Raw genomic sequence first — 185,914 nt, forward strand, 5'->3', positions numbered from 1 at the left:
CCCTCGGCTTCACGGCCTACACCGCGCAGGGGTCCATGCTGAACATGACCCTGTTCACCTTGTCGCTGATGATCGGCACCGCCGGTCTGCCGCATGTCATCATCCGCTTCTTCACCGTTCCGAAGGTGGCTGATGCGCGCTGGTCGGCAGGCTGGGCGCTGGTGTTTATCGCGCTTCTCTACCTGACTGCTCCGGCGGTCGGCGCTATGGCGCGCCTGAACATCATCAACACGATCTTCCCGAACGGTGCATCGCAACAAGCGGTTCTCTATGATGAGCGTCCCGACTGGATGCGTAACTGGGAAGTGACCGGGCTCCTGAAATTCCAGGACAAGAACGGCGACGGCCGCATGCAGTATTATAACGACAAGTCCGAGGGCTTCAAAGCTCAGGCAACAGAGCGCGGCTGGGCTGGCAATGAACTGGAAATCAACAATGATATTCTCGTTCTCGCCAATCCGGAAATTGCGCAGCTTCCGGGCTGGGTCATCGGCCTTATCGCGGCTGGCGGTCTTGCTGCAGCCTTGTCGACGGCCGCTGGTCTGCTGCTTGCCATCTCATCCGCGATCAGTCACGATCTGATCAAGGATTGGATGAAACCGGATATTTCCGAAAAGGGTGAGCTCATGGCTGCCCGCGTGGCCATGGGCGGTGCTATTGTGGTGGCGACTCTGCTGGGTCTCAACCCACCCGGATTTGCCGCTCAGACGGTGGCACTCGCCTTCGGTCTTGCCGCAGCAAGTATCTTCCCGGTTCTGATGATGGGCATTTTCTCGAAGCGCATCAACTCGGTCGGCGCGACGGTCGGCATGCTTGTCGGTCTTATCGTGACGTGCCTCTACCTGTTCACCTACCTCGGATGGTTCTTCATCAAGGGGACCAACATGCTGGCGGATGTTCCGGCCAACTACCTGTTCGGCATCCCGCCGACGGCGTTCGGCCCGATCGGCGCCCTGTTGAACTTCGCGACGGCCTATATCGTCTCGATGATGAGCCAGTCCCCGCCGCAGCATGTACAGGATCTCGTGGAATCCATACGGGTTCCGCGGGGTGCCGGGGCGGCTACAGGCCACTGATATCCATTTATGCGGCAGGAAGCGGGCGGTGATAGCCGCCCGCTTTCTTCTCTCAACCGGCCTCGCGCGCTTGCATGAGGGCTCTTATGGGATCTACCTCGCCTAATATCGCCAAGTTTCTCGAGACTGTTCATCCCTATGACAGCCTGCCAAGGCGTGAGTTTGATCATGTCGCGCAACGATTTATCCGCCAAAGCCTGTCGGCTGGCAGCGAAATCTACAGCCGTGGCGATCCCCTGCCCGGCCTCTATCTCGTCATGGAAGGCAGCGTCGAGATCCGTGATTCTTCCGGCACTGTCATCTCCCAGCTTTCTCCGCGGAATTCTTTCGGCGAACGCGGCCTGATGGCCGATGGCCGAGCCGTCACCAATGCCCGGGCCTTGACCGACGTCATCCTGCTTGTCCTGCCGACGGCCGAGTTCAAGCGGCTTTTAGCTGAGCATCCGGTCTACACCCGCTTTTTCTCACGTGGTCGTGGCAACGATATCCGTCGCGCCGACATGACCTTGCGGAAGGTCGGGGACTTGATGTCGAAGCCGCCGCTGGTCTGTTCATCGAAGGACAGTGTCAGGCATGCTGCGGAACTCATGCGCGATCGCAAGGTGTCGAGTCTCGGCGTCGTGGACAACGGAACCTTCGTCGGCATTGTCACCACGCGTGATCTTGCTGCGAGGGTGCTGGCTGAGGGCCTCGACCCTGTCAACACGTCCGTATCAACGGTGATGACGCGGGACCCCATCGGGCTTACAGAGCAGGATTTGGGTTCCGACGTCCTCAATCTGATGCTGGAGCGCGGCGTCGGGCATCTGCCGGTCGTCGAAGGTGATCGGATCGTGGGCATGATTACACAGACGGATCTGACACGATTTCAGGCCGTCTCCTCGGCGTTGCTAATCCACGAAGCTTCAACCGCCGAAAAGGTGGAGGATCTACGAAGCATCACGGCGCGCATCCCGCAGCTTCTCGCGCAACTGGTCGGCGGCAACAATCCTCACGAGGTCGCAACCAGGCTGATTACCGATATTGCCGATGCGGTAACACGGCGGCTTATCGTCCTTGCCGAGCGGGATCTGGGCCCTCCGCCCGTTCCCTATCTCTGGCTCGCATGCGGCAGCCAAGGCAGGCAGGAACAGGCCGGGGTGAGCGACCAGGATAACTGTATCTTCATCGATGACAGTTTCGTCGAAAGCCAACGTCCATGGTTCGAGAAACTCGCCCGTTTCGTTAGCCACAACCTCGATGCCTGCGGATATGTCTTCTGCCCAGGAGACATGATGGCGACCAATCCCCGTTGGTGTCAGCCGGTAAGTGTCTGGCGAGGATACTTCCACGGGTGGATAACCGCGCCGGAACCGATGGCGCAGATGCTTGCAAGCGTCATGTTCGATCTGCGCCCCATAGCCGGCACGGTATCGCTTTTCGGAAGTTTGCAGGCTCAGACCTTGGAGCAGGCGAGCAGGAATTCGATCTTCGTGGCCCATATGATCAGCAATTCGTTGAAACATGCACCGCCGCTCGGTCTCTTGCGAGGCTTTGTCACCGTTCGCAATGGGGAACACCGCAACCAGATCGACATGAAGCACAATGGTGTCGTGCCTGTCGTCGATCTCGGGCGGGTCTACGCCTTGATGGCACGGCTGACACCGGTGAACACCCGGGCGCGGTTGCTCGCGGCGGAGGACGCGGGTGTCATTTCAGGGGCCGGCGCGCGCGATCTCATCGCAGCCTATGACCTTATCGCCGAGTTCAGACTGCGCAATCAGGCGACCCAGGTGAGGGCGGGATTGCGGCCGGACAATTATCTCGGCCCCTATGAATTCGGTGACTTCGAACGCTCCCATCTGCGTGACGCGTTCGTAGTCGTGCGTACGATGCAATCGGCGCTGGCCAATAGCGGCAGGGCGCCCATATAGAGGAATATTGAATGCTATTCGAGTTGATCGCAGCCGTTGTGGCAGGCGTGGCGCTGGCAGGCATCGCCATGGGCCTCCGGTGGATAAGCCGCGGTCACTTGCCGAAGTGGATTGTGCCGGCCGCGGCGGGGCTGGGCATGCTGTCTTATGCCGTGTGGAGCGAGTACACCTGGTTCTCGCGGGTTACCAACGCTATGCCGCCCACGATCGCGGTGACATGGCAGCATGAGGATCGCTCTTTCTGGCGGCCCTGGTCCTATTATCGGCCGGTGATTGATCGGTTCAGCGCAGTGGACACCGGCAGTGCCAAGCGTCATCCGGAACAGCCGGGCCAGGTCATGGTGGATTTGGTTCTGGCTGCACGCTGGCAACAGCCGGCGCGTGTGACAGTGGTATTCGACTGCAATGGCAAGCGACAGGCGAACCTTGTCGATCAGGATGTCACCGTTGCCCAGGACGGCGCCATCATCGGGGCGAAATGGTCGGATATTCCCGCGGATGATCCGACGCTCGCCGCCGCATGCAAGCAAGATTGAGGACGTCGTTAACGTGCGAATAGGATTGCGCGGCCGAATTCTTCTTTTCTTCATAGCCATCGCTGTCGGCTCGATGGTTGCGCTGGCACTCGGCCTCTGGTTCGGTTACCACCGCCAGGGAAATCCGGAGATGTTCAACGCCTTCATGCATGGCGCAGTTGCCGCCGGTTTCGGGATATTGGCGATCGTCACCTGGATCTGGTTTCTATTCGATACCTATGTGGCGCGCCCGATCGGGAATGTTGCTTCGGCGATGCGTGCGCATGCCCATGCCCATATCGACGAGGAAATGGAGACTGCCGATGCGCGCTACCTTGGCGACCTCGCCGCAGCGGCATCGGCCGCAGCAGCGACGCTTGCGCATACCCGCAATTCGCTGGCGCAGTCGGTGGCTCGGGAAACGGCTCGGCTGTCGTCGGACAAGAGCAAGCTTGAGCAATTGCTCGCTGATGTGCCGCCGGCGGTCTTGCTGTGCACCGGGCGCCATCATCTCGTCTTCTATAACGGCGTGGCGCAGCGATTTCTCGCGGGCGCACAGCGACCGGTCTGCCTCGACCGGAACCTTTTCGATTATCTAAGCGACGGTGCCATCCGGGATGCACATCACCGGCTGATGGAGGCGGATGCTCCGGATGCAGTGGTGGAATTCATTTGCATGAGCCCGTGTGGATCGCGCCGCTTGGCAGGCCGCATGCGCCTCATCGGCGATAATGGCGGCGACAGCGGCGCCTATGTCATGACGCTGCGCGATGTGACAAGCGAGGTGGCGGCCTATGCGCGTCGCGATGTGTTGTTGAGCGATGTCTTCGAGAGATTTCGCCCGGTCGTGGCGACGCTCAGACAGTTTCTCGGTGAGCCCGATAAATCGAAAGCACGCGACACGTTGTTTGCGGTAGAGCGTGAGGTTGCGGCTCTGGACGCGTCCTTGGGTGATATCGAGCAGCGCTTCGAAGCTTGCCGCTCCGATGGCTGGCCCATGGCCCCGGCCGACGCCCGCGAACTGGCGCACCAGCTGCAGAGGGAACTTGCGGATGAGGGGATCAACCTTGCCGTCAACGTCGATCCGGTGGCAGCGCGATGCAACGCTTTCGATATCGTCTCGTTGTTCGCGTATCTGGCGCGGCTTGTGGCGGATCGCAACGGCGTCAAGGCTTTCCGGCTGGCGATCCGGGAAGAGAGGGATGCCGCCACGCTCGCACTCAGCTGGACGGGCTCCTCTGTCTCGGGCGGTGAACTCAAGGAATGGCTGGCCATGCCCGTGCTGGAGGGCGGGCCGGCGGCGGACGCTATCCTAGCGGCACATGCTACACAGATCACGCAATTGCGCACGGAAACCGAAAGTGGTTTCGGCGCAACATTGAAGCCGATCGAGCGTCTGCAACCGATCTCGACCGATCTTTCGCGGACGGTCGTCTACGATTTCGACCTGCTTTCGCGTGTTCAGTACGAAAAGATTGCCGAAGCGCAGCTGGATGATCTTACCTATGTCGTTTTTGATACGGAGACGACGGGACTTCTGCCCGAGCAGGGCGACGAAATCGTGCAGATCGCGGCCGTACGCATCGTGAATGGCAAGCGCGTTAAAGGAGAGATGTTCGAGGCGCTGGTCAATCCCGGTCGAGCGATCCCCGCCAGCGCTTCGGCCGTCCACGGCGTCACGGATTCCATGGTGGCCAATGCGCCAGGTGTGCGTGAAGTGGTCGAGCGATTCCATAAATTTGCGGAGGGGGCGGTGCTTGTGGCGCACAATGCACCTTTCGATATGGAATTCCTCTATCGCAGGGAGAGAGAGCTAGGAATTCGTTTCGTCAATCCTGTCCTCGATACGGTTCTCCTATCCACCGTCGTCTTCGGACAGAGCGAGACGCATACACTCGATGCGCTGGCCCGCAGGCTCGCCATTCCCCTGACCGAAGCAGAGCGGCATACGGCGATGGGAGATGCAGTCGCGACGGCGGAAGCATTCATCAAACTGAAGGCGATGCTGATGGGGCGCGGGCTGCAGCGTTTTGGAGAAGTTCTTACGGAAATCCGGCGACGTCGGAGACTTGTGGCGGACCTCAATGAAAAGGTCGGCGGCATCTGAGGGAAGAGCTATGGAGGCGAATTTTCATATCCTCTCATCGCCGCCGAGTGTCACTTCGCACAAAATAAGAGTGCAGCCGCCGGAGCAGCATCTCCCCAAACCTGAGAACTCGCCGGACAGTTGCGGTGAACTTCAGTCCGTGATCGGCACGATCTGCGTCGGATCGATTTGCAGCCACGCGGGCGTGCCGACCGGGAAGACGTCCGCCGGCGGCGCCGCGACGCGAAACTGCAAGCCTCCCTCGCGCGACTGGAAGACGTAGTCCCAGGTTTCGCCCAGGAACGAAGACTGCTTCACCGAGCCTGGCAGGTTGATCGTCTTGTCCTTTGCCATTTCGGTCGCGGACAACTTCATCGCTTGCGGCCGGATCGATACGGTGATCGGCCCGCCTCCCGTCATCTCCTCACCGATCGCCGCAAACGGCACGCTGAAGCCGGCAAAATCGATCATGCTATTGCCACGGATCCCGGAGAGAAAATTGGTGCGCCCAATGAAGCTTGCGACGAAGCGTGTCTTGGGACGGCTATAGAGTGCGTAGGGTGTGTCGATCTGTTCGAGCCGGCCGTTGTTCATCACGGCGATACGATCGGAGGTCACCATCGCTTCGCCCTGATCATGCGTGACATAGACCGAGGTGATGCGGAATTCGTCGTGCATGCGCTTGATCTCGAAACGCATCTCTTCGCGTAAGTTGGCGTCGAGATTGGAGAGCGGTTCATCGAGCAGAAGCACGGCGGGGCGAATGACGACGGCGCGAGCGAGTGCGACGCGCTGCTGCTGCCCACCGGAGAGTTCCGCAGGATAACGGTCGGCGAGATGGCTCATCCTGACCGTTTCCAGCACGGCACCCACGCGTGCCTTGACCTCCTCGGCCGGCAGCTTGCGCAGATTGAGGCCGAAGGCGACGTTTTCCGAAACCGTCATGTTCGGCCAGATCGCATAGGACTGGAAGATCATCGACATGCCGCGCTTTTCCGGTGGCACCGAGCCGGACGGTGCCGAAAGCACCTTGCCGTCCAGCTCGATCGAGCCGGAGGTCGGATCGATGAAGCCAGCGATCATCCGGAGCGTCGTCGTCTTGCCGCAGCCGGACGGCCCCAGCAGTGAGACGAATTCACCCGGCTTTATATGCAGGTCGAAATCCAGAACGGCATCTACCGCACCGAAACGGCGGCCCAGTTTCCTGAGGACAAGTCCGTCCATATCAGCTCCTCCTCAACATGAAGTCGCGGCCGAGATATTTCATCCCGACGGCAACGACCGCTACGATGATGATCAACAGAAGTGAGCCCAGCGCCGCGAGTTTTTCGAGCTCGCCTTCCTCGCTGAGATCGAGCAGCACGACGGAAACGACGCGCGTGGTGGGACCGACCAGGAAGATGGCGGTCGAAAGTTCCTGTGCGGCAGGCACGAAGATCAGGAGCCAGCCGCCGGCAAGAGTGCGCTTGAGCAGCGGCCCGACCACATGACGAAGCGCCGTCGTCCGCCCGCCGCCGAGGATGCGCACCGCCTCCTCCATTTCCGGATGGATGCTGCGCACGCCGGCCGAACTGGTGGTAAAGGCGATCGGCAGGAAGCGGGTGATGAAGGCGAGTGCCATGATCATGTAGGTGCCGTAAAGCGCTACAGGCGGCAGGGCATAGGCTGCATAAAAGCCGATCGCCAGCACGATGCCCGGCACGACATAGGGCGAGACTGCGAGGAAGGCGAGCACGCCGGAAAATGGTAACAGCCGGCGCTGGACGATGTAAGCGATGAAGAGCGCCAGGATGATTGCGACCGTGGCGGCGGCGATGCCGAGACCGATGCTGCCTAGCAACGCCCGTTGCGAGCTTGAATGCTCGAAGAGCACGTAGTGGAAATTGCCGAGTGTGAAGTTGTCGAATGAGAAACCGGTCGTCCAGGATTGCGAGAAGGCTGCGAGCAGAAGCACGAAGAGCGGCATCACGACGGCGAGCGATACGACCATGAGGCAATAGGTGAACAGCACCCAACGCCATTTACCGAGCTTGACGATGCGTCGTTCGCCGCCCTTGCCGTTGACCGACACATAGCCTTTGCGCCGTAGGATCAGCTTCTGCAAGCCGAGCAAGGCGGCCGTGATCAGCAAGAGCGGCATTGAATAGGCGGCCGCCACTTCCAGCCTGAGCGGAAAGGAGAAGAACTCGGTGAGCTGGATGACCACGACCGGGTAACGCGCGGGAATCGAGATCAGCGCCGGTACGCCGTAAAGTGCGATCGCCCCGAGGAAGGAAAGAAGTGCCGACCCGATGATTGCCGGCATGACAAGCGGGAAGGTCACCTTCATTGCCGTCTTGAATGGCCCTGCGCCAAGTATATTGGCGGCGTCCTCCATTTCCGACGAGATCATCTCGAAGGCACTGCTGACCAGCACGAAGACGAGGAAGAAGCCGCCGATCGCCGTGACCAGAACGAGCCCGCTGAAGGAGAAGATGTTCACCAGTGGTTCTGCCGACCCCGTCAGAGCATGCCAGATCTTGTTGATCCAGCCGGTATTCGGACCGGCGAGCAGGATCCAGCCGACACCGGCAAGATAGGGTGGCATGATGAAGGCACCGAATACGGAGTAACGTACGAAATTGCGGCCCGGCATGTCGGTGCGGGTGCAGGCCCAGGCGAGCGGCACTCCAAACAGCAGCTTCAGCACGACGACAGCGGCGCCCATCTTCAGCGTGTTGGTAAGCGCCGTGATATGCCGTTCCTTGCCGTAGGCTTCCGCATAGTTATGAAGCGTCCAGCCGCCGGTTTTGGCGTCGGTGAAGCTGGAGATCACGAGTGTCCACATGGGTGCGATAATCAACACCACCAGAATACCGGCGAGAAAAAGCCAGAGCAGGTTGGCCGGCTGCAGCCGCTGATGCCAGGGCACGTGGACTTTTGCCGGCTCGTCCTTTGTCCAGCTCATAGCATCAGTATCGGAAACACTCGTCATGATCGGCGCTCACTTCATCGTTGGAGGCGTCGGATTTTTCCGCTTCATCCGCGCCTGCGCGCGAGAACATGGCGAAGGCCGGATGGGACCGGCCTTCGGGGAAAGGCTCAGATACCGAACGTATCGCGGAACTTTTCCTGAATGTCCGGCAGCTTGCTTATGCCTTCGGTCGTCTCGATCGACCTTGTCTTGTAGCTGTCCAAGGGACGCATGCCTTCGGCCAATGGCACGCCGGCGCGCAGCGGATAACGATAATCCTTGGAGAAATACTCTGCGATCTCCGGACCGAGCAGGAAGTTCTCGAAGAGCCGCGCGGCATTCGGATGCGGCGCGTCCTTCAGGATACCGGTTGCGGACGGCGGAAGCAGCGCACCGTCAGTTGGATAGACAACGGCGATGGGCGCTTTCTTGGCAGCCGCATCCGAGAGGATCAGCGGCAGGGGTGCAAGCGCCACTTTTCGTTCGCCGGAGACGACGAGGTTATGTCCATCCGCAACGGAACGGCCGATCTGCGGTGCATTCTTCTCGAGCTTCTCGAAAAAGTCCCAGCCATAAAGATCGTTCATCATGATGGTCCAGAGACCCACGCTACCGGAAAAACTCGGATGGCCGACTGCAACCTGGCCCTTCCATTTGGGATCGGTGAGGTCGGTCCAGTTCTTCGGCGCTTCCGCCTCGGTAACCAGCTTGGTGTTATAGGCTATCACCAATGGCGAGACGCCGGACGTGATCCAGTAATTTTCCTTGTCGGCCATGTCGCGCAGTACCGGCACCATGTCCTTGAGGTTTTCCGGCGCGAACTGGGCGAGCGCGCCCTGTTCCTTGAGCTGCAGCATCTGGCCGTCGTCGTTGGTCGACATCAGGTCGCCCTGCACGGCCTTGGCCTGGAGCTCCTGCACAAGGCGCTGGAAAATCACCTGGCCGGAAGCCCGTACGACATTGCATTCGACGCCGGCATATTTCTTCTCGAACAGATTGCACATGCCATCGGCAAATTCAGTCGTCGTCTGCGAGACATACCAGGTGACCGAGCCTTCCTTTTTTGCAGCCTCATAGAGCTGCTTTTCTCCGTCGGTCATTTCGGCCGCACCGGCAATGCCGGCCGCCAGCACAAGTGCCGGAACAAAGCCGGCTACATAACTGAAGACATGCTTCATGATCTCTCCTCCCGTTTGAACCGGCGGCTGCCGGCAAAAGGCTCAACCCTCCCGAGCCTAAAGGTTCATGCGTTCCTTCCTTGCCATCCCCGACCCGGAGATTTCGCTCCCGTCATTCTCCAGGTATGAGCTGGCGTTCCACCGGGCGCATGAGCGCCAGGAAATCGCTGAAATATTCGCCTTGGATGACCACATGAGCACGCATCGCATCACGGGCACGGGCGTCATCGCGGGCACAGATCGCCGCAAGCACCTCCTCGTGCTCGGCAAGCGAACTGTTGACGCGTCCTGGCACCCGCAATTGCAGGCGCCGGTAAGGTTTCAGCCGCCGCTGCAGTGCATGGGCGCTTTCCGCGAGGAACCCGTTGCCGCTTGCTTCGTAGATCAGCCGGTGGAATTCCGCATTGGCGTAATAATAGTCGTCCGAATTGCCCGCCTGCTGGGCACTGGCGCAGGCCTGTTGCGCCTCTTCCAGCAGCTTCAGTTGCTCCGGCCGGATGCGCCGCGCCGCAAGCCGCGCGCACATGGCTTCAAGCTCGCCCATCACCTCGAACATTTCGACCAGTTCGGTGACGGTAAGTTGGGTAACGAAAGCCCCGCGATTGGGCACCATCTTCACGAGTCCCATGGTGCTGAGCTGGATCAGCGCCTCGCGAACGGGTGTGCGGGAGACCTGATGACGGGCCGCAAGGCCCGCTTCATCGAGCCTGTCGCCGGGCGAATAGAAGCCGGTGACGATATCCTGTTCGATCGCATCGCGAACGCTCGGTTTGCCCTGTTTGCCTTTGAGCTGCACGTTCATGGATATCCTATCCCGCCGACGCGTAATGTTTCGCCGGTTGCTCGATGCCGTCCGCTGCAAGGTGGCGCACTGCGGAAATTGCCGCCGTTACCCCGTCGCCCGCTGAAGCCGCCAGATGTGCGACCGAGCGGGCGCGGATGTCACCCGCCGCGAAGATGCCTGGTACCGATGTCTGCATATCGAGATCGACGACGATCCGGCCATCCGCCGCAAGCGTGACGATATCGCCGAGGAAGGCCGTATGGGGTTCCAGCCCGACATAGATGAAGACGCCGTGGCATGGGATTTCACTTTCCGCTCCCGTTGAAAAATCGCGGGCGGAAAGCGCGGTGACGCCACCCTCGCCACGGATCGCCTGTACGACCGTATTGAGCCTGATATCGATATTCGCCGCCTCATGGACTTTCGTCTGCAACGCGGCAATGGCCTTCAGCCGTGGGCCGCGATGGATGACGGTTACACGCGAGGCATGAGCCGAAAGCGCCAGGGCCTCATCGAGCGCCGAATCCCCGCCGCCGACGATGCAGACCTCCTTGCCACGCATCAGGGGGCCATCGCAGGAGGCGCAATGGGAAACGCCGCGCCCTTCGAATTCCGCTTCACCCGGAATGCCAAGCGTGCGTTTGGCGGAACCCGCGGCGACGATTACCGCGCTCGCGGTGAGATTCAGGTCAGCACCAGCGACGCGAAAACCGCTGTCTGTCTTCGAGACGCTTCTGATCGTGTCGAGTGCGAATTCGACGCCGGCTTCGTCGGCCTGCATCTGCAGCATCGGGCCGAGCTCGAAACCGGACATGCCTTCCGACGGACCCGGAAAATTGTCGATGCGATCGACATTGATTACCTGGCCACCGGCGCCGAGCCTGTCGATGACGATCGCGCGCGCGCCGTGCCGTGCAGCCGTGATTGCCGCATTGAGCCCCGCCACGCCGGCGCCGATGATCGCAATGTTGTAATCGTTCGCATCCATGGTCATCGCCAGTCGTCCACGGAAACGGTGGTGCGGTAATGCGCGCCGTAAATCTGCCAGTAGCCGTTGGACTCGCCGCCCACGACCACGACGTTGATATCCTGCTCGCGGAAGATATGGATGAGTTCGTCCCTGTCCGCCTTCAGCTTGCCTGCCATTGGCTCTTCGCCGAAAGTGGCGCGCGGATAGATGTAGTTCTGTACCAGTTGCAGGTCCCAGTATCGGCCGGCAGGCATCTGCGCCGTTTCCCAGATGAAGTTCAGCAGATCTTGCTTCTTCACGAACCCGCCGCGATCGATGAACTGCCGGGCGCAGATCGGATCGAGCACGAGGGTCGGCGCGGTGATCGCGTCCGTGCCAAGCAGCATGTCTCGTACATGTTCGCGCCAGTATTCCTTGCGCAGTCCCAGGCTGAAGGTCGTCGAGCGGCAACCGTGGAAGAGGCTGACCGTGCTCGTCTTCGCATCGAAACCCTTCTGGACATGGAGCGGCTCCCAGGGGCTTCGCTCCTCGTTCTCTGCGAATGTCAGGTTGTTGTAGGTATAGTTGTTGCCGAGCGATCCCATGAAGGTCTCGCCCGGAACCGAGCCGCCCTGAAGGTTCTGCGACAGGAGCCCAAAGGCGCGGCCGATCGTGGCGTTCGCATGATTATAGGGACCGAGCGCACCGACGCCGCAGTTCATGCCGATTTCACCGCGGATCGGCCCGTTGACGACCGCCATCGCGGCTGCCGAGCTGGAGGTCGATCCACGGGCAGTGACCTGCGCTGCCGCCAGTGCCAGGATGACCGGGAAATATTCCGGCGACGCGCCGGCCATGACGGCGTTCACCGCCACTTTCTCGACCGTGTATTCCCACAGGCCGCGATTGGTCGTCGGCTGCATGTGCCCGACCACCTCATCGGGCTTGCGGGAGGTGCCGGCGAGCATATCTGCGACGCGGGCATCCGTCGGCAGTATGATCGGCAGCTTGTCCGTCCAGTTGTTGCGCAGGAAGGAGGCGTGGAGATTGTCCTCGGTGTCGGACTCCACATATCGCGGCGTGCTGCGCTCGAAATGCCCGTCCTCTGCGCCGGCGGCGAGGCCAATCGTCAGCGCCTCGATGATTTCCTGCATGACCGGCTTGCCGTTGACCGGGTCAATGCCTTCCACATAGGCGCGCAGCTCTTCCGGCGTCTTGCCCATGACCGGCTGCGGCACGAAAACCAGCGGCTGTTGCGACAGCCCGCCCATCTTGGCGACCGAGCGCACGACCTTGTCGAACTTGTCCGTATGGATTGCCGCGGTCGGAACCCCGTATTTGGTTTCCAGTGTTATCGCATGGGTGGTGACGGCGGGCGCGCAGGTGCTGCAATGGCCGACGCCGATGATCGCTGCATGGCCGTTCGCCTTTATCTCTTCCCAGAGGGCCGGATCATCTTTGGCGTAGGTGCTGGCGAGCTGTCGGATGCGCAATTCCACGGAGGGCATGTTCCGGGCAAACCAGGCCTTGACCTGTTTCAATAGCTCGACGGAATCGTCGAAACGGCTGTCGATGAGATAGACGACTTTCCCGTCGAGACTGGCGGGCCGGGCGGCCGGCTGCTTGCGGCTCACCTTCGGCGGATAACCCATCGGATTGTGGACGGTGATAAGCGGTTGGCCGCTCTCCGGCTTGCCCTGCTGCAGCATTCCACTTCCTCCCCGAAATGACACTGCTCGTATGCAATCTATAGTCTACGCGTATACATTATCCGTCAAGCCCTAAAATCAGGCAGGCTTATTTTGCGGCTGTCGCGGGCTCGAAAGTACCGGCGAACTGGTCGCGAAGTATATTCTTCTGGACCTTGCCCATGGTGTTGCGCGGTAGCTCGGGCACGAAAGCTACTTTTTTCGGGCGTTTGTAGGCTGCCAGCCGGCTGTTGAGCGCTTTGATGACTTGCTGCTCCGTGAGTTCGGTGCCCGGTTTCAGCACCACAGCGGCGATGATTCCTTCGCCGAAATCGGGATGTCTGACGCCGAAAACAGCGCTTTCGTTGACACCCGGCATGGCGTCGATCTCCATTTCGACCTCTTTCGGGTATACATTGTAGCCGCCAGTGATGATGAGGTCCTTGCCGCGGCCGACGATGTGCACGTAGCCGTCCTCATCCATCTTGCCGAGGTCGCCAGTGATGAAGAACCCGTCCTCGCGGAATTCGGCAGCCGTCTTTTCCGGCATGCGCCAATAGCCCTGGAACACGTTCGGGCCGCGCACCTCGATCATGCCAATTTCCTCGGTGCGCAGCAGTGCGCCGGTCTCCGGATCAGTGACGCGGACTTCGACCCCTGGCAGCGGAAGGCCCACAGTGCCGGCAATGCGTCGGCCGTCATAGGGGTTCGACGTATTCATGTTGGTCTCGGTCATGCCATAGCGTTCCAGGATCGCGTGGCCGGTGCGTTCCTGCCATTCCCTGTGGGTCTCGGCCAGCAGCGGCGCAGAACCGGAAACGAAAAGGCGCATATGCGCGGTGTTTTGCCGGTCAAGGCCGGGATGCTGCAGGAGACGGGTGTAGAATGTCGGCACGCCCATCAGGCAAGTCGCCTGCGGCATTGCTTCCATGATCTTGTTCGGATCGAATTTCGCCTGGAAGATCATCGAAGCCCGCGAAGCGAGCACCACGTTGGTCGCAACGAAAAGCCCGTGGGTGTGGAAGATCGGCAGCGCGTGGATCAGCACGTCCTTGTCTGTAAAACGCCAGCTTTCCACCAGCGAGTGCGCGTTCGAAAGCAGGTTGTCGTGCGAAAGCATTGCCCCTTTGGAGCGTCCCGTCGTGCCCGACGTGTAAAGGATCGCGGCGATGTCGCTGCCGCCGCGCGATGAGGTTTCGGTTATCGGCCTGGCAACGGCTGCCGCATCGGCAAGCGTTCCCTTGCCCGCGGCGTCAAGCGTCAGCACCTTGGCGCCGGCAGCGCTAGCGATCGGCGCCAGCGCCGGAAGTTTCGCCGGATCGCAGACGAAGATCGCCGGTTCGGCATCGTTCAGGAAATATTCGATTTCCGCCGGGGTATAGGCGATGTTGAGCGGCAGATAGATGCCGCCGGCCCTGACAGTCGCGAGATAAAGCGCGAGCGCCGCGACGGATTTTTCGGCCTGTACGGCAACGCGGTCGCCCGGCTGGAGACCGGCTTCCAGCAGCGCGCCAGCCATTCGGGCGCATTCCTCGGTGAAGGCACCATAGCTCATGGTGCCGACTGTCTCGTCCCTGAGAAGCAGCCGATCCTCCCCCTCGGTCCCACCAAGCAGCGCGTCGTAGAGATTGCCAGCCATCAATATACCTCCTGCGATACCGGTTGGGCCAGTTTCCGCAGCGCCGGCATCGCCGCGATATGGCCGTTCTCGGCATAAGCTTCATGATTCTTCTCGATTTCGCCGAGCCGGTAGCGGTAGTTGACCATCAGGCCATAGGACTGGCGCATGCCTTTGGGTGAACGGTCGCCGAGGAAATTGAGCCTGTCGACCTGCGCACCGTTGCCGAGATGAAAGCGTGCCACCGGGTCCACCGGCCGCCCGTTCTTCCGCCGGACGTTCAGCAGATAATGCGCTCCGAGTGGCAGCATGCCTCGGCGAATAGCGTCGAGCTCACGCTCGTCGAGCAAAGGCCAATCGCCTTCCAATCGGGCGACGAGTAGCTTTTTCTCTGCGGCGACCTCCTCGCTGTCCTCGGCACGAGTTTCGTCGCGCAGCCATGCACCAAAGCCCGGAATGGGCGAAAGCGTTACGAAATTCTCGAGCTTCGGCAGGTCGCGCTTCAGGTCGTTCACCACCTGTTTGATGAGGAAGTTGCCGAGCGAAATGCCGGTCAGGCCGCGTTGGCAGTTGGAGATCGAATAGAAGACCGCCGTCGTCGCATCCTTCGGGTCCATCGGCTCGCGATCCCGCGCCAGCAGCGCGTCGACGGACGATGCGAGGTGGTCGGTCAGCGCCACTTCCACGAAGATCAGCGGCTCGTCCTCCAATTGCGGGTGGAAGAAGCCGAAGCAGCGGCGATCGGGCGGTGCCAGCCGCCGCCGCAGGTCGTCCCAGCCGTCGATATCGTGCACGGCCTCGTAACGGATCAGCGCCTCCAGGATATTGGCGGGCGTGCTCCAGTCGATCGATCGCAGCATCAGGAAACCCCGATTGAACCATGAGGAGAAAAGGTGGCAAAAGTCGACGTCGACCGGCTGCAGCGCTGGCTCCTTGCCGAGCATGTCCATCAGGTGTTCGCGCATCTCGACGAGCGTCGTCGTGCCGCGCCTGGCGAAATTGATGCGACGAAAGAGCTCCTGCCGGCGCGGTTCGGCAGCCTCATGCAGCCGAGCGATTGTCTTTGCGCTCGGCTCGGCCTGGTAGGCGGCGACCGCCGCGTCCAGAATACCTTGGTCGGGGCCGAACCGCTCCAGCAAGGTGCGCATGAAAGTCTCCCGCTCCACGACGCTCGCCTGCCGATAGGCTTCAAGAAAGGCTTCCGCCAGTATCGCGCCGGATACCTCGCCGCGCCGCGACAGGATCATCTCGGCAAGGCGCGTCAGGTCGCGGCTCTGCACCGGCTGCGAGGAAAACCCGAATAGGGCCTTGCCGCGGCCGGACAATGACTGGATCAGCTCGCCGATGAACGGAGGAGCGTCCCACCACCCAAAAACTGGTTCTCTGCGGCTCATCTCTTATCTCCTGCCCGCTTATTGCATACAGCAGAAGAGCGATCGTATGCAAGCAGTCCAGGCGTTCTTGGGACGCGGAGCTATTCCATGGCGAGGATCATGTTGCGAACGACCGGATAGATTTCCGCTTCCCAGCGGCGCCCGCTGAACACACCATAATGGCCCACATTGGCCTGGAGATGATGGCGTCTCAGATGCGGCCGCAGCGAACGACAGAGATCATGTGCCGCGGAGGTCTGGCCAAGCCCGCAGATATCGTCGCGGCCTCCCTCGACCGTGAGCAATGCGGTATTGCGGATCTGCCCCGGATCGACCTTTCGGCCGTGATGGGTAAAGCTACCCGTCGCCAGTTCGGCTTTCTGGAAGACGCGATCGATCGTCTCTATGTAGAATTCGGCGGCGAGGTCGAGCACTGCGAAATATTCGTCATAGAATGTCTTGATCTTGTCAGCCTCCGCCGTTTCCCCCTTGGCGAGATGACGGTAAAGCTTGCGATGGGATTCCTGATGGCGCTCCATGTTCATGCTCATGAACGCCACGAGTTGAAGAAATCCGGGATAGACTCTTCGTCCCTGACCCGGAAAACCCGGGGGAACGCCGCTGAGCAGCGATGTCTCGAACCATGAGAGAGGTTTCCCGAGAGCGAGTTCGTTGACCTTTGTCGGGCTCTCGCGCGGATCGATCGGCCCGGCCATCAAGGTCATGGTGCGCGGCGTTGCCGGATGGCGGTCCTCCGACATGACCGCCACGGCAGCCAGCGCCTGAACACAGGGCTGGCAGACGGCAAGGATGTGCCCGCCCGGCCCGATCTCTTCGAGGAAACGGATGAGATAATCCGTATAATCGTCGATGCCGAAGCGGCCGGCCGACAGCGATACCTCGCGGGCATTGACCCAGTCGGTTATGTAGACATCGTGGTCGCGAAGCAACGTCTGCACCGTGCCACGCAGAAGCGTCGAAAAATGGCCGGACAATGGTGCGACCACCAGCACGCGCGGCCGCGGCGCATCCACATCCGCTAAAAAATGCAGAAGCTTGCCGAAAGGCATATCCAGCGCGGTCTCGATTGTGACCGGGACCTGCCGATTGCCGATCAAGACCGAAGAAATCTCGAAATCCGGCCGTTCATGCGTGAGCCTGAAGCGGGAGATCATCTCGAGCGTGGCAGACCATTGCCGCCCCATCTCGCTTTCAATACCCCAGAACAGGGTCGAAGACATCGCTTGCAGGCGGTGCGCCAAATCGCGCATTGGGGCGATGAGGTCATCCTGGAACTGGTAGGCCTGATAGAACATGGGCATGGTTCCGCCCGTCGCGAAATTGCGGCGGTGCAAAAATGCTAGTGCAATATGTCTTGCGATGCGAGAAGATTGTCATCGGAACGCAATATGGTTCGACAGGGACAAGACCGATGGCGCAGGCGACACTGACGATCTCCTCGAAGAACTATTCCTCGTGGTCCCTGCGCGGCTGGCTCCTGTGCCGCATGGCAAGGCTCGACTTCAAGGAAGTTCTGGTGGAGTTGGATGAAGATGCCCGGCAGGAACTCCTGCTGCTTTCGCCGTCCGTTCTCGTGCCGCGGCTCACCCGTGGCGATGTGACGGTGTGGGACACATTGGCGATTGCCGAATATCTCAACGAGATCGCCCCGGATGCAGGACTCTGGCCTGCAGACATCGCGGTGCGGGCCCGCTGTCGCGCCGTATCGGGCGAGATGCATTCGGGCTTTTACAATCTCCGCTCGGCCCTGCCCATGAATCTCAAGGCCCGGCACGAGCGTTTCAAGATATTCTCCGGCGCCCGGCCGGATGTCGAGCGCGTGAAGGCAATCTGGACCGAATGCATGGAGGCAAGTGGCGGCCCCTGGCTGTTCGGCGCCGCCCCAACGGTTGCCGACGCGATGTACGCGCCGGTCTGCACTCGCTTTCGCACCTATGCGGTGGAACTGGAGCCGGAACTTGCGGCTTATTCGGAAACCGTTCTGTCCTGGCCGCTGATGGTCGAATGGACCGAAGGCGCTTTGGCTGAGCCCGAAGAGATCATCGAACTGGAAGTGGAGTTCTGACCCGCTGGGCTGCCCGGAACGGATCGCCTCCTCTCAAGCCGCCTGTTGGGCGGCATCCAGTGGGATTTCGACGTCGATCTCCAGGATCGAGACATTTTCGTCGCGATCCATCTTCACCTGTACCTTGTCATTGTCGACCTGCACGTGCTTGGCAATGACGGCGAGGATTTCCTCGCGAAGCACCGACACCAGATCCGAGCCGGACGAAGCGCGTTCGTGGGCGAGAAGCACCTGCAGGCGTTCGCGCGCCATCGGTGCCGACCTCTGCTTGCGGAAGAGACTGAAAATGCTCATGCAGCTTTCCTTCCGAAAATTTTACCGAAGATGCCCCGTTTTTCGCCGGGAATCGTGATCGGCAGCACCTCGCCGGAAAGGCGGCGGGCGGCGTCGAAATAGGCCATGGCCGGCGCACTGCGCGCATCCGCGAGAGTGACCGGTGCGCCGATGTTGGAAGCGCGCAGAACGTCCATGCTTTCCGGAATGATGCCGATGAGCGGGATCGACAGGATTTCCAGGACGTCATCGACCTTGAGCATGTCACCGCGTTCCGCGCGATTGGCGTCGTAGCGGGTGAGCAGCAGGTGCTTTTCCATACGCTCGCCGCGTTCCGCCTTAAGCGTCTTTGCGTCGAGCAGGCCGATGATGCGATCGGAATCGCGTACCGACGAAACCTCCGGATTGGTCACGACAACCGCCATGTCCGCATGGCGCATGGCCAGCGTCGCGCCGCGCTCGATCCCGGCCGGGCTGTCGCAGATAATCCAGTCGAAATAGCGCTTCAGCTCACCCATGACGCGCTCGACGCCTTCGGGTGTGAGGGCGTCCTTGTCGCGCGTCTGCGAGGCAGGTAGCAGAAACAGCGTCTCGAGCCTTTTGTCGCGGATCAATGCCTGCGGCAGCTTGGCCTCGCCCTGGATCACGTTGACCAGATCGTAGACGACCCGCCGCTCAGCTCCCATGACCAGATCGAGGTTGCGCAGGCCGACGTCAAAGTCGACGACGGCGACTTTCTCGCCTCTCTGGGCCAAGGCGGCTCCGAGCGCGGCGCTGGAGGTCGTCTTGCCAACCCCGCCCTTGCCTGACGTGACTACGATGACTTTCCCCATCTTTCTCTCCTGTTTCCCGGCCGGGTTCCGGCTCAGATAAGTGTCTCTGCCATTATAGTGTCGCCTTCGAGCCAAAGCTGGACAGGCTTCCCGCGAAGGCCGGGGGGCATGTCTTCCGCCATCTTGTAGACGCCGTCGATCGCGAGCAGTTCGGCTTCGAGCTTGCGGCAGAAAATGCACGCGGATGCGTTACCGACAGAACCCGCCATCGCCCGGCCGCGCAGGGTGCCGTAGATATGGACCGATCCGCCGGCGATGATCTCCGCCCCCGAAGCGACTGATCCGACGACCGTGACGTCACCTTCCGGAAAGATGACCGATTGGCCCGAACGCACCGGCTCCCGAATGATGATGGACTGCGATGCCGGCCGAACTTCCGCCGCGCCAGGTTTGCTCTGGCTATTGCGCAATTCGATGATCGGCTCCTTGGCTACAGCCTCGTCGGAAACCGGTTTGCCGCCTTTCAATGCAGGAGGCATACCCTGCGCAAGAATCGACGGGCGGGCGCCCTCTATGCCCATGATACTGACATTCCGCTGGGCGAATTCTCCAAGAAGTTCCTTCAGTTGTGTCCTGTCGATCGGCAGATCGGTGACATCGAGCACAACTGGCCGTCCCAGGAAGAAGCCTGCCGAACGCGCGGCCAGATCATCGAGCCGGACCAGCCAATCATCGAAAGGAAGGTCCGGAGAAAGTACGACAGCCAGGAAAGAGCGGCCCTTGATGCGGATCGAGCGAGCGTCTGTTAGCACTTTGGTCATCTACGTAAAGAAATCGTTGACCATGTCTATCGCCGCTATGGTTAACGGATGGTTAATCTCATCCATCCGCGCCGCGATCTGATCGCAATTTTTTAAGAAACTGTCGCTGAAGTTCCGCCCTAGTTCCGCTCTCGGTCCTTTTAATGCCATGACCGCCGTTGCTTCGGGCTATGCTGCAAGCCTGCTCTTGCTGCTTCGTCAAGGTGAACTGGGCACGGAGGGTTTCGTGGCTCACAATCGGGTCCCGAGCCAACGCCTTCTCGAAAGCGGCTTTCTCACACCTCTGGTGAGCGGATGGATCTTCGGAGGCTTTCGGCTCCGGATTTGACGACATCGCACAGATGAATCAAGCGCTACCGCAAGCCATGATGCGAAACTTCGAAGCGCGCATTTCCGTAATCGGCCTGTCCGCACTTTTATTCAGATAGTTCCCGGGGACGGAGCTGAAGCAGTGATTGGATTCAACCCCTGGGCGGCACTGCGGCCATTCTTTTCTGTGTCGATAGGCTGCCCAACAGGTCTGGCGGGATTTCATTGAAAACGTGATCGGAAGCAAGACCCGAGCCTGAAGGACGCATCGTAGATTGTGCAAGCAATGCGGCTTGCGTTCGGTTCGTCGCCCCAAGTTTTCGCATGATTTGCCGGACATGAACCTTCACCGTAGCCTCTTGCATGTTCAGTTCCCGAGCGATGTGCTTGTTCGATTTTCCGAACCGTAAACGTTCAAGCACTTCACGCTGGCGTTGTGTAAGGGTCGCCGAGGTTTCAGATGAGCGATGATGCAGACTGGCGCTGGGGGTCACCGATGCCGAGAGGCTTGCAAGGAACGCTTCAGGAGGGAAATAAGTCCCGCCATGGATGATAAAGCTTAAGGCCCGCTTTACTATATCAAGAGGCAAAGCTGCAGGCAGAAATGCCTGAAAACCTAAGCCTGCAACTACGACAGCGTCATTTGGATCATGCCTATCCGAGATAACGGCATAAGGACCTTTGAACGCTGTTTTTACTGCCATGAGCAGTTCTTGTTGCTTGTGATCGCTTAGTGATGCTCCTCCCATATTGATAATCACCAGGCGAATGAGGTCCCCATAGTCATCATTGAACCTATGAATATCGTCGGGTGCATAAGATATAAGATCAAAAGCTGCGTTGCGCGCCCAAGGCTCGAGTGCGGATAGAAGGCAAGCGCGCCGCATCTCAAGAATGTCAATCAGAACTATTGAGCCCGTCCTTTTTTCTTGCTCCATGTCCATAGTTGGATTCCCCCTGATTTCATTTGTTATCAAAGCTTCCTATTCTGTCAGCCATAAGGAGTAGATTTCTGATTTGCTGGTTAAATTAGATTTTTTAAATTATCTAATATCTAATACACCCTCAAGTGAGCATATGTCAAAGTCACTAGATGGAAAATCAGATTGGTATAATGTAGCTTCCAAACATACATTTCATTGGCCGGAAATATTTCCATTTTTAGTTTAGTATTCGGGAGGCAGGGAAAGGAAATTCTTGATATGCATCAAGGATGGTGGGGTATTTCGGCTATCTCTGGACGAGCGGGCCTGCCGTGTCTTCTGGATGCGAACACGCATGGGATGGCTATTCGCTCTCTTCCTGAGCTTGCATCCCGTGATCAAATTTTCGTGCAAACGTCAGCATTGTGTCTGAGGGCAGTTGGGACATGACCCATCTTTTCGGCTGCAGTACGCGGTAGCCATACCGAAGGGTGCACCGCCTCGACTTTCACCACCGTTCCGGACGAGCCTCGCTCTACTTCACCGCGCCTGCTGTCATGCCGTTGATGAACTGGCGCGACATGATGATGTAGACGATGATGACCGGCGCAGAGGACAGCAGCAGGCCGGCAAATAGCACGCCCCAGTCAGTCGTGTACTCGCCCATGAAAGTCGTAAGCCCCTGAGGAAGCGTTTTGAGGTTGTCCTTCTGGATGAAGATCAAGGGAAAGAAGAAATCGTTCCAGATAGGAACGACGTTCTGAATGCACGAAATGACAAGCGCCGGCCGCACCAGCGGCAGCATGATCGACCACATGATCCTCGGCTCGCTCGCGCCATCCATGCGCGCGGCATCTTCGAGCTCGTTCGGCAACGTGCGGATGAAGCCGGTCATGATGAAGACCGTTGTTGGCAGGCCCATCGCGACGTAGATCAGGATCAATGAGAGCTGCGTGTTCAGGATGCCGAGATCACGCATGAGAATGAACAGCGGGATGATGGCAAGCTTCAACGGCAGCGTCAGTCCGGCCAGGAAGAACATCAGCACGAAGCTTGCGCCCCAGAACCGGTATCTTGCGATCCCATAAGCCGCCATCGTGCCGAGAGCCAAGATGATGACGATCGCCGAGGCCGTCACAATCACCGAATTGAGGAGATATCTCAAGAAGTTGGTTTCGGCCCAGATTTTCGCGATATTGGTGACGTTGGAAAAATCGGGGATCGAAAAGGGCGACTGGAAGATCTGTGCGTTCGTCTTGAACGCTGCAAAGACCATGATGACGATGGGGGCAAGCATGACCACTGTGTTCAGGATCAGGATGATCTGAATGAGACCGTCCCGGCCGAGCGCGGACAGAACGCCCCGCCGGTCGTAATAGCTTTCGGAAGCAGCGCTCATATCTGAATCTCTCTGGCGCGCAGCCTGAACGTGATGAAACCCGCCACAATGGCAATGAAGAGAAAAATGAGGACGGCGAGCGCGCTGCCCGCGCCGAAATCCTGCGCTGCGCCTGACTGGTTGCCGAATGCCGTCCGATAGAAATAGAGCCCGAGCACGTCGGTGGCGCCATGCGGGGAACCGTCGAGGCCTGCCATCACATAGGGCAGTTCGAACCAGTTGAAGCTGCCGACGAAGAGCAGCGTGAAGACGACGGTCGCGCTCGGCGCAACCAGCGGCCAGACGATCTTGCTGATCTTGACCCACTCGCTCTCGGTCTCCATCCGGACCGCATCGAGAATTTCACCTGGAATGCGCTGCATGCCAGCGAGAAAAACCAAGGTCGGAAAGCCCACCATGTGCCAGGCATTGGCAGCGATCAGCGCCCAGAGCGCGGTGGAGTCCTGCCCGAGCCAGGGCTGGGCAAGGCTGCCAAGCCCGACACCGCGAAGCGAGATATTCACCACTCCGAAAAGCGGATGGAGGAAGAGCTTCCACAGGAAGCCGACGATAATGGTCGAGAGCACTACGGGAAGAAAGACGGAGATGCGGTGGAACGCTGCACCCGGCAACTCACGCCAGAGGCAATAGGCAAGCAGGAAGCCGACGCCGTTCTGCAGCACCATCAGCGCGAAGAAGACCAGGACGTTGTGCAGGAAGGCGTTGACCGTCCATTCCATATAAGGCTGCGTGAACAGGACCTTGTAGAAGTTTGCGAAGCCAACAAATTCGCCTCGCGCCAATCCATGCCATTGGAAAAAGGCATAGGCGAAGGCCGAAGCGATAGGATAGACGACAAACAGAGCAACGAAGGCAAGCGGCGGCACGATGAGCGCCGAAATCCATAGCCTGCGCGCCATAAGAGGCGATCCGGGCATCACAACTCTCTTCATGTTAGGAGGGGGCAGCGGTTGCTGCCCCTGCATCTGGATCACTTCTTGAAGGGAGCGTACCAGTTGGCAAGCCCGGTCGTCAGGTTCTTGCCGACCTCTTCCGGGGTCGCCTTGTCGCTCAGCAGTTTCTGGATCTCGCTCTGCAACAGGACGGAACCCGATGGCTCACCGTAACGGAAATGCACCAGCATGATATAAGGAATGGAGTGCTTGTTGAGCTCCGCCACTTCGCCCAGGAGCTCATTCTTGAACGTAACACCCGGCACGGCCGAGATGTTGTTCAAGCCGTCTGCAAACATCTGCCCGAACTCCTGGCTGGCGAGGAAATTCACGAACTTGAGCGCTGCTTCCTTGTTTGCCGTCTTGGCGTTGACGGCATAGCCGCCGTCGAAATACTGCGCGACGAGCTTTTCGTCTTCCGCCTTCAGGCCGGGAGTGGCGAAGATGCCGAGCTTGATATCGGGATTTTGTTTCTTGAGATTCGACAGTTCGTAGGAGCCGCCGACGAACATGCCCGCCATGCCCGAAGAAAAGAGCTGCTGCGCGGAGGCATAATCGAGGCCGATGAAGCCGTCGGGGAAATATTTGCTGATTTCCTTGAGCTTGGTAAGCGCCTCGACATAGCGCTTGTCGGTGAAGTCGGCCTTGCCGCTCATCAGATCGTCATAGAAGGCGCGGCCCATGATCGTGGAGGCGATGCCGCCAACGACCACTTCATTCTGCCAGGCAGTCGCTGTTCCGTTTGCGAACGGCATGACGCCCGCCGCTTTCAGCTTTTCCGATGCCTGGACAAGTTCGTCCCAGGTCTGCGGCTCGCTGATGCCGTTCTTTTCGAAGACATCCTTGTTGTAGATGACCAGCATGGTCTGGCTCGCGAAGGGCACGGCATAGGTCGTCTTGTCTGAACGCATGCTCTCGGCAGCGAGTGCAGCCGGTGCGAAATTCGCTAAAGCAGGCACGTTGTCCTTGTCGAGGGGTAGCAGGTAACCACCACTGGCGACCGTCTCAAGGCCGCCATACGCGCGGGCGAACATCACGTCTGGACCCGACCCGCCGGCGAGCGCCGTCGACAGGATGGTGTTGTAATTGGTCGCCTCGAAAGCCTCGAATTTGACGGTGATGCCCGGGTTCTTCGCTTCGAATGCGTCGATGAACTTTTCGTATTGCGCCTTGTCTTCCTGGCGCCAGCTCCAGAACGTCAATTCCTGCGCGACCGCCGGCAGAGCCGTCGCCAAAGCTCCCAGCGCGGCTATCGTGCTCAAAACTAGCTTTTTCATCTGGTTCCTTCCTCTTTGATATTTATAGGAGACGAACATGGTTTCAGGCCGCCAACCTCTCCCCCGTTGTCCGGCTGAAATAGTGCACCGCTTCCGGAGCGACGCTCACCACGACAGGCGCGTCGGGCTTGAGAGCTGTCCCGTCGGAGGACCGGACGCTGACAAGCGTGCCGTCGCCGAGCCTCACATACACATAGGTATTGTCGCCCAGGTATTCGGTGTAGACGACGTTGCCCCGGAAACCGCTGGTCGCCTCGCCGGTAGAAACCGTGAGCGCGTCAGGCCGAACGCCGATGACCAGGTCCCGCTCATCCGAGGGCGGAAGCCTGTCGAGCGTAACGGAGCCCGATCCGGCAAGTCCGAGGTTGTTACCGCTCCGCTCGACGTTGAGGAGCGCCATGCGCGGTGAGCCGATAAAAGTTGCAACGAATGTGTTCGCAGGTCTTTCGTAGAGTTCCCGCGGGCTGCCGAACTGTTCCACCTTGCCGTTGTTCATGACGACGATACGGTCGGCCAGCGTCATGGCTTCGACTTGATCATGGGTGACGTAGATCGTCGTGCCGCCGATCTCCCGGTGAAGCCTGGCGATTTCAAGCCGCACATCGGAGCGGAGCGCTGCGTCCAGGTTGGATAGCGGCTCGTCCAGCAGCAAGACCTTTGGCTTTCTGACCAGAGCACGCCCAATCGCGACGCGCTGGCGCTGCCCGCCGGAGAGTTCCCGCGGCTTGCGCTTGAGTAGCGGGTCGAGCCGTAGCATTTTGGACGCTTCATCGATGCGACGATCGATCTCGATCTTGTTCAGCCCCATCAGGCGCGCGCCGAAAGCCATGTTCTCATAGACATCCATATGCGGATAGAGCGCGTAGGACTGGAAGACCATGGCAATGCCGCGCCTGGACGGCGCCACCTCGTTCATGCGCCTGTCATCGACGCGGAACTCGCCTGCGCTGATCGAGTCGAGACCGGCAATCAGCCTGAGCAGCGTCGACTTTCCACACCCCGACGGCCCGACGAAAACGATGAATTCCTTGTCGGCGATTTCGAGATCGATGCCGTGCAGCACATTGATAGCGTTGAAATTTTTTCTGATGCCATTGAGGGTCATCCGTGCCATGGCGGGACTCCGTCCTTTTCAGTTCAGGGGCTTATCGGCGGCAAGCGCCTCAAGCATTCTCGCCGTTTCAACCGGATCACGATGCACGATGCAATGTTGCCATCCGATCTTCCGTGCTGCGATGATATTTTCTTCAATGTCATCGACATAGATGACTTCCTTGTCGGAGCATCGCTCGGTTCGTGACACTTCCTGAAAAATCATGTGGTCAGGCTTCTCCAGGCCCATTTCATGTGAAAGGTATTCATGGTCGAAATAGCCGCGGCCCAGAAGATTCTCGCTGATGTAGCGCCAGTGAATGGCCTGATTGTTGCTCAGGCACACGACCCGATGGTGCCGTCGCAGCCGCCGGACAAAGTCTATGAATTCCCCGTATCCCTCGGCAACGTATGCATGTTCGGCTTCGTAAATCCGATCTGAGGACACTGCGAACATGTCGGCGAGCTTGCGCACGTAATCGGGTTCCGTTGATCGCCCCAATCGGAAATCCCGGAAGATTGCCTCCGGAGCATCGCTATAGCGGAATGAGAGATCGGTGTCCCCGGCCTGCAATATGGCCCGGTCACGTGAAGCCGGATCAAGCTTCACGAAAACGCCGCCGATATCAAAGATGAAGAGCTTATCTCGTTTCTCCATGATCCGGTTCCGGCGCTTGTCCCTCATATTGGCAGGCACAACCTATTAGATAATTCCGTTCTGTCAATTAAGATTGGAATTTTTTATTCGTCCCAAATATTTTCAACAGCCTAGCGAAATGAGTTTGCCGGATTGCAGCGGATACCCAGCCGATAAAACACCGAAGCCGGAAGCAAGGCGTGGTCATGAAGCGTGTCTTCGCCATAGCCGGCCATTTGTTTGCATTCGCAAATGCAAAAACAGGCTTGGAAAGACAATTCTCGGCGATTGTTTCGGAAACGCAGCCTCGAAGATGTCGCATGGAATATATAATTCCAAATTATAAACGAATTAGGAATTTTATATCGGCCACGTTCCGTGGATGCGAGGCAATGGGATGGTGGTTCGGTTCGGGGTATCGAAAAAGGGCATCGCGCATGCGCAGATTGGTCCTTTTGCCGTCCCGCTATGGCGATCGTCAGCAATCGATTTCCAACTGTCATCATTGACTAGCTGACGGAAAAATGGAATAAATCATCTGCATTTCTAAAGTAACGGTTCATTTATTCCGTTTTGCTGCCGCGTCGGGAGCGTGGCATGCGGATATGTAACCGGCCGGGAGGGCTGGTTTCCGGATGGACGGGTGCCCGGACACCCCAGAGGAGGACATCACATGAAAAAGCTTTTCCTGAGCGCTGCTCTGTCGGTTTTGCTGAACACGGCGGCTCATGCTGAAACCATTGGTGTTTCGATGGCGCTGTTCGACGATAACTTCCTGACTGTTCTGCGCAGTGGCATGCAGGACTATGCGAAGACGCTCGACGGTGTGACACTTCAGGTCGAAGATGCGCAGAACGATGTCGCCAAGCAGCAGAGCCAGATCCAGAACTTCATCGCCGCCGGAGTTGATGCGATTATCGTCAACCCGGTTGATACCGATGCCACCACGGCCATGTCCAAGATTGCTTCGGATGCGGGCATTCCGCTGGTCTACGTGAACCGCGAACCGGTGAATGTGGATAGTCTGCCTGACAAGCAGGCTTTCGTTGCATCCGAGGAAATTGTCGCTGGCACGCTTGAAACCAAGGAAGTATGTCGGCTGCTGGGCGGCAAGGGTAATGTCGTCATCATGATGGGCGAGCTTTCCAACCAGGGCGCCCGTATGCGCACCAAGGCGGTGCATGACGTCGTCGCTGCTGATGAATGCAAAGGCATGAAAGTCGTTGAGGAGCAGACCGCCAACTGGCAACGCACGCAAGGTGCTGATCTTGTCACCAATTGGCTCTCCAGTGGAATCGAATTTGACGCCGTGATCTCCAACAATGACGAGATGGCGATTGGCGCGATCCAGGCGTTGAGGGCCGCCGGCAAGGACATGAAGGACGTCGTCGTCGCAGGTGTCGACGCCACCCAGGACGCGCTTGCCGCCATGCAGGCGGGTGACCTGGATGCGACCGTCTTTCAGGATGCCGCGGGCCAGGGCAAGGGTGCGCTGGATGCTGCGCTGAAACTTGCCAAAGGGGAGCAGGTTGACAAGAAGGTCTACATCCCCTTCCAGCTCGTCACGCCCGCAAACGTCAAGGATTTCGTCGCCAAGAACTGATCCGTTCTGCATGGGCTGCGCTTCGACGTGGCCCATGCTTCGCTTTTTGCGAGAGGAGGAGACGAAAATGGCCGTCAGCCCTGCAACCATGGCCGCCATACGCAAGAGCGGTGCGATCCCGAACGCGGAGTTCCTGCTGGTGGCAGAGGGTATCCGCAAGGAATTCCCGGGTGTCGTCGCGCTCGACGACGTCTCTTTTCGCCTCAAACGTGGCAGTGTCCATGCGCTGATGGGCGAGAACGGCGCGGGTAAATCGACGCTGATGAAAATACTTGCAGGGATCTACAAGCCAGACCAGGGGCGCGTGCAGCTCAAGGGGGTCGATATCCGCCTGGATTCCCCTCTCGACGCGCTGGAAAACGGAATTGCCATGATCCATCAGGAACTGAATCTGATGGCTCATATGACGGTGGCGGAAAACATCTGGATCCGTCGGGAGCCGTTGAACCGGTTCGGTCTGATCGATCATGGCGAGATGAGCCGCAGGACGGAGGAGCTGTTCCACCGTCTCAACATAGCAATCGATCCTGAGACCCCGGTCAAGGAACTCTCCGTCGCCAACCGTCAGATGGTCGAGATCGCCAAGGCGGTTTCCTATGAATCCGACGTCCTGATCATGGACGAGCCGACCTCGGCGCTGACCGAGCGAGAGGTCAGCCACCTCTTCCAGATCATCCGCAGTCTTCGCGACCAAGGTATCGGCATCGTCTACATCACTCACAAGATGAACGAACTCTTTGAGATCGCGGACGAGTTTTCGGTTTTCCGGGACGGAAAATATATCGGCACCCACTCCTCCAAGGACGTCACTCGCGACGACATCATCCGGATGATGGTCGGCCGCGAGATCACGCAGATGTTTCCGAAGGAGGACGTACCGCTCGGCGAGATCATCCTTTCGGTCAAAGGCCTGACGCTCGGAAGCACGTTCCGCGATGTGTCATTTGACGTGCGCGCCGGCGAAATCCTGGGCGTTGCGGGTCTGGTCGGTTCGGGGCGTTCCAACGTCGCGGAGACTTTATTCGGTGTCACGCCCGCGACATCGGGCACGATCTCGATCGACGGCAAGGAAGTCGCAATCGACAATCCGACCATGGCCATCCGTCATCGCATGGCTTTCCTGACAGAAGACCGGAAGGACACCGGCTGTTTGCTGATTCTCGATGTTCTCGAGAACATGCAGATCGCCGTCCTGCAGGACAAGTTCGTGAGTAATGGCTTCGTTCATGAAACGGATGTTGCGGCGGCATGTGAGGATATGTGTCGCAAGCTGAGGGTGAAGACGCCGAGCCTACAGGAGAGGATCGAGAATCTCTCCGGCGGCAATCAGCAGAAGGTCCTGATCGGGCGCTGGCTGCTGACCAATCCACGCATACTGATCCTTGACGAACCAACGCGCGGCATTGATGTCGGCGCCAAAGCCGAGATTCACCGTCTCGTCACGGAAATGGCGAAACAAGGCGTCGCCGTCATCATGATCTCCTCGGAGATGCCGGAAATCCTCGGAATGAGCGACCGGATCATGGTCATGCACGAAGGTCGCGTTACCGGATTTCTGACCCGGGAGGAAGCAACACAGGTCAAAGTCATGGAACTCGCCTCACACTAGAGGCGGCTTCAGGGAGGAAGAAATGAGCAGCGAAAGCCTTGTCAAACCTGACCTGAAGGTCAAGATCGGCCAACGCCGTAGGCGGATGCCGCCGGAGGCGAACATCTTCCTCGTGTTGATCGGCATAGCCTTGGTCTACGAACTGCTCGGCTGGATCTTCGTCGGGCAGAGCTTCCTGCTCAACCAGCAGCGCCTGACAATCATGATCCTGCAGGTATCGGTGATCGGGATCATTGCGGTGGGGGTGACCCAGGTCATCATCACCGGTGGGATCGATCTCTCGTCCGGATCGGTCGTCGGCTTGACGGCCATGTTGTCAGCCAGCTTCGCCCAGTCCTCTACCTGGCCGCGCGCACTCTACCCGAGCTTGACGGACCTGCCGTTCTTCATTCCGATCGGGGTCGGCATTCTGGCGGGACTTCTGGCCGGCTACATCAATGGACAGCTGATCGCCAAGACAAAAATTCCGCCCTTCATCGCCACGCTTGGCATGATGGTGACCGCCCGCGGCATTTCGAAGTGGTACACCAAAGGCCAGCCGGTCTCTGGTCTCACCGAGCAGTTCACTTTCGTCGGAACAAGCATATGGCCGGTCGTGGTCTTCCTCCTGGTCGCGACCATCTTCCACGTGGCGCTGCGATATACTCGCTACGGCAAGTTTACTTACGCTATCGGTGCGAATGTCCAGGCGGCGCGGGTATCGGGCATCGATGTGGAACGGCATCTCGTCAAGGTCTATGCAATTGCCGGCATGCTTGCCGGACTTGCCGGTGTGGTGACTGCTGCCCGTGCGCAAACGGCGCAGGCCGGCATGGGTGTAATGTATGAGCTCGATGCCATCGCTGCGGCGGTCATCGGCGGCACTTCGCTCGCCGGCGGTGCAGGACGGATCACCGGCACGGTCATCGGCACCATTATCCTTGGCGTCATGACCTCCGGCTTCACCTTCCTGAGAGTCGATGCGTATTATCAGGAGATCGTCAAAGGCATGATCATCGTGGCCGCGGTCGTAACGGACGTCTATCGCCAGAAGAAACGCGCACAGCGCTGAACAAGGAACATCTGTCATGGCGATCGCCTTCGGCCTCAATCATATGGCGGCTCCCCGCCTGCCGCTCGGCTCATTTTTCGATCTTGCAAAGAGGCTGGGCATTAGCGCCGTCGAAATCCGCAACGACCTTCCCGGTCGGGCAATCCTCGATGGCACGCCTCCTGCAGACGTCAAAGCGACCGCCGAGGAGCGGAACCTCTCCATTCTTTCGATCAATGCATTGCAGCGCTTCAACAAGTGGAATGGCGAGCGAGAGGCTGAAACGCGCGCCCTTGCTTGCTATGCCGAGGCTTGCGGTGCGAAGGCGCTTGTCCTCGTTCCCGTCAATGATGGCCATAGCCATGCCGGCAAGGACAGGCTCGGCGACCTGAGAATCGCACTGAGGCAATTGCGGCCGCTGCTCGACGATGCGGGCCTCATTGGGCTTGTCGAGCCCCTGGGTTTTGTCGGTTGTTCGCTGCGTTCGAAGAGGGAAGCGGCTGACACAATCGGAGAACTTGGTTTCGAGAGGACCTTCCGGCTGGTTCACGATACCTTTCACCATATGCTCGCGGGAGAAGCGGATTTCTTTCCGCAGCTGACCGGCCTGGTGCATATTTCAGGCGTGATCGATAGGAAGAGGCCGGTCGGCGGTTTGCGCGACTCCCACCGAGTGCTGGTGGATGCAGGCGATCGTCTCGATAACCTTGGCCAGATTCGCACGCTGCTCCATGGTGGCTATGAAGGATCATTCTCCTTTGAGCCCTTTGCCGAAGAGGTGCATCAACTCGACGATCCGGCTGCAGCATTGAGGGCCAGCATGGATTTCATGTCTTTGCATCTCCAATCCCCCAGGGAGCGCCTAGCTTTCCAGGAGGCTGACCCAGCGGCGCTCCGTGAAGGAACGGGCCATGGCGTGGATGCTGCGCTCGATCCTCAAGCCGTCGTCAAAATGGATCAGATGCGCTCTTTCACCCCGGATCGCCGATAACAATTCCCGGCATTCGATGATCTTCAGGTCGTTGAAGCCAAGGCCGTGGCCGGGTGCGGGGATGAAGCGATCATAAGGCGCATGGATCGGAGCAGCCAAAATCCTGCGGAACCCTTGTTCCGCCTTTTCGCCGGCATTCTGGTAGAGTTCGATCTCGTTCATCCGCTCCTGATCGAAGAGGATCGAACCTGTAGAACCGAAGATCTGCAAGGCGATGCGGCCTTTTCGGCCCCAGGCGGAGCGGTTGGCCATGAGCACGCTGGAGATGCCGCATTCGAGCCGCAGCAGCACGCTCGCGATATCGTGGTTCTCGACCGCGCGAGATCCGCCACTAGCAAGCGGCCGTTCGGCATAGGGTTTTACCATGTCGGCGATGACCGTCTCCACGTGACCGAACAGGATGAAGAGCAGTGACAAGGGGTGCACGGCGAAATCGTCGAGCGCGCCGTAACCGGAGCTTGCCTCACTCTTCCAATAGAAGAGGGACTGTGGATCGGCCATGAAATCCTCATCCATCTCGACGCGGACGTGATTGACGGCGCCGATCGAGCCTCCGTCGATCAGTGCCTTGATTTGGCGGATCATCGGGTTCTGGATATAGTTGTAGCCCATCGCGGCGACCTTGCCGGATCGCGCGGCCGCCGCCTGCATGCGTTCCGCATCGGCAAGCAGTGGCGCCATCGGCTTCTCGCACCAGACATGCTTCCCGGCTTCGAGCGCGGCGATCGCCATTTCCGCGTGAAAGGCGTTCGGCGTGGTGACCGAGACGACGTCGACATCCGCATTGTTGATAAGGTCACGCCGGTTACCCGTCGAAGTGGCGAAGCCCAGTTCGGCGGCCTTGCGGGCGGCGAGGTCGGCATTCACTTCAGCGAGCGCCACCAGCCTCGGCCGCTCCACGTCGCCGAATACGCCGGCAACCGAATTCCACGCCAGCGCGTGGCATTTGCCCATATAGCCGGTGCCGATCAGGCCGACGCCCAAATCTGTCATTTCATCCTCCCGAACGGCATGCGGATGTCGAGACGGCGCGTCACGGATTGTCGCGCTGGAAAATCCAGTCGTGGTCCGGATGATTCTTGAACCGCCATTTGCGGATCGGACCGGCCATGACGTTGAGGTAATACATCTCGTAACCATAGGGTGCGCCGCAGGGATGGTGACCCTTCGGCACCAGAACCAGGTCGCCGTCCGAGACGGCCATGGTCTCGTCGAGCGAGCCATCCTCCGTAAAGACGCGCTGGAAGCCAAAACCCTTCGACGGATTGAGCCGATGATAATAGGTCTCTTCCAGATAGGTCATGTCGGGGAGCTTGTTCTCGTCATGCCGATGCGGAGGATAGGAGGACCAGTTTCCGGAAGGCGTAAAGACCTCCGTCACGAGCAGGCTATCGGCCACGTCGCGCTCCTCCATCGCGATCGGATAGATGTAGCGCGTATTGGCATCCTTGCCGCGTGTGTTGAGCCCTAGGCCTTCGGGACCGATCGCCATTGCCTCGCGGCCGGGTTTTCCCGGTGCGGTACAGACAGCCAGTTCGCAGTCGGTGGTGGCGCAGGCGCTCCACTCGGAATCCGCGGGAATGTAGACGCAATGCGGCGGCTTACGTTCGAACACGTTCATCCGGTCGCCGAGTTCTCCGAAATTTTTGCCCCCGCCGCTGATCTCAGCCTTGCCTTCGACAAGCACAAGGATGGCTTCCTTGTCTTCGGTCTTCTCCGCGGCGGTCTCGCCGGGTTTCAGTTTATAAAGCCCGAAACCGACATATCCCCAGCCCGCATCCTTGGGCGTCACGTCATGGACTTTGCCGGATATACCTTTCGGCTTTCGAAGCAGGTTTGTCATGCAGCCGCCTCCGCCTTGTCCAGCCCGGCAGCCTTCGCCATCGCCTTCAGCGAGGAGAGCCCCAAGCTCTGGTATTCAAACGGATTGCGCACATCCGGGTCCTGTTCGGCTTCGATGACGAGCCAGCCTTGATAATTGTGTTCGGCGGCAATCTCCAGCACGGGCGGGAAATCCACGCCGCCTTGCCTGTCGCCGGGAACCGTGAAGACACCACGCCGCACGCCTTCAAGGAAGGAGAGGTTCCCCTCCCGAACCTGGCGGGCGATTTCCGGCCGCACGTTCTTCGCATGGATATGACCGACGCGCCCCATGTACTTCTTTGCGACGCGCTCCGGATCACCGCCGCCGAACAGGCAATGGCCGGTGTCGAGCAGGAGCTTGGTATGCGGGCCGGTATTCTCCATCAGCTTGTCGATTTCGTCTTCGCTTTCAACGATCGTTCCCATGTGATGGTGGTAAACCAGCGTAATTGCCTGGCTTGCCGCATATTCGGCCAGCGTCTCGACACCCGCACCAAAGAATTTCCACTGATCCTCGGCGAGTTTCGGCCGGTTGTTCAACGCTTTGCTGTCGTCGCCGTGGATAGCGTTCGAGGTTTCGCAAACGATGATCACCTTCGAGCCCATCGCTTTGAGGAGATCGAGCGCCGGTTGCATGGCAGCCTTTTCTTCGTCGACCGAATTCGTGAGCAGGTTCAGCGAATGCCAGCCGGATACATAACGCAGCCCGTGCGGTTCCAGTGCGGCTTTCAAAGCTTGCGGCTCCTGCGGGAACTTGTGTCCCTTCTCGATGCCGTCGAAGCCGATTTCAGACGCTTCGTCCAGGCATTGGTCGAGGCTGATATGGGCGCCGAGCGAACGGTCGTCGTCGTTCGACCATGCGATGGGATTGGTGCCGTAGAGAAGCATGCTAACGTCTTTCCTTCAGCGCCGTTTCGTAGCGGAGGCGGGCCTCGTTGACTTGGCTGCGGGGCGAAACCTCGGGGACTGCGACATCCCACCAGAAGCCACCGACATCCGGTGCGGGATAGGGATCGGTGTCGATAACGATCACGGTCGCTTTTTCGGCATCGCGCGCCGCCTTCAGCTCGGTCTCCAGCTCCGCAATGGATGCGACCTTGACCGCCCGCGCTCCCATGGAAGCGGCGTGCGCGGCGAAATCGATCTGCATTGCGGTGGTCTGGCTGGTGTGTTCGTAGAGATTGTTGAACTCGGCGCCGCCTGTCGCCATCTGCAGCCGGTTGATGCAGCCGTAACCGCGATTGTCGGTGATAACCACGGTGATCTTGACGCCCATGGCGACGGCGGTCGCGAGCTCCGAGTTCATCATCATGTACGAGCCGTCGCCGACCATGACGATCACGTCGCGATTCGGTTCGGCCATCTTGATGCCAAGCCCGCCGGCAATCTCGTATCCCATGCAGGAAAAGCCGTATTCCATGTGATACGAGAGGGGCCGCCCGGCCTTCCAGAGCTGATGCAATTCTCCCGGCATCGTGCCGGCGGCGCACATGACGACGGTATTGTCGACCGCCGCACGCTGGACTGCGCCGATCACCTGCATGTCCGTCGGCAAGGTGTTCGCATCCTCAGGCGCGGCAGTGACCCGATCGGCGCCGGCAAACCAGTCCTGCTTCAGAGTGACGGGGAGTTCGTTGAAGCGCTGATTGCCCAAGGCCTCGCTCAGAAGCGAGAGCCCCACCTTTGCATCGCAGACAACCGGGATAGCATCGTGCTTGGTGCTGTCATAGGGTTGAACGTTGAGCGCCAGGATGCGGCGTTCGGGATTGCGGAAGAGGGCCCACGAACCCGTCGTGAAATCCTGGAAACGCGTGCCGACGCCGATGACGAGGTCTGCGTCCGTGCAGACGGCGTTGGCGCTCGATGCGCCGGTCACGCCTACCGGGCCGAAATTGGCGTCGTGATCCCAGGGCAAAGCTGATTTGCCGGCCTGGGTCTCGACCACGGGAATGCGATGGCGCTCGGCAAACGCCTTCAATTCTTCTGTCGCACCCGAAAAGTGTACGCCTCCTCCTGCGACGATGACCGGCTTCCTGGCCGCCTTGATAGCTTCCACGGCGCGCCACAACTCATGTTCGTCGGGGCGGGGTCTCCGTCGATACCAGATCTTCTTCCCGAAGAAGCTTTCCGGATAATCATAGGCCTCGGCCTGGACGTCCTGGCAGAATGCAAGCGTCACGGGGCCGCACTCGGCAGGATCGGTCATGATCCGCATGGCGCGTGGCAATGCCGTCAACAGGTGCTCCGGGCGCATGATGCGGTCGAAATAACGGCTCACCGGACGGAAGCAGTCATTCACCGTGACGATGCCGTCACCGAAATCCTCGATCTGCTGCAGGACGGGATCGGGACCCCGGTTGGCAAAGACGTCACCCGGGATGAAAAGAACCGGGAGACGGTTGACGTGAGCAAGCGCGGCCGCAGTCACCATATTGGTGGCTCCAGGGCCGATGGATGACGTCACCGCCATGGCGCGCCTGCGCCGCAACTGCTTGGAATAGGCGATGGCGGCATGAGCCATCGACTGCTCGTTCTGGCCGCGATAGGTCGTCAATTTGTCCTTGACTCCCGCAAGCGCCTCTCCCATCCCGGCGACATTGCCATGACCGAAGATCGCCCATATCCCGGCGATGAAAGATTCACCCTCCTCGGTCATTTGACTGGCGAGATAACGCACCATCGCTTGCGCGGCCGTGAGCCTTACCGTTTTCATGCCACTTTCTCCTCGCGGCTGTCCTCGCGCGCACGGTCCCAGATCGCGCATAACTCGCGATATCTGGTTGCCATGTCGGCGATAGCCGTTTCGTCTGTGATCTCCCGGGCAAGCCACTTCCGCGCACAATCGCCGAAGATTGTGCGCCCGACTGCGAACCCCTTGACGAGATCGAAACGGGCGGCGGTGCGAAAGCTCTCACTCAGCTCCTCAATGGGTGCATCCAATCCGAGCACCACGATGCCTCGGGTATAAGGATTGTGTTTGACGATCGCGTCGCAGGCTTTCGACCAGGATGCTGCTGTTTTCATCGGCTCCAGTTTCCACCAGTCCGGATAGACCCCGATCTCGTAGAAACGCTCGATCACCGCGGCGACGGTGCCCTCATCCATTGGCCCGACTTTTGAAGGGATCACCTCCAGCAGGAACTCCAGCCGGTTCCTTCGGGTGGCCGCAAACAGACGTGAGACCACTTCCTCCTGCTGCCGCTTCATCTGCGCGTCGTCGTCGGGATGATAGAAACACAGCACCTTGGCAACGTTGTTGATAGGCCATTCCGACAGGCCGCCAAGATCCGGTCCGAGCTCCGGCTCCAGAACGAGGGGACGGGAGCCCGGCAACTCCACCGGACGTCCGATCCATAGGCCGGTTCCAGTCGCCTTGTAGAGCGTCTCGCGCCCCAGACGGCTGTCGCAGAGGATACCGTAGCCGGGGCGTCCCGCCGCGACATCGAGCGCGGCTCTCAGGCAAAGACTCTTAAAGGCATCGATCTTCGCTGGATCGGCTCCGGCCTCTTTCGCGATCGCTTCGATCTGCATGCGATGATCGAACGCAAAGACCCGCATTTCCGGCCAGTCACCGTCGCGGTTCGTGGACCAGTGGACCTGTTCAAGTGCCTCATCCTTACGGAGCGCCTTGTTGCGAATGCCGGTGCGGAAGAAATATTGGAGCTCCTCCCAGCTCGGATAGGCGGGAGTGCAGCCGTGCCGCGAAACGGCGAAGGCGCCGCAGGCGTTTGCATATTTCAGGCTGGTCAGCCAGTCTTCTCCGCTCAGCCAGCCTTTGAGGAGGCCGGACATGAAGCCGTCACCGGCTCCGAGCACATTGAAGACCTCGACCGAAAAACCCTGGCCGGTCTGGCCGTTGTCGAGAGAATCCGGAATCTCGCCGTCAAAGACCGCTGCTCCCATGGGGCCGCGCTTGCAGACCAGTGTCGCCTTCGAAACTTTCCTGACGGTTCGAAGCGCTTCCAGCGTGTCAGTTGAGCCGCCGGCGATATGGAACTCTTCTTCGGTGCCGACAATGAGATCGAACAAGGAGAGGGTAGACTGCAGCTTTGCAGTCACGCGCCGGGACTCGATGAAGCGGCTTTCGCCCGCGTCATGGCCGGCGAGTCCCCACAGATTCGGCCGGTAATCAATGTCAAGCGCAGTGCGGGCGCCGTTCTCCCGGGCCAGTTTCAGTGCCTTGAAAACGGCCGCCTCCGTGCGAGGGTGTGACAGATGCGTGCCCGTGGCGCAGACACAGCGAGCTTCCGCGATGAAGGCCGGGTCGATATCGTCCTCGCAAATGGCCATATCGGCACAGTTCTCGCGATAGAAGATCAGCGGGAACTGTTCCTGATCGCGAATGCCGAGCAGGACCAGCGCCGTCAGCCGCTCGGGATCGGTTCTGACGCCACGGACGTCGACGCCTTCGCGTTCGAGCTGCTCGCGGATGAAGCGGCCCATATGCTCGTCGCCGACGCGGGTGATAAGCGCCGATTTCAGGCCGAGGCGGGCAGTCCCGGCGGCGATGTTGGTCGGTGATCCGCCGATATATTTGTTGAAGGAGGCCATATCCTCCAGCCGCCCGCCGACCTGTACTCCGTACAAATCGACGGATGATCGGCCGATCGTGATCAGATCGAGTGACACAAGCCGGATCCTCCCTGCAGCTTGGAGCTAGCCTACGGCCCGCTACTGACGGAAGCTGCCAATTTCCATCATTTTCCCGGATTTGGATTTTAAATTCCATTTTCTTTATTTACAATACAAAAATTCATTTCTCGGGACGTTCCGTCCCGACGGCTACCGCCAATGTGATGGCGAGGCAGAGCGTGGCGGAAAGCGAACGGAAGGCACCGAAATCCACCTCGGATACGGAGAGAATAGTTGCTGGAAACTTGCGCAACGGGCTGACGATCGTGTCTGTGATGGCAACGATCGGCAAGCCGTGGGCGGAGACTGCCTCGACCATGTCGATCGTGTCTGTGGTGTAGGGAGAAAACGTGATCGCCAGCAGGGCGTCTCCGTCTCGAACTGCATTCCGATTCTCCAGCCGACCGACCGCGCTGTGCAGCATGGCTGGCACATTCATTTTCTCGAATGCATACGCCATGTAGCTCGCGACCGGGAAAGATCGGCGCATGCCGATAATGTGAATCATCTGCGCTTTGGCCAGAATTTTCACCGCCTGCTCCAGGGTGTTCGGCTCTATCGTCTTCAGCAGGTTTTCGAGTGAAGTCCGTCCCGCTTCGACGAATTCCGCGAGCAAGGCGGAAGGGCTGCCTTCCGCCTTCTCCCGCAGATGGTCCAACCGGGTTGAATAATCCGGCCACCCCCCGACATAGGAGTCGCGGAATAGCCGCTGCATTTCGGAGAAACCGGAAAAGCCCAGGATCTGACAGAAGCGCATGAAAGCGGAGGGCTGAACGCCGGCGCCCTCGGCCATCTCGGCAACCGTGGACACGGCTATGCGATCCTTGTTGGCGGCAACGTAGTCGGCGCATTGCCGCAGCCGTTTGGGAAGGCTTTCGGATACTTCCAGCAATCGCTCCTCGAATGCCTTTATGGTGGCCGGCACGCCGATGTCTCCCATGGTCACCCTTCCTGTTTCAGTGCTTGACACAAACGAAATCCCAATCTAGCAAAATGGAACATATATTCCAAATTGGCGCTTGGACAGTCTGACAAGAACATCATCCCCGATAATCGAACAAGCAGTCCTGCGATGCCGTGAGGCATGGATATTCGCAAAGCCTGCGGAGGAGAAATCATGGTGACGAAACTGGCATTCTTGGGAGCAGGCCGAATCGGCAGGGTGCATGCACGCGCGATCGCGGAGGACAAGCGGGCGAAGCTCGTCTACGTCGTGGATGCCGTGGCGGATGCGGCGAAATCGATCGCCGACAGCACCGGCTGTGCGGTCAGCACCATCGATGCCGTCGAAGCCGATGGCAATATCGACGCGGTGATCATCTGCACGCCGACCAATACGCATGCCGATCTGATCGAGCGGTTCTCCATGGCCGGCAAGGCGATCTTCTGTGAAAAACCGATCGATCTCGATGTGGCGCGCGCCAGAGCCTGCGCGGAGACCGTCAGCAAGACCGGGGCGAAGGTGATGCTTGGCTTCAACCGCCGCTTTGATCCGCATTTCCGGGCCGTTCGCAAGGCGATCGATGACGGCAGGATTGGCAACGTGGAGATGGTGACCATCATCAGCCGCGACCCAGGCCCGCCGCCGGCGGACTATATCAAGGTTTCCGGCGGTATCTTTCGCGACATGACCATCCATGATTTCGACATGGCTCGTTTCCTGCTCGGGGAGGAGATCGCGAGCGTGATGGCGTCCGGGTCGGTCCTGGTCGATCCGAAGATCCGCGAGTTGGGTGATTACGACAGTGCGAGCGTCATCCTGACCACGGCCAGCGGCCGGCAATGCGTGATCTCGAACTCCCGTCGCGCCAGTTACGGCTACGATCAGCGGATCGAGGTGCACGGCTCCCTTGGTTCCATTGCGGCGGAAAACCAGCGGCCCGTCTCCATCGAGCTTGCCACGAAGGACGGTTTTACACGCCCTCCGCTGCATGACTTCTTCATGACCCGCTATACGGCGGCTTATGCTGCGGAAATTTCCGCCTTCATTGACAGCCTTGAGACCGGCTCGGCACCATCGCCTTCCGTCGAGGACGGGCTGGCCGCACTTGCCCTGGCGGATGCAGCCCTTCGGTCAGTCAGAGAGCAAAAGATCATTCCGGTCTAGACATGACTGAATGCCGACCGGAATTGACAGCTTGGAAGGGACCGCCGGCGCCGACCCCTTCGGGCTCGTCAACAAGACGCGGTTTCTGGTCGGCCGGGTCGGAAACTCTGCAGCCTTTCCGGCCGATCCGGTTTAGAAATTCAGCGGCCGCTCGCCGTCCTCATCGCGGATCCAGGTCGGCAGGCCGATCCTGTTCAGGATGCTGAGGAAGGGCTTCGGAGGAAGTTCCTCCACGTTTGCCATCTTCCTCACATCCCATTCGCCGGTGGCGATCAGCATGGCGGCGGCAACCGGCGGGACGCCGGCGGTGTAGGAGATACCCTGCGAGCCCACTTCGTTATAGGCGTCCTTGTGGTCGGCGACATTGTAGATAAATACCGTCCGTTCTTTACCGTCTTTAATGCCCTTCACGAAATCGCCGATACAGGTCTTGCCTTCGTATTCCGGGGCGAGCGATGCCGGGTCTGGCAGGCAGGCCTTGACGACCTTGAGCGGCACGACTTCCGAGCCGTCCGCGAGCTTGACCGGCTGCTCGGACAACAGGCCGATGTTCTTCAGCACTGTGAAAACATTGATGTAGTGGTCACCGAAGCCCATCCAGAAGCGCACGTCGGCGCCATCCATGTTCTTCGCCAGCGAGTGGACCTCGTCATGACCGCAGAGATAGGCGCGACGTGTGCCGACGACCGGCAGGTCGTAGTCCTTGCCGATCTCGAACATCTTGTTGACCTTCCATTCGCCGCCCTGCCAGGAATAGACGACGCCGGTGAATTCGCGGAAGTTGATTTCCGGGTCGAAATTGGTGGCGAAATACTTGCCATGGCTGCCGGCATTGATGTCGACGATGTCGACATCCGTCACCTTGTCGAGATACTCGTCCTTGGCAAGGCGCGCATAGGCGTTGACGACGCCCGGGTCGAAGCCGGCGCCTAGGATGGCGGTGATGCCCTTTTCCTCGCATTCGGCGGCGCGCTTCCACTCGTAATTGCCGTACCACGGCGGGGTTTCGCAGATCTTGTTCGGCTCTTCATGGATCGCGGTGTCGATATAGGCGACGCCGGTGTCCAAGCAGGCGCGCAGAACCGACATGTTGAGGAATGCGGTGCCGACGTTGATGACGATCTGCGAATTGGTCTTTTTGATCAGTTCTTTGGTCGCCTCGATGTCCAGCGCATTCAGCGCGTGAGCTTCGAGCACGCCCGGCTGTTTCATCGCGTTCTTCTCGCGAACCGAAGCGATGATCTTGTCGCATTTCGCTTTCGTGCGTGAAGCGATGTGGATGTCTCCGAGGATATCATTGTTCTGGGTGCATTTGTGCGCCACGACCTGGGCGACGCCGCCGGCGCCGATGATGAGAACGTTCTTTTTCATTTTTGAGGATATCTCCTTCTATCCGGTTTAGCGCCTCAGGAGAGGCTCCGCTCATAGTCCGCGTAGGTGAATTCGCGGACCGTTCGAATGCTGCCATCGAGCTCCCTGATGGCGATCGCCGGCATCTTCACACCATTGAACCAGTTCTTCTTGACCATCGTGTAACCGGCGGCATCCTGGATGGAGATCCGGTCGCCGACGTTCAGTTCGTTCGGAAAATCGAACTCGCCGAAAATATCGCCAGCAAGGCAGGACTTGCCGCAAACCATGTAGCGATACGGCCCGGCGTTCGGAGCCACTTTGGCACTTTCGCGATAGATCAGAAGATCCAGCATATGGGCTTCGATCGAACTGTCGACGATGGCGAGATGTTTGCCATTGTGGAGCGTGTCGAGAACGGTGGTCTCCAGGGTGGTAGACTTGGTGATGGAAGCTTCGCCCGGCTCCAGATAGACCTGCACGCCGTATTTATCCGAGAAGTCCTTCAGCCGGTCACAGAAAGCATCGAGGGGATAATTCTCGCCGGTGAAATGGATGCCGCCCCCGAGGCTCACCCACTCCGCTTGTCTCAGAAGTGGACCGAACTTTTCCTCGACCTGACCAAGCATGCGGTCGAAGAGCGAGAAATCGTTGTTCTCGCAATTGTTGTGGATCATGAAGCCGCTGACGCGGTCCATCACCTTCTCGACCTTTCCGACATCCCATTCGCCAAGGCGCGAGAAGGGACGGGCAGGATCGGCAAGATCGAAACTCGACGAACTCACCTGCGGATTGAGGCGAAGGCCGCGGACGATGCCGGCAGCCTTGTCCGCGAAGCGCTCAAGCTGGCCGATCGAGTTGAAGATGATCTTGTCGGCGTGGGAGACGACCTCATCGATCTCGTAATCGGCATAGGCGACCGAATAGGCATGCGTTTCCTTGCCGAACCGTTCATGGCCAAGGCGGACCTCGTTGAGGGACGAGGAAGTCGTGCCATCCATATAGTCGCGCATGAAATCGAAGACCGACCAGGTGGCGAAGCATTTGAGCGCCAGCAGTGCTTTGGCGCCCGAGCTTTCCCGGACATAGGCGATCTTCTCCATGTTGCGGAGAAGTTTCGCCTTGTCGATCAGGTAATAGGGGGTCGTGAGCTGCATCTTGAAAACCCGTTGGCGTTCGGTGTGTCGGCCTTTTGCCGTAATAATGTAACATTGGCGTGAAACGGTCGTCAGGACCGCGCAAGGCGGTTCGGGGGATCGTTTCTGCCGGAGATGACGGAGGGATCAGGAGGGGATGGTGACGGCGATCCGGGGCCGGACCAGGGCTTTCGCGCTCATGCCGCGCTGGCGCATCGCCGTGCGGACCAGCGCAACGGCGTCCCGTCTCGTTTTCGCGAAGACGAGGCTAAATACTCCCGGGCACGCTCCGATGACGAGCGTCTTGAAGAATTCTTCCGTTCGGGGGGCATCAAATTCGACTGAGCCCATCCCCGATTGGAAGAGGGCGTCGTGAGACATGGCGTCCTCTCCAACCAGCAGATGAAACCTGCAACAAGCTAGGCCGGCCTTATAGCATCGTCCGATAGGAATTCAACTTGCAAGGCCGGCTAACTTGCCTGGTCGCGCTCTCTGCATCGCCAGGGTCTTCAGGAGTGGAAGTCCAGACCGATATCGAGTGTCGGTGCGCTGTGGGTGATCCAGCCGACGGACAAGAGGTCGACGCCCGAAGCCGCGATGGCGGTGGCCGTTTCCGGCGTGATGCCGCCGGAGGCCTCCGTGATCGCCCGGCCCCCGACGATCGTTACAGCCTCGCGGAGTTGTTCTGGCGTCATGTTGTCGAGTAGCACGGCATCGACGCCGATCTCCATGGCTTCGCGAAGCTGGTCGAGCGTATCGACTTCTACCTCGATCTTTACCATGTGCCCGACATTCGCTCTGGCCCGCCGGATGGCCTCCGCGACACCGCCGGCGATCGCAACGTGATTGTCCTTGATCAGCACGGCGTCATAAAGCGCGAAGCGATGGTTCAGGCCGCCGCCGGCCCGGACGGCATATTTCTCGAGTGCTCGAAGCCCCGGGGTCGTCTTGCGTGTGCAGACCACCGCCGCCCTGGTGTTGCTTACCGCATTCACGATACGTGCCGTAACGGTTGCGATGCCCGACAGGTGGCCGAGGAAATTGAGTGCCGTGCGTTCTGCCGTCAGCAGACTGCGGGACGGGCCTTCGATCGTCGCGATGGTATCACCTGGACCCACCGTCGTCCCGTCCTGAACATGCCGGGCCATTGTGATCGCGGGATCGACGAGTTCGAAGGCGAGGGCGGCGGCATCAAGGCCGGCGATCACGCCGGCTTTACGCGCAGCCATGACGACTGTCGAGCGATGCTCGGAGGGGATGACGGCCGCCGAAGTCACGTCGCCGGCAAGGCCAAGGTCCTCGATAAGTGCGGCACGTACCAGCGGTTCGACAATCAGCCGGGAAGGAGAAACGAAGGGCATCAGGCACTCCTGGCAAGAGGATGGGAAGCGGTCGTGCGGGCAATTTCGAGCGCTTCGTCAAGGCGCATCTTCCGGCGTTCGGCGTAGGCGAGCTTGAGCGGGAAATCCGTGCGGGCATGTGCCCCGCGCGATTCCCGCCGCATCGACGCAAAGACTGCGATCAACAGTGCGACCATTGCGGGATCGGACGCAGGCCCCTCACTTTCGGCAAGCGGCAGCAGGCTTGCGATTGCGCCGTGAATGGCGCCGGCATTGCGCAGCACGCCAAGATGCCGCGAGACGATCTGCCGGACGGCGGAGACATCGGCCGGTCCGGGAAGGGCGATCCCCCGCACCCGCCGCGGCGCGACAGTCGCCATGCCGGCGATATCCTGCGCGGCGCGCATGCCCATGACGGCGGCTTCGAGAAGCGAATTGCTGGCAAGCCGATTGGCTCCGTGAAGGCCGGTCGATGCGGTCTCCCCGACCGCCCAGAGCCCTTGGAGCGTGGTTCGTGCATTCTCATCCGTAGCAATGCCGCCCATGTGATAATGCGCCGCCGGTCTGATCGGGATGAGTTCACAGGAGGGATCAACGCCCGCCTCCCGGCACAAGGTGTCGATTTGCGGGAAGCGGCTGGCGAAGCGGCTACCAAGCGCCGTCCGGCCATCGAGGAAAACGCGGCCGCCGCGGGCGAGCTCGGCACTGACTGCGCGCGCCACGACATCACGGGGCGCAAGCTCTGCGCAGACCTCTCCGGCGAGGAACCTCTCACCCCGTTCATTCACCAGCGTTGCACCTTCGCCACGGACTGCCTCGCTCACCAGAGCCAGGGGGCGTTTCGGAGAATCAAGCGCCGTGGGATGGAACTGCACGAATTCCATGTCTGCAAGCTCGGCTCCGGCCCGGGCCGCCAGCATGATGCCCTGGCCGAAATTTCCGATGGGGTTGGTGGTTGCGTCATAAAGTCCGCCAATACCGCCGGTGGCGAGCACGACGCGCGAGGTCGGAAGGATTGCCGTTCCGTTGCGCGTCGCGCCGAGCAGGCCGCAGACTATTCCTTCCTCGACCAAAAGCCGCCGCACCTCGAAGCCGGTCAACACCGTGATCGACGACGTCCGCAGGACGGTCTCTACCAGGGCACGAATGATTACCGCGCCGGAGCCATCGCCTCCGACATGCAGGATACGGCGGCGGGAATGAGCGGCCTCAAGCCCAAGCGAGAATGCGCCGTTGGCCGCCCTGTCGAAAGTGACGCCGAAGCTTTCCAGCATGGCGATTGCAGCAGGCGCCTGCCGCAGGATCGAAGCCGCCGCAACCGCATCGCACAGTCCGTCACCCGCCGCGAGCGTATCGGTCAGATGCAAGTCGGCGCTGTCGTCCTCGCCGAGGCTCGCGGCGACGCCGCCCTGCGCCCAGGCGCTGGACGTTTCCGCGCCAAGCTCCGCCCGCGTGATGAGCACGACCGGCTGCGGCGCCAGTCTCAAGGCTGTTACAAGGCCTGCCAGCCCGCTTCCGACAATCGCGACGCGGCCGGCAAGATGGTTCAAGACCTCGGTCATATCGCCAGCATCCTTTCCACCGCGCGCCGCGCAGCCGTGGCGACCGCCGCATCGACGGTTACCTCGTGGCGGTTTTCCTCCAGCGCCTTGCGGATGTTGGAGAGCGTGATCCGCTTCATGTGCGGGCAAAGATTGCAGGGCCGCACGAACTCGACATCCGGATGATGAACCGCGACATTGTCGCTCATCGAACATTCCGTCAGCAGCACGACGCGCGCCGGCTTCTTTTGGCCGACATAATCCGACATGACCGCGGTCGAGCCGGCGAAATCGGCCTCCGCCACGACATCCGGCGGACATTCCGGATGGGCGAGAACCATGACGCCCGGATGGGCTTCGCGCAGGTCGCGGACGTCCTGAGCGTTGAAGAGTTCGTGCACCTCGCAATGGCCGTGCCAGGCGATGATCTCGACATCGGTTTCGCGTGCCACGTTCTGCGCCAGATACTCGTCGGGGATCATCAGCACTTTCGGAACGCCGAGAGATTCCACCACTTGTTTGGCATTGCCCGAGGTGCAGCAGATATCGGAGGCCGCCTTCACGGCGGCGGACGTGTTGACATAGGTGATGACCGGCACGCCCGGATGCGCTTGTCTGAGCAATGCCACGTCTTCCGGCGTGATCGATTCCGCCAATGAACAGCCCGCGCCCATGTCCGGGATCAGCACCGTCTTTTCCGGGTTCAGCAGCTTGGCTGTCTCGGCCATGAAATGAACGCCTGCGAGCACGATGACGTCGGCATCCACTTCCACGGCCTTGCGGGCGAGCGCCAAGCTGTCGCCGACAATATCCGCCACGCCATGGAAGATCTCGGGCGTCTGATAATTGTGCGCGAGGATGACCGCATTGCGCCGGCGCTTCAGATCGAGGATCGCCTCGACATCCGCCTCATGAGCCATCCATTCGGCCTTGGGCATGACGCGGCTGACACGGTCGTAGAGAGAGGATACCGAGAGCGGGGAATTCATGAGCAGCTCCTTTTATACTCAAAGTGAGTATTATGACTGCAAATGGATATTCTCGTTTTGAGTTTATGTCAATTGCGCGAAAGAGGAAATTTCGAACCGGACAGTGCCCGTTCTTCAAGGATCGCGTGGCGATAACGGAAGAGCTTGGCCGGGCGGCCGCCGGTCTCGGCGGTCGTCTCTCCGGTCTCCTCGATCAGCTCCTGCTGGTCGATCAGCCTGCGGAAATTCGGCTTGTGCAGTGTCAGTCCGGCTAACGCTTCCACAGTGCGCTGCAATTGCAGGAGCGTGAATTTTTCGGGCATCAGTTCGAAGACGACCGGCCGATACTTGATCTTGGCACGCAGCCGGGCAATGCCTGTTGCAAGAATGCGGCGGTGATCGGCAAACATCGAGCGGCCAAAACCACGATCCGATGAGAAGCCGGCTTCAGCCACCAGCCCGGCTTCAAACATCAGCTCATATCGCTGGAGCGCAAGATCCTCGTTCCAGACGGCGCCATGAAGGCCGAAAGCGAAATCGATGCGGCGCTGGCGATATTCATGGCGCGCCGGTTCGGTATCCGCCCAGTCCTGCAGGCGATTGGCAATATCGGCCAGGATATCCGGCTTTCCCTTGCGGTGGTCCTCCCAGGGAAAATATTCGTACCAACCATGCCATTCCGGTCTCCCTGCCCCCGGTGCCGGCTGCTCTCGGACAAGACCGAGATAGCTGATGGAGATGGTTCGGCCGTCGATATTCTCCCCGGTACGGCCGCGATCGGCAAAGGTGTAGAGCTGTTCCAGATAGCCGACGGGGTGACCCGTCTGATCCCGCACCCATTCTCTCAAGCCCGCTTGGAGACTTCTGTGCCCCAGTTCGAAGGGACCGGATGGCAGTGCATCGCCGGACCTTATCGTCATGACGCGCGGCTCCTCTCCGGTAACGGCCGCAAGAACCGCAATCAGTTCGGCGTGGGCAAGTCCGATGGTCAAGGAAACTCCCTATGCGATGGCATTCGACGCATGATGTGACACGAAGCGCAGTTTACGCCAACTGCGAATGCTTTTGCCACTGGTGGCAGGTACAGAAGAAACTCACGAAAGCGGAACCTCTTCGCCGACAATGACCCGGTAGCGCGGAAGGACGATGACAATCGGCTGAAGGCTGTTATTTTCAACGGCAACCAAGATAACGAGCAAGGCGATGGACCAGTTCTTTTCTCTCTACAGCCACGAATTCCTGCGAGTCGCCGCCTGCGTGCCGCGTGCCCAGGTTGCCGATCCCGATTTCGCCGCTGCCGAAACCCTTCGCCTGGCCCGGCAGGGCAATGCCGAGGGGGTGGCTGTCATGCTTTTTCCCGAACTCGGCCTGTCCTCTTACGCCATCGACGATCTCCTCTTCCAGGATGTGCTTCTCGACGCGGTCGAGGGAGCGATCGTCAGGATCGCCGAAGCCTCCGAGAGCCTCTACCCGGTCCTCGTCGTCGGAGCGCCGCTGCGGCGCGATGGGCGCCTTTTCAATACCGCCGTGGTTATTCACCACGGTGCCGTATTGGGCGCGGTTCCGAAGAGCTATCTGCCGAACTATCGCGAATTTTACGAGCGCCGCCACTTTTCGCCTGGGGCAGGGGTGACCAATGCCGAAATTCAGGTGGCCGGGCGCGATGTGCCGTTCGGTGTCGACCTCCTGTTCAGGTCGAACGGTTCGGTTCCCTTCACTTTTGGAGTGGAGGTCTGCGAGGATATATGGGTGCCTCTGCCGCCGTCCACGCGGGCGGCGATGGCCGGCGCGGAAGTGCTGCTCAATCTGTCCGCCAGCAATATCACGATCGGCAAAGCGGAGACGCGACGGCTGTTATGTGCCAGCCATTCCTCGCGCGCGATCGCGGCCTATGCCTATTCGGCGGCCGGGCCGGGAGAGTCGACCACGGATCTGGCCTGGGACGGCCATGCGGCGATTTTCGAATATGGCAACCTCCTTGGCGAAACGCAGCGCTTCCCGCATGACAGTACATTCGTTGCAGCCGACATCGATCTCGGCCGGCTGCGGCAGGAGCGCATGCGAGTCAACAGCTTTGGGGATTGTGTTCGGGAGGAGCTCGATGGCAGCCGCCCGTTCCGCACGGTGTCCTTCTCACTCGATCACCCCACCGGACCCGTGCCGCTGCACCGCCGCGTCGAGCGATATCCTTATGTGCCCGCCGATCCTTCTCGCCTGCGCGAGGACTGCTATGAGGCCTACAACATCCAGGTTCAGGGCCTTGCGAAGCGACTAGCCGCAACAGGCCTCAAGCGCGCTGTGATCGGCGTTTCAGGCGGGCTCGATTCCACGCAGGCACTGATGGTGACGACGCGTGCCATGGATCTGGCCGGTCTGGACCGGAAGAACGTACTCGCCTACACCCTGCCCGGCTTTGCGACGTCCGACAGCACGAAATCCAGCGCCTGGGCGCTCATGAATGCATTGGGCGTGACTGGGACGGAGATAGATATCCGGCCCGCCGCCCGCCAGATGCTTGCGGATCTCGGCCATCCGTTCAGCAAGGGTGAGCCGGTCTACGACGTGACCTTTGAAAATGTCCAGGCGGGGTTGCGGACGGATTACCTGTTCCGGCTTGCCAACCAGAACGGTGGCCTTGTCGTGGGCACGGGCGACCTGTCGGAACTGGCGCTTGGATGGTGCACCTACGGTGTCGGCGATCACATGTCGCACTACAACGTGAACGCCTCGGTCTCCAAGACGCTGATCCAGCATCTCATTCGCTTTGTCGCCGGATCGGGTGACGTGAGCAGCGAGACGGCGCAAATCCTGCTCGCTATTCTGGCAACCGAAATCTCCCCGGAGCTGGTGCCGCCCGGCGCAACAGGAACACTTCAATCGACGCAGGATATTGTCGGCCCTTACGCATTGCAGGATTTCAACCTGTTTTATCTGACCCGCTACGGCTTCCGTCCTTCAAAGATTGCCTTCCTGGCCCATCACGCCTGGAGTGATGTGGAAAGCGGAGTCTGGCCTGTTGACCTGCCGGCTGCCGACCGGCGCGCCTATCCCCTTGTCGAAATCCGCCATTGGCTTGAAGTATTCCTGAAGCGGTTCTTCTCCAGCCAGTTCAAGAGGTCGACATTGCCCAATGGACCGAAAATCTCCTCCGGCGGCTCTCTATCGCCGCGAGGCGACTGGCGCGCTCCGTCCGACAGCGAGGCAAAGGTCTGGCTGAAAGAGCTTGCCGAGAACGTTCCGGCAGAATGACGGCGCGGTACCGCCGCCCCGCCATCCGCCTTTGATGGCCGCTATAGGTGTTCTCTCTCGTAGTCCGTACAGGAGAGGCCGATAGCGTCCAGTCCGGCGGCCAGATGGTCGGAAAGCAACGGATTGCCGCGGAGATATGCTGCCGTACGCTCGTTGTGCGCATCCGCCGCCTGTTGGCGCACGTCGGCCCAGTCGCTTGCCGTGTAGCCGTCACGGCCAAGCCACATGAGAGCGACGAGATCAACCTGCGCGTCATCGGAAAGGTCCGAAATAACGGACGTCAGTTCTTCTTGCACCGGATCATCCGGATGATCCTGCAGGACGGCCACCTCGTTGTCGTCGGTCGGGTTCGACCCGGGGTCGGGCTCGCTAACCCCTTCCTTCACATCGAACTCGCGCGCCTTGATGATGATGAAGCAGACCGTTTCGAGCGGAATCACCAGCTCCGGCGCTACAACCTCCTCACTACCAATACCTTGCTTCATGTTTGGGATTCCTTTTCTTCCTGCTCGGCTTCCCGACCTCTTACGATGCGCCGTCCGGCCATGGGGCCGTGCGTTTCCGTCACGACTGTGCATCGACCTTCGGGTTCGCTATCACGCTGATAATGGATCACGACCCAGTCATGCGTCCTGTTCAATTCATGGGCCAGCCGACTGTTCGAGTAGAGAGCGGTAAAATACCAGCCGTTCTGGCGGATATGCATGATCGGCAGCCATGTTTCAGCTTTCGGATTGAATCGTCTAGGGGCGATTTTGGGCAATTGATCGACCGCTGCCTTCTCCCGATACATTTGATCGACATTGAGAAGCAGTGAAACGGAAGGTACCGTCCTTCGGCCGCTCACAATAACGGTGGGTCGCCCAAGCCGCTCGGCAAGCGCGGAGGCGATCATGCGTTTTCGCCGCTCGCCAATTCCCTTCACAGCGAGATCGCCGAAATGCAGGGCGTATTCGAGGTCTTCAAGGCTCTCGACATGCCCCTCGTCTGCCAGGCGGTCGGCCAGTTTGGGACCGATGCCGGGTATTGTCCGGAACAGGATCTCGGGCGCCAGATCGCCACGCAGCCTTGCCAATTGATTCCAATGGCCGCTCGTCAAAATCTCTATGATGGCTGCCGCAATTCCATATCCGATGCCGGGGAGAGCAACCAGACCCATGCGGCCTTGCTCGGTGAGTATCTCGTTAAGGGGGCGCTTCAAGGCCGTAGTCACATCTGCTGCCTTGTAATAGGCGCGGGAGCGAAATCCTCCCTCGCCCTGTTGAACAAGGAGATCCGCATATTCGCGCAGCTTGGTTGCTACCCCGAGATTGAGGTCAGGCGCTGTTGGTACGGATGCCTGCAGCTTCTCAGTCGTATCTTCGTCAACGGCAGCAGCCATCGCTTTCATTTTGAACCTCGGTTTCGACGGCTGGTGTCGTCATCCACGAATTCAGTTTTTGAGACGCTAATCGACTGGCGGCAAAAGACCTTGATGCTTGTCAAGGTGGAGCCGTTCTTATCATGGTGTCATGAACAATAAAGGCGAAGTGCAATCTGCAGAATGCCACGACGTCATTTTTGCTGCTGCATGGGTAGGTGCTGAATGTTTCATGATCGCAGGCAGGCAGGGCGACAACTTGCGCAGGCGCTTGAGAGCTATCAAGGGCAGCCATGCATCGTTCTTGCACTTCCCAGGGGAGGTGTTCCCGTAGCGGCGGAAGTTGCCGTGGCGCTGAAAGCACCGCTTAAACTGCTTCTCGTGCGGAAGGTCGGCCTGCCTCGGAATCCCGAGCTTGCCATGGGCGCTATTATCGATGGCAAAAAACCCGTCGTCGTACGCAACGACGAAGTTATCGCGCTCGCGGGCATCTCCGGCCAGGTCTTCGAGACGCGTTGCAGAGAGGAGCTTCAAGAGATTCATCGCCGGCAGCAGGTCTATGCGGGGCATTTGGCAGGTGATGATCTTGAAGGAAGAATTGCGATCGTCGTCGATGACGGGTTGGCCACGGGCTCGACCGCAAGAGCTGCGCTCAAGGCCTTGAGAATGCGCCACCCTGCCCGGATCGTTTTGGCAGTTCCCGTCGCTCCTGCCGACCTCGTCGCCGAACTTCAAGGAGAGGCGGACGAGGTGATCTGCCTTGAAACTCCGTCCGGCTTCGGTGCTGTCGGGGCCTATTACCAGGATTTCTCGCAGCTTTCCGATCAGGACGTGCTGGACCAGCTCGCAATTAAATGACGGCAGCCGACATTTGGTTGCCGTCGAGAAGGACCGCAACGCGCGTTGCCGTTCTTCGAAAATCACCAAGAACGTCTCGGCCGTCGGTGAGGAAGACGCCTTGAATGATAGCGGGCCAATTGTTTGATTCATTGACCTTGGTCACGAAGGAGCTGCTTACAGAATCCTCGAACATGGCAATGGGGAATATCCTGGCTCCGAGCGAAAAACGTTCAATCGGACTTCTTGCGCGGTGAACCGGCCGGCCGTTCCTGCGGATGACCGGGCGCTATGGGGTCGCTTGCTGGAAATGTCTCCTCCAGCGCCTCTTCGAGATAATCGTCTTGCTCTTTCGCACGATCTGCTTCCGCAGCTGCTTTTTTGCCTGTTTTTTGTTCTTTTCCCACGTCAGTCTCCATATCAGATTGCGCTTCACTGCAATAATGGTCGCATGTATCCAACGAGAGGCAAGCTTGAAGTGCCCGGTGTCGATGAAAGTCTTCCTCTCATGCTATCGATCATAAGGCTCATCTTCGGTTGAAGCGATAGGAGCAGCTCGCGATTTTGGAGCGACTTCAACCATCGATGCCTTCGAGCATGGGTCAACATGGTTACCGCTCATTGAGATGCATCAAATGATGCCTGCAATGTTTCGCTAGACTGCAAACATAAGCACTTCGATCGATCCGAAGATGTTATGGCGGGGCAAGAGACATGCATATCGAGGACTTCGGGATGCAACTTCGCCGCTTCATCATGAGCCGACTGGTGTTCTGGCTTCTCGTTGCGATGGTTCTGATGGTCCTGGCAATTCTCCTGTTGCTGCCTTCGCAGCAATATGGTCTCCGGAATCAAGAAAGCGACTCGATCATATGGCCCGATAAGCGAGGCGAACTGCAGCGCTGAGGTCCGGGGCGACCAGGACGAGGTTACGTCATGAAGGCGATGATATTGCATGAGATCGGCAAGCCGCTGGAGCTGGCGGAACGGCCGGATCCTGAACCGCAATCCGGCGAACTGCTCGTCCGGGTGGAGGCGTGCGCGGTATGTCGGACCGACCTGCACGTTGTCGAGGGAGATCTCGCAAACCCGAAACTCCCCCTTGTGCCCGGCCATGAGATCGTCGGTATCGTTGAAACAGTCGGGCAAGGGGTTTCCCCGCATCGCATCGGTTCGCGGGTCGGCATTCCCTGGCTCGGCCATACCTGCGGTCATTGCCCGTACTGCCGGTCGAACGCGGAAAACCTCTGCGACGAGCCGCTCTTCACCGGTTATACCCGGGACGGCGGCTTTGCCACCCATGTAGTCGCTGATTCAGCCTATGCCTTCGATCTGCCCCAAGAAGCCGATCCCGTTTCCCTTGCACCGCTTCTCTGTGCGGGCCTGATCGGCTGGCGTTCCCTGAAGAAGGCGGGAGAAGGCAAGAGAATAGGGCTTTATGGGTTTGGAGCTGCCGCCCACATCATTGCGCAAGTCTGCGTATGGCAAGGCAGGCAGGTCTATGCCTTCACACGGCCTGAAGATCGGCAGGCACAGACCTTTGCCCTGAGTTTGGGCGCGACCTGGGCGGGTGGTTCAGATGAATCGCCGCCGGCTGTCCTCGATACGGCGATCATCTTCGCGCCGGTCGGTGATCTGGTGCCGTTGGCTTTGAAGGCAATACGCAAGGGCGGACGGGTCATTTGTGGTGGCATCCATATGAGTGATATTCCGCAGATGCCCTATGCTCTTCTCTGGGGCGAGCGGAAGGTGGCCTCCGTGGCGAACCTGACGAGAGACGATGCGATGGAGTTCTTTCCGATCGCCTCCGCCGCGAATGTGAAAACGCATACAGTCGTCTATCCTCTTGCCGATGCGAACAGGGCACTTGACGATCTTCGAAAGGGGCGTCTGAGCGGCGCCGCTGTGCTGGTGCCGTAACCTGAAGCAAAGAACCTATTGATCGGTTGCATCGAGCGCGCGTCTGACTTTGCGGAGGATTATGCCGCGCGCCTTTTCATCCGCCGCTTCGTCCAACCTTTCCTGCAGATCGAGGACCAGCGATTGAAAGTCGTTGTGCCAGTCTTTGCGGCCGACCTGGAGCGCGCCAAGCCGGGGCGGGGCCTCGACATCCGAGACGTTTACGGCTCCCTTGGACGTGAGGTCGTAGGTCGCATCGAGGCTAGGCGCCACTACAGTTAATTCGGGCTGCAGCAGCGAGATGCGCTCTCTCATTCCCGCAATTGCCGGCAGTTCGCCATGCACCAGGAAGACGGCCTTCCTTACCGGCAGGCGCGCCGCAATCCACTCGGCCAGTTCCGGCCCGTCGGCGTGGCCGCTGTAGACGTCGAGCCTGCGGATGTTTGCTCGAACAGCGATGTCGTCGCCCTGAATCCGAACGGTCGAGGCGCCGTCCTCCAGGAAACGCCCAAGTGTTCCGGTGGCCTGATAGCCGACCAGAAGAACGGTACCTTCCTCCCGCCACAACCAGTTCTTCAGGCGATGTCGAATCCGACCGGCTTCGCACATGCCACTCGCGGCGATAACGATGTGGAAGCCTCGCATGTTGTCGATTGCCTTGGACTGTTCGGCGGTTTGGGTGAACCGGACGTTCCTGGCTTCGAGAGCGCGCAGCAGAAGATGCCCATGCTCGAGTTCGCGGGAATGTTTCCTGAAGACTTCAGTGGCTCGAAGAGCTAGAGGCGAATCGATGACAATCGGGCAACGCGCGATCTCACCCTTGTCCATGAGATCGACGAGATCGGCCAGAAGTTCCTGGGTACGTTCGACTGCAAATGATGGAATGAGAAGAGCTCCGTCACGATGGCGGGCAGCCAGGTTTACCTCCTCTTGCAGCATCTTTCGCCGCTCTTCATCAGAGGGGTCGTGGCGATCGACATCGCCATAGGTGCTCTCACAGATCACGTAATCCCAACCTGCAGGAGCATCCGGATCGAATTGGAGCAGCTTGTGGTGGGGGCCTATGTCGCCGGAGAAGAGAAGCCGTCGGCGCTCGGATCCGGTGACAATCTCGACTTCGACCGACGCGGAACCGAGAAGATGTCCGGCATTCCAGAAACGGAAGCGGATTGCCGGTGAGAGCTCCTCCCATCGTTCAAAAGGATGAGGCCTCATCTGCACCAGTGCTACCGCGGCGTCCGCCGCGTTATAGATCGGATCTACGGGCTTGCGGCCCCGCCGTTCGTTTCTCCGGTTGAGCTGTTCGACTTCCATTTCCTGAATATGGGCGGAATCCGGCAGCATGACTGCGCAGAGATCCAGCGTCGCCGGAGTACAATAGATTGGGCCGGTGAAGCCGTCTTTCACAAGCTTGGGCAGCAGCCCGCTGTGATCAATGTGCGCATGCGTGAGAATGACGGCATCCAACGACGCCGGCGAGAACGGAAAAGGGCGGTAATTCAGCTCCTTCTCGGTCTTCGAGCCCTGGAACATTCCGCAATCCAGGAGGACGCGGCTCTCGCCGGTCTCAAGAAGGAAGCAGGAACCTGTAACGGTGCCGGCTGCTCCGTGAAACGTAATCTTCGGGTCGCGTTTCAATGCTAACCTCCATAACAATCGGCCGCTTCGGCGCGGCGTGGATCTCTATGGACAATCAATTAGTTGATTCCCCAGAAGCTGGGTTGACGGAAATCAAGGTGCCGGGGTGCCGATGGTATCAGGATTTCTTTCAACTGATGAGAGGAGGAAGGATGATGTCGTTCACAACCATCTTGAGCGTGATCCGGTGCGATCACGCGGACAGTGATCTTCGTGCGGCAGTCGAACTCTCCCGGTCGTCCGGTGCGCATCTCTCCGTCCTGCTGCTCGCAATCGCAGCACCGCCGCCGCTCGGCGAATATGCCGAACATGTTTCAGTGGCATGGCTGGAAGAAAGAGACGCCGATAGATCAAAGCTGGCTGAGCGGAGCACGAAAATAAAGGACCTTCTGCAGGAGACGGAAGTTCCTCATGACATCGTCGATATCTATACCGAATGGACCTATGTCGACAATGTCGTTGCGCGTCAGGCGCGTTATGCCGACCTGCTGGTTATCGGTCCTGAACTGGCGGCCGACAGCCCATTGAAAAGTGCGGTCGTCGACGGCGCCCTTTTTCATTCGAGCGTACCCGTCCTGATCATCCCCCGGAATGCGATCCCCACCTTAAAACCCCACTCCGTGGTGCTGGCATGGAATGACACGCCGGAAGCGGCGAAGGCCGCCAAACAGGGACTTGAGTTTTTGAAAGCCGCCAGCAAAGTTCACGGGGGCATGGTCGATCCCGAACCCGGGATTGAGCAGCCGGGGGCGGAAATCGGCATCTATCTCGCCAGGCATGGTGTCAACTTCAGTGCCGATGTATTGAGGAGCGACGGCCGGACGGTTGCAGAGACGCTGAAGCAATATGCCGATGACGTTGCGGCGGATATGATCGTCATGGGTGCCTACGGTCATTCGCGCATGCGCGAACGCATTTTTGGCGGTGTAACCCGGTCGATGCTGGAACATCCGAGCCGACCTGTCTTTCTTGCGCGGTAGGTTCTCGACCGGCTGCAGGTACCGGTCTGGTCAGAGTCACTTGGACGACGAGCTCGAAGCAGTAACGAAAGGTGTGCGTTGTCTCGGATCCTTTGTATCGCGCTCAATCCCACTGTCGACATTGCCAGCGATGTGGACAAGCTTGTCCCGACCCGCAAGATGCGGACACGCAACCAGCGGCAGGATGCCGGCGGCGGCGGTATCAACGTGGCCCGGGTCCTGGCTGAGCTTGGTGAGCATCCGGATCTGATCTATTTCTCCGGGGGAGCGACGGGCAATGTTCTTGAGGATGCCCTGAAGGGAATGAGCGTTACTCTTCGGCCTGTGCCGATGAGCGGCGCCGTTCGCGTTGCTTTCATGGTGCAGGAAATATCGACCGGTCTTGAATATCGCTTTGTTCCCGAAGGCCCCGTCATTTCCGAACGGGAAGTGGAAGTCATGTTCGAGACGCTTGAGGCTTCGACCGCAGACTATGTGGTGGCGAGCGGCAGTCTTCCACGCGGTGCACCGACGAACACCTATGCCAGAATGGCGCAGCTGTTCCTGAGGAAGGGGAGCCGGTTTGTTCTTGATGCTTCGGGAGAGGCGCTGAAGGAGACACTTTCCGAGACTCAAGTTTATCTCGTGAAACCGAGCCTCGACGAGCTGGAATATGTCGTCGGTCATTCCCTGGACGAAGTGCAGGCGGCAGAGGCCGCACAGATGATCGTAAGACGCGGCGCGGCGAAGTATATGGTCGTTACCATGGGACAGGCGGGAGCGCTTGTCGCAGGCGCTGACAAAGTCATCAAAGAACCCGCGCTCGCCGTCCCGGTTCGATCTTCTGTCGGCGCGGGGGATAGTTTCACGGGCGCAATGGTCTGGGCCCTGGCGCAGAATTATCCGCTCGATGAAGCATTCCGACTAGGAATCGCAGCAGGCGCAGCGGCGGTCACGACGCAGGGCAGCGAGTTCAGCCGCCAGCAGGTATTCGATCTATACCACAGCATGTCGACTCCAATGTGAGCGCGCGCCAACTCTCTTTGAACTACGGCGCTCGTGCTCGCGGGCCTTGATATGCGTCAACGACATGCAGCGGCACTCCACGATACGCAAACCCGGTCATCAGTGAGAGTAATAGCCATGCGGAATATAAGACTCGCCTTCTGGGGTGCTCTCGTGTTGTTGAGCGGGTTATGGCTGTCGGCGGAGCCCTCTGTCTTTCAGTCGGCTAACGTCTTTGCGCTTCGTGCTGCGATGATGCAATACAGCGGCATCGTCGCGATAGGCTGCATGAGCGTCGCAATGGTTCTTGCGCTGCGTCCGCGCTTGCCGGAGCCCTGGCTGGGCGGACTGGACAAGATGTATCGCCTGCATAAGTGGTTTGGCATCGCGGCCTTGGCCATATCTATAGTCCATTGGTTATGGAGCGAGACTCCGAAATGGGCGACGAGCCTGGGATGGCTTGAACGGCCGGCCCGCGGCGCAAGGGCAGAGATCGAAAATCCCATCGAGCAATTCTTCATGACGCTGCGCGGCTCGGCGGAAGGAGTGGGCGAGTGGGCGTTCTATGCCGCGGTACTGTTGATCGTCTTGGCGCTCATCAGGCAGTTTCCTTATAAACTATTCTACAAAACACACCGCCTGCTGGCCCTCGTGTATCTGGTACTGGTGTTTCACTCGGTGGTATTGACCACGTTCAGCTATTGGGCGTCCCCTGTCGGGGTGGTCACAGGCCTGCTTCTGGCGGCAGGCACCTACAGCGCTGTGATTGTGCTGTTGGGACGCGTCGGCGCGGGACGGCAGGTTCGGGGAAGGATTACCTCATTTCACTACTACCCGGGCGTTCGAGCGCTCGAGACGGAGGTCGAGGTGCTGGAGGGCTGGCCCGGCCACAAGGCCGGCCAGTTTGCATTCGTGACTTCAGACACATCCGAAGGCGCGCATCCTTATACCATCGCCTCAGGCTGGAATGATAAGGAGCGGCGCATCACCTTCGTCACCAAGGAATTGGGCGATCATACCAGCCGCCTGCGTGAAACACTGCACATAGGGCAGGAGATGAAGGTCGAAGGGCCGTATGGGTGCTTCGATTTCGACAATGGCCAGTCGAGGCAAATCTGGGTCGGTGGGGGTATCGGCATAACACCGTTCATCGCAGCCATGAAGCATCGTGCGCTGGAGCGACGAACGAACCCGGATCACTGTCGGCGGCCGGTTGTCGATCTGTTTCACACGACCGCCGACTATGACGAGAAAGCCATTGCCAAACTGGCGGGAGATGCCGAAGCGGCAGATATCCGCCTGCATGTTCTGGTCGATTCACGCGACGGCCTTCTGACTGGCGAGCGCATCCGTGCCGCAGTGCCGGATTGGCGCGAGGCAAGCATCTGGTTCTGCGGTCCGGTAGGCTTTGGCGAAGTCCTGCGTCGCGACTTCGCTGCACAGGGAATGCCCGTCTCACAACGGTTCCATCAGGAACTCTTCGCCATGAGATAGGCAATTCCGGCCTTACAACGAAAACCTAAAGCCTGCGATCAAGCCGCCGCTGGTTGAGCGGCCGCCTTGGCGCCTGTCATGAACGCAACCGCATCGGACATGGTATATTCCTTCGGATTGATCACTGTAAGCCGCTTCCCCAGGCGATGGATGTGGATGCGATCGGCAACCTCGAAGACATGCGGCATGTTGTGCGAAATCAGCACGATCGGAATGCCGCGCGACCGGACGTCAAGGATGAGTTCGAGGACTCTGCGGCTTTCCTTCACGCCGAGCGCTGCCGTCGGCTCGTCTAGAATGATGACCTTCGAACCGAAGGCGGCGGCACGCGCCACCGCAACGCCTTGACGTTGGCCGCCGGACAAGGTCTCGACGGCCTGGTTGATGTTCTGAATCGTCATCAGACCGAGTTCGGAAAGTTTAGCCCGGGCGAATTTCTCCATGGCTGCGTGGTCGAGTTTGCGAAGGATCTTGCCCATGAGGCCCGGTTTACGGATTTCCCGGCCGAGAAACATGTTGTCGGCGATGGAGAGCGCCGGCGAAAGCGCAAGGTTCTGGTACACGGTCTCGATGCCGGCTTTGCGCGCTTCGTTGGGCGAGGAGAAGTGGACAACCTCGCCCTCCATGCGGATTTCGCCTTCATCCGGGTGGATCGCGCCGGAGATTGCCTTGATCAGCGAGGACTTGCCTGCACCGTTGTCGCCGATGACCGCCAGGATTTCGCCGGGATAGAGGTCGAAATCGGCATGGTCGAGAGCCGTGACCCTCCCATAGCGCTTGACGAGACCGCGTGCGGTGAGAATGGGTTGCGTATTGGATTCCTGGGCCATCAGCTTGCTGCCTTTCTGATCCATTGATCGGCCGCCACGGCGAGGATGATCAGGACGCCGATCAGGAGGTAGGTCCATTGAACATCGGTGCCGAGCATACGAAGCCCGAACGAAAACACGCCGACGATCAGTGCACCGAACACCATGCCGAGGATGGAGCCGCGGCCACCGAACAGCGATATGCCCCCGATGACGACGGCAGTAATGGATTCGATGTTGGCGAACTGTCCAATCGTTGGAGAGACCGAACCGTTGCGGCCGATCGATGTCCAGCCTGCCAGTGCGCAGATGATGCCGGCCAGCACGTAAACCGAAATCAGCATGCGCTTGACGTTCACGCCGGAAAGCTCTGCCGCTTCGGGATCGTCCCCGACCGCGTAGAGATGGCGGCCCCAGGCCGTGTGGTTCAGCACATACCAGAGGAGCGCGACGAGCAGGACCATCGCGATGACGCCATAGGTGAAAACGGCGCCGCCTAAGCGAAAATTATTGCCCAGCAATTGCAGGAGCGGCGCCGTCGTCTCGATCTCCTGAGCGCGGATCGTCTCATTGGCCGAGTAGAGAAAATTGCTTGCGAGCACGATCTGCCACATACCGAGCGTCACGATGAACGGCGGCAGCTTCATTCGTGCGATTAGGAAACCGTTTATGAAGCCGCACAAGGCGCCGACTGCGAAACCGCAGGGAATGGCGATTTCGACGGGAAGTCCGTATCGGAACACCAATTGGCCCATAACCACGGAGGACAATACCATGATCGCACCGACGGAAAGATCTATGCCGGCCGTTATGATCACGAGCGTCTGGGCCGCGCCGACGATGCCGGTGATCGCCACCTGCTGCAGGATCAGCGTCAACGAAAAGGCGTTGAAAAACTTTCCACCGAGAAGAATTCCGAAGACCAGCAGCGATACGACGAGCACGATCAGCGATACCGCCGACGGGCTTGTATGCAGGAAATGCCGGAACCTCTGGACGACCGTCTTCTCATGCGTGTCGAAGGATGCGACCTCCGCAGCACTGTCCTTGAGAACTTTTTCGTATTCATGATGCGGCGTGGCGGCCGTTGGCTCGCTCATCGAAACTCCTCCGCTTGAAGACCCGCTCCCATGGGCCCCCTCAGCCGGACACGTGGTCCGCAGCCGGGGATATTCAGGCTGCGCTTTCTTCGGTCTTCTGTCAAAGATTGGGTGAGGATGGCAGCGCATCCCCACCCTGGTCATAGAAGGATCAGCCCCAGCACTTGGAGAGGCCATCCTTCGTATCGATGGACTCGATTCCGGATACGGGCTTGTCGGTGACGAGCGTCACACCCGTATCAAAGAAATCCTTGCCTTCGGTCGGCTTCGGCTTCTCACCGGTGTCGGCGAACTTCTTGATCGCCTCGATGCCAAGGGCCGCCATCTGCAGCGGATATTGCTGCGAGGTCGCGCCGATGATGCCGTCCGCGACGTTCTTGACGCCCGGGCAGCCGCCATCGACGGAGACGATCAGCACATCCTTCTCGCGGCCGACCGCCTTCAGAGCTTCATAAGCACCAGCGGCGGCAGGTTCGTTGATCGTGTGTACGACATTGATGGTCGGATCCTTCTGCAGAAGGTTTTCCATCGCCGTACGGCCGCCTTCCTCGTTACCGTTGGTGATGTCGTGGCCGACGATGCGCGGATCGTCCTCGTCGCCGATCTTGTTTGGGTCTTTGGTGTCGATTCCGAAGCCCATCATGAAGCCCTGGTCACGCAGGACGTCGACCGAGGGCTGTGAGGGAGTGAGATCGAGGAAGGCAACCTTGGCATCCTTGGCCTGATCGCCCAGCGTTTCCTTCGCCCATTGACCAATGAGCTTGCCGGCCAACAGGTTGTCCGTTGCAAAGGTCATGTCTGCAGCATCGATGGGTTCAAGCGGTGTATCGAGCGCAATCACCAGAATTCCGGCATCGCGCGCTTTCTTGATATTCGGAACGATGCCCTTGGTGTCGGATGCGGTGATGAGGATGCCCTTGGCACCGTCCGCTATGCAGGTTTCGATCGCCGCAACCTGACTTTCGCTGTCGCCGTCGATCTTGCCGGCGTAGGATTTCAGCGTCACGCCGAGTTCCTTGGCCTTGGCGGACGCGCCTTCCTTCATTTTAACGAAGAACGGATTGGTATCGGTCTTGGTGATCAGGCAGGCGGATACATCCGCGGCCTTTGCAGGCGCGGAAAATGCGACGCCCAGGGCCAAAGCGCCGAATGCGACGGAAAGTATGGGTTTCTTCATGGTCTCCTCCCAGAGCTAAATTGTCCGCCATGCGGACCGACAACGACACCGGTGCCCAAATTCGGCAAGTGCTTCCTCCAAGCCATCCTGTGCCTTAACTCCGACAATTAAGAACGAGTTGAAATAGCCTGTCAATAATTAATTCCGATTGAATTATTTATTTTGCGTGCCATAGTCCGTGAGAGGTGGAGGTTGAGAATGTGATTTTTGGGCACCATGCGCCTTTGGTTTGCGGCGGAGCGTCGAGCGGATATGCGTATCGCCCGTGATGGTGCGAAGTGACTGAGCATTCTGGGAGGAAAGAGCCGATGTCGGTTTCAGATGGTGTGGCACAAGGCCATACACTGCTGGGTAATTTTACCGGCGGTTCCAATCAGGTGCGCGTGCGGGCCTATAACGAACGGCTGGTCCTCTCGCTGGTGCGCCTCCATGGCTCTATGTCGAAGGCGGATATCACAAGGCGCAGCGGGCTTTCTGCCCAAACGGTCTCCGTCATTATGCGCGCACTTGAGAAAGATGGGCTGCTCTTGCGCGGAGAACCCGTGCGCGGCCGGGTCGGCCAGCCTTCGGTGCCGATGCGCCTCAATCCGGATGCGGTTTATTCGTTCGGGGTGAAAATCGGTCGGCGCAGCGCTGACCTCGTGTTGATGGATTTCGTAGGCAAGATTCGTCTTCAGCATCATGAGACTTACGCCTATCCGCAGCCTTGGAAAATACTTGAGATCATTACGGCAGGCATCGCACGGCTCGAAGGGCAGCTTGACGATGTTCAGCGAAGCCGCATAGCAGGGATCGGTATCGCTGCACCATTCGAACTCTGGAACTGGGCAGATGAAGTGGGCGCTCCGGAAGGAGCGATGGATGCCTGGCGGGGGTTCGATCTGCAGGCGGAGATCGCAAGCCGTGTCCGGCACGCTGTCTATCTGCAGAACGATGCAACCAGCGCCTGCGGCGCAGAACTCGTGTTCGGTGTCGGATCCGCCTATCCCGATTTTGTATATTTTTTCATCGGTTCGTTTATTGGCGGCGGAATTGTTTTGAATTCGGCGATCTTCTCCGGCCGCACGGGAACGGCTGGCGCAGTCGGTCCGCTGCCAGTTCGTGGCAAAGCGGGTGAAACGAGACAGCTGCTGGACATAGCGTCGATCTTCGTTCTGGAGAACCTCTTGCGGGAACGGAATATCGATCCGCAGCCGCTGTGGTATTCCGCCGACGACTGGATCGATTTCGGGGAATCGCTGGACATCTGGATCCAGCAGACTGCGGATGCACTTGCTCAGGCAATCATTGCCGCGGCTTCGATCATCGATTTCGGCGCGGCCGTGATCGATGGAGGTTTTCCTCCCTGGGTACGAAAGCGTATCGTGACGTCCACCATCGAAGCAGTTGCGAAGCTGGACCTTCAGGGTGTGATCATTCCGGATATCATCGAAGGCCAGGTTGGTTCCCAGGCGCGAGCGATCGGCGGTGCGAGCCTGCCGATATTCGCAAAATACCTCACAGACCAAAGCGTACTCTTCAAGGAGGTACGGGAGGTGGCTCTCTCCTGATCGTGGCTGGGTCCGGTTGCCGCCGGTCTGTCATGCGCTCCGGCGAAGCGATCGGAAGTGCGGGACAAGCCCTGACATGATCGAAAGGTTTTCAAACCGGCCGGTCGTCTCGATTTCTTGAACCGGCTCTGTTCTGAGACACTGACCGAGACTTATGTAGACATTGCAATATTCGCCCATTAGCCGAGTTCGAGTGTCGTGATACCGAAGACACCTTGCATCTGCACAACGGGAGCCTTTCCGCGATACATGCGCGCCGTCGTAAAGCCTTTGGAAAAACCGTAGGCCGCCAGGTGGTCGGAAAACTCGGCCTGTGAGGCTGGGACGTCGATATGCAAAAGGGCACCTCCCGCTTCGGCCGCGCAAGCCCTAAGAAGCCGTTCGGCGTCAGCCATGCTTTCGGCAAACAGAGGGCCGATTTTATAGCCGTCGTGACATTTCCGGCCGACTGCGTAGCCACGGATCTCACTATCCTTGAGGACTGCTTTGGCAAGCCTCGGCGGCTTCAGCCATTCGGCGAGAAAAGCATCGCGTTCCGACGGGAAGAATTTTCGGTCAAAAGCAGTCACGGTAGTAGCGAGAGCGGCAGTGATGCCGACCACTTCGTCCGCCGCATCGCCAACGAGGCTGCCGCTCCATCGAAACGTCTCATAGGCTGTTTCGAAACCCATGCTGCGATAATTCGACTGCTGCTCGGGAACGCCGTCAAGGCCGACGGTTCTTCCTTCGAGATGCGCCATGCCTGCGTCCCAAACCTTGCGGCCATAGCCTTTACCGCGAAAATCGGGGTGGGCGATGTAAAGCCCGATGAAGCCGAAATCGGCGCCGTACCGCACGGCGGAGATGCCGGCGGCCATTTCATCATCGACGAAGCAGCCGATGAACCCTTGCGGGTCAGCGGCATAAAAGGCCGGTGCATCGGCAAGTCCCGGATTCCAGCCTTCGCTGCGCGCCCAATCCACGAGCGTCGTGGTCTCGGCAAGCGTCAGCGGGCGGATGATCGGATCGGTGGTCATGAGGCGGCGATCTTGCGCGGCTCGAATGCCTCGAGCAAGCCCTTGTAGGGTTTCGACAGCGGCGAAGCATAGGCGCCGCGCTTGGCCGTGGAAAGCCCGAGTGCGACGAGTGCCTCGGCCTGCTTGACCGCTGCTGCGACGCCGTCGACCACGGGTACGCCGAACTCCGCCCGCAGCTCGGCCGTCAGATCTGCCATGCCGGCGCATCCGAGCACGATCGCTTCCGCCTTGTCCTCGTCGCGCAACGCGGTGGCGATCTCGCTGCGCAATCGGTCACGTGCGTTGGAGTTCGGATCTTCCAGGGAGAGAACCGGGATGTCGGCGGCGCGCACCTTGCAACGGCCCGCCATGCCGTAGCGATGGACAAGATGTTCGAGCGGCAGACGCGAGCGCTCCATGGTCGTGACGATGGTGAAACGCTGGGCAATGAAGGCAGTCGCGGCAAGCGCCGCTTCGCAGATGCCGATGACCGGAATATGGGCGAGCGCGCGGGCGGCATCGAGGCCGGTGTCGTCGAAGCAGGCGATGATGGCGGCATCCGCTCCTGCCGTCTCGCCCTTGGCAATTTCCATCAGAAGGCCGGGCACGGCGAAGGCTTCGTCGTAATATCCTTCGATGGAGACCGGCCCCATGGAGGAGGTGACTGCGACTATCTCGGTGTCGGTATTGGCTACACGGGCGGCAGAGTCTTCGATGGTCGCCGTCATGCTAGCGGTGGTGTTGGGATTGACAACAAGGATGCGCATGGTTCTGCTTCACGACCGCTGGCGGCGCCGGTTGAGATGGACGATGAAGCCCAGCGTGCCGGCAATAACGAGGAAGGAAAACACTGTCGTCACCGTGCCGAGGGCGTAAAGCACCGGCGTCGTGACATTGGTCGTCATGCCGTAGATTTCGAGCGGCAGCGTGTTGAAGGTGCCGGCTGTCATCAGGGTGCGCGCGAACTCGTCATAGGAGAGGGTGAAACCGAACAGGCCGACGCCGACGAGGCTCGGCGCGATCATCGGTAGCACGACATGGCGGAACGTTTGCCATGAGGTCGCACCGAGATCGCGCGCGGCTTCCTCGTAGGCCGGCGAAAAGCGGTTGAAGACGGCGAACATGATCAGCACGCCGAAGGGGAGCGTCCAGGTCAGATGCGCCCCGAAGGCTGAGGAATACCAGGCGGGCTGAAAGCCGAGCTGCTGGAAAAGCACGCCAATGCCGAGCGAGATGATGATCGACGGCACGACGAGACTGGCAACCGAAAGATAGAAGAGCGGAGTTGCGCCATTGAAACGGCGGCGGAAGGCGAGACCGGCCAGCAACGATACGACCACCGTTACGATCATCACCATCAGCCCCAGCATCAGCGAACGGCGGAAGGAGCCGCCGAAATCACCGACCGCCTGGGTCTCGAACAGGTTGAAGAACCAGTGCAGCGACAGGCCGTTCAGCGGGAAGGTGAGGCCGCCGTTCGGCCCCTGGAAGGACAGGATCAGGATCGCCGAGAGCGGGCCGTAGAGGAACAGCACGAAGACTGCGAAGAAGATCGCCAGGATATAGAACTCGCGGGAGCGCTTTTCGGAATGCATGTCAGAGCTCCTTGCGGATATCGACGATGCGCAGGATCCCCGCGACCATCAGGAGGACGAGGACGAGCAGCACGACGGCATTCGCCGCTGCGGCCGGATATTGAAGCAGCGACATCTGGTTCTTCATCATCAGCGCAACGGAGGCGCTCTGTCCGCCGGACATGACCTGTACGGTGGAGAAATCCGCCATGACCAGCGTCACGACGAAGATCGTGCCGATCGCCATACCGGGCTTGGCGAGCGGGATGATGACGTTGGTAAGGACCTGCCAGCCGGATGCGCCGGCGTCGCGGGCGGCCTCGACCAGCGTCTTGTCGATGCGCATCAGCGTATTGAAGATCGGCGTCACCATAAAGAGCGTGTAGAGATGCACCATGGCGAGCACGACGGCGAAATCCGAATAGAGCAGCCATTCGACCGGTTCGGAAACGATGCCGGCATTGATCAGTGCCGAGTTGACGAGGCCGTTGCGTCCGAGGACCGGTATCCAGGAGATCATGCGGATGATGTTGGAGGTCAGGAAGGGCACCGTGCAGACGAGGAACAGCACCATCTGCATGGCGGTGGTGCGGATGTGGAAGGCCAGGAAATAGGCGACCCAGAACCCGATGAAGAGCGTGATCGCCCAGACCAGGAAGGCGAATTTCAAGGTGTTGAGATAGGTTTTCCAGGTTACCCAGGAACCGAGCGTCTCGGTGTAGTTGAAGGTGACGAAATCCGGATACATCTGGGCGAAATCGTAGTCCCAGAAGCTGACGATGCCGATCATCAGGATCGGGATGAGCAGGAAGCCGCCAAGGATCAGCGTCAGTGGCGCTGCCTGGAGATAGGAGATCAGGACGGGCGACAGGCGGAAACCCCTCGCCCGCGCGCCTTTGGCTTTTCCCGTTTCCGAGGATGTCATCGTCGCCATGATGGCTGCTCCTGTGGGTGATCCACCTCCCCCTTGAGGGGGGGGAGGTCATCGTGAAACGATGGGTGGGGGTGACCCCATTGTATTCCGCAGAGGTCACCCCACCCCGAGCCTTTGGCTCGACCCTCCCCCTCAAGGGGAGGGTGGGTGCCGTTAAGCTGCGATGAACTCGTTCCAGCGACGGACCATGTAGCGGTCCTCGTCCATGACGGAATTCCAGCATGCGACCTTGCCCATGCGTTCGTCGAACGATCCGCCGTCGCGAACTGCGCCGGCCTTCTCCATCACCTTGCCGTCCGGCGCGACGATATCGCCCTTGGCCGGCTTGCCTTCGACCCAGAAGCCCCACTCGTCCTCGGACATGTGCTGCTTGGCGGTTTCCATCGCCGCCGAGTAGTAGCCCTGGCGATTGAGATAGGCGCCGACCCAGCCGGACGTGTACCAGTTGATGTATTCGTATGCCGCATCGAGCTTGGCGCCGGAGAGGTGAGAGGCAAGACCAAGACCGCCGCCCCACGAACGATAGCCTTCCTTGAGCGGCTGATATTTGCAGGCGATGCCCTTGGAGCGGACGGCGGCGACGGCAGGCGACCACATGGACTGGATGACGACTTCGCCGGATGCCATGAGATTGACGCTCTCGTCGAAGGATTTCCAGAAGGCACGGAACTGACCGTCCTGCTTGGCCTTGATCAGGAAATCGATCGTCTTGTCGATCTCTTCCTTGGTCATGTTGCCTTTGTCGGCATATTTGATGTTGCCCATGGCCTCCATGATCATCGCGGCGTCCATGATGCCGATCGACGGGATGTTGAGGATGGACGTTTTGCCCTTGAACTTCGGGTCCATGATATCGGCCCAAGTGGTGATCTCACGGCCGACGAGATCCGGACGGATGCCGAGCGTGTCGGCGTTGTAGATCGTCGGCATCATGGTGAACCACTGGGTCTCGGCCTTTGCGAAGGTCTTGGTGCCGGGCTTTTCCACGAAACCGACGGTGTGCGGCGCAGTGCCCTGCGCGATGACGCTGTCGGGCTTCAGCTTGCCGGTTTTGAAGAGCGGCACGACCTTGTCGTAATATTTGAGCTTCTTCACATCCATCGGCTGGATGACGCCGGCCGGATAGACCTTCTTCAGGATCCAGTATTCGATGTCGGCGATGTCGTAGGAGTTCGGCTGGGTGACGGCGCGCTGCGCCGCGGCGTCGGAGTCGGTTGCCGTCATTTCCAGCGTGATGCCGAGGTCGGCCTTGCACTTTTCGGCGATCGCGTTGAGGTTTGAAACACCGGTGCCGAACTGGCGCAGCGTGATCGGATTCTGCGCCCAGATGGTCGGAAAGCCGGTGATGGCGCCGGAACCGGCGGCTAGACCGGCTGCAGCGGAAGCGGTCTTCAGCAGCGAGCGACGCGAAATGCCCCTGCTGGTCTTGGTTGTGTCAGTCATTGCCTTTGTTCTCCTCTGGTTGGGTTTTTTTAGGCGGCGTCAGTGCTTGAGGCGGCCGAGAACGACCACGTCCTCACGGTTCCAGCACAACGGGATGGCTTCGCCGACCCTGACCGGATTAGCGAAGAATGCGGTGTCGGAAAGGATGGCCGTAAAGTCCTCGACGCCTGCTCCGTTGACCGATAGTTTCACGGATGATCCGCGATATTCGACGTTGGTGACCGAACCGGTGAAGCCCAGGCCCTTTTCCGACGGTTCGCCGATCCGGACACGATCGGTCCGAACAGCGATATCGGCGGAATCCGTCAGGCCGGCTGCGCCGGTATTGGCGGCGAGAAATTCGCCGCCGGCCGACACCGACAGCTTTAACATGCTGTCCGAATTCTCGATCACGCGTCCGGAAATGACGTTGTGGTCACCCATGAATTTGGCGACGAAAGCCGTCGCTGGCCACTCGAAGACGGTGCGCGGATGGGCGGCCTGCTCGATGCGACCGTCGTTCATGACGACGATCAGGTCGGCGAGCGCCATCGCCTCTTCCTGGCTGTGCGTCACATGTACGAAAGTGATGCCGAGCGAAGTTTGAAGCTTCTTGAGTTCCGCGCGCATGCGGATCTTCAGGAACGGGTCGAGTGCGGAAAGCGGCTCGTCGAGAAGCAGCGCTTCCGGATCGGTGATCAATGCGCGGGCAAGCGCCACGCGCTGCTGCTGGCCGCCGGAAAGCTGGGCAGGGCGTCGCGTCGCATAGGCTTCGAGCTGCATCAGCTTCAGCATATCGAGCGCCTTGGCGTGCCGCTCATCCTTGCTGACGCCCTTCATCTTCAGGCTGAAGGCGACATTGTCGACGAGGTCGAGATGCGGGAAGAGCGCATAGGACTGGAACATCATCGCCGTACCGCGTCTCGCGGGCGGCAGGTCTGTGACGACCGCATTGCCGAGGCGGATATCGCCGGAGGAAATGCTTTCGTGCCCTGCGATCATCCGAAGCGTCGAGGTCTTGCCGCAGCCGGAAGGTCCGAGCAGGCAACAATAGGTACCGGCCGGAATTTTCAGGCTGATGGCATGCACGGCGGTGGTAGTGCCGTAGATCTTCGAGACTGAGGCGATGTCGATTTCGGCTGCTTTGCTCATCCGGCGCTCCACTTGCGTCGCATACTGCCAAGCATTAACCGTGCCAGTTCATTTAAGCTTTTGGGAAGACTTGCATTTATCTCCGGAAACGAACGCTCGTTCCAGGTATTGCGCAAAAATCGTGCGATCGGTTTCGATTCTGTGGGCAAATCGTATGCAATCTTATGATTCGATCAAAAACAATCCTCTTGGCATTTTGCGACCGCTCGCGTTACAAAGGGGCCGCATCGGATCACGACATGAATATCAACGAGAAGATCACCTTCACCGAGACATCGCCCGAGGACCGCTCGCTGGCGATCCGCGAAGCATTGCGCAATGCGATCATCGATCGGCGGCTCACGCCGGGAATCAAGCTTTCCGAAAGCGAAGTGGGTTCGCTCTTCGATGTCAGCCGCACCGTGGCGCGTGCAGCGCTTCAGATGCTCGCGTTCGAGGGGCTGGTGAAAACCGAGCGCAATCGCGGCGCGTTCGTTTCCAATCCCTCCCCGGAAGAGGCCAAACAGATCTTCGCCTCCCGCCGGTTGATCGAGCCGGGAATCGTAGCGGCGGCTGTTGAGCGCATCACGCCTGCCGATATCGAACAGTTCCGCCGTCAGCTTGAGGAAGAAGAGCGCTATATGAACGAGCGCGGCCCTGCCGCCCGCCGTGCCGAGATCAAGGCGTCGGGCGACTTCCACCTCATGCTGGCCTCCGTCGCGGGCAATCTCATCCTGCAGAAATTCATGGATGAGCTCGTCGCGCGCTCCTCGCTTGTGATCGCGCTATACGGGCGTTCCGGTGTGTCGAGCTGTGGGCATGCGGAACATTCCGCCATTCTCGACGCGCTTGAAAAAGGCGATGGCCGAGGGGCCACCCAGCTCATGGTCCATCACATCGATCACATCGAGGCCGATCTCGATCTCCAGCTCAAGCAGGGCCTGGGCCTCAAGGATGCGCTTGCACTGACCTGATGACCGGTCTGAGATATTTAAGGCGCCGTTTCGGTTGCATTTGTCTTGATGATGTTGATGAAGGCCTCGGCGGTCCATGACAGCGGCGCCCCTGGCATGGTGATGATCCCGTAATCGGAGACCTTGTCGGGCAGGAAAGGCCGCATGGCGATCGCGTCGCTGCGGAAGAACTCGGCGATGAGGGAGGGCACGATCGCGATTCCGAGCCCTTGTGCGGCACAGGCGCATGCGGTTTCGACCGAATGGACCTCCAGGCTGCAGCGATAGGTCGGCACCATCCGGCGCAGCTCATGCTCCAGCTCATTGCGGTTGACGCGCTGCCGGCCGAGCAGGATCAGGTCGTTGCGGGCGAGGTCGTTGACGTCGATCGTCTGCTTGGCTGCGAGCGGATGGCCGGCCGGCATGACACAGGTCGTGCCGCTCACAAAGAGCGGCCGGGCATCGAACGAATGTTCCTCCGGCGGCAAGCGGACGAAGCCAAGGTCGGCGACCCGGTTGCGGACCATCCGTTCGATTGCGTCATAAGGCCCGCTCAGGATCTCCACGGTTACACGTGGATGGTCTGATTTGAAGCGGGCGACGATGGGTGGCAGCATGGTGGTCGACAGGCTGTGCGGGAAGGCGACGCGCACGAGCGCCTCGCCGAAGGCGCCGGTCCGGACGTCGCCGATCTTGATCCTGAGCCGCGCGACGCTCTGGGCCACGTCATCCACTTCACCGACAAGGAGATGCGCTTCGGGCCGAGGAATGAGCCGGCCTTTGTCGCGCAGGAAAAGTTCCCGCCCGATCTGCTCTTCAAGCGAAGCGAGCTGGCGGCTGATTGCCGACTGCGACAGGCCAAGCTGAGCGGCTGCCGCCATGGTCGAGCCGGTATCCATGATTGTCTTGAAGATTTCGAGCTGCTTGAAGTTCATGGCGCGATCTTAGAGGTAACGCTGCAGCGAAGACAAGCGAAGACCGAAACAGGCTTCCGCGCACAAAACGCATAGGTTCATGCATTCCAATCATAATATTGCGCATCTTTCACACGCCGTTATCGTCATTTTCAACAAATAAAACAGGGGAACACTCTCCATGAAAATTCTCTGTCCCACCGGGATGGATCAGCGGGAGCGCATGTCATGACGGTCTTCGTCATCCGTCGCTTCCTGCAGAGTATCGCTGTCCTGCTCGTAACGGCTATTATCGTCTTCATCGGCATTTATGCGATCGGAGATCCGATCGAGATGCTGATTTCGCCGGATGCAAGCCCCGCCGAACGCGCGCAGGTCATCACATCGCTCGGCCTCGACAAGCCGCTCTGGCAGCAATTCCTGACCTTTGCCTGGAATGCGTTGCACGGCGATCTGGGCCGTTCCTTCGTCTTCAACCGTCCCTCGATCAGCCTGATCTTCGAACGCCTGCCGGCAACACTGGAGCTGACGCTGACCGGTCTCGTTTTCGCGCTGGTCCTTGGCATTCCGCTCGGCCTTCTCTCCGGCCTGAAGCCGAATAGCGCCACCGATGAAGCGATCATGACCGGCTCGATCTTCGGCTTTTCGCTGCCAAGTTTCTGGCAGGGCATGATGCTGATCATGATCTTTTCCGTTTGGCTCGGCTGGCTGCCGTCCACCGGACGCGGCCAGATGGGAGAATTCCTCGGCATCCGGTCCAGCCTCTTCACGCTGGATGGTCTCGCTCATCTCATATTGCCGGCGATCAACCTGTCGCTCTTCAAGCTCTCGCTGGTGATCCGCCTGACCCGCACCGGCGTTCGTGAAACCATGCCGCTTGATTTCGTCAAATTCGCCCGGGCCAAGGGCCTGTCCGAAAAGCGCATCGTGTTCGTCCACGTCTTCAAGAACATCCTGATTCCGCTGATCACGGTGGTCGGCCTCGAACTCGGCAGCATGCTGGCCTTTGCGGTCGTGACCGAGACGATCTTCGCCTGGCCTGGCATCGGAAAGCTGCTGATCGACTCGATCATGCGGCTCGACCGCCCGGTCGTGGTTGCCTACCTGCTGGTTATCGTCAGCCTGTTCATTTTCATCAACTTCGTGGTCGACATCCTCTATTCGCTGGTCGATCCGCGCGTTCGGCTGGGAGATGCCCAATGAATGCGCGCGTTTCTTCATTCCGTGACGATACTCTGTTCGGCCGTCTCGTCATGGGCATTGCCGAGAGCCCCAAAACCGTTATTGCCGCGATTGTCTGCATCATCCTGCTCTTTGCCGCGATCGTCGGCCCCTATCTGACTCCCCAGGACCCCTACGATCTCGCGGTCCTCGACATTCTCGATTCCAAGCTGCCGCCGGGCTCGGAAAGCATGGACGGTCTTATTTATTGGCTCGGCACCGACGGCCAGGGTCGCGACATGTTCTCGGCGATGATCTATGGCCTGCGGACCAGCCTCGGCGTCGGGGTGTTCTCCGGCGTCGTCGCGTTGGTGGTGGGCACAGTGCTCGGCCTGATCGCCGCCTATTTCGGCGGCCGCATTGATGCGCTGATCATGCGCATCGTCGACCTGATGCTCGGTTTCCCGACCATCCTCGTCGCGCTGATGCTTCTTGCTCTGCTGGGGCAGGGACTCTGGAAGGTCATCTTCGCACTGATCCTGGTGCAATGGGCGACCTTCGCCCGCGCCGTCAGGAGTGCGGCGCTGGTCGAGAAGAACAAGGACTATGTCGAGGCGGCGGTAACGCTTGGAATTTCGACGCCGCGCATCCTGATCGGCCATATCCTGCCGAACTGTCTTCCACCGCTGATCGTCATCGGCACGCTGCAGGTCGCGCATGCCATCTCGGCGGAGGCGACGCTCTCCTTCCTCGGCATCGGCCTGCCGATCACTGAACCCTCGCTCGGCCTGCTGATCGCCAACGGCTACCAGCTTCTGATGTCCGGCGAATACTGGATCAGCGTCTACCCCGGCTTGTTGCTGCTCGTGCTCGTTTTCTCGATCAACATGGTCGGCGACCGCCTCCGCGAGGTGCTGAACCCGAGACTGGGCGAAAGGTGAGCACGATGACACCAATTCTCGAAGTCAAGAACCTTTCCACCCATTTCATGACCCGTCGCGGCGTGCTGAAGGCTGTCGATGACGTGAGCTTCGCGGTTGGCCAGAGGGAAATTGTCGGTTTGGTCGGCGAATCCGGCTCCGGCAAGTCGATCACCGGCTTTTCGGTCCTCGGCCTCGTTGATCCGCCCGGCCGCGTCGTTTCCGGGCAGATCCTGTTCAAAGGCGAGGATTTGTTGAAGCTGTCGCCCGCCGCCATGCGGACGATCCGGGGTAAACGCATCGCGATGATCTTCCAGGATCCGATGATGACGCTGAACCCGGTTCTCTCGGTCGCCACCCAGATGATCGAGACCGTGCAGGCGCATGACCGGGTCTCGCGCGCAGAAGCCCGCGCCCGGTCGCGCGATGCGCTCGGCCTTGTGGGCATTCCCTCTCCGGAGGAGCGGCTCGATGCCTATCCGCACCAGTTCTCTGGCGGCATGCGCCAGCGCGTGGCGATTGCCATTGCGCTCCTGCACCGGCCGGACCTGATCATTGCGGATGAACCCACGACGGCGCTCGACGTGACGATCCAGTCGCAGATCCTCTTCGAAATCAAGCGACTCGCCGCCGAGTTCGGTATGGCGCTGATCTGGATCAGCCACGATCTCGGCGTGGTTGCTGCTTTGGCGGACCGGGTCATGGTCATGTATGCGGGCAAGATCGTCGAGGCTGGCCAGGTGGACGGCGTGCTGACCGAGCCGCGTCATCCATATACGTCCGGGCTGCTCAGCGCTGTTCCGGCTGCCGTTCCGCGCGGCGAGCCTCTTCGTCCGATCCCCGGTTTCGCGCCGTCGCCTTTGTCGCGCCCTTCCGGCTGCGCCTTCCGCGACCGCTGCGCTCGCGCCACCGAAATCTGCGCTACCGAGCCTATGCTGGAGGTCGCTGCCGGCCGCGAATTCCGTTGCTTCCATCCCCATTTCCGGAGCGCCGCATGATGACCCCGCTTGTGGAAGCCATCGACGTCACCCGACGCTTTTCGCGAAAACTCGACTATGCGGAGAAGATCGCCAATCTCTTCGGTGCGGGCCTGGAAGAAAAGACCGTACATGCGGTCGATAGCGTCAATCTCGCCGTTCATCCGGGCGAGGTGGTCGGTCTCGTCGGCGAATCAGGTTGCGGAAAGTCGACGCTCGGTCGGGTCATGGCCGGCATCATGCCCGCAAGCGGCGGCGAGGTGCGATGGAATGGCAAGCCGCTGACTTCGCTGGAAGGCGAGGAAAAGCGCTCGATGCGGCTTTCCGCGCAGATGATCTTTCAGGACCCGATGTCGACGCTCAATCCGAGGAAGCGGGTAATCGACCTGATCGGCGAGGCGCCGCGTGTGCATGGCATCGTAAAGGGTCGCGAAGTGCGGGACTATGTTGCTTCGCTCGCCGAACGCGTCGGCCTTGACGCTTCCTATCTCGATCGTTATCCGCATCAGTTCTCCGGTGGCCAGCGGCAGCGCATCGGCATCGCCCGGGCGCTTGCGGTGAAACCTAAACTGCTGGTCTGCGACGAATCCGTCGCAGCCCTCGATGTCTCCATCCAGGCGCAGATCCTCAACCTCTTCATGGACCTGAAGCGGGAATTCGGTCTGACCTACCTCTTTATCAGCCACGATCTCGGCGTGGTGAAGCATATCTGCGACCGGGTGGTCGTCATGTATCTCGGCCGCGTCGTGGAAAGCGCCACGCCCGACGAACTCTTTGATGATCCGAAACATCCCTACACCCAGGCCCTCATTCGCGAGCTGCCGACGGTTGCCGACCGCCACCGCATTTTCACGCCGATCAAGGGGGAAATCCCGTCACCGCTTCATCCGCCGCCGGGATGCCATTTCCACCCCCGCTGTCCGAAGGCGTTCGACCGCTGCCGTGTGGAGCGGCCGGTGCTGAAACAGAATGCGGTCGGTCATGTCAGCGCCTGCCACCTGAACGACCCGACTGCGAGCGAAACGAAAAATGTAACGGCCGAACCGGCCAACTAAAAAGGAAGGGAACAGACTTATGAAACCGATGAAATTCCTGCTGGCGGGGGTTGCTGCCACCGTCATCGCACTGAGCTCGGCGCAGGCCGCCGACCTGGTGCTCGGCAGCGCCACCGAACCGTCGGCGATCGACCCGCAGTTCTCACGCACCGGCAACAATCAGAACATTGCCATGCAGATCTTTGACCGTCTGGTGCAAACGGACGCGGCGATCAACGTCGAGCCGGCGCTGGCGGTCTCCTGGACGAACGTCGATCCTCTCACCTGGCATGTGAAGCTGCGCGAAGGCGTCAAGTTCCATGACGGCAACCCGCTGACGGCCGAGGACGTAATCTTCTCGCTGACCCGCGCCAAGGACATTCCGAACAGCCCGGCGCCGTTTTCCGGCAACGTGGCCTCGATCGACAGCATGAAGGCACTGGACAATCTGACGATCGAGTTCAAGACCAAGAAGCCGACACCGGACTTCATGGAACAGATCGGTTTCGTCTACATCGTCGAGAAGAAGGTCGCGGAGGGGGCTTCCATCGAGGACTTCAACAGCGGCAAGGCGGCGATCGGCACGGGCGCCTACAGGTTTAAGTCTTGGACGCCGGGCGACAACCTGGTTCTGACCCGCAATGACGATTTCTGGGGCAAGAAACAGGATTTCGACAATGTCACGATCAAGTTCATCTCGAACGACGCGTCGCGTGTCGCGGCACTTCGCTCCGGCGCTGTCGACCTGATCGACGCGGTGCCGCCGGGCGATGTGAAGACAATTGAGGGTATTTCCGGCCTCAAGGTCTTTTCAATTGCCTCTGCCCGCATGATCTACCTTGCGCTTGACAGCGCCCGCGACAAAAGTCCCTTCATCACCGACAAGGATGGCAAACCGCTCGACAAGAACCCGCTGAAGGACGTGAAGGTCCGCACCGCACTCTCTGAACTGATCAACCGTCAGCTCATCATCGACCGCATCCTGGACGGCTCTGCCGAACCGGCAGGCCAGCTCGTGCCCACCGGCGTCGCGGGCAATGATCCCTCGATTGCCGCACCGGCATTCAATGCCGACAATGCGAAGAAGCTGCTGACGGAAGCGGGCTACAAGGACGGTTTCGGCATCACCATCCACACCTCGAATGACCGCTTCCCCGGCGATGCGGAGGTCGCTCAGGCGCTCGGCCAGATGTTCGCCCGTGGCGGGCTCAAAGTGAATGGTGTCGTGGCGCAGCCCTACAATGTCTATACCAAGGGTGCCTCCGCAGGCGAATTTTCGGCCTTCATCTTCTCGCTCGGCAACTCGACGCCGACATCCGCAACGGGACTGCGCAACCTGCTGATGACGGCGAACAAGGAAGCCGGCACCGGCTCGTTCAATCGCGTCAAATACAGCAATTCGGCCTTCGATGAGATGATGCGCACGGCAACTGCCGAGTTCGATGCGAAGAAACGCGTGGAATTGCTGCAGAAGGCGACCAAGGCTGTCTTTGCCGATGTCCCAGTCATTCCGCTCTACTGGCAAAAGGTCCACTGGGCCGGCAAGGCGAATCTCTCCTACATTGCCAACATGACGGAAGACACGAGCGCGACGCTCGCGGGGCTCGCCGAGTAGGCCGCAATGCAAGCGATAAGCCGTCGTGCTGGTTCTCCCGGCGCGCGGCATTCCCGGGCCGGCGTCGGGATGTAGCGAGCCGGTTCGGGTCTTTCCTGCCAATTTTTGAGGATACGGACATGGATACCCTGACGGCATCGCGCCGCGAGGTGATAGCCGACGACGTGGTCGTCGAACGCGATGTGATGGTGACGATGCGAGACGGTATCAGGCTTGCAACCGACATCTACCAGCCGGCCAAGGACGGCAAAGTGATCGAGGCCCGGCTGCCGGCGATCCTGGAACGCACCCCTTACGGCAAGACGGAACGCTCCCGATCCGAAATCGAAGTGGGCATGTCCACGCCGATGAAGCGCCACGAGGTTGCCTCCTATTTCGTCCGCGCCGGTTACACCGTCGTTTATCAGGATTGCCGCGGCCGCTATAATTCCGAAGGCGAATTCAGCAAATACATCTCCGAAGCCGCCGATGGTTACGATACCGCCCGCTGGTTGGTTGAGCAGCCTTGGTCGAACGGCCGGTTCGGCACGATGGGGCTTTCCTATGCGGCGCATACGCAGGCCGCGCTCGCCTGCCTCAACCCGCCTGGCCTTGCCTGTATGGTGATGGACTCAGGCGGCTTTTCGAATGCTTATCAGTGCGGCATCCGCCAGGGCGGCGCCTTCGAACTCAAGCAGGCGACATGGGCCTATAATCAGGCGATCGGCGAGGGCGATGAGTTGGCTCGTGCCGCCATCGAAGCAGAAGATATCAAGGCCTGGTTCAGCGTCATGCCCTGGAGCGAAGGCGTTTCTCCGGTCCGCTGGATGCCGGAATATGAAAGCTATCTGCTTGACCAGTGGCGCAGCGGCACGTTCGATGAGAGCTGGCGCCGCGTCGGCCTCTATATGGAAGGCTTCTACGATACCTTCCCCGAGGTGCCGATCGTCCTGATGTCGAGCTGGTACGACGCTTATGTCAGATCGACGCTCGACAATTTTCGCGGCCTTTCCGGCAAGAAGAGCAGGCCGCTTCAGCTCATCATGGGGCCGTGGCTGCACGGCAACCGCAACACGACCTTCGCTGGTGACACCTCCTTCGGTGCGGCCGCGCCGCTTGGAGGAAATGTTGTCGAAAGCTGGCTCGCCTTCCGCCGCAATTGGTTCGACCGATGGCTGAAGGGCGTGGAAAACGGCGTGTCGCAAGAACCGGCAGTGCGCACCTTCGTCATGGGCGGCGGCTCGGGTATCCGCAACGAGGACGGTCATCTGGATCACGGCGGACGCTGGATCGAAGCGGCCGACTGGCCCCTGCCGGGAACGGAATATCGCAATTTCTACATTCACCAGAATAGCTCGCTTTCTACCGACGAGCCGAAAGCCGATACCGGGCCTTTCGTCTATGACTACGATCCGAAGAATCCCGTGCCGACCATCGGGGGCTCTCTGACCAGCGGCCAGCCGATCTTCGAGGGTGGCGGCTTCGACCAGCGCGAAGGCGAGAAGTTCTACGGCTCGAAGCACCCAGGACTGCCTCTTTCTGCCCGGGCCGACGTGCTCTCCTTCGAGACCGAGGTCTTGGCAGAGGACGTCGCCGTCGTCGGCCCGATCATCGTCGAGCTATACGTCTCCTCGGATGCGCCGGATACGGATTTCACCGCGAAACTTGTCGACGTCTATCCACCGAGCGTGGACTATCCGACCGGTTATGCGCTCAACATCACCGACGGGATTATCCGCTGCCGCTACCGAAAATCCTGGGAAAAACCGGAGGCGATCGTCGCGGGCGAGGTTTTCAAGGTGACGATAGAGCCTTTCGCGACGGCTAATCTTTTCGCCCAGGGCCATCGCATCCGGCTCGACATTTCCTCGTCCAATTTCCCGAAATACGATGTCAACCCGAATACCTACGCGCCGGAAGGCCGGGGCCGCACAACGCAGATCGCTCGCAATTCCGTATTTTGTGACGCCGCGCGGCCATCGGCGATCCGCTTGCCGATCGTCCGCGGTGAAGCGATGATGGCGCTGAAACCCTTCGCGAAGTAGCCATGTCGATTACCATTGCCGTCACCGGCCAAATCCTCATCCACGGTCGGCTCGATCTCACGGGCGAGGGGCAGCGCAAGGTCAGGGACTTCCTGAAGGCGGACGCCACCTTTGCCAATCTGGAGGCGACGGTCGAGACGTCAGGCGCCTGGCCGACCAAGACGAAGACATTGCATCTCGCGTCGCCGGACGCGCTCACCTCCGTGCGAGAACTTGGCTTTCATGCGTTGACGCATGCCAACAACCACGCCTTCGATCTCGGCCCGCCGGGCATCGCCGCGACGCGGGCTATGGCGGGGCAGGCTGGGCTGGAACTCGCCGGCAGCGGAGCGAATATCGACGAGGCCGCTGCACCGGCCATCGTGCCGAAGCAAGGGAAGTCGCTGGCGATCTTCTCCGTCGATCTCGGCCCGCAGCCGGATATCAATTATGCAGCGGTCGATCGCGCCGGCATCGCGCCGCTTCGGATGAAACGCACCGTCAGCGTGTCACCGACGGAGTTTGAAACGCTACGGCAGATCGTCGGGGCACTTGGGGACGACAAGCGCGCCGCCGCCCGCGCCGCTGTCGGTTATGAAACCTGGAGAGGTACGGACCTCGAAGTTTTCGGCACGTCTGTGGTTTCGGGCCAGGCGATTGCCGCTCTCTGGTCGGCCAACGAAGACGATATGCAGCGGCTTGTTTCAGGCATGAACACCGCCAGGGCTGCCGGGCATCTCGTGGCGGTGGCGATCCACGGCCATCACTGGGATTCGGATTGGAAGAAACCGCCGGACTGGTTCACCGATCTCTGCCGGGGCCTGATCGAAGACGGCGCCGACGTGATCCTCGGCACGGGAGCGCCTGTCATGCAGCCGGTCACTTTCCACCGCGGCAAGGCGATTATCCCCGGCCTCGGCAATTTCGTCTTTCACACCCGACGCTCCGCAACCTATGACGAAAGGGGCGTCGACGTCTGGCGCAGCGCCGCGATCCGGCTGACCTTGGCGGATGACGGCACCTGCGAAGAACTCGCCCTGCTTCCCGTTGCCATCGGCAGGCCAGCGGCACGGGGATTGCCGGCAGGTCCTGTCCCGTTGCAGGGAAGGGATGCAGATGAAATCCGCGATCTCGCCCTTGCGGGCCTTTCGACGGCAGATCGCCAATGTCTGCTGATCCCCGATTAGCCACGGCATTGCGTCAGGAAAGAGTGCTCCGTTTCACGAAGGTTCCACCCTTCTGGGTTGCAATGCGCTGTGCGTCGAATTGCGGGCCGCTGCCCGGCAGGATTATCTGCGGAAGCTCATTACCGGCCACGTCTGATCCGCTGGCGCGTTTCGTAGACCCGTTTGTTACAGACTGTTACCAAATCGAACCATTTTTCACACGCCTCGCATCCGCGTGTTACTTGAAAAGGTCAAATCCTCCGTAGAAAGAACGGAGGCGAAAACAGTGTTTCTCAGCAGCTATGCGAATGCTCACCAGGTGGCGAAGGCAGCTCTCTTCAAGGAGGCCGAAAGCCTGCATGGACTCTTTTCCAGGCAGCCGATCGAACATCTGGCGGTAGGCCAGTCGCTTTTCTTCGAAGGTGATGAAGCGAAACACGTTTTCGAAGTTGTCGAAGGTACGCTCCGGATCTTTCGGATTCTGTCGGACGGCCGACGGGTCATCACAGGCTTCCTCTACGCGGGTGACATTGTCGGTGTTTCCCTGAAGGAACGGTATCTCTACAGCGCCGAAGCGATCACTCCGACCAAAATCCGTCGGATCGCCCGCAAAACTTTTGATGAGGCAGTCGCGGATTCGGATGACTTGCGCCCCGAGGTTTTCTCTCGTGTCTGTGACGAGATGGCTGCGGTACAGGATCAATTGGTGCTTCTGTCGAGCAAGACGGCAGAAGAGCGGCTTTGCACTTTTCTCCTCAAGCTCCTGCAGCGCACAATAGCCGCGGGCAATCGCGACACTACTCTCGAACTGCCGATGACGCGCCAGGACATGGCCGACTATCTGGGTCTCACGATCGAGACGGTGTCCCGCACCATCACCAAGCTCATCGGCAAGGGGGTCGTCAATGTCGTGAATCCCGCTGCCCGCCATTTCATCAAGATCGAAAAGCCCGGAATGCTTGCCCAACTCGCCGGCGATGACAGCGAATGTCCGGAAATGCATCGTGACCTGATGGTTCAAGGGGATCGCCGGCGCCACTGACGAGCATCAATCACGGATCCACCATGAGCGGGAATACGGCCATCGTCGCGACTACTGAGAATCTCTTTGACGCAGTCGCGAATGTGCTCAATGACGCAAATCTGATCGTCCATGGGTTGGATGGTGTCATCAGCCGATGGACAGGTGGCTGCGAGCAGCTTTATGGCTGGCAGAGGAGCGAAGCCATCGGCAAGGTAGTCTACGACTTGCTTGCAGCGCAATTTCCACTTCCGCTCGATGAAATCCGCCGGCATATCCAAACCCACCGTGTATGGGAGGGAGAGGTCGTTCATCACCATAAGGACGGTCATCCAATATTCGTGGCAACCCGGTGGGTGGCCGTCAATTCGGCGCGCGATGGAGCAGCGATCATCATCCAGACGAACAACGACATCACGGATATGAAAAGGGTCCAGAACGATCTTGCCGGACGGGAGGCGCATCTGCGGTCGATCCTGGATACGGTTCCTGAGGCGATGGTCGTCATTGACGAAACCGGTATCATCACGTCTTTCAGCGCTGCGGCGGAGCGGCTGTTCGGATATTCAGCGAATGAAGTTGTCGGGCGCTCCGTTAACCTGCTGATGCCAGCGTCAGCCAAAGAGGTGCACGACAACTATCTTGCCCGGTATATTCGGACAGGCGAGCGCCGCATCATCGGTTATGGCCGCGTCGTCATAGGACAGCGGAAAGACGGTTCCGTCTTTCCCATGGAGCTTGCGGTGGGCGAGGCGATCACCAATGGCAAGCGCATCTTCACTGGCTTCATCCGCGACCTCACGAGCCGCCACAAGATCGAGGAAGAACTGAGGCAGTCGCAGAAGATGGAGGCGATCGGCCAACTCACCGGCGGGCTGGCGCACGACTTCAATAATCTGCTGACCGTCATTGGCGGCAATCTCGAAATGATCGAGAACAGGCTCTCGGATGAGAAGCTGCTGGCTCTGCTGCACGAGGCGCAGGATGCGTCCGAGGACGGCGCCAAGCTGACCGGCCAGCTTCTGGCCTTCGGGCGTCGCCAACCGCTCAATCCGGAACTGGTGGATGTCGGTGGCCTGGTCTCCGGATTTGCAAATCTCTTGCGGCGGACGCTCGGGGAAACCATCGAACTTCGGACGATCGTGAACGGCACCTCCAACGAGGCCCTCGTCGATGCGTCGCAGTTCCAGAACGCGCTTCTCAACCTTGCCCTCAATGCCCGCGATGCCATGCCGCGCGGCGGCAAGCTGACGATCGACATCTCAAGGGTCAAGCTGGACGTCGATTATGCCCAGATGTATCCGCATGTGCGCACCGGCGATTATGTGCTGATCTCGGTCACGGACACGGGCACGGGAATGACGCCGGAGGTGAAGGAAAAGGCCTTCGAACCGTTCTTCACCACCAAGGGTGTCGGTTCCGGAACCGGTCTTGGCCTTTCCATGGTCTATGGGTTCGCCAAGCAGTCCGGCGGCAATATCCAGCTTTACAGCGAGCCGGGGCAGGGCACCAGCGTCAGGATTTTCCTGCCGGCAACGCAAAGAGCGAACGCAGGCATGGGATTGCAGGATGACGGTTCCCGTAAGGTCGCCGAAATTCCCGGCGGAACGGAGAAGATCCTCGTCGTTGAGGACGATCCCAGGGTGCGGCGCGTGGCGGTCTCGCGCCTGACGGACTTCGGCTATAGCATCATCGAAGCCTCGAACGGCGTGGAGGCGCTCGACCGGCTCGCCCAGAACGACGATATCGCGCTGCTGTTTACCGACATCGTCATGCCGGGTGGCATGACCGGCGACGAACTGGCGGCGGAGGTCCGGACAAGGCGTCCGAATATCAGGGTGCTGTTCACGTCGGGTTATGCCGAGCCGGCGATCGCCGGACGCGAACTTGCCCAATCGGGAAGCTGGCTGAAGAAGCCCTACACGGCACGGGAGCTTGCAGTGCGGCTCCGGGAGCTTCTGGACTAAGCCTAATCACGATCAGATTCGGGGGGCAGGCCCCTTGAACGCCGAGGATAACTCGGGGGGCGCCGGCGAGGTGACAGGCTCATTCCGGCGGGTCCTCTTCAAGGATCCGCCAGGCTGCTCCATCGAGGTCTTCGTATTGACCGCTCTTCAGCGACCAGAGGAAAGCAAAAAGCCCCAGACCTCCGAGAAAGAGCGCAATGGGAATGAGATAGATCAGCATGTTCATGCGAGCCGAGCCTCCCCGGGATGTGCCGGATTGGCTTCGGCTCCGGCAGACGCCATCTTTTGCGCGCTGCCAAGCCGGTTAAGTCGCAATGCATTGGCGACGACGATGATGGACGAAGTCGACATGGCGATTGCAGCGATTAGCGGCGTCGCATATCCGGCAAGCGCGATCGGCACGGCAATCATGTTGTAGCCGATGGCAAGCGCAAAGTTCTGGCGGATCAGCCGGCCTGCGCGCCGCGAGATGTCGATCGCCAGCGGCACCGCATCAAGACTCTCGTGCATGAAAACGAAGTCGGCCGTCTGCCGTCCGATATCGGCGGCCGTAGCCGGTGCGATGGAGACATGCGCGGCAGCCAGGGCCGGCGCGTCGTTGATGCCGTCGCCGACCATGAGCACCTTGTGTCCCTTTTCCGTTAGCGAACGGCAGAATTCCGCCTTGTCCTTCGGAGTAAGCTCCCCCCGCCAGTGATCGACGCCGAGGCGCGATGCCAGGCCGCGGACGGCGCTCGTGCGATCACCCGAGAGAATACCACTCGCCAGACCTTGAGCCGAAAGATCGTCGATAACGGCCCGGGCATCGGGGCGTAGCTCGTCTTCGAAACGGAAGCAGGCGAGTTCTTCTCCATTATGCGACAGCACGACTTCGAGCGTCGAATCCGCCGAAGGGTCGAAACTTGCTGTCGCGCAGGCGAAGCGGCGATTGCCCAATCGGTAGATTCCATTGACCGTGCGGGCTTCCAGACCTTTGCCCGGCAACTCGACAACTTCATTAAAAACCGGCATGGGACCGGAGGCGATATCATAGAGTGCCTTGGAGAGAGGGTGGCGCGAATGCGCCGCAAGGCTGGCGGCCAGTGCCAGATGGTGTGGTGCTGCTTTGCCTGCATCGACCAGCTTCGGCCTGCCGAGGGTGAGTGTACCGGTCTTGTCGAAGAGCACGGAATCGATCTCGGCCAACCGTTCCATGGCGGAACCGTCCTTGACCATGATGCCGTTCTTGAACAGCCGCCCGGCCGCCACGACCTGCACCACGGGTACGGCGAGGCCGAGCGCGCAAGGGCAGGTGATGATGAGTACCGCGATGGCGATCAGCATCGCCTGTTTCCAGTCCCCGCCGATGAAGCCCCAGAAAAGGAAAGCTGCAAGCGCCAGAAGATGAACCGCGGGCGAATAGTATTGCGCGGCGCGATCGGCAATGCGGCGATAGCGGGCCCGGCCGCCTTCGGCTGCTTCCATCAGCGCGATGATCTCGGAGAGGAAAGAATCCCTGGCTGCCGCCGTCGCTTTCAGCACGAGCATGCCGGTGAGGCTGAGTGTACCGGCCTGGACCGTGTCGCCTGCCTTGAGCGGCCGGGGAGCACTTTCGCCATTGACGATCGAAACATCCATGTCGCTTGCGCCGCTTTCGACGATCCCGTCGACTGGAACGCGTTCACCCACGGCAATCGCGATGCGGTCGCCCGGTGTGATCTCCTCGATTGCCCGATATTCCCGTGAACCGTCTGTGCCGATGACCATGGCGCCGCGCGGCGAGAGCCTTGCAAGCCCGCTGATCGCGGCGCGGGCCCGGTCGCGCATGATGTGGTCCAGCGCACGGCCGATCAGCAGGAAGAAGAGCAGCGATACCGTTGCGTCGAACCAGGCGTGTTCTCCATGATGCATCGTTTCCCAGAGAGATACCGCGTAGGAAAGCGTGATGGCGAGCGCGATCGGCACATCCATGTTGGTGCGGCCGCGCCGGAGCGCCCGCCAGGCCGACTGATAGAAGAAGCGACCGCCATAGATCAGTGCGGGTGCTGCGATCATGGCCGAGATCCAGTGAAAGAGATCGCGGGTGGCGGCGTCGGCACCGGACCAGACGGAGACGGAGAGCAGCATGATATTGGCCGCGGCAAAACCAGAGACGGCAACGGCACGAATGAACTCGCGCTGCAGCCTGCCGCCCGTATCCTCAACATTCGAGAAGAGGTGGGCATCGTAGCCTGTCGCATCGATGATGGCCCTGACAAGCGTAACCGGGTCCGTGAGCTCGGCTCCGACCTTTTCTCTCCAGACAACGGACACGCGCTTCGTGGAAAGATTGACGCGTGCACGCTCGACTGCCGGAAGCGCCTTCAGCGCCTTTTCTATTGTCGTTATGCAGGCGCCGCAATGGACCTGCGGCACGCTGAGATCGGTCTGACGCAACCCGGCCCCCACAGCCCGGCTCGACAGCACAAGCTCGTCCGAGGAGGGCAGAGAGCGCCCGAGTGAGCCTTCGGTGCCTGGTGCGCAGCAACTCATTATTGCCCCCGGAGAACGGCAATGCGCTCGGCCTGATGCAGGATGCGCTTGCCGTCCCTGAAGGCGCTGGCATCGACGATCCACTGGCCGGGAAGAAGTTCATGCGTGGCGGTGAAAACCCCCTTGGTTCCAGGCGCAAGATCGAGTTCGAAGTCCTGATGCTCCCCGACCGGTCGCTTGAACTGCAGTGTCAGGCTATCTGCTGCGACCGGTCCGTCCTCCAGATGGAAAACCTCATAACGAATGTCGGAGCCGGCGACATTCAGTTTACCGGTAACACCGGTCGCTGAGAGCGCGCGCGCCTCGGCAGCCTTGCCGTTGAACTGCTGGCTGGCGACATAGGTGTTTTGGGCTACCAATCCGCTCCAGCTCGTGATGGCATTATACGCCATGTAGAAATTCACCGAGATGATGGTGCCGAAGAAGAGCACCATGACGCCCGCCATATGCCACCCGGTGAAAATGAAGGATTTTTGCTGGTTCGTGTTCACGCGCGTCGTGCTCATTTCCGTCCTCCCGGGTGTCTGCCTTCAGGAGCGTTGAAGACTGCTCCGTGAACGTCCTTTTCGTGGCTGGACCGATCTTCGGCTATGAAGTGAAAATCCTTGGCCTCGTCGGAGATCGCATCCTTTGGAAGCGTCACGAAGACCTTGAGCGCCAATGCCTTGTCCGGTTCTGCCTGCACGGCAAAGAGGCGGCCGGGCACGTCGGAGACCCCCGTGATCTTCATGGTTGCCTCCGGCAGCCCATCCATCGAGATCAGGATCGTGCGCGGCTCGGGAATCATGTTGAGCAGTCTGACCGTATAGCCGTTACGGATCGAACCATCGGATTCCAGCACGAATTGCGGATTGCGGTCATGAAGGACATTGATCTCCAGTCGATCGCGCGAAAGGAGCGCGCAGATGAGACCAAGCCCGACCGCAGTCCAGACGCCGAAATAAAGCAGGGTTCGCGGGCGGAGGATGATCTTCCAGTCGAAATGACGGACCTTGTCGATAAAGGATCCGTCGGGGTTGCGCACGCGAGTCGGGTCGATGGTCGTCATGCCGCCACCTGTCGCAAGTGCCATGTTCGCCTCATATTCGTTGAGGGTCGCATAGGCGATGAGACCACGCGGCTTGCCGATCTTGTCCATGACGCTGTCGCAAGCGTCGATACAGAGCGCACAGGTGATACAGGCAAGCTGCTGCCCGTCGCGGATGTCGATGCCCATGGGACAGACGGCGACGCAGGCGTTGCAATCGACGCAATCACCGACGGGGAGGCCCGCGGCTGCGGCTTTCTTGGCGCCCCGGGTGCGCGGTTCACCGCGCCAGTCGTTGTAGGTCACGACGAGCGAGTTCTCATCGAGCATCGCGGCCTGGATGCGTGGCCAGGGACACATGTAGATGCAGACCTGCTCGCGCATCAGCCCGCCGAGGACGTAGGTCGTGGCCGTCAGGATGGCGACGGTGGAATAGGCGACAGGGGCCGCATTGCCCGTGATGAAATCGAAGGCGAGGGAAGGCGCATCGGCGAAATAGAAAATCCAGGCGCCGCCGGTCGCGACGGCAATGATGATCCAGGTGGAATGCTTCGCGACACGCTTCCCGATCTTGTCGAAGGTCCATGGCGCCGCATCGAGCTTCATGCGTGCGTTCCGGTCCCCCTCGAAGAAGCGTTCGACGGCGAGGAAGAGATCGACCCAGACCGTCTGGGGACAGGTGTAGCCGCACCAGGCTCGCCCGACGGCGGATGTAACAAGGAACAGGCCGAAACCCGCCATGACCAGGAGGCCCGCGACGAAGAAGAATTCCTGCGGCCAGATTTCGATGAAGAAGAAATAGAATCGGCGGGTGGCAAGGTCCACCAGGACCGCCTGGTCGGGCGCGAACGGGCCACGATCCCACCGGATCCAGGGCGTCAGATAATAGATGCCAAGCGTGACGAGCATCACCAGCCATTTGAAGCGACGGAACTGTCCCTCGGCTCGCTTGGGGAAAATCTTCTTGCGTTTCTCATAAAGCGGTTCGCCGGCTTTCTTGGGCGGATGCGCCGACTTGACGTCAATGCGTTCAACCATCTGGCCGGCGGGTTCGGAAGAAGGCGAGGTGTAGAGATTCATGAGAAGGATCCTTTGTCCCTTGCCTTCTCGCACCGACGGCCGCCAGTCTCCTTGACTTATGTCAACGATGCGCCGCCTCGCCGCAGGCACCGGATGCGACAAAACAGCTTCGCCTTGCCATCATTGCTGGAATGACGTTCCGATACATAGCTGCCGATTGAACTGCAGCGAGGTGCTTCCCATTTCAGGCGGCCGCCCTACTCTCATTTTTTGTTCCAGAGAACTGGAAATGCAGTGAGAGGGGAAGAAATGACTGCCGTAATTGGATTTCTCAACACGGTCTTCTGGGGTTATGTCCTTATCTATGGGCTTCTCGCCGTTGGCCTCTATTTCACCATCCGGCTGAAGCTCATCCAGATTCTGCATTTCGGGGAGATGTTCCGGGTTCTGGGAAGGAGCCAGAGCGAAGACAAGGCCGGGATCAGCCCTTTCCAGGCTTTGACCGTCAGCCTCGCCTCGCGTGTCGGCACCGGAAATCTTGCCGGCGTTGCCGTGGCCCTTTACCTTGGGGGGCCTGGCGCCACCTTCTGGATGTGGATGGTCGCCCTTGTAGGGATGGCGACAGCCTATTCCGAAAGCGCCCTTGCCCAGCTCTATAAGGTCAAGAACGAAGAGGGCATGTATCGCGGCGGGCCGGCCTTCTATATCGCGCGCGGACTAGGGGCTCCCTGGGCCGGGGTGATTTTCTCCATCTGCTTGATCCTGTCCTTCGGCCTGGTCTTCAATGCCGTCCAGGCCAATTCCATTGCCGATGCCATGCAGGGCGCATTCGGCTTGCCGAAGATCGGCGTCGGCATCGGTCTGGCCATTCTTTCGGGCATCGTTATCTTCGGCGGTATCAGGCAGATCGCCCGCGTCGCCGAAGTCATCGTTCCATTCATGGCGATCGCTTACCTGCTGATGGCAATCTATGTGCTGATCACCCACGCGAACCTCGTTCCGGGCGTCATCGGCACGATCGTTGGCGGCGCTTTCGGTTGGCAGGAGGCTGCAGGCGGTGTCACCGGCGGCATCATGGCCGCGATGATGAACGGGGTCAAACGGGGCCTCTTCTCCAACGAGGCCGGCATGGGGTCAGCCCCCAATATTGCGGCTGTCGCCACTCCCGATCCGCACCACCCCTCCTCGCAGGGTTTCGTGCAGGCGCTCGGCGTGTTCATCGACACGATCCTCATCTGCACGGCGACTTCGGTGATGATCCTGCTTTCCGGCACGCTCGTTCCCGGTAGCGGCGTCACCGGCACGCAACTCACCCAGGCCGCGATGAACGCGCACATCGGAGCCTTCGGGACCTATTTCATCGCCATCGCCATCTTCTTCTTCGCTTTCACCTCGATCATCGGCAACTATTCCTATGCCGAGAACGCGTTGACTTTCCTCGGGGCCGGCAACAGGATGGGGCTTGCGATCATGCGGTCGGCGGTGTTGGCAATGGTCATTTGGGGCGCCTATGAAAGTGTCACGACGGTCTTCGATGCGGCAGACGCATCGATGGGCCTGATGGCAACGATCAACCTTATCGCCATCCTCTTGCTCTCCGGAACGGTAGTGAAGCTCACCCAGGACTATTTCGATCAACGGAAAGCCGGAACGGTACCGGTTTTCCATGCGGCGGATTACCCGGAACTCAAGGGCAAGATCGACTCTTCGATCTGGACCAGGGATTGACTGAAACAGAAGAGGGCCGCGACGATGGTTTCGGCGCGGCCTTCTGACAATCTGAATCAACCTTGGCTGAGGCAGAATTTATTCCCCGCCACCCAGCGAATGGATATAGACAGCGAGCTGCTTGACGGCCGTATCTCCGAGGCGACCGGTCCAGGCCGGCATCACGCCGTGCTTCGGAGAGCGCACCTGATTGGCGATCTCCGCCTCGGTGCTTGCCTTCAGCCAGATGGCGTCTGCAAGGTTGGGAGCACCGAGATCGCGATTGCCTTCCGCGTTCTCGCCGTGGCACGAGGCGCAATTGTCGATGAAAACCTGCTTGCCTGCTTCGGCAAGCGAAGGATCTTGCGGCACGCTGGTGAGGCTGATGACATAAGTGGCGACCTGACGGATTTCCTCAGGCTGCAACATGTCGCCGAACGCCGGCATTTCGGAGATCCGGGTTTCGGGATCGACAGTGTCGCGGATACCATGGGAAATCGTCTGGTAGATGGCATTGACATCGCCACCCCACAACCATTCATCGTCGTTGAGGTTGGGATAGCCCTGGCCGCCGGCAGCACCCGTGCCGTGGCAAGGCGTGCAGTTGACGCGGAAGGCCGCCGCACCACCCGCCGTCGCAAACTGCGAGAGCTGCGGATCGGCGAGGATATCTTCGAGCGACGAACTTGAGATTTTCTCCAGCACAACGCCCTGTGCGGCCTTCGCCGCGCCGACGTCCGCCGCCAGCTCGGCACGGCTTGAATAGCCGAGTACGCCACTGGTCGCATCGGTCAGCATCGGCCACGCCGGATAAAGCACGGTATAGACAAGGGCCCAGAGGATCGTTCCGTAGAAGGTCCAGAGCCACCAGCGCGGCAGCGGATTGTTGAGTTCGCGAATACCGTCCCATTCGTGGCCGGTGGTCTCGACGCCGCTCAGATCATCGATATGTTTGTCCGCCATGTTTCAATCCTCCTTCAGAGGGATCTGGGCGGCCTCGTTTGCGGAGGCTTTTGCACCAGGGCGAAATGTGAAGACGAGAACGCCGATGAAGAAGAGGGTCATGGCGAGCAGACCCCAGCTATCGGCGAAGTGACGCATGGCCGTGTAGAGTTCCATCTCTCTTCTCCTATCGGTAGCCGGCTGCGTCATCGTAGGTCGAGAAGTCGACCAGGGTGCCGAGCATCTGCAGATAGGCGACGAGTGCGTCCATCTCCGTCAGGTTGGTGGGGTCGCCATCGAAATCCCCGATTTTGGCCTTCGGATAACGGGCAAGCAACGCCGAAGTGTCGGCATTCGGGTCGGCCTGCGCCGCCAGATCCGCCTTGGCGTTGTCGATCATCTCGTCCGTATAGGGAACGCCGACCGTGCGATTGGCCTTGAGTTCCATGGAGACGTCAGTCACCTTGAGCGGAGTCTGCTTGAGGAAGGCATAGCTCGGCATCACCGATTCCGGGACCACGTCGCGCGGTTCGGTCAGGTGCTGCACGTGCCATTCGTTGGAGTAGCGGTCGCCGACGCGGGCAAGGTCCGGGCCGGTGCGCTTCGAGCCCCACTGGAATGGATGATCGTACATCGATTCCGCCGCCAGGCTGTAATGGCCATAACGCTCGACCTCGTCCCGGAAGGGGCGGATCATCTGGCTGTGACAGACGTAACAGCCCTCGCGGATATAGATGTCGCGGCCAGCGAGCTCCAGTGGCGAGTAGGGCCGCATGCCTTCCACCTTTTCGATCGTGTTCTCAAGGTAGAAGAGCGGGGCGATTTCCACGATGCCGCCGACTGATACGACGAGCAGCGAGCCAACGAGCAGCAATGTCGCATTGCGCTCGATGAACTTGTGTTTATCGATAATGGACATGGGTCCTCCTTATTCCGCCGGCTGGAGGGCGGGTGCCGCACCGGTTTCCCGTTCGCGCCGCTCGTAACCGAGGATGGTCATGGTGATGTTGAAGGCCATGATGAGCCCGCCGGCGAGATACATGACACCACCTACGGCACGCAGCACGTAGTAGGGGAACATGGCCGCCACCGTTTCGGCGAACGAATAGACCAGGAAGCCCTGATCGTCGTATTCGCGCCACATCAGACCCTGCTGCACACCGGCAACCCACATGACGGCGGCGTAGACGACGATGCCGAGCGTGGCGAGCCAGAAATGCCAGTTGACGAGGTCGAGGCTGTAAAGCCGGTTACGGTTCCAGAGCTTCGGTGTAAGGTAATAGACTGCACCGAAGGTGATCATGCCGACCCAGCCAAGCGCGCCGGAATGCACGTGTCCGATCGTCCAGTCCGTGTAGTGGCTGAGCGAGTTGACGGCCTTGACCGACATCATCGGGCCTTCGAAGGTCGACATGCCGTAGAAGGCGATGGCGATGACCATCATGCGGATGATCGGGTCGGTGCGGATCTTGTCCCAGGCGCCCGAGAGCGTCATCAGGCCGTTGATCATGCCGCCCCAGGAGGGCATCCACAGCATGATCGAGAACACCATGCCAAGCGTCTGTGCCCAGTCGGGAAGCGCGGTGTAGTGCAGGTGGTGCGGACCGGCCCAGATATACATGAAGATCAGAGCCCAGAAGTGGATGATCGACAGACGGTAGGAATAGACGGGCCGTCCAGCCTGTTTCGGCACGAAATAGTACATCATGCCGAGGAAGCCGGCGGTCAGGAAGAAGCCGACGGCGTTGTGGCCGTACCACCACTGTGTCAGTGCATCCTGGACACCCGAAAAGGCCGAATAGCTTTTGACGCCGAGGAAGGAAACCGGAATAGCCAGGTTGTTCACCACATGCAGCATGGCGATGGTGACGATGAAGGCGAGATAGAACCAGTTTGCCACATAGATATGCGGCTCCTTGCGCATGAGAATCGTGCCGAGGAAAACCACCAGATAAGCGACCCAGACGATAGTCAGCCAAAGGTCGACATACCATTCAGGCTCCGCATATTCGCGGCTCTGGGTGATCCCGAGCAGATAGCCGGTCGCCGCCATGACGATGAAGAGCTGATAACCCCAGAAGACGAACCAGGCCAGGTCGCCGCCGAAGAGCCGGGCGCGCGAGGTGCGTTGCACCACATAAAAAGAGGTTGCGATCAGCGCATTGCCGCCGAAGGCGAAGATGACCGCCGAGGTATGCAGCGGGCGCATGCGGCCGAAATTGAACCAGGGCTCGATATTGAGATCCGGAAAGGCAAGCTGCAGAGCGATGACGACGCCGACCAGGAAGCCGACAACGCCCCAGAAGACTGTAGCAATGGTGCCGTATTTGATGACTTCGTCGAAATATTCGGATTTTATCGCTGCAGCCGGTCTCTGTCCTGCCGGAGCAAACGAAATCCGGCGGAGCATGAGGATCGTGCTGACGAGCAGCACGAAGAACAGGACCCACATGTGGGCGGCAAACAGACTATCATGGGCATAGGCTGCTCCAAGCAGGGCAAGGAACGTGCCTATCGCTAACCAGATGGTTTCTGAGACGTGATTCATGGTCTTTGGCCTCGCAACGCGGGAGCGCGGTGCTGGTTGATGGATTGCTGACCATGATCTGCTGACATACGGCAAACAGCGACGCTTTGATTTGCATCAAGGGCGTGGCCGTCGACGTGCAGCCGGATCGTCCGGCACGCGGCCCGCTTGCATGCCGAAAGACGATCCGACAGCGTCGCAGCACCTTATGTTGTTCAAGAAACGGTGTAAGGGCGGCGGCCGGGCACGCCTCCCCTCAGTGTGACTTGAAGCGGCAGGCATGATTTGCCAAAAAAGCCGGAACCGATCTCCGGCGCAAACCTCCTCCCACCTCGAGTGCCATCGATCGCACAAAGGAATCAGCCATGGCCCAGCCCGTTCTCTTCACGCCCTTCCGCGTCCGCAACCTCGAACTCGAAAATCGCATCGTTATCGCGCCCATGTGCCAATATTCGGCAGAAGACGGATGCATGACCGACTGGCATCTGATCCATCTCGGTCAGCTTGCATTGTCGGGTGCAGCATTGTTGACGATCGAGGCGACCGGCGTCGTGCCGGAAGGCCGTATTACCTATGCGGATGTCGGGCTTTACGACGATGCGACCGAGGCCGCGATGGCCCGGGTACTCGAAGGCATCCGCAAATGGTCGGACATGCCAATTTCGGTCCAGCTTGCCCATGCCGGCCGCAAGGCTTCGACCGATCGCCCCTGGTCCGGCGGCGGCCAGATCGGCCCGGATCATCCGAATGGCTGGCAGACCGAGTCGGCTTCGGCGATCCCGTTCAACCCGAAATACGTTCCGCCGGTCGCTCTCGACAAACAAGGGCTGAAGCGTGTGCGCGACGCCTTTGCGGCTTCCGCCGTGCGCGCGGCCCGGATCGGTCTTGATGCGATCCAGATCCATGCCGCGCACGGTTATTTGCTCCACCAGTTCCTGTCGCCGCTGTCCAATCAGCGGACCGACGAATACGGCGGTTCCCTCGAAAATCGCGCCCGTTTCCCGCTTGAAGTCTTCGATGCGGTGCGTCAGGCATTCCCATCCGACAAGGCGGCGACGGTGCGTATTTCCGCAACCGACTGGGTCGAGGGCGGTCTCGACATCGACCAGACCGTCGCTTTTGCCCAGATGCTGGATGAGAGGGGTTGCGATGCGATCCACGTATCGAGCGGCGGTCTGCATCCGGACCAGAAGATCCCGCTTGGCCCAAGCTACCAGGTTCCATTGGCTCGTGCCGTTAAGGCCGCGGTCAAAATGCCGGTCGTCGCCGTCGGTCTGATCACCGAGCCCGTGCAGGCAGAGGCGATCGTTGCGACAGGCGATGCCGACATCGTCGCGCTGGCGCGTGCCGTGCTCTACGATCCGCGCTGGCCCTGGCATGCGGCCGCGGAACTCGGCGCTCAGGTCAAGCCCGCGCCGCAATATCTCCGCTGCCAGCCGTCGCAGTTCAGGAACCTGTTCAAAACCTGATTGATCAGGCCTCTTCGTAAAGGACGTCGGCCGGCGCAGCGAGCAGCCGGTCGGCCATTTCCTGCTTCAGATAGGTCAGGCGCTCTTCCTCCTGCGGGCTGCGGTCCGGTTTCTGGCCGAGGCGGATGAATTCTTCCCGCACATGGCCGTCCTTGAGCTGTAGGGTGACCGTCTTGCCGCGATAGGTGAGCTCGAAGACATAGTGCTGCAGGACATCGCCGCGCTCCGGCTTCTCCAGCGCGTGATCGACCGTATAGCGTCCCTCCGTCAGGCCGCGCGTCACCATTTCAAAGGCGTCGCGTCCGCCGGGACCGCGAAAGGCGGTGCGAGTGATGATCTCGCGCCGTTCCGGCGGGCCGTCGGGGCTGACGAGGGGAAAGCCGCGCTGCATCACCTTGAAGGCATGCGCCACGCCACCCGGAAAGCCGAAGCCGTGGAAGTGCATGATGTCGGCATAGGTGTAGGAGAGCGGCTTGCCGTTCTCGAGAACATCGATTCTATCGGTCATTTTCGTGGTGCTCCGTCCAGCTCTTCGCGCATCCAGGGCAGGAAACCGTCCAGGAAGCGCGTCGTTGCCGGCATGAAATGCGACCCGTGATGGAAGCACGGATCGAGGCTGGTGATGATCATGCGACCGGGCGTCGTCACCTCGTCCACATAGAAGATCGGTTTTCCCCCGCCGTTGACGGCGAGCACCTGCGAGCCGTCAGGCGGGTCGAACCAGCCGTGCAGGTGCCAGGTGAGGTCCCTCTCTCCGAGGCGGTCGAAGAGAGAATGATCTGGCGAGGCGATGCGGACGCCGAGGTCGGCGCCGGGTGTCAGCCACCACCACCAGTTCGTCGGCTGGGGCGTGAAGGTGATGCCGGGCAGGAAGACCTCCAGGGCCGTCTCGCCGGTGGCGACGATCGTGCCGGCCTGGTCCAGATAGGCGCGGAGTTGGTCGGCATGAGGCGCCAGCCGATCTGCAGGCGTGCGGCAGGGAATGAAGACAACGGCGTGTTCGGCAAGGTCCTCGCCGGGCAGGTCTTCCGGCCGCACGAGCCTGTCGAAGTAATGAGCATAACGCGGTGCTTCGAGCGTCTCGATATGATAGTAGGCGCCGGGATGGATCGCGAGGATGCTCATCAGTTCAGTTCTCCGGAAAGCCACGCGACGGAGCGATGGGCAAGCAGTTTCTTGATTTCGGGATCGTCGCCGCAGCCCCAGAAGTCGTTTCCCGCATGGGAGAGGAGTTCGCCGCCCTCAGGCCGCGCCCACACCCAATCGACCGGGATTTTTGCCGGCCCGAGCGCATTGATGACGATGGCACCTTCCGGCGGCGGATTGTGCCCTCGGCCATAGAAGCCGGCGACGCCGCGATTCGTTTCGAGCTTCCTCTGGTCGATCCCGGCGAAGATCGGGTGATCGTGGAGCCGGGTCTGGTTGAAGTCTGGCCGTTTCGGCTGGGGCATCGGGATATAGGTCCCGAGTTCCGGCAGGATCGGCCGCAGGATGTGACCGTGATGGATCCACCGGCCGCCGCGATCGAGGAAACCCGCGACCGCCGATGAGAAACGCTGAAAGCCGATCTGGTCGAGATGCGTGGTGGTGATCAGGCCGCGGGCTGTGTCGAAATGTTCCTCGGTGAGTTCCATCTCGCGCACCACTTTCATGGCTCCCGAGGCGACGGCATCCGCAAAGAGCGGTGCCGTCATGGCAAACGGCTCCTGGTAGTGAGACTGGATCATCAGGATGGTCATGCGGCGCGGATTCCTGCAAAGGCGGGCAGAACTGCCCGGTGGGTTTCTCCGGAGGGGCCGTCAAGCTCGACGACCCGCATCGGCACGCCGTAAAGGCGCTCCAGATGGTCCGGCGTGATCGTTTCGGCAACGGGGCCGAACAGCGGCGGCTGGCCGTCCGGCATCATCAGCAGTGCATCGTCCGCGGCGGTCAGTGCATGATTCGGATCGTGGGTGGTGAAGACGATCGCCTTGTCGCGCGGTGCGCGCAGCGCGTTGAGCAACGTCAGCAGCCGTTCCTGGTTGTGAAGGTCGAGGGCCGCGGCGGGCTCGTCGAGAACCAGTGCTTCCGAGCCGGTCGCCAATGCACGGGCGAGCAGCACGAGCTGCCTTTCACCTCCGGACAGCCGGTCGAAGAAATGATCGGCGAATCGGACAGCACCGGCTTTCTCCAACGCCGAATGAGCGATGGCAAAGTCGTTCGAGCCCGGCTGGCCGAACAGGCCGAGATGGGCGGCACGACCCATGACGGCGATATCGATCGCCCGGTAGCGCTGGTTGCTGGTGCCGGTCTGCGGTACGTAGCCGACGATCTCCGGCGCGATCCGCTGGCCGGTATCCAGCCGCTGGAAGCCGAGCATCGCTTTCAGCGTCGTCGTCTTGCCGCGGCCATTGGGGCCGAGGATGGCGAGCGTCCGGCCGACCGGTACGGAGAAGCTCAAGCCGTCGATGATCGTCCGTGCGCCGAAACGGACGATGGCGTCCTCAAGGCCGATCATGATCCGGTCCTTTCACGGTAGTGGTTGCGCAGCAGGACCGCGAAGATCGGCGCGCCGACCAGCGCGGTGATCACGCCAAGCGGGATTTCGGCGGCGGTCGCGGTGCGAGCGAGCGTATCGATGATCACCATGAACCCGGCGCCGAGGATGACCGAGGCCGGCAGCAGCGCGCGATGATCGTGGCCGACCAGCAGGCGGGCCGCATGCGGGATGACGATGCCGATCCAGCCGATGATGCCGGAGACGGCCACCTGGCTGCCGACGATCACGGCGATCAGCCCGAAGACCAGCCAGCGCTCGCGGGTCGTATTGGCGCCGAGGCTCTGCGCTTCGGCCTCATCCAGCGATAGGATATTAAGGCGGAAACGGAGCATCCATAGAAGCACGGCTCCGAGGATGAGGCCGGGTGCCGCGATCAGGGTGCGTTCCCAGGTGGCGGTTGCGAACGATCCCATCAGCCAATAGACGATCGCGGGCAGCGAGGTGTTGGGATCGGCGACGAATTGCAGAAGCGACACGACCGCCGAAAACATTGAACTGATGACGAGGCCGGAAAGAATGACGGTGACCGTCTCGGTCCGGCCGTTGATGCGTGAGAGCATGCCGACGAGGATGAGTGCCGCCATGCCGAAAACAAAGACCATGGCGATCAGCGGAAAACCCCAGATGCCGAGCATGATCGCCAGGGCTCCGCCGAAGGCTGCTCCTTGGGAAATGCCGAGAATATCCGGCGAGACGAGCGGATTGCGGAAGACGCCCTGAAGCGCTGCGCCGGCGACGGCAAGCCCGGCACCGGCAAGCGCCGCCAGAACGACGCGCGGCGCCCGGACGAGCAGCACGATGCGCTCGTCGATGCTAGCAAGCTCCCGCGCCGGATTGATGATGCCGAGCCAGATGAGTTCCAGCGCCCGACCCGCCGGAACCGAAAAGCGGCCGACGCAGAGGCTGACCACGAAGGCGACGGCGAAGAGCGCCAGGAGTGCGGCGAAGACGGCCGTCTGCCTCGCGATATGTGAACGACGGGCCACCGGGGCCGCCCCATCCTGCGTCACGACCGCCATCTCTTATTCCGCCTTGAACTGCGTGTAGTTCGCAGCATCGCCTTGCTGCTTGGTCCAGAGGATATCGTCGATATCCGCGTCGGTAAGCTCGTAATTGTAGAGCGTCTTGTATGCGGTCTTCATCTCGCCGCGGACATCGTATTTGAAGACGTCCGGCTGGATCAGATTGGCTGCCCACATCCAGGAGAGCGGCGACTCCTGGTTCGGCGGATCCCAGCGATAGCCGCCAAGCGGCATCTTGTAGACGCGCCTGTTCCTTGCAGCCTTGGTGAGCGACAGGACCGGATCGTTGTAGACCCAGTCGACACCAAGTTTGGCCTCGAAGGCATTCAGCAGGATCACGTCGGGATCCCACTCGGCGATCTGTTCCTTGTTGATCGAAACCGTGCCGTTCAGTTCGGCAGAGGCATTTCTGCCGCCGACGAGTTCGATATACCAGGCATTGTAATTGCCCTTGGTGCCTGACGCTGTGATGTCGGAGAGGGCTCGGCCGACATAAAGCACGTTGGGGCGCTTGTCCTCGGGGATGGTTTTGGCCTTCGCCTCGATATCCTTCTGGATGTGGTCGCGCCATTCGACCAGTTCGCCGATCCGCTCCGGCTTCCCGAGTGCCGTGGAGGCCATGGTCATATATTCACGGGTCAGCTCTTCGGTTCCGTAAAGAATCAGCATGGCGGTAAGCCCGGCATTGGTGATCGGCGCGACGATATCGTTGCCGCGACCGCCCCACTGGATGACGAGGTCGGGATTGGTGGCTGTCAGCGCCTCGACATTCGGCACGAAGTTCGGCGCGGTCACGTCGGAGGGAATATCCTTCGCTTCCGGGAAGATCTTGCCGAGGATGCCTTCCGTCACGGCGCTCTTGGCGGTCGGGTTCATGCCGACGAGCTTGCTTGTAGAACCGTCCAGCGCGATGACAGTCGATGCCATCGGGATGACGATCGAGACGATCCGCTCGGCCGCCTTGGCGAGGCGGACCTCGCGGTTTTCCTGATCCTTGAAGACGATCTCCTCTGCCGCGACGCCCTGAGCAAGGGTGCCCGCCAGCAGGCCGGAAAAGGCAGCGGCGAGAAGGCCGCGAGAGGCAATACGGATAAGCCGAACCATCATCTGTCCCCGATTGGTTGCTGTGTCGGGGAGCATTCCTAATCCGCGCGATTAATGTTGTCTACAAATCTCCACTTTAAATTTGATCGCAGATGCAAATCTCCAGATCAGGGATGATACGGCGGTCCGGTCGTGGAGGATCCTTCTTGGCTGCTCCGTTGTTCGCGCCCCGACATTGCCGGACGACCCGGCGCGGAACCTTGCCGCCTATTCCGGTCTCGCACCCTGTCTTATCGCGTTCGTCCCTCGCCTTGTCGGCGGTTCCCTCAAGCTCTTGTGAGCGTCTGAAGAAGGATTCGTTCTTGCGCAGATGCAGCATGCTGACTATATGGTTTTCAGAAATTTCTGAAATCTCTGTCTGGATTGAATTTTATGAACCTTCCTCCCATCGTCCAATCTTTCGTGCTGCATTTCGGCGAGATGGGAAGCCGCTGGGGTATCAACCGCACGGTCGGCCAGATCTATGCGCTGCTCTATGTATCGCCCGAGCCGCTGTGCGCCGACGAGATTGTCGAGGCGCTCGGCATTTCCCGTTCCAACGTCTCGATGAGCCTGCGCGAGCTCCAGGGCTGGAACCTCGTGCTGCTCAAGCATCTGCCTGGCGACCGACGGGATTTTTTCACCACGCCGGATGATGTCTGGCAGATTCTGCGAACGCTCGCCGAGGAAAGGAAGAAGCGCGAGATCGATCCCACGCTCTCGGTCCTGCGCGAGATTCTGATGCAGCAGCCCGCCGGTGACGACGAGCGTTTCGCGCAGGAACGCATGGCGGAAATGCATACGTTGATCGAGCGCCTGACGAACTGGTACGATGATGTCAAACAGCTCGATACGGATCGGTTGGCGATGCTGCTCGGACTCGGATCGAAGGTCACCAAGCTCCTGGAGGCCAAGGACAGGATCGTCTCCATTGGTCGCCGGAAACCGGCAAACGGGGAGCAATGACGATGGCCTCGACCGGCACGCTCTTCGCTCCGCCGCGGGCGGCACGTATGGGGACTGCCGCTTCGCGTTCGGGGGAGAACGTCACCGAAACCACGCCGACCGAAGCTGATGCCGGCAATATTTCCTCGGGACGGTCCGAGCCGATTCGCCTGTCGCGCCTCGGGCCGGTTCTCCAGGTGCTTGCCTCGCTGCTTTGGCTCCCGCAGGCCGGCCTGTTGAGCCTGGGCATTGGAAGTCTTGCCGCAGGAGGGACTGTCGGCACGGTTTTCTGGTATGCGACTGGTGTCCTCCTGCTTGGTATCGCCAGGTCCGTTCTGGCCGCACTCGGCACTCGCGTGGCTTTTAAAGAGGCGCGCGCCGCCCTGTCCCATTGTCGTGCCCGTGCGGTTCAGGTTCTCGCCTCCCGCTCGCCGCTTGATCCGCAACGGCCGGCCTCCGGCCTCGCCGCCAGCACGCTGGCCGAGCAGGCCGAAGCCATCGTGCCCTATCTCTCGCGCTTCCAGCCGGCGCGGTTGCGGGCGACCGTCTTCCCGTTCACAATTCTGCTCTGCGTGCTGGCCTATTCCTGGATCGCGGCCCTTGTGCTGCTTGTTGCCGCGCCGCTGATTCCGATCTTCATGGCATTGGTCGGATGGCGGGCCAAGGCTGCGAGCGAGGCGCAGCTTGCCGAAATGGGCGGCATGAACGCCTTTTTGCTCGATCGCCTGCGCGGCCTGGCGACGATCCGCGCCATGGAGGCGGTGGAGGTGACGGCATCGAGACTGAGAACCAATGCCGAAAACCTGCGTCTGCGCACCATGGCCGTGTTGAGGATCGCCTTCCTTTCGTCGGCTGTCCTTGAGCTTTTTGCAGCGCTCGGCGTTGCCATGGTCGCGGTTTATGTCGGCTTCCACCTTCTCGGGCAGCTTCCCTTCGGCGCCTGGGGAGAAAAGCTCTCGCTCGGCGAGGGCCTGTTCATCCTCCTGCTCGCGCCGGCCTTCTTCGAGCCGCTGCGTGATCTGTCGGCTGTATGGCACGATCGTGCGGCAGGAGAAGCGGCGCTCGATGCGCTCCGCCGGCTGTCGGAAAAAGGCCCGGAACTGCCCGGTTCGGAAAGCGGGCAACGGCCAGCCGCAACCGCCGGTCATGCGGCACTGTCCGTCCGCGTCGAAAATCTCCGCTTCCGCTATTCCCCGCAGGACAGCTCCGTATTCGATAGCTTCAACCTGAAGGTTGCGTCGGGAGAGCACATCGCCTTGCTTGCGCCGAGCGGCAAGGGCAAGTCGACATTGATTGCGCTGATCGCCGGCCTCGCGCTTCCCGAGGGCGGGCGCATCCTGATCGGAGGAGAGGCACTCTCGTCGGATAATGCAGCGCGGCTGCGTCGGAACATCGCCTGGATCGGCCAGAATTCGCACGTCTTTGCCGGTACTCTTGCCGGCAACGTGACACTCTGGCGGCCGGATATGGATCGCCAGGCGGTCCGGGCGGCCCTGAATCTCGCCGGCCTCGGAGAGGTTGCCGCGAGGAGGGGGCCGGCTCCGGTCGGGGAAAACGGTGTCGGCCTTTCAGGCGGAGAAGCCTTGCGACTGGCGCTGGCGCGCGTCATAGCGACCCCGCAAGCCGGGCTGGTCCTCGCCGACGAGCCGACTGCCCATCTCGATACCGTCACCGCCGGGAGCATAACCGATGCTTTGATCGCATTTGCCCGAGGTCGCACGTTGATCGTCGCCACCCATGACCCTGTATTGGCCGCACGCATGGACCGCGTCGTTGATCTGACGACGATGAACCCGGAGGAGGTAGCATGAGACGACTTGTTCGCCGGCTTCATCCGATCGCCGCCCTGTTCCTGTCCGGCAATCGCGCCATGCTTCTTGCCGGTACGCTTCTTTCGGTCGTGACTGTGCTGTCCGGCATTGCGCTCCTTGGCCTTTCCGGCTGGTTCATCACCGCCACCGGAATAGCCGGACTGTCGGTGGCGACGGCACTCGCCTTCGATGTTTTCGCGCCGGCGGCGGGCATCCGCTTTCTCGCACTGGCGCGCACGGCGGCCCGGTATGGCGAGCGGCTGACGACGCATGACGCGACGCTGCGGATCCTTTCGGACCTGCGCGAACGGTTGTTTCGGGGCTGGGCGGTGTCCGGCGCCGCGGGCGAGCTCGCCAAGCGACCGTCACGCCTCCTTTTCCGCCTGACGCTCGATATCGACGCGCTCGATTCGCTTTATCTGCGTGTGCTGGTGCCGATTGCCGGCGCCCTTTTGGTTGCCTTGGCGAGCGGCATCGCCCTGGGGCTGATGCATCCGCTCCTGGGGCTTGCCGTCGCCACGCTTCTCATCATCGCCGGGATCGGCATACCGGTCGCGGCGGTCATGGCGGCGAGGCGGCCTGTCCAGCGTCGCGCCCGCGCCCTTGAGGTCTTCCGCTCGCAGGTCATAGACCTCGTTGCCGGCCAGCGCGAGTGGATCATGGCCGGCCGGCTCCGGGCACGCCAGGAAAGCCTTACGGCTGTCGACCGCTACCTCTCCGGGAGCGATGATGCTCTGAACCGCATCGAAACATGGTCCGATGCGGGTTTCGGTATCGCGAGCGCGCTGCTGCTGGCCGCGACCCTTGTCGCAATGGCATTCCTCGTGGAGGCCGGCTCGATCGGTGCTCCGGTCGCCGCACTCGGTCTGATGCTGGCGCTCGCGGCGCTCGAACCTTTCGGCGCCCTGCGGCGAGGTGCGATCGAACTCGGCCGCACGCTGCTTGCCGCGTATCGGATCTCGCCTCGGCTGGAAGACCGAGGGTTGGCGCCAGTCGACATTGCGCCACCGCCCGGCGTCGCCGTTCGCCTGCAGGACGTCGCGGTCCGGCATCCCGGCACTTCGGCGCCGGCATTGCGTAGCGTGACGTTTTCGATCCGCGATGGTGAGCGGATAGCTTTGATCGGGCCGAGCGGTGCGGGCAAGTCGACCCTCCTTGCGCTCATCGCCGGCGAGATTGGCGTCGAAGCCGGGCGTGTTGAATGTCTCAAAGCGACGCTCCTGACACAGCGTACCGAATTGTTCCAGGACAGCCTGCGCGACAATCTCCGCCTTGCCGATCCTGAGGCAACCGACATCTGTCTGTGGGATGCATTGGATGCCGCCGGTCTGCGACGTGATGTCGAGGCCTTGCCGGCGAGACTTGAGACCCGGCTTGGGGAGGGCGGTCACGGCCTTTCAGGGGGACAAGCGCGCAGGCTTGCCCTTGCACGACTCTTCCTCCGCGATACGCCGCTCTGGCTGCTCGACGAGCCTACTGAAGGGTTGGACGGCGCAACGGCGCGCGACGTGCTTGACCGTCTCGACGCGAGATCGGCGGGCCGAACGATGGTCATCGCGACGCATATCCGGCGGGAAGCCGCGATCGCCGATCGTCTGGCCATCATGGATCGCAGAACCATAATCGCCGTCATGCGGCGGGGCGAGCCGGATTTCACCGACGCCCTCGACGCGTTGCGACCCGACTAACCAGACTTTGACGATAATCAAGTGCGGCCTGCCGGGTTTTTGCCATAGTGGCGGCAGACCGGAGCAAACGGAGAAACTGAAATGGACCTTGGCATCGTAGACCTATCGCGTTTGCAATTCGCGATTACCGCACTTTACCATTTCCTCTTCGTGCCTCTGACGCTCGGTCTCTCCGTGCTGCTGGCGATCATGGAAACGGTCTATGTGATGACCGGCCGGACGATCTGGCGGCAGATGACGAAATTCTGGGGCACGCTGTTCGGCATCAACTTCGTTCTCGGCGTCGCCACCGGCATCGTGATGGAATTCCAGTTCGGCATGAACTGGAGCTATTACAGCCACTATGTGGGCGATATCTTCGGCGCCCCGCTTGCGATCGAGGGGCTGATGGCCTTCTTCCTCGAAGCGACCTTTGTCGGCCTCTTCTTCTTCGGATGGGACAAGCTCTCGAAAGTCGGTCATCTCATCGCGACCTGGGCGGTAGCGCTCGGCTCCAACTTCTCTGCGCTGTGGATTCTGATCGCCAACGGCTGGATGCAGAATCCGGTCGGCTCGGCCTTCAATCCGCAGACCATGCGCATGGAAGTTACGGACTTCTTCGCCGTTCTTTTCAATCCGGTCGCCCAGGCGAAATTCGTGCATACGGTCTCCGCCGGCTACGTCACCGCTTCGATCTTCGTGCTCGGCGTTTCCGCCTGGTATCTGCTGAACGGCAGGTACGCCGAACTGGCAAAACGTTCCATGACCGTGGCGGCCTCCTTCGGCCTAGCCTCGTCGCTCTCGGTCGTCGTGCTGGGTGACGAAAGCGGTTATCTCTCCACCGAGCATCAGAAGATGAAGCTCGCCGCCATCGAGGCGATGTGGAAGACCGAGCCGGCGCCGGCCGCCTTCACGCTGATCGGTATCCCGGATCAGCAAGCCCGCGAGACCCATTATGCGATCCACATCCCCTGGGTCATGGGGCTGATCGGCACGCGTTCGCTGACGACCGAGATTCCCGGCATCGAAGACCTGGTCGAGCATGCGAAGGTCCGCATTCGCAATGGCATCATCGCTTTCGACGCTCTCCAGCAGATCCGCGCGGGGGGAGAGAGCGGTACTGTCGCCCCGGAAGTGCGCAAGGCGTTCGAGGACCGTGGCTCCGATCTTGGTTATGCGCTGCTCCTGAAGCGGTATGTCGACGATCCGCGCCAGGCGACGGATGCGCAGATCGACAGCGCCGCCTGGGATACCGTACCGGGCGTTCTGCCACTCTTCTGGTCGTTCCGCATCATGGTCGGATTGGGCTTCTTCTTCATCGCCCTGACGGCCCTGTTCTTCTATCTTTCGGCGCGGCGCATGCTCGATCGCTATCCCTTCCTGCTGCGTGTGGCCGCCTTCGCGATACCATTGCCCTGGATTGCCGCCGAACTAGGCTGGGTTGTCGCCGAGTTCGGCCGCCAGCCCTGGATCATAGAGGGTGTGCTGCCGACAGCCGCTGCGGTTTCCAACCTCGGCGCTTCGACCGTGCTCCTGACGATCATCGGCTTCGTACTGATCTATACGGTCCTGTTCATCATCGAGATGGCGTTGATGGTTCGGGCGATCCGCAAGGGGCCGGAACCGGACGATGAACCGGAAGCCGAACTCGTATCGCCCTCCCTCGTAGCCGCGGAGTAAGACAATGATCCTGCATGACTTGATCGACTATGAGACCCTGCGCATCATCTGGTGGCTGCTGCTCGGCGTGCTGCTGATCGCCTTTGCCGTGATGGACGGCTTCGATCTCGGGACCGCCTCCCTCCTGCCTTTCGTCGCCAGGACGGATGTCGAGCGGCGCGTCGTCATCAACGCCGTCGGGCCGGTATGGGAAGGCAACCAGGTCTGGCTGATCCTCGGCGGGGGCGCGATCTTCGCCGCATGGCCGCCGCTTTATGCGGTTTCCTTCTCGGGTTTCTACCTTGCCATGTTCGCGATCCTGTTCGCGCTCATCCTGCGTCCGGTCGGTTTCAAATACCGCTCAAAGCGTGAGAGCGCGGCATGGCGGTCCGCCTGGGACTGGGCGCTCTTCGTCGGCGGTTTCGTGCCCGCGCTTGTCATGGGCGTTGCCGTCGGCAACGTGCTCCAGGGCGTTCCATTCCATTTCGACGGCGACCTTCGTATCTATTATGAGGGCACGACGCTGTTCGAACTGCTCAATCCGTTCGGCCTGCTCTGCGGGCTCCTTTCCGTGGCCATGCTCCTCATGCATGGCGCGGCCTGGCTGATCCTGAAAACCGAGGGGCCCGTCGCCGTGCGCGCACGCGGCTATGGCAGCATCGCTGCGATCGCGACGATCGCCCTGTTCGCGATCGGAGGATTGTGGCTGTGGCTCGGTATCGATGGTTATCGGATTACCAGCGAGATCGTCACCACCGGCCCGTCGAACCCGCTCGGCAAGACCGCCGAACAGGCTCCCGGCGTCTGGTTTGAAAACTATGCGGCTCACGGCTGGATGATGATCGCGCCCGCCCTGGGTTTTCTCGGCGCGGCGGGTGGCCTCGTCTTCATGCGTGGCCGGCGGGAAATCCTGACGATACTTTCCACGGCCGTCTCGATCCTCGGCATCATCTCGACGGTCGGATTGTCGATGTTTCCCTTCATCCTGCCTTCGTCGGTCGATCCCCGGTCGAGCCTGACGGTCTGGGATGCCTCATCGAGCCATCTCACGCTTTTCATCATGCTCGTCGTGACGGTGATCTTCGTGCCGATCATCGTCGCCTACACGGCTTGGGTCTACCGGGTTTTGTGGGGCAAGGTCGATGAAAAGGAAATCCGCGACGGCACCGGCCACGCTTATTGAATGGAAAGGAAAACTGGAATGTGGTATTTCGCATGGCTTCTTGGCTTACCGCTTGCCGCCGCCTTCGCCGTCCTCAACGCCATGTGGTACGAGCTGATGGATGACGCGGCGCAGAAGCGGTCGCAATCCGCTTCGGTTGCGACAGATGGTCGCTCGCGATAGCGAACCTCCAGAGGCGCCATCCCGCGATGGCGCCTCTCTCTTTCCGATTTCACCGAAGCGGTTTTTCTCGCGTCAGTCACTTCTTCGGGCCTAAACCCCCACAGAATGCCGAATAGAGCGCGCCGACGACGACCGATACTTCAGGACGTGCGATGCGATAATAAACTGTCGTTCCCTCGCGGCGCGCCTCGACAAGCCCGTCTGCCCTCAGCCGCATGAGTTGCTGCGACATGGGCACCTGTTCGATCAGAAGCTCCTGACGCAGCTCGGCGACGGATTTTTCTCCCTCCGCCAGAGCGCACAGTACCAGCAGGCGCTGTGGATGAGACAGGCTGCGCATCAACTCGGCTGCCGACTCGGCGGCTGGGATCATATTCTCTACATTCATATTCTTGAATTTATAATCTTTGAATGTTACATGCAAGGCATTCGAACCGCGCCAGGTAGGCGGGGAGGCCTGTTCCGGTGCCGGATTCCACCACCAGTCCGGCGAAATTGAGCAGGATCAAGGCGGATTGGCGCGACACAGGAAGAATAAGGCAAACGGCTCTGGAGGAAATGCCATGTCTCACATCGTCATTCTTGGTGCAGGTCTCGGCGGAATCATAATGGCCTACGAAATGAAGGCCAAGCTCCGGCGCGATGATCGCGTCACTGTCGTCAACCTGGGCTCGACCTATTCCTTCGTGCCCTCGAACCCCTGGGTCGCCGTCGGCTGGAGGCAGCCGGAGGATATCGCCGTCGACCTTATTCCCGTGTTGAAGCAGCGGGACATCGCATTGCGCCCGGAAGGGGCCGAACGCGTTGAGCCGGCCTTGAACCGGATACGGCTCAACGGCGGCGATATCGTCGATTACGATTATCTGGTCATCGCAACGGGGCCGGATCTCGCCTTCGACGAGGTTCCCGGACTTGGCCCGGATGGGTATACTCAATCCATCTGCCATACTGATCATGCCGTGGCGGCCAAGGCGGCCTTCGACAAGCTCGTCAAGGCGCCGGGCCCGATCGTGATCGGCGCCGCACAGGGCGCCTCCTGCTACGGTCCGGCCTATGAATTCGCTTTCATCCTGGACACCGCCCTCCGCAACGCGCGCGTCCGTGACCGGGTGCCGATGACCTTCGTGACACCGGAACCCTATATCGGCCATCTTGGCCTGGACGGGGTCGGCGACACCAAGGGCCTTATCGAAAGCGCTCTCAGGGAGCGACACATCAAATGGATCACCAATGCCAGGACCACCAGGGTCGAGCAGGACAAGCTGTTCGTCGAGGAAGTGAATGACGATGGTTCCGTCAAGACGGCGCACGAACTGCCGTTTTCCTTCTCGATGCTGCTGCCGGCCTTCCGTGGCGTGCCGGCGGTCGCCGGCATAGAAGGGCTGACCAATCCGCGCGGCTTCATCGTCATCGACAAGCATCAGCGTAATCCGGTCTATCCGAATGTCTTCGCGGTCGGGGTGTGCGTTGCTATCCCGCCTGTCGGCAAGACGCCCCTGGCGGTCGGCGTGCCGAAGACGGGGTTCATGATCGAATCCATGGTGACCGCGACGGCGGAAAACATCGCCGCCCTCGTCAAGGGCGGAGAACCGAAGGCCGTTGCGAGTTGGAATGCTGTCTGCCTTGCCGATTTCGGTGATGACGGCATCGCCTTCGTCGCCCAGCCGCAGATACCGCCGCGCAACGTCAACTGGTCGTCGCAGGGGCGCTGGGTTCACGCCGCCAAGGTCGGCTTCGAGAAATATTTCCTTCACAAGGTCCGGCAGGGCAAGAGCGACACCTTCTATGAAAACCTCGTGCTCGACCTGCTCGGAATCAAGAAGCTGAAGGAAATCCACATGGAGACGGCCGAATGAGCGCCGTCCGGGAAAGCAGAAGGAGAAAACAATGACAATCGATCGTGCTGTCATGATGTTTGCAGGCTTCATGGTCCTCGTGTCCCTGGCGCTCGGCTTCTACGTGTCGCCGTGGTGGTATCTGCTGACGGTCTTCGTCGGGCTGAACCTGATCCAGGCTTCGGTCACCGGCTTTTGCCCGGCGGCCATCGTCTTCAAGAAGCTCGGAATCAAGGCCGGCACCGCGTTCCACTGAACAGCGGCAGCGGGTGATCCGACCATATCCCTCCAACATGGGGAGCAGCAGGCAATGCCGCTCCCCGAAAGAATAGCATCCATGTTTCGATCTATTATTCACCTTGCCGGTGCCGCCCTCATCGCGACGACGGTTCTCGCAGTCCAAGGGTCCTGGGCTGCGGAGTTCATCGTCAAGCCTGTCACGATTCACGAGATGAAGGCCGTTTTCGGTCAGGTCGAAAGCCATATCGTGGTTCCGGCCCGCACCCGCATCGGCGGCTCCGTCCGCGAGATACACGTTAGCGAGGGTGACGAGGTCAATGAGGGACAGATCATCGCGCTGATTGTCGACGACAAGCTCGCGCTTCAACTCAACGCAGCGGACGCCAAGATCAAGGCGCTGAACTCGCAGCTCGATAACGCCCGCATCGACCTTGAACGGTCGCAGCAGCTTAGGGAAACTGGCACCGGCAGCCAGGCTCGCCTGGATCTGGCAAGAACGCAGTTTGAGGTAACCTCCAACGAGGTGACCGTCGCCAAGGCAGAGAAGGCCGTAATCGAGCAGAATGTGCGGGAAGGCGAGGTTGTCGCGCCGGCGACCGGTCGGGTACTCACCGTGCCGGTAACCCTCGGTTCCGTCGTCCTGGCCGGGGAAGATATCGCTCGCGTCGCCCCGGGCCCGTATTATCTGAGACTGTCCCTGCCGGAACGCCATGCGACGGAAATCGTGCAGGGCGCGCCGGTCATGGTCGGGGAACGGGGCCTCACGCAGTCTCCTGGCCAGGCCGCCACCGCCCATGCGGGGCGGATTGTCAAGATCTATCCGGAAATCAGCGACGGACGTGTGATCGCCGATGTCGAGGTCGAAGGCATTGGTGACTACTTCGTCAAGGAGCGCACGCTGGTATCGATCCCGGTCGGCAAGCGCACGGCTCTCGCCGTGCCGCCGGAGGCAATCCGCACCGTGCATGGCGTCGACTATGTGAAGGTCGCCACAGCCGATGGCGAAATGGATGTCGCCGTGATCCTGGGAGAAACCTTCGAAGAGGACGGCATGAAGCGCACCGAGGTCCTCTCGGGCCTGCGCGACGGCGATCGGATCCTGCTGCCATGAAAGTTGGTATCGCTGGCGGTCTTACCCGCGCCTTCATCACCTCCCCGCTGACACCGCTTTTCCTGCTGGCTGCACTGGCGCTCGGCCTGGTCGCGCTGCTGACGCTGCCGCGCGAAGAGGAGCCGCAGATCTCCGTGCCGATGGTCGACATCCACGTCGATGCGAACGGGCTCAAGGCGGAGGATGCAGTCAAGCTCGTCACCGAGCCGCTCGAGACCATCGTCAAGAGCATCGATGGGGTCGAGCATGTTTATTCCCAGACCGAGGACGATGGCACCTTGGTCACCGCGCGTTTCGAGGTCGGCACCAATGCGGATGCGGCCATTCTCCGTGTGCACGAAAAGATCCGCGCGAATATGGACCGTATCCCGGTCGGTATTCCGGAGCCGCTGATCGTCGGCCGCGGGATTGATGATGTTGCGATCGTCGTCGTCACCCTGCGGCCGAACGAGGAGGCCGCCTCGCGCTGGACGGCGAACGATCTGACGCGGCTGGCGCGGGAACTGCAGGTCGAGGTTTCGAAACTGCCCGATATCGGCCTGACCTACATCGTCGGCGAGCAGCCGGAGCAGTTCCGCGTCGAGCCAGACCCCGAAAAGCTCTCGCTCTACGGCATCACGCTGCAACAGCTTGCCGCCAAGATCGAGGGGGCCAATCGTTCGTTCCGCATCGGCACGATCCGTGATGATGGCGGTCAGCGTGCCGTCGTTGCCGGCCAGACCCTTCAGGCGCTGCCCGAGATCGGCAACCTGCTGCTCACCGCGCGTGACGGGCGCCCTGTCTATGTACGTGATGTCGCCAGCGTCGTGCTCGCGACGTCGCCCGCGGAGAACCGCGTCACGGATATCCGCAAGGCCCAGGACGGGCTCAACCGGGCACCGGCGGTTTCGCTCGCCATCGCCAAGCGACCTGGCACCAACGCCGTGGTGATCGCGGAGGAAATCCAGCAGCGCCTTGAGCAGGTACGCGGCCAGATATTCCCGGCCGATGTGGAGATGACGGTCACGCGCAATTACGGTGAGACCGCCAATGAGAAGGCCAACGAGCTTCTGTTCCATCTCGGCCTGGCGACGGTCTCCATCGTCGTGCTCGTCGCCGTTGCCATCGGCTGGCGCGAAGCCGTGGTCGTCGCGGTCGTCATCCCGACGACGATCCTGCTCACGCTGTTTTCGGCATGGATCATGGGCTATACGCTGAACCGCGTCAGCCTGTTCGCGCTCATCTTCTCGATCGGCATCCTGGTCGATGACGCGATCGTCGTCATCGAGAACATTGCGCGCCACTGGGCGATGCATGACGGACGTTCGCGAACGCAGGCCGCCATCGATGCGGTTGCCGAGGTCGGCAATCCCACCATCGTTGCGACGCTGACGGTGGTCGCGGCTCTTCTGCCCATGCTTTTCGTGTCGGGCATGATGGGCCCCTACATGAGCCCGATCCCTGCCAACGCCTCGGCGGCCATGCTGTTTTCCTTTTTCGTGGCCGTGATCCTCACCCCGTGGCTGATGCTGAAGATCAGCAGGGAACATGCGGGCGCGGGGCATGATACGGCAGGTGCAGAAGGTGGCATGCTTGGCCGGCTCTACGTCGCAGCCGCCCGGCCGATCCTGAAGACCAAGGCACGTTCCTGGGCATTTCTCCTGATCGTCGGCTTCGCCACGCTGGCTTCGCTCGGGCTCCTCTATACGAAGCACGTGACGGTGAAGCTGCTGCCGTTCGACAACAAGTCCGATCTCCAGGTCGTCCTCGACCTGCCGAAGGGATCGTCTGTGGAGGATACGGACCGCACCCTGCAGGCCGTCGTCGAAAGGCTCGCCCCGGTTCCGGAGATAGTCTCGTTCCAGGCCTATGCGGGAACGGCCGCGCCCTTCGATTTCAACGGGCTGGTACGGCACTACTATCTGCGGGCCAACCCCGAACAGGGTCAGGTGGCCGTGAACCTCTCGCCCAAGGGCGAGCGGGAGCGCGCAAGCCACGCCATTGCTCTTGATCTGCGCGAGCGTCTCAAGGGGCTGGACCTGCCGGAGGGCACCGTGCTGAAGATCGTGGAGCCGCCGCCCGGTCCGCCGGTGATCGGCACCCTGCTTGCCGAAGTTTACGGTCCGGACCCGGAAACCCGTCGCGCCGTGGCCGGCAAGGTGCGTGAAGCCTTCGCAAGCGTCCCCTTCATCGTCGATGTCGACGATAGCTATCACAACCAGTCGGAACGGACGCGCATCGCCATCGACCAGGACAATCTCGAATATTACCGGGTCGAGCAGTCCGACGTCTATGATACGTTGAACTATCTCTATGCCGGCACGACGGTCGGTTATTCCCATCGCGGCGGCCGCCAACCGATACCGATCCGGATCGCCTTGCCAAAAGAGGCCGCCACGGTCGGCGAGCGTGCATTGGCGACGCCGGTGCCTGCCGATACGCTGCCGGGCGGGCGCGGTGTGGTCGAACTCGGCGACGTGGTCGATGTCCAGCGCGAACCGGCATCCTATCCGGTCTTCCGGCACAATGGCCGCGCGGCGGAAATGGTGATGGCCGAGCTTGCGGGTGCCTACGAAGCGCCGATCTACGGCATGCTCGCCGTGCAGGACGCCATCGACAAGGCCGACTGGGGCAATCTGCCGAAGCCCGTCACCTCTCTTCACGGACAGCCTGACGACGAGACCCGGCCGACGCTCCTGTGGGACGGCGAATGGGAGGTGACCTGGGTGACCTTCCGCGACATGGGGGCAGCCTTCATGGTAGCGATCCTCGGCATTTACATCCTGGTCGTCGCCCAGTTCGGTTCGTTCAAGCTGCCGCTGGTCATCCTGACGCCGATTCCGCTTACTTTCATCGGTATCATGCTGGGGCACTGGCTGTTCGGCGCTCCGTTTACGGCAACCTCGATGATCGGCTTCATTGCGCTGGCCGGCATCATCGTGCGCAATTCCATCCTGCTCGCCGACTTCATCCGCCATGCCGGCGGACCTGACCGGCCGCTGGTCGACGTGCTGCTGGAGGCGGGTGCCATCCGTTTCAAGCCGATCCTGCTCACCGCGCTTGCGGCGATGATCGGCGCGGCGGTCATTCTCGCCGATCCGATTTTCCAGGGGTTGGCGATCTCGCTGCTCTTCGGGCTTGCCTCGTCGACGCTGCTCACGGTGCTGGTCATTCCGGCGGTGTATCGCGTTCTGCGGAGCTGACCGTGTGATTGATGGCGGGGACGCAAGGCCCCCGCCATCGCAAGATTTCCTCGTCAGGCCGGAAGCTGTGGCTTCAGAAGGTCGGAGAGGCCGACCCTGTGCAGCATTTCGGCCCGGACGCGGTCGAGCACGGCGAAGCCCACGTCGGCACCATCCCGGGTCGGTCCGGACCGAAGATCACATGTCCGGCATTGCGCATCAGGACATTGATGTTGCCGGCAATATCTCAGATCAGCTTTCTGCGGATCCAGGCCGATGCGGAATCGATCATGTAGACGGTGGCAATGATTAGGAAGATGATCGACCAGGCCTCCGACCATCGGAAGGCGTGCATGCGATCGGCCAGCAGAAAACCGATGCCGCCGGCGCCGACAATGCCGAGGATCGTGCCCGAGCGGGCGTTGGATTCGAAATTGTAGAGAATGATTGACAGGATCACCGGCAGTGCCTGCGGCATGATCGCGTAGCGTATGGCTTGCATGTTGCTGCCGCCGGACGCCTTCACGCCGTCGACGGGCTTGCGCGACGTATTCTCGATCGCCTCGGAGAACAGCTTGGCGAAAGTGCCGACCTCCGAGACGGCTATGGCGAGGATGCCGGCGAGCGGACCGAGCCCGAAGGCGCGGATGAAGATCAGGGCGAGGATGATCTGTTCCACGGCACGCAGCGTATCGAATCCGCGGCGGGACAACAGTCGAAGCCAGGTGAGCGGCATGATGTTCTTCGCCCCGAGAAAGGCGAGCGGCAGGGCGACGACAGCTCCGAGCAATGTCCCGAGGAAGGCCATCACGACGGTTTCGCCGAGGCCTTCGAGGATTTCGCTCCATTCCTGCCATGTGGTCCACAGATGCGGCGGGAACATGAAGGCAAGGATATTGCCGAGCCGTGACAGGCCCTCGATGAGCCTTCCCGGCGTGGCGCCGAAAGCCACGGCGCTATAGGCAAGCGGGGCGATCAGCACAATCGTGATGATCGCCGGTGCGAGACGCCGCAACAGGGGGCGGCGGAACGCATCCGGCAGGCGGCCCCTGGCGGCATTCACCAGATCGGCATCATGGAAGTCGGAAGCGCGCGTCATGTCCAGTGCTCCGAGAGGCCGATAATTCTATGGCGCAGTTTCTCGCTCAGGAAATCGATGATGGTGACGCTGACGAGGATGATGACGAAGAGCGCCGAGAGGTCCGTATATTCCTGCAGGGACATTGCGGTGCGGATTTCCTGGCCAAGCCCGCCCGCTCCGACATAGCCGATGATGGAGGAGGACCGGACATTGATCTCGAACCTCAGCAACGTATAGCTGATCACGTTCGGAATGACCTGGGGCACGGCGCCGTAGCGCATCTGCTGGAACCAGTTGCCACCGGATGCCTTGATGCCGTCGAGTGGCCGCATATCGATATTCTCGTTGGCTTCCGAATAGAGCTTGCCGAGCGAGCCGGTTGCGTGAACGCCGATCGCAAGCATCCCGGCAAGCGGGCCGACACCGAAGCAGAAGACGAAGATGAGCGCCCAGACGAGTTCGGGAACGGTGCGGATGATCTCGAGATAGCGGCGCACGAGAATCGAGAGCCACCGGCCAGGGCTCAGATTGCGAGCCGCGAGAAAGCTGAGCAGGAAACCTCCTGCGACGCCGAGAACGGTTGCCGCATAGGCGATGAGGATCGTTTCCCCAAGCAGGCGCAACCATGTCTCCCAGCGCCAGAACCATTCGGCGAGGTCGGGTCCGAGGCTTGTCAATCTCAGCGTCGGGATGGTCTTTTCGAGATATTCGCCAAGTCGCGGCAGGCCGGCCCACAGCTTCGGCATCGAAACGCGCTCGCCGGAAGGCAGCGTGACATCGGTAAAGCCGAAGAAACCGCCGACATAGGCCGAAAACAGCACGGCGCCGGCAAAGAGGAGCGTGGAGGCGACCTGCAGGCGCCGCGCCTTCTTCCGGGTCTTCGCATATTCGGTCTCGAAACCGTGGATCGCTTGGGAAAGATCGCTCATCATCGATGTCCCGCAAATCGGCGACACCGGCCATTCCGGTGCCGCGCCTTTCTCCCGTATCAGCCCTGGCGGCGCTGTTTCTTCAGCCAGTCGCGCATCTCGATGATCCATTCGTAGCGCTTATGGTCGACCTCGATATAGCCGTTCACGGTCGGGTCGCCGGACGTGATTTCCTTGTAGACGGCGGGGTCGTTCTTCGGCAGGTCTTTGACGGCGGTCCTGACCGCTGCGATCAGGCCGGCCGGCAGGTTCTTGCGGGCGGTGAGGGGACCGTTGGTGATTTCCGGCGATTGCCAGATACGACAGATCTGCCCCGCAGCGATCATGCCCTTGGTTTCCATGCGCTGCGGAATGCCGTTCTTCTCGGTATTGATATAGGTGGCAGCAGCATCGAACTGCTTGTTGAAGACGCCCATCACGCCGGTTTCATGCGAGCCGGAGAAGGGAACGGCCGAAAAGAAGGTCTTTGGATCGTAGCCCTGCTTTACCAGGTTGAAATAGGGAACCGCATAACCGGACGTGGAATCCGGATCCGCAAAGGCCAGAACCTTGCCCTTCAGGTCGTCGATGCTTTTGTAACCGGAATCGCAGCGGACGGTGACGACCGAAAAGTAGCCGCTTGATCCATCCTTGTCGACGCCCGCGAGCAGCGGCTCGACGCCGCCATTCGTCTCGGTATAGGCGGCGGCATAGGCCGACGAGCCGAGCGAGGCGAATTCGATCTGGTCGGCGGCCAGTGCCTGGATCACACCGTCATAATTGCCGGCGGTGAAGATTTCGACGTCAACGCCGAGCTGTTTTTCGAGATAGGCTTCGAAGCCCTTCCAGCGGGCGACGCGGTCCTTCTCGTTTTCGCCCGAGAGGACGCCGTAGCGGATCGTCTTGTAGGTCTGTTTCCATTCCTGTGCATGGGCGGAGCCGGCAAGGGCAAGCGCGGCCGTTACGGCCATCGTCAAGAGGACGTTCTTCATTATGTTTCTCCAGGGATTGATTATACCCGGCGCTGTTGCCGGAGCTTGGCGTCACGCCATTGTCGTCTGCCTGGCTTGAGAGCCTGCGGGAGGAGCAATGGCTGTTGATGTCACGGATTCATCGATTTCGAAGTCTGCATCGTCGCCGACGCCATAGATCGAGTTCAATCGATCGCGCGTCAGCTCGTTGGGCAGGCCTTCGAAGACGATGCGGCCGGCGCGCATGGCGATGATCCTGTCGCAATAGGCCCGCGCCGTATCGAGCGTGTGGAGATTGACAAGAACCGTGATCCCGTCCTCCCGGTTGATCTTCCGCAGGGCTTCCATGACGCGGGTCGCATTCGCCGGATCGAGCGACGCAATCGGCTCGTCGGCAAGCATGATTTCGGGACGTTGAACCAGGGCTTTGGCGATGGCGACCCGTTGCTGTTGCCCGCCGGACAGCGTCCCCGCCTTCTGCAGGGCCTGCGGCAAAAGTCCGAGACGATCGAGCGCCTGGACGGCCATGGCCCTCTCCGCTTCGCTGAAGTGCCGCGTTATCGTTGGCAGAAAACCTTGATGCGCGACGCGGCCGATCAGGACATTGGTGAGGACATCCATCCTCTCCACGAGATTGAACTGCTGGAAGATCATGGCGCAGGACGCACGCCACAAACACAGGTCGCGCCCCTTCAGTTTGGTGATATCGCGCCCATTGAAAAGGATTTTTCCGTTCGAAGGCTCGATCAGCCGGTTGACCAGCCGCAGCAGTGTCGATTTGCCCGCACCGCTTCTTCCGATGATGCCGACCATCTGGCCGGCATCGATGGTCACCGTCACATCATCGACAGCATCCACCTGTCCAAAGGATTTCTTCAGAGAGTATAGTTCCAGCATCTATCCCATCCAAAAAAACAACATGGATTTTGGTCTCCCATCGAAGGGATGGCAGTGCCTGCCTACTGGAAGTATTTCATAGTTGTCGTGCATGACAGAATTATTATATTTCGTGAATTTTCAAAAAAATATTTCAGAATTTTTGAAAAACGTTCGAAACTTTCAAATGATTGCTTTATTTTTTGGAATAAATGACCACCTGTCGTGCAGGCCGGGCCTTTGGACCTGGCCTGCAGTGTTCTTCACGCAGCCACTTTGGGACGATTGCCAACGGCCCCGTCCGACCAGACCTGTTGCCCCGCTCGGATGGTGGCCCGCAACCTCGGCATTCTGCCTCTTTCCGCGATGACGAGATCGGCGCGCAATCCTTCTTCGATACGGCCGCGATCTGACAGTCCGAGGGCCGCCGCCGGATTCGCGCTGGCGAGCGCCACGGCAGCCGGCAATCCGCCGTCGCCGATCTCCGCAAGCGCCAGCACGGCGGGCAGGATCGCGGAGGGGTGATAATCGCTGGCGAGAATATCGAGCACGCCGGCCGCAAAGGCTTCGCGCGCCGAGAGGTTTCCGGAATAGGAAAGGCCGCGCAGTGCGTTTGGTGCGCCCATGGCGGTCGCAAGGCCGAGGCGACGGGCTTCGGCGGCCACTTCGAGCGTGATCGGAAATTCGCTGATCGCCACCCCGAGGCCGTGCATCAGCGATACTTTTTCGAGCGTGTCGTCGTCGTGCGAGGCAATCGAGACGCCCTTGTTCCTGGCCAGCTCCGCCAGTCCCGTGACGACATGCGTTGCATCGCCATGGGCCTCGCGCTGGGCCATTCGTTCCTTCACCATCTCGACGGCGGCCGCGTAGTCGATCTTCCTCGCCTTCGCCATGTTGCGGGTGTGGATTTCGAGATCGCGATACTGGCCTTGTCCCGGCGTGTGATCCATCAGCGAGATCAGGCCGAGCGCGCCGGCCGCCATCAGCTTTTCGGCGACTTCCACCGCGGATGGGAAAGTGATCTCGAAACGGGCATGGACCCGATGGTCGACGAGGAGTTCGTCACGCATTTTCCCCAACGTCTCGATCATCACGGTCGTATGCTCGACGGAGCGGACATGGCCATAGGTAGCCGGCGTGAAGGCGAGTGCCGCATAGGCGGTGGTGACACCGTTGGCCGCGAGTTTCTTGTCGAGATCGTAGATGCCGAGTTCGAGCGGCATGCGCACGTTGGCGCGCGGTTCGATTTCCTTCTCGATCATGTCTCCATGCATGTCGACGAAGCCGGGCAGGAGGAGCCGGCCATCGCCGCTGATATCCGCATCCAGTACGGGCGTGTCGCGGATCTCGGCGATCAGCCCGTCTTCGATCCTGACGGCCCCGCGTTCTATTACCCGATCGCGCAGGACGATCTCGAAATCACTCAACCACATCCTCTTCTGCCTCATCTGCAATCCTGATTGTTTCCAATTGAATTTCCCGGTCGATCAGACCGGCTACGTCTTCGGGATGATGGAAGACCCCGATCATTGCAACACCGGAGGCCTTGAGCTCGGCCAAGCGCCCGACCAGCGCCCGGCGCGCCGAGCGGTCGAGCGAGGCCGTCGGCTCGTCGAGCAGCAGAAGGCGCTGCGGCAGGATGAGCGCCCGCGCGAGATTGACCTTCTGCTGCTCGCCTCCCGAAAATGTCGAGGGATAGGCTGGCCAGAGCTGCGGCTTGACACCGAAGGCGGCAAGCCAGCGGCGGGCTTCCGATAGGGCCTCGGCGCGCGGCGTGCCGGCAAGCCTGAGGGGCTCGGCGACGATCTCGTCCGCGGCCACGCGCGGACGTGCGTTGAGGAACTGCGTGACAAAACCGATCTCCCGGCGGCGCAGCAGGGCGATGTCGACATCGGCGGCGGCCGCGAGGTCGATGACGCCTTCCCGCGTGTGGTAATAGGCATGCCCCGCGCGCGGCAGGTAAGACCGGTAGAGGGTCCGCAGAAGGGTGGATTTGCCCGCGCCGTTTTCGCCCTTCAACAGGATGAACTCGCCCTCGTTCAGCTCGAAGCCGATATTTTCGAAGGCAAACAGGGTGCGCTTCAGATGATGCATTTCGAACTGTTTCGAAAGGCCTTCGACGCGCAGCACCGGCGCAGGTGACGGCATCGCGGATGTGTGAATGTTCACGTTCGCCTCTTCACGTCAGAGTTTCGCATGCACGAGCTGCTGGGTGTATTCATGCTGCGGGTCCTGGAATATCTGGTCCGCAAGCCCCTGCTCCACCACCTCGCCCCTGCGCATCACCATAACCCGGTCTGCCATCGTGCGTATGACGCCGAGATCATGCGAGACGAGTACCATGGTGATGTTGCGGTCGCGCTGCAACGTCTTCAGCGTATCGAGGACGAGGGCCTGGACGCTGACGTCGAGACCTGTCGTCGGCTCATCGAGCAGAAGCAATGCCGGTTCGAGCGCGATCGCCTTGGCGAGCTGGACGCGCTGCTGCATTCCGCCCGACAGTTCGGAAGGCCGCGCGTCCATGCGCGTCAGTGGAAATTCGGAGGCGTCGAGCGCTTCCCTGGCGCGCTGGCGTAAGGCAGCGAAGTTGCGTTCGCCGGCGATCAGCAATCGCTCGGCGACATTGCCGCTGCTGCTGTGCCTCATCAGCAGGCCAAGATGCGGGTTCTGGTAGACGATGCCGATATGGTGCGCTCTCAGCATCCTCCGCTGGAAGCGGTCGAGCGTGAAGAGGTTGTCGTCTATACGCCCGGGAAGCGCCAGATGGTAGGTGCCGGCATCAGGCGTATCCTCGAGGTTCATCATCCTCAGCAGTGTGGACTTGCCGGAGCCGGATTCTCCGACGATGCCGAGCACTTCCCCCGGATAGACCATGACATCGACGCTTCGAAGCGCCTGCACGTTGCCGTAAGTACGGCTGATGCCGTGCATTGTCAGGATGGGCGCTGCCGTCATCAGTCGCGGAGGCTGGTGCCGGATGGCCGGCGTGCGGCCATCGAAGAATGCGTCGGCCATCATTCCATCCTTCCGTTCTTGTACCAGGTTTCGCTGAGCGTCACCGGCTCGCCCTCCGCCTTGCGGATGTTCTTGATGCCGAAATGACTGTCGGAGAGCTCATAGAGCGACGAGCCGTCGTCCTGCGGCAGCTCGTTCATGAAGAAGCCTTCGACCCCGCTGCGGTAGCAGGTCTTGTCCTGATGGTCCTCGACGCGATAGGGCACGTCGTCGAAAACGAGAGGTTCGACGCTGGTATGAGGCGGCACGGCGAAGATGCGCTTTTCCCGCCCCGCCGAAAGGATCGTCAGGTGGTCTGCCTGATTGAGCTTGGGTACGTCCCAGCGCGGGATCGGCGACGGCGTCATGACATGGCGGCCGTTGACCATGCTGGGATAGCTCGATCCCTGCATGATCCGCCCCGATCTGACGAGCTGCTCATAAAGGATCAGCCAGAGCTGGCCGTAATCCGCATCGCCATGCATTTCGCGGGCGATCGACATGTCAGGCTGGACCGGGCGCAGCGGCTCCGGATTGGGAACCTGCAGCACGAGAATCTGATCCTCGCGGAGCTTTTCCTCCGGAATGCGGTGGCGGGACTGGATGATCGTCGCCTCCGTCGTATCACTCGTCTCGGTGGCGCCGCCGACCTTGGCGAGGAACTTGCGGATGCTGCTGGCATTGACCGAATCGTCCGCCCCTTGGTCGATCACTTTCACCACCGAGTCCGGTTTGAGAAGCGTGAGCGTGACCTGCAGCCCGCCGGTGCCCCAGCCGCGGGCAATCGGAACGTCGCGGCTTGCATAGGGCACCTGGTAACCGGGAATGGCAATAGCCTTGAGGGTGCGTCGGCGGATTTCGCGCTTGGCCGATTCATCAAGAAAACCGTAGTTGAAGGCCGACCATGGCTTGGTCAGTTCATTGAGTTTCACAGCAAAACCTCGTCTTCTTCTGGCTGCATTTCCGTCTCGGGCTTTGCCTTTGCGACGGCGGCTTCCTGCTGATCCGTTTTGACTCGGCGCAACGCGTCGAGGCTCGACTGGAACGTCACGTAATGCGGCAGCTTGAAGTGGATGCAGAAGCCGGAACCCTCGACCGGCTCCGTATGATAGAGCACGAATTCCTCGTTCGATGCCGGATGCGGGTTCGGCTGGTTCGAAGCAAGATCGAGAGTCGCGGCGGCGATCACCTTCACCTCGTTCCAGCCGAAGGTAGCCGCAAAACCGAGTTCCAGTTCCCTCGCCTTGGAGATCACCTCCGTCTGGCTGATGCGGACGCGGCCGGCGCTGAAGACCGTTCCGCGTGGATGGCGCATGCGCACCGGTGCTTCGGCAAGCCGCAGTTCGTTGACGGTCGGGTGGACCGAGCCGTAGCCCCGCATCGTCGAATAACCGAGCGCCAAAGTCCCGCCCGTGTCGGCGCGCGCCAGGCTCTGCAGCTTGTGGGCGCGGCTTGCCGGAAAGAGCAGCGGCTCGCGTGTGACGTCCGGAATGTCCTCCGTCGCGACGGCTTCCGGCGGATGGTCCGAAATGAGTCCCTGCACCTTCTGCCAAGCCGCAAGCGAGGGCTGGGTCGCCGGTGCGGGTTCCTTCGCGGGCTCGACCGCCGGCGGTTCGTAATTCTGGCCGTTCAGCACGCCGACCTCCAGCAGGCGGTGGGAATAATCGAGCGTCGGCCCGAGAATCTGTCCGCCGGGAATATCCTTGAAGGCAGCGGAAATGCGCCGGACCGTAAAGAGGTCCGGCTGCGTCACCGGTTCTGCAACGGCAAGCCGCGGTTGGGTCGTCCGGTAGGCCCGCAACAGAAGCACCGCCTCGTAGAGGTCGCCTCCGGCCTGCGCCAGCGCAAGCGCGGCAAGGTCGGGTTCGTAGAGCGAGGCTTCTCCCATCAGCCTGTCGATCAGGTAGGGAAGGCCCTCGCGCATGGCATCCACCCGCTCGCGGGTGATGATGCCGAGATCTTCTCGGTAGAACCTCTCGGATTGTTCGATGGCGCGTTCGCCGCCTCTCGTTGCCACATAGGCCATCACAGCACCTCGATCTTGGTTGAGCGGGGGATGCCGATCAGCCGGTCGCCATCCAGGACGTAGAGATCCCATCCGAGCGGATAGTGGATGCAATTGGCGCGCATCCGCCAGAAGGACGGATGGATGCCGTCGATCCGGATGGTGAGCGATCCGCGTATGCCGGGACCAATTAGGCGCAATGCCTGTCCGGCGCCGAAACGGGCTGACGCAAAAAGCGTGGCTGCCTCGTCCGGATAGGCGAGCGTGCCGATGCGCAACCCCGAGAGCATGGCCACATCCTCGGCAGTTGCGAGCGGCGCGAAGACATAGTCGGCGTTCTCGATGGCGGCGGGTTTTCCGCCCGTCAGCATGAGCAGTTCGGAAAGCGCGGCGTCATCCGCGACGTGGAACGTACATTCGCGATCGATGAGGGTTTCGGCTATGGCTCGAAAGCCGGTTGTGGGAAGGCGGCGCTCCAGCCCGGGACGGGCGAGCGCCCACATCAGCTCTTCGAAAGCCGCATTGGTGCGGATGTCCCCGGCGGTCGGAAGGATGGACAAGGTCATGGTCAGAAGGTCTCCATCTGCACGCGTGTCGCCTCGACCTTCCTCAGCCGCTTGCGATCGCCCTCTTCCTGATGGGTCTTCTCGGAGTCGAGAAATTCGAGAACCAGCTCGCCGGAATGCTCCGCCGCGATTGCCGCATCGATGACGGCGATCGCCATGGCATGCTCCAGATCGCGGCCGACGACCGCGCCATAGCCCTCGACGTTTCGCCCGGGCACGCGGATATGGGCTTCGGCGAGCAAGACTTCACCAAGATGGAACGCCGTGTCGCGGACCGTGTCGACCATCGGCAGCATGGCAAGGCCGGTGCGGTTGACGAGCACGTCCACATCCCCGAGCCCATCCAGAAGTGCTTCCGCGCAGGCCTTTATCCGGGCGGGCCGGCTGGCTGCCATGATGCTGAGTGTTTCGCCGTGGCTGTATGGGCCGATGAACGGTTCTGCGTCTTTGAGATCGGTCATGCTTCCCTACTCTTTCTGTGCACCGGCCGCCGCATCCACGTTGCCGGGCTCTTCGTCGTAATCGATCGCGAACTGGATACGCTCTCCCGCCCAGACGGTTTCCGAATAACCGATCGGGCAGCCTTGCATGTCGACATCGACCTTTTGGACCACGAGCACCGGCTGTTCCTGCGACTGTGCCAGAAGGCGAGCCTCCTCGGTGATCGGGAGGCGCGTGAAGATCGTGGTGCGATGGCGCAAGTAATCCGGAATGCCGAAGTCCCGGTAGATTTCGGTCACCGATACGCCCTGATGCCGGCGAATGTGCATGTTGGGAAACCGGCTGACCGGGTGATAGGCGCGACTGACGGTGATCGGGACGTCGTCGGCAAATCCCCGCCGGACGATCATATAGACCGGGTCGCTTTCTGGTATCCGAAGCGCCGCGGCCACGATGGGCGGCGCCGGGATTTCCAGTTCCTCGACCGGCTGGCCCGAGGGAACGCGCCCCTGTTCCTTGAGGTTCTTGCTGAACCTCGTCCGTCGCGCGATGTTATAGCGGATGACGGACTGCTCCTCCACGAAAGTGCCGCGCCCCTGTTCGACACGGACTTTTCCTGCGCTGGCGAGCTCGGCAATCGCGCGCCGGACGGTATGTCGCCCGACGCTGAACCGATGCATGATCTCGATCTCGGTCGGCAACCGGGCTCCGGGGACAAGCGTTCCGGAGGCGATGTCCCTGCTGATCTGTTCTTCGACTGTCTGCCATTGCCCCCATTTGGAGCGGATGGCTGGCGCTTCAGACATCTCTATCATTCGGATGAATCCTGAATTCATTCGGATGATTATGCCTATAACAGCTTCAGGTGACAATTATGTGTAGGACGGCAGGTGCTCGATATTTTATTCGCAGCGCAAACTCGATGCTTCGGGCCGAGGCCGTCATGGCCGCGCGAATCCGGCTAATGAGGCGTAGCCCCGGACCACGCTCTTGCGCTCTTCGTAGGAGGCGATTGCATCGATGTCGTCGAACCCGTCGGGCGCGCGGGCTTCGATCATGTCGATGACGCCTTCCGGTCCGCCCCGTCGGTTGGCGAGCACGATATCGGATGTGGCAGGCCGGCGCTCGGCATCATAGGCCAGAAGCGCAGCCTCGATTTCACCGGCCTTCTGCAGATGCGTGGAAATGCTTTTTGCATCGAGAATGGCTTGGCTCGCGCCGTTGGAACCCACCGGATACATGGGGTGGGCCGCATCGCCGAGCAGCGTAACCCGCCCGAACGACCAGCGGGGCAGCGGGTCGCGGTCGCAGTTGGGATATTCGTAAAAGCTGCCCGTCGCCTCGATGATCGCCGCCGGGTCGACGAAATCGAGATGGAACCGGTCGCGCACGAAGGGCAGCACTTCGTCCATGATGCCGGATCGGCTCCAGTCTTCCCGTCGCAAAGGTTGCGTGCCCGTCTCGGCGGTCTTCGCCATCACGGCCCAGTTCGTCAGGCGTCTCTCTGGCTCTTTCGGATCCGCCTCGATCGGGTAATAGACGAATTTCGCGAAATTGCCGCCGGCGATCGCCATCGTGCGCCCGTCCCGCCATTTCGGCCACTGGGTAGCACCGCGCCACAGCATGATGCCGCTCCAGGTCGGCGAACCCTCGGCGGGATAGAGCGCGGCTCGCACGGCGGAATGGATCCCGTCGGCGCCGATCAGAAGATCGCCCCGGACCTCGCCACGGGAGCCGTCGCGCCCGGTCAAAAGTGCCGTGACGCCTTCGGCGGTCTGCTCGAAGCCATCTATCCGGCATCCGGTCCTGATGGCGCCTAGGCCAAGCCGGTTGACCACGGCCCGGTATATCAGCCCCAGCAGCTTGCCGCGATGGATGCTGAACTGCGGCACGTCGTAACCGGCATCGAGGCCTCGCAATTCCTGCCACACAACCTGCCCGAACCGGTTTGCATAGATGAGTTCGCGCGTGCGGATACCTGCCTCGTCGAGGTCCGCCATCAGCCCCAGATCGACCAGTTGACCGACGGCATGCGGAAGCATGTTGATGCCGACGCCGAGCTCGCGCACCTCCTCGGCGCGTTCGAAGATTTCGACCTCAATTCCCGCCCGATGCAGGAAAAGGGCTGTGGTCAATCCGCCAATTCCGGCCCCTGCTATCAATACCTTCATCGCTGGTTATCCTCCCTTGGCTTGCCAGACGATCGGCCCACTCCTCCCGCAAAGGGAACGTAGGAAATCGGCCCTTTCGTGGCTCCGCTCCTCACGCGCGGCGCACCCTTCGGGACGGCCGATCTTATTGCGGCATGTCCCGCCGCGGGTATTCGAGCTGCATGGCGACGAACTCGGCGATGCGCGCCTGATAGCGATCGGTAATGGCACGAAGGGTTTCGTCCAGGACCTTCGCCGGCTGCCGATCGTCGATTGTTGGAACCAGCAGATCCCTTGGCCAGTGTGCTGTAACTTCTTCGGGAACAAGGCGGATGCCGTTGCGGCTCTGCTGCGGCTCGGAAGTCGCGGTGAACGTCACTGCCCGGGACCGGTAGGTCCGCGACCAGGCATCGGCCGCGAGGGCGAGCGACACTTCGTCCATGCCGGGCGTAAGTTCGATGCCGAGTTTTTCCCGGTTCCAGAAAGCAAGCGTATTGCCGATTGCCGTCAGCGCGAACGGGCGGGTAAGCCTAAAGGCGCTGCTGTCATGGCGCGCATCCCACCCCGCAAGGCCTAGATCCCGGGCGGTGCTCTCCGCTTTGTTCCTGCCGCCGATGGCCTCGATCAATGTCAGCATCATCGGCATGGAAGCGGTGATCCCCGTCGTCGTCGCAATGCCCCGGTCCACGACCAGCCGCCGATCCGCGATGTAGCGGACGGCAGGGTGTTCCTTGCGCAGTTCGTCGAGATAATACCAATGGGTCGTCGCCCGCTTGCCGTCGAGCAGACCTGCTGCGGCAACGACTTTCGCGCCGGCACAAACGCTGATGATGATTGCTTTCTTGGCCGCCTGGCTCCTGATCCACTGTAACGCAGTGGGATCATCGTCGCGGTACATGGCCGGAACGATGACATAGTCCGCACCCTCCGGATACCGCGCGTCGAAATCGGCTATGGTTGCCTGCGCTTCGACCTTGAGCGCCGGATAGAGTGTCACCGGCCCCGCAGCCGTCGCAAGGGCGATCACTTCCGCGACGTCGGCGCGCCGGAGGATGCCATAGGGCATGAGATAGTCGGTCGTTTCGGTTCCGTCGTTGATGCCGATGATCGCCACCACGGGGCGCATGCGTTTCGGGGGCTTCAACGCTGCAATCGTTGCGTCAGTTTCTTCCTGTGGAATCGGTCGTATGGCCGCCGCGGCCGTCGCCGCAGGCAGCGAGAAAATCCAGGTGCCGCCGATCGCCAGCAAAAGTGCGATCACGCCCAGGACGCTCCACGACAAAAGCCGCCAGTTCATGATCGCTCGCCTCGGCTCGTTCCTTCGTGTTCCGGCTTGAAAGCGAGATTACAGCCGCTACGTTCTGTCTGGAATGACATAAATCGGGCATTTCCTGCCATGCGCCGAGCGATCGCCACCGTCATCTTTCCGGGTTTCCAGCTACTGGATGTGGCTGGCCCGACGACGGCCTTCGAGATCGCCGAGCGGTTTCGGCCGGAAAGCTACGAGCTGATGCTGATGGCGCCCGGTGGAGGTGAGATCGAGAGTTCTTCCGCGCTGAAGCTCACGGCCGGGCAGCTCCAGGGAGGGCCTTTCGATACAATCATCGTCTCGGGTGGTGATGTCATCCGTTCCATGCCGGCGTTTCAGGAAATACTGGCCTGGCTGAAGCGTGTCACGTCGCGACGGACGGCGAGCGTCTGTTCGGGCGCCTATATCCTCGCCGAAGCCGGCTTGCTCGATGGGCGTCGCGCCACCACCCATTGGGGCAATTCGGAGGATTTCGCCCGCCGCTATCCAAAGACCCGGCTGGATGCGGAGCGCATCTTCATCAGGGATGGCGATGTCTGGACGTCTGCGGGCATTTCAGCCGGTATTGATCTGGCGCTTGCGCTGATCGAGGACGACCTCGGCCCGGAGATCGCCCGTCGGACGGCGCAGCAGCTTGTGGTGCATCAGCGACGGCCGGGCGGACAGTCGCAGTTTTCGGCGCTGACGGAACTGGGCGGGCGGACTGGCCGGTTCATGGACCTGATCGAATGGATGCGCAGGAACCTCGCCGAGCCGCTGACTGTGGAACGTCTTGCCGACCGCGCGGCCATGAGCCCGCGCAATTTCGCTCGAGCCTTCTCGGCTGAAACCGGCATGACCCCGGCAAAGGTCGTGGAGCGTCTGCGTCTCGAGACCGCGCGAAGGGCGGTCGAGACAAGCCATTCCCCGCTTGAGCACATCGCCGAGGCCACCGGTTTCGGCGACTCCGGTCGTATGCGCCGTGCCTTCATTCGCAACTTCGGCCAACCGCCTCAGGCTCTGAGGCGGCTGGCAAGGTAGAACCATACCGCGGATTAGACTGCGGTATCGAGTTTTCTGCCTACCGTTGCCCAACTCTTGAGAAGGTCCGCAAGCTTTACCCGGTCTTCCGGATCGAGCCTCGGCAGGCCGGGAAGGCGTACGTCCCCGACGGCGAGCCCCATGATGCCGACAGCCTCCTTGACGACCGTGACATTGGCGCCGTTGCGGTATTTCGTGCGCATGCGCTCAAAGGGCTCGATGAGCGCGATGATCCGGCGGGCCTCGGCGAAGTCGCCGCTTTCGAGTGCGGCATGGATGGCGAGTGAAAACTGCGGTGCGACATTGACGAGGCCGGACGTAAAGCCTCTCGCGCCGGCGGCGGTGAAGGCCGGTGCCCAGCTTTCCGCCAGGCCACAGACGAAGAGCGCATTGCCGGGATCGGAGGCCGCAATGGAACGCGACAGCAGGAGGATGTCCGTCGTCGCGAACTTGATGCCGGCGATGTTCGGATGGCTCGCCAGCCGCATCATGTCGTCGAGGCCGAAGCCTTCGGCTCGCACATAGGCGACGAGCGGCAGGGGCGATTCCTCCGCAAGCCCGCGAAAATAATTGACCTGTGCGGCCGGCGCCGCGAAGGGATCGACGGGCTGATGCGACATCACGGCCGAGGCGCCCATGGCTTTCGCGGCCTTCGCCATTTCGATCGCTTCGCGCAGCGAGCGGCCGACAGCCGCCGTCACGGGTGCTTTGCCGTCGACGCCGGCGACAGCCGCCTCGATGACGGTGCTGATTTCGGACGGTGTCAGCGTATAGAATTCGCCGGTATTGCCTGCCGCCACGATATTATGGATTCCGGCGGTCGCAACGCGTGCATAGACGGCTCGTGTCGTATGGGCGTTCACCTCGCCATCGGTGCCGTAGGCAGTGATCGGCACCCCGGATATGCCGGTCAATGCTTTTCGAAAGTCCCGGATATTCATGATCTTTCCCTCTCCTGGTTTACGGAGACAATTGGTTTCAAATCGCAAAACGGTGGACCGGCGTACCTTGAATACCGGCTTCGAAGGCAAACACTGTTCCCTGCTCGAAAGTGCCGTTGTTATCGTTCGAAAGGGTGGTCACATAGATCGTGCCGAGGTCCGGGCCGCCGAAACAGGGCATGGTCGGCGATTTTGCCGGCACCTTGTAGATTTCGATGACCTCGCCATCCGGCGATAGCCGGTTGACGCCGCCCGATAGAACGCCGGCGATCCAGTAGAAACCGTCCGCATCCATGGCCGCGCCGTCCGGGCGGCCTTCCTCGGGCGTGAAATCGCGGAGCCGGCGCGGCGGACCGGTCACTCCCTTTTCCGGGTCGAAATCGAAGACCTGGGCGAAGAGGCCGCTGCTGTCGGAATGGTACATCGTCCGGCCGTCCGGGCTCCAGGCGAGGCCGTTGGAGGTCAGAAGCCCGTCGGTAATGATGGCGAACGTGCCGTCCGGCATGACCCGGTAGAGGCGCGCGTTGCCGGTCTGCGGAATAGCTTCGTCGCGCGTGCCCACCCAGAAACAGCCGTCCGGCCCGACCTTGCCGTCATTGAGCCGGCTATCCGGGCGGCCGCCATCGGGATTGCAGAGCAGTTTCATGGTTCCGGTCTTCGGATTCATGATGTGAACGCCGGTTTCCAGCGCAACCGCGATATCGCCGCTTTCGCAGAGCGCCAGGCAGCCGATCTTGACCGGCATGTCGAAACGGTCGACCCTGCCATCGGCCCCGAGGCAGATGGCCGCCGGCGCGAGAATGTCGACGAGCCAGAGATCGCCGCTCCGGTCGTCCCATGTGGGCGATTCGCCCACCTTCAGGGGAAAATCGATAACGCGGCGGACCTTTGGCGTGATGATCTTCGTCTTGCTCATGATGGCGCTCCCGAGGTCACGATCAGTCCATCCCGGTCGCGCAGCCGGATATGTCCGTCATGGTCGGGTTCGCAGAAGCCACCACCCTGGAAGAAGGCAGCCACGGCGCTCTCGTCTGCCTGCTCGATGCGCAGGTGATCGCGGGCATTGTCCTGCGGTCGGTAACCGAGGCGTTCTGCGAGTTCGTCCCGCCACCAATGGGCATCGGTGCGGGACATGCCATAGACCACGGCGGCTGCAATATCGGGATGGGTAAGCCCGATTTTAACCATCTGCCAGAGGTCGCGGGCGCTGATCCAGATCGCCGCCGACCGTTCGCTGTTGGGATAGACGCCGGCGTTGCCGATGCGGATCGAAAGCGTGCGGATGCCCGCCGTGTCGTAATAAAGCCCCGCGACAAGTTCGCCCCAGCATTTCGATAGCCCGTAGCGGCTGTCCGGGCGCGGGATGTCGAGGGGCGAAATCGTCTGCGAACGGGGATAGAAACCGGTCGCGTGATTGCTGGAGGCGAACACCACGCGGCCGACGCCGTTTTCCCGCGCCGCCTCGTAGAGATTGTGGGTCCCGAGAACGTTGACGCGCAGGACGTCACCGATTTCCCCCTCGCGCGGAATGCCGCCGAGGTGGATGATGCCATCCATGCCTTCGAGCGCCCTGCGCATGGCGTCGGCATCGGAAAGGTCGGCCTCGAAGAAGCTCTCGTTGGAAGCCAGGCTTTCCGGCGCTTTCAGGTCGATGAGCCTCAGATGCTCCACATCGGGGCAAAGAAACTCCCTGAGCTGCGAAGCGATATGGCCCGCACCGCCCGTCATCGCGATCCGTCTCAAAATACTCCTCCTCCCGGGCGCCTCCCCGCGCCGTGTCCGGAACTTAACTTCCCACGCCCTGGAACATGCGGGCGCGTGCATTCAGGATATGAGTCTTCATCGCGTCATGCGCTTCCTGTTCCCGGCGTGCCAGAATGGCCTCGACGATCGCCGTATGCTCGTCCTGGACGGTGCGGACATGCAGCGGGGTCCTCTTCAGGCTGAGGCTGCGCGTCACCGACATGCCGATTGCGAAATGCGGCCTGAACCATTCCCTGACGATCACATGGAACTGGTTGCCGGTCGCCATCGCGATCGCGTCATGCAGCGCCTGGTCTTCCTCCGCCCCCAGTTCGCCGACCTCAAGACATCGTTCGAGCGCCTCGAGTGCCGCGGTGATCCGGATCTTGTCGTTGACCTGCCAGTTGCGGGCCGCAAGCTCGGCGGCCTCCGCTTCGAGCCCGGCGCGGAATTCGAAGAACCGCTGCACGTCGGCAAGCGAGCCGACCGGCACCTGCTTCAAGACCGAGGAATCCGGCCGTTGCCGCACGTAGGAGCCCGAGCCCTTGCGCGAAACGATCAACTGGTCGGCCCTCAACCGCTCCAGCGCCTCGCGCACGACCGGCCGTGAAGCCCCCAGCATGACGGCGAGGTTGGGCTCCGATGGAAGCCGTTCGTTGACGGGAAAGCGGCCGTCGGCAATCATGCTCACGATCTTCTCGTAGATGATGTCGCTGAAGCGAGGTTCGGTCTTCGCCGCCGCTATCACGCCAGGCTGGTCCATCAGCGTCCCTTTTCACGTCTCCACTCGAGGAACTCGGCCTCGGCTTCAGGACCGGGCGGATAAAGCCCGAAAATCCCCCGTCCCGCCTTCACGCGTTCCTCGACGAAATCCTCGAAAGCCGTCTGCTCGACCGCCTCGTCGGCCACTTCTTTAGCCATGGCGGCGGGAATGACAACCACGCCTTCATCGTCGCCGACGATGATATCGCCGGGATAGACGGGCACATCGCCGCAGCCGATCGGCTGATTGATGTCGAGCGCGTGGTGGCGGATGAGATTGGTCGGCGCCGAGGGGGCCGCGTGATAGGCTGCGAATGGCAGTTTGGCGATGTCCGGCGTGTCGCGGAAGCCGCCGTCGGTGACGACACCCGCCGCCTCGCGCATGTAGAGCCTTGTCATCAGGATGGCGCCGGCCGAAGCCGCGGTCGAGTCCTTGCGGCTGTCCATCACCAGCACATGGCCGGGCGGGCATTCCTCGATGGCGCGGCGCTGCGGGTGTGTGCGGTCGGTGAAGACGCCCACGTGATCGATGTCTTCCCGCGCCGGGATGTAGCGGAGTGTGAATGCCGGCCCGACGAGCCGGGGAGCATCCGGGTTGATCTTGTGGATCCCGTGAATGAACACGTTCCGAAGCCCGCGCTTCAGAAGGATCGTGGTCAGTGTGGCGGTCGAAACCGTCTTGAGCTTTTCCCGTGTTTCCTCAGCGAATGTCATCCGTCTTCCTCCCATGCAGTCATGAGGCTGCTTCCGCCTAGAACTATTTAACCTGTAAAAATCTGTCAATACTTGTAATCATCTGAAAAGCGGCTTATGGTCCTCGAGCCGATCGGATGGAGGGTCCGAGGCGATGGCGGCTGGGAGGCCGCTGGAGCCATCCGGTGGTTCTGGAGGACATGGGAGGACTTCAATGCGCGACGATGAGTTCATTTCTGCCGGCGTAACCCGCCGGACGTTTCTGGCAGGGGTGGGTGGAGCTGTCGCCCTCTCCGTTGCCGGTGGCAGTGCCAGGGCCGCCGGCGGAAAGGAGGCGCCGCAGCTGGCTGCCCTCGTGAAGGAGGGAAAGCTTCCGCCCCTGGCGGATCGGCTGCCGCAAAACCCGATGGTCGTGACGCCCTACGAGAAAGTCGGTGCTTATGGCGGCACGTTGAGGCGCGGCCTGCGCGGCTCGTCCGACCATAACGGCATCCTCCGCATGGTCGGCAATCAGAGCCTCGTGCGCTGGAACCTGGAGTTCACGGCGGTTCTTCCGAACCTTGCGGAGAAGTGGGAGGTCAATGACGATGCCTCGCAATTCACGTTCCATCTTCTGAAGGGCGCGAAGTGGTCCGACGGGCATCCATTCACGGCCGATGACGTCGTCTTCGCCATCGAGGACGTCGTCAAGAACAAGGAACTTTACAGCGCGACACCGGCGCAGATCGTGGTTGGCGGCAAGCCGGTCACCGTCGAGAAGATCGACGATTACACCGTAAAATTCACCTTCGCCGCGCCGAATGCGCTTTATCTCGAAAATCTGGCGACGCCGCTCGGGCAGCATCCGACGCTCTTCGCGAAGCATTACTGCAGCAAATTCCTGCCGAAATATAACGCCAATCTGGATGCCGATGTGAAAGCGGCGGGCGTGACGAGCTGGACCGAGCTTTTCCGGGCGAAATGCGGAGATATCGAAATCCCGTCCCGCTGGGCCAACCCCGAAAAACCCGTTCTCGATCCCTGGGTGATCAAGGAGCCCTACTCCGGCGGGGCAACCCGTGTGTTGATGACCCGCAATCCGTACTTCTGGCAGGTCGATACGGAAGGCAACCAGCTCCCCTATATCGACGAGCTGAACTTCGGCATCTCGCAGGACGTCGAATCGCTGATGCTGAACGTCATCTCCGGCAAGGTCGATATCCAGGAGCGCCACATCAACAGCCTGGCGAACAAGCCAACCCTGTCGCAGAACATGGAGAAGGGTGACTACCGGCTGTTGTCGCTGGTTCCCTCGGCGGCTCAGCAGTGCTCGCTCTACCTGAACATGACCCACAAGGACCCGGCGTTGCGCAAGATATTTGCGGACAAGTCCTTCCGCCAGGCGCTGTCGATCGGCATCAACCGCCAGGAAATCATCGACATCATCTATTTCGGCCAGAGCGAAGGTTACCAGACCGGTCCGCGTCCGGGCCATCCCTGGTATCACGAGAAGCTGGCGCGGCAATTCACGGAATATGATCCGGACAAGGCCAATACCCTGCTGGACGCGGCCGGCCTTGACAAGAAGAACGGCAACGGTATCCGCCTGCGCCCGGACGGCCAGCCTGTCTTCTTCGCTGTCGACGTCATCCCGACGCTCTATCCGGACCTTGTCGACGTCTTGGAACTGGTGAAGGCGCATTGGGCGCAGATCGGCATCGACATGAAGGTCAACACGATCGAACGTGCGCTCTACTACACCCGCGGCGATGACAACGCCCATGACGCGCAGGTTTGGCCCGGCCCCGGCGGGCTCGACCCGATGCTCGACCCGCGCGACTTCTTCGCCTTCCACCCGCAGGGTTCCCGCTATGCCATCCCGTGGACGCTCTGGTACACGTCCAACGGAGAGAAGGGTGAAGAGCCGCCGGAAAGCCAGAAGAAGCGGATGAAGCTCTAGGACGAGGCCCGCTCGACCGCCGATCTCGACAAGCGCGGAGCGATCATGAAGCAGATTTTCGATCTCGCCGCAGAGGATTTCGAGGTCATGGGAGTTTGCCTGGCGGTCGGTGGTTTCGGCGTGATCCGCAACAACCTCCGCAACGTGCCGGAGAAGCAGCCGGATAGCTGGTCCTGGCCGAATCCTGGTCCGGCACTGCCGCAGCAGTTCACCTTTACGAGCTGATTTGTCTTGGCCGTGCCGCCGCTTTGGGCGGCGGCACTTCTCCAAATCCTATTGCCCAGGTGCCGTGGCGAGAGCTTTTGCTTTGCGTCGGTGGCCGTGCAATCCGAATTGCGAGCGTTCCATGCTGAAATTCGTCGTCAAACGCCTTTTCTGGATGATCCCATCGCTGTTTGCGGTGAGTTTCCTGGCCTTCGTGCTGATCCAGCTTCCGCCGGGTGACTTCGTCACCACCTATATCGCGACGCTTGCCTCCTCGAACGAAGTCATTGACCAGAACACTGCTGCGTCCCTGCGTGAACGTTTCGGGCTCGATCAGCCGATGCTGGTGCAATATCTCAAATGGATCTGGGGCATCGTCACGCGCGGCGATTTCGGCATCTCGTTCGAATGGCAGCAACCCGTTTCGGGCCTCATATGGGAACGCATGGCGCTGACGCTGGTGCTGGCGCTTGCAAGCCTGATCGCCACCTGGGCACTCGCGCTGCCGATCGGCGTCTACTCCGCCGTGAAAAAATACTCGATCGGCGACTACGCCTTCACAGCGTTCACCTTCTTCGGGCTCTCCATCCCGTCCTTCCTGCTCGCTCTGGTGCTGATGTATGTCGCCGCCGTCGAGTTCGGCGCCGATGTCGGTGGCTTGTTCTCGTCGGAATACGAGACGGCGCCCTGGAGCATCGCCAAGATATTCGATCTTCTGACGCATCTGTGGCTGCCGGTGGCGATCCTGGCGGTGTCGTCCACGGCGAGCCTGATCCGCGTCATGCGCGCCAACATGCTGGACGAATTGCCGAAGCCCTATGTGACAACGGCGCGGGCCAAGGGCCTTTCCGAATTCCGGCTGCTCGTCAAATATCCGCTGCGCATCGCGCTCAACCCGTTCATCTCGACGATCGCCTGGCTGCTGCCGAACCTGATTTCCGGTTCGGTCGTGGTGGCGATCGTGCTCAATCTGCCGACCGCAGCGCCCCTGCTGCTCCAGTCGCTGATGGCGCAGGACATGTATCTCGCCGGCGCCTTCGTGCTCCTGATCTGCGCGCTCACACTGATCGGCTCGCTGATCAGCGATATCCTGCTGGCGCTGGTCGATCCGCGCATCCGGCTCGAATAGGAGGGCGACATGGCCGACATTGCCATCACCAATATCCGTCCGGATCGCGCCGCTGTCGCTTCGCAATGGCAGCTCATCTGGTGGGCTTTCAAGCGACACAGGCTTGCCATGGTCGCGCTCTTCGTCACGGTCGCGATGTATATCGTCGCCGTCGTGCCCGGCTTCTTCGCGATCAACGATCCGATCCAGCAGAATGCGCGCGCGACGTTCCATCCGCCGCAGGCCATCCACTTCTTCGACACGACGAACGGCTTCAAATTCGGGCCGCACTACTATCCGCTGAAGCTGACCCGCGACCCGGAGACGCTTGCGGCCATCTACAAGGAAGACACGACCCGGCGGATTCCGATCACCTTGTTCGGGCGCGGCTACACCTATTCCGTCTTGGGCCTGTTCGAAACCGATATCCACCTGATCGCAACGACCGACAAGGCGCATCCGCTCTTCCTGTTCGGCGCCGACCGCCTGGGTCGTGACGTCTACAGCCGCACGGTGCAGGGTGCGCAGATATCGCTGTCGATCGGTCTTGTCGGCGTCTTCCTGTCGCTGCTGCTCGGCATCGTGCTCGGCGGCATATCGGGGTACTACGGCGGCCGCATCGATTTCGTCATGCAGCGCGTGATCGATTTCGTCCTGTCGCTGCCGACGATCCCGATTTGGCTGGCGCTCGCCGCGGCACTGCCGCAGGGCTGGCCGGCCACGCTGCAATATATGATGATCACCATCATCCTATCCTTTACCGGCTGGGCGCAGCTTGCCCGCGTCGTGCGCGGCCGGTTCCTGTCGCTTCGCACGGAAGAGTTCGTGGCGGCAGCCCGCCTGGACGGCGTGCCCGAGGGCCGCATCATTTTCCGGCACATGCTGCCGATTTTCGCGAGCCACATCATCGCGTCGATGACGCTCGCCGTGCCGGCAATGATCCTCGCCGAGACGTCGCTGTCCTTCCTCGGCCTCGGCCTGCAGCCGCCGACGATCTCGTGGGGCGTGCTCCTGCGCGAGGCGCAGAACATCCGCTCCATCGCGACCGCTCCCTGGCTCTTCATGCCGGGAGCCGCCGTCGTCGTCGCCGTCATGGCGCTCAATCTCTTCGGCGACGGCCTGCGCGATGCGGCCGATCCCTATAACAAGTGAGGCGCCGATGACCGATATTCTCACCATCGCACCCCGCCCTGCAATGACGACCAATAAGCCGCTGCTCGAAGTGAAGAACCTGGTGACGGAGTTCCCGCTCCGCACCGGCATCTTCCGGGCGGTCGATAATCTCTCCTTCTCGATCGAGCCGGGCAAGACGCTCTGCGTCGTCGGCGAGAGTGGATCGGGCAAATCGGTCACGGCCCGCTCGATCCTGCAGATCATCGATACACCGGGCCGCATTGCCTCCGGCTCGATCACTCTCAACCGTCAGGACGGAAGTTCGCTCGACCTCGCGAAACTCGATCCGCGCGGCAAGCTTATTCGCTCGGTGCGCGGCGCCGACATCGCCATGATCTTCCAGGAGCCTATGTCGTCGCTCTCCCCGGTGCATACCGTCGGCGACCAGATCACCGAAGTGCTCCGCCTGCACCTGAAGATGAGCAAGGCGGAGGCCAGGGCGGAGGCGATTTCGCTGCTGCGCCAGGTGGAAATCCCGGATCCCGAAAAGGCGCTCGACCGCTACGCCTTCCAGTATTCCGGCGGTATGCGCCAGCGTGCGATGATCGCCATGGCGCTCGCCTGCAAGCCGCAGCTTCTGATCGCCGACGAACCGACGACCGCCCTCGACGTGACGACCCAGGCCGAGATCCTCGACCTGATCTCGCGGCTCCAGAAGGCCCACGGCATGGCGGTGCTGTTCATTACCCACGACATGGGAGTGGTCGCCCAGATCGCCGACGACGTTCTCGTCATGCATCACGGGGTGATGAAGGAATACGGCCCGGTCGACGAGATTTTCCATGCGCCGAAGGACCCCTATACGCGCATGCTGATCGGCTCGGTCCTGAAGCTGGAGCAGAAGGCAGAAATCCGGCTTGCGCGGCCGCCGCTCGACACCACCGCCGATCCCATCCTCGATATCCGCAATCTCACCATGGAGTTCGGCGAGTTGAAAGCGCTGAACGATGTGTCGATCGCCCTTCTGCCGGGGGAAACGCTCGGCATCGTCGGCGAGAGCGGCTCGGGCAAGACGACGATGGGTCGCTCGATCATGCGGCTCTATGATCCGACCGCCGGCGAGATGCATTACCGCCGCGCCGACGGCAAGGTCGTAGATCTCGCCAGGCTGGAAGGGGCGGAGCTGAAGGCGGCGCGTAGGGAACTCCGCATGGTCTTCCAGGACCCGTTCGGCTCGCTCAATCCGCGCATGACCGTCGCCCAGGTCATCGGCGAACCGTTGCTCGTCAATGGCATCGCCAGGGGCAGGCAGCTCGACGAGCGCGTTTGCCATCTCATGGAGCAGGTTGGCCTCGATCCGGCAACCCGCGAGCGTTATCCGCACGCCTTCTCTGGCGGCCAGCGCCAGCGCATCGGCATTGCGCGCGCAATCACGCTCGATCCGCGGGTCATCGTGGCGGACGAGGCGACGTCGGCCCTCGACGTCTCCGTCCGCTTCCAGGTGCTCGACCTTTTGATGCGGCTGCAGGACCAGCTTGGCCTGGCCTATATCTTCATCAGCCACGATATCGGCGTCATCCGCTACATGTGCGACCGGGTCGGCGTCATGTATCGCGGCAGGCTCGTCGAGGTGGGCGAGGCGGACAAGGTCTGCAACGCCCCCGACCATCCCTATACGCAGGCACTGATCTCGGCCATTCCCCGGCCGGACCCGCGCGACCGCGACCACTCCCGGCGGTTCCGCTACACCGAACCCAGCCCCTATACCGAACCCAGTAACGTCAAGAATGGAAGTTCCGCACGATGAAGATCACGGGAATTCGCACCTTTCTCATGCATGCCGGCCAGCCGCACCGCTCCAAATGGGCATCCGACGGTCATGCGGGCCATGTCACCCAGCACAAGCTCGAAGGCACGCGCAACTGGCTTTTCCTGAAGATCGAGACCGACGAGGGCATCACCGGCATCGGCGAATGCTCCGGCTGGCCGCGGGTCATCGAGACGGCCATCAAGGATCTCGCGCCGCTGCTAATCGGCGAGGACCCGGCGCATATCGAAAAGCTCTGGCAGAAGATGGCGATCGCCATGATGGGCCACGGCATGCTCGGCACGGTCGGCGGCGGCGCCATGACCGGCATCGACATGGCGCTCTGGGATATCAAGGGCAAGGCGCTCGGCGTGCCGGTCTGGAACCTGCTCGGCGGCAAGGTCCGCGACCGCATCCCGATCTATTCGCATGCCAACACGGTGGAGCAGGCGCTCGCCGTCAAGGAGCGCGGCATCAAGGCGCTGAAATGCGGTGGCGTCTCCGATCCGGTCCGCAAGGTCGACATGCTGCGCGAGGCGGTCGGCGACGAGATGGACATCGCCATCGACCTGCACGGCCCGCCGTGGATGACGCCGGCCGATGCCTGCCGCCTGGTGCGCAAGCTCGAACCCTACGAACTGCTCTGGGTCGAGGACCCGATCGCGCCCGACAATATCGAAGGCTACCGCCGCATCCGCGACGCCGCACATATCCCGCTGGCATCGGGTGAACGCACCGCGACCATCTTCGGCGAGCGGCAGCTCATCGAGGAGGAACTGGTCGACGTCATCCAGCCGGATACGGGCCGCGCCGGCGGCATCACCCAAATGAAGAAGATCGCCGCCATGGCGGAAGCCCATCACATCCAGATGGCGCCGCATTCCGGCTCGCTCGGACCGGTCGCGGAATATGCCGCGCTGCACGTGCTCGCCTCGATCCCGAACGCGCTCATCCTGGAACGCATCGACGACGACTGGGAAGGCCGCCAGCATGTGATCGTGCCGCATCCGGTACAGGAAGGCGGATCGATCGCCGTGCCCGATGCGCCGGGTCTCGGCTGCGATATCGACGAGGAATTCGTCGCCCGCTTCCCGAGCGAGGGCAATGTCTCGGTGCCGGTGCAGGAAAGCGGAAACTCCTACAACCCCGGCACCTATGGCGAACGCCTCTATATCCAGACACGCCTTTCGCGCCGGCATTATTTCAACACGTGAGGGATATCTGAAGGATGAAGATCGATCGCATGCGGGTCTTCATGACCCGCGACAAGGATCGGCCGCGTGTCATCGTCGCGCTCGATACCGACGACGGGCTCACCGGCTGGGGCGAATGCTATAACCATGGGCCGGACAAGGCCTTGCCGCCGCTCTTGGACTATCTCTACGGCTTCATCGCAGGGCAGGACCCGACGCGGGTGGATTTCCTGGTCAACCTGATGATTCAGCAGAGCCGGTTTCCGCCGGGCGCGCTGGGTCTGGCGGCGATTTCCGGGCTCGACCATTGCCTCTGGGACCTCGCGGCGAAGGCGGCGGGCGTGCCGGTCTACAAGCTTTTGGGCGGCGAGGTGCGCGACCGGGTCAAGATCTATGCCGGCGTCTACACCGCGCCGGACGTACCGGCGGCGAAGGAGGAGCTGGACCGGCTGAACGAGGAATGGGGCTTCACCGCCTTCAAGCTCAGCCCGTGGCGGATCGATATCCACGCCAATCGCTGGGGCGAGGTGGTGCGCAGCTCGGCGGAATATTTCCGGACTTTGCGGGAGGCCGTGCGGCCGGAATACGAGATCGCCTTCGACGCACATGCCAAGATCTACGAGCCGGCGGCGGCCCGCCAGCTCGGCAACGCGCTGGCGCCCTACGACCCGCTATTCTTCGAAGAGCCGCTGCGCCCGGAAAACATCGACATGTGGGGCGACCTGAAACAGGGCCTGAACTGCACGCTGGCGACGGGGGAATCGCTCTATAACCGCAACGAATTCCTGCGGTTGCTGCAGGTGAAGGGCGCGGACCTGATCCAGCCGGATATCTGCGTCGTCGGCGGGATATCGGAGATGAAGCGGATCGCGACGCTGGCCGAGGCCTTCTTCGTGGGCGTCGCGCCACACAATCCGATGGGGCCGCTCGCGACGGCGGTCAACGTGCATTTTTCCGCCGCGCAACAGAATTTCAAGATTCTCGAATACCGGCTGCCGAAAGGTCAGGCCTATGTCTATGGCGGCACGGAAGTCGAAAAGCGGGAAGGCGAAACGCGTTATGTCGTCGATCCCTACCTGCCGAAGGACGGCTATCTGGAACTCCGGCCGGATCGACCCGGCTGGGGCGTCGAGCTGGACGAGAAGGCGATGCAGGAAGAGGGCTATATCCACTGGCAGCGGCGCGTGCCGAAGCGCCCGGACGGGTCCTATGCCTTCGCCTGATTGGCCCGGGAGCTGGACAAGCATAAGGAGCGGGCCTCTTGACGCCCGCTTCCTCCCCGAAAATGGCGGACGGATGACCCATCTCGTCCACGAACGGTTCGGCGACATCCTCATACCGACCACCGGCCCGGAATTCGATCCGCTGAACTGGCCGAAGGCCGGCGCCTATCCACTGTTCCCCTATCATAACCGGCTGGTCGGCGCTGCCTTCGAGCATGAGGGCAGGCACTATGAAGTCCTGCCGCATCCAGCACTTGGGAGCGATGCACAGCACGGGCCGGCCCACTGTCGGCGCTGGCATGTGGTTTCGCATGAACCAGACCGGATCGAATTGGCCCTGAACTATGAAGCGGATGCCGACTGGCCTTTCGATTTCCGCGCCGTGCAGCGCTTCGTACTCGCCGACGGCCGGCTGGATGTGGAACTCGCGCTGACGAACACGGGAAATGGCACCATGCCGGGTGGTTTCGGCTGGCATCCCTATTTCGCGGCCGGCCTCGGGAATGCTGTCTCCTGCGTTGCGGCAGAAATCTGGCCGGTAAGCTCGATGGGCATCCCGAGCGGAGCAGCACCGCAAACGCGCGACGCCAACAAGCCGTTTCCTAGCGAGGGCTTTACGGTTTTCCTGTCGGAGTGGGGGGCTGCGACGGCCACCCTTGATGGCGGCGCCGAGATCACGCTCACCGCCGGTCCGGAACTGCCGCATCTGGTGGCGCACCGCATGCCGGCCTATGTCTGCCTCGAACCCGTCTCGCATGTTGCCGGGGTCTTCGGCTTTCCGCCGGAAGCAAAGGCGGGCGCGGGCCTTTTCGTCCTGCAGCCGGGGGAAGAGCGGTCCGCCCGCCTTTCGGTAGGTATCGCCGGCAGCGCCGCCTGATATCCATCGCCCTCCGGATCAAACCTTTTCCGCGGCGTTGGCCGGAGCTGCCTGCTTGAACGATGCAAGATCGTTCTCGTCCAGCGTCTCCCTGTCGAGCAGCAGCCTCGCGGATTTCTCCAGTGCGCTTCTGCGCTCGGTCAGGATGGCAACCGCCCGGTCGAAGGTTTCGTCTACGATGCGACGGACTTCCTCGTCGACCGTCGTGGCGGTCTCGTCGGAATATTCATGCTCCTCCGGTCCGTAGTAGGGCTGGTCGGTGGCGAGGAAGGAACGCCGGTCCCTTTCCAGCGCCACATGTCCGAGCTTTTCGGTCATCCCGTAGCGGGTGACCATGGCGCGAGCGATGTCGGTCACCTTGACGAGATCGTCCGCAGCACCTGTCGAAAGATGATGATAGATGATCCATTCCGCCGCCCGCCCGCCGAGCAGCACGGCCATCTTGTTTTCGAGCTCTTCGCGGGTCATCAGGAAACGGTCCTCGGTCGGGCGCTGGATCGTGTAGCCGAGCGCGCCGATGCCGCGCGGGATGATCGAGACCTTGTGGACGGGATCGACGCCCGGCAGTGCCATGGCGACGAGGGCATGCCCCATCTCGTGGTGGGCGACGATCTCGCGCTCCTTGGGGTTGAGCAGCCGGTTGCGTTTTTCCAGCCCCGCGACGATGCGTTCGATGGCGTTGTTGAAGTCCTCCATGGTGACTGCGGCCGCCTTCCGGCGGGTGGCGAGCAGCGTCGCCTCGTTCACCAGATTGGCAAGGTCTGCGCCGGTAAAGCCGGGTGTCAGCGCGGCGATCTCTTCGACATTGACTTCCGGTGCAAGCTTCGCCTTCTTGATATGCACGTTGAGGATCTGGATGCGTCCTACCTTGTCGGGACGGTCGACGAGCACCTGGCGGTCGAAGCGTCCGGCCCTGAGGAGGGCCGGGTCGAGGATTTCCGGCCGGTTGGTGGCCGCAAGCAGCACGAGCCCGGTCGAGGAATCGAAACCGTCGAGTTCCACCAGAAGCTGGTTGAGCGTCTGCTCCTTCTCGTCGTGGCCGCCTGCAAGCGGGCCGATGCCGCGGGCGCGCCCCAGCGCGTCGAGCTCGTCTATGAAGATGATGGCCGGGGCCTTGGAGCGTGCCTGTTCGAAGAGGTCACGTACGCGGGCAGCCCCGACGCCGACGAACATTTCCACGAATTCGGAGCCGGAGATCGAGAAGAAGGGCACCGCGGCCTCGCCCGCGACGGCCCTTGCCAAAAGTGTCTTACCGGTCCCGGGCGGGCCGACGAGCAGAATGCCTTTCGGCATGCGTCCGCCGAGCCGGCCGTAGCCGACGGGGTCCTTGAGGAAGTCGACGATTTCCTTCAATTCGTCCTTGGCCTCGTCGACGCCGGCCACGTCCTTGAACGTCACGCCCGTATCGGACTGGACATAGACCTTGGCGCGGCTTTTGCCGATCTGCATCAGGCCGCCGCCCAGGCCGCCCGCACCCATGCGCCGCAGCATGAACATCCATACGCCGACGAAGAGCGCGACGGGAATGACCCAGGAAAGGAGGTCGCGCAGGAAGGTGTTTTCCATCTGGCCGGTCACCACCACGCCGTATTGCTGGAACTGCTGGGCGAGGTCGGGTTGAACGCGCGTGGTGATGAAATAGGGGCGTTCGTTCTGCGGTTCCTTGTATCGCCCCTGGATATAGTTGTCGGAGACCGACACTTCGGCGATCTTGCCGTCCTTCAGGTCCGTCTCGAACTGGCTGTAGGGTATCTGCGCAACCTGCGTCGCGGTCGTGAAGAGGTATTGGAACAGCATCAGCCCGAAGAAGGCGGCGACCCAATACCAGACGTGGAACTGCGTCTTCTTGTTCATAAGCATCCTCGCTCCGGAATCCGATTTCATGACTGCCCACGGCTTCCGCCACCGCGGATTAATCTAGGGCCAGTGAGCGCCATTATCCACAGCAGCCGAAACTCCGGTAGACTCTGCCGGGTAACCTCTGGTTCTGGAAAATCCCCTACCGGAAGGTGGTGCGCCGTCCTTTGATCTATGTCATGAATGGGGAAGGGAGGCAGTCTCCGCATTTGGCTTGCTCGGAAGGCCAGACCGGCGAAAACATGTGTGATAGGATTGCACCGGCCCATCCGCAGCGGAAGAGATCGCATGCCCGTCCAGCGTATCAGTTTCTATGTGCTCCTCGTCCTGGTGAGCATCGCCTTCATCGCCATCGTCCTGCCTTTCTATTCCGCGATCTTCTGGGCCGTCGTTCTTGCGATCATCTTCTTTCCCCTGCATGCGAGGCTTGAAGCGGGGCTGCACGGGCGTTCGAATGTTGCCGCGGCCATCTCGGTCCTTATCTGCCTTTGCCTCGTTATCATTCCGGGATTGATCGTCCTCAGTTCCCTCGTTCAGCAAGGCAACAACCTCTATCAGCGCATCGACAACGGAGAAATCGACGTCCGGCGGCTTCTCCAGCAACTGCAGGGCGCGTTGCCTCTATTCGTTCAGGATTGGCTTCACAGGCTGGAGTTGAATGGTTTCGGCGAGTTGGGGACTCGCGTCTCCGGCGCGCTCATGCAGGGCGGCGGCTTTTTTGCCGGCAGGGCTCTAAGTCTCGGGCAGAACACGCTTCAGTTTTTCGTCGCATTCGGTGTGATGCTGTATCTGCTGTTCTTCCTGTTTCGGGATGGACGTTCGCTGGCGCGTGTCGTCGGACGTGCGCTTCCGTTGAGCGACGCGCATACCCACCGGTTTAGTTCAAAGTTCATTTCTGTGATCCGGGCGACGGTAAGAGGTAATGTCATCATCGCACTTATCCAGGGATCGATCGGTGGCGTCGCGTTCTGGGCACTTGGGGTTGAGCCGGCCTTGCTCTGGGGTGTGTTGATGAGCCTTCTTTCGTTGCTTCCGGCGGTGGGCGCCGCGCTGGTCTGGGTGCCGACTGCAGCCTACCTCGCGCTCTCCGGGTTCTGGATCAAGGCGGCGATACTGGTGGCGATCGGTGTCCTGGTCATCGGCCTTGTCGACACCCTGCTGAGGCCGCCACTTGTGGGCAAGGAAACCCGCCTGCCGGACTATGTCGTATTGATTTCCACGATCGGCGGGATTTCCCTGATGGGAATAAATGGTTTCGTGATCGGCCCCCTGATCGCGGCGCTCTTCATGGCGGCCTGGGGCATCTTTGTGGAAGAGCAGGACAGGTCCGACACCGAGAGTGGCTGACGCGGAAATAGGCCCGGCTTCATGGAACCATGGATCGGCATCCTTGTTGAGGGATCGCCGGCCTGATCGACAGGCCGCATGATGCATGGAGGAACAGGACATGGCTATGACGCTGACGAGTCCGGCCTTCGCCGAGGGCGAACGTGTGCCGGACAAATATACCCGGCTTGGCGAAAACCAGATGCCGCCGCTGAAATGGAGTGGGGCACCGGAGGGCGCCGGGAGTTTCGCGCTGATCGTCGAGGATCCCGATGCGCCGCGCGGAACGTTTCGCCATTGCGGCATGTTCAACATCCCGAAGGATTGGAGCGAACTGTCGCGGGGCGTCCATGTGAAGTCGAAGGGCGGCGTGCGCTTCTCCCGCAACGACTTCGGCAATACCCGTTATGACGGGCCGCAGCCTCCGAAGGGGCATGGCACGCACCATTACCGTTTCCGCATTGCCGCTCTCGATGTGCCGGAGCTGGAAATGTCGGATATGGCGGACGCGAAATCCATGTGGGATGAGGTGCGCAAGCACACGCTGTCGGAAGCCTCGCTCACCGGCACTTTCGACGTGCATTGAAACACCTCGTCTGAAAACGGCGACCGGCGTTTCACTGACGGCATGCGCAGACCAACCGGCCCAGGCCCGCTGCCGGAATCCGATTGAAGAAAGCGGGCTTCAGCGCAGCTTGTAGGGCGTGGTTTCGCGTATGTTGTGGTCGACGGCGATCTTGCGGCGGAAGGGGGGCACCGCTCGGCTCGTGCAGTTCGGCCGCTCGCAGATGCGGCAGGATATGCCGATCGGATCGAAGCCGGCGCGATCCGCAAGGTTCAGGTCGTCGGCATAGACGAAGGCTTCCGCATAGGAAATCTCGCAGCCGAGCGCCAGCGCGTAGACCGGCTGGTGCGACCGGAAGCCGCCGATGCCCTTGCTCACCTGCGTGGCGAGACAGAGGTAACGCACGCCGTCCGGAGTTTCGGCAAGCTGCCGGATGATGCGCCCCGGCGCCTCGAAGGCCTGGTGCGCGTTCCAGAGCGGACAGGCCGCGCCGAAACGGGCGAACTGCAGCTTGGTGGCGCTGTGCCGCTTAGTGATGTTGCCGGCCCGGTCGATCTTGGCGAAGAAGATAGGCACGCCCTTGAGGCCCGGCCTCTGCAGGGTGGAAAGCCGGTGGCAGACCTGCTCCAGCGAGGCACCGAAGCGCGCTGCCAGAAGCTCGATATCATGCCGGAGCTCCCGCGCCGCCTTGAGGAACGTCTGGTAGGGCATCAGCAGCGCGCCGGCGAAATAATTGTGGAGGCCGATGCGACAGATGTCCACCGCTTCCTCGGTCCGGAAACCCGCATTGCGGGCGATCGTATCGGCGATCGTTCCCGCATGGAGCTGGGCGATCTCCACCGCCACCTGGAAGAGGCGGGTCTGAGCCGGCGCATAGGGGTTCAGCGTCAGCACCCGGGAGGCCGGATCGTAATGGCGGATGGCATGCGCCGCCATCGGCCCGTGCACCACGCGCACGCCGAATGCCTTTTCCAGGTAGTCCGTCAGCAGCGGATGGCTGTCGGCGGCCGGGAAACCGAGGTCGAGCGCCAGTTTCTCCGCGGAGATATCGAGTTCGTGCAGATAGTTGTCAACGAAGTGGAAGAAGTCGCGCACCTCGTCATAGGGCGTGGTTTCGGCCGCAGCCGTCCGCCCCAGCCGGTCGTCCATGCCGGCGAGCTGCTCGCCGTTGCGGCGATAGGCCTGGTGGCAGGTGATCAGCGCGTGCGCCAGCCCCGGCGCGTTCTGGGTTACCAGCTTCAGTTCCTGCAGGCTCGGCTGGTAGGTCTCGAACAGCGGGTCGGACAGCGCCTCGGAAAGAGCGGAGAGAAGCCGGTCCGTCTCTCCGGTCGAGATCTCGGCAATGTCGAGCTGGAACTTGTCGGCGAGCGCCAGAAGCACGGCCGCCGAAACCGGCCGCTGGTTGTTCTCGATCTGGTTGAGATAGCTGGTCGATATGCCGATGCGTTCGGCGAACTGGCTCTGGGTCGCATTGCTCGCGGCCCGCAATTCCCGTACTTTCCTGCCGATAAAGAGCTTTCCGATCGCCATGTTCGCAAATTCGCATTTTCAGGTTTGCGATTTTATAATTCCACAAATGCACGCGTTCAACGGTTTTCTGGAATGGGCCGACGGAATAAGGGAAGAGCGAACGCATTCGGGAGTAGTCATGCGCGCAGTTCTGAACGAGGTGGAGAAGCGACGGGCGGAAGCACGGCTCGGCGGCGGCGAGAGACGCATCGCCGCACAGCATGCCAAAGGCAAGCTGACGGCCCGCGAGCGTATCGATGTCCTGCTCGACGAGGGCTCCTTCGAGGAGTTCGACATGTACGTCACCCACCGCGCGGTGGATTTCGGCATGGCGGAACAAAAGGTGGCGGGCGATGGCGTCGTCACCGGCTGGGGCACGATCAACGGCCGCCAGGTCTATGTCTTCTCCCAGGATTTCACCGTGCTCGGCGGCTCGCTCTCCGAAACCCACGCTCAGAAGATCTGCAAGATCATGGATATGGCGGTCCGCGTCGGCGCGCCGGTGATCGGGCTCAATGATTCCGGCGGCGCCCGCATCCAGGAAGGGGTCGCCTCGCTGGCAGGCTATGCGGAAGTGTTCCGCCGCAATGCCGAGGCGTCGGGCGTGATCCCGCAGATTTCCGTCATCATGGGCCCCTGCGCCGGCGGCGCGGTCTATTCGCCGGCGATGACGGACTTCATCTTCATGGTGCGTGATTCATCCTACATGTTCGTCACCGGCCCGGACGTGGTGAAAACTGTGACCAATGAGATCGTCACCGCCGAAGAACTCGGCGGCGCCGGCACTCATACGAAAAAATCCTCGGTCGCCGATGCCGCCTTTGAAAATGATATCGAGGCGCTGGAGGCGGTGCGTCAGCTCTTCGACTTCCTGCCGCTCAACAACCGCGAAAAGCCGCCGGTCCGGCCCTTCCACGACGATCCGGCCCGGGTGGAGATGCGGCTCGACAGCCTCATCCCCGACAGCCCGACCAAGCCCTACGACATGAAGGAACTGATTTTCGCGATCGCCGACGAGGGCGATTTCTTCGAGATCCAGGAAGCCTTCGCGAAGAACATCGTCACCGGCTTCATCCGGCTTGAGGGACAGACGGTCGGCGTCGTCGCCAACCAGCCGATGGTGCTCGCCGGCTGCCTCGATATCGACAGTTCGCGCAAGGCCGCCCGTTTCGTACGCTTCTGCGATGCCTTTTCGATCCCCATCCTGACGCTCGTCGACGTGCCGGGTTTCCTGCCGGGCGTCGCGCAGGAATATGGCGGAGTCATCAAGCACGGCGCCAAGCTGCTCTTCGCCTATTCCGAAGCGACCGTGCCGATGGTGACCCTGATTACCCGCAAGGCCTATGGCGGCGCCTATGACGTGATGGCCTCCAAGCATATCGGCGCCGATATCAATTACGCTTGGCCGACCGCGGAGATCGCGGTGATGGGCGCCAAGGGTGCGACCGAAATCCTTTACCGCTCCGAGCTTTCCGACCCGGAAAAGATCGCCGCACGCACGAAGGAATACGAGGAGCGGTTCGCCAACCCGTTCGTGGTGGCCGAGCGAGGCTTCATCGACGAGGTGATCATGCCGCATTCGTCCCGTCGCCGCATCGCCCGCGCCTTTGCCTCGCTGAGGGGCAAGCAGGTGACGACGCACTGGAAGAAGCACGATACGATCCCGCTTTAGAGGACGGAGGAATAGCCATGGCCAATCTTCCCGACATGACGAAGCATCGGGGCTTTCCCTCCGGCATGCCGGGCACGGGAATCCAGTTCGTCATCCGCCGCGCGAACCCGAAGGGCGTGACGCCGATCAAGGCTCTTCCCCGCCGTGCCCGGCCGGGCTCCCAGGAACATCAGGTCGACGCGGCCTTCCTGCATGCGCTCTGGCACCATTTCGGGCCTGAACCCTTCGAGCGCGGCAACCTCGATGCCGCGCGTCTCAGCCTCCTCTTCGGCCGCGAGGTCGTGCCGGCAGAGAAGGATTTCGACCCGGCCTCCTATGAGGCGTTATTGATGATCAACGAGAAGACCGCGCGCCAGAGCTTTCCGGAATCTTTCGAAGACGTGATGGAGGTCTAGGGCGATGCGGGAGAAAATCGTCGTCGCTCATCCCCTCAAGGCGAGCATGAGCAGGCTTTTCGATCCGGAGCGCTGGCTCCGGAAAAGGCTGGAAAGGCAAAGGGCGCGCCATGCGTTTGGCGATGATCGTCGCAAGCCCGAGTTGACGCCGGAGGAAGTGCGCCGCGATCATTGGCAGATGCTGCGCTTCATGGGCCTTCATGCGCTTGCCGGCGCGCTCATCGGCGCGGGCGTCGGTACTGCGCTCATCCTGTTCGACATTGGCGGTCTTGGCACACTGGTTGCGCGTTCGGCCAATCCCGTCCTTCCCGTTCTCCTTGTTATCGTCCCCTTTGCCTCGATCTTCGGCGGCGCGGCTGCCGGTTCCGCCATTCTCACCCTTCCTTATGAAAAGAAATACCGCGAGGACGATGATCGCGGTCCGGGAAACTGACCTGATGTTCAAGAAAATCCTCATCGCCAATCGCGGCGAAATCGCCTGCCGGGTCATCAAGACGGCCAGGAAGATGGGCATTGCGACGGTCGCCGTCTATTCGGACGCCGATCGTGACGCGCTGCATGTGCGCATGGCCGACGAGGCGGTGCATATCGGTCCTGCGCCGTCGTCCCAGTCCTATATCGTCATCGACAGGATCCTTGATGCGATCCGCAAGACGGGTGCGGATGCCGTCCATCCAGGTTATGGCTTCCTGTCGGAAAATGCCGCTTTCGCCGCAGCACTCGAAAAGGAAGGCGTCGCCTTCATCGGCCCGCCGGTGAAAGCCATCGAGGCGATGGGTGACAAGATCACCTCCAAGAAGATCGCCGCGGAGGCGGGCGTCAACACCGTGCCCGGCCATATGGGCCTGATCGAGGATGCCGGCGAGGCGGTGAGGATCGCCTCTTCGATCGGCTATCCGGTGATGATCAAGGCGTCGGCCGGCGGCGGCGGCAAGGGCATGCGCATTGCCTGGAACGATCAGGAGGCACGCGAGGGTTTTCAGGCTTCGAAGAACGAGGCGAAAAGCTCCTTTGGCGACGACCGGATCTTCATCGAGAAATTCGTCACCGAGCCGCGCCATGTCGAGATCCAGGTGCTCGGCGACAGGCACGGCAGCACGCTTTACCTCGGCGAGCGCGAATGCTCCATCCAGCGCCGCAACCAGAAGGTCATCGAGGAGGCGCCGTCGCCCTTCCTCGATGCTGCCACCCGGCGTGCCATGGGCGAGCAGGCGGTGGCGCTGGCAAAGGCGGTCGGCTATTTCTCCGCCGGCACGGTGGAGTTTATCGTCGACGGCGCTCGCCAATTCTACTTCCTCGAAATGAACACCCGCCTGCAGGTGGAGCATCCGGTGACCGAACTCGTCACCGGCATCGACCTCGTGGAACAGATGATCCGCGTCGCCGCCGGCGAGAAATTATCCTTCGGCCAGGACGACGTGAAGCTGAATGGCTGGGCGATCGAAAGCCGGCTCTATGCGGAAGACCCGTATCGCAACTTCCTGCCGTCGATCGGCCGGCTGATGCGCTATCGCCCGCCGGTGGAGGGCCGGCAGGACGACGGCACGGTGATCCGCAACGATACCGGTGTCTTCGAGGGCGGCGAGATCTCCATGTATTACGACCCGATGATCGCCAAGCTCTGCACCTGGGCTCCCGATCGCGAAAAAGCGATAGACGCGATGGGTGCTGCGCTCGACGATTTCGAGGTGGAAGGCATCGGCCACAACCTGCCCTTCCTCTCGGCGGTCATGGGGCAAGAGCGGTTCCGCTCCGGCCGGCTGACGACCGCCTATATCGCCGAGGAATTCCCGGACGGTTTTGCGGGCATCGAGCCGGATGCATCGTCGGCCCGGTCGCTTGCGGCCATCGCGGCATTGATCAATCAGGCGCTTCAGGAAAGGGCGGTGCAGATTTCCGGCACGATCGGCAATCACCGCCGCGTCGTCGGCCGGGAATGGGTGGTGGCGCTCGCCGGTCTTGCGGAGGCCGTGACGCTCGAAACCGGCCCGGATGGCGCCTCCGTGATCTTTTCCGATGGCGAACGGCTTTCGGTGGCGAGCGGCTGGGTGCCGGGCCAGAGCCATGCGAGTTTCCATGTCGGCAGCGAGTCGATGGGCGTGAAGGTCGATCTCGCCGGCTCCGCCATCCGCCTTCGCTGGCGCGGCATGGACGTGACCGCCCGTGTCCGCTCCCCGCGTGTCGCCGAGCTTGCCCGCCTGATGCCGAAAAAACTGCCGCCGGATACGTCGAAAATGTTGCTGTGCCCCATGCCTGGCGTCATCACGTCGGTTGCGGTCAAGGTGGGCGATGCGGTGGAGGCCGGGCAGACGCTGGCCACCGTGGAAGCCATGAAGATGGAAAACGCGCTGAAGGCGGAGAGACAGGGCGTGGTCAAACGCGTCGCGGCGGTGGTCGGCCAGAGCCTCGCGGTGGACGAACTGATCATGGAGTTCGAGTAGGGGGGCAGCCCTCCGGCGACACGGGGAAGCGAAAAGGTTAGGGACCGGCCTTTCGCTTCTGGTGCCCGAACAGCGCGCCGGGCGTGCCTGTGCGGCACACATGGTGGCCCGACGGATGGTTTCGCCGGATTTTTGTCCGTCCGAACACATCGAGAAACCGGCGGCAAAAGACCGTCCGGAAGGGCCAAGGCAGAGGGACCGGAGTCGCGGATAGAAACCGCCGAACGGGGCGCTGAGAGGTGTCACCTAAACTAAAACTTAAGAAGCAGCTTTCAGCGCCCCGTCCGAACACTAGATAAACCACGGATCGAAAGATCGCGTGTCCAAAGGCGCATGTCGAGGAGCATTCGATGTCCAGGAAGACCGTAAAAGACTGGGAAACACTGGCCGAAAAGGAGCTGAAGGCCTCGCCGGAAACGCTCGTCTGGCACACCGCCGAGGGCATCGACGTCAAGCCGCTCTATACCGCTGAGGACCTCGAGGGCATCGAGCATCTGAACTCGCTTCCCGGCTTCAAGCCCTTCGTACGCGGGCCGCGCGCCACCATGTATGCCGGCCGCCCCTGGACAATCCGGCAATATGCCGGCTTCTCGACGGCCGAAGAGTCCAACGCCTTCTATCGGCGAAATCTCGCCGCCGGCCAGAAGGGCCTTTCCGTCGCCTTCGACCTTGCCACCCATCGCGGCTACGACTCGGACCATCCGCGCGTCGAGGGCGATGTCGGCAAGGCGGGTGTCGCGATCGACTCGGTCGAGGATATGAAGATCCTCTTCGACGGCATTCCGTTGAAGGAAATGTCCGTCTCCATGACCATGAACGGCGCGGTGATCCCGATCCTCGCCTCCTTCATTGTCGCCGGCGAAGAACAGGGCTGTTCGCGGGCCGAGCTTTCCGGAACCATCCAGAACGACATTTTGAAGGAGTTCATGGTCCGCAACACCTATATCTACCCGCCGGAACCCTCGATGCGGATCGTCGCCGACATCATCGAGTATACGGCGAAGGAGATGCCGCGCTTCAATTCGATTTCCATATCCGGCTACCATATGCAGGAAGCGGGCGCGACGCTGGTGCAGGAGCTCGCCTTCACGCTCGCCGACGGCCGCGAATATGTGCGCGTTGCCCTCGCCAAGGGCCTGAACGTCGACGACTTCGCCGGCCGGCTTTCCTTTTTCTTCGCGATCGGCATGAACTTCTTCATGGAGGCGGCGAAGCTTCGCGCTGCGCGCCTGCTCTGGTCGCGCATCATGGAGGAGTTCAAGCCGCAGAAGGCGTCATCCCTGATGCTACGCACTCATTGCCAGACGTCCGGCGTGTCGCTGCAGGAACAGGACCCCTACAACAACGTCATCCGCACCGCCTATGAGGCGCTGTCGGCGGCGCTTGGTGGCACGCAATCGCTGCATACCAACGCGCTCGACGAGGCGATGGCGCTGCCGACGGATTTCTCCGCCCGCATCGCCCGCAATACGCAGCTCATCCTCCAGCACGAAACGGGCGTGACGAAAGTGGTCGATCCGCTGGCCGGCTCCTATTATGTCGAAAGCCTTACCAACGAGCTTGCGGAAAAGGCCTGGGCGCTGATCGGGGAAGTCGAGGCGATGGGCGGTATGACCAAGGCCGTCGCCGAAGGCCTGCCGAAACGGATGATCGAGGAGGCGGCTACCCTTCGCCAGGCTGCCGTCGACCGTGGCGAGGAGATCATCGTCGGGGTCAACAAATACCGGCTGGAGAACGAGGACGAGCTCGACATTCTGGCGATCGACAATACCGCCGTGCGCAAGGCGCAGGTCAGGCGGCTGGAAGAGGTCCGCCGCCGGCGCGATCCGAGGAAAGTCGGAGAGACGCTTGGTGTGCTTTCCGAGGTCGCCCGTACCGGCAAGGGCAATCTCCTCGAAGCGGCGGTCGAGGCGGCTCGCGCCCGCGCCACCGTTGGCGAAATTTCCGACGCTATGCGAAAGGCCTTCGGCGATCATTCCGCAGTGCCGGAAGTGGTGGGAGATATCTACGGCCCGGCCTATGACGGGGATCCCGAATACAAGACGCTCGTCAGCCGCCTGAGCGGCTATAGCAAGGCGTCCGGCAGGCCGAAGGTCATGGTCGCCAAGCTCGGCCAGGACGGCCACGACCGCGGCGCCAAGGTGATCGCGTCCGCCTTCGGCGACATCGGCTTCGACGTGCTGGCCGGCCCGCTCTTCCAAACACCGGAGGAGGCGGCCGATCTCGCGGTGAAGGAAAAGGTGCAGGTGGTCGGCATGTCCTCGCTCGCCGCCGGTCACAGGACGCTGGCGCCGCAGCTTGTCGAGGCGCTGAAGAAGAAAGGGGCGGACAATGTGATCGTCGTGGTCGGCGGTGTCGTGCCCCGCCAGGACTATGATTTCCTTCTGGAACACGGTGTTTCAGCCGTCTTCGGCCCCGGCACCAATGTGCTGGACGCCGCCAACAAGGTCCTCGACCTGCTTGAGGGCAAGCGGAGGAACATCTGACGGCTCGAGCGGGATGCCGAAAAGTGTGGGCGGTTTTCGGTTAAGATCCCGCTCTAACTTTTTGATCTATCGCGCCAGCATGGCGCGGGCGCTGTCGGCATCGGTGATCAATACGTTGATCAGGCCGCTTTCCGCCACGGCGTGCAGGATCCTGTGTTTGTGCGCCCCGCCGGAGGCGACGATCCGGCAGTCGATCCTGCGGAAATCCGTGAGTTCCGGCGAGAGCACCTGGCGGTTCAGCGGATGGTCGATCTCCCGCCCGGAAGTGTCGAGATAACGGCCCATCAGGTCGCCCACCGCGCCGGCATCTCTCAGGATCGCCTCGTCCATGCCTTCCGGCAGGCCGTAGCGCACCTGCAGCGATTGCTGCGACACGTCGCCGACGCTAAGGTAGGCGACATCCACCTCGCAGATCTGCTTGAACGTCTTCTGGAAGACGCCCTGCGAGATGATCGCGTCGCGCGATTCCGCGCTGTCGGCATAGATCGGCGCTGCGAAATAGCGGCATTGGGCGTTCAGCACCTGGGCAAAGCCGCGGACGATCTCGAACGTGTTGATCTCCGAGCCGTGGGTCAGCCCGCCCATCATCGAACGCACCCTGATCTGCGGCTCGTTGAGCGAAGGCATGTGGTGGATTGTCTCGCGCAATGTGGAGCCCCAGCCGATCCCGATCGAGGCGGGCTTCTGCGTCTGGATCAATCTGCCGAGAAAACCCGCGGCACCCCGCCCGAGCACGGAATGAAGCAACCCCGGATCGCTTGGGCTCGGCACCACCACGGCGTCCTTCAAACCAAACCGTTTCCTGAGCTTGGCTTCCAGTTCGACGCTTTCGGAAAGCACGGCATCGAAGCTGATCCGCACCACACCTGTTTCCAGTGCTTCCGACAGAATTTCGTTGACCCGCCGCCGGGTGACGTTCATCCGCTCGGCGATCTGCTGCTGGGTCAATCCTTCCACGTGGTAGAGCCAGGCCGCTCGCACCATCAATTCGCGATTTTCCATCTTAAAGCCCCATTGTGCCCATATGTCACATGTGTGTAACATATGTAACGTAACCCGCTCGTGTCATGGCTAACCCAGAGCGGGAAAAATGGCCAGAACCTAACAGAGGCGGGCCACGCAAGGGGCCCAGGAAACCCAAGGAACCGAAACATGGCTTCGACATATGTGAAATCGGTGGCCGGCCTGCTTGCCGCCGGCGCGCTGCTGATGGGCGCGACGGGTGCTGCGGCTGCGGAACGCGTCAAGATCGAATGGTGGTATGCGATCTCCGGCAAGCTCGGCGAGACCGTTCAGCAGCTCATCTCGGACTTCAACAAGTCGCAGGACAAGTACGAGGTCGTCGGCACCCACAAGGGCAATTACGAAGAGACGATGGCGGCCATGGTCGCCGCCTACCGCGTCAACCAGCAGCCGGCTATCCTTCAGTCGGCCGAACGCGGCTTCATGACCATGCTGAATTCCGGGGCCATCATTCCGGCCGACGAACTGATGGCCAAGCAGGGCTACAAGATCGACTGGAACGATTTCGTCAAGCCGGTTGCCGGCTTCTATATCGTCAACGGCAAGCCGGCGGCTCTGCCCTTCAACTCGTCGACCCCGATCCTCTGGTACAATGCCGATGCCTTCAAGGCAGCCGGCTTCGATGCACCGGCCGACACCTGGCAGGATCTCGAAAAGCAGCTCTATGCGCTGAAGGAAAAGAAAGTCACCGATTGCCCGATGGCGCTTCCGGGCGACTACCAGTGGAGCCTGATCGAGAACTATTCGGCGATCAATGATCAGCCCTTCGGCACCAAGGCCAACGGTTACGCCGGTCTCGATACCGAATTCGTCTACAACAAGACCTCCGTGGTCGGCCAGGTCGCGCGGCTGAAGAAGTGGATCGACGACGGCGTGCTGAAGATCGCCGGCCAGGGTGTTTCCCCGATCAGCCTCTACACCTCCGGCACCTGTGCCTCGATCATCAATTCTACGGCCAGCCATTCGGCCGTCGAGGCGGATGCCAAGTTCAAGTGGAGCGCAGCTGTCATGCCGCATGAGGAAGGCGTCCAGCCGAAGAACAGCACGATCGGCGGCGCTGCGCTCTGGGCGATCAAGGGCAAGCCGGAAGAGGTTCAGGCCGGTGTTGCAGCCTTCTTCAACTATGTCGCCCAGCCGAACGTTCAGGAATGGTGGAGCAAGTCGACCGGCTATGTTCCGGTGACCAATGCCGCCTACGCCAAGATGAAGCAGGAAGGCTATTTCAAGGATCATCCGACCCGCGAGATCGCCATCGAACAGCTTTCGCGCGGCGAGCCGAACGACAATTCGCGAGGTTTCCGCTTCGGCAACCATAACCAGGCGACGGCGATCCTGCTCGAGGAGATGCAGGCGGTCTGGACCGGCAAGAAGACGCCGCAGGAGGCTCTGGACTCTTCGGTCAAGCGCGGCAATGAAATCCTGCGCCAGTACGAGAAGCTCCATGCCGGCAAGTGATGCCTTGAGACTGGACGAGGGCGCGGCGACGCGCCCCCGTTTTCCGTTGCTGCCCTGGTTGGGTTCGCTTGTCGGGTCGTCCGAAACCGGGCTCAAGGCATCGCATTTCCGGCGGCCCTGGCTGGCGGCGGGCCTGGTTGCTCCGCAACTTCTGATCCTGCTCTTTTTCTTCTTCATTCCGACTTGGAAGGCGCTGTCGCTTGCCTTCGTGCAGGTCGATCCGTTCGGCGGGACGATGATCTTCGTCGGGCTGGATAATTTTACGACCCTGTTTTCGAGCCCGGAATATCGCGACAGCGCGGTGCTTACCCTCTGGTTCACCACCGTCCAGTCCGTCGTCACGCTTCTGGTCGCCGGTCTGCTCGCCTTCGCCACCGATCAGGTCATGCGCGGCAAGGCGATCTACAAGGGCGTCATCCTCCTGCCCTACGCCATCGCGCCGGCAATTTCGGGCGTGCTCTGGGCCTTTCTCTTCAATCCGACGGTCGGCCCGCTGGCGCACATGCTGCATGACCTGGGCTTCGCCTGGGACCCGAACCGCCGGCCCTTCGATGCATTGCTGCTGGTCTCGGTCGCGGCGGTCTGGAAGCATATCTGCTACGACTACATCTTCCTTGTCGCGGCCTTCCTCGCCGTGCCGGCTTCCGTCATCGAAGCCGGCGCGATAGACGGCGCCCGGCCGGTAAGGCGCTTCCTGACGATCACGCTGCCGATGGCCGCACCGACGATCTTCTTCCTGATCGTCATGAATTTCGTCTACGGCCTCTTCGAGACCTTCGGCATCATCGACACGATCACCCAGGGCGGCCCGGCCGGCAGCACCAACACCCTGGTCTACAAGGTCTACCAGGATGGTTTCCGCCAGCTCGATCTCGGCTCGTCGGCCGCGCAATCCGTGGTGCTGATGGCGATCGCCATCCTTTTCACCGTCCTGCAGTTCCGCGCCGTCGAGCGCAAAGTCAATTACCAGGTGTGATCATGGTCGAACGTCACATTGGTCTCTCCATCTTCTGTCATGTGGTGCTGCTGCTCGGCGCCGCCGCGGTCGGCATGCCGCTCTATTTCGCCTTCGTCGCCGGTTCGCTGACGGTCGGTGAGGTGCAGCAGGTGCCGTTCCCGCTGCTGCCGGGTGAACATTTCGTCGAAAACACCATAGGTGCCTGGAATGAAGGTGATTTCGGCCAGCTCTATATCAACTCCCTCATCGTCACGGTCGGCATCGTCGTCGGAAAGCTTGCGGTCTCGATCATCGCCGCTTTTGCGGTCACCTACTTCCGCTTTCCCTTCCGCATGACTGCCTTCTGGCTGATCTTCATCTCGCTGATGCTGCCAGTCGAAGTGCGCATCATCCCGACCTACGAGGCGGTGGCGGATGCCGGCGGGCCGCTCCGCTCCTTCTTCCAAGCGATCGGCCTGACCGGTTTTCTTGCCAACACCACCGGTTACCAGCTGGATGCGGCGTTGCAGTGGAACATGGTCAACACCTATGGCGGTTTGATCCTGCCGCTGATCGCCTCGGCCTCGGCGACTTTCCTGTTCCGCCAGTTTTTCCTGACCGTGCCGGACGAGCTCTGCGAGGCGGCGAAGCTCGACGGTGCCGGGCCATTGAAATTCTTCCGGGACGTGCTTCTGCCGCTCTCCAGCGCCAACATCGCGGCGCTGTCGATCATCCTCTTCCTTTACGGCTGGAACCAGTATCTCTGGCCGCTGCTCTTCACCACCGAGAAGGAAATGTACACGGCGATGATCGGGCTGAAGGACCTGATCCCGGTGGCGGATGCGCAACCGGCCTGGAACATCGCCATGGCGGCTTCCTTCTTCGTCATGGCGCCGCCCGCCCTCGTCATTCTGCTGATGCAACGCTGGTTCACCAAGGGTCTGGTGGATTCAAGCAAGTAAGGAGGTATTTCCGATGTCCACACCCATCATCGTCGGCCATCGCGGCGCCCGCAATCTCTGGGCCGAGAACAGCCTCACCGGCTTTCGCAATCTGCTTGCGCTTCCGGTGGAATCCGTCGAGTTCGACGTGCATCTGACCGCCGCGGGCGAGCTTCTCGTCATCCATGACGCGACGCTCGACCGCACGACGGAACGCACCGGCCGCGTCGCTGATCTCGCCGCCGGCGAATATCGCTCAGTCATCCTCAAGGGCACGGACGAGCGCATCCCGACGCTTGCCGAAGTGCTGGAAATCTACGCCCCGACCGGCCTCGAACTGCATGTGGAGCTGAAGGCCGATGCCGATGGCAAGCCCTACGAAGGCCTCGAAACCGCCGCTGCTGCGGAGATCGACCGCTTCGGTCTTGCAGACCGTTCCTTCCTGACGAGCTTCAACAGCGACGTCCTGAAGAAGGTCGGCGAGGTAGCGCCACATATCCGCCGGCTCTCCTCGCTCAGCCACAAGTCCGTCGAGGCCCGAGGTCTGCGGCAGTCGGTCGAAGCCATGCTGCGGGTCTCGGATGTGCTTGCCGTCGAAAAGGCATTGCTGTCCGAGGAATGGGATCTGCTCTCGGCGCTGATTCCTGCTGAAAGGCTTGGTGCCTGGGTGCCGAACGACCTGGACGACCTCTCATTCTGGCTGAAGCAGCCGATCCGCCAGATCACCACCGACCGGCCGGATCTGGCCGTCAAGGCACGCGAAGGACTACATGATGCGCATTGACCGGCGGAGCTTCCTGGCAAGCGGACTGGCAGCGGCGGCCGTCTGGCGGCCGCTTGGGTCCGCGCGTGCGGAAAGCTTCAAGACCGATCCGTTCGCGCTCGGCGTCGCATCGGGTTCGCCGAGAACCGATAGCGTCGTGCTGTGGACCCGACTGATCCTGGAGGATGCGTCGGCGGCCGTATCCGCCGATCCCTTCGCGCCGGACCCGCAGTCGGTCGCCGATCCGATCGACGTGGAATGGATGGTGGCCGAGGACGAGGCGTTTTCCAAGCCTGTCCAGTCCGGCCTCGTCCGTGCCGTGCCGGAATTCGCCCATTCGGTGCATGTGGAGGTGAAGGGGCTGCAGCCCGGCCGCTGGTATTTCTATCGGTTCCGTTCGGGAGATGCGGAAAGCCTCGTCGGCCGCACCAAAACAGCGGCCGAAAGTACCGATGCCTTCCGTCTCGCCTTCGCATCATGCCAGCAATACGAGCAAGGCTTCTACAGCGCCTATGGCGACATGGCGGGAAAAGACCTCGATCTTGTCGTGCATCTCGGGGATTACATCTACGAGCGGAGTTATGGCGCTGAACTGGTGCGCAAGCACGGAACCGGCGTGCCCTCCATGCTCTACGAATATCGCGACCGCTATGCGCTCTACAAATCGGACCCGCAATTGCAGGCGGCGCATGCAGCCTTCCCCTGGCTTGCGGTCTGGGACGATCATGAGGTCATCAACAACTATGCCAATGATCGCGCGCCGGACGCGCCGGCTTCGACGGCCTTTATTGCCCGCCGCCGCGCCGCCTATCAGGCCTGGTTCGAGCACATGCCGGTACATCCAAGCCTTGCCAATGGCTTCGACGCGCTGCGCATCTACGATCACCATCGCTTCGGTAACCTGCTCGGACTGACGCTGCTCGACACGCGGCAATATCGCTCGCCGCAGCTCCAGGGGGCTGCCGCCGGGGATCGACCTGAACGAACCATGCTCGGCCCGGTGCAGGAGGAATGGCTCGGCAAGACGCTTGCCGGTTCCCAGGCAAAGTGGAACGTCATCGCCCAGCAGACCCTGCTGTCCGAGCGCGACACCAAGGCGGGTCCTGAGACGGGCTACAATCTGGATGGCTGGGATGGATATCACGCGGCGCGCGGCCGTCTCCTCGATGCCGTACAGTCGTCTGCCGTGCGCAATCCCGTGATCATCGGCGGCGACCTGCACGCCTTTTATGCGGCTGACGTGAAGCGCGACTTCGCGGACGAAAAGGCGACGCCCATCGCCACCGAGTTCGTCGGCGGCTCGATCACGTCCGATGCACCGTCCGAAAAGAGTCTTGCCACGGCGCTTGCCGAAAACCCGCACCTCAAGTTCGCCTCGGACAAGCATGGCTATGCCATCATGCGCTTGAATGACCGGTCGACCGAGGTGGATTTCGTCGGCATCGCAGACCGCAAGCAGCAGAATTCTCCGGCCAGCGTTTTCCAGAGCTTCGCCGTCGCCGACGGTGCAGCCGGCGTCAACCGGCTCTGACGCACCACTGAAATCGGACTCCCATGCAGATTGATCTTCTGATTTTCGATTGTGACGGCGTGCTGATCAACAGCGAGCCGATCGCCAGTCGCACGCTTGCCAAAGCCTTGCAGAATGCCGGCGCTTCCATCACCGCGGAAGAGGTCCTGATCCGCTTCACCGGCAATTCGCCGGATGTCATCCGCCGCATCTGCGCCGATGAACTCGGTCTTGAAAACCTCGATGCGGTGTTTGAGGCCTGGCATCTCGACATCTATCCGGAATTCGCCCGCTCATTGGAGCCGATGGCGGGCATGGAAGAACTCGTCCGGTCGCTGCCGTATAAAAAATGCGTCGCTTCCAACAGCTCGACGGACCGGCTGTCGAAGAGCCTCGGCCTGCTCGATCTCTGGCACGCATTTGCGCCCTCGGTCTTCAGCTCCGACAGGGTGGCACGGCCAAAACCGGCGCCCGACCTTTTCCATTTCTGCGCCAAGGCCTTTGCCGTCGATCCGAAGAATTGTGTGGTGATCGATGACAGCAGCCACGGCATTACGGGGGCGAGGGCCGCGGGTATGGTGCCGATCGGCTTTGTCGATCCTGCCGACCCGCGGCCTGACCGTGCCCAGGTTCTCAAGGAGGCGGGGGCTGCTCTGGTGGCGACCGGAGCCGGGGAACTGGAAAAGGCGCTCGCCCGCCTCGAGGTACTGCAGGCCGTCTAGGCCAGTTCGCAAACAAACAACGCCGCTGTCATCCGCCTGTAAAACTCGCGCCTTAAGAAACCGTCAGCAAGATTGCACGGCTGTGCAAGAGGGGGTTTCGATGGAGCGGGGCGGATTTCTGGAATTGCGTGGCGTCGCAAGTCGTTACGGTTCCACGCAGGTTCTGGCCGACATCGACCTGTCGATTTCGAAAGGCGAGTTCGTGGCGCTGCTCGGATCGTCCGGCTGCGGCAAGACCACGCTTCTGAGATTGTTAGCCGGCTTCATCGGCCCGTCGGCCGGCGAGGTGAAGGTGCGCCATCGCGATGTGACGCACCTGCCGCCGGACAAGCGCGGCATGGCGCTGGTCTTCCAGTCCTATGCGCTCTGGCCGCATATGACAGTTGCCCAGAACATCGGCTACGGACTGAAGCTGAAGGGCGTGCCGCGCACCGAGATCGCCACCCGCGTCGCCGCCATGCAGTCGCTGCTCGGCCTCGACGGGCTGGAGGCGCGCAAGCCTTCGGCGCTGTCGGGTGGCCAGCGTCAGCGCGTAGCGCTTGGCCGGGCGCTCGCCGTCGATCCGGAAATCCTGCTGCTCGATGAGCCGCTGTCGAACCTCGATGCCCGCATCCGCCTGACGGTCCGTCACGAACTCCGGGCGCTGCAGAAGCGGCTCGGCATCACGGCGATCCACGTCACCCATGACCGCGAGGAAGCCATGGTCATGGCCGACCGCATCGTCATCCTGAACGCCGGGAAGATCGCACAGCAGGGAACCCCGGAAGAGGTCTACAACCGTCCGGCCTCGGCTTTCGTCGCCGCCTTCATGGGGGTCGAGAACGTGATCCACCTCGATGGAGTGCGGGTGGGCGGCCAGTTCGTGATCGCCGAAGGAGCGGCCAACGCAGTGGCCGGCGTGCCGATTCTCGATCGCTCGCTGACCTCCGGCCCCGTCGAAGCCCGGTTCCGCCCGGAAGCCGCGCGCCTCCTTGCGGAAGGCGAGATCGCGACGGTTGGTTCCGGCATTACATTTCGGGGCGAGGTCGCTGCCGTCAGCTATCCCGGCGGCCATTGGCGCCATGTGGTCCGGATCGGGCAGACCGAGATCATGGCCGATGGGACCCAGGCCTTCGAGCCGGGTGCCCGCGTCGCCGTCCATGTCCCGGCGGAAGCGCTTTTCCTTTTTAATGCGCCGGCGAATGAGCCGGCCTCCACCGTTTCCCGGGCACCGTCCGGGAAAGTTTACGCCTGACTTTTTGAAACTCGACTTTTCAGCTCACGGAGAACACCCATGAAGAGAATGTCTTACGCGGCCTTTGCCGTCGCTTTCGCAGCCCTTCCGCTCCATGCGGAAGAGCTGACGGTCGCGACCGCCGGCGACCAGAACATGGTCGATTACATCAACCAGTATCTTGGGCCCCTTTTCGAGAAGACCTATCCGGGCAATACGGTTCGCGCCGTCGGCACGGGCCCCGGCGATGCCGGTTCGCAGAAGATCCTCGAGCGCTTCGACGCCCAGGCTGCCGCCAAGGCGGAAAAGTGGGATGTCGACGTTGCCGTCGTGCACGAGAAGTTCGCCGGCCCGATGGTTGCCAAGGACTATCTCGCCAAGTATCGCGGTGACATCGACACCGGCAAGCTCGTCACCCGCGCCAATGCGAAGATGGCGCTCGGCGCCAATGTCGACGGCTATGTCATGCCGATGTTCAACAGCCAGACGGCGATCGCCTACAATCCCGATCTTGTTCAGAATCCGCCGAAATCCTATGCGGAACTGGCCGAATGGGCGAAGGCCCATCCGAAGCAGTTCGGCTACAACGGCATCAAGGGCGGCGCTTCGGGCGTCAGCTTCGTCATGGGCTGGATCTATGCCTTCGGCGGCGGCGATGCCAACACGCTGATGAACGGCCCGTTCAAGGAAGAGGAAACGAAGAAGTGGGATGCGGCCTTCAAGAGCCTCGCCGACTTCACCACCAATGCGACGCTCACCCCCGGTAATGCCGGAACGCTCGATCTGCTCTCCCGCGGCGAGATCGCCATGGGTCCGGTCTGGGTCGACATGTTCTATTCCTGGCAGGCGAACGGCCAGCTTCCGCCGACGCTGAAGCTCATGCTGCCGGCTCCGGGCATGCCGGGCCAGCCGATGCACTACGTCATGCCGGAAAAGACGGCCCACAAGGACCTGGCGGAAAAGTTCATCGCGCTTGCCACCAGCCCGAAGGTCCAGGCCGAAGGCATCGTCAAGCGCTTCAACTGGTATCCGGGCATCGATGCCGACAAGGTGAAGGCCGAGCTCGACGACGCCACCTGGAACAAGCTCTTCGTGGACATCACGCCGGAAGACCTTGCCGTCAAGGGCAAGCCCTTCCCGATCGCGCCCTATAACAACGCGATCCTGGAAGCCTACGAAAAGTCGGTCAAGTAAGCGGCGCAGCGTTCGGCCTATGCCCCTCACCCTAACCCTCTCCCCGCAGGCGGTGAGAGGGGACTTGCCCCGCTCGAATGTCGAGTGGGCCGGAGAGGGCGCCGCGTTGGTCCTTCTCCCCGCTCGCGGGGAGAAGGTGCCGGCTGGCGGATGAGGGGCAATTCCATCGAGTTCGAAAAATGTCCAGACGCCTTCTCGGTCTCCTCCTCGTGCTGCCCGCGCTTGCGGTGATCGTCCTCCTGTTCATCCTGCCGCTCGTCATGTCGGCGGTCGGCGCCTTCCAGGTGGAGGGGGCATTCGGCTGGGGCAATTTCGCCAAGACCTTCGACCTCTACACGAAGGATATCGTCTTTTCCGTCGTCATCATCACGCTGTCGACGGTGCTGATCGGCATCGCCTCGATTGCGATCGGCGGTTATCTGACGCTCGGCGAACATCCGGTCGCGGTGGCGATCCTGCGCTTTCTCTATCGCTGGCCGATGTTCATTCCGTTCATCGTCGTCGGGCAGATCCTCCGCACCTTCCTCGCCAAGAACGGCATGATGAACAACACTTTCATCAGTCTCGGCCTGCTGACCCCGCTCGATGCCCAGAGCTTTCTCGACTGGCGCGGCATCGTCATCGCCTTCGTCTGGAAGCAGACGCCTTTCGTGGCGCTGCTCGTCGCCGGCGCCATGGCTTCGGTCAACCGCGATACGATCGAGGCGGCCCGCAATCTCGGCGCCTCGCGCTTGCGCGTTCTCATCGAAATCCTCGTGCCGCAGGTAGCGATGACGCTGACCGTCGGCCTCATCCTCTCCTTCGTCACCATGATGTCGGTGCTTTCCGTGCCTCTGATGATCAACGCCCAGTCGCCGACCATGCTGACCGCCGACATTGCTTTCCGCGTCAATTCCTACGGGGATTACGGTGTCGCCAATGCGCTTGGCCTCGTCTCGCTCGTGCTCGCCTCGTCCGTTGCGTGGATTTACCTGCGCGCCAGCCTCAAGGAACGCGCATGACCGCCTCCGTCGTGACCGGCCGCCGCAATCCTCTCGCTGCCCTCTGGTGGGTGCCGCGCGGCATCGTCTTCGGGCTGATGGCCTTCTTCATCTTCGGCCCGCTTTTCAACATGCTGCTCTGGACGGTGGCGGAAAAGTGGTATTTTCCCCATAGCTTCCCGTTGGAATACGGTTTCGGCTCCTGGGCAAAAGTGTTCGCACCGCGCGGCGGGGCGGTGGAGTCGCTGACCAATTCGCTGATCGTCGCGCTTCTGACCGTCGTCGTCTCGTTGCTTCTGGCAATTCCGGCCGGCTATGCACTGGCGCGGCTGAAGCTGCCCCTGAGAGGGTTGATCCTGCTTGCCTTCCTGATCCCGCAGGCGTTCCCGAACCTGACGGTCTACGTCAATGTCGCGCGCATCTTCTACGAAATCCGCTTGAACGGCACGATACCGGGCGTGGTGCTGGTGCATGTCTCGCATGGTCTCGTCTATGCGGTCTGGATCGCAACCGCCGCGTTTTCCGCCATCGACGTGGAGCTTGAGCAGGCGGCGCGCAACATCGGCGCCGGTGCGATGCGCACCTTCCTGGACGTGACGCTGCCGCTTGCCGCACCCGGCCTGATGGCAAGCGCCATCTTCGTTTTCCTGGAATCGCTCGATGAATTCACCGGCAGCTATTTCGTCGGCGCACCGGACGTGAACATGCTGCCCTTGCTGCTTTATACCGCAGGCGCCGGCGGCAATTACCAGATCGCGTCGATCACTGCCCTCCTGTTGCTCGTTCCGTCGCTGGTCTTCATGGCTGTCGTCGAGCGCTTCCTGAAGGCGGACGTCCTTTCGCGCGTGGGACATTGAGGAGAGCATGAAGGACGAAAAGAGAATGCGCTTCGTCAGCGCCGAACAGGTTGCCCGGCTCGCCGGAGTGTCCCGCTCGGCGGTCTCCCGCACCTTCACGCCGGGCGCCAGCGTGGCGCCTGCGACGCGCGAAAAGGTCCTGCGTGCGGCCGATGAGCTGGGCTACCACGTTAACGACCTGGCGCGCGGCGTGCTCGCCAACCAGAGCCGGCTGGTGGGCATCGTCGCCACCAAGCCCGAACTCGGCTTCCGAGCCCATCTGACCGCAGCGCTCGCCAAGGCGCTGATCAGACGCGGCAGCATTCCGATCCTCATCAATACCGGCCAGGCGGAGGAGGAGTTGCTCGCCGCCCAGAAGATGCTGATCGGCCATCGCGCCGAGGCGACGATCATTCTCTCCGGCTCGCCGCCGGCGAGCTTCTTCGAGCTTGCCCAGCGAAACGGCCAGCCGCTCGTGGTCATCGGCCGCTCGGAACCCGACGCCGACCATGTCCGTGCTGGCAATTCCGAGGCCTCGCGCAACGCCGCCACCGCCTTCTTCGCCGCCGGCCGCCGCCGGCTCGCCGTGATCGGATCCGGGTCCGGCACGCCGAGCATCATGGAACGCGAAAGCGCTTTCCTTTCCGCGGCCCGTGCGCTGGGCGCCGAGGTGACGGCGGCAAGGGGGCCGGATTCGGACTACGACAGCGGCATTGTCGCGGCCCGTGAGCTGTTCCTGTCCGATGAGAAGCCGGATGCGGTCTTCTGCGCCAACGACCAGATCGCCTTCGGCCTGATGGATTTCGTCCGCACCGAACTTGGCCTGCGGGTGCCGGATGATGTGGCGGTGATCGGTTTCGACGACGTGCCGGAGGCGGCCTGGCTGAGCTACGGCCTCACGACTTTCAGGCAGGACCCGGCGATCATGGCGACCCGCGCCGTCGAGCTTCTGGAGCGCCGGCTTGAAAACCCCGATGCCGCGCCGGGCTACGAACGGGTCATTCCCGAGCTTGTGATCCGGAAGAGCTTTGTCCCGACCTAAATCTTCAAAAGCTTGCGGGCGTTTTCCTTGAGGATCAGCGGCCGCACCTCGTCCTTGATGGCGATATTGGCGAAGTCGGACAACCAGCGGTCCGGCGTGATCGCTGGCCAGTCGGAACCGAACAGCATTTTGTGCTTCAGCAGCGAATTGGCATATTGCACGAGGATCGGCGGGAAATATTTCGGCGACCAGCCGGACATGTCGATATAGACGTTCGGCTTGTGGGTCGCGACAGAAAGGGCCTCCTCCTGCCAGGGGAAGGAGGGGTGCGCCAATATGATCGGCATGTCGGGAAAATCGACCGCCACATCGTCGAGATGGATCGGGTTGGAGAATTTCAGCCGCATCGCCATGCCGCCCCGAAGCCCGGCGCCGACGCCCGTCTGGCCGGTATGGAAGAGCGTGATCGCGCCTTCCTCCTGGATCGCCTCGTAGAGCGGATAGGCCATCCGGTCGTTCGGATAGAACCCCTGCATGGTCGGGTGGAACTTGAAACCCTTGACGCCGAATTCGCGCACCAGCCGCCGCGCCTCTCGGGCGCCGGCCTTGCCCTTGGCGGGATCGATCGAGGCAAACGGGATCATGATGTCGCTGTTTTCGGCGGCGATCCTTGCCACTTCCTCGTTGTCGTAGCGGCGGAAGCCGGTTTCCCGCTCCGCGTCGACCGGAAAGATTACACAGCCGATCCTGCGCTCGCGGTAATAGGCGGCGGTTTCCTGCACGGTCGGCAACATGCCCTGCGCTCCGGCGGGATTCCTGAAATATTTCGCCATGCCGGCCTGGAACTCGTCATAACCGTCGTCCCGCGGGCCGCAGCAGGGCTCCTCGGCATGGGTGTGGATGTCGATGGCGATCAGATCGTCGATATTCAAGCTTCGCTCCTCCCGATCCTTCGATTTGTCTGCCGATGTTCAGCCCAGGCCGACGAATTTCCGCAACAGGGCCGTCAGTTGCCGGCGTTCGGCGGCGTTGAGATTTTCCCCGACTGAATCCTCATAGGTAAAGAACCAGTCGCCGGCCTGTTCCACCATCGTTGCGGCCGCGGGCGTCAGCGTGATTTCGACAGCACGGCGGTCGTCGTCGGGGATACGGCGTGAGACGAGGCCCTGATCCTCCAGCGAGCGGATCAGCTTCGTCATATGGGCCCGCTTGATCATCAGCCGCTGGCCGAGCACGCTTTGCCGGACCCCCGGATTGTGCAGGAGAACCCAGAGAACCGAAAATTCCCCCGGTTTCAGGTTGTGATCGCCGACCTCTTCGAAGAAGCGCTCGTAGATCTTGAGCTGGGCAAGTCGCATCAGGAAGCCGAGCGCCGTGTCGAGACGATCGAGATTCACCTCGTCAGTCGTGCGGATCGGCATGTCCATCCGAAAACTCCTCTCAGGCCGAACCCGGTGTCTTCAGCCGCGCGGCGCGTTTTTCGAGGAAGGCGCGCAGCCGCTCCTCCGCCTCGGGGCTCGTGGCGGTGAAGGAGGCGATGAAGGATTCGACGAAAAGCCCGTCTTCCTTGGCCATGTCCTGGATGCGCGGCAATGCGTTGATGACCGCGTAATTGGAGATTTCGGCGTTGCTGGCGGCCGCTTCCGCAAGCTGATGCGCCTTCTCGCGCGCCTGGCCCTTTTCGACGACATATTGTGCGAGGTTCCAGCGCTCGGCTTCTTCCGCCGAGGCGACACGCCCGGTCAGCATCATGTCGGTCATGCGCGCGACGCCCATAAGCCGCGCGGCACGCACCGAACCGCCGCCGCCGACGAAAATGCCGCGCTGCCCTTCCGGCAGAGCGAAAAAGGCGGAGCGGTCCGCGACCCGGATATGGGTCGATGCCGCAAGTTCCAGCCCGCCGCCGACGACGGCACCGTGCAGGGCGGAAATCCACGGAATCGTGCCATGTTCGATGCCGGCGAAAACGGAGTGCCAGCGGCGCGAGCCGTGCACGCCCTGGATCGGCGTCTTCTTGACGTGTTCGGCAAGATCGAGCCCGGCGCAGAAATGATCGCCATGCCCGAACAGAACGACGGCTTTCGCTTCGCTTTCGGCGCGCGCTACCGATTCCGCAATCATTTCAACGAAGCGATCGCTGATGGCATTGCGTTTTTCAGGGCGGTTGAGACCTATATGGGCGACCTTGCCCTTGAGCTCATAGGTTACGAAGCTGGTTGCCGTCTGGTCGGCCATTCTTGTCTGCTCCCTCCAGCAACGGACGCTCCCCCGCCCGTTTTGAGTTTTTGATCGTTTACATGGAGATTGTTTCTTTGTAAACAAATTTTGGGAGGAGCCGCTGCGGCTCTCATTAGAATTCATGTGATTGACGTCTGGGAGGAGACTCATGAGCGGGAAATCCGTCCGCAATGTAAAGCTCTGGTCGCCGGTGGTGCGCTGGGAGGAAAGGCCGAACGGCGAGTTCCTCGTCCGGCGGGAGGACCGGCTTGGTCCCTATCCCGGCAAGATCAACGAGCGGCTGGTGCACTGGGCGAAGACAGTGCCGGATCGCGTCTGGATGGCCGATCGCGAGGGCACCGGAGAATGGCGCAAGGTAACCTACGGCCAGGCCCTGGACCGGGTGCGGCGCATCGGTCAGTTCCTGCTCGATCTGGGGCTTTCGGCCGAAAATCCGCTCGTCATTCTCTCCGAGAATTCGATCGACCATGCGCTGATGGCGCTCGGCGCCCAGCATGTCGGCATCCCTTCCGCGGCGATCGCGCCGGCCTATGCGACCATCTCCTCCGACTTCGGCAAGCTTGGCGAGATCGCCGCCCAGATCACGCCGGGCCTGGTGTTCGCCGATGATGCGGCTGTCTTCCAAAAGGCTGTCGATACGGCCTTCGGCGCAGACATGCCGTTTGCCGCGATCCGCAACCTGCCGGATGGCCGTCCCAATACCCATCTCTTCGACGACATCCTCAGGACCGAGCCGACCGGGGCGGTGGACGAGGCTTTCGATGCGGTCGGGCCGGATACGGTCGCGAAATTCCTGTTTACGTCAGGCACGACCGGCTCTCCCAAGGCGGTAATCCAGACGCAGCGCATGCTCTGCTCCAACCAGGAAATGGTGGCCGATTGCTACGCCTATTTCCGGGAGGAACCGCCGGTCCTGGTAGACTGGTCGCCATGGAACCACACGGCAAGCGGCAACAAGTGCTTCAACCTTGTCATCTATCACGGCGGCACCTATTACATCGATCGCGGCAAGCCGACGCCGAAGCTGATCGGCCAGACCATCGCCAATCTCCGGGAAATTTCGCCGACCTGGTATTTCAACGTTCCGGCCGGCTATGAAATGCTGGTGCAGGAGATGCGCGAAGATGACAGGCTTCGGCAGAGCTTCTTCAAGGATCTGAAGATGATGATGTATGCCGGCGCCGGCATGGCCCAGCATACCTGGGACGCCCTGATCGAACTTGCGGAGATGACTGTCGGCGGCTACGTGCCGCTTGGCACCGGCCTCGGCTCCACGGAGACGGCGCCGTTCTCGCTCTTCTGCACCGATCCGCAGGACAAGCCCGGCAATATCGGCATCCCGGCTCAAGGGGTCACCATGAAGCTGGTGCCGTTCCAGGACAAATACGAACTGCGCCTCAAGGGTCCCAATATCACGCCCGGCTACTGGCGCAACGAGAAGCTGACCGCCGCGGCCTTCGATGAGGAAGGGTTCTACCGGATCGGCGACGCGGTAAAGTTCGCAGTCCCCGGCGATCCGCGCAAGGGCTTTTATTTCGACGGCCGCACGGCGGAGAACTTCAAGCTGCAGACCGGCACATGGGTGGCGGTCGGCGTGCTGCGCGCCCAGATCGTCAACCAGTTCGGCGGACTGATTCGCGACGCGGTGATCACAGGCGAGAACCAGGCGGAGCTCGGCGCACTTGCCGTGCCCTTCATGCCGGCATTGCGGGAACTCGTTCCGGGCGGAAGCGGCCTTTCCGACGAAGAGGTGGTTGCCCATCCGACGGTCAAGGCGGCGATTGCGGCAAAGCTTGCCGAGCACCAGCGGCAGGCGAGCGGATCGGCGACGCGCATCATGCGCATCATGCTGATGACGGCTCCCTTGCGCTTCGAAAAGGGCGAGGTGACCGACAAGGGCTCGATCAACCAGCGTGCCGTGCTTGCGCATCGCAGCGATCTGGTCGAGGCTCTCTATGAGGATGGACCGGATGTCATCCGGGTCGGAAAGGAGCTTGCGGCATGAGGATCGAGGGATCGAGCGCAGTCGTCACCGGCGGCGGATCGGGGCTTGGCGAGGCGACGGCGCGTCTGCTTGCGAGACTCGGCGCCATCGTTCACGTCTTCGACCGCAATGGAGACGCAGCCGAAAAGGTCGCCGGTGATATCGGCGGCGTGGCAATTTCGGGCGACGCAACCAGCGAGGGCGATGCGGCAAAGGTTATGGACGTGGCCGCCAAGGCCGGCGATGGCCTGCGCATCCTCGTTAATTGCGCCGGCATCGGCACGGCCGGCCGCATTCTCGGCAAGGAAGGGCCAATGCCGCTTGCGGATTTCGAGCGTGTGATCCGCATCAACCTGGTCGGCACGTTCAACATGATGCGACTCGCCGCCGAGCGCATGGCGACAACAACCGAACGGGAAGACAAGGCACGCGGCGCCATCGTCAACACCGCTTCGGTTGCCGCCTTTGAAGGGCAGATCGGTCAGGCCGCCTATTCCGCCTCCAAGGGCGGTATCGTTTCCATGGCCTTGCCGGTAGCGCGCGAACTTTCCCGCTTCGGAATCCGCGTCAACACGGTGGCGCCGGGCATTTTCATGACGCCGCTCTTGAAGGGCCTGCCGCAGGAAACGCAGGATAGCCTTGGCGCCGCCATTCCCTATCCCTCGCGGCTCGGCGACCCGGCGGAATTTGCCGATGCGGTGCGCTTTCTGATCGAGAACCAGTATGTCAACGGCGAGGTGATCCGTCTCGACGGCGCCATCCGCATGCAGCCGCGGTGAGGATCCATGTCCTTTTCGGATCAGGCAGACCGGACGCTTGAACTCCTGTCCCTGACGCCGGGCTGGCACAGGCTGCGGGATCTCAGGCAGGATTGCGACGATGAGACGGTGACGGCGATCGTCGGGGAGGCCGCCAACTTTGCGGAAGGCGTGCTTGCCCCTCTGAATGGGGTCGGCGACCGCGCCGGCGCGCAGGTCGTCGACGGGCGGGTGAGGACGCCGGAAGGTTTCGCTGCGGCTTTCAAGCAATATGCCGAGGCCGGCTGGCTCGGCATGGACGTGCCGGAGAAGTTCGGCGGACAGGCCGTGCCGCTGACGCTGCATGCCGCCTGTGCGCCGCTTTTCGAGCGCGGCTGCGTGGCGCTGATGATGGCGGCCGGCTCCACCCGTGCCGCCGCGCATCTCCTGGCGGAAGCGGCCGACGAGGAAATTGCGGCCGGATGGGTGCCGAAGCTTTCGTCGGGCGAATGGGCGGCGACCATCTGCATCTCTGAGCCGGAAGCCGGTTCCGATGTCGGCCGGCTCCGGACGAAGGCGGAGCTTCGCGGCGGCGGGTGGTTCGTGACCGGGCAGAAGATCTGGATCTCCTTCGGCGATCACGACATGGCCGAACGTATCGGCCACTGCCTGCTTGCCCGCACCAACGATCAGCCGGGGACGCGCGGCATCAGCCTGTTTCTCGTGCCGAACCTGATCGACGGAAAGCCGAACGGCGTATCGGTCGACGGGATCGAGGAGAAGATGGGCCTGCACGGCTCGCCCACCTGCGCCATGCGCTTCGAAAATGCCGGCGCCGTCATGCTCGGCCAGGAGGGGCGCGGCTTGCCGCAGCTCTTCACCATGATCGAGCTGATGCGGTTGCTCACCGGCTGCCAGGGGCTCGGCATCGCCTCCGCCGCGGCCGATATCGCCGAGGACTATGCGAGAGAGCGCCGCCAGGGCGGCCGGCCCGATCAGCCGCCTGTGCCGATCGTCACCCACCCGGACGTTGAGCGGCAGCTTTATGAAATCCGCTCTTCGACCGAAATCCTGCGCGCCGCTATTCTGGAACTCGCGACCGTCATGGATCTGGCACGGCTCGGTACCGAGCCGGGGCTGGAGGATTTCACCGGCTGGATGCTGCCGCTCGTCAAGAATTTCGGCGCGGAGGCGGGCTTCAATGCGGCGAATGCGGCAATCCAGGTGCTGGGCGGCGTCGGCTATACGAAGGACTGGCCGCTGGAACAGTACCTTCGCGATTCCCGCATCATGGCGATCTACGAGGGCACGACCGGCATGCAGGCGCTGGACTTCCTGACTCGCCGGCTCTGGCGCGACGAGGGCAGGGGGCTTGCTCTCTTCCTTGAGAAGGCCCGCGACGAGATCGATGCGTATACGTCCGAACATCCGGAGGCGTCGGCGTCCGTTCTTCGCATTCTCGACGGGTTCGAAGCGCTAAGCGGGAGGATGGCGGCCATGCAGGGAGACCCGGACGCGGCGCTCTACCGCGCCGATGCCTATATGCGCGCAGCCTGGACGGCCGTCTCCGCCTGGATGGCGCTGCGGATTTCCGAAACCCGCGCTGTCAACGGACTCGCCGCACAATTTGCGTTTCATTGCGCGCGTTGCGATTGACCATGCGGGCAGTCTTTCTCGATTCGAGAAAGGTGAGCGGCCTGTTCTAAGCATTCCCCACCGCTTCTGGAATTGTTAGCCTCTCCGGAGGTGATCGGTATCGGGAGGAGGAGGCCTGAGGATGACCAGGAGACAATTGCGCAGCAATTTCGAACCGGGTACGTCGCGCTGGGCGGTGCGGCGGGCGCAATGGCGGGCGCTCGGCCTTACCGACGAGGACATGGAAAAGCCGAAGATCGCGGTGGTGAATACCTCTTCGGAACTCTCTATCTGCTTCAGCCATCTCGACCAGGTTTCCGCCCGTGTGAAGGAAGCGGTGCGCGCCGCCGGCGGCATTCCCTTCGAAATCCGCACGATCGCGCCGAGCGATTTCATCATCAGCGCCGGCCGGGCCGCGACCTATATCTTGCCGAGCCGCGACCTCATCACCAATGATATCGAAGTGGCAGTCGAGGGCGCCCAGCTTGATGGCATGATCTGTCTTGCCTCCTGCGACAAGACCACGCCGGGCCAGATCATGGCGGCCGCCCGCATCGACCTGCCGACGCTGGTCGTGCTGTGCGGCTATCAGGCGAGCGGAAAGTACCGCAACCATCACATGGATATCGAGGAAGTCTTCCTGCATGCCGGCCACCATGCCGCGGGTAAGATCAGCTTCGAGGAATTGAAGGAGATGAGCGAGAACGCCATCAAGAGCCCTGGCGTCTGTTCGGGCATGGGCACGGCCAATTCCATGCACTCGGTTTGCGAGGCGCTCGGCATGGCGCTGCCCGGCGGTGCGCCGGTGAGGGCGATGAGCGAGAAGATGATGGATTATGTCGACCGTGCCGGCCATCGCATCATCGACATGGTCTGGGAAGACCTGCGTCCGCGAAAGATCCTGACGCCCGGCGCCTTCCGCAATGCCGCTGCAACCGTGCTGGCCGTGTCCGGTTCGATCAACACGATCAAGCATTTGCAGGCGATTGCTGTCGAGGCGGGCCTCGATGTCGATGTCTACCGGATTTTCGAGGAGTTGAGCGGCGAGGTGCCGATCCTCGCCGCTGTTCGGCCGATCGGCTCGAACTCGATCGAGGAATTCGAGGATGCCGGCGGCGCGCGCGGTATCATGAAGCGGCTGGAGCCGCTCATCGATCCTTCGGCACTGACCGTCACCGGTCGGACCTGGGGCGAGGAGCTGAAGGACGTCGAGATCGCCGATCCGGACGTCATCCGTCCGCTCGACAAGCCCTTTGGAGTCAAGCCTGGCATCGTGCTCCTGCGCGGCTCACTGGCGCCGGATGGCGCGATCGCCAAGGTTGGGCTGCGCGGTCCAGGCCGGCCGATGAGTTTCGATGGTCCGGCGCGTGTCTTCGACAATTCGCCGTCCGCCGAAGCGGCATTGAAAGAAGGCGGGGTGAAGCCCGGTGACGTGCTGGTTCTGCGCGGCATGGGCGTCAGGGGCGGGCCGGGCATGGGCGGCGCCTCCCGCCTCGTCTTTGCGCTCGATGGTTCCGGCCTCGGCCCCGAGGTTGCGGTGGTGACCGACGGACAGTTGAGCGGCCTCGTCAATGTCGGGCTGGTGATTGGCGAGGTGAAGCCGGAAGCCTTCACCGGTGGCCCGCTCGGCCTCGTGAAGGATGGCGATCGCATCACCATCGATATCGACAGCCGCTCGATCGAACTTCATGTGCCCGAGGCGGAGCTTGCCGCTCGGGCTGAAGCCTTTGTTCAGAAGCCGCTTTCGGCCGAGAAGGGCTGGCTCAATCTCTACGGCAGCACGGTGACGCCGCTTGAGAAGGGAGCGACGCTGGTCGCGAAATGATCGTAGGCTATGGATTGTCTCAAGGATTTGCAGAAACGGCGAAAATATGCGCCTGATGCCGGTTCCCATTTTTTCTCGAAACGAGAAAGACAGTGAACATACTTCTCGATATCGGCGCATTCCTGGCGACCGCCCGCGCCGGCAGCTTTTCCGCCGCCGGCCGTGATCTGGGCGTCGCGACCTCCGTCATCACCAAGCGCGTCAAGCGGCTGGAGGAACACCTGAACACCCAGCTCTTCGTCCGCACCACGCGGCGGCTGGCGCTGACGGTGGATGGCGAGCGCTTGAGGCCGCGCCTGCAGCTCCTGGTCGGCGAGATCGAGGATACGCTGGCGACGCCCAGCGCCCAGGAGCTGGGACTGACGGGCTCTTTGCGCATCAAGGCGCCGACGACGCTCGCCTCCATGTTCTTCGGCGATATCTGCGCGGCCTTCCAGGCGAGGAATCCGCGGGTCAAGATCGAGATCGTGCTGATCGACCGTTCGGTCAATCCGCTGGAGGAAGGGTTCGATGTCGCGGTGGGCGCACTGCCGCAATCCTATGCCTATGTGATCGACTACCCGCTCTGTGCTTATCCGCGGGTGCTCTGCGCCGCGCCCGAATATTTCGCGAGCCGCAAGCGGCCGAAGGATCCGACAGAACTCGTCGGCCACGAGTGCATCACGTTCCACACGATCGGCACGACCTGGACCTTCCAGATGGAGACGAGCCCGCTCAACGTGGAGATCACGTCGAACTTCACCGCCAATGACAGCCGCATCCTGCTCGCCGCCGCCCGCCAGGGACTGGGTCTCGCAATCCTCCCGCGGTTCCTGGCTCAGGCCGATCTCGACAGCGGCAGACTTGAAGAAGTCATGCCCGAATGCCCCGTCGAGCCATTGTGGGTGAAGGCCCTGGTGCCACGCATCAAGATCAACAAGAACGTCGTGGCCGAATTCATATCCTACACGCAGAAGCGCCTTGCGGAAGGCATTCCGGATCAAGCCATCCCTGCGTTTTGAGCGAAAATCAGGGCCGCAATACCATTCCAGCTTTCGCGAAACACGAAAACTGATCGCATCACTTGCCGGGTTCAAGGCGCGGCGGCTTGGGTTACGATCCGTAGATGTGCGCCGGAAGGCGCGGGCGTTGCAAGGGAGGGTATTCATGGCGGAAACGCTGAGCCGGGAAACGCGCATTGTCAGACGCGAAAAGGACACGCCGTTCCGCAAGCTGAAGGCGGATATCTGCGTTGTCGGCGCCGGCATCGCGGGCATTTCCGCGGCGTTGGAAGCAGCGCGTCTCGGCCGCAAGGTCGTGATCGTCGACGGACAGGCCGCGCTCGGCGGTCAGGCGGTCAACTCGATCATCGCCACCTTCTGCGGCCTCTTTTCGAACGGAACGCACGGTTATCAGTTCACCTATGGCGTCGCTGACCGGCTGCTCGCTCATCTGGAATCCCAGGACAAGTCGATCTACTACCGCCACGGGCCGAACACGACGGTCGTTTATTACGACGAAGTGGTTCTTGGCCGCTGGATGGAGCAGAGCGTGCTGGAGGCCGGTATCGAGGTCGTGCTCGGCGCGACGATCCTCGACGTGCATGTGGAAGGTCGCCGCATCGTGGAGACGGATTTCATGACCCGCTACGGCGGCGTCTCGGTCGAGGCGACCGGCTGGGTCGAGGCGAGCGGCGATGCGGCGCTCGTCTGGCAGGCGGGGTTTGCCTGCCGCCAGCCGGAAAAGGGCGGCGTGTTCGGCACACAGATGGTGGTGCTGGAAAACATCGACGAGGCAAAACAGCCGACCCGCTTCGAGATTGCCGACCGGATGAAAGAGAAGGCCGCGGATTATGGCCTGCTACGCCGCGAGGGCCTGGGGTTCACCATCCCCGGCCGCGGCATCGCCGCCATGAACATGACCCATGTGGAAACGCCGCTCGATCCCGTCGAGGCATCGCGGAAGGCGCTGGAAGGCAAGGACCAGGCATCACGCGCCGTCGAATTCCTGAAAAAGGAGTTTCAGGAATGTTTCGGCAATGCCCGTATCCGTTCGTTCGGTCTGCCGGGCATCCGCCAGACTCGCTGGATCGCCGGCAGTCATCACCTGACGGTCGACGAGATCCGGGCCGGCACGAAATTCGACGATGCGGTTGCCCGCACCGCCTGGCCGATCGAGTTGCACGATCACGGCGATGGCCACCACTGGATCACCTTCGATGAGGACCACGCCCATTATATCCCGCTCGGCAGCCTGACACCGGACGAGTGCGACAACGTCGCCGCGGCAGGGCGTTGCATCGATGCAGATTCGGCTGCGCTCTCCAGCGTGCGCGTCATGGGGCCCTGCATCGGCATGGGCATGGCGGCGGCGAATGCGTTGGACCTTGCCGGCACCGGCAGCGTGCAACAGATCGACCTTGCGGCATTGCGGGAGCGGGTTTCCGACAATGTCGAAAAGAAGCATTATCGATGGACGGACGAAGAGATGCGCGCCGCATCGTGAGGAGGACGCGATGAAGCTGACGGATTATGAAAAGGCCATGTATGACGGCGAGCACGGCCGCGCCAAGGCGCGCGCCATGGACCTGCTCGTCCGTTACGGGGAGGCGCTCGGCGCCGAGCGCCTGGTCGAGACCAACAATGTCGCCGGCGCGTTCAACGCCTCCACGCCCTCGGTGCAGCCGATCGCGCAAAAAGGCATGGAGCACGTCTATTCGGAGCTCAACCTCGACAGCGACGAGGTGGTGGAGGTGCCGCATATGGTGGCCCATACCTGCCAGCTCATTACCGGCATCGATAACGACAATTGGGAACTGCAGGGCGTCGATAAATCTCTCGTCGATATGCAGCGGGAAAACGAAAAATTCCTCGGCCGCCGCGGGGTCAACATGTTCGCCACCTGCACGCCCTATCAGGTTGGCAACGTGCCGGTGAAGGGCGAGCATTGCGCCTGGATGGAATCGTCCGCCGTCATCTATTGCAATTCCGTGCTTGGCGCCCGCACCAACGTAGAGGGTAAGGAAAGTACGGGAGCGGCGGCGCTGACGGGCCGCATTCCCTATTGGGGTTTCCACATCACTGAAAATCGCCGCGGCACCCATCTGATCGAACTCGACATCGAGGTTGACGACATGATGGATTGGGGGCTGCTGGGTTATTACATCGGCGAGGTGATCGGCGAGGACATTCCGGTGCTGAAGGGCACCAGCCATCAGCCGGACCTCGTCAAGCTCAAGCATTTCGGCGCAGCCGCCGCATCCTCCGGCGGGGTCGAGATGTACCATATCCCGGGCATCACGCCGGAGGCGGACACGATCGAGGAAGCCTTCGGCGGTCGTAAGGTGAAGGATGCGTTCCGGTATGGCGCGGCGGAGCGCCGCGAGGCCTATGAGAAACTGCAGAGCGCGACCGAGAAAAAGGTCGATTTCATCATGTTGGGCTGCCCGCACAATTCCATCGATCAGGTGGCGCTGATCGCCCATATGCTGGAAAACAGGAAGATCCATCCGGACGTGCAGCTCTGGGTACACACGCCGCGTGCCATCAAGCAGGTGGCCGAGCGCAATGGTTATCTCGATGCCATCAAGGAAGCCGGCGGGGTCGTCATGAGCGATACCTGTCCCGCCATTTCGAGGCGCCTGCCGCAAGGAACCCGCGTCATCGCCACCGATTCCGCCAAACAGGCGCATTACCTGCCGGCGATCACCGGCGTTGAGGGCTGGTTCGGTTCGGTCCGCGATTGCGTCGACGCCGCGTTGACGGGGACATGGAACGGGAGGGCCTGATGGAGATCGCAACCGAAACAAAATCCGAAACCATTGTATTGAAAGGCCGCAAGGTCGTCGCCGGCCGCGCCGAAGGCGAGGCGCTGGTGACATCAGAGACGATTTCCGGCTGGGGCGGCATCAACGAGCGCACCGGCACCGTCATCGAGCGCCGGCACGAGATGCGTGGCGTCTCGTTTGCCGGTAAGATCCTCGTCTTTCCCGGTGCCAAGGGCTCGTCGGGCTGGTCTGCCTATTTCCACATGACGCGGTTGAACGGTGTCCAGCCGGCGGCGATGATCTTCACGCGGATGACGACCAAGATTGCGCTCGGCGCCGTCGTTACCCGCGTTCCGGCGATCACCGAGCTCGATCAGGACCCGCTCACTGTGATTGAAACCGGCGACTGGGTCGTGGTCGATGCCGATGCGGGAACGGTCACTGTGACCAAGAAGAGAAGCTGAGTTCACTTCCAGGCGCCGCGCGCCGCGGCGTCTTTCACGTAACCGGCAAAATCCTTCGGCGAACGGCCGAGCGCGCGCTGCACGCCGTCGGTCAGATATTCGTTGCGGCCGTCGAGCACGACGGTGAAAAGCTCCACCAGCAATTCGGCCAGATCTTCTGGAACCTCGGCAGCCTTCAGTCCTTCCACGAACTCTTCATTTGAAATCGTCTGAAAGACGACCTCCCGTCCGCTGGCCTTGCTGATCTCGGCGATTGCTTCGGCGAAAGTCAGAAGTCTCGGCCCGGTCACTTCGTAAAGCTCACCGATATGCCGCAGGTCGGTGAGCGCCGCGACGACCACGTCGGCGATATCGTCCGCATCGATGAAGGGTTCGCGCACCCCGCTCACCGGTAGCGCGATCACGCCTTCCAGGATCATCGGCTGGAACTGCCCCTCGTCGAAATTCTGGTTGAACCAGCTTGCGCGGACGATCGTCCAGTCGGCGTCGGAGGCGATCAGCCGCTTTTCGCTTTCCTGTGCTTCCGGTTCGCCGCGTCCGGAGAGCAGAACCAGCCGCTTGACGCCGAGCGACACTGCCAGTTTGGCGAGCGCTTCGATGTCGTCCGGCGCACCCTTTACCGCGAGGTCCGGATAATAGGTGATGTAGGCAGCGCAAGCGCCTTGCAGCACAATCGCCCAGGTCGTGCGATCCGTCCAGTCAAAGCCGGTGGAGCGTGAGGCAAAACGAACCGGTTTGTTCAGCGCATGCAGGCGCTCGGCGACGCGCGAACCTGTCTTGCCCTTGCCGCCGATGATGAGAATTGGCTTTTCCATGTTTCCATCTCCTTTAATGCGAGGATTTCTCATGTTTTAAATGTGATAAATCCTCGTGTTGCGGTTGTCAATAAAAAATGCGAATATTCCTCGCGTTGAAAGTCAAAGCATGGAAAGACAATGGAAATTTCTGCATCGACGCCCCGCCAGCCACAGCAGAAGCGCAGCCGCGAGCGGGTGGAGCGCATTCTGGCGGCGGCCAAGGAACTGATTGCCCGTGGCGGCAGTGATACGATGAAGATGGGCGAACTGGCCGAGCGGGCAGGCGTGCCGATTGGTTCGCTCTACCAGTTCTTTCCGGACAAGAGTTCGGTGGTGCGCACTCTCGCCGAGCGCTACAACGAAGAAGGACGGGCCTGCATCCGCGAAGCGATCGAGCCGGCACGTGACGCTGCGGCCTTCTCCGAAGCCTTCAAAGGCCTCATTGATACCTATTACGGCCTGTTTCTCGCCGAGCCGGTCATGCGCGATATCTGGTCAGGAACCCAGGCCGACAAGACGTTGCAGGATGTCGATCTCACCGATGCCAAGGAGAACGGCGCGATCGTCGCCGCGGCGTTGCGGCATATCCATCCGGACGCCGACCCGGAAGGCCTGCTCAACCGAGCCATGCTGGTGATGTATCTCGGCACATCGACCATGCGGCTGGCGATCTCCGTCGGCCGCAAACAGGGAGATGTGATGGTGGAGACTTACAAGCGCCTCGCGCTCAGGGAACTGCTGGCGGAAGCTTGAGGCATTAATCCAGGCACTTGCCCTCGACGAATGCGCCCGCGGGCGACTATAAGGCGGCTTCGACCAAACGAGGAGGATTATCCGATGTCGAAAGTGGCGATCGTGACCGGAGCGGGTTCCGGAGTCGGCCGGGCCGTGGCTGTCGGGCTTTTGAAAGCAGGCTATCGAACTGTCCTCGCCGGCCGTCGCGAGAGCGAACTCAGGGGCACGGCCGAGCTTGGTGAAGGGGAATCGCTGGTGGTGCCGACGGATGTCACCGATCCCCATGCGGTCGACCGGCTGTTTGCCGCGACCGAAGAGGCCTATGGCCGCCTCGATCTTCTGTTCAACAATGCCGGCCGCGGTACGCCGGCCGTACCGATGGACGAACTGCCGCTGGAGACCTGGCGGGAGGTCGTCGACCTCAACCTGAACGGCGCCTTCTATTGCGCCCGCGCCGCGTTCGGTCTGATGCGGCGGCAGAGCCCTCGCGGCGGCCGGATCATCAACAACGGTTCGATCTCGGCCTACGTTCCGCGCCCTTACCAGGCGCCTTACACCATGACGAAGCATGCCGTTACAGGGCTCACCCGCCAGATCGCGCTCGACGGACGCCAGTTCGATATCGTCTGCGGCCAGATCGATATCGGCAATGCCGATACGCCGATGACGGTTCGGATGAGGGAGGGAACCATTCAGGCGGACCTTTCGACCGCGGTCGAGCCGGTCATGGACCCGAAGCACGTGGCCGATGCGGTGCTTTACATGGACGGCCTGCCGCTCGAAGCCAACGTGCTCTTCATGACGGTGATGGCAAGCCAGATGCCCTATGTGGGCCGGGGCTGAACACCGCCTGACAAGCGGAGCGAATATTGGTCTTGATCTTGCCCAGAAGCTCCGCCAACCAAAGAGAAGACGTGAACGAGGATAGTTCGATGCAGCAGGCGCTGGTGCTTGAGAAGAAAGGTGTCCTTTCCTTAAGGGAAATCGATCTGCCGGCCGAGGCTGGTCCCGGTGAGGTCAAGATCGAAATCGACACGGTCGGCGTCTGCGGCAGCGATGTGCATTATTATACGCATGGTGCCATCGGCCCTTATGTGCTGCGGGAACCCATGGTGCTCGGTCATGAGGCGGCTGGGACTGTCGTCGACGTGGGCTCCGATGTCAGGAACCTGAAGGTCGGCGATCGGGTCTGCATGGAGCCGGGGGTGCCTAATCTTTCGTCGCGGGCTTCCAAGCTCGGGATTTACAACGTCGATCCGGATGTCCGCTTCTGGGCGACGCCGCCGATCCATGGTGTGCTGACGCCGTTTGTCATCCATCCGGCGGCCTTCACATACAAGCTGGCCGACAACGTCTCCTTTGCGGAAGGCGCGATGGTCGAGCCGTTTGCGATCGGCATGCAGGCGGCGACCCGCGCCCGCATCCAGCCGGGCGATGTCGGTGCCGTCATCGGCGCCGGCCCGATCGGCATCATGGTGGCGCTGGCAGCACTTGCCGGCGGCTGCGCCCGCGTCTTCATATCCGATCTCAGCGCCGACAAGCTGAAGATCGCCGGCCAGTATCCGGGCCTCATCCCCGTGAACATCACCAAGCGGCCGTTTGCCGACGTGATCGCCGAGGGGACCGGCGGCTGGGGCGCGGATGTGGTCTTCGAGGCGAGCGGCAGCCCCAGGGCCTATCAGGGCATGTTCGATCTCGTTCGACCGGGCGGCGCCTTCGTGCTGGTCGGACTGCCGGTGGAACCGGCCCAACTCGATGTCGCAGCCGCGATCTCGAAGGAAGTGCGCATCGAAACGGTGTTCCGCTATGCCAATATCTTCGACAGGGCGCTGGAATTGATCGCCTCGGGCAAGGTGGACCTGAAACGGCTGATTACCGGGACGTTCGATTTCAAGGATTCGATCAAGGCCTTCGAGCGTGCCGCAGCCGGACTTCCGTCGGACGTCAAGCTGCAGATCAAGGTGAAGGAATAGCCCGTCTCAGGCCGCGCGAACCAACCGGTTCGAAACCGAAGCCGACCTGTGGAGCGGCACGCGGCGGAGCATTTCAAGCGCGAAGAGACGGGCGTTCTGCCGGGCCTTGTCGAGATTGCTGATGCGGCTTTCGTCCATGGTGTAGAGTGTGCCGCCGAGATCGAATATGTCGCGGAAAGCGGCGCGTTCGATAATCGGCGTGTCGAGCACGTCCACGTTGCGCTGCGCGAGCAGCATCTTGACCGCCAGCAGCGCCCGTGTCGTGACCATCGAGTTGACGCGGGTCAGCACGACGGAATGCGGAACGCGAAGATTGGCCTTGTCCTCAAGATAGCGCAAGAGTTCCAGCACGTTCGCTCCGCCCTGCGCATCCATGGCGCAGCCCTGGATCGGGATCAGGACATGGTCGGACAGACCGATTGCCTTGGCAAGCAGCGGGCTCTGCGCGCCCGGCAGGTCGAGCACGAAATAATCGGTTTTTTGTCGGTTTTCCGAAATGTGGCGCTCGATCGAGGCCTGGGTTACGTAGGAGATGACGCTGAGCTTCTCGTTCGGCGGTGAGAGCTGGTGCCAGCGGGAGATCCAGTATTGCGGATCGGCGTCGAGGATGGTGACACGATAGCCCTGTTCGACGAGTTCGGTCGCGAGAAGGAGCACCGCGGTGGTCTTTCCTGCTCCGCCCTTGGTATTGGCAAAGGTAATGACTGGCATCCTGGGTCCCTGTCCGGCACAGCATCGGCGCGAAGATCGGGAACCGATTTCCGGCAGGCACGATGCGTGGATTCGATGAATTGGAGCGCAAATCGCTCTCTCACCGCATCCTCATGATGCGTTACCTCATTCTTGCCAAACATGGTTAACGAGGCATGAATTTCACGCTGCCAGATTTCACCGGCGGCGATCGGCTGCAAGGATTTCCCGGGCGATCTGCTCAAGCGGGACGACCTTGTCGACTCCGCCATGGGCGATCGCTTCCTTGGGCATGCCGAAGACGACCGACGTCGCCTCGTCCTGCGCCACTGTATAGGCGCCCGCCTGATGCATCTCGTTCATGCCGCGCGCGCCATCATCGCCCATGCCGGTGATGATCACACCCATCGCGTTGGCGCCTGCGGATCGCGCGGCGGAACGGAACAGCACATCGACCGAGGGGCGATGGCGGCTGACGAGCGGGCCGCTGCGGATCGAGACCTCGTAGCGCGCGCCGCGCCGTTCGAGGAGCATATGCCTGTCGCCGGGCGCAATCAGCACGTGGCCGCGCAGCACGGGGTCGCCGTCCGCCGCTTCCTTGACCTCGACTTCACAGAGCCCGTTGAGGCGCTTGGCGAAGGCAGCGGTGAACCTCTCCGGCATATGCTGAACGATGACGATGCCCGGCGAATTGGCCGGCAAGGCTTCGAGAAGTTCGCGGAGCGCCTCGGTGCCGCCGGTGGAGGCGCCGATGCAGACGACCATTTCCGTCGTTTTCGCCATGGCGCCGACCTTCGGCGGCGGCAGGACCGCATCCGCCGTCAGCTTGGCCGTCGTGCTTCCTCCTGCCACGCGGGATGCGCGCAGCTTGCCGACACGTGCGCGTGCCGCTCCCTTCACGGCGGTGCGGATGCGATCGGCAGATTCGGCAAGGTGGTCGGCGGCGCCTATCTTCGGCTTGAGGATGATGTCGACCGCACCGGCCTCCAGCGCCTGCATCAGCGTTTCCGAACCGCTCTCAGTCAGCGATGAGCACATCACGACCGGAATGGGATGCTGGACCATCAGCTTGCGCAGGAAGGTGATGCCGTCCATCTGCGGCATTTCCACATCAAGCGTTATGACGTCCGGAATTTCCTCTCGGATTTTCCGCGCCGCCATGAACGGATCGTTGGCGACCCCCATGACCTCGATATCGGGATCGGCGGACAGGATGGCGGCTAGGGTCTGGCGGACGCTTGCTGAGTCGTCGATGATCAGAACGCGAATCTTGCCGCCCATGATATCATATCCGCTTGAAGACGGTGTTTGCCACCTGCCTGATCGGCAGATCGAAACCGGTTACGGTTTCCGAATGGCCGATAAACAGATAGCCCCCGGGAAGGAGATTGTTGCAGAGCCGCGTCAGCACGTGGCTCTGGGTTGGCTTGTCGAAGTAGATCAGCACGTTGCGGCAGAAGATGATATGCATCGGATCGCCGACCGGATAAGCCTGATCCATGAGGTTCAGCCGGGCAAAGCCGACGCGCGAGCGCAGTTTCGGGCTGATGCGCATTTCCTGCCGCCGGTTGTCGGAAGGCTGCATCACGTATTTCTGCATCATCTCCGCCGGAACGGGCTGAAGAAGATCGCTCTGATAAATGCCGCGCTGGGCCTTCTGCAGCACGTCGGTGGAGAGGTCCGTGGCCAGCACGAAATAATCCCGCTCCGGGGCATTCGCTTCGAGAAAATCGGACATCACCATGGCTATCGTATAAGGTTCGGCGCCGGTCGAGCACGCGGAGCTCCAGATGCGGATGCGCCGTTCGCCAAAGGCCTGCAAAATATCCGGAAGCGCTCTCTGCATCATGTAGTCGAAATGCTTCGGCTCACGGAAGAAATCGGTCTTGTTGGTCGTGACGGCATCAATGAGGAAGATTGCTTCGGTTTCGATACCGCCATGTTTGAAGAGATAATCGCAATAGCTGTCGAAGGTCGGCAAGCCGGTCACGCGCAGACGCCGGCGAAGCCGCCCTTCCAGCATGGTCATCTTCGTCTGCGGCATCTTTATGCCGCTGTAATTGTATATATATTTCGATAGAAGCTCGAAATTGCGCTTGCTCAGCCGGTCATCGAGCGGCTGACTCCTCACCATCATGTTCACCCGAGCATCTCCGTATGCATTCTTGCCAGCCACCGGGCTTTCCTATCGCCTAGGCCACCTGAGCCTGTGGTCCGACATCGGCGAGAACCGATCCGGAATCGGAGAACAGCCGCGCGAGGTCGATGATGACGACAAAACCGCTATCCCGCCTGACGACGCCGGCGATGTAATCGGAGCGCCAGCGCACGCCGATATCCGGAGCGGTCTCGACCTGGTCGTTGCGGAACGGCACAACCTCGAAAACCCGGTCTGCCACAAGGCCGAGAGCGAGCATGCGGTCGGCGACGGGCACATCGAGCACCAGGATACGTGTATGCGGTGTCTTGACGGTCTTCGACATGCCGAGCCGCAGGCGCAGGTCGATCACCGGCACGCCCTGGCCGCGCACGTCGCGCAGACCCAGAAGATATTCCGGGCCATGCGGGATCTTGAACGGTTCCTCATGGTCGAGGATTTCGCGGACCACTTCGACAGGGACCGCGAAAACCTCATCGCCAAGGGAAAAAGTCACGAATTGAGCTTCGGAGGATATGCCTGCCATCATGCGCTCTCCCTGAAATCGTTGTCATCGGCATCCGGACCGCCGACCGACATGTCGAGGGCAAAGCCCTTGGCTCGGGCGTGCTGCGCGGCAACGGAATGATCTACCAGCGGGCGGGCGCCAGTGGCTTTCACAGCCGGCTTGGCCGCCTGCTTCGGCACAGCAGGCCTTGTTGCCGGCTGGCGTGTCTGGATGGTGCTGGCCCTGTCGACCTTGAAGAAGGTGATGGAAGCCTGCAGTTCCTCGGCCTGTGCGGCCAGTTCCTCGGATGTCGAAGACATCTCCTCCGAAGCGCCGGCATTCTGCTGGGTCACCTTGTCGAGCTGCTGGATCGCCTCGTTGATCTGTGAGGCGCCGATATCCTGC

165 protein-coding genes and 4 pseudogenes are annotated in these 185,914 nt (G+C 61.2%); 77 read left to right on the forward strand and 92 right to left on the reverse strand.

Features of this window, described 5'->3' with window-relative positions; genetic code table 11:
- The 4 genes from JL39_RS32540 to JL39_RS15265 form a co-directional block, all read left to right on the forward strand.
- A partial coding sequence (locus JL39_RS32540) for a VC_2705 family sodium/solute symporter (RefSeq protein ID WP_244446897.1) occupies window positions 1-1,076 on the forward strand: 1,076 nt, incomplete at its 5' end.
- A gap of 86 nt (window positions 1,077-1,162) precedes the next feature.
- Window positions 1,163-2,989, forward strand: a complete 1,827-nt coding sequence (locus JL39_RS15255) for a DUF294 nucleotidyltransferase-like domain-containing protein (protein ID WP_037152096.1) — start codon at window positions 1,163-1,165, stop codon at window positions 2,987-2,989.
- Window positions 2,990-3,000: 11 nt separating this feature from the next.
- Window positions 3,001-3,525, forward strand: a complete 525-nt coding sequence (locus tag JL39_RS15260; RefSeq protein ID WP_037152099.1) for a hypothetical protein — start codon at window positions 3,001-3,003, stop codon at window positions 3,523-3,525.
- A 13-nt stretch (window positions 3,526-3,538) separates the two neighbouring features.
- The gene (locus JL39_RS15265) at window positions 3,539-5,611 is read left to right on the forward strand and encodes a 3'-5' exonuclease (RefSeq protein ID WP_037152506.1); all 2,073 of its coding nucleotides are present in this window, start codon (window positions 3,539-3,541) and stop codon (window positions 5,609-5,611) included.
- 132 nt (window positions 5,612-5,743) lie between these two features.
- Here the strand turns inward: JL39_RS15265 and JL39_RS15270 are convergent, their stop codons facing one another.
- The 9 genes from JL39_RS15270 to phaZ all read right to left on the reverse strand — a co-directional run bounded on the left by JL39_RS15270 (window position 5,744) and on the right by phaZ (window position 17,449).
- Window positions 5,744-6,814, reverse strand: coding sequence for an ABC transporter ATP-binding protein (locus tag JL39_RS15270; RefSeq protein ID WP_037152102.1), 1,071 nt, complete (start codon window positions 6,812-6,814; stop codon window positions 5,744-5,746).
- A gap of 1 nt (window position 6,815) precedes the next feature.
- The gene (locus tag JL39_RS15275; RefSeq protein ID WP_052182888.1) at window positions 6,816-8,537 is read right to left on the reverse strand and encodes an iron ABC transporter permease; all 1,722 of its coding nucleotides are present in this window, start codon (window positions 8,535-8,537) and stop codon (window positions 6,816-6,818) included.
- A 134-nt stretch (window positions 8,538-8,671) separates the two neighbouring features.
- A complete protein-coding gene (locus tag JL39_RS15280; RefSeq protein ID WP_052182889.1) occupies window positions 8,672-9,721 on the reverse strand; it encodes an extracellular solute-binding protein in 1,050 nt (349 codons plus the stop codon).
- Between the two features lie 112 nt (window positions 9,722-9,833).
- A complete protein-coding gene (locus JL39_RS15285; protein ID WP_037152104.1) occupies window positions 9,834-10,523 on the reverse strand; it encodes a GntR family transcriptional regulator in 690 nt (229 codons plus the stop codon).
- A gap of 7 nt (window positions 10,524-10,530) precedes the next feature.
- The gene (locus JL39_RS15290; protein WP_052182890.1) at window positions 10,531-11,493 is read right to left on the reverse strand and encodes an FAD-dependent oxidoreductase; all 963 of its coding nucleotides are present in this window, start codon (window positions 11,491-11,493) and stop codon (window positions 10,531-10,533) included.
- A gap of 2 nt (window positions 11,494-11,495) precedes the next feature.
- On the reverse strand, window positions 11,496-13,163 hold the full coding sequence (locus JL39_RS30550) for a hypothetical protein (protein WP_052182891.1): 1,668 nt from the start codon (window positions 13,161-13,163) through the stop codon (window positions 11,496-11,498).
- 88 nt (window positions 13,164-13,251) lie between these two features.
- Complete coding sequence (locus JL39_RS15300; protein ID WP_037152110.1) at window positions 13,252-14,781, reverse strand: malonyl-CoA synthase; 1,530 nt, start codon at window positions 14,779-14,781, stop codon at window positions 13,252-13,254.
- Entirely contained in the window at window positions 14,781-16,154 is a 1,374-nt protein-coding gene (locus JL39_RS15305) for a malonyl-CoA decarboxylase (RefSeq protein WP_052182892.1), read from the reverse strand. The genes JL39_RS15300 and JL39_RS15305 overlap by 1 nt, the downstream gene beginning before the upstream one ends.
- A gap of 80 nt (window positions 16,155-16,234) precedes the next feature.
- On the reverse strand, window positions 16,235-17,449 hold the full coding sequence (gene phaZ, locus JL39_RS15310) for a polyhydroxyalkanoate depolymerase (RefSeq protein ID WP_037152113.1): 1,215 nt from the start codon (window positions 17,447-17,449) through the stop codon (window positions 16,235-16,237).
- A gap of 116 nt (window positions 17,450-17,565) precedes the next feature.
- Between phaZ and JL39_RS15315 the strand changes: the two genes are divergently transcribed.
- On the forward strand, window positions 17,566-18,219 hold the full coding sequence (locus tag JL39_RS15315; RefSeq protein WP_037152117.1) for a glutathione S-transferase: 654 nt from the start codon (window positions 17,566-17,568) through the stop codon (window positions 18,217-18,219).
- A gap of 33 nt (window positions 18,220-18,252) precedes the next feature.
- On the opposite strand, the gene minE is transcribed toward JL39_RS15315, so the two are convergent.
- From minE to JL39_RS15365, 9 genes are all read right to left on the reverse strand, one after another.
- Window positions 18,253-18,513 carry a cell division topological specificity factor MinE gene (gene minE, locus JL39_RS15320; RefSeq protein ID WP_037152119.1) on the reverse strand — a complete coding sequence of 87 codons (261 nt, stop codon included), beginning with the start codon at window positions 18,511-18,513 and terminating at the stop codon, window positions 18,253-18,255.
- Window positions 18,510-19,325: a septum site-determining protein MinD gene (minD, locus tag JL39_RS15325; protein ID WP_037152121.1), complete on the reverse strand. Its 816-nt coding sequence runs from the start codon at window positions 19,323-19,325 to the stop codon at window positions 18,510-18,512. The genes minE and minD overlap by 4 nt, the downstream gene beginning before the upstream one ends.
- Window positions 19,326-19,357: 32 nt before the next feature.
- Window positions 19,358-20,086 carry a septum site-determining protein MinC gene (gene minC / locus JL39_RS15330; RefSeq protein ID WP_037152124.1) on the reverse strand — a complete coding sequence of 243 codons (729 nt, stop codon included), beginning with the start codon at window positions 20,084-20,086 and terminating at the stop codon, window positions 19,358-19,360.
- A 461-nt stretch (window positions 20,087-20,547) separates the two neighbouring features.
- Entirely contained in the window at window positions 20,548-21,339 is a 792-nt protein-coding gene (locus JL39_RS30555) for a response regulator transcription factor (RefSeq protein ID WP_052182893.1), read from the reverse strand.
- 514 nt (window positions 21,340-21,853) lie between these two features.
- Window positions 21,854-22,717, reverse strand: a complete 864-nt coding sequence (locus JL39_RS15345) for a carbohydrate ABC transporter permease (protein WP_037152130.1) — start codon at window positions 22,715-22,717, stop codon at window positions 21,854-21,856.
- Complete coding sequence (locus tag JL39_RS15350) at window positions 22,714-23,634, reverse strand: sugar ABC transporter permease (protein WP_037152132.1); 921 nt, start codon at window positions 23,632-23,634, stop codon at window positions 22,714-22,716. The genes JL39_RS15345 and JL39_RS15350 overlap by 4 nt, the downstream gene beginning before the upstream one ends.
- 53 nt (window positions 23,635-23,687) lie before the next feature.
- Entirely contained in the window at window positions 23,688-24,926 is a 1,239-nt protein-coding gene (locus tag JL39_RS15355; protein ID WP_037152527.1) for an extracellular solute-binding protein, read from the reverse strand.
- 43 nt (window positions 24,927-24,969) lie between these two features.
- Complete coding sequence (ugpC, locus tag JL39_RS15360) at window positions 24,970-26,040, reverse strand: sn-glycerol-3-phosphate ABC transporter ATP-binding protein UgpC (protein WP_037152135.1); 1,071 nt, start codon at window positions 26,038-26,040, stop codon at window positions 24,970-24,972.
- 18 nt (window positions 26,041-26,058) lie between these two features.
- Window positions 26,059-26,703 carry an HAD-IA family hydrolase gene (locus JL39_RS15365; RefSeq protein ID WP_037152138.1) on the reverse strand — a complete coding sequence of 215 codons (645 nt, stop codon included), beginning with the start codon at window positions 26,701-26,703 and terminating at the stop codon, window positions 26,059-26,061.
- A gap of 625 nt (window positions 26,704-27,328) precedes the next feature.
- Between JL39_RS15365 and JL39_RS15370 the strand changes: the two genes are divergently transcribed.
- The 4 genes and pseudogenes from JL39_RS15370 to JL39_RS32545 form a co-directional block, all read left to right on the forward strand.
- A complete protein-coding gene (locus JL39_RS15370) occupies window positions 27,329-28,258 on the forward strand; it encodes a sugar ABC transporter substrate-binding protein (RefSeq protein WP_037152140.1) in 930 nt (309 codons plus the stop codon).
- Window positions 28,259-28,325: 67 nt separating this feature from the next.
- A complete protein-coding gene (locus JL39_RS15375) occupies window positions 28,326-29,867 on the forward strand; it encodes a sugar ABC transporter ATP-binding protein (protein WP_037152142.1) in 1,542 nt (513 codons plus the stop codon).
- Window positions 29,868-29,889: 22 nt separating this feature from the next.
- On the forward strand, window positions 29,890-30,918 hold the full coding sequence (locus JL39_RS15380) for an ABC transporter permease (protein WP_037152145.1): 1,029 nt from the start codon (window positions 29,890-29,892) through the stop codon (window positions 30,916-30,918).
- A 16-nt stretch (window positions 30,919-30,934) separates the two neighbouring features.
- Window positions 30,935-31,741 (forward strand): annotated as a pseudogene (locus JL39_RS32545) (TIM barrel protein); the annotation flags it as partial.
- A gap of 18 nt (window positions 31,742-31,759) precedes the next feature.
- Here the strand turns inward: JL39_RS32545 and JL39_RS15385 are convergent.
- The 6 genes from JL39_RS15385 to JL39_RS15410 all read right to left on the reverse strand — a co-directional run bounded on the left by JL39_RS15385 (window position 31,760) and on the right by JL39_RS15410 (window position 39,323).
- Window positions 31,760-32,881: a Gfo/Idh/MocA family oxidoreductase gene (locus JL39_RS15385; protein ID WP_037152148.1), complete on the reverse strand. Its 1,122-nt coding sequence runs from the start codon at window positions 32,879-32,881 to the stop codon at window positions 31,760-31,762.
- 40 nt (window positions 32,882-32,921) lie between these two features.
- On the reverse strand, window positions 32,922-33,731 hold the full coding sequence (gene iolB / locus JL39_RS15390) for a 5-deoxy-glucuronate isomerase (protein WP_037152152.1): 810 nt from the start codon (window positions 33,729-33,731) through the stop codon (window positions 32,922-32,924).
- Window positions 33,728-34,639: a myo-inosose-2 dehydratase gene (iolE, locus tag JL39_RS15395; RefSeq protein WP_037152155.1), complete on the reverse strand. Its 912-nt coding sequence runs from the start codon at window positions 34,637-34,639 to the stop codon at window positions 33,728-33,730. Before iolE ends, iolB begins: the two co-directional genes overlap by 4 nt.
- A gap of 1 nt (window position 34,640) precedes the next feature.
- The gene (gene iolD, locus JL39_RS15400; RefSeq protein ID WP_037152159.1) at window positions 34,641-36,464 is read right to left on the reverse strand and encodes a 3D-(3,5/4)-trihydroxycyclohexane-1,2-dione acylhydrolase (decyclizing); all 1,824 of its coding nucleotides are present in this window, start codon (window positions 36,462-36,464) and stop codon (window positions 34,641-34,643) included.
- Window positions 36,461-38,389, reverse strand: coding sequence for a 5-dehydro-2-deoxygluconokinase (gene iolC / locus JL39_RS15405; protein ID WP_152601142.1), 1,929 nt, complete (start codon window positions 38,387-38,389; stop codon window positions 36,461-36,463). The genes iolD and iolC overlap by 4 nt, the downstream gene beginning before the upstream one ends.
- Before the next feature lie 115 nt (window positions 38,390-38,504).
- Window positions 38,505-39,323 (reverse strand): MurR/RpiR family transcriptional regulator, encoded by an 819-nt coding sequence (locus JL39_RS15410; protein ID WP_037152163.1) that lies wholly within the window; start codon window positions 39,321-39,323, stop codon window positions 38,505-38,507.
- Between the two features lie 177 nt (window positions 39,324-39,500).
- Between JL39_RS15410 and iolG the strand changes: the two genes are divergently transcribed.
- On the forward strand, window positions 39,501-40,490 hold the full coding sequence (iolG, locus tag JL39_RS15415; RefSeq protein ID WP_037152166.1) for an inositol 2-dehydrogenase: 990 nt from the start codon (window positions 39,501-39,503) through the stop codon (window positions 40,488-40,490).
- A gap of 132 nt (window positions 40,491-40,622) precedes the next feature.
- On the opposite strand, the gene JL39_RS15420 is transcribed toward iolG, so the two are convergent.
- The 7 genes from JL39_RS15420 to JL39_RS15450 all read right to left on the reverse strand — a co-directional run bounded on the left by JL39_RS15420 (window position 40,623) and on the right by JL39_RS15450 (window position 47,817).
- Window positions 40,623-41,861, reverse strand: a complete 1,239-nt coding sequence (locus tag JL39_RS15420) for a saccharopine dehydrogenase family protein (protein ID WP_037152168.1) — start codon at window positions 41,859-41,861, stop codon at window positions 40,623-40,625.
- A 35-nt stretch (window positions 41,862-41,896) separates the two neighbouring features.
- The gene (nspC, locus tag JL39_RS15425; protein ID WP_037152171.1) at window positions 41,897-42,997 is read right to left on the reverse strand and encodes a carboxynorspermidine decarboxylase; all 1,101 of its coding nucleotides are present in this window, start codon (window positions 42,995-42,997) and stop codon (window positions 41,897-41,899) included.
- A gap of 126 nt (window positions 42,998-43,123) precedes the next feature.
- Window positions 43,124-43,357: a hypothetical protein gene (locus tag JL39_RS15430; RefSeq protein WP_037152174.1), complete on the reverse strand. Its 234-nt coding sequence runs from the start codon at window positions 43,355-43,357 to the stop codon at window positions 43,124-43,126.
- 128 nt (window positions 43,358-43,485) lie between these two features.
- The gene (gene nadC / locus JL39_RS15435; RefSeq protein WP_037152178.1) at window positions 43,486-44,337 is read right to left on the reverse strand and encodes a carboxylating nicotinate-nucleotide diphosphorylase; all 852 of its coding nucleotides are present in this window, start codon (window positions 44,335-44,337) and stop codon (window positions 43,486-43,488) included.
- The gene (locus JL39_RS15440) at window positions 44,337-45,878 is read right to left on the reverse strand and encodes an L-aspartate oxidase (protein WP_037152182.1); all 1,542 of its coding nucleotides are present in this window, start codon (window positions 45,876-45,878) and stop codon (window positions 44,337-44,339) included. Before JL39_RS15440 ends, nadC begins: the two co-directional genes overlap by 1 nt.
- Window positions 45,875-46,846 carry a quinolinate synthase NadA gene (gene nadA, locus JL39_RS15445; RefSeq protein ID WP_037152185.1) on the reverse strand — a complete coding sequence of 324 codons (972 nt, stop codon included), beginning with the start codon at window positions 46,844-46,846 and terminating at the stop codon, window positions 45,875-45,877. Before nadA ends, JL39_RS15440 begins: the two co-directional genes overlap by 4 nt.
- 68 nt (window positions 46,847-46,914) lie before the next feature.
- Window positions 46,915-47,817 carry a membrane protein gene (locus tag JL39_RS15450; protein ID WP_037152188.1) on the reverse strand — a complete coding sequence of 301 codons (903 nt, stop codon included), beginning with the start codon at window positions 47,815-47,817 and terminating at the stop codon, window positions 46,915-46,917.
- Window positions 47,818-48,028: 211 nt separating this feature from the next.
- On the opposite strand from JL39_RS15450, the gene JL39_RS15455 reads away from it, so the two are divergent.
- Entirely contained in the window at window positions 48,029-50,074 is a 2,046-nt protein-coding gene (locus JL39_RS15455) for an NAD(+) synthase (RefSeq protein ID WP_037152190.1), read from the forward strand.
- 41 nt (window positions 50,075-50,115) lie between these two features.
- On the opposite strand, the gene JL39_RS15460 is transcribed toward JL39_RS15455, so the two are convergent.
- Both JL39_RS15460 and JL39_RS15465 read right to left on the reverse strand, forming a co-directional pair.
- A complete protein-coding gene (locus JL39_RS15460) occupies window positions 50,116-50,559 on the reverse strand; it encodes a DUF3775 domain-containing protein (protein ID WP_052182894.1) in 444 nt (147 codons plus the stop codon).
- Window positions 50,556-51,464 carry a helix-hairpin-helix domain-containing protein gene (locus JL39_RS15465; RefSeq protein ID WP_081952856.1) on the reverse strand — a complete coding sequence of 303 codons (909 nt, stop codon included), beginning with the start codon at window positions 51,462-51,464 and terminating at the stop codon, window positions 50,556-50,558. The genes JL39_RS15460 and JL39_RS15465 overlap by 4 nt, the downstream gene beginning before the upstream one ends.
- A 195-nt stretch (window positions 51,465-51,659) precedes the next feature.
- On the opposite strand from JL39_RS15465, the gene JL39_RS15470 reads away from it, so the two are divergent.
- The gene (locus JL39_RS15470; RefSeq protein ID WP_037152193.1) at window positions 51,660-52,292 is read left to right on the forward strand and encodes a phosphoribosyltransferase family protein; all 633 of its coding nucleotides are present in this window, start codon (window positions 51,660-51,662) and stop codon (window positions 52,290-52,292) included.
- 212 nt (window positions 52,293-52,504) lie between these two features.
- Here JL39_RS15470 and JL39_RS32170 read toward each other — a convergent pair whose 3' ends face one another.
- A complete protein-coding gene (locus JL39_RS32170) occupies window positions 52,505-52,678 on the reverse strand; it encodes a hypothetical protein (RefSeq protein ID WP_200883961.1) in 174 nt (57 codons plus the stop codon).
- A gap of 307 nt (window positions 52,679-52,985) precedes the next feature.
- On the opposite strand from JL39_RS32170, the gene JL39_RS15485 reads away from it, so the two are divergent.
- Window positions 52,986-53,177, forward strand: a complete 192-nt coding sequence (locus JL39_RS15485) for a hypothetical protein (protein WP_037152202.1) — start codon at window positions 52,986-52,988, stop codon at window positions 53,175-53,177.
- Between the two features lie 30 nt (window positions 53,178-53,207).
- On the forward strand, window positions 53,208-54,191 hold the full coding sequence (locus JL39_RS15490; RefSeq protein WP_037152204.1) for a zinc-dependent alcohol dehydrogenase family protein: 984 nt from the start codon (window positions 53,208-53,210) through the stop codon (window positions 54,189-54,191).
- Window positions 54,192-54,206: 15 nt separating this feature from the next.
- Here the strand turns inward: JL39_RS15490 and JL39_RS15495 are convergent, their stop codons facing one another.
- Window positions 54,207-55,808, reverse strand: coding sequence for an MBL fold metallo-hydrolase (locus tag JL39_RS15495; protein ID WP_037152208.1), 1,602 nt, complete (start codon window positions 55,806-55,808; stop codon window positions 54,207-54,209).
- On the opposite strand from JL39_RS15495, the gene JL39_RS15500 reads away from it, so the two are divergent.
- The 3 genes from JL39_RS15500 to JL39_RS15510 all read left to right on the forward strand — a co-directional run bounded on the left by JL39_RS15500 (window position 55,808) and on the right by JL39_RS15510 (window position 59,266).
- Window positions 55,808-56,788: a universal stress protein gene (locus JL39_RS15500; RefSeq protein ID WP_081952857.1), complete on the forward strand. Its 981-nt coding sequence runs from the start codon at window positions 55,808-55,810 to the stop codon at window positions 56,786-56,788. The genes JL39_RS15495 and JL39_RS15500 overlap by 1 nt on opposite strands.
- 78 nt (window positions 56,789-56,866) lie before the next feature.
- A complete protein-coding gene (locus tag JL39_RS15505) occupies window positions 56,867-57,793 on the forward strand; it encodes a 1-phosphofructokinase family hexose kinase (protein ID WP_037152211.1) in 927 nt (308 codons plus the stop codon).
- 117 nt (window positions 57,794-57,910) lie between these two features.
- Window positions 57,911-59,266 carry a ferric reductase-like transmembrane domain-containing protein gene (locus JL39_RS15510; protein ID WP_037152214.1) on the forward strand — a complete coding sequence of 452 codons (1,356 nt, stop codon included), beginning with the start codon at window positions 57,911-57,913 and terminating at the stop codon, window positions 59,264-59,266.
- 38 nt (window positions 59,267-59,304) lie between these two features.
- Here JL39_RS15510 and JL39_RS15515 read toward each other — a convergent pair whose 3' ends face one another.
- From JL39_RS15515 to JL39_RS15525, 3 genes are all read right to left on the reverse strand, one after another.
- Complete coding sequence (locus tag JL39_RS15515; protein WP_037152539.1) at window positions 59,305-60,096, reverse strand: ATP-binding cassette domain-containing protein; 792 nt, start codon at window positions 60,094-60,096, stop codon at window positions 59,305-59,307.
- Window positions 60,096-61,175, reverse strand: coding sequence for an ABC transporter permease (locus tag JL39_RS15520; RefSeq protein ID WP_037152217.1), 1,080 nt, complete (start codon window positions 61,173-61,175; stop codon window positions 60,096-60,098). The genes JL39_RS15515 and JL39_RS15520 overlap by 1 nt, the downstream gene beginning before the upstream one ends.
- Window positions 61,176-61,326: 151 nt before the next feature.
- The gene (locus JL39_RS15525) at window positions 61,327-62,352 is read right to left on the reverse strand and encodes a sugar ABC transporter substrate-binding protein (RefSeq protein ID WP_037152220.1); all 1,026 of its coding nucleotides are present in this window, start codon (window positions 62,350-62,352) and stop codon (window positions 61,327-61,329) included.
- A gap of 308 nt (window positions 62,353-62,660) precedes the next feature.
- Here JL39_RS15525 and JL39_RS15530 point away from each other — a divergent pair, with 308 nt between their 5' ends.
- Window positions 62,661-63,902 carry an ROK family transcriptional regulator gene (locus tag JL39_RS15530; RefSeq protein WP_037152223.1) on the forward strand — a complete coding sequence of 414 codons (1,242 nt, stop codon included), beginning with the start codon at window positions 62,661-62,663 and terminating at the stop codon, window positions 63,900-63,902.
- A 179-nt stretch (window positions 63,903-64,081) separates the two neighbouring features.
- Here JL39_RS15530 and JL39_RS15535 read toward each other — a convergent pair whose 3' ends face one another.
- The 6 genes from JL39_RS15535 to JL39_RS15560 form a co-directional block, all read right to left on the reverse strand.
- Window positions 64,082-64,918: a GNAT family N-acetyltransferase gene (locus JL39_RS15535; RefSeq protein WP_037152225.1), complete on the reverse strand. Its 837-nt coding sequence runs from the start codon at window positions 64,916-64,918 to the stop codon at window positions 64,082-64,084.
- Window positions 64,915-65,664: an aspartate/glutamate racemase family protein gene (locus tag JL39_RS15540; RefSeq protein WP_037152228.1), complete on the reverse strand. Its 750-nt coding sequence runs from the start codon at window positions 65,662-65,664 to the stop codon at window positions 64,915-64,917. The genes JL39_RS15535 and JL39_RS15540 overlap by 4 nt, the downstream gene beginning before the upstream one ends.
- 9 nt (window positions 65,665-65,673) lie before the next feature.
- Window positions 65,674-66,492, reverse strand: coding sequence for an ABC transporter permease (locus JL39_RS15545; RefSeq protein ID WP_037152230.1), 819 nt, complete (start codon window positions 66,490-66,492; stop codon window positions 65,674-65,676).
- Between the two features lies 1 nt (window position 66,493).
- Window positions 66,494-67,405 carry an ABC transporter permease gene (locus JL39_RS15550; protein ID WP_037152233.1) on the reverse strand — a complete coding sequence of 304 codons (912 nt, stop codon included), beginning with the start codon at window positions 67,403-67,405 and terminating at the stop codon, window positions 66,494-66,496.
- Between the two features lie 153 nt (window positions 67,406-67,558).
- Window positions 67,559-68,848 carry a PotD/PotF family extracellular solute-binding protein gene (locus tag JL39_RS15555; protein WP_037152236.1) on the reverse strand — a complete coding sequence of 430 codons (1,290 nt, stop codon included), beginning with the start codon at window positions 68,846-68,848 and terminating at the stop codon, window positions 67,559-67,561.
- A 39-nt stretch (window positions 68,849-68,887) separates the two neighbouring features.
- Window positions 68,888-69,979 carry an ABC transporter ATP-binding protein gene (locus JL39_RS15560; protein WP_037152239.1) on the reverse strand — a complete coding sequence of 364 codons (1,092 nt, stop codon included), beginning with the start codon at window positions 69,977-69,979 and terminating at the stop codon, window positions 68,888-68,890.
- A gap of 239 nt (window positions 69,980-70,218) precedes the next feature.
- Between JL39_RS15560 and JL39_RS15565 the strand changes: the two genes are divergently transcribed.
- Window positions 70,219-70,932 carry a GntR family transcriptional regulator gene (locus JL39_RS15565; RefSeq protein WP_037152243.1) on the forward strand — a complete coding sequence of 238 codons (714 nt, stop codon included), beginning with the start codon at window positions 70,219-70,221 and terminating at the stop codon, window positions 70,930-70,932.
- 17 nt (window positions 70,933-70,949) lie between these two features.
- Here JL39_RS15565 and JL39_RS15570 read toward each other — a convergent pair whose 3' ends face one another.
- On the reverse strand, window positions 70,950-71,846 hold the full coding sequence (locus tag JL39_RS15570; RefSeq protein WP_037152246.1) for a LysR family transcriptional regulator: 897 nt from the start codon (window positions 71,844-71,846) through the stop codon (window positions 70,950-70,952).
- A gap of 207 nt (window positions 71,847-72,053) precedes the next feature.
- On the opposite strand from JL39_RS15570, the gene JL39_RS15575 reads away from it, so the two are divergent.
- The 9 genes from JL39_RS15575 (at window position 72,054) to JL39_RS15615 (ending at window position 83,689) form a co-directional block, all read left to right on the forward strand.
- Window positions 72,054-73,028, forward strand: coding sequence for an ABC transporter permease (locus tag JL39_RS15575; protein WP_037152248.1), 975 nt, complete (start codon window positions 72,054-72,056; stop codon window positions 73,026-73,028).
- A complete protein-coding gene (locus JL39_RS15580; protein WP_037152251.1) occupies window positions 73,025-73,927 on the forward strand; it encodes an ABC transporter permease in 903 nt (300 codons plus the stop codon). The genes JL39_RS15575 and JL39_RS15580 overlap by 4 nt, the downstream gene beginning before the upstream one ends.
- Before the next feature lie 5 nt (window positions 73,928-73,932).
- Window positions 73,933-74,904 (forward strand): ABC transporter ATP-binding protein, encoded by a 972-nt coding sequence (locus JL39_RS15585; RefSeq protein ID WP_037152254.1) that lies wholly within the window; start codon window positions 73,933-73,935, stop codon window positions 74,902-74,904.
- On the forward strand, window positions 74,904-75,938 hold the full coding sequence (locus JL39_RS15590) for an oligopeptide/dipeptide ABC transporter ATP-binding protein (RefSeq protein WP_200883966.1): 1,035 nt from the start codon (window positions 74,904-74,906) through the stop codon (window positions 75,936-75,938). Before JL39_RS15585 ends, JL39_RS15590 begins: the two co-directional genes overlap by 1 nt.
- Window positions 75,939-75,957: 19 nt before the next feature.
- Window positions 75,958-77,532, forward strand: coding sequence for an ABC transporter substrate-binding protein (locus JL39_RS15595; RefSeq protein ID WP_037152260.1), 1,575 nt, complete (start codon window positions 75,958-75,960; stop codon window positions 77,530-77,532).
- A 119-nt stretch (window positions 77,533-77,651) separates the two neighbouring features.
- Window positions 77,652-79,556: a CocE/NonD family hydrolase gene (locus JL39_RS15600; protein WP_052182896.1), complete on the forward strand. Its 1,905-nt coding sequence runs from the start codon at window positions 77,652-77,654 to the stop codon at window positions 79,554-79,556.
- Window positions 79,557-79,558: 2 nt separating this feature from the next.
- Window positions 79,559-80,722 (forward strand): CapA family protein, encoded by a 1,164-nt coding sequence (locus JL39_RS15605; RefSeq protein ID WP_037152263.1) that lies wholly within the window; start codon window positions 79,559-79,561, stop codon window positions 80,720-80,722.
- A 265-nt stretch (window positions 80,723-80,987) separates the two neighbouring features.
- Window positions 80,988-81,743 (forward strand): helix-turn-helix domain-containing protein, encoded by a 756-nt coding sequence (locus JL39_RS15610; RefSeq protein WP_037152267.1) that lies wholly within the window; start codon window positions 80,988-80,990, stop codon window positions 81,741-81,743.
- 23 nt (window positions 81,744-81,766) lie between these two features.
- Window positions 81,767-83,689, forward strand: a complete 1,923-nt coding sequence (locus JL39_RS15615) for a PAS domain-containing sensor histidine kinase (RefSeq protein WP_052182897.1) — start codon at window positions 81,767-81,769, stop codon at window positions 83,687-83,689.
- A gap of 79 nt (window positions 83,690-83,768) precedes the next feature.
- On the opposite strand, the gene ccoS is transcribed toward JL39_RS15615, so the two are convergent.
- Genes ccoS through ccoG form a run of 4 tightly spaced genes read right to left on the reverse strand, consistent with a single transcriptional unit; the run spans window position 83,769 to window position 88,265 of the window.
- The gene (gene ccoS / locus JL39_RS15620; RefSeq protein ID WP_037152270.1) at window positions 83,769-83,915 is read right to left on the reverse strand and encodes a cbb3-type cytochrome oxidase assembly protein CcoS; all 147 of its coding nucleotides are present in this window, start codon (window positions 83,913-83,915) and stop codon (window positions 83,769-83,771) included.
- Window positions 83,912-86,200 (reverse strand): cation-translocating P-type ATPase, encoded by a 2,289-nt coding sequence (locus tag JL39_RS15625; protein ID WP_081952858.1) that lies wholly within the window; start codon window positions 86,198-86,200, stop codon window positions 83,912-83,914. The genes ccoS and JL39_RS15625 overlap by 4 nt, the downstream gene beginning before the upstream one ends.
- Window positions 86,200-86,706, reverse strand: coding sequence for a FixH family protein (locus tag JL39_RS15630; RefSeq protein ID WP_052182898.1), 507 nt, complete (start codon window positions 86,704-86,706; stop codon window positions 86,200-86,202). The genes JL39_RS15625 and JL39_RS15630 overlap by 1 nt, the downstream gene beginning before the upstream one ends.
- Window positions 86,703-88,265 carry a cytochrome c oxidase accessory protein CcoG gene (gene ccoG, locus JL39_RS15635; protein ID WP_152601146.1) on the reverse strand — a complete coding sequence of 521 codons (1,563 nt, stop codon included), beginning with the start codon at window positions 88,263-88,265 and terminating at the stop codon, window positions 86,703-86,705. The genes JL39_RS15630 and ccoG overlap by 4 nt, the downstream gene beginning before the upstream one ends.
- A 291-nt stretch (window positions 88,266-88,556) precedes the next feature.
- Here ccoG and JL39_RS15640 point away from each other — a divergent pair, with 291 nt between their 5' ends.
- Window positions 88,557-89,975 carry a sodium:alanine symporter family protein gene (locus JL39_RS15640; protein ID WP_037152275.1) on the forward strand — a complete coding sequence of 473 codons (1,419 nt, stop codon included), beginning with the start codon at window positions 88,557-88,559 and terminating at the stop codon, window positions 89,973-89,975.
- A gap of 78 nt (window positions 89,976-90,053) precedes the next feature.
- On the opposite strand, the gene ccoP is transcribed toward JL39_RS15640, so the two are convergent.
- Genes ccoP through ccoN form a run of 4 tightly spaced genes read right to left on the reverse strand, consistent with a single transcriptional unit; the run spans window position 90,054 to window position 93,444 of the window.
- The gene (ccoP, locus tag JL39_RS15645; RefSeq protein ID WP_037152277.1) at window positions 90,054-90,917 is read right to left on the reverse strand and encodes a cytochrome-c oxidase, cbb3-type subunit III; all 864 of its coding nucleotides are present in this window, start codon (window positions 90,915-90,917) and stop codon (window positions 90,054-90,056) included.
- 3 nt (window positions 90,918-90,920) lie between these two features.
- Window positions 90,921-91,073, reverse strand: a complete 153-nt coding sequence (locus JL39_RS15650; protein ID WP_037152280.1) for a CcoQ/FixQ family Cbb3-type cytochrome c oxidase assembly chaperone — start codon at window positions 91,071-91,073, stop codon at window positions 90,921-90,923.
- A 10-nt stretch (window positions 91,074-91,083) separates the two neighbouring features.
- Entirely contained in the window at window positions 91,084-91,815 is a 732-nt protein-coding gene (gene ccoO, locus JL39_RS15655; protein WP_037152283.1) for a cytochrome-c oxidase, cbb3-type subunit II, read from the reverse strand.
- Between the two features lie 9 nt (window positions 91,816-91,824).
- Complete coding sequence (gene ccoN / locus JL39_RS15660; protein ID WP_037152285.1) at window positions 91,825-93,444, reverse strand: cytochrome-c oxidase, cbb3-type subunit I; 1,620 nt, start codon at window positions 93,442-93,444, stop codon at window positions 91,825-91,827.
- A gap of 344 nt (window positions 93,445-93,788) precedes the next feature.
- Here ccoN and JL39_RS15665 point away from each other — a divergent pair, with 344 nt between their 5' ends.
- Complete coding sequence (locus JL39_RS15665) at window positions 93,789-94,892, forward strand: NADH:flavin oxidoreductase/NADH oxidase (protein WP_037152288.1); 1,104 nt, start codon at window positions 93,789-93,791, stop codon at window positions 94,890-94,892.
- A gap of 4 nt (window positions 94,893-94,896) precedes the next feature.
- Here the strand turns inward: JL39_RS15665 and JL39_RS15670 are convergent, their stop codons facing one another.
- Genes JL39_RS15670 through JL39_RS15695 form a run of 6 tightly spaced genes read right to left on the reverse strand, consistent with a single transcriptional unit; the run spans window position 94,897 to window position 99,557 of the window.
- Window positions 94,897-95,400, reverse strand: a complete 504-nt coding sequence (locus JL39_RS15670; RefSeq protein ID WP_037152291.1) for a hypothetical protein — start codon at window positions 95,398-95,400, stop codon at window positions 94,897-94,899.
- Window positions 95,397-96,017: a hypothetical protein gene (locus JL39_RS15675; RefSeq protein WP_037152293.1), complete on the reverse strand. Its 621-nt coding sequence runs from the start codon at window positions 96,015-96,017 to the stop codon at window positions 95,397-95,399. Before JL39_RS15675 ends, JL39_RS15670 begins: the two co-directional genes overlap by 4 nt.
- Window positions 96,017-96,631: a hypothetical protein gene (locus JL39_RS15680; protein ID WP_037152296.1), complete on the reverse strand. Its 615-nt coding sequence runs from the start codon at window positions 96,629-96,631 to the stop codon at window positions 96,017-96,019. The genes JL39_RS15675 and JL39_RS15680 overlap by 1 nt, the downstream gene beginning before the upstream one ends.
- The gene (locus JL39_RS15685) at window positions 96,628-97,389 is read right to left on the reverse strand and encodes an ABC transporter ATP-binding protein (RefSeq protein WP_037152300.1); all 762 of its coding nucleotides are present in this window, start codon (window positions 97,387-97,389) and stop codon (window positions 96,628-96,630) included. The genes JL39_RS15680 and JL39_RS15685 overlap by 4 nt, the downstream gene beginning before the upstream one ends.
- The gene (locus JL39_RS15690) at window positions 97,386-98,450 is read right to left on the reverse strand and encodes an iron ABC transporter permease (protein WP_037152302.1); all 1,065 of its coding nucleotides are present in this window, start codon (window positions 98,448-98,450) and stop codon (window positions 97,386-97,388) included. The genes JL39_RS15685 and JL39_RS15690 overlap by 4 nt, the downstream gene beginning before the upstream one ends.
- Window positions 98,451-98,453: 3 nt before the next feature.
- Window positions 98,454-99,557, reverse strand: a complete 1,104-nt coding sequence (locus JL39_RS15695; protein ID WP_037152551.1) for an ABC transporter substrate-binding protein — start codon at window positions 99,555-99,557, stop codon at window positions 98,454-98,456.
- Between the two features lie 372 nt (window positions 99,558-99,929).
- Between JL39_RS15695 and JL39_RS15705 the strand changes: the two genes are divergently transcribed.
- The 6 genes from JL39_RS15705 to cydX all read left to right on the forward strand — a co-directional run bounded on the left by JL39_RS15705 (window position 99,930) and on the right by cydX (window position 106,963).
- Window positions 99,930-100,502, forward strand: a complete 573-nt coding sequence (locus tag JL39_RS15705; protein ID WP_037152310.1) for a GbsR/MarR family transcriptional regulator — start codon at window positions 99,930-99,932, stop codon at window positions 100,500-100,502.
- A gap of 47 nt (window positions 100,503-100,549) precedes the next feature.
- Window positions 100,550-102,292: a thiol reductant ABC exporter subunit CydD gene (gene cydD, locus JL39_RS15710; protein ID WP_037152553.1), complete on the forward strand. Its 1,743-nt coding sequence runs from the start codon at window positions 100,550-100,552 to the stop codon at window positions 102,290-102,292.
- Window positions 102,289-103,980 carry a thiol reductant ABC exporter subunit CydC gene (gene cydC / locus JL39_RS15715; RefSeq protein ID WP_037152313.1) on the forward strand — a complete coding sequence of 564 codons (1,692 nt, stop codon included), beginning with the start codon at window positions 102,289-102,291 and terminating at the stop codon, window positions 103,978-103,980. Before cydD ends, cydC begins: the two co-directional genes overlap by 4 nt.
- 81 nt (window positions 103,981-104,061) lie before the next feature.
- Window positions 104,062-105,639, forward strand: a complete 1,578-nt coding sequence (locus JL39_RS15720; protein WP_037152316.1) for a cytochrome ubiquinol oxidase subunit I — start codon at window positions 104,062-104,064, stop codon at window positions 105,637-105,639.
- Between the two features lie 4 nt (window positions 105,640-105,643).
- Window positions 105,644-106,801: a cytochrome d ubiquinol oxidase subunit II gene (cydB, locus tag JL39_RS15725; protein ID WP_037152319.1), complete on the forward strand. Its 1,158-nt coding sequence runs from the start codon at window positions 105,644-105,646 to the stop codon at window positions 106,799-106,801.
- Between the two features lie 18 nt (window positions 106,802-106,819).
- Window positions 106,820-106,963 carry a cytochrome bd-I oxidase subunit CydX gene (cydX, locus tag JL39_RS31055; RefSeq protein ID WP_081952859.1) on the forward strand — a complete coding sequence of 48 codons (144 nt, stop codon included), beginning with the start codon at window positions 106,820-106,822 and terminating at the stop codon, window positions 106,961-106,963.
- Window positions 106,964-107,039: 76 nt separating this feature from the next.
- Here cydX and JL39_RS15730 read toward each other — a convergent pair whose 3' ends face one another.
- Window positions 107,040-107,336, reverse strand: coding sequence for a metalloregulator ArsR/SmtB family transcription factor (locus JL39_RS15730; protein ID WP_348270566.1), 297 nt, complete (start codon window positions 107,334-107,336; stop codon window positions 107,040-107,042).
- Window positions 107,337-107,526: 190 nt separating this feature from the next.
- Between JL39_RS15730 and JL39_RS15735 the strand changes: the two genes are divergently transcribed.
- From JL39_RS15735 to JL39_RS15750, 4 genes are all read left to right on the forward strand, one after another.
- Window positions 107,527-108,819 carry an FAD/NAD(P)-binding oxidoreductase gene (locus JL39_RS15735; RefSeq protein ID WP_037152325.1) on the forward strand — a complete coding sequence of 431 codons (1,293 nt, stop codon included), beginning with the start codon at window positions 107,527-107,529 and terminating at the stop codon, window positions 108,817-108,819.
- A 31-nt stretch (window positions 108,820-108,850) separates the two neighbouring features.
- Window positions 108,851-109,054 carry a DUF2892 domain-containing protein gene (locus JL39_RS15740; protein WP_037152328.1) on the forward strand — a complete coding sequence of 68 codons (204 nt, stop codon included), beginning with the start codon at window positions 108,851-108,853 and terminating at the stop codon, window positions 109,052-109,054.
- 81 nt (window positions 109,055-109,135) lie between these two features.
- Window positions 109,136-110,149 (forward strand): efflux RND transporter periplasmic adaptor subunit, encoded by a 1,014-nt coding sequence (locus tag JL39_RS15745; protein WP_037152331.1) that lies wholly within the window; start codon window positions 109,136-109,138, stop codon window positions 110,147-110,149.
- Window positions 110,146-113,331 (forward strand): efflux RND transporter permease subunit, encoded by a 3,186-nt coding sequence (locus JL39_RS15750; RefSeq protein WP_037152334.1) that lies wholly within the window; start codon window positions 110,146-110,148, stop codon window positions 113,329-113,331. The genes JL39_RS15745 and JL39_RS15750 overlap by 4 nt, the downstream gene beginning before the upstream one ends.
- A 53-nt stretch (window positions 113,332-113,384) precedes the next feature.
- Here JL39_RS15750 and JL39_RS32870 read toward each other — a convergent pair.
- The 15 genes and pseudogenes from JL39_RS32870 to JL39_RS15820 all read right to left on the reverse strand — a co-directional run.
- A pseudogene (locus tag JL39_RS32870) lies at window positions 113,385-113,486 on the reverse strand (oxidoreductase); the annotation flags it as partial.
- A gap of 71 nt (window positions 113,487-113,557) precedes the next feature.
- A complete protein-coding gene (gene phnE / locus JL39_RS15755) occupies window positions 113,558-114,409 on the reverse strand; it encodes a phosphonate ABC transporter, permease protein PhnE (RefSeq protein WP_052182900.1) in 852 nt (283 codons plus the stop codon).
- Window positions 114,406-115,320 (reverse strand): phosphonate ABC transporter, permease protein PhnE, encoded by a 915-nt coding sequence (gene phnE / locus JL39_RS15760; RefSeq protein WP_037152556.1) that lies wholly within the window; start codon window positions 115,318-115,320, stop codon window positions 114,406-114,408. Before phnE (JL39_RS15760) ends, phnE (JL39_RS15755) begins: the two co-directional genes overlap by 4 nt.
- 59 nt (window positions 115,321-115,379) lie before the next feature.
- Entirely contained in the window at window positions 115,380-116,291 is a 912-nt protein-coding gene (phnD, locus tag JL39_RS15765; protein WP_052182901.1) for a phosphonate ABC transporter substrate-binding protein, read from the reverse strand.
- A 51-nt stretch (window positions 116,292-116,342) separates the two neighbouring features.
- Entirely contained in the window at window positions 116,343-117,167 is an 825-nt protein-coding gene (gene phnC / locus JL39_RS15770) for a phosphonate ABC transporter ATP-binding protein (RefSeq protein ID WP_037152337.1), read from the reverse strand.
- Window positions 117,168-117,409: 242 nt separating this feature from the next.
- Window positions 117,410-118,579: an alpha-D-ribose 1-methylphosphonate 5-triphosphate diphosphatase gene (locus JL39_RS15775; protein WP_037152339.1), complete on the reverse strand. Its 1,170-nt coding sequence runs from the start codon at window positions 118,577-118,579 to the stop codon at window positions 117,410-117,412.
- Complete coding sequence (locus tag JL39_RS15780; protein WP_227704786.1) at window positions 118,566-119,315, reverse strand: ATP-binding cassette domain-containing protein; 750 nt, start codon at window positions 119,313-119,315, stop codon at window positions 118,566-118,568. The genes JL39_RS15775 and JL39_RS15780 overlap by 14 nt, the downstream gene beginning before the upstream one ends.
- A 15-nt stretch (window positions 119,316-119,330) precedes the next feature.
- Entirely contained in the window at window positions 119,331-120,164 is an 834-nt protein-coding gene (locus JL39_RS15785) for an ATP-binding cassette domain-containing protein (RefSeq protein WP_244446899.1), read from the reverse strand.
- Complete coding sequence (locus JL39_RS15790; protein WP_037152346.1) at window positions 120,161-121,072, reverse strand: alpha-D-ribose 1-methylphosphonate 5-phosphate C-P-lyase PhnJ; 912 nt, start codon at window positions 121,070-121,072, stop codon at window positions 120,161-120,163. Before JL39_RS15790 ends, JL39_RS15785 begins: the two co-directional genes overlap by 4 nt.
- Window positions 121,069-122,166, reverse strand: a complete 1,098-nt coding sequence (locus JL39_RS15795) for a carbon-phosphorus lyase complex subunit PhnI (protein WP_037152349.1) — start codon at window positions 122,164-122,166, stop codon at window positions 121,069-121,071. Before JL39_RS15795 ends, JL39_RS15790 begins: the two co-directional genes overlap by 4 nt.
- Window positions 122,166-122,711, reverse strand: coding sequence for a phosphonate C-P lyase system protein PhnH (gene phnH, locus JL39_RS15800; RefSeq protein ID WP_037152352.1), 546 nt, complete (start codon window positions 122,709-122,711; stop codon window positions 122,166-122,168). Before phnH ends, JL39_RS15795 begins: the two co-directional genes overlap by 1 nt.
- A gap of 2 nt (window positions 122,712-122,713) precedes the next feature.
- Complete coding sequence (locus tag JL39_RS15805) at window positions 122,714-123,172, reverse strand: phosphonate C-P lyase system protein PhnG (RefSeq protein WP_037152355.1); 459 nt, start codon at window positions 123,170-123,172, stop codon at window positions 122,714-122,716.
- Window positions 123,173-123,178: 6 nt separating this feature from the next.
- Window positions 123,179-123,967, reverse strand: a complete 789-nt coding sequence (gene phnF / locus JL39_RS15810) for a phosphonate metabolism transcriptional regulator PhnF (protein ID WP_081952863.1) — start codon at window positions 123,965-123,967, stop codon at window positions 123,179-123,181.
- 126 nt (window positions 123,968-124,093) lie between these two features.
- Window positions 124,094-125,323 (reverse strand): flavin-dependent oxidoreductase, encoded by a 1,230-nt coding sequence (locus JL39_RS15815; protein WP_037152358.1) that lies wholly within the window; start codon window positions 125,321-125,323, stop codon window positions 124,094-124,096.
- 124 nt (window positions 125,324-125,447) lie between these two features.
- Window positions 125,448-126,599 (reverse strand): DJ-1/PfpI family protein, encoded by a 1,152-nt coding sequence (locus JL39_RS15820; RefSeq protein ID WP_037152360.1) that lies wholly within the window; start codon window positions 126,597-126,599, stop codon window positions 125,448-125,450.
- Window positions 126,600-126,698: 99 nt separating this feature from the next.
- Between JL39_RS15820 and JL39_RS15825 the strand changes: the two genes are divergently transcribed.
- Window positions 126,699-127,631, forward strand: a complete 933-nt coding sequence (locus JL39_RS15825) for a GlxA family transcriptional regulator (protein WP_037152363.1) — start codon at window positions 126,699-126,701, stop codon at window positions 127,629-127,631.
- A 14-nt stretch (window positions 127,632-127,645) separates the two neighbouring features.
- Here the strand turns inward: JL39_RS15825 and JL39_RS15830 are convergent, their stop codons facing one another.
- The 5 genes from JL39_RS15830 to JL39_RS15850 are packed head-to-tail and all read right to left on the reverse strand — an operon-like array spanning window position 127,646 to window position 131,791.
- Window positions 127,646-128,572: a dihydrodipicolinate synthase family protein gene (locus JL39_RS15830; protein ID WP_037152365.1), complete on the reverse strand. Its 927-nt coding sequence runs from the start codon at window positions 128,570-128,572 to the stop codon at window positions 127,646-127,648.
- 37 nt (window positions 128,573-128,609) lie between these two features.
- Window positions 128,610-129,488, reverse strand: coding sequence for an SMP-30/gluconolactonase/LRE family protein (locus JL39_RS15835; protein ID WP_037152367.1), 879 nt, complete (start codon window positions 129,486-129,488; stop codon window positions 128,610-128,612).
- A complete protein-coding gene (locus tag JL39_RS15840) occupies window positions 129,485-130,315 on the reverse strand; it encodes an NAD(P)-dependent oxidoreductase (RefSeq protein ID WP_037152369.1) in 831 nt (276 codons plus the stop codon). The genes JL39_RS15835 and JL39_RS15840 overlap by 4 nt, the downstream gene beginning before the upstream one ends.
- Before the next feature lie 43 nt (window positions 130,316-130,358).
- Window positions 130,359-131,078, reverse strand: a complete 720-nt coding sequence (locus tag JL39_RS15845) for a FadR/GntR family transcriptional regulator (RefSeq protein WP_052182903.1) — start codon at window positions 131,076-131,078, stop codon at window positions 130,359-130,361.
- Window positions 131,078-131,791 (reverse strand): ribonuclease activity regulator RraA, encoded by a 714-nt coding sequence (locus JL39_RS15850; RefSeq protein WP_037152372.1) that lies wholly within the window; start codon window positions 131,789-131,791, stop codon window positions 131,078-131,080. Before JL39_RS15850 ends, JL39_RS15845 begins: the two co-directional genes overlap by 1 nt.
- 193 nt (window positions 131,792-131,984) lie before the next feature.
- On the opposite strand from JL39_RS15850, the pseudogene JL39_RS15855 reads away from it, so the two are divergent.
- From JL39_RS15855 to JL39_RS15885, 7 genes and pseudogenes are all read left to right on the forward strand, one after another.
- A pseudogene (locus JL39_RS15855) lies at window positions 131,985-133,934 on the forward strand (ABC transporter substrate-binding protein).
- A gap of 121 nt (window positions 133,935-134,055) precedes the next feature.
- On the forward strand, window positions 134,056-135,042 hold the full coding sequence (locus JL39_RS15860; RefSeq protein ID WP_037152374.1) for an ABC transporter permease: 987 nt from the start codon (window positions 134,056-134,058) through the stop codon (window positions 135,040-135,042).
- A gap of 9 nt (window positions 135,043-135,051) precedes the next feature.
- Window positions 135,052-136,173: an ABC transporter permease gene (locus JL39_RS15865; RefSeq protein ID WP_037152376.1), complete on the forward strand. Its 1,122-nt coding sequence runs from the start codon at window positions 135,052-135,054 to the stop codon at window positions 136,171-136,173.
- Window positions 136,174-136,180: 7 nt separating this feature from the next.
- The gene (locus tag JL39_RS15870; protein WP_037152378.1) at window positions 136,181-137,941 is read left to right on the forward strand and encodes an ABC transporter ATP-binding protein; all 1,761 of its coding nucleotides are present in this window, start codon (window positions 136,181-136,183) and stop codon (window positions 137,939-137,941) included.
- Window positions 137,938-139,155: a mandelate racemase/muconate lactonizing enzyme family protein gene (locus JL39_RS15875; RefSeq protein ID WP_037152380.1), complete on the forward strand. Its 1,218-nt coding sequence runs from the start codon at window positions 137,938-137,940 to the stop codon at window positions 139,153-139,155. Before JL39_RS15870 ends, JL39_RS15875 begins: the two co-directional genes overlap by 4 nt.
- Window positions 139,156-139,169: 14 nt before the next feature.
- Window positions 139,170-140,357, forward strand: a complete 1,188-nt coding sequence (locus JL39_RS15880; protein ID WP_037152381.1) for a galactarate dehydratase — start codon at window positions 139,170-139,172, stop codon at window positions 140,355-140,357.
- Between the two features lie 73 nt (window positions 140,358-140,430).
- A complete protein-coding gene (locus tag JL39_RS15885) occupies window positions 140,431-141,234 on the forward strand; it encodes a hypothetical protein (protein ID WP_052182904.1) in 804 nt (267 codons plus the stop codon).
- 18 nt (window positions 141,235-141,252) lie between these two features.
- Here the strand turns inward: JL39_RS15885 and ftsH are convergent, their stop codons facing one another.
- Entirely contained in the window at window positions 141,253-143,094 is a 1,842-nt protein-coding gene (ftsH, locus tag JL39_RS15890) for an ATP-dependent zinc metalloprotease FtsH (protein ID WP_200883963.1), read from the reverse strand.
- Between the two features lie 285 nt (window positions 143,095-143,379).
- Here ftsH and JL39_RS15895 point away from each other — a divergent pair, with 285 nt between their 5' ends.
- Entirely contained in the window at window positions 143,380-144,438 is a 1,059-nt protein-coding gene (locus JL39_RS15895; protein WP_037152386.1) for an AI-2E family transporter, read from the forward strand.
- Between the two features lie 100 nt (window positions 144,439-144,538).
- Window positions 144,539-145,003 (forward strand): YbhB/YbcL family Raf kinase inhibitor-like protein, encoded by a 465-nt coding sequence (locus JL39_RS15900; RefSeq protein WP_037152388.1) that lies wholly within the window; start codon window positions 144,539-144,541, stop codon window positions 145,001-145,003.
- A 99-nt stretch (window positions 145,004-145,102) separates the two neighbouring features.
- On the opposite strand, the gene JL39_RS15905 is transcribed toward JL39_RS15900, so the two are convergent.
- Entirely contained in the window at window positions 145,103-146,512 is a 1,410-nt protein-coding gene (locus JL39_RS15905; protein WP_037152390.1) for an XRE family transcriptional regulator, read from the reverse strand.
- Between the two features lie 118 nt (window positions 146,513-146,630).
- Between JL39_RS15905 and JL39_RS15910 the strand changes: the two genes are divergently transcribed.
- The 5 genes from JL39_RS15910 (at window position 146,631) to scpA (ending at window position 153,485) form a co-directional block, all read left to right on the forward strand.
- Window positions 146,631-148,163, forward strand: a complete 1,533-nt coding sequence (locus JL39_RS15910) for an acyl-CoA carboxylase subunit beta (RefSeq protein ID WP_037152392.1) — start codon at window positions 146,631-146,633, stop codon at window positions 148,161-148,163.
- Between the two features lie 17 nt (window positions 148,164-148,180).
- Window positions 148,181-148,558 carry a hypothetical protein gene (locus JL39_RS15915; protein WP_037152395.1) on the forward strand — a complete coding sequence of 126 codons (378 nt, stop codon included), beginning with the start codon at window positions 148,181-148,183 and terminating at the stop codon, window positions 148,556-148,558.
- Between the two features lie 4 nt (window positions 148,559-148,562).
- Entirely contained in the window at window positions 148,563-148,991 is a 429-nt protein-coding gene (locus JL39_RS15920) for a hypothetical protein (protein WP_244446900.1), read from the forward strand.
- A gap of 4 nt (window positions 148,992-148,995) precedes the next feature.
- A complete protein-coding gene (locus tag JL39_RS15925; protein WP_037152571.1) occupies window positions 148,996-150,999 on the forward strand; it encodes an acetyl/propionyl/methylcrotonyl-CoA carboxylase subunit alpha in 2,004 nt (667 codons plus the stop codon).
- 350 nt (window positions 151,000-151,349) lie between these two features.
- Window positions 151,350-153,485 (forward strand): methylmalonyl-CoA mutase, encoded by a 2,136-nt coding sequence (scpA, locus tag JL39_RS15930; RefSeq protein WP_037152399.1) that lies wholly within the window; start codon window positions 151,350-151,352, stop codon window positions 153,483-153,485.
- A gap of 66 nt (window positions 153,486-153,551) precedes the next feature.
- Here the strand turns inward: scpA and JL39_RS15935 are convergent, their stop codons facing one another.
- The gene (locus JL39_RS15935; protein WP_037152402.1) at window positions 153,552-154,487 is read right to left on the reverse strand and encodes a sugar-binding transcriptional regulator; all 936 of its coding nucleotides are present in this window, start codon (window positions 154,485-154,487) and stop codon (window positions 153,552-153,554) included.
- Window positions 154,488-154,694: 207 nt separating this feature from the next.
- Between JL39_RS15935 and JL39_RS15940 the strand changes: the two genes are divergently transcribed.
- From JL39_RS15940 to JL39_RS15990, 11 genes are all read left to right on the forward strand, one after another.
- On the forward strand, window positions 154,695-155,963 hold the full coding sequence (locus JL39_RS15940) for an extracellular solute-binding protein (protein ID WP_227705261.1): 1,269 nt from the start codon (window positions 154,695-154,697) through the stop codon (window positions 155,961-155,963).
- A complete protein-coding gene (locus JL39_RS15945) occupies window positions 155,950-156,939 on the forward strand; it encodes an ABC transporter permease subunit (RefSeq protein ID WP_037152405.1) in 990 nt (329 codons plus the stop codon). The genes JL39_RS15940 and JL39_RS15945 overlap by 14 nt, the downstream gene beginning before the upstream one ends.
- Before the next feature lie 2 nt (window positions 156,940-156,941).
- Window positions 156,942-157,862, forward strand: a complete 921-nt coding sequence (locus tag JL39_RS15950) for an ABC transporter permease subunit (RefSeq protein WP_037152409.1) — start codon at window positions 156,942-156,944, stop codon at window positions 157,860-157,862.
- A 13-nt stretch (window positions 157,863-157,875) separates the two neighbouring features.
- Complete coding sequence (locus tag JL39_RS15955) at window positions 157,876-158,625, forward strand: glycerophosphodiester phosphodiesterase family protein (protein ID WP_037152412.1); 750 nt, start codon at window positions 157,876-157,878, stop codon at window positions 158,623-158,625.
- Window positions 158,612-160,135 carry an alkaline phosphatase D family protein gene (locus tag JL39_RS15960; protein WP_200883964.1) on the forward strand — a complete coding sequence of 508 codons (1,524 nt, stop codon included), beginning with the start codon at window positions 158,612-158,614 and terminating at the stop codon, window positions 160,133-160,135. The genes JL39_RS15955 and JL39_RS15960 overlap by 14 nt, the downstream gene beginning before the upstream one ends.
- A gap of 23 nt (window positions 160,136-160,158) precedes the next feature.
- Window positions 160,159-160,836: an HAD-IA family hydrolase gene (locus JL39_RS15965; RefSeq protein WP_037152415.1), complete on the forward strand. Its 678-nt coding sequence runs from the start codon at window positions 160,159-160,161 to the stop codon at window positions 160,834-160,836.
- Window positions 160,837-160,936: 100 nt separating this feature from the next.
- Complete coding sequence (locus JL39_RS15970; RefSeq protein ID WP_037152418.1) at window positions 160,937-162,070, forward strand: ABC transporter ATP-binding protein; 1,134 nt, start codon at window positions 160,937-160,939, stop codon at window positions 162,068-162,070.
- A gap of 39 nt (window positions 162,071-162,109) precedes the next feature.
- The gene (locus tag JL39_RS15975) at window positions 162,110-163,243 is read left to right on the forward strand and encodes an extracellular solute-binding protein (protein ID WP_037152421.1); all 1,134 of its coding nucleotides are present in this window, start codon (window positions 162,110-162,112) and stop codon (window positions 163,241-163,243) included.
- Window positions 163,244-163,422: 179 nt separating this feature from the next.
- Window positions 163,423-164,244, forward strand: coding sequence for an ABC transporter permease subunit (locus JL39_RS15980; protein WP_037152424.1), 822 nt, complete (start codon window positions 163,423-163,425; stop codon window positions 164,242-164,244).
- Window positions 164,241-165,080 carry an ABC transporter permease subunit gene (locus JL39_RS15985; RefSeq protein ID WP_081952861.1) on the forward strand — a complete coding sequence of 280 codons (840 nt, stop codon included), beginning with the start codon at window positions 164,241-164,243 and terminating at the stop codon, window positions 165,078-165,080. Before JL39_RS15980 ends, JL39_RS15985 begins: the two co-directional genes overlap by 4 nt.
- A 7-nt stretch (window positions 165,081-165,087) precedes the next feature.
- Window positions 165,088-166,101 (forward strand): LacI family DNA-binding transcriptional regulator, encoded by a 1,014-nt coding sequence (locus JL39_RS15990; RefSeq protein ID WP_037152426.1) that lies wholly within the window; start codon window positions 165,088-165,090, stop codon window positions 166,099-166,101.
- On the opposite strand, the gene JL39_RS15995 is transcribed toward JL39_RS15990, so the two are convergent.
- Genes JL39_RS15995 through JL39_RS16005 form a run of 3 tightly spaced genes read right to left on the reverse strand, consistent with a single transcriptional unit; the run spans window position 166,098 to window position 168,276 of the window.
- The gene (locus tag JL39_RS15995) at window positions 166,098-166,973 is read right to left on the reverse strand and encodes an amidohydrolase family protein (protein WP_037152429.1); all 876 of its coding nucleotides are present in this window, start codon (window positions 166,971-166,973) and stop codon (window positions 166,098-166,100) included. The genes JL39_RS15990 and JL39_RS15995 overlap by 4 nt on opposite strands.
- 39 nt (window positions 166,974-167,012) lie before the next feature.
- On the reverse strand, window positions 167,013-167,468 hold the full coding sequence (locus JL39_RS16000) for a MarR family transcriptional regulator (RefSeq protein ID WP_037152431.1): 456 nt from the start codon (window positions 167,466-167,468) through the stop codon (window positions 167,013-167,015).
- A 13-nt stretch (window positions 167,469-167,481) separates the two neighbouring features.
- On the reverse strand, window positions 167,482-168,276 hold the full coding sequence (locus JL39_RS16005) for a crotonase/enoyl-CoA hydratase family protein (RefSeq protein WP_037152434.1): 795 nt from the start codon (window positions 168,274-168,276) through the stop codon (window positions 167,482-167,484).
- Window positions 168,277-168,427: 151 nt separating this feature from the next.
- Here JL39_RS16005 and JL39_RS16010 point away from each other — a divergent pair, with 151 nt between their 5' ends.
- The 8 genes from JL39_RS16010 (at window position 168,428) to JL39_RS16045 (ending at window position 178,669) form a co-directional block, all read left to right on the forward strand.
- Window positions 168,428-170,284: a feruloyl-CoA synthase gene (locus tag JL39_RS16010; protein ID WP_037152437.1), complete on the forward strand. Its 1,857-nt coding sequence runs from the start codon at window positions 168,428-168,430 to the stop codon at window positions 170,282-170,284.
- On the forward strand, window positions 170,281-171,042 hold the full coding sequence (locus JL39_RS16015) for an SDR family NAD(P)-dependent oxidoreductase (protein ID WP_037152440.1): 762 nt from the start codon (window positions 170,281-170,283) through the stop codon (window positions 171,040-171,042). Before JL39_RS16010 ends, JL39_RS16015 begins: the two co-directional genes overlap by 4 nt.
- Window positions 171,043-171,048: 6 nt before the next feature.
- Window positions 171,049-172,656 carry an acyl-CoA dehydrogenase family protein gene (locus JL39_RS16020; protein WP_052182905.1) on the forward strand — a complete coding sequence of 536 codons (1,608 nt, stop codon included), beginning with the start codon at window positions 171,049-171,051 and terminating at the stop codon, window positions 172,654-172,656.
- 121 nt (window positions 172,657-172,777) lie between these two features.
- Window positions 172,778-174,460 carry a dihydroxy-acid dehydratase gene (ilvD, locus tag JL39_RS16025; protein WP_037152442.1) on the forward strand — a complete coding sequence of 561 codons (1,683 nt, stop codon included), beginning with the start codon at window positions 172,778-172,780 and terminating at the stop codon, window positions 174,458-174,460.
- Window positions 174,461-174,552: 92 nt separating this feature from the next.
- Window positions 174,553-175,461: a LysR family transcriptional regulator gene (locus tag JL39_RS16030; RefSeq protein ID WP_037152444.1), complete on the forward strand. Its 909-nt coding sequence runs from the start codon at window positions 174,553-174,555 to the stop codon at window positions 175,459-175,461.
- A gap of 145 nt (window positions 175,462-175,606) precedes the next feature.
- Complete coding sequence (locus JL39_RS16035; RefSeq protein ID WP_037152448.1) at window positions 175,607-176,944, forward strand: FAD-dependent oxidoreductase; 1,338 nt, start codon at window positions 175,607-175,609, stop codon at window positions 176,942-176,944.
- A 10-nt stretch (window positions 176,945-176,954) separates the two neighbouring features.
- Complete coding sequence (locus JL39_RS16040) at window positions 176,955-178,226, forward strand: aconitase X catalytic domain-containing protein (protein WP_037152449.1); 1,272 nt, start codon at window positions 176,955-176,957, stop codon at window positions 178,224-178,226.
- On the forward strand, window positions 178,226-178,669 hold the full coding sequence (locus JL39_RS16045; protein WP_037152452.1) for a DUF126 domain-containing protein: 444 nt from the start codon (window positions 178,226-178,228) through the stop codon (window positions 178,667-178,669). The genes JL39_RS16040 and JL39_RS16045 overlap by 1 nt, the downstream gene beginning before the upstream one ends.
- A 2-nt stretch (window positions 178,670-178,671) precedes the next feature.
- Here JL39_RS16045 and JL39_RS16050 read toward each other — a convergent pair whose 3' ends face one another.
- Window positions 178,672-179,484 carry an NmrA family NAD(P)-binding protein gene (locus tag JL39_RS16050; RefSeq protein ID WP_037152455.1) on the reverse strand — a complete coding sequence of 271 codons (813 nt, stop codon included), beginning with the start codon at window positions 179,482-179,484 and terminating at the stop codon, window positions 178,672-178,674.
- 120 nt (window positions 179,485-179,604) lie between these two features.
- Here JL39_RS16050 and JL39_RS16055 point away from each other — a divergent pair, with 120 nt between their 5' ends.
- The 3 genes from JL39_RS16055 to JL39_RS16065 all read left to right on the forward strand — a co-directional run bounded on the left by JL39_RS16055 (window position 179,605) and on the right by JL39_RS16065 (window position 182,174).
- Window positions 179,605-180,219 carry a TetR/AcrR family transcriptional regulator gene (locus JL39_RS16055; protein WP_037152458.1) on the forward strand — a complete coding sequence of 205 codons (615 nt, stop codon included), beginning with the start codon at window positions 179,605-179,607 and terminating at the stop codon, window positions 180,217-180,219.
- 84 nt (window positions 180,220-180,303) lie between these two features.
- Window positions 180,304-181,044 (forward strand): SDR family oxidoreductase, encoded by a 741-nt coding sequence (locus tag JL39_RS16060; RefSeq protein ID WP_037152460.1) that lies wholly within the window; start codon window positions 180,304-180,306, stop codon window positions 181,042-181,044.
- Window positions 181,045-181,133: 89 nt separating this feature from the next.
- On the forward strand, window positions 181,134-182,174 hold the full coding sequence (locus JL39_RS16065; protein WP_037152462.1) for an NAD(P)-dependent alcohol dehydrogenase: 1,041 nt from the start codon (window positions 181,134-181,136) through the stop codon (window positions 182,172-182,174).
- Between the two features lie 6 nt (window positions 182,175-182,180).
- Here the strand turns inward: JL39_RS16065 and JL39_RS16070 are convergent, their stop codons facing one another.
- The 5 genes and pseudogenes from JL39_RS16070 to JL39_RS16090 all read right to left on the reverse strand — a co-directional run.
- Entirely contained in the window at window positions 182,181-182,885 is a 705-nt protein-coding gene (locus JL39_RS16070) for a ParA family protein (protein ID WP_037152465.1), read from the reverse strand.
- 177 nt (window positions 182,886-183,062) lie between these two features.
- Window positions 183,063-184,145, reverse strand: a complete 1,083-nt coding sequence (locus tag JL39_RS16075) for a chemotaxis response regulator protein-glutamate methylesterase (RefSeq protein WP_037152468.1) — start codon at window positions 184,143-184,145, stop codon at window positions 183,063-183,065.
- A gap of 4 nt (window positions 184,146-184,149) precedes the next feature.
- Window positions 184,150-185,001 (reverse strand): CheR family methyltransferase, encoded by an 852-nt coding sequence (locus JL39_RS16080; RefSeq protein WP_037152582.1) that lies wholly within the window; start codon window positions 184,999-185,001, stop codon window positions 184,150-184,152.
- 55 nt (window positions 185,002-185,056) lie between these two features.
- On the reverse strand, window positions 185,057-185,548 hold the full coding sequence (locus JL39_RS16085) for a chemotaxis protein CheW (RefSeq protein ID WP_037152471.1): 492 nt from the start codon (window positions 185,546-185,548) through the stop codon (window positions 185,057-185,059).
- Window positions 185,548-185,914: pseudogene (locus JL39_RS16090) on the reverse strand (methyl-accepting chemotaxis protein); the annotation flags it as partial. The pseudogene JL39_RS16090 and the gene JL39_RS16085, both read right to left, overlap by 1 nt.

Origin of the sequence: Rhizobium sp. YS-1r (assembly GCF_000757525.1) — a bacterium.
Classification (GTDB): Bacteria; Pseudomonadota; Alphaproteobacteria; order Rhizobiales; family Rhizobiaceae; genus Neorhizobium; species Neorhizobium petrolearium.

Excerpts from the sequence above, each read along its gene's own strand:
- JL39_RS16080 (WP_037152582.1), bottom strand. The coding sequence starts at position 185,001 with ATGATGGTGAGGAGTCAGCCGCTCGATGACCGGCTGAGCAAGCGCAAT.
- JL39_RS15775 (WP_037152339.1), bottom strand. The coding sequence starts at position 118,579 with ATGTGGTTGAGTGATTTCGAGATCGTCCTGCGCGATCGGGTAATAGAA.
- JL39_RS15290 (WP_052182890.1), bottom strand. The coding sequence starts at position 11,493 with ATGGATGCGAACGATTACAACATTGCGATCATCGGCGCCGGCGTGGCG.
- JL39_RS15695 (WP_037152551.1), bottom strand. The coding sequence starts at position 99,557 with ATGGTTCGGCTTATCCGTATTGCCTCTCGCGGCCTTCTCGCCGCTGCC.
- JL39_RS15385 (WP_037152148.1), bottom strand. The coding sequence starts at position 32,881 with ATGACAGATTTGGGCGTCGGCCTGATCGGCACCGGCTATATGGGCAAA.
- JL39_RS15920 (WP_244446900.1), top strand. The coding sequence starts at position 148,563 with ATGCGGGAGAAAATCGTCGTCGCTCATCCCCTCAAGGCGAGCATGAGC.
- JL39_RS15955 (WP_037152412.1), top strand. The coding sequence starts at position 157,876 with ATGTCCACACCCATCATCGTCGGCCATCGCGGCGCCCGCAATCTCTGG.
- JL39_RS16045 (WP_037152452.1), top strand. The coding sequence starts at position 178,226 with ATGGAGATCGCAACCGAAACAAAATCCGAAACCATTGTATTGAAAGGC.
- JL39_RS15865 (WP_037152376.1), top strand. The coding sequence starts at position 135,052 with ATGGCCGACATTGCCATCACCAATATCCGTCCGGATCGCGCCGCTGTC.
- JL39_RS16070 (WP_037152465.1), bottom strand. The coding sequence starts at position 182,885 with ATGCCAGTCATTACCTTTGCCAATACCAAGGGCGGAGCAGGAAAGACC.
- JL39_RS15925 (WP_037152571.1), top strand. The coding sequence starts at position 148,996 with ATGTTCAAGAAAATCCTCATCGCCAATCGCGGCGAAATCGCCTGCCGG.
- JL39_RS15705 (WP_037152310.1), top strand. The coding sequence starts at position 99,930 with ATGAACCTTCCTCCCATCGTCCAATCTTTCGTGCTGCATTTCGGCGAG.
- JL39_RS15845 (WP_052182903.1), bottom strand. The coding sequence starts at position 131,078 with ATGGACCAGCCTGGCGTGATAGCGGCGGCGAAGACCGAACCTCGCTTC.
- JL39_RS16050 (WP_037152455.1), bottom strand. The coding sequence starts at position 179,484 with ATGGAAAAGCCAATTCTCATCATCGGCGGCAAGGGCAAGACAGGTTCG.
- nadA (WP_037152185.1), bottom strand. The coding sequence starts at position 46,846 with ATGAATTCCCCGCTCTCGGTATCCTCTCTCTACGACCGTGTCAGCCGC.
- JL39_RS15560 (WP_037152239.1), bottom strand. The coding sequence starts at position 69,979 with ATGAGCAAAGCAGCCGAAATCGACATCGCCTCAGTCTCGAAGATCTAC.
- JL39_RS16000 (WP_037152431.1), bottom strand. The coding sequence starts at position 167,468 with ATGGACATGCCGATCCGCACGACTGACGAGGTGAATCTCGATCGTCTC.
- JL39_RS15805 (WP_037152355.1), bottom strand. The coding sequence starts at position 123,172 with ATGACCGATCTCAAAGACGCAGAACCGTTCATCGGCCCATACAGCCAC.
- iolB (WP_037152152.1), bottom strand. The coding sequence starts at position 33,731 with ATGACAAACCTGCTTCGAAAGCCGAAAGGTATATCCGGCAAAGTCCAT.
- cydD (WP_037152553.1), top strand. The coding sequence starts at position 100,550 with ATGGGGACTGCCGCTTCGCGTTCGGGGGAGAACGTCACCGAAACCACG.
- JL39_RS15430 (WP_037152174.1), bottom strand. The coding sequence starts at position 43,357 with ATGTCTCACGACGCCCTCTTCCAATCGGGGATGGGCTCAGTCGAATTT.
- JL39_RS15365 (WP_037152138.1), bottom strand. The coding sequence starts at position 26,703 with ATGAGGGACAAGCGCCGGAACCGGATCATGGAGAAACGAGATAAGCTC.
- JL39_RS15945 (WP_037152405.1), top strand. The coding sequence starts at position 155,950 with ATGCCGGCAAGTGATGCCTTGAGACTGGACGAGGGCGCGGCGACGCGC.
- JL39_RS15900 (WP_037152388.1), top strand. The coding sequence starts at position 144,539 with ATGGCTATGACGCTGACGAGTCCGGCCTTCGCCGAGGGCGAACGTGTG.
- JL39_RS15355 (WP_037152527.1), bottom strand. The coding sequence starts at position 24,926 with ATGAAAAAGCTAGTTTTGAGCACGATAGCCGCGCTGGGAGCTTTGGCG.
- JL39_RS16075 (WP_037152468.1), bottom strand. The coding sequence starts at position 184,145 with ATGGGCGGCAAGATTCGCGTTCTGATCATCGACGACTCAGCAAGCGTC.
- ccoS (WP_037152270.1), bottom strand. The coding sequence starts at position 83,915 with ATGAACATGCTGATCTATCTCATTCCCATTGCGCTCTTTCTCGGAGGT.
- JL39_RS15985 (WP_081952861.1), top strand. The coding sequence starts at position 164,241 with ATGACCGCCTCCGTCGTGACCGGCCGCCGCAATCCTCTCGCTGCCCTC.
- JL39_RS15545 (WP_037152230.1), bottom strand. The coding sequence starts at position 66,492 with ATGCATTCCGAAAAGCGCTCCCGCGAGTTCTATATCCTGGCGATCTTC.
- JL39_RS15650 (WP_037152280.1), bottom strand. The coding sequence starts at position 91,073 with ATGGAACTCTACACGGCCATGCGTCACTTCGCCGATAGCTGGGGTCTG.
- JL39_RS16055 (WP_037152458.1), top strand. The coding sequence starts at position 179,605 with ATGGAAATTTCTGCATCGACGCCCCGCCAGCCACAGCAGAAGCGCAGC.
- JL39_RS16035 (WP_037152448.1), top strand. The coding sequence starts at position 175,607 with ATGGCGGAAACGCTGAGCCGGGAAACGCGCATTGTCAGACGCGAAAAG.
- JL39_RS15575 (WP_037152248.1), top strand. The coding sequence starts at position 72,054 with ATGACGGTCTTCGTCATCCGTCGCTTCCTGCAGAGTATCGCTGTCCTG.
- JL39_RS30550 (WP_052182891.1), bottom strand. The coding sequence starts at position 13,163 with ATGCTGCAGCAGGGCAAGCCGGAGAGCGGCCAACCGCTTATCACCGTC.
- iolD (WP_037152159.1), bottom strand. The coding sequence starts at position 36,464 with ATGAAAACGGTAAGGCTCACGGCCGCGCAAGCGATGGTGCGTTATCTC.
- JL39_RS15260 (WP_037152099.1), top strand. The coding sequence starts at position 3,001 with ATGCTATTCGAGTTGATCGCAGCCGTTGTGGCAGGCGTGGCGCTGGCA.
- JL39_RS15380 (WP_037152145.1), top strand. The coding sequence starts at position 29,890 with ATGAGCAGCGAAAGCCTTGTCAAACCTGACCTGAAGGTCAAGATCGGC.
- JL39_RS15375 (WP_037152142.1), top strand. The coding sequence starts at position 28,326 with ATGGCCGTCAGCCCTGCAACCATGGCCGCCATACGCAAGAGCGGTGCG.
- cydB (WP_037152319.1), top strand. The coding sequence starts at position 105,644 with ATGATCCTGCATGACTTGATCGACTATGAGACCCTGCGCATCATCTGG.
- JL39_RS15875 (WP_037152380.1), top strand. The coding sequence starts at position 137,938 with ATGAAGATCACGGGAATTCGCACCTTTCTCATGCATGCCGGCCAGCCG.
- phnD (WP_052182901.1), bottom strand. The coding sequence starts at position 116,291 with ATGAAGAACGTCCTCTTGACGATGGCCGTAACGGCCGCGCTTGCCCTT.
- JL39_RS15550 (WP_037152233.1), bottom strand. The coding sequence starts at position 67,405 with ATGGCGACGATGACATCCTCGGAAACGGGAAAAGCCAAAGGCGCGCGG.
- JL39_RS15485 (WP_037152202.1), top strand. The coding sequence starts at position 52,986 with ATGCATATCGAGGACTTCGGGATGCAACTTCGCCGCTTCATCATGAGC.
- JL39_RS15525 (WP_037152220.1), bottom strand. The coding sequence starts at position 62,352 with ATGAAGAAACCCATACTTTCCGTCGCATTCGGCGCTTTGGCCCTGGGC.
- JL39_RS15440 (WP_037152182.1), bottom strand. The coding sequence starts at position 45,878 with ATGACCGAGGTCTTGAACCATCTTGCCGGCCGCGTCGCGATTGTCGGA.
- ccoO (WP_037152283.1), bottom strand. The coding sequence starts at position 91,815 with ATGTCCATTATCGATAAACACAAGTTCATCGAGCGCAATGCGACATTG.
- JL39_RS15895 (WP_037152386.1), top strand. The coding sequence starts at position 143,380 with ATGCCCGTCCAGCGTATCAGTTTCTATGTGCTCCTCGTCCTGGTGAGC.
- JL39_RS15370 (WP_037152140.1), top strand. The coding sequence starts at position 27,329 with ATGAAAAAGCTTTTCCTGAGCGCTGCTCTGTCGGTTTTGCTGAACACG.
- JL39_RS15850 (WP_037152372.1), bottom strand. The coding sequence starts at position 131,791 with ATGACATTCGCTGAGGAAACACGGGAAAAGCTCAAGACGGTTTCGACC.
- JL39_RS15280 (WP_052182889.1), bottom strand. The coding sequence starts at position 9,721 with ATGAAGCATGTCTTCAGTTATGTAGCCGGCTTTGTTCCGGCACTTGTG.
- JL39_RS15720 (WP_037152316.1), top strand. The coding sequence starts at position 104,062 with ATGGACCTTGGCATCGTAGACCTATCGCGTTTGCAATTCGCGATTACC.
- JL39_RS15345 (WP_037152130.1), bottom strand. The coding sequence starts at position 22,717 with ATGAGCGCTGCTTCCGAAAGCTATTACGACCGGCGGGGCGTTCTGTCC.
- JL39_RS15815 (WP_037152358.1), bottom strand. The coding sequence starts at position 125,323 with ATGAAGGTATTGATAGCAGGGGCCGGAATTGGCGGATTGACCACAGCC.
- JL39_RS15880 (WP_037152381.1), top strand. The coding sequence starts at position 139,170 with ATGAAGATCGATCGCATGCGGGTCTTCATGACCCGCGACAAGGATCGG.
- ccoP (WP_037152277.1), bottom strand. The coding sequence starts at position 90,917 with ATGGCGGACAAACATATCGATGATCTGAGCGGCGTCGAGACCACCGGC.
- JL39_RS15935 (WP_037152402.1), bottom strand. The coding sequence starts at position 154,487 with ATGGAAAATCGCGAATTGATGGTGCGAGCGGCCTGGCTCTACCACGTG.
- JL39_RS15835 (WP_037152367.1), bottom strand. The coding sequence starts at position 129,488 with ATGAGCAAGACGAAGATCATCACGCCAAAGGTCCGCCGCGTTATCGAT.
- JL39_RS15960 (WP_200883964.1), top strand. The coding sequence starts at position 158,612 with ATGATGCGCATTGACCGGCGGAGCTTCCTGGCAAGCGGACTGGCAGCG.
- JL39_RS15740 (WP_037152328.1), top strand. The coding sequence starts at position 108,851 with ATGACAATCGATCGTGCTGTCATGATGTTTGCAGGCTTCATGGTCCTC.
- JL39_RS15530 (WP_037152223.1), top strand. The coding sequence starts at position 62,661 with ATGTCGGTTTCAGATGGTGTGGCACAAGGCCATACACTGCTGGGTAAT.
- JL39_RS15950 (WP_037152409.1), top strand. The coding sequence starts at position 156,942 with ATGGTCGAACGTCACATTGGTCTCTCCATCTTCTGTCATGTGGTGCTG.
- JL39_RS15785 (WP_244446899.1), bottom strand. The coding sequence starts at position 120,164 with ATGATGGCCGACGCATTCTTCGATGGCCGCACGCCGGCCATCCGGCAC.
- JL39_RS15520 (WP_037152217.1), bottom strand. The coding sequence starts at position 61,175 with ATGAGCGAGCCAACGGCCGCCACGCCGCATCATGAATACGAAAAAGTT.
- JL39_RS15500 (WP_081952857.1), top strand. The coding sequence starts at position 55,808 with ATGCTAACCTCCATAACAATCGGCCGCTTCGGCGCGGCGTGGATCTCT.
- JL39_RS15595 (WP_037152260.1), top strand. The coding sequence starts at position 75,958 with ATGAAACCGATGAAATTCCTGCTGGCGGGGGTTGCTGCCACCGTCATC.
- JL39_RS15970 (WP_037152418.1), top strand. The coding sequence starts at position 160,937 with ATGGAGCGGGGCGGATTTCTGGAATTGCGTGGCGTCGCAAGTCGTTAC.
- JL39_RS15625 (WP_081952858.1), bottom strand. The coding sequence starts at position 86,200 with ATGAGTTGCTGCGCACCAGGCACCGAAGGCTCACTCGGGCGCTCTCTG.
- JL39_RS16065 (WP_037152462.1), top strand. The coding sequence starts at position 181,134 with ATGCAGCAGGCGCTGGTGCTTGAGAAGAAAGGTGTCCTTTCCTTAAGG.
- JL39_RS15580 (WP_037152251.1), top strand. The coding sequence starts at position 73,025 with ATGAATGCGCGCGTTTCTTCATTCCGTGACGATACTCTGTTCGGCCGT.
- iolG (WP_037152166.1), top strand. The coding sequence starts at position 39,501 with ATGGTGACGAAACTGGCATTCTTGGGAGCAGGCCGAATCGGCAGGGTG.
- JL39_RS15665 (WP_037152288.1), top strand. The coding sequence starts at position 93,789 with ATGGCCCAGCCCGTTCTCTTCACGCCCTTCCGCGTCCGCAACCTCGAA.
- JL39_RS15315 (WP_037152117.1), top strand. The coding sequence starts at position 17,566 with ATGGCGCAGGCGACACTGACGATCTCCTCGAAGAACTATTCCTCGTGG.
- nadC (WP_037152178.1), bottom strand. The coding sequence starts at position 44,337 with ATGCCCTTCGTTTCTCCTTCCCGGCTGATTGTCGAACCGCTGGTACGT.
- JL39_RS15965 (WP_037152415.1), top strand. The coding sequence starts at position 160,159 with ATGCAGATTGATCTTCTGATTTTCGATTGTGACGGCGTGCTGATCAAC.
- JL39_RS15510 (WP_037152214.1), top strand. The coding sequence starts at position 57,911 with ATGCGGAATATAAGACTCGCCTTCTGGGGTGCTCTCGTGTTGTTGAGC.
- ftsH (WP_200883963.1), bottom strand. The coding sequence starts at position 143,094 with ATGCTTATGAACAAGAAGACGCAGTTCCACGTCTGGTATTGGGTCGCC.
- JL39_RS15675 (WP_037152293.1), bottom strand. The coding sequence starts at position 96,017 with ATGAGCATCCTCGCGATCCATCCCGGCGCCTACTATCATATCGAGACG.
- minC (WP_037152124.1), bottom strand. The coding sequence starts at position 20,086 with ATGACCAAAGTGCTAACAGACGCTCGCTCGATCCGCATCAAGGGCCGC.
- JL39_RS16005 (WP_037152434.1), bottom strand. The coding sequence starts at position 168,276 with ATGGCCGACCAGACGGCAACCAGCTTCGTAACCTATGAGCTCAAGGGC.
- minE (WP_037152119.1), bottom strand. The coding sequence starts at position 18,513 with ATGAGCATTTTCAGTCTCTTCCGCAAGCAGAGGTCGGCACCGATGGCG.
- ilvD (WP_037152442.1), top strand. The coding sequence starts at position 172,778 with ATGACCAGGAGACAATTGCGCAGCAATTTCGAACCGGGTACGTCGCGC.
- JL39_RS15600 (WP_052182896.1), top strand. The coding sequence starts at position 77,652 with ATGGATACCCTGACGGCATCGCGCCGCGAGGTGATAGCCGACGACGTG.
- cydC (WP_037152313.1), top strand. The coding sequence starts at position 102,289 with ATGAGACGACTTGTTCGCCGGCTTCATCCGATCGCCGCCCTGTTCCTG.
- JL39_RS15490 (WP_037152204.1), top strand. The coding sequence starts at position 53,208 with ATGAAGGCGATGATATTGCATGAGATCGGCAAGCCGCTGGAGCTGGCG.
- scpA (WP_037152399.1), top strand. The coding sequence starts at position 151,350 with ATGTCCAGGAAGACCGTAAAAGACTGGGAAACACTGGCCGAAAAGGAG.
- JL39_RS15420 (WP_037152168.1), bottom strand. The coding sequence starts at position 41,861 with ATGAAAAAGAACGTTCTCATCATCGGCGCCGGCGGCGTCGCCCAGGTC.
- JL39_RS15680 (WP_037152296.1), bottom strand. The coding sequence starts at position 96,631 with ATGACCATCCTGATGATCCAGTCTCACTACCAGGAGCCGTTTGCCATG.
- phnE (WP_052182900.1), bottom strand. The coding sequence starts at position 114,409 with ATGACGCGCGCTTCCGACTTCCATGATGCCGATCTGGTGAATGCCGCC.
- JL39_RS15975 (WP_037152421.1), top strand. The coding sequence starts at position 162,110 with ATGAAGAGAATGTCTTACGCGGCCTTTGCCGTCGCTTTCGCAGCCCTT.
- JL39_RS16010 (WP_037152437.1), top strand. The coding sequence starts at position 168,428 with ATGAGCGGGAAATCCGTCCGCAATGTAAAGCTCTGGTCGCCGGTGGTG.
- JL39_RS15640 (WP_037152275.1), top strand. The coding sequence starts at position 88,557 with ATGACTGCCGTAATTGGATTTCTCAACACGGTCTTCTGGGGTTATGTC.
- JL39_RS16020 (WP_052182905.1), top strand. The coding sequence starts at position 171,049 with ATGTCCTTTTCGGATCAGGCAGACCGGACGCTTGAACTCCTGTCCCTG.
- JL39_RS15270 (WP_037152102.1), bottom strand. The coding sequence starts at position 6,814 with ATGGACGGACTTGTCCTCAGGAAACTGGGCCGCCGTTTCGGTGCGGTA.
- JL39_RS30555 (WP_052182893.1), bottom strand. The coding sequence starts at position 21,339 with ATGGACATGGAGCAAGAAAAAAGGACGGGCTCAATAGTTCTGATTGAC.
- JL39_RS16040 (WP_037152449.1), top strand. The coding sequence starts at position 176,955 with ATGAAGCTGACGGATTATGAAAAGGCCATGTATGACGGCGAGCACGGC.
- JL39_RS15300 (WP_037152110.1), bottom strand. The coding sequence starts at position 14,781 with ATGGCTGGCAATCTCTACGACGCGCTGCTTGGTGGGACCGAGGGGGAG.
- JL39_RS15285 (WP_037152104.1), bottom strand. The coding sequence starts at position 10,523 with ATGAACGTGCAGCTCAAAGGCAAACAGGGCAAACCGAGCGTTCGCGAT.
- cydX (WP_081952859.1), top strand. The coding sequence starts at position 106,820 with ATGTGGTATTTCGCATGGCTTCTTGGCTTACCGCTTGCCGCCGCCTTC.
- JL39_RS15885 (WP_052182904.1), top strand. The coding sequence starts at position 140,431 with ATGACCCATCTCGTCCACGAACGGTTCGGCGACATCCTCATACCGACC.
- JL39_RS15515 (WP_037152539.1), bottom strand. The coding sequence starts at position 60,096 with ATGGCCCAGGAATCCAATACGCAACCCATTCTCACCGCACGCGGTCTC.
- JL39_RS15940 (WP_227705261.1), top strand. The coding sequence starts at position 154,695 with ATGGGCGCGACGGGTGCTGCGGCTGCGGAACGCGTCAAGATCGAATGG.
- JL39_RS16060 (WP_037152460.1), top strand. The coding sequence starts at position 180,304 with ATGTCGAAAGTGGCGATCGTGACCGGAGCGGGTTCCGGAGTCGGCCGG.
- JL39_RS15540 (WP_037152228.1), bottom strand. The coding sequence starts at position 65,664 with ATGCGCATCCTTGTTGTCAATCCCAACACCACCGCTAGCATGACGGCG.
- phnE (WP_037152556.1), bottom strand. The coding sequence starts at position 115,320 with ATGAGCGATCTTTCCCAAGCGATCCACGGTTTCGAGACCGAATATGCG.
- JL39_RS15990 (WP_037152426.1), top strand. The coding sequence starts at position 165,088 with ATGAAGGACGAAAAGAGAATGCGCTTCGTCAGCGCCGAACAGGTTGCC.
- JL39_RS15915 (WP_037152395.1), top strand. The coding sequence starts at position 148,181 with ATGGCCAATCTTCCCGACATGACGAAGCATCGGGGCTTTCCCTCCGGC.
- JL39_RS15615 (WP_052182897.1), top strand. The coding sequence starts at position 81,767 with ATGAGCGGGAATACGGCCATCGTCGCGACTACTGAGAATCTCTTTGAC.
- JL39_RS15590 (WP_200883966.1), top strand. The coding sequence starts at position 74,904 with ATGACCCCGCTTGTGGAAGCCATCGACGTCACCCGACGCTTTTCGCGA.
- iolE (WP_037152155.1), bottom strand. The coding sequence starts at position 34,639 with ATGCTTCTCTACGGCACCAATCCCATCGCATGGTCGAACGACGACGAC.
- JL39_RS15820 (WP_037152360.1), bottom strand. The coding sequence starts at position 126,599 with ATGAACTGGCGGCTTTTGTCGTGGAGCGTCCTGGGCGTGATCGCACTT.
- ccoG (WP_152601146.1), bottom strand. The coding sequence starts at position 88,265 with ATGGTTGAACGCATTGACGTCAAGTCGGCGCATCCGCCCAAGAAAGCC.
- JL39_RS15870 (WP_037152378.1), top strand. The coding sequence starts at position 136,181 with ATGACCGATATTCTCACCATCGCACCCCGCCCTGCAATGACGACCAAT.
- JL39_RS15730 (WP_348270566.1), bottom strand. The coding sequence starts at position 107,336 with ATGATCCCAGCCGCCGAGTCGGCAGCCGAGTTGATGCGCAGCCTGTCT.
- JL39_RS15275 (WP_052182888.1), bottom strand. The coding sequence starts at position 8,537 with ATGAGCTGGACAAAGGACGAGCCGGCAAAAGTCCACGTGCCCTGGCAT.
- nspC (WP_037152171.1), bottom strand. The coding sequence starts at position 42,997 with ATGCAGCTCACGACCCCCTATTACCTGATCGACAAGGCGAAACTTCTC.
- JL39_RS15860 (WP_037152374.1), top strand. The coding sequence starts at position 134,056 with ATGCTGAAATTCGTCGTCAAACGCCTTTTCTGGATGATCCCATCGCTG.
- JL39_RS15910 (WP_037152392.1), top strand. The coding sequence starts at position 146,631 with ATGCGCGCAGTTCTGAACGAGGTGGAGAAGCGACGGGCGGAAGCACGG.
- JL39_RS15305 (WP_052182892.1), bottom strand. The coding sequence starts at position 16,154 with ATGAGCCGCAGAGAACCAGTTTTTGGGTGGTGGGACGCTCCTCCGTTC.
- JL39_RS15750 (WP_037152334.1), top strand. The coding sequence starts at position 110,146 with ATGAAAGTTGGTATCGCTGGCGGTCTTACCCGCGCCTTCATCACCTCC.
- JL39_RS15670 (WP_037152291.1), bottom strand. The coding sequence starts at position 95,400 with ATGACCGATAGAATCGATGTTCTCGAGAACGGCAAGCCGCTCTCCTAC.
- JL39_RS15535 (WP_037152225.1), bottom strand. The coding sequence starts at position 64,918 with ATGACCACCGATCCGATCATCCGCCCGCTGACGCTTGCCGAGACCACG.
- phnC (WP_037152337.1), bottom strand. The coding sequence starts at position 117,167 with ATGCTGGAACTATACTCTCTGAAGAAATCCTTTGGACAGGTGGATGCT.
- JL39_RS15980 (WP_037152424.1), top strand. The coding sequence starts at position 163,423 with ATGTCCAGACGCCTTCTCGGTCTCCTCCTCGTGCTGCCCGCGCTTGCG.
- JL39_RS15410 (WP_037152163.1), bottom strand. The coding sequence starts at position 39,323 with ATGGGAGACATCGGCGTGCCGGCCACCATAAAGGCATTCGAGGAGCGA.
- JL39_RS15605 (WP_037152263.1), top strand. The coding sequence starts at position 79,559 with ATGTCGATTACCATTGCCGTCACCGGCCAAATCCTCATCCACGGTCGG.
- JL39_RS15465 (WP_081952856.1), bottom strand. The coding sequence starts at position 51,464 with ATGAAAGCGATGGCTGCTGCCGTTGACGAAGATACGACTGAGAAGCTG.
- phaZ (WP_037152113.1), bottom strand. The coding sequence starts at position 17,449 with ATGTTCTATCAGGCCTACCAGTTCCAGGATGACCTCATCGCCCCAATG.
- JL39_RS15685 (WP_037152300.1), bottom strand. The coding sequence starts at position 97,389 with ATGATCGGCCTTGAGGACGCCATCGTCCGTTTCGGCGCACGGACGATC.
- JL39_RS15905 (WP_037152390.1), bottom strand. The coding sequence starts at position 146,512 with ATGGCGATCGGAAAGCTCTTTATCGGCAGGAAAGTACGGGAATTGCGG.
- JL39_RS15585 (WP_037152254.1), top strand. The coding sequence starts at position 73,933 with ATGACACCAATTCTCGAAGTCAAGAACCTTTCCACCCATTTCATGACC.
- JL39_RS15555 (WP_037152236.1), bottom strand. The coding sequence starts at position 68,848 with ATGACTGACACAACCAAGACCAGCAGGGGCATTTCGCGTCGCTCGCTG.
- JL39_RS15630 (WP_052182898.1), bottom strand. The coding sequence starts at position 86,706 with ATGAGCACGACGCGCGTGAACACGAACCAGCAAAAATCCTTCATTTTC.
- JL39_RS16085 (WP_037152471.1), bottom strand. The coding sequence starts at position 185,548 with ATGGCAGGCATATCCTCCGAAGCTCAATTCGTGACTTTTTCCCTTGGC.
- JL39_RS15735 (WP_037152325.1), top strand. The coding sequence starts at position 107,527 with ATGTCTCACATCGTCATTCTTGGTGCAGGTCTCGGCGGAATCATAATG.
- JL39_RS15350 (WP_037152132.1), bottom strand. The coding sequence starts at position 23,634 with ATGCCCGGATCGCCTCTTATGGCGCGCAGGCTATGGATTTCGGCGCTC.
- ccoN (WP_037152285.1), bottom strand. The coding sequence starts at position 93,444 with ATGAATCACGTCTCAGAAACCATCTGGTTAGCGATAGGCACGTTCCTT.
- JL39_RS15255 (WP_037152096.1), top strand. The coding sequence starts at position 1,163 with ATGGGATCTACCTCGCCTAATATCGCCAAGTTTCTCGAGACTGTTCAT.
- JL39_RS15570 (WP_037152246.1), bottom strand. The coding sequence starts at position 71,846 with ATGAACTTCAAGCAGCTCGAAATCTTCAAGACAATCATGGATACCGGC.
- phnH (WP_037152352.1), bottom strand. The coding sequence starts at position 122,711 with ATGACCTTGTCCATCCTTCCGACCGCCGGGGACATCCGCACCAATGCG.
- JL39_RS15690 (WP_037152302.1), bottom strand. The coding sequence starts at position 98,450 with ATGGCGGTCGTGACGCAGGATGGGGCGGCCCCGGTGGCCCGTCGTTCA.
- minD (WP_037152121.1), bottom strand. The coding sequence starts at position 19,325 with ATGGGGAAAGTCATCGTAGTCACGTCAGGCAAGGGCGGGGTTGGCAAG.
- JL39_RS16015 (WP_037152440.1), top strand. The coding sequence starts at position 170,281 with ATGAGGATCGAGGGATCGAGCGCAGTCGTCACCGGCGGCGGATCGGGG.
- JL39_RS15565 (WP_037152243.1), top strand. The coding sequence starts at position 70,219 with ATGAATATCAACGAGAAGATCACCTTCACCGAGACATCGCCCGAGGAC.
- JL39_RS15795 (WP_037152349.1), bottom strand. The coding sequence starts at position 122,166 with ATGGCCTATGTGGCAACGAGAGGCGGCGAACGCGCCATCGAACAATCC.
- JL39_RS15745 (WP_037152331.1), top strand. The coding sequence starts at position 109,136 with ATGTTTCGATCTATTATTCACCTTGCCGGTGCCGCCCTCATCGCGACG.
- ugpC (WP_037152135.1), bottom strand. The coding sequence starts at position 26,040 with ATGGCACGGATGACCCTCAATGGCATCAGAAAAAATTTCAACGCTATC.
- JL39_RS15470 (WP_037152193.1), top strand. The coding sequence starts at position 51,660 with ATGTTTCATGATCGCAGGCAGGCAGGGCGACAACTTGCGCAGGCGCTT.
- JL39_RS15825 (WP_037152363.1), top strand. The coding sequence starts at position 126,699 with ATGCGCCGAGCGATCGCCACCGTCATCTTTCCGGGTTTCCAGCTACTG.
- JL39_RS15460 (WP_052182894.1), bottom strand. The coding sequence starts at position 50,559 with ATGAAGCAAGGTATTGGTAGTGAGGAGGTTGTAGCGCCGGAGCTGGTG.
- JL39_RS15830 (WP_037152365.1), bottom strand. The coding sequence starts at position 128,572 with ATGAATATCCGGGACTTTCGAAAAGCATTGACCGGCATATCCGGGGTG.
- phnF (WP_081952863.1), bottom strand. The coding sequence starts at position 123,967 with ATGATAGAGATGTCTGAAGCGCCAGCCATCCGCTCCAAATGGGGGCAA.
- JL39_RS15455 (WP_037152190.1), top strand. The coding sequence starts at position 48,029 with ATGGACCAGTTCTTTTCTCTCTACAGCCACGAATTCCTGCGAGTCGCC.